Annotated in this window: 175 protein-coding genes, 3 tRNA genes, 4 pseudogenes and 2 riboswitches (2 of these 184 running past the window's edge); of the genes and pseudogenes, 89 read left to right on the forward strand and 93 right to left on the reverse strand. The window is 69.5% G+C overall.

From position 1 onward, the window contains the following. Positions 1–282, reverse strand: the 5' portion of a protein-coding gene (locus JOE64_RS11040) for an acyltransferase (protein ID WP_204964299.1). 804 nt of this gene lie to the left of the window's left edge; only the first 282 of its 1086 coding nucleotides appear in the window; its start codon is at positions 280–282; the stop codon falls past the left edge of the window. 91 nt (positions 283–373) lie between these two features. On the opposite strand from JOE64_RS11040, the gene JOE64_RS14895 reads away from it, so the two are divergent. Both JOE64_RS14895 and JOE64_RS14900 read left to right on the forward strand, forming a co-directional pair. Then, positions 374–763, forward strand: coding sequence for an IS5 family transposase (locus JOE64_RS14895; RefSeq protein ID WP_372432890.1), 390 nt, complete (start codon positions 374–376; stop codon positions 761–763). Then, a complete protein-coding gene (locus JOE64_RS14900) occupies positions 687–1241 on the forward strand; it encodes an IS5 family transposase (protein WP_372432905.1) in 555 nt (184 codons plus the stop codon). The genes JOE64_RS14895 and JOE64_RS14900 overlap by 77 nt, the downstream gene beginning before the upstream one ends. A 93-nt stretch (positions 1242–1334) precedes the next feature. On the opposite strand, the pseudogene JOE64_RS14810 reads toward JOE64_RS14900, so the two are convergent. The 3 genes and pseudogenes from JOE64_RS14810 to JOE64_RS11060 all read right to left on the reverse strand — a co-directional run. After that, a pseudogene (locus tag JOE64_RS14810) lies at positions 1335–2894 on the reverse strand (M15 family metallopeptidase); the annotation flags it as partial. Between the two features lie 29 nt (positions 2895–2923). Continuing rightward, positions 2924–4060, reverse strand: coding sequence for a UDP-galactopyranose mutase (glf, locus tag JOE64_RS11055; protein ID WP_204964300.1), 1137 nt, complete (start codon positions 4058–4060; stop codon positions 2924–2926). Between the two features lie 52 nt (positions 4061–4112). Then, positions 4113–4586, reverse strand: a complete 474-nt coding sequence (locus JOE64_RS11060; protein WP_204964301.1) for a GtrA family protein — start codon at positions 4584–4586, stop codon at positions 4113–4115. A 99-nt stretch (positions 4587–4685) separates the two neighbouring features. Here JOE64_RS11060 and JOE64_RS11065 point away from each other — a divergent pair, with 99 nt between their 5' ends. Beyond that, entirely contained in the window at positions 4686–5636 is a 951-nt protein-coding gene (locus JOE64_RS11065) for a glycosyltransferase (protein ID WP_204964302.1), read from the forward strand. Here the strand turns inward: JOE64_RS11065 and JOE64_RS11070 are convergent. Beyond that, a complete protein-coding gene (locus tag JOE64_RS11070) occupies positions 5575–7122 on the reverse strand; it encodes a DUF2142 domain-containing protein (RefSeq protein WP_204964303.1) in 1548 nt (515 codons plus the stop codon). The two genes, JOE64_RS11065 and JOE64_RS11070, sit on opposite strands and share 62 nt — an antisense overlap. 27 nt (positions 7123–7149) lie before the next feature. Here JOE64_RS11070 and JOE64_RS11075 point away from each other — a divergent pair, with 27 nt between their 5' ends. Beyond that, positions 7150–8160, forward strand: a complete 1011-nt coding sequence (locus JOE64_RS11075; RefSeq protein ID WP_204964304.1) for a glycosyltransferase — start codon at positions 7150–7152, stop codon at positions 8158–8160. Positions 8161–8185: 25 nt separating this feature from the next. On the opposite strand, the gene JOE64_RS11080 is transcribed toward JOE64_RS11075, so the two are convergent. Then, complete coding sequence (locus JOE64_RS11080; RefSeq protein ID WP_204964305.1) at positions 8186–9394, reverse strand: ABC transporter ATP-binding protein; 1209 nt, start codon at positions 9392–9394, stop codon at positions 8186–8188. Then, positions 9394–10314, reverse strand: a complete 921-nt coding sequence (locus tag JOE64_RS11085; protein ID WP_271202578.1) for an ABC transporter permease — start codon at positions 10312–10314, stop codon at positions 9394–9396. The genes JOE64_RS11080 and JOE64_RS11085 overlap by 1 nt, the downstream gene beginning before the upstream one ends. A 127-nt stretch (positions 10315–10441) precedes the next feature. Between JOE64_RS11085 and JOE64_RS11090 the strand changes: the two genes are divergently transcribed. From JOE64_RS11090 to JOE64_RS14815, 3 genes are all read left to right on the forward strand, one after another. Next, positions 10442–11278: an NAD-dependent epimerase/dehydratase family protein gene (locus tag JOE64_RS11090; RefSeq protein ID WP_204964306.1), complete on the forward strand. Its 837-nt coding sequence runs from the start codon at positions 10442–10444 to the stop codon at positions 11276–11278. Between the two features lie 233 nt (positions 11279–11511). Beyond that, complete coding sequence (locus JOE64_RS11095; RefSeq protein WP_204964307.1) at positions 11512–11868, forward strand: VOC family protein; 357 nt, start codon at positions 11512–11514, stop codon at positions 11866–11868. Positions 11869–11948: 80 nt separating this feature from the next. Continuing rightward, a protein-coding gene (locus tag JOE64_RS14815; protein ID WP_204964308.1) for an IS5 family transposase occupies positions 11949–12813 on the forward strand; the annotation gives its coding sequence in 2 pieces (ribosomal slippage) (positions 11949–12293 and positions 12295–12813; 864 coding nt in all). A 9-nt stretch (positions 12814–12822) separates the two neighbouring features. Here the strand turns inward: JOE64_RS14815 and JOE64_RS11105 are convergent. From JOE64_RS11105 to rfbA, 4 genes are read right to left on the reverse strand one after another with little or no spacing between them, the layout of a single operon-like run. After that, positions 12823–14028 carry an alginate O-acetyltransferase AlgX-related protein gene (locus tag JOE64_RS11105; protein WP_204964309.1) on the reverse strand — a complete coding sequence of 402 codons (1206 nt, stop codon included), beginning with the start codon at positions 14026–14028 and terminating at the stop codon, positions 12823–12825. Further along, entirely contained in the window at positions 14025–15233 is a 1209-nt protein-coding gene (locus tag JOE64_RS11110) for an acyltransferase family protein (RefSeq protein WP_204964310.1), read from the reverse strand. Before JOE64_RS11110 ends, JOE64_RS11105 begins: the two co-directional genes overlap by 4 nt. Then, on the reverse strand, positions 15196–17190 hold the full coding sequence (locus JOE64_RS11115) for a rhamnan synthesis F family protein (protein ID WP_204964311.1): 1995 nt from the start codon (positions 17188–17190) through the stop codon (positions 15196–15198). The genes JOE64_RS11110 and JOE64_RS11115 overlap by 38 nt, the downstream gene beginning before the upstream one ends. 60 nt (positions 17191–17250) lie before the next feature. Next, a complete protein-coding gene (gene rfbA / locus JOE64_RS11120) occupies positions 17251–18126 on the reverse strand; it encodes a glucose-1-phosphate thymidylyltransferase RfbA (RefSeq protein ID WP_204964312.1) in 876 nt (291 codons plus the stop codon). 107 nt (positions 18127–18233) lie between these two features. On the opposite strand from rfbA, the gene rfbB reads away from it, so the two are divergent. From rfbB to JOE64_RS14725, 3 genes and pseudogenes are all read left to right on the forward strand, one after another. Next, positions 18234–19232, forward strand: a complete 999-nt coding sequence (gene rfbB / locus JOE64_RS11125) for a dTDP-glucose 4,6-dehydratase (protein ID WP_204964313.1) — start codon at positions 18234–18236, stop codon at positions 19230–19232. Positions 19233–19236: 4 nt separating this feature from the next. Continuing rightward, positions 19237–19794 (forward strand): annotated as a pseudogene (locus tag JOE64_RS14905) (dTDP-4-dehydrorhamnose 3,5-epimerase family protein); the annotation flags it as partial. Between the two features lie 45 nt (positions 19795–19839). After that, positions 19840–20979 carry an NAD-dependent epimerase/dehydratase family protein gene (locus JOE64_RS14725; protein ID WP_204964315.1) on the forward strand — a complete coding sequence of 380 codons (1140 nt, stop codon included), beginning with the start codon at positions 19840–19842 and terminating at the stop codon, positions 20977–20979. Between the two features lie 46 nt (positions 20980–21025). On the opposite strand, the gene JOE64_RS11140 is transcribed toward JOE64_RS14725, so the two are convergent. The 7 genes from JOE64_RS11140 to JOE64_RS11170 form a co-directional block, all read right to left on the reverse strand. Then, positions 21026–24484, reverse strand: a complete 3459-nt coding sequence (locus JOE64_RS11140; protein ID WP_204964316.1) for a hypothetical protein — start codon at positions 24482–24484, stop codon at positions 21026–21028. An 83-nt stretch (positions 24485–24567) separates the two neighbouring features. Continuing rightward, the gene (locus tag JOE64_RS11145) at positions 24568–25683 is read right to left on the reverse strand and encodes a glycosyltransferase (RefSeq protein WP_204964317.1); all 1116 of its coding nucleotides are present in this window, start codon (positions 25681–25683) and stop codon (positions 24568–24570) included. 5 nt (positions 25684–25688) lie between these two features. Then, positions 25689–27164 (reverse strand): LCP family protein, encoded by a 1476-nt coding sequence (locus JOE64_RS11150; protein WP_204964318.1) that lies wholly within the window; start codon positions 27162–27164, stop codon positions 25689–25691. Then, entirely contained in the window at positions 27161–27673 is a 513-nt protein-coding gene (purE, locus tag JOE64_RS11155) for a 5-(carboxyamino)imidazole ribonucleotide mutase (protein ID WP_204965059.1), read from the reverse strand. The genes JOE64_RS11150 and purE overlap by 4 nt, the downstream gene beginning before the upstream one ends. 140 nt (positions 27674–27813) lie before the next feature. Then, the gene (locus JOE64_RS11160) at positions 27814–28929 is read right to left on the reverse strand and encodes a 5-(carboxyamino)imidazole ribonucleotide synthase (protein WP_204964319.1); all 1116 of its coding nucleotides are present in this window, start codon (positions 28927–28929) and stop codon (positions 27814–27816) included. 59 nt (positions 28930–28988) lie between these two features. Continuing rightward, positions 28989–29588, reverse strand: a complete 600-nt coding sequence (locus JOE64_RS11165; RefSeq protein ID WP_204964320.1) for a PH domain-containing protein — start codon at positions 29586–29588, stop codon at positions 28989–28991. 51 nt (positions 29589–29639) lie between these two features. Then, positions 29640–30431 carry a biotin--[acetyl-CoA-carboxylase] ligase gene (locus JOE64_RS11170; protein WP_204964321.1) on the reverse strand — a complete coding sequence of 264 codons (792 nt, stop codon included), beginning with the start codon at positions 30429–30431 and terminating at the stop codon, positions 29640–29642. A 710-nt stretch (positions 30432–31141) separates the two neighbouring features. Between JOE64_RS11170 and JOE64_RS11175 the strand changes: the two genes are divergently transcribed. Together JOE64_RS11175 and JOE64_RS11180 are read left to right on the forward strand one after the other, a co-directional pair. Further along, entirely contained in the window at positions 31142–32749 is a 1608-nt protein-coding gene (locus JOE64_RS11175) for an acyl-CoA carboxylase subunit beta (protein ID WP_204964322.1), read from the forward strand. Further along, on the forward strand, positions 32746–32991 hold the full coding sequence (locus tag JOE64_RS11180) for an acyl-CoA carboxylase subunit epsilon (RefSeq protein ID WP_271202471.1): 246 nt from the start codon (positions 32746–32748) through the stop codon (positions 32989–32991). Before JOE64_RS11175 ends, JOE64_RS11180 begins: the two co-directional genes overlap by 4 nt. Positions 32992–33062: 71 nt before the next feature. Here JOE64_RS11180 and JOE64_RS11185 read toward each other — a convergent pair whose 3' ends face one another. Then, on the reverse strand, positions 33063–34115 hold the full coding sequence (locus JOE64_RS11185) for a LacI family DNA-binding transcriptional regulator (protein ID WP_204964323.1): 1053 nt from the start codon (positions 34113–34115) through the stop codon (positions 33063–33065). Between the two features lie 182 nt (positions 34116–34297). Here JOE64_RS11185 and JOE64_RS11190 point away from each other — a divergent pair, with 182 nt between their 5' ends. The 3 genes from JOE64_RS11190 to JOE64_RS11200 all read left to right on the forward strand — a co-directional run bounded on the left by JOE64_RS11190 (position 34298) and on the right by JOE64_RS11200 (position 48719). Then, on the forward strand, positions 34298–40825 hold the full coding sequence (locus JOE64_RS11190; RefSeq protein WP_204964324.1) for a GH92 family glycosyl hydrolase: 6528 nt from the start codon (positions 34298–34300) through the stop codon (positions 40823–40825). A 173-nt stretch (positions 40826–40998) separates the two neighbouring features. After that, complete coding sequence (locus JOE64_RS11195) at positions 40999–44874, forward strand: GH92 family glycosyl hydrolase (RefSeq protein ID WP_204964325.1); 3876 nt, start codon at positions 40999–41001, stop codon at positions 44872–44874. Positions 44875–44906: 32 nt separating this feature from the next. Beyond that, positions 44907–48719 carry a GH92 family glycosyl hydrolase gene (locus JOE64_RS11200; protein WP_204964326.1) on the forward strand — a complete coding sequence of 1271 codons (3813 nt, stop codon included), beginning with the start codon at positions 44907–44909 and terminating at the stop codon, positions 48717–48719. 316 nt (positions 48720–49035) lie between these two features. Here the strand turns inward: JOE64_RS11200 and JOE64_RS11205 are convergent, their stop codons facing one another. The 4 genes from JOE64_RS11205 to JOE64_RS11220 all read right to left on the reverse strand — a co-directional run bounded on the left by JOE64_RS11205 (position 49036) and on the right by JOE64_RS11220 (position 53448). After that, complete coding sequence (locus JOE64_RS11205; protein ID WP_204964327.1) at positions 49036–50064, reverse strand: hypothetical protein; 1029 nt, start codon at positions 50062–50064, stop codon at positions 49036–49038. Between the two features lie 11 nt (positions 50065–50075). Continuing rightward, positions 50076–51338: a sensor histidine kinase gene (locus JOE64_RS14820; RefSeq protein ID WP_204964328.1), complete on the reverse strand. Its 1263-nt coding sequence runs from the start codon at positions 51336–51338 to the stop codon at positions 50076–50078. Next, on the reverse strand, positions 51328–51996 hold the full coding sequence (locus JOE64_RS11215; protein WP_204964329.1) for a response regulator transcription factor: 669 nt from the start codon (positions 51994–51996) through the stop codon (positions 51328–51330). Before JOE64_RS11215 ends, JOE64_RS14820 begins: the two co-directional genes overlap by 11 nt. An 87-nt stretch (positions 51997–52083) precedes the next feature. Next, a complete protein-coding gene (locus tag JOE64_RS11220) occupies positions 52084–53448 on the reverse strand; it encodes a class I SAM-dependent RNA methyltransferase (RefSeq protein ID WP_204964330.1) in 1365 nt (454 codons plus the stop codon). 65 nt (positions 53449–53513) lie between these two features. On the opposite strand from JOE64_RS11220, the gene JOE64_RS11225 reads away from it, so the two are divergent. The 3 genes from JOE64_RS11225 to JOE64_RS11235 all read left to right on the forward strand — a co-directional run bounded on the left by JOE64_RS11225 (position 53514) and on the right by JOE64_RS11235 (position 56646). Then, positions 53514–54161 carry a Maf family protein gene (locus JOE64_RS11225; RefSeq protein ID WP_204964331.1) on the forward strand — a complete coding sequence of 216 codons (648 nt, stop codon included), beginning with the start codon at positions 53514–53516 and terminating at the stop codon, positions 54159–54161. 234 nt (positions 54162–54395) lie between these two features. Further along, positions 54396–56189 (forward strand): acetyl/propionyl/methylcrotonyl-CoA carboxylase subunit alpha, encoded by a 1794-nt coding sequence (locus JOE64_RS11230; protein WP_204964332.1) that lies wholly within the window; start codon positions 54396–54398, stop codon positions 56187–56189. Positions 56190–56193: 4 nt separating this feature from the next. Continuing rightward, entirely contained in the window at positions 56194–56646 is a 453-nt protein-coding gene (locus tag JOE64_RS11235; protein WP_204964333.1) for a hypothetical protein, read from the forward strand. A 54-nt stretch (positions 56647–56700) separates the two neighbouring features. On the opposite strand, the gene JOE64_RS11240 is transcribed toward JOE64_RS11235, so the two are convergent. Then, the gene (locus JOE64_RS11240) at positions 56701–58152 is read right to left on the reverse strand and encodes an NAD(P)H-quinone dehydrogenase (protein WP_204964334.1); all 1452 of its coding nucleotides are present in this window, start codon (positions 58150–58152) and stop codon (positions 56701–56703) included. A 96-nt stretch (positions 58153–58248) separates the two neighbouring features. Between JOE64_RS11240 and JOE64_RS11245 the strand changes: the two genes are divergently transcribed. From JOE64_RS11245 to JOE64_RS11255, 3 genes are all read left to right on the forward strand, one after another. Next, positions 58249–59079 carry a purine-nucleoside phosphorylase gene (locus JOE64_RS11245; RefSeq protein WP_204964335.1) on the forward strand — a complete coding sequence of 277 codons (831 nt, stop codon included), beginning with the start codon at positions 58249–58251 and terminating at the stop codon, positions 59077–59079. After that, positions 59076–60797 carry a phospho-sugar mutase gene (locus JOE64_RS11250; RefSeq protein ID WP_204964336.1) on the forward strand — a complete coding sequence of 574 codons (1722 nt, stop codon included), beginning with the start codon at positions 59076–59078 and terminating at the stop codon, positions 60795–60797. Before JOE64_RS11245 ends, JOE64_RS11250 begins: the two co-directional genes overlap by 4 nt. Before the next feature lie 948 nt (positions 60798–61745). Continuing rightward, positions 61746–62330 (forward strand): GNAT family N-acetyltransferase, encoded by a 585-nt coding sequence (locus JOE64_RS11255; protein ID WP_204964337.1) that lies wholly within the window; start codon positions 61746–61748, stop codon positions 62328–62330. A gap of 108 nt (positions 62331–62438) precedes the next feature. Here JOE64_RS11255 and JOE64_RS11260 read toward each other — a convergent pair whose 3' ends face one another. Further along, positions 62439–64337: a BglG family transcription antiterminator gene (locus JOE64_RS11260; RefSeq protein WP_204965061.1), complete on the reverse strand. Its 1899-nt coding sequence runs from the start codon at positions 64335–64337 to the stop codon at positions 62439–62441. A 137-nt stretch (positions 64338–64474) separates the two neighbouring features. Between JOE64_RS11260 and JOE64_RS11265 the strand changes: the two genes are divergently transcribed. The 8 genes and pseudogenes from JOE64_RS11265 to JOE64_RS11300 all read left to right on the forward strand — a co-directional run bounded on the left by JOE64_RS11265 (position 64475) and on the right by JOE64_RS11300 (position 72337). After that, complete coding sequence (locus tag JOE64_RS11265; RefSeq protein WP_204964338.1) at positions 64475–64825, forward strand: PTS sugar transporter subunit IIB; 351 nt, start codon at positions 64475–64477, stop codon at positions 64823–64825. After that, complete coding sequence (locus JOE64_RS11270) at positions 64822–65097, forward strand: HPr family phosphocarrier protein (protein WP_204964339.1); 276 nt, start codon at positions 64822–64824, stop codon at positions 65095–65097. The genes JOE64_RS11265 and JOE64_RS11270 overlap by 4 nt, the downstream gene beginning before the upstream one ends. A gap of 64 nt (positions 65098–65161) precedes the next feature. Next, entirely contained in the window at positions 65162–66823 is a 1662-nt protein-coding gene (gene ptsP, locus JOE64_RS11275; RefSeq protein ID WP_204964340.1) for a phosphoenolpyruvate--protein phosphotransferase, read from the forward strand. A 29-nt stretch (positions 66824–66852) separates the two neighbouring features. Then, complete coding sequence (locus tag JOE64_RS11280; protein ID WP_204964341.1) at positions 66853–68508, forward strand: PTS mannitol transporter subunit IIBC; 1656 nt, start codon at positions 66853–66855, stop codon at positions 68506–68508. A gap of 124 nt (positions 68509–68632) precedes the next feature. Then, entirely contained in the window at positions 68633–69070 is a 438-nt protein-coding gene (locus JOE64_RS11285; protein WP_204964342.1) for a PTS mannitol transporter subunit IIA, read from the forward strand. 12 nt (positions 69071–69082) lie between these two features. Then, a complete protein-coding gene (locus JOE64_RS11290; RefSeq protein ID WP_204964343.1) occupies positions 69083–70231 on the forward strand; it encodes a mannitol-1-phosphate 5-dehydrogenase in 1149 nt (382 codons plus the stop codon). A gap of 22 nt (positions 70232–70253) precedes the next feature. Next, positions 70254–71005, forward strand: a pseudogene (locus tag JOE64_RS11295) (alpha/beta hydrolase). 438 nt (positions 71006–71443) lie between these two features. Beyond that, positions 71444–72337 (forward strand): endonuclease domain-containing protein, encoded by an 894-nt coding sequence (locus tag JOE64_RS11300; RefSeq protein ID WP_204964344.1) that lies wholly within the window; start codon positions 71444–71446, stop codon positions 72335–72337. 170 nt (positions 72338–72507) lie between these two features. Here the strand turns inward: JOE64_RS11300 and JOE64_RS11305 are convergent, their stop codons facing one another. The 8 genes from JOE64_RS11305 to JOE64_RS11340 all read right to left on the reverse strand — a co-directional run bounded on the left by JOE64_RS11305 (position 72508) and on the right by JOE64_RS11340 (position 82079). Then, on the reverse strand, positions 72508–73623 hold the full coding sequence (locus JOE64_RS11305) for an adenosine deaminase (protein WP_204964345.1): 1116 nt from the start codon (positions 73621–73623) through the stop codon (positions 72508–72510). A gap of 95 nt (positions 73624–73718) precedes the next feature. Further along, positions 73719–75029 (reverse strand): thymidine phosphorylase, encoded by a 1311-nt coding sequence (locus JOE64_RS11310; protein WP_204964346.1) that lies wholly within the window; start codon positions 75027–75029, stop codon positions 73719–73721. Then, on the reverse strand, positions 75026–75424 hold the full coding sequence (locus JOE64_RS11315; protein WP_204964347.1) for a cytidine deaminase: 399 nt from the start codon (positions 75422–75424) through the stop codon (positions 75026–75028). Before JOE64_RS11315 ends, JOE64_RS11310 begins: the two co-directional genes overlap by 4 nt. An 8-nt stretch (positions 75425–75432) precedes the next feature. Then, complete coding sequence (locus JOE64_RS11320) at positions 75433–76743, reverse strand: ABC transporter permease (protein WP_204964348.1); 1311 nt, start codon at positions 76741–76743, stop codon at positions 75433–75435. Beyond that, a complete protein-coding gene (locus tag JOE64_RS11325; protein ID WP_204964349.1) occupies positions 76740–78065 on the reverse strand; it encodes an ABC transporter permease in 1326 nt (441 codons plus the stop codon). The genes JOE64_RS11320 and JOE64_RS11325 overlap by 4 nt, the downstream gene beginning before the upstream one ends. Beyond that, complete coding sequence (locus JOE64_RS11330; RefSeq protein WP_204964350.1) at positions 78062–79576, reverse strand: ABC transporter ATP-binding protein; 1515 nt, start codon at positions 79574–79576, stop codon at positions 78062–78064. The genes JOE64_RS11325 and JOE64_RS11330 overlap by 4 nt, the downstream gene beginning before the upstream one ends. Before the next feature lie 97 nt (positions 79577–79673). Then, positions 79674–80801, reverse strand: coding sequence for a BMP family lipoprotein (locus tag JOE64_RS11335; protein ID WP_204964351.1), 1128 nt, complete (start codon positions 80799–80801; stop codon positions 79674–79676). Positions 80802–80963: 162 nt separating this feature from the next. Further along, positions 80964–82079: a mannose-1-phosphate guanylyltransferase gene (locus JOE64_RS11340; RefSeq protein WP_204964352.1), complete on the reverse strand. Its 1116-nt coding sequence runs from the start codon at positions 82077–82079 to the stop codon at positions 80964–80966. A 232-nt stretch (positions 82080–82311) separates the two neighbouring features. On the opposite strand from JOE64_RS11340, the gene sdhC reads away from it, so the two are divergent. The 9 genes from sdhC (at position 82312) to JOE64_RS11385 (ending at position 90641) form a co-directional block, all read left to right on the forward strand. Beyond that, positions 82312–82746, forward strand: a complete 435-nt coding sequence (sdhC, locus tag JOE64_RS11345; RefSeq protein WP_204964353.1) for a succinate dehydrogenase, cytochrome b556 subunit — start codon at positions 82312–82314, stop codon at positions 82744–82746. Beyond that, on the forward strand, positions 82746–83207 hold the full coding sequence (locus JOE64_RS11350) for a succinate dehydrogenase hydrophobic membrane anchor subunit (RefSeq protein ID WP_204964354.1): 462 nt from the start codon (positions 82746–82748) through the stop codon (positions 83205–83207). Before sdhC ends, JOE64_RS11350 begins: the two co-directional genes overlap by 1 nt. Before the next feature lie 52 nt (positions 83208–83259). Next, positions 83260–85086 carry a succinate dehydrogenase flavoprotein subunit gene (gene sdhA / locus JOE64_RS11355; RefSeq protein ID WP_204964355.1) on the forward strand — a complete coding sequence of 609 codons (1827 nt, stop codon included), beginning with the start codon at positions 83260–83262 and terminating at the stop codon, positions 85084–85086. Next, on the forward strand, positions 85086–85856 hold the full coding sequence (locus JOE64_RS11360; protein ID WP_204964356.1) for a succinate dehydrogenase iron-sulfur subunit: 771 nt from the start codon (positions 85086–85088) through the stop codon (positions 85854–85856). Before sdhA ends, JOE64_RS11360 begins: the two co-directional genes overlap by 1 nt. A gap of 64 nt (positions 85857–85920) precedes the next feature. Continuing rightward, on the forward strand, positions 85921–87195 hold the full coding sequence (locus JOE64_RS11365) for a YihY/virulence factor BrkB family protein (RefSeq protein ID WP_271202474.1): 1275 nt from the start codon (positions 85921–85923) through the stop codon (positions 87193–87195). Between the two features lie 9 nt (positions 87196–87204). Then, complete coding sequence (locus JOE64_RS11370; protein ID WP_204964358.1) at positions 87205–88038, forward strand: exodeoxyribonuclease III; 834 nt, start codon at positions 87205–87207, stop codon at positions 88036–88038. A 77-nt stretch (positions 88039–88115) separates the two neighbouring features. Beyond that, positions 88116–89120: a tryptophan--tRNA ligase gene (gene trpS / locus JOE64_RS11375; protein WP_204964359.1), complete on the forward strand. Its 1005-nt coding sequence runs from the start codon at positions 88116–88118 to the stop codon at positions 89118–89120. Positions 89121–89144: 24 nt separating this feature from the next. Continuing rightward, positions 89145–89711 (forward strand): GNAT family N-acetyltransferase, encoded by a 567-nt coding sequence (locus JOE64_RS11380; protein WP_204964360.1) that lies wholly within the window; start codon positions 89145–89147, stop codon positions 89709–89711. Between the two features lie 54 nt (positions 89712–89765). Beyond that, positions 89766–90641, forward strand: a complete 876-nt coding sequence (locus JOE64_RS11385; RefSeq protein ID WP_204964361.1) for an Fpg/Nei family DNA glycosylase — start codon at positions 89766–89768, stop codon at positions 90639–90641. A gap of 18 nt (positions 90642–90659) precedes the next feature. Here the strand turns inward: JOE64_RS11385 and JOE64_RS11390 are convergent, their stop codons facing one another. Then, positions 90660–92417 (reverse strand): glycerol-3-phosphate dehydrogenase/oxidase, encoded by a 1758-nt coding sequence (locus JOE64_RS11390; RefSeq protein WP_204964362.1) that lies wholly within the window; start codon positions 92415–92417, stop codon positions 90660–90662. A gap of 177 nt (positions 92418–92594) precedes the next feature. Next, a riboswitch (FMN riboswitch) is annotated at positions 92595–92754 on the forward strand. A gap of 70 nt (positions 92755–92824) precedes the next feature. Here JOE64_RS11390 and ribD point away from each other — a divergent pair. From ribD to JOE64_RS11435, 9 genes are all read left to right on the forward strand, one after another. Beyond that, entirely contained in the window at positions 92825–93892 is a 1068-nt protein-coding gene (gene ribD / locus JOE64_RS11395; protein ID WP_239531753.1) for a bifunctional diaminohydroxyphosphoribosylaminopyrimidine deaminase/5-amino-6-(5-phosphoribosylamino)uracil reductase RibD, read from the forward strand. Beyond that, on the forward strand, positions 93892–94524 hold the full coding sequence (locus tag JOE64_RS11400) for a riboflavin synthase (protein ID WP_204964363.1): 633 nt from the start codon (positions 93892–93894) through the stop codon (positions 94522–94524). The genes ribD and JOE64_RS11400 overlap by 1 nt, the downstream gene beginning before the upstream one ends. Further along, positions 94521–95825, forward strand: coding sequence for a GTP cyclohydrolase II (ribA, locus tag JOE64_RS11405; RefSeq protein ID WP_204964364.1), 1305 nt, complete (start codon positions 94521–94523; stop codon positions 95823–95825). The genes JOE64_RS11400 and ribA overlap by 4 nt, the downstream gene beginning before the upstream one ends. After that, complete coding sequence (ribH, locus tag JOE64_RS11410) at positions 95822–96295, forward strand: 6,7-dimethyl-8-ribityllumazine synthase (RefSeq protein ID WP_204964365.1); 474 nt, start codon at positions 95822–95824, stop codon at positions 96293–96295. The genes ribA and ribH overlap by 4 nt, the downstream gene beginning before the upstream one ends. Positions 96296–96495: 200 nt before the next feature. After that, the gene (locus tag JOE64_RS11415; RefSeq protein ID WP_204964366.1) at positions 96496–96846 is read left to right on the forward strand and encodes a Fe-S protein; all 351 of its coding nucleotides are present in this window, start codon (positions 96496–96498) and stop codon (positions 96844–96846) included. A gap of 204 nt (positions 96847–97050) precedes the next feature. Continuing rightward, positions 97051–98439: an MFS transporter gene (locus tag JOE64_RS11420; protein ID WP_204964367.1), complete on the forward strand. Its 1389-nt coding sequence runs from the start codon at positions 97051–97053 to the stop codon at positions 98437–98439. A gap of 124 nt (positions 98440–98563) precedes the next feature. Next, entirely contained in the window at positions 98564–99604 is a 1041-nt protein-coding gene (locus tag JOE64_RS11425; protein WP_239531754.1) for a LacI family DNA-binding transcriptional regulator, read from the forward strand. 328 nt (positions 99605–99932) lie between these two features. Beyond that, positions 99933–103067: a glycoside hydrolase family 32 protein gene (locus JOE64_RS11430; protein ID WP_239532196.1), complete on the forward strand. Its 3135-nt coding sequence runs from the start codon at positions 99933–99935 to the stop codon at positions 103065–103067. 138 nt (positions 103068–103205) lie between these two features. Further along, complete coding sequence (locus JOE64_RS11435; RefSeq protein ID WP_204964368.1) at positions 103206–105149, forward strand: ABC transporter ATP-binding protein; 1944 nt, start codon at positions 103206–103208, stop codon at positions 105147–105149. A 217-nt stretch (positions 105150–105366) separates the two neighbouring features. Here the strand turns inward: JOE64_RS11435 and JOE64_RS11440 are convergent, their stop codons facing one another. Then, complete coding sequence (locus JOE64_RS11440) at positions 105367–107265, reverse strand: phosphoenolpyruvate carboxykinase (GTP) (RefSeq protein ID WP_204964369.1); 1899 nt, start codon at positions 107263–107265, stop codon at positions 105367–105369. Positions 107266–107369: 104 nt separating this feature from the next. On the opposite strand from JOE64_RS11440, the gene JOE64_RS11445 reads away from it, so the two are divergent. From JOE64_RS11445 to JOE64_RS11500, 12 genes are all read left to right on the forward strand, one after another. After that, positions 107370–108812: an XRE family transcriptional regulator gene (locus JOE64_RS11445; protein ID WP_204964370.1), complete on the forward strand. Its 1443-nt coding sequence runs from the start codon at positions 107370–107372 to the stop codon at positions 108810–108812. A gap of 180 nt (positions 108813–108992) precedes the next feature. Further along, complete coding sequence (efeU, locus tag JOE64_RS11450) at positions 108993–110000, forward strand: iron uptake transporter permease EfeU (protein WP_204964371.1); 1008 nt, start codon at positions 108993–108995, stop codon at positions 109998–110000. Next, positions 109997–111226, forward strand: coding sequence for an iron uptake system protein EfeO (efeO, locus tag JOE64_RS11455; protein WP_204964372.1), 1230 nt, complete (start codon positions 109997–109999; stop codon positions 111224–111226). Before efeU ends, efeO begins: the two co-directional genes overlap by 4 nt. Next, positions 111223–112563: an iron uptake transporter deferrochelatase/peroxidase subunit gene (gene efeB, locus JOE64_RS11460; protein WP_204964373.1), complete on the forward strand. Its 1341-nt coding sequence runs from the start codon at positions 111223–111225 to the stop codon at positions 112561–112563. Before efeO ends, efeB begins: the two co-directional genes overlap by 4 nt. Positions 112564–112747: 184 nt before the next feature. Continuing rightward, on the forward strand, positions 112748–114619 hold the full coding sequence (locus JOE64_RS11465) for a Na+/H+ antiporter (RefSeq protein ID WP_204964374.1): 1872 nt from the start codon (positions 112748–112750) through the stop codon (positions 114617–114619). A 155-nt stretch (positions 114620–114774) separates the two neighbouring features. Further along, positions 114775–115572 carry a transglutaminase-like domain-containing protein gene (locus JOE64_RS11470; RefSeq protein ID WP_204964375.1) on the forward strand — a complete coding sequence of 266 codons (798 nt, stop codon included), beginning with the start codon at positions 114775–114777 and terminating at the stop codon, positions 115570–115572. 53 nt (positions 115573–115625) lie between these two features. Then, positions 115626–116078 carry a MarR family transcriptional regulator gene (locus tag JOE64_RS11475; protein WP_204964376.1) on the forward strand — a complete coding sequence of 151 codons (453 nt, stop codon included), beginning with the start codon at positions 115626–115628 and terminating at the stop codon, positions 116076–116078. Beyond that, positions 116075–116755, forward strand: a complete 681-nt coding sequence (locus JOE64_RS11480) for an NAD(P)H-dependent oxidoreductase (protein ID WP_204964377.1) — start codon at positions 116075–116077, stop codon at positions 116753–116755. The genes JOE64_RS11475 and JOE64_RS11480 overlap by 4 nt, the downstream gene beginning before the upstream one ends. 38 nt (positions 116756–116793) lie before the next feature. Further along, positions 116794–117351, forward strand: a complete 558-nt coding sequence (locus tag JOE64_RS11485; RefSeq protein WP_204964378.1) for a hypothetical protein — start codon at positions 116794–116796, stop codon at positions 117349–117351. Positions 117352–117541: 190 nt separating this feature from the next. Then, entirely contained in the window at positions 117542–118396 is an 855-nt protein-coding gene (locus JOE64_RS11490) for an ABC transporter substrate-binding protein (RefSeq protein WP_204964379.1), read from the forward strand. Between the two features lie 22 nt (positions 118397–118418). Continuing rightward, on the forward strand, positions 118419–119264 hold the full coding sequence (locus JOE64_RS11495) for an amino acid ABC transporter permease (RefSeq protein WP_204964380.1): 846 nt from the start codon (positions 118419–118421) through the stop codon (positions 119262–119264). 50 nt (positions 119265–119314) lie between these two features. Continuing rightward, entirely contained in the window at positions 119315–120040 is a 726-nt protein-coding gene (locus JOE64_RS11500) for an amino acid ABC transporter ATP-binding protein (protein WP_239532198.1), read from the forward strand. A 613-nt stretch (positions 120041–120653) separates the two neighbouring features. Here JOE64_RS11500 and JOE64_RS11505 read toward each other — a convergent pair. Beyond that, positions 120654–121661, reverse strand: coding sequence for a DMT family transporter (locus JOE64_RS11505; RefSeq protein WP_271202475.1), 1008 nt, complete (start codon positions 121659–121661; stop codon positions 120654–120656). A gap of 59 nt (positions 121662–121720) precedes the next feature. On the opposite strand from JOE64_RS11505, the gene JOE64_RS11510 reads away from it, so the two are divergent. Next, positions 121721–122620: a cytochrome c oxidase assembly protein gene (locus tag JOE64_RS11510; RefSeq protein ID WP_271202476.1), complete on the forward strand. Its 900-nt coding sequence runs from the start codon at positions 121721–121723 to the stop codon at positions 122618–122620. Positions 122621–122885: 265 nt separating this feature from the next. On the opposite strand, the gene JOE64_RS11515 is transcribed toward JOE64_RS11510, so the two are convergent. Together JOE64_RS11515 and glyA are read right to left on the reverse strand one after the other, a co-directional pair. After that, on the reverse strand, positions 122886–123770 hold the full coding sequence (locus JOE64_RS11515) for a bifunctional methylenetetrahydrofolate dehydrogenase/methenyltetrahydrofolate cyclohydrolase (protein ID WP_204964383.1): 885 nt from the start codon (positions 123768–123770) through the stop codon (positions 122886–122888). Further along, entirely contained in the window at positions 123767–125041 is a 1275-nt protein-coding gene (gene glyA, locus JOE64_RS11520) for a serine hydroxymethyltransferase (protein ID WP_204964384.1), read from the reverse strand. The genes JOE64_RS11515 and glyA overlap by 4 nt, the downstream gene beginning before the upstream one ends. A gap of 52 nt (positions 125042–125093) precedes the next feature. Next, positions 125094–125177, reverse strand: a riboswitch (ZMP/ZTP riboswitch). A gap of 241 nt (positions 125178–125418) precedes the next feature. Here glyA and JOE64_RS11525 point away from each other — a divergent pair. From JOE64_RS11525 to JOE64_RS11545, 5 genes are all read left to right on the forward strand, one after another. Next, entirely contained in the window at positions 125419–127038 is a 1620-nt protein-coding gene (locus JOE64_RS11525; RefSeq protein ID WP_271202477.1) for a beta-N-acetylhexosaminidase, read from the forward strand. After that, positions 127035–128195: an N-acetylglucosamine-6-phosphate deacetylase gene (nagA, locus tag JOE64_RS11530; protein ID WP_204964385.1), complete on the forward strand. Its 1161-nt coding sequence runs from the start codon at positions 127035–127037 to the stop codon at positions 128193–128195. The genes JOE64_RS11525 and nagA overlap by 4 nt, the downstream gene beginning before the upstream one ends. Positions 128196–128661: 466 nt before the next feature. Beyond that, on the forward strand, positions 128662–130464 hold the full coding sequence (locus JOE64_RS11535; protein ID WP_204964386.1) for a sigma-70 family RNA polymerase sigma factor: 1803 nt from the start codon (positions 128662–128664) through the stop codon (positions 130462–130464). Positions 130465–130525: 61 nt separating this feature from the next. Then, positions 130526–130942 carry a YrdB family protein gene (locus tag JOE64_RS11540; RefSeq protein ID WP_204964387.1) on the forward strand — a complete coding sequence of 139 codons (417 nt, stop codon included), beginning with the start codon at positions 130526–130528 and terminating at the stop codon, positions 130940–130942. Next, positions 130939–132306, forward strand: a complete 1368-nt coding sequence (locus JOE64_RS11545) for an FAD-binding oxidoreductase (RefSeq protein WP_204964388.1) — start codon at positions 130939–130941, stop codon at positions 132304–132306. Before JOE64_RS11540 ends, JOE64_RS11545 begins: the two co-directional genes overlap by 4 nt. A 51-nt stretch (positions 132307–132357) precedes the next feature. Here the strand turns inward: JOE64_RS11545 and JOE64_RS11550 are convergent, their stop codons facing one another. The 7 genes from JOE64_RS11550 to JOE64_RS11580 form a co-directional block, all read right to left on the reverse strand. Continuing rightward, the gene (locus tag JOE64_RS11550) at positions 132358–133026 is read right to left on the reverse strand and encodes a hypothetical protein (RefSeq protein WP_204964389.1); all 669 of its coding nucleotides are present in this window, start codon (positions 133024–133026) and stop codon (positions 132358–132360) included. Between the two features lie 51 nt (positions 133027–133077). Further along, positions 133078–133857: a glucosamine-6-phosphate deaminase gene (locus JOE64_RS11555; RefSeq protein WP_204964390.1), complete on the reverse strand. Its 780-nt coding sequence runs from the start codon at positions 133855–133857 to the stop codon at positions 133078–133080. Further along, positions 133850–134845 carry an ROK family protein gene (locus tag JOE64_RS11560; RefSeq protein WP_204964391.1) on the reverse strand — a complete coding sequence of 332 codons (996 nt, stop codon included), beginning with the start codon at positions 134843–134845 and terminating at the stop codon, positions 133850–133852. The genes JOE64_RS11555 and JOE64_RS11560 overlap by 8 nt, the downstream gene beginning before the upstream one ends. After that, positions 134845–135684, reverse strand: a complete 840-nt coding sequence (locus JOE64_RS11565; protein ID WP_204964392.1) for a carbohydrate ABC transporter permease — start codon at positions 135682–135684, stop codon at positions 134845–134847. The genes JOE64_RS11560 and JOE64_RS11565 overlap by 1 nt, the downstream gene beginning before the upstream one ends. Next, on the reverse strand, positions 135681–136637 hold the full coding sequence (locus tag JOE64_RS11570; protein WP_204964393.1) for a carbohydrate ABC transporter permease: 957 nt from the start codon (positions 136635–136637) through the stop codon (positions 135681–135683). The genes JOE64_RS11565 and JOE64_RS11570 overlap by 4 nt, the downstream gene beginning before the upstream one ends. 83 nt (positions 136638–136720) lie before the next feature. Continuing rightward, a complete protein-coding gene (locus tag JOE64_RS11575; protein ID WP_204964394.1) occupies positions 136721–137992 on the reverse strand; it encodes an extracellular solute-binding protein in 1272 nt (423 codons plus the stop codon). 65 nt (positions 137993–138057) lie between these two features. Then, positions 138058–139236 (reverse strand): ROK family transcriptional regulator, encoded by a 1179-nt coding sequence (locus tag JOE64_RS11580; protein ID WP_204964395.1) that lies wholly within the window; start codon positions 139234–139236, stop codon positions 138058–138060. A gap of 115 nt (positions 139237–139351) precedes the next feature. Between JOE64_RS11580 and JOE64_RS11585 the strand changes: the two genes are divergently transcribed. Continuing rightward, the gene (locus JOE64_RS11585) at positions 139352–139786 is read left to right on the forward strand and encodes a hypothetical protein (RefSeq protein WP_204964396.1); all 435 of its coding nucleotides are present in this window, start codon (positions 139352–139354) and stop codon (positions 139784–139786) included. 118 nt (positions 139787–139904) lie between these two features. Then, a complete protein-coding gene (locus tag JOE64_RS11590; protein ID WP_239531755.1) occupies positions 139905–141383 on the forward strand; it encodes a L,D-transpeptidase family protein in 1479 nt (492 codons plus the stop codon). 97 nt (positions 141384–141480) lie between these two features. Here JOE64_RS11590 and JOE64_RS11595 read toward each other — a convergent pair whose 3' ends face one another. Then, positions 141481–143697 carry an NADP-dependent isocitrate dehydrogenase gene (locus JOE64_RS11595; RefSeq protein WP_204964398.1) on the reverse strand — a complete coding sequence of 739 codons (2217 nt, stop codon included), beginning with the start codon at positions 143695–143697 and terminating at the stop codon, positions 141481–141483. 237 nt (positions 143698–143934) lie between these two features. Here JOE64_RS11595 and JOE64_RS11600 point away from each other — a divergent pair, with 237 nt between their 5' ends. Both JOE64_RS11600 and JOE64_RS11605 read left to right on the forward strand, forming a co-directional pair. Further along, positions 143935–144387 carry a GNAT family N-acetyltransferase gene (locus JOE64_RS11600; RefSeq protein WP_204964399.1) on the forward strand — a complete coding sequence of 151 codons (453 nt, stop codon included), beginning with the start codon at positions 143935–143937 and terminating at the stop codon, positions 144385–144387. 236 nt (positions 144388–144623) lie between these two features. Beyond that, the gene (locus JOE64_RS11605; protein WP_204964400.1) at positions 144624–145466 is read left to right on the forward strand and encodes an endonuclease domain-containing protein; all 843 of its coding nucleotides are present in this window, start codon (positions 144624–144626) and stop codon (positions 145464–145466) included. Positions 145467–145918: 452 nt separating this feature from the next. Here the strand turns inward: JOE64_RS11605 and JOE64_RS11610 are convergent, their stop codons facing one another. The 7 genes and pseudogenes from JOE64_RS11610 to JOE64_RS11640 all read right to left on the reverse strand — a co-directional run bounded on the left by JOE64_RS11610 (position 145919) and on the right by JOE64_RS11640 (position 156397). Then, a complete protein-coding gene (locus JOE64_RS11610; RefSeq protein WP_204964401.1) occupies positions 145919–147736 on the reverse strand; it encodes an ABC transporter ATP-binding protein in 1818 nt (605 codons plus the stop codon). Continuing rightward, on the reverse strand, positions 147733–149595 hold the full coding sequence (locus tag JOE64_RS11615; RefSeq protein ID WP_204964402.1) for an ABC transporter ATP-binding protein: 1863 nt from the start codon (positions 149593–149595) through the stop codon (positions 147733–147735). Before JOE64_RS11615 ends, JOE64_RS11610 begins: the two co-directional genes overlap by 4 nt. A 361-nt stretch (positions 149596–149956) precedes the next feature. Continuing rightward, entirely contained in the window at positions 149957–150457 is a 501-nt protein-coding gene (locus JOE64_RS14910) for a methylated-DNA--[protein]-cysteine S-methyltransferase (protein WP_204965067.1), read from the reverse strand. Positions 150458–150571: 114 nt separating this feature from the next. Then, positions 150572–152140 (reverse strand): annotated as a pseudogene (locus tag JOE64_RS11625) (DNA-3-methyladenine glycosylase 2 family protein); the annotation flags it as partial. Between the two features lie 673 nt (positions 152141–152813). Further along, entirely contained in the window at positions 152814–154421 is a 1608-nt protein-coding gene (gene purH, locus JOE64_RS11630; protein WP_204964403.1) for a bifunctional phosphoribosylaminoimidazolecarboxamide formyltransferase/IMP cyclohydrolase, read from the reverse strand. A gap of 43 nt (positions 154422–154464) precedes the next feature. Beyond that, on the reverse strand, positions 154465–155085 hold the full coding sequence (gene purN, locus JOE64_RS11635; RefSeq protein ID WP_204964404.1) for a phosphoribosylglycinamide formyltransferase: 621 nt from the start codon (positions 155083–155085) through the stop codon (positions 154465–154467). A 4-nt stretch (positions 155086–155089) separates the two neighbouring features. Then, positions 155090–156397, reverse strand: coding sequence for a cell division protein PerM (locus JOE64_RS11640; RefSeq protein ID WP_239531757.1), 1308 nt, complete (start codon positions 156395–156397; stop codon positions 155090–155092). 79 nt (positions 156398–156476) lie between these two features. On the opposite strand from JOE64_RS11640, the gene JOE64_RS11645 reads away from it, so the two are divergent. The 6 genes from JOE64_RS11645 (at position 156477) to JOE64_RS11670 (ending at position 161444) form a co-directional block, all read left to right on the forward strand. Then, positions 156477–157934 carry an NCS2 family permease gene (locus JOE64_RS11645; RefSeq protein ID WP_204964405.1) on the forward strand — a complete coding sequence of 486 codons (1458 nt, stop codon included), beginning with the start codon at positions 156477–156479 and terminating at the stop codon, positions 157932–157934. Positions 157935–158010: 76 nt separating this feature from the next. Beyond that, positions 158011–159330, forward strand: coding sequence for a putative T7SS-secreted protein (locus JOE64_RS11650; RefSeq protein ID WP_204964406.1), 1320 nt, complete (start codon positions 158011–158013; stop codon positions 159328–159330). Continuing rightward, positions 159327–159896: a hypothetical protein gene (locus JOE64_RS11655; RefSeq protein ID WP_204964407.1), complete on the forward strand. Its 570-nt coding sequence runs from the start codon at positions 159327–159329 to the stop codon at positions 159894–159896. The genes JOE64_RS11650 and JOE64_RS11655 overlap by 4 nt, the downstream gene beginning before the upstream one ends. After that, positions 159893–160495: a hypothetical protein gene (locus tag JOE64_RS11660; protein WP_204964408.1), complete on the forward strand. Its 603-nt coding sequence runs from the start codon at positions 159893–159895 to the stop codon at positions 160493–160495. The genes JOE64_RS11655 and JOE64_RS11660 overlap by 4 nt, the downstream gene beginning before the upstream one ends. Then, a complete protein-coding gene (locus JOE64_RS11665; RefSeq protein WP_204964409.1) occupies positions 160492–161043 on the forward strand; it encodes a hypothetical protein in 552 nt (183 codons plus the stop codon). The genes JOE64_RS11660 and JOE64_RS11665 overlap by 4 nt, the downstream gene beginning before the upstream one ends. A 53-nt stretch (positions 161044–161096) precedes the next feature. Further along, a complete protein-coding gene (locus JOE64_RS11670) occupies positions 161097–161444 on the forward strand; it encodes a hypothetical protein (protein ID WP_204964410.1) in 348 nt (115 codons plus the stop codon). 165 nt (positions 161445–161609) lie between these two features. Here the strand turns inward: JOE64_RS11670 and sucD are convergent, their stop codons facing one another. Both sucD and sucC read right to left on the reverse strand, forming a co-directional pair. Continuing rightward, positions 161610–162512: a succinate--CoA ligase subunit alpha gene (gene sucD, locus JOE64_RS11675; RefSeq protein ID WP_204964411.1), complete on the reverse strand. Its 903-nt coding sequence runs from the start codon at positions 162510–162512 to the stop codon at positions 161610–161612. 27 nt (positions 162513–162539) lie between these two features. Then, positions 162540–163706, reverse strand: coding sequence for an ADP-forming succinate--CoA ligase subunit beta (gene sucC / locus JOE64_RS11680; RefSeq protein WP_204964412.1), 1167 nt, complete (start codon positions 163704–163706; stop codon positions 162540–162542). A gap of 205 nt (positions 163707–163911) precedes the next feature. Here sucC and JOE64_RS11685 point away from each other — a divergent pair, with 205 nt between their 5' ends. After that, complete coding sequence (locus JOE64_RS11685; RefSeq protein WP_204964413.1) at positions 163912–164589, forward strand: TetR/AcrR family transcriptional regulator; 678 nt, start codon at positions 163912–163914, stop codon at positions 164587–164589. A 60-nt stretch (positions 164590–164649) separates the two neighbouring features. Here the strand turns inward: JOE64_RS11685 and JOE64_RS11690 are convergent, their stop codons facing one another. Continuing rightward, positions 164650–166395, reverse strand: a complete 1746-nt coding sequence (locus JOE64_RS11690) for an acyl-CoA dehydrogenase family protein (RefSeq protein WP_204964414.1) — start codon at positions 166393–166395, stop codon at positions 164650–164652. A 158-nt stretch (positions 166396–166553) separates the two neighbouring features. On the opposite strand from JOE64_RS11690, the gene JOE64_RS11695 reads away from it, so the two are divergent. The 3 genes from JOE64_RS11695 (at position 166554) to JOE64_RS11705 (ending at position 170443) form a co-directional block, all read left to right on the forward strand. After that, on the forward strand, positions 166554–167606 hold the full coding sequence (locus JOE64_RS11695; RefSeq protein ID WP_204965068.1) for an ATP-dependent DNA ligase: 1053 nt from the start codon (positions 166554–166556) through the stop codon (positions 167604–167606). 209 nt (positions 167607–167815) lie between these two features. Continuing rightward, positions 167816–169171, forward strand: a complete 1356-nt coding sequence (locus JOE64_RS11700; protein ID WP_204964415.1) for a threonine/serine exporter family protein — start codon at positions 167816–167818, stop codon at positions 169169–169171. Between the two features lie 81 nt (positions 169172–169252). Next, positions 169253–170443, forward strand: a complete 1191-nt coding sequence (locus JOE64_RS11705) for an AI-2E family transporter (protein WP_204964416.1) — start codon at positions 169253–169255, stop codon at positions 170441–170443. A 6-nt stretch (positions 170444–170449) separates the two neighbouring features. Here the strand turns inward: JOE64_RS11705 and JOE64_RS11710 are convergent, their stop codons facing one another. Then, positions 170450–171112: a type 1 periplasmic-binding domain-containing protein gene (locus JOE64_RS11710; RefSeq protein ID WP_204964417.1), complete on the reverse strand. Its 663-nt coding sequence runs from the start codon at positions 171110–171112 to the stop codon at positions 170450–170452. Positions 171113–171223: 111 nt separating this feature from the next. Between JOE64_RS11710 and JOE64_RS11715 the strand changes: the two genes are divergently transcribed. From JOE64_RS11715 to JOE64_RS11725, 3 genes are all read left to right on the forward strand, one after another. Further along, the gene (locus JOE64_RS11715) at positions 171224–172441 is read left to right on the forward strand and encodes a HupE/UreJ family protein (protein ID WP_204964418.1); all 1218 of its coding nucleotides are present in this window, start codon (positions 171224–171226) and stop codon (positions 172439–172441) included. 171 nt (positions 172442–172612) lie between these two features. Beyond that, positions 172613–174598: a purple acid phosphatase family protein gene (locus tag JOE64_RS11720; protein ID WP_204964419.1), complete on the forward strand. Its 1986-nt coding sequence runs from the start codon at positions 172613–172615 to the stop codon at positions 174596–174598. Positions 174599–174697: 99 nt separating this feature from the next. Next, on the forward strand, positions 174698–175822 hold the full coding sequence (locus JOE64_RS11725; RefSeq protein ID WP_204964420.1) for a WxL protein peptidoglycan domain-containing protein: 1125 nt from the start codon (positions 174698–174700) through the stop codon (positions 175820–175822). A gap of 108 nt (positions 175823–175930) precedes the next feature. Here JOE64_RS11725 and JOE64_RS11730 read toward each other — a convergent pair whose 3' ends face one another. The 6 genes from JOE64_RS11730 to JOE64_RS11755 form a co-directional block, all read right to left on the reverse strand. Further along, positions 175931–176281 (reverse strand): hypothetical protein, encoded by a 351-nt coding sequence (locus JOE64_RS11730; RefSeq protein ID WP_204964421.1) that lies wholly within the window; start codon positions 176279–176281, stop codon positions 175931–175933. A 124-nt stretch (positions 176282–176405) separates the two neighbouring features. After that, positions 176406–177440 carry a non-homologous end-joining DNA ligase gene (ligD, locus tag JOE64_RS11735; RefSeq protein WP_204964422.1) on the reverse strand — a complete coding sequence of 345 codons (1035 nt, stop codon included), beginning with the start codon at positions 177438–177440 and terminating at the stop codon, positions 176406–176408. A 48-nt stretch (positions 177441–177488) separates the two neighbouring features. Further along, a complete protein-coding gene (locus tag JOE64_RS11740) occupies positions 177489–178523 on the reverse strand; it encodes an SseB family protein (RefSeq protein ID WP_204964423.1) in 1035 nt (344 codons plus the stop codon). A 67-nt stretch (positions 178524–178590) separates the two neighbouring features. Continuing rightward, a complete protein-coding gene (locus JOE64_RS11745) occupies positions 178591–181020 on the reverse strand; it encodes an ATP-dependent helicase (protein WP_204964424.1) in 2430 nt (809 codons plus the stop codon). A gap of 356 nt (positions 181021–181376) precedes the next feature. Continuing rightward, entirely contained in the window at positions 181377–182036 is a 660-nt protein-coding gene (locus JOE64_RS11750; RefSeq protein ID WP_271202478.1) for a LuxR C-terminal-related transcriptional regulator, read from the reverse strand. Beyond that, the gene (locus JOE64_RS11755; protein WP_239531759.1) at positions 182029–183288 is read right to left on the reverse strand and encodes an ATP-binding protein; all 1260 of its coding nucleotides are present in this window, start codon (positions 183286–183288) and stop codon (positions 182029–182031) included. Before JOE64_RS11755 ends, JOE64_RS11750 begins: the two co-directional genes overlap by 8 nt. A gap of 115 nt (positions 183289–183403) precedes the next feature. Here JOE64_RS11755 and JOE64_RS11760 point away from each other — a divergent pair, with 115 nt between their 5' ends. The 3 genes from JOE64_RS11760 (at position 183404) to JOE64_RS14825 (ending at position 186627) form a co-directional block, all read left to right on the forward strand. Next, on the forward strand, positions 183404–185029 hold the full coding sequence (locus JOE64_RS11760) for a PspC domain-containing protein (protein WP_204964426.1): 1626 nt from the start codon (positions 183404–183406) through the stop codon (positions 185027–185029). Beyond that, positions 185026–185436, forward strand: a complete 411-nt coding sequence (locus JOE64_RS11765) for a hypothetical protein (protein ID WP_204964427.1) — start codon at positions 185026–185028, stop codon at positions 185434–185436. Before JOE64_RS11760 ends, JOE64_RS11765 begins: the two co-directional genes overlap by 4 nt. Positions 185437–185874: 438 nt before the next feature. Continuing rightward, positions 185875–186627 carry a phosphatase PAP2 family protein gene (locus tag JOE64_RS14825; protein ID WP_204964428.1) on the forward strand — a complete coding sequence of 251 codons (753 nt, stop codon included), beginning with the start codon at positions 185875–185877 and terminating at the stop codon, positions 186625–186627. Between the two features lie 18 nt (positions 186628–186645). On the opposite strand, the gene JOE64_RS11775 is transcribed toward JOE64_RS14825, so the two are convergent. From JOE64_RS11775 to JOE64_RS11865, 19 genes are all read right to left on the reverse strand, one after another. Beyond that, positions 186646–187782, reverse strand: coding sequence for a UDP-N-acetylmuramate dehydrogenase (locus JOE64_RS11775; protein ID WP_204964429.1), 1137 nt, complete (start codon positions 187780–187782; stop codon positions 186646–186648). 1 nt (position 187783) lies between these two features. Next, positions 187784–188206, reverse strand: coding sequence for a MaoC/PaaZ C-terminal domain-containing protein (locus JOE64_RS11780; RefSeq protein WP_204964430.1), 423 nt, complete (start codon positions 188204–188206; stop codon positions 187784–187786). Further along, a complete protein-coding gene (locus tag JOE64_RS11785; protein WP_204964431.1) occupies positions 188203–188652 on the reverse strand; it encodes an FAS1-like dehydratase domain-containing protein in 450 nt (149 codons plus the stop codon). Before JOE64_RS11785 ends, JOE64_RS11780 begins: the two co-directional genes overlap by 4 nt. Positions 188653–188738: 86 nt before the next feature. Further along, positions 188739–189527, reverse strand: a complete 789-nt coding sequence (locus JOE64_RS11790; RefSeq protein ID WP_204965069.1) for a sulfite exporter TauE/SafE family protein — start codon at positions 189525–189527, stop codon at positions 188739–188741. A gap of 26 nt (positions 189528–189553) precedes the next feature. Continuing rightward, entirely contained in the window at positions 189554–191578 is a 2025-nt protein-coding gene (locus JOE64_RS11795) for an ABC transporter ATP-binding protein (RefSeq protein WP_204964432.1), read from the reverse strand. Next, the gene (locus tag JOE64_RS11800; protein ID WP_204964433.1) at positions 191575–193302 is read right to left on the reverse strand and encodes an ABC transporter ATP-binding protein; all 1728 of its coding nucleotides are present in this window, start codon (positions 193300–193302) and stop codon (positions 191575–191577) included. The genes JOE64_RS11795 and JOE64_RS11800 overlap by 4 nt, the downstream gene beginning before the upstream one ends. A 158-nt stretch (positions 193303–193460) precedes the next feature. Then, positions 193461–197078, reverse strand: coding sequence for a DUF5979 domain-containing protein (locus JOE64_RS11805; protein WP_204964434.1), 3618 nt, complete (start codon positions 197076–197078; stop codon positions 193461–193463). Positions 197079–197481: 403 nt separating this feature from the next. Next, a tRNA-Met gene (locus JOE64_RS11810) sits at positions 197482–197555 on the reverse strand. Positions 197556–197590: 35 nt separating this feature from the next. Beyond that, positions 197591–197662: transfer RNA gene (locus JOE64_RS11815), tRNA-Thr, on the reverse strand. 62 nt (positions 197663–197724) lie between these two features. Beyond that, positions 197725–199053 (reverse strand): M23 family metallopeptidase, encoded by a 1329-nt coding sequence (locus JOE64_RS14830; protein WP_204964435.1) that lies wholly within the window; start codon positions 199051–199053, stop codon positions 197725–197727. Between the two features lie 134 nt (positions 199054–199187). After that, positions 199188–199979: an inositol monophosphatase family protein gene (locus JOE64_RS11825; protein ID WP_204964436.1), complete on the reverse strand. Its 792-nt coding sequence runs from the start codon at positions 199977–199979 to the stop codon at positions 199188–199190. Between the two features lie 83 nt (positions 199980–200062). Next, positions 200063–200983, reverse strand: a complete 921-nt coding sequence (locus tag JOE64_RS11830; RefSeq protein WP_204964437.1) for a hypothetical protein — start codon at positions 200981–200983, stop codon at positions 200063–200065. An 86-nt stretch (positions 200984–201069) separates the two neighbouring features. After that, on the reverse strand, positions 201070–204891 hold the full coding sequence (locus tag JOE64_RS11835; protein ID WP_204964438.1) for a glucodextranase DOMON-like domain-containing protein: 3822 nt from the start codon (positions 204889–204891) through the stop codon (positions 201070–201072). An 81-nt stretch (positions 204892–204972) separates the two neighbouring features. Continuing rightward, positions 204973–208437, reverse strand: a complete 3465-nt coding sequence (locus JOE64_RS11840; protein ID WP_204964439.1) for a glucodextranase DOMON-like domain-containing protein — start codon at positions 208435–208437, stop codon at positions 204973–204975. Between the two features lie 92 nt (positions 208438–208529). Next, positions 208530–211484, reverse strand: a complete 2955-nt coding sequence (locus tag JOE64_RS11845) for a glucodextranase DOMON-like domain-containing protein (protein WP_204964440.1) — start codon at positions 211482–211484, stop codon at positions 208530–208532. Positions 211485–211535: 51 nt separating this feature from the next. Beyond that, entirely contained in the window at positions 211536–213248 is a 1713-nt protein-coding gene (locus JOE64_RS11850) for an alpha-glucosidase (RefSeq protein WP_239531760.1), read from the reverse strand. After that, on the reverse strand, positions 213245–214153 hold the full coding sequence (locus tag JOE64_RS11855) for a carbohydrate ABC transporter permease (RefSeq protein WP_204964441.1): 909 nt from the start codon (positions 214151–214153) through the stop codon (positions 213245–213247). The genes JOE64_RS11850 and JOE64_RS11855 overlap by 4 nt, the downstream gene beginning before the upstream one ends. Further along, entirely contained in the window at positions 214150–215091 is a 942-nt protein-coding gene (locus tag JOE64_RS11860; RefSeq protein ID WP_239531761.1) for a carbohydrate ABC transporter permease, read from the reverse strand. Before JOE64_RS11860 ends, JOE64_RS11855 begins: the two co-directional genes overlap by 4 nt. A 64-nt stretch (positions 215092–215155) precedes the next feature. Continuing rightward, entirely contained in the window at positions 215156–216460 is a 1305-nt protein-coding gene (locus JOE64_RS11865; protein ID WP_204964442.1) for an ABC transporter substrate-binding protein, read from the reverse strand. 146 nt (positions 216461–216606) lie between these two features. Here JOE64_RS11865 and JOE64_RS11870 point away from each other — a divergent pair, with 146 nt between their 5' ends. Then, the gene (locus JOE64_RS11870) at positions 216607–217758 is read left to right on the forward strand and encodes an ROK family transcriptional regulator (RefSeq protein ID WP_204964443.1); all 1152 of its coding nucleotides are present in this window, start codon (positions 216607–216609) and stop codon (positions 217756–217758) included. Between the two features lie 108 nt (positions 217759–217866). Here JOE64_RS11870 and JOE64_RS11875 read toward each other — a convergent pair. From JOE64_RS11875 to JOE64_RS11885, 3 genes are all read right to left on the reverse strand, one after another. Continuing rightward, positions 217867–217948 (reverse strand) — tRNA-Tyr (locus tag JOE64_RS11875). A gap of 98 nt (positions 217949–218046) precedes the next feature. Then, positions 218047–218532, reverse strand: coding sequence for an FBP domain-containing protein (locus tag JOE64_RS11880; protein ID WP_204964444.1), 486 nt, complete (start codon positions 218530–218532; stop codon positions 218047–218049). Positions 218533–218570: 38 nt separating this feature from the next. Beyond that, entirely contained in the window at positions 218571–219431 is an 861-nt protein-coding gene (locus JOE64_RS11885) for a phosphotransferase (protein WP_204964445.1), read from the reverse strand. A gap of 91 nt (positions 219432–219522) precedes the next feature. Here JOE64_RS11885 and JOE64_RS11890 point away from each other — a divergent pair, with 91 nt between their 5' ends. Together JOE64_RS11890 and JOE64_RS11895 are read left to right on the forward strand one after the other, a co-directional pair. Continuing rightward, the gene (locus JOE64_RS11890) at positions 219523–220011 is read left to right on the forward strand and encodes a YajQ family cyclic di-GMP-binding protein (RefSeq protein ID WP_204964446.1); all 489 of its coding nucleotides are present in this window, start codon (positions 219523–219525) and stop codon (positions 220009–220011) included. Positions 220012–220014: 3 nt separating this feature from the next. Further along, the gene (locus tag JOE64_RS11895) at positions 220015–221346 is read left to right on the forward strand and encodes a D-alanyl-D-alanine carboxypeptidase family protein (RefSeq protein ID WP_204964447.1); all 1332 of its coding nucleotides are present in this window, start codon (positions 220015–220017) and stop codon (positions 221344–221346) included. A 31-nt stretch (positions 221347–221377) separates the two neighbouring features. On the opposite strand, the gene JOE64_RS11900 is transcribed toward JOE64_RS11895, so the two are convergent. Together JOE64_RS11900 and JOE64_RS11905 are read right to left on the reverse strand one after the other, a co-directional pair. Continuing rightward, positions 221378–222271 carry a DUF1295 domain-containing protein gene (locus JOE64_RS11900; protein ID WP_204964448.1) on the reverse strand — a complete coding sequence of 298 codons (894 nt, stop codon included), beginning with the start codon at positions 222269–222271 and terminating at the stop codon, positions 221378–221380. A 43-nt stretch (positions 222272–222314) separates the two neighbouring features. Continuing rightward, positions 222315–224051: an AMP-dependent synthetase/ligase gene (locus tag JOE64_RS11905; protein WP_204964449.1), complete on the reverse strand. Its 1737-nt coding sequence runs from the start codon at positions 224049–224051 to the stop codon at positions 222315–222317. A gap of 263 nt (positions 224052–224314) precedes the next feature. Here JOE64_RS11905 and JOE64_RS11910 point away from each other — a divergent pair, with 263 nt between their 5' ends. Beyond that, positions 224315–224701, forward strand: a complete 387-nt coding sequence (locus JOE64_RS11910) for an SIP domain-containing protein (protein ID WP_204964450.1) — start codon at positions 224315–224317, stop codon at positions 224699–224701. A gap of 57 nt (positions 224702–224758) precedes the next feature. Here the strand turns inward: JOE64_RS11910 and JOE64_RS11915 are convergent, their stop codons facing one another. The 6 genes from JOE64_RS11915 to JOE64_RS11940 all read right to left on the reverse strand — a co-directional run. Further along, a complete protein-coding gene (locus JOE64_RS11915) occupies positions 224759–225724 on the reverse strand; it encodes an alpha/beta hydrolase (protein WP_204964451.1) in 966 nt (321 codons plus the stop codon). A 29-nt stretch (positions 225725–225753) separates the two neighbouring features. After that, positions 225754–227124, reverse strand: coding sequence for a glutamate decarboxylase (gad, locus tag JOE64_RS11920; protein WP_204964452.1), 1371 nt, complete (start codon positions 227122–227124; stop codon positions 225754–225756). Between the two features lie 26 nt (positions 227125–227150). After that, positions 227151–228521, reverse strand: coding sequence for an FAD-dependent oxidoreductase (locus JOE64_RS11925; protein WP_204964453.1), 1371 nt, complete (start codon positions 228519–228521; stop codon positions 227151–227153). Between the two features lie 64 nt (positions 228522–228585). Further along, positions 228586–229647: a polyprenyl synthetase family protein gene (locus tag JOE64_RS11930; protein WP_204964454.1), complete on the reverse strand. Its 1062-nt coding sequence runs from the start codon at positions 229645–229647 to the stop codon at positions 228586–228588. A gap of 44 nt (positions 229648–229691) precedes the next feature. Continuing rightward, complete coding sequence (locus JOE64_RS11935; RefSeq protein ID WP_204964455.1) at positions 229692–230477, reverse strand: demethylmenaquinone methyltransferase; 786 nt, start codon at positions 230475–230477, stop codon at positions 229692–229694. A 9-nt stretch (positions 230478–230486) separates the two neighbouring features. Then, a protein-coding gene (locus JOE64_RS11940; RefSeq protein ID WP_204964456.1) for a DUF402 domain-containing protein crosses the window boundary here: on the reverse strand, positions 230487–230686 show its end. 346 nt of this gene lie beyond the right edge of the window; only the last 200 of its 546 coding nucleotides appear in the window; its start codon lies off the right edge, out of view; it ends in the stop codon at positions 230487–230489.

Genomic DNA, 230686 nt, shown 5'->3' on the forward strand with positions numbered 1-230686 from the left:
TAGAGACCGGGGCAACAGCATCCCTGAGAGGAAGACCAGAAGAGGCATCCTGTAAGGAAGCGCACCCACATCGATGATCATCACAGCGTCCGGCGGGGCCACGCCCGAGAACATCGCCGCAAGATCGATCGCGTGATGCAGCAAGACCAGTAGGATCGCCACTCCTCGGAGGAAGTCCATCCATCCCACCCTGCCTGCGATGATCGCCGCTCCATTCTGCTGGGTGCCGAGCGCCGGCCGTTCGAATCCCCAAGTATCGCACACGGCTTCTCGTTGGACCACGGCAGCTGCGGTAAAGCCATCCTGAGATTGATAGATGCACTAGGGTGTGTTGCTAAAGGTTGATTTGTGGCGCGCGGGTGACGCTTGAAGCGTGGCGCCTACTGAGATCTCCGATGAGGTGTGGGCTGTGATCGGCCCGTTGTTCCCTGTTCCGAAGGCGACGGGCAGGCCGCCGCTGGAGCGCCGTGCGGTGGTGGAGGCGACCGCATGGCGGTATCGGACGGGGGCTCCGTGGCGGGAGGTGCCGGAGCGGTTCGGGAACTGGAACACGATCTACAAGAAGTTCAACCGGTGGTCCGAGCAGGGCGTCTGGGCGCGCGTGCTCGAGAAGGTCCAGTCCCTCACGCATCAACGCGGCGAGTTGGACTGGGTGGCGTCGATCGACTCGACGATCGTGCGCGTGCATCAGCACGGCGCGACCCTCCGCCGGGACACAGGGGGCTCGGTCGAACTACAAGAAGTTCGGGCCGGAGCCTCCTGACCACGCGATCGGCCGCTCCCGCGGCGGGTTGACGACGAAGAACCATCTGGTCTGCGACGGGAGAGGCCGGGCTCTCGCGTTTGTGCTGACGCCGGGGCAGGCGGCGGACACGAGCATGCTGATCGACACGCTCTCCGAGGTCCGCGTAGCCGGCCGCACCGGCAGGCCGAGGTCGCGGCCGGACCGGCTGCTCGCGGACAAGGGCTACCCGTCGAAGGCGAACCGGGCCTGGCTGCGTGAGCACGACATCGCCGCCACGATCCCCGAACGCGACGACCAGATCGCCCACCGTCGGAAGAACCCCGGCCGTCCGATCGACTTCGGCCGCGAGCAGAAGGAACGCTACAAGGGCCGCAACGTCGTCGAACGCTGCTTCAACAGGCTCAAGCAGTGGCGCGGTATCGCGATGCGCTCAGACAAGACCGCCCGGAACTACCACTCCGCGATCTGCCTCGCCGCGACCCTCCAATGGGTTTAGCAACACACCCTAGTACCCGGGCGCAGCGGGCAGCCCGAGGTACTGTTCGTAAGTCGCAACACCCCCGTCGTGCATCTCGCGCGCGACGTCCCTCCCGACGTAGCGAAGGTGCCATGGCTCGTAGTCGTACCCGGTGATGCCGGTGTACCCCTGCGGGTAGCGCACGATGAACCCGAACTGCCAGGCGTGGTCAGCGACGAAGCGACCCGCCGCGGTCGAGCCGAAACACTCGACGAGATCGCATCCCGCTCCCGGCGAGGATACATCGATCGCGAGTCCGGTCTGATGCTCGGAATACCCGGGCCGGGCGGAGATCGCTTCGGCGGCATCCCGCCCCAGCTGACGGACGAATCGATCATGGATCGCGGCCTGACTGGTGAAGCTGCGGTACCCGCTCGTCGCCGCCAAGGGGATGCCCCATCGTCCAGCCTCCCCCGCGAGATCGCGCATGGCAACCGCAGCCTCGGGGCGCAGCATTTCGCCACCCCCCAAACCGAGCGCGGACATCGGCCATAGCGGAGGAGCATACTGGCGCGGGTTCAGCGGCGTGCGTTTGTTGACGAGAACCGTCAGGCTACCAGCGCTCGTCTGATCGTCGACCGGCCTGGTTCCGCGCGGGTCGACGTCCGTGCAGACCAACCATTGGTTGCTCCCCGTTCCGATGTTGAGGCCAATCACACACACCGAGATCGGCGCGCTTCGCGTGATCGGCGGAAGCCGAACGTCGACGCCGCGGTTGCCGAGCCCGTACGGCGCCATCTCGGGGGAAGCCGCGGATGCAACGGGCGCTGCGGTCAAGGTGCCGCTCTGGAACACGCCGACCTGGATCGGCGAGCCGAGGTCACTGCGATCGAACGCGTAGCCCGTCACGTTGATCGACCCGTTGCCGTTCATCGATACCCGAAGCGCTCCCTCGGGGTCGTAGGTGATCACCGATGCAGTCACATCACGGCATCCGATGATCGCATCGCCGCCTGGTGGTCGGTCGCGTGCGACGACGCAGACGCGGTGACCCCCCGAACCGATGCCTACGGCTCCGAAGAAAGCGTGAGACCCAGGAACACCGTAGGGCGCGAGGTAGGGGCTAGCCCCGCTAGCCGTCCACGTTCCCCGTGAGACACCGTCCACGAAGACATCGACTCCGATGGACGCGTAGAGGTCAGAATGGTCGAAAGCCCAGCCAAGCACGATGAGTCGCGCGTTGGCATCGTCGACCACGACCGAGAGGTCTCCCTGCGGCGAACTCGCCGAACGTGCGTCAGACACGACGACCGTCGAACATGGGGCAGAAGTATCGGATCCCGGCCCCACGTTGGTCCACGTGACGCAGACGTCGTATTGCCCTGGCGCGAGCCGGAAAGCCGTCCAGAACGCATGCTGACCGGCCACCCCGTATGGCCAGAGGTACGGGGAGGGGCGCCACGCCGTCGTCGTCGAGAACGTCAGACCGTTCACCGTGATGACGGTGCGTACGTCGCGCCCGAAGTCGCTTCTGTCAAAAGCCCAGCCAACGACCTGCACGAGCCCGTCATCGGCGACGACCACCGATACGTCGCCCTGAGGCGACTCGTCGACGGCCGCGGACGCGGGACCGGGGAACGCGATCCACGATGCGGCGACAAGAACTGCGGCGACCCACAGGGACACCATCATAAGAGCACGAGGGATCAACGTATCTCCGATCAAGCCAGTTGATTGCTCCACATCGACAGTGCCGACCCGATCGCCATGTGCATGTCAAGATACTGATAGGTGCCGAGCCGTCCACCGAAGTACACCCCAGCCTCTCCCCTGGCGAGATCGCGATACGCGATCAGCCGCTGCCGATCGAGAGGAGTGTTCACCGGATAATAGGGCTCGTCCGCACGCGACGCGAATCGTGAGTACTCGCGCATGATTACCGTCTTATCATCGGGGTACCGATCCGCACGCTCGGGGTGGAAATGCCGGAACTCATGGATGCGCGTGAAGGGGGTGTCGGCGTCTGCGTAGTTCATGACGCTAGTGCCCTGGTAGTCGCCGACGTCGAGCACTTCCTCTTCGAAATCCAGCGTGCGCCAGGACAACTCACCCTCGGAGAAATCGAAATAACGGTCGACCGCTCCGGTGTAGACGACGGGGACCTGCCCGACCGTGGAGCGCTTGTTGAGTGGTTGCGATAGGTCGAAGTAGTCGGTCGAGAGGCGAACGTCAATTCGTGGATGGTCAGCCATACGCTCGAGCCATGCGGTGTACCCGTCCGAGGGAAGCCCCTCCCACGTATCGTTGAAATACCGGTTGTCGTACGTATAGCGGACAGGAAGTCTGCTGATGATCTCCGGGGGGAGATCCTTCGGGTCGGTTTGCCACTGCTTCGCCGTGTAGTCCCGGATGAACGCCTCGTAGAGCGGCCTACCGATAAGGCCGATCGCGCGCTCCTCCAGGTTCTGCGCGGAGCGCGAGTCGAACTCGCCTGCGAGCCCGTGGACGAGCTCGCGCGCCTCATCTGGCGAATAGGCGGCACGAAAGAACTGATTGATCGTGCCGAGGTTGATCGGCAGGGGAAAGACGACGCCTTTGTGGTTCGTATACACCCGATGCACGTAGTTCGTGAACGATGTGAACCTGTTGACGTACTCCCACACTGCCCGATTGGAAGTGTGAAAAAGATGCGCCCCGTACCGATGAACCTCGATCCCCGTGACGGGTTCGTTCTCGCTGTAGGCATTGCCGCCGAGGTGATGGCGGCGATCGATGATCGTAACCGAGCGGCCCGCTGCGGCGGCACGCTCCGCAATGGTGAGGCCGAAGAAGCCAGATCCGACGATGAGGAGATCCATGATCAGCCCTTTCCGGCCTCGCGACGGCCTCCAGCATAGGCGAGATCTCGCGTCAACCCGATTCGAGCGCCGCGCGGCCCGCGGTGCCTTTGTCTGGGAACACCCATCGGTCGTAGGTGAAGAACCGGAACACCGTCGCGACCGCCTGCCCGACGAAGGTGCCCGCAACGTTGTCGGCGACGGGCCCCTCCAGCCCGAGGACATAGCGGGAAAACGCCAGGCAGCCCAGCTGCAGCAACATCGCGATGATGTTTAGCACGATGAAGATGACATAACGCGAGGCCTTGCGCTCAATCGACCGGGTACCGAACGTCCAGTAGCGATTCCCGACGTAGGTGACAACCGTGGCGACGACGATGGCTATCATCTTGGCTGGCACCGGGAGCTCGTGCATCGGACCGCCCCCTCCGACGCCGAACACCAGCAGATTGAAAACGACGGCGTCCACGACGAATGCGACACCACCGACCGCAAGGAACGCCCCGGTGCGCTTGATGAGGCCCTCAAGCCCGGACCGTTCTGACATCCACTCCCCCTGGTCGGCCGCAAAGTGCAACCGACCGACCATGATAGCTTGGATGCCGCTCGCGCCGCCTGTGCGGCGCATTAGTGAGGAGAACCACGAGTGACCGCGCCATCGCCCACCATCGCTGCGATCGTCCCCTGCTACAACGAGGAGGCCGCAATCGCCAAAGTGGTCACCGACCTCCGCGCCGCTGTCCCTGAGATGGACATCTATGTCTACGACAACAACAGTTCAGATGCCACGTCTGCCGTTGCGGCCGCCGCGGGCGCGATTGTGCGCCGCGAGTCACTGAAGGGCAAGGGGAACGTGGTCCGCCGCGCATTCGCAGACGTGGACGCCGATATCTACGTCCTGATCGATGGCGACGACACCTACGCGACCGCGGACCTGCCGCAGATGATCGCGACGCTCCAGTCGGGGCCGTTGGACCACGTGCTGGGAGTCCGTCGCCAGACGACCACCACCGCCTATCGGCCCGGCCACGAACTGGGCAACCGCGGATTCAACTGGTTTGTCGGAAGTGTGTTCAAATCCCCCGTCAGCGACATGCTCAGCGGGTACCGCGTGTTCTCTCGGCGCTTCGTCAAGAGCTTTCCGGCTTTGTCCCGGGAGTTCGAGATCGAGACCGAGCTGACCGTCCACGCCATGAGCCTGCGCGTCCCACAGACGGAGGTGGCAGTCGGCTTTAAAGACCGTCCCGACGGCAGCGAGAGCAAGCTGCGAACCTACCACGACGGGTTTCGGATCCTGTCATTGATTATCGGTCTGATCCGACACGAGCGCCCCATGATGTTCTACGGCCTGGTGGGTACCCTGCTGCTGCTCGCCGGCCTGATCACGGGCATGCCCGTCGTCTTGGAGTACTTCGAGACCGGCCTCGTGCCCCGGCTGCCCACCGCCGTGCTCTCCTTGGGGATCACGTTGCTGGCCTTCCTGGCCTGGATGACGGGGCTGATTCTCGACGGTGTCCTGAAGTCGCGGCGCGAGCTCAGCCGTTTGAACTATCTGCAGTACGTAGCTCCGTCGCTCCAAACTCGTTCAGCAAAGTAAGCCGGCTACTGAACCGCGCGATCGCCACTGTCGCGCCCACGCATGCCGTGGCGACGAGGAGGACCGTCAGCCACGCAGGAGCGGTCGGATGCCATGCGCCAGGCACGAGCTCCAACCACGGACCGTTCGCACCGTTGATGTAGCGATGAATGTTCACGACGATAGCGATCGTCTCGTACGCCCCGAAGACGCACGCCAGCACGCGGAGAAGTCGAGACCCCAACGCGAATGACACCGCTTCTTGCCGCTCAGCGAGGAAGCCAGCTACGAGAGGCGCCAGCATGGCGATCGGAAGCACGTACTTCCCCTGCCACACCATGCCGGAGTCCTTATAGCTCATCACCTGCGCCAAAATCGGGACGACGATCGAAGCTGCGAGGATGCCGAAGAGAACGAGACGTCCTCGCGCCCCGCCGAGCGCCAATCCGAACACGCCCACGAACACCGCAACCCCGCCGACAAGGATCAGCAGCCACATCGGCAGGTGGGTGTCCCCCCAGCCGAAAACGCCGAGGATCTGCTCAAGGTAGTAGTCGGTGTTCCGCAGCATCCCCACGACCACGTCACGAGCGGTGAGCGAAGGATCGGGATAGACGACTCCGAGCGCAAGGCTGCCGGAACTCAGAGTGTACGCGAGGGCAGCGACTGAGACGGAGGCACACAGAATGAGCGGCCACCGGAATCGGCGGTCCTTGATCACGCTGCCGACGGTTGCGAGTGACGGTGCGACGAGGATCACGACGACGACTGTGAACGCGAGGTATGCGGGACTAAGCCCGCGTGCGAGAACGAAGAAGGTCGCCCCCGCCAGAAGCATCCATGCACGTTGGGCGAGAAGCGCCCCGCGCGGATCGAAGACGATGGCCAGCAGGGCGACTGCAGTGAGCATGGATCCGAAGACCTCGGGACCTTGTGGAGTCATCGATCCGCCGATGAAGAATGTCATCGGGGTCAACGCTGCCAGCGTTCCGGCGATCGGAAGGAGGGGCCTGCGCAACCTAACCAGCACTGCGAACGTAAGGCCGACCAGCGCCGCGTTTAACAGCGCGCTCATCAACCGCATCGCAGTGAAGGTGTGCTCCGACAGCGGGAACAACGTCGGGATGCCGATCCACGCATAGTAGATCGGGTTGTACCGCGCGACATGAGAGGTGGCGGCCACGATCTTATCGAGTTCGCCCGTCACCTGCGGGGAGCATCCCGCGGTGACATCGGGATGGAACGCGTAACACGGCTGCGACCATGCCTGAGCGAACAGCTCGGGAACCTGGAAGTCCCCGCGCCCCGCCCGATATTGGGTCTCATCCGCGTGAAACTGGCCACGCACGGTTGCGGCAGCCTTCACCGCATGTGCGGGTTCATCTGGGGAAGCCATGTGCGGGCTCGCGACAGACCACGCCGCGAGGACGGCGAAAGAAAGGGCGAACGCGATCAGGAAGGCCCGCCAGGGCCACGACGTCGTACCGGGTTCATTCGTCGAGAGCACACTCAAGCCTATGCGATCATCGATCTGATGAACGCCGAGACTCTGGAAGACCCGACCGTCAGCATCATCGTCCCCGTTTATAACTCGGGACGCTATCTTCGAGCGTGTGTCGAGTCGATCATCCGACAGACATACACGCGATTGCAGATCATCCTGATTAACGACGGTTCGACGGACGAGTCCGGAGCCATCTGCGATGCGCTCGCACGAGTCGATGATCGCGTCCTCGTCGTGCACCAAGCGAACTCAGGCATCGCCACTGCCCAGAACGCGGGGCTCGATCACGCAACAGGCGATTACATCACGTTTTGCGACAACGACGACCTAATGGTGCCCGAAATGATCACGCGCCTCGTTCAGCTTGCGCGCGAGTCTGACGCTGATATCGCGATGTGTCGGTGGATCAACGTGGGTGCGAGTTCCGCCGACGCGCTCCTTCGCGCGTCGGCGGACATGCCTGCAGGCGACGTGACGGTTTTCCAGGACCCCGCCTGGGCCTATCAGCACGTCTTCAGCCTGACGCTTCGGACACTTGGCCGATGTGAGCTTCGCTACTTCAGCGAGGCCAACTGGGGCAAGTTGTACCGTGCGGCGCTCTTCGATGGCCTTCGCTTCCCTGCTGGACGCTTCGCGCAGGATGTCGCCGTCGCGATGCCAATTTACGGGCGCGCCCGCCGTGTCGCGTCGTGCTCCGACCCTCTGTACCTATGGCTTCAGCATGGCGACAGCGTGTCGCATGCTTCAAAGTCAACGTCCTACTACTCAGACATCGTGCATGCTCATGCGAGTTCATTCGAGGCCGCGCTAAGTCAGGGTATCAACCCATGGCGGGCTGCCTATGGCCTCGGAGCGATCCGCGACGAACGTAAGAGCGTCCGCAGCGCCGCTGACGCTTCTCGCTATGCAGAAGACCGCGCCCTAGTGAAGCGGTTGCGGAGCAGACTCAAATCGCACCAGAGAATCGTCTGCACCGCTGTGGGACTCTTGAGGCGCGGTGAAGTCATCATCTACAACCTCACAGTGCATCGGCGCAGCTGACTCCAATCCTCTTTGGGCTCGTACCCTACTTGCCCGACGTTTCGCTGACGGCGATACGAGCGGCGACAGTGCCCAGATTCGCTTTGTCCCCAGCCACAGTGAACAAAGCCCCCTGCCACAGCACATGGGAGTCAATGTCGATCAACTCAGAGACGTTGGCGTTGACGTAATACTCGCCAGCTCCCAAATGCACCCTGTCGATAGTGAAATCCAAGAATGAGTCACCAGCGGGTACCCGGCCCAGTTGCACGCCGAGCCGCTCAGTATTAGACGCGAGCACCATCTGCCCGGCGGGCGTGTCGATACTGAACCCGACAGCCCAGCGAGGCAGAGGCTCGATCGCGCGCACATGAACACGCACCGTCATCTGCGACTCCGATGGGATGACTTTGCGATGCGCTTTGGTTTCATCGAGTACCTCGATCGAAGTGACCTCGATCGGCTTGGTGGGCTCCGGCGGCGGAAGCTCTCCGACGCGGCGTCCTTCCAGCACATCACGCAGAGCCGAGACCGCAGCATTGGTCTCGCCGTCGAAGACGACCTCCCCGTTGTTGAGTACGATGCCGCGGTCGCAGAGCTCCTGAACCTGCGCTGCCGAATGCGAGACCAAGATGATAGTGCGCCCCTCCGCCCGGAAGCGAGCGATCCGCTCCATGCACTTGCGCTGGAACGCTTCGTCTCCGACTGCAAGAACCTCGTCGACGAGCAGCACATCCGGATCGGTGTGGACGGCGACAGCGAACGCGAGCCGAACGAACATTCCAGACGAGTAGAACTTGACCTGAGTATCGATGAACTCGCCGATGCCGCTGAAGGCGAGAATCTCGTCGAAGCGGGCCGACGTCTCGGCCCGCGACATCCCCATGATCGACGCGTTGAGGTAGACGTTGTCACGGCCCGTCAGGTCGGGGTGGAATCCGGCGCCCAGTTCGAGCAACGCCGCCGTGCGCCCCCGTGTGAGAACACGCCCCGACGTCGGCGACACGATGCCGCCGATCAGCTTCAGCAGCGTGCTCTTCCCCGAGCCATTGGGCCCAAGTAGACCGACCGTCGTACCCGCCGCGATCTCGATCGAGACTCCGTCGACAGCCGTGTAGTCCTGCCGATGGGTCCGACCTCGGCGCCCAAAGTGGACGACCCGTTCCTTGAGGGAGTTGTCCTTCCGGACGACGAACTGTTTCGAAACATCCTGCACCGCGACAACGACGGGGCCTGTTCTTGATTCGGCAGCCATCACATCTCCTGCGCGAAGTTGCCCTGAAGGCGGTTGAAGACCCGATGGGCGACTGCGAGCAACACGAGTCCGATGACCCCGGCGATTCCGATGCGCAGCAACAAATCGGCGGGGTAGTCGCCCGGCCCGCCGGCACCCCAAAACGCCTTCCGGAACGCCAAGACACCCAGTGTGATCGGGTTGTTGGTGTATACCTCGAGTGCCCATCCTGGCAGGCCGAGCGTATGGAACGAGGAACCGACCATCGTCCATGCGTACACAATGGGCGATCCCCACATCGCGAGCATCAGCACAACCTCGGTCACATATTGAACGTCCCGCAAATAGACGTTGAGGGCCGAAAGCAGCAGTCCCAGCGCGAGACCGTAGATGAGCATTAGCGCGACAGCGGGGAAAAACCACAGCATCTGCGTCGGCGCAGGCAATGCTTGGAAAGCGATCGCCCCCCCGAGGAGAACGAGGGTCTGCACAAGGAACATGAACCCCGCCGCGCCGATGCTTGCCATCGGGAAGATCTCGCGAGGTAGGTAGATCTTCTTCACCAGGCCCGCATTGGCGAGAATCGACGTCGTAGCTCCGGAGACCATCTCAGCGAAGAAGCTGTAGATCGTCAGCCCTGAGAACAAGAAGATCGCGAACTGCGGGATCCCCTCCGCGGCGCGCAGGAACTGGCCGAGTACCAGGTAGTACATCAAGAACTGGACCAGCGGGCGTATCAGCGTCCAGAGGAACCCCAAGAAGCTGTCCCTGTAGCGCGCGTTCAGATCCCGCCGCACGAGCAAACCCAGAAGGTCGCGACGTTCCCAGATCTCTCGAACCTTGCCTCCGCGGACCGGAAGCTGGAGACCTCGCGAGTCCGTCGAGACGAACGGGGTCTCGGCCAGACGGGCGAACCGTTCAGTCGTGTCCAATTGCTCCACCTACGTCAGCCAACTGGAACAATATACCTGCGGAACGTGCGTCGGCCGCGCAGGTGAGTCGGGTTCGACGTCGAATAGCCTGGTTGCGTGCCTGACGTCTAGGGCACGATCTGCGAAAGGACCTCCTATGACTCGCGTCATCGTCACCGGCGCTGCCGGCTACCTCGGCCCCCACGTAGTCACAGCACTCCTCGATCGAGGGCACGACGTGACCGCGATCGTGCGTCTTGCGGGCACTGCTGTGCTCGACTCCCGTGCTCGGGTTGTCGAGGCCGACATTCTCTCCCCTGATGTCGACATGACCCAGTGGGACAGCGACACCGGTGCGGTCGTCCATCTCGCGTGGAAGGACGGCTTCCTGCACAACTCTCGCGCGCACATGTCACAGTTGTCCGCCCACTACAACTTGCTCACCCGCCTCGCAGACAGCGGCACGAATCGGATCGTCGCATTGGGCACGATGCACGAGATCGGCTACTGGGAAGGGGCGATTGACGAATCGACGCCGACGTCCCCTCTCTCCCAATACGGCATCGCGAAGGACGCCCTCCGGCGTGCACTTCCGCTCGCTCTACCCGAAGACACGTCTTTAGCGTGGGCCCGCGCGTATTACATCTACGGTGACGACCGGCGCAACAGCTCCATCTTCCGCAAGCTACTGGAGGCTTCGGACCGAGGCGAACGCACCTTCCCGTTTACGACAGGCAAGAACCTGTACGATTTCATCCGCGTCGAGCAACTCGGACGCCAGATCGCCGCCCTGGTCGACGCTACCGACATCACGGGCGCGATCAACTGCTCAACCGGCACCCCCATGTCCCTCGCCGACAAGGTCGAGGAGTTCATCACGGAGAACGGCCTCGACATCTCGCTCGAGTATGGGGCGTTCCCCGATCGCCCCTACGACTCCCCCGGCGTATGGGGCAACGCGGACCGGATTGCAGAGGTCATGGCCCGAGGCTGAATCGATGCCTCCCGGCCCTAGGCGGTGTTGCTAAAGCCGCTGGTGACCCGGCGGAGGGCTGCAGCGAACACAGAGAGCGGCGAGGTATTGCGGGCGGTCTTGTCTGATCCGCCGCAGCCGAGACCACCCTCCTTTTAGGGCCGCTGTGGCCCTAGCATCGACTTGAGAAGGCGTGACCAGCAGGTTCTGACCTGGGGCTCTGCGCTGGCGAGTTGTCGGGATGGGAGGTCATGATGAGTGTTGTCGGGATCGGCGGGTTGTTCTTCCGCAGCAAGGACCCAGACGCGCGAGCCGCGTGGTATCGCGAGCATCTCGGCATCGACGCAGGCCAAACCACCGTGTGGGAACAGGCCGCGGGAAGCACTGTGTTCGCGCCGTTCTCTGATGACGCCGACTATTTCCCGGCAGACCAGCCGTTCATGCTCAACCTCCGCGTCGATGACCTCAGCACCCTGGCCGAACGACTCGAAGCGGCCGGAATCACCGTGGGGAGAGTCGCAGACGACAGTGACGGTGAGTACGGACTGTTCGCCCGGATCTACGACCCCGAAGGGCTCCCGATCGAGCTTTGGCAACCACCCGCCGAATAGCCGGACTGAATCGGCCTAACTTTCGTTCCTAGGCCGTGTTGCTAAATGTGGTTCCGGGGTGCGTGGGTGATGCTGGGAGCGTGTCGCGAGATGTCATCACGGACGAGGCTTGGGAATTGATCCGGGAGGTGTTCCCGCCGGCGAATTCACGGGGGCGTCCCCCCGTGGATCGACGCGTGGTGGTCGAGGCGACTGCGTGGCGGTTCCGGACGGGTTCTGCATGGAGGGATCTGCCCGAGCGCTTCGGGAGCTGGAACACGATCTATAAGAACTTCCGTCGTTGGGCGGCCGAGGGGGTCTGGGAAGATCTGCTCGCTCACGTGCAGCGTCGCGCATCGCTTCAGGGCGAGATCGAGTGGGTCGTGTCCGTTGACTCCTCGATCGCTCGCGTCCACCAGCACGGCGCAACCCTTCCCCGCAGCACAGGGGGCTGGATCGAGTTACAAGAAATCCGGGCCGGAGCCGCCTGATCACGCGATCGGCCGGTCACGCGGCGGATTGACGACGAAGATCCATCTCGTGTGCGATGGGCAGGCCCGGACGCTCGCGTTCGTCCTCACCGGCGGGCAGGTCGCGGACACGAGCATGTTCACCGACGTTCTCGACGAGATCCACGTCGCGGGGCGAGGGCCCGCGCGTACCAGGCCCGAGCGGGTGCTCGCAGACAAGGGATACCCCTCGAAGAAGAACCGGGCGTGGTTGCGCGAGCGCGGCATCAAGGCCACGATCCCCGAACGCGACGACCAGATCGCCCACCGCCGAAAGCGAGCGGGCCGCCCTATCGATTTCGGTCATGAGCAGAAGGAACGCTACAAGGGCCGCAATGTCATTGAGCGCTCCTTCAACTTCATCAAGCAGTGGCGAGGACTCGCATCCCGATACGACAAGACCGCCAACTCGTACGCAGCCGGGATCTGCCTCTCAGCCGCCCTTCAATGGATTTAGCAACACGCCCTAGTAGCCGGGCCCTACGCCGACGGCTGGGGCATTGACCAAGTGGCGCTCCGCAAGCTGGACGATCACGACATCCGGATGATCCTGCTCGACCAAGGACCGATAGTTTGGCGGATTCGACCAATCGTCGTATCGATGCTGGATCTGCCAGGTCTGCGCATACTGCTGCGCCCACAGGCCGGACAAGGCATTGCCCATCGAATCGCGAAGGATGAGCGCTTTCTGCGTGCTCCATGCCCCCGCCGTCTCGGTGGACGCCGGCAGTTTCGACAGGTCGACGGCCTTGCCACCCTCAGACGTCGAGGTCGCGGACGAACCGTCGGTGACGGTCACGGGAGCGAGTTGCTGGGAGAATCGCGGCGCGTCCCACGCGGGTTCTGCGTCAGGCACACCAGACGAGGCGTACTCGTTATAGATACCGCCGGTACGGACGCCGTCCACAGGCGGCACGACGATGGGGGCCGCCCCTGGGTACGTCACCGCATGGCACCGTGCGTAGGTTTGCCACCCCACGTAGCCGCCCCAGTCCGTCCAGTGGCTGTTCACCGGCGTGAAGACGGCATCGTGCTGGGCAGCCTCACGCAGGTCATGACGGAAGTCCACGATCGGAAGGTCCGGCGACGCAGCCAGCAACTGATCCAAAGGGGTGGAACCGCGGAGCGCAGCAGCCCATTCGGGAAGCTTCTCAGGATAGACGCTGGATGCGGAAGGCGTGATCTGGATCGACAGCTCGATACCCTGCGCCGCGAGCGCGCCGGCGAGCTTGCGGAAGTAATCATGCCAGGCTGTCACCTGAGACGCGGTCAATAACCGTCGTCCCACAGCCTGAGAGAAGTTCTGCTCGACCTGATCGTTGTAGAACGCCCACCCGTCTTGGCCGCGGACGACCGGGTCGCCCAGCTCCGCGGCATGGTCCTTCCAGACGCTCTCAGACTCGTCACGCCGGTCTATCCACGGCTCGTCGCCGGGCGGAGTCACGGCCGGACGACAGACCTGAGCCACCGCGTCCGGCGTCGCAGTAGGCGTGACTGGAGCGATTTGCGATGCAGCCCGATCAAGGCTCGCCTGGGTGTACCATCCCACGAGCGCGGCGACGAGAGAGAGGACGGCAAGGACGACCAACGGTACGTCGCGGAACGGCTTCCACCAGCGGGGCGTGGGCGCGCCCGCACCATGGACGACGTCGCCGCCGCCAGACGCGCTCATGCACTCACCGCCGTGACCGCTCCGGTTCGACGCGCGAGCCGCTCCTCATAGCTCGGATCGATCGTTCCGATGACTTTGATCCGGAGCCGCTCGGTGCGCTGCATCACGCGTTCGAGCCACCGCGGCGTCCAGTCCTTCAGTTGCAGCGCCGGTCGTTCGATGAGGTGCCAGCTGAGGTATGCGTAGGCATGACATCCGGCGACGATCACTAGGTGGTAGACGAACCAGCCCGCGTCCTGGAGCTTGAAGTAGGCGGCGAATTGCATCAGAGGCCACGCGACGATGTAGATGCCATAAGAGAAATCCCCGTGTTTGTCCCATGATTTCAGGAACTGGGCGCGAATCGAGAACCAGATCAATGCGTAGCAGAACGCGTACTGTCCGAGAGGCAACCAGCCGCCCTTGCCATACGTCCAGACCGCAACAAAAATGCACACGATCGCCAGCCTGTTGTCGATCGGTATCTTGTCGCCGAACAAAGCGAACAAGATCCCGAAGGCGAACGGAGCGAGCAGCAGTAGCTGGCGGAAATCGGCGAACACGACGCCGAAGGCGCCAAGATTACCGAAGCCGAGCCACTGCATCATCGCAAAGAAGATGATCAGTGAGGCGACGATCCCTCCGATCAGGCGGTGGGCGAGCGCACCTGCAACTCCGAGCACACCGACGAGGATGTACGCACTGAACTCGAACGCGAGAGTCCACGCCGAACCGTTCCACTCGAAGCCGCCGTGAAGCGTGTAGAACGGGATACTCGTTCCCATGTCGGCGATGGTGTGCTGCTGAAGCGGCAGCCACATGTTGTTCGAGAAGTACGTCAGCGGGGAATTGACGGCTGCATCCCAGAATCCGTCCATCGTGCCCTTCTCGCGCGCATATGCGATGGGCGCGAGAACGTAGGCGGTCACGATGAGAATCAGGAACCAGCCGGGGAAGATTCGCATGATCCGGCGCCAGAAGAAGCGAGCCGTAGAGGATCGCCCCATCTTGCTCTTGGTGATCAGGAAGCCGGACAGGAAGAAGAACCCTGCGACGGCGACACCGCCGAGCGACTGCTCGGTGCTGATCTGGGTACCCAGATCGTGGCCGCCGTAGAATCCCGCGAGCGGGCCGGCGTGTGAAAAAATGACCATGAAGGCCATCAGCCACCGCAGGAAGCCGATGCTGTTACTCCGAGGATCGAAGCTCGCCTTCAGCGATGTCACTCTCCACCTCCACAGGATTGTTGCGTTTCCACGTCTCGGGGTGGCGCACCTTCCACAATTGGTGGTGCACATAACGGGCGGGACGATCCAGAGGCCGCAGCAGCCCAGCGACGCGCGGATGATTCAGCTTCAAGTAGACCCGGGTCAGCGCGACGATACCACCGTGTCCGAGCCAGCCCGCGCGGTGCAGGAACTGGATCTGATCGATCGCATAGCCGGGCATGGTCGCGCCCATCTGATCGAGTTTGAATTCCAAGGCCGTGTGGCTAATCGACGCATGCTCAGCGTTCGCGATCGTGCGAGTGTGGTAGCCGACCTCTGCCGCTGCGTACGCGATCAGACGCTCCTGCACGTGCGCGAGAGAACCGTCGAAGTGCTTCTCCGGCGGCGCATAGTCCTTGTAACGCCACTCGTGCTCCACCAACAGCCGCAAGGCCTCCGGACGCGCGATCCACATACACCCGTATGGGGCGAGCGGCGAGATCTCGTCAAACGGCACACGGATGCCAAGTTCCTTGGCGAGCTTCTCCGCAGGCTGCCGATTGGCATACCAGCCTCGGCCCATCGTAGGGAAGCCGATGTGGATCATCGGCGGGAAGACCAGCCCGAGCCCCTCCTCCTTCTGGAAAAGAGCGATGGCGTTCGCGACGTACCCGGGGGAACTGAGGACGTTGCCCAGTTGTTGGAGCTTGAAATACCGGCCGGAGTTGAAGGATCCCTGGACTGTCTTCTTGGAATGGATCTTGACAACAAGGTCATAGCGCCCGGGTTCAAGCACATCTTTGGAACCGATGAAAAACGCGCTAAGGTCACGCCCGCGATTCGACGGAAGTACGCGCACATCCACGAAGTTGATCTTCGGGTCCTCGCGGCGAGCGATGGACTCACGAATTGACGTTGCCTTAGCCTCGGACGTAGTCGTGACGAACAAGTCAAATGGAACGGGGAGATAAAGCAGCCGTTCCACCAGCTCATCCGTCATGTCTTCATAGAAGATGTGAACGACCGCGGCAATCGAGAGGGGGTGACCGGGATCGTACGCGACATCCACCTCTGGAAGAATCTCATGCATCGATGCGTCCGTGTACAACTCTCTCGGCTTCGAGTTGCGCACGAGATTCTGGAAAAGCATCGAAAGAGGATAGCCGTAATGCGCAGCTCGTTCGAGTGTCCAGCGACCGATGACAGCGTGTTGATCGAGATACGGAGGGTAATGGAAGAACGCACGCCGCTTCAGTGCGGGGCAACCTGCATCTAGCAGCAGGTCCGCATTGACGAGGGCAGGATGCTGGCCCGGGAAATCGACCACGGGGAATGCAGCGTCCCATTCGAAACCGAGCTCCTCGAAGTGATGCGTAAATCGAGACTCGTGCCGGACAATCGAATCGGTGTAGGTGTCGATCATCGGCATATGAGCCCAGTAATCACGCCAGTATCGAGTCGTAAACATCGATTTTCGAACGGCAATCCAGTGCGACTGCAGATGACGATGAAGGATGCCTTCTTTGGTGAAGGGGTTGGGGACGATCTCATCGTGATCGGTCATGCCCCAGAAATGAAGTGGCCTCGCCTCCATCCTCGAGAACAGCGGCTCAAACGGCCGCACCGGCCCAAACCACGTGTAGTTCATGAGAATGAGCTCGTCGTACTCTGCGAGCTGCTCGGCACCGAATTCTTCGAGTGCTGCTTTGTACGCCCACACATCGAACCCGACGTTCTCACGGACGAGAATCGTGTCGGTCAACGGCTCGAGTCGTGCTCTCCCGCTCTCGGAGAGCGCGCCATTGATCACGGCGAAAATATGATCCGCGTGAGGACGTAGCCGCTCAAGCTTGTACGGGATGTAGTCGTCAATCTCACCGCGCGGGTCGTAAATCATGTAGAACACGACCCGACGCCCCCCCTCGGGAAAGACCTGGGCGGATGCTGACTGCGCCCCGGGCTCGGATTTTGTCACGTCACTCCTTCGAATCGAGCACTGCGTACGGTTCAGCACGCCGCGCCGAACAGCCACCAGTCAGGCGTTGCGTCCCTGCGCCAAGATTTCCAACAGGTATGCACCGTAGCCGCTCTTGACGAGCGGCTCGGCGCGACGGCGCAGCTCATCATCCGTCAGGTAACCGAGCCGCCACGCGACTTCCTCGGGGCTGCCGATCGACAATCCTTGTCGACGCTGCACAGTGCGCACGAACTCGGTGGCCTCACTCAATGAATCGAATGTCCCGGTGTCGAGCCACGCAGTGCCACGCGGGAGTACTTCGACTTGGAGCTGACCTCGCTCCAGATAAACCCTGTTCAGGTCTGTGATTTCAAGCTCGCCGCGGGGCGACGGCGCCAGAGACTTCGCAATCTCGACGACCTCATTGTCATAGAAGTAGAGACCCGGAATCGCGTAATGACTGCGCGGCACGGCCGGCTTCTCTTCGAGAGTCAGCGCACGGCCAGACTCATCGAACTCGACGACCCCGTACGCTGTCGGGTCGGCAACCCAATATCCGAACACTGCCGCGCCAGTCAACGCGTTGTAACGGCGCAACCGCGACCCCATGCCCGGCCCATAGAAGATGTTGTCACCGAGGACGAGTGCTGCCGTGTCGGATCCGATGTGATCCTCGCCGATCACAAAGGCCTGCGCGAGGCCGTCCGGAGATGGCTGCTGCGCGTAGGTGATCGACACGCCAAACTGCGACCCGTCGCCGAGCAGTCGCGAAAACTGCTCGGCATCGTGAGGCGTCGTGATCACGAGGATGTCACGGATGCCCGCCAGCATCAGTGTTGAGAGCGGGTAGTAGATCATCGGTTTGTCGTAGACAGGGACCAGTTGCTTCGATGAGCCAAGGGTGATGGGGTGCAAGCGGGACCCGGTGCCGCCCGCAAGAACTATGCCTCGCATCCGGCAAGTTTCTCACACTCGCATGCCTCCAACCGGCGCTTGCTCGACGAGTCAACCCGCGCGGCGCGATCCGGGCGGGACGGCGCTGAGACGATAGACTCGGGCGAATGGAGAGACTTCTCGTCACCGGCGGTGCCGGTTTCATCGGATCGAACTTCGTCCACTACGTGCTCGCGAACACCGACTCGTCGGTCACCGTCCTCGACAAGCTCACCTACGCGGGGACCCTCGACTCCCTTCAGGGCCTGCCCGCGGACCGCTTCACTTTCGTCCACGGTGACATCTGCGACGCAGAACTGGTCTCTCGGCTGTTCCGCGAGCATGACTCCGTGGTGCACTACGCGGCGGAATCGCACAACGACAATTCTCTGACGAGCCCGGAGCCCTTCGTGCAGACGAACCTCGTCGGCACGTACACACTTCTCGAAGCAGCCCGCGCCACCGGAGTGCGATACCACCACATCTCGACCGATGAGGTATACGGAGATCTCGAGCTCGACGACCCGGCACGTTTCACCGAGTCCACTCCGTATAACCCTTCCAGCCCGTATTCGTCGACCAAGGCTGGCTCCGATCTCCTTGTGCGGGCATGGGTGCGATCCTTCGGCGTTGCGGCGACGATCAGCAACTGCTCGAACAACTACGGGCCGCGCCAGCACGTTGAGAAGTTCATCCCCCGCCAGATCACCAACCTCATCGACGGTGTGCGCCCTCGCCTTTACGGCGACGGTCTCAACGTGCGGGACTGGATTCACGCCGATGATCACTCCTCGGCCGTGCTACGGATTCTCCACGCTGGCAAGATCGGTGAAACCTATCTCATCGGTGCGGACGGAGAGCAATCCAACCGCAGCGTCGTTGAGGCGATCCTGGAAGCCATGGGACACCCGAAGGACGCCTACGACCTCGTGCGCGACCGCCCCGGCCACGACCGGCGATACGCGATCGACTGGTCCAAACTACGTGACGAGCTCGGCTGGGTGCCGAGCCATCAGGACTTCGAGTCGGGGATCGAAGCGACCGTCGCGTGGTACCGCGATAACGAGCAGTGGTGGCGACCGCAGAAGGCATCCGCGGAGGCCAAGTACGCAAAGATGGGGCAGTGAGATCATGGATTTCGGTAAGGAGCTAAGCGCACACGAGACGACGATCTCCGGGCTGATGCTCTTCGACATTCCAGTCCATGGCGACAATCGTGGGTGGTTCAAGGAAAACTGGCAGCGCGAGAAGATGGTTGCTATCGGGCTCCCGGATTTCGAACCGGTCCAGAACAACATCTCATTCAATCGAAGCGTCGGAACAACGCGCGGTATCCACGCGGAACCGTGGGACAAGTTTATTTCCGTCGCCACGGGACGAGTCTTCGGAGCCTGGGTCGACCTGCGCGAGGGGGACGGCTTTGGGCGTGTGTTCACCGCCGAGATTGATCCGTCGCGGGCGATCTTCGTTCCTCGAGGTGTGGGCAATGCATTCCAGACCCTGGAAGCCGATACGGCGTACAGCTACCTCGTGAACGACCACTGGACCCCCGAAGCCGAATACACATTTCTCAATCTCGCAGATGAAACCGTCGCGGTTCCATGGCCGATTTCTCTGGATTCTGCGGAGTTGTCACAGAAGGACCGCGATCATCCTCGGTTAGACACGGTGCGACCCATCACATCGCGATGACCGCTGCCCGCGGCCACGTGCCTGTACGACAGCGGAGCGACCATGCCTGAACGTATTCTGATCACCGGTGGCGCCGGCTTCATTGGCGCCTCACTCGCGCGCCGCCTCTTCGAGGCGGGCCACAGCGTTCGAGTACTGGACAAACTTCTTGCTCAAGTGCATGGAGACTCCCCTCAGGAGACCTCTCCCCTCTTGCGCTCGCTCGACGGCATCGCCGACGTGCAGGTCGGAGATGTCGCATCGCTCGACGACCTACGGGTCGCGATTGCGGGCATCGATGTCGTCGTGCATCTTGCCGCAGAGACGGGAACCGGCCAGTCGATGTATGAGATCGATCGTTACGTATCGACCAACATCGGCGGCACTGCCAAGCTATTGCAAGTCCTCACAGATGAAGAACACAGTGTGCGCCGCGTCGTCGTTGCTTCCTCTCGAGCGATCTATGGGGAGGGAGCCTACCGCGCCGCTGACGGCCGCGTCGTCTACCCGCCGCACCGTGACGCCGCGGATATGAGCTCGGGCGACTTCGAGGTTCATCTCGCCGGGTATGATTATCCGCTCTCAGTCATCCCGACTACCGAAGACGCCCGCTTGCATCCGTCGTCCGTGTACGGGATAACAAAGCAGACCCAGGAAGCCCTTGTGCTGGGAACTGCCGCGGCAATCGGCCTAGAGGCAATCTCCCTGCGGTATCAGAACGTGTACGGTCCCGGCCAATCGTTGACTAACCCGTACACAGGGATCCTCTCGATCTTCTCGACGTTGATCCGTCAGAACGAGCCGATCAATGTGTTTGAGGATGGTCTTGAGAGTAGAGATTTCATCCATATCTCCGACGTCGTCGAGGCGACCTTCCGGGCATGCGTCGCCCCTGCGTTGCCCACCCTCGCGATCAACGTCGGCTCCGGCGTGCAAACAACGGTCCTTCAGGTTGTGGAGTCTCTGCTCAACGCCTTCGACGCGGACGTCCCTGTCACCGTTTCGGGAAGGTTCCGCGTTGGGGATATCCGTCACAATGTGGCAGACACGTCGATGGCGCAAGCTCTGCTCGGATTCACGCCGAAAGTTTCATTCGTCGAGGGAATCCGTGACTTCGCCTCTTGGGTGAGAACTCAACCGATCGAAACCACTCTGTATCAGCGATCTCTCGACGAATTGGAACGGCGCCGCCTCCTCAAGTGATTGCCGGGCAACCCCCTCTCACCGCTTGCCATAACCCGATCCGCCCTCAGCTGAGCGCGCCGTCGGGGACCACCCATACATGGGTCGGTACCCCGTAAACAGCCGAGATTGCCGCGCGATGTGATTCATCTCCGGCTGGCGACAGGCCACCAGACGCGAGGTACACAGTGGATGTGGACTGCTCGCGCACGAAATGCGGACGCCGTTCGGAGCCCGCCATAGGCAACCCGGCCGTTGAGCCGCCGGGGAGTTCACTGAATGGCAAGGCACCATATGCAGCCGCAGAGACCTCGAGCAGTCCCTCGCTCGTAAGAACGAACCGTCGTCCGGCGGCAGTGATGCGATCTGGGAGATTGCCGTTGACCGGCTGGAACGCGAGTGACTCCGATGTGATCCGCTTCGCGCCCGCAATCACGGTGCCGATGCGCTGCGCGGGCCGAGTATCGAGCGAGGCGCCAGTAGAGGTCACGAACCGAACAGTGCCAGCGCCGTCATCATAGAAACCCGCCCCGAGAACCGGGGCACCGAGCTTCAGGCGAGCCAGTACGCGATCTGAGACGCTAGATGACGAGGTACCGATGCCGTACGGCGCCAGCACCCGCGGATCGGGTACTTCTCGCCGTGCCCCGCCCTGTGGCAGCCACAGGGTGTTATCGCCCGAACGCAACAGTGGCGCCAAAGCACCCCCGTCCGTCATCTTTCCCAATGCTGCTGCTGAAACAGTGCGCAGCGAGGTGCATGCCTTGGCGAAGTCGACGACCTGCCCGCAATCGAGCCGATACTTCTTGGACCCGTCGATAAGGTACGCCGCACCATTCGCGTCCGTAACGATCAGGTCGTAGACCAAACGGACCCCGACGAGCGAGTCCGCGACGAGATTCCAAACGGTGGGCGCAACGCCATAAACGGCCGTGATCTGTGCGCGTTCCGACGCGCCTGCAACCGATTGCGCTGATCCACCCGACACCAGGTACTCGTCGGTTCCACTGCGCACGAAGTGCGGCCCGTGATCCGTCGCGGCCAAGGGGATCCCACGCCATGCTCCGGACGGCATCGCCATGAACAACGAAGAGTCGCCGTACATCGAACTGTCGACGTCCAGCCAACCTGCGTCCGTCAACACAAACGACCGGCCGTCGCTGCGCACGCGACTCGGCATCGCGCCAGCGATCGCGATCTTCGCGAAGCTGGAATCAACGAGTGGTCGCGACAATGCAGTCATTGCGCCGACAGCCTGACCCGCGCTGAGCGTGAACGATCCACCCCCCGTCGCCACAACAAAACTTCCGGAGCTGTTCGTGTAGACGCCGGGTGCGAGCACCGGTTCGCCGATCGGTAATTGATTGGCAGTAGACGTAGATACCGCCGTGGAGTTCGGGCCGATACCGTACGGCGCAAGAATCGAGGGGTCGATCACCTGCCGCCGTTGCCCGCCCTGCACGAGCCAGACAGCATCCGAAGTCCGGATCAGGGGCTGCAGATTCCCCACCGCTCCGTATCCGGCAAGAACCTGATCGCTCACCGTTCTCAGCGCGGCGCAGTTGCCACCCCAATCAGCGACTTGCGCGCAGTCCCGGAGTCTAAACGCCCTCGCGCCGTCCAGCAGATATGCCACCCCCGTACTCGACTTCGCAAGCCCCTCGGGGGTACTCGCGTCAGCGATGACGCCGTCCGTGAGAACAATGACTTGAGGACTAACGCCATAGGTTCGTGAGATCCAAGTCTGATCAGCACGCGAGACTGGCTGCAGTCCACCTCCGGAGAGAAGAAACACAGTGGAGTCAGAATGCTCCCGCACGAAATGCGGACCGTCCACTGTGGCGTTGAGCGGGATCCCCGTCAGCGCACCTTGTCCCACCGGGGTAAACGGTAACGATGAGGGATACTCCACCAAGGACACTTTGATCCAACCATCGTCGCTGAGCACGTAGGCACGTCCAGCCGTCGACACCCGCAGCGGAAGAGCCGCACTCTCCTTGAGGAAGACGAACGAGTCCGGCGCTAATTCGCGTGCCGCGCTCGTGAACCTCGACTCAGACACTGTCCCGGACAACGAGTAGACCCCTGCATCGGTCTGCACTTTGATTGATGCGCCTGATCGGTAGAGTCCCGCATCAATCACGGGGGCACCAGCCCGGTACTCCGAGAGCGCGGCGTCGGACACGCTGCTGTAAGAAGGCGAGATGCCATAACGTGCCAGGAGCCCAAGATCGACCACTTGTCTCCGAGCGCCTCCCTGAATCAACCAAGTGGTACCACCGGACTGCACAACACGCTGGAGATACCCGCCGTCCCTGTATCGGGCCAGCTGACCATCGTCCGCAAGCGGTAGGGCGCTAGCAGTCCATCCGAAATCCCCCACTTGGGGAACATCTTGCAGACGCATTCGCTGTCCGCTATCGATCATGAACACCGAGCCATCACGCGCGCGGACTGCGCGTTTGGCTTTGCCCATGTCGGCGTACGTGTTCAGCTGATCACGCGATACGCGACTCACGCTAGCGATCCACGTGAATTGTGCCGCGATCTCGTCAGTCGACAGGGTCCACCTAGACCCCCCGCTGACGAGGTATCGCTCTGAGGTCCCGGATACCTGGACGACCTGGAGAGCGTCGCCCTGAGCTGAGCCGAACCAACTGGTGTAGTAGTTGTAGAAGTTCCGGTTGCCGTAGCTGGAACAGCCGTCGCCGAGACCCCACCCTGCCGCTAGCGATGCCGCATTCGGCTGGTACGGCGTGTAGTTGTAAAGCGCGGCCGTCGCATAGTTGCGGATGTTGAGAGTGGTGCCGCCACACGAGCTATCCGGGCTGTACCCGATGAAGTTGATGCCAGGCTGCTTAGCGAAGCGCCCAGCCTTGTAGATCTTCAGCTGCTGAACACCTTTGAGGATCTGGGGCCCCACTCCCGCGAACGCGGGGTCGCAAGGCTCCGTGTCGGGGCACGAGGCTCCCATGGCGGCGCGCAAGTTCCAGTCCGACGGCGCGCTGTTGGTCACAAGCCCCTGCTCCTTCTGAAGCGTGACCAGAATCGCTTTGGCGGATATACCGCACGCAACCTGCACACGGTAGATCAGGTCGGATACCCGCATCGTCCCGCCTTGGATCGCGGAGCAGACGAGGTCGCCGGTGACGGCGGAATACCACGCATCGCGAGACGAAATCCCTGTGGTGAGCACGTTGAGGCACTTACCGTTACCGCACGATCCGATCTTGGCATCGAGGAACGCCTGAATCTCGCCCGCAGACATTGCGTTGCCGTCGTAGAACAATGCATCGGAAATGATGTTCTCGGGGTCGAACCCCGCACCGACTGCGGTCTTCATGATGTTCGTCGGGACACCGGTCGTCGCGGCCTGAACGCCGGCTTTCGAGCGGGCGGGGTCCGCATGGGCTACCCCAGCGCCGGCGAGGGAACTGAGGACCGCGACCGCCGCTGCGATGATCGCTACGAGGGCTTTCGTGCGTACAGAACGCGCAGGGGTCGAGGCTTGAGTTCTGGTATGCACGTCACCATTGTTTCGGATGTGACGCGAATTGACTATTGAGACATCGAAACCTCGCCGTGACTGCCTCGGGCGAAGGCCCCTGCTCACAGGTCCGCGTGCAGCTGCCAGACGCGCTCGGCTGCGCTGAGCCATGAGAACGCCCGGCCGCGATCGGCGGCGAGCACCGCGAACCGGTCCACGACCTCAGCCGACCCGAGCACGGTCGAAAGGGCATCCGCCATCGCTTCGACGTCAGCGACGAGCGAACCGCCGTCCCACACCACCTCGCGGTGCACGGCAGAATCGGCGGCGATGACCGGAACACCCACAGCGAGCGCCTCGACGACTCGCCACGGGAACGACTGCAACCGCGACGGCGCCATCAGCGCCACCGCTCCCCCGAGCACGGCAGCACGGTCAGCGTCGTCGAGGGCACCGTGCACGTGCACGCTCTCAGACGCGATCCCCGCGTCGACGGCGAGCGCGACCACCGCCTGCTCGTCTTCCGCCGGCACGTCGAGAACCACGACCGGCAGATCGACGCCCGATCGCACGACCGCATCGAAGGCATCCGCCAGCCGCGCCGACGGCGCGGTCGAGCCCGACACCATCACGAAGCCCTCCGGCAGGCCCAGGGCACGTCGACGCCCGACCTCGTCGACCGGCACGGCGAACCCGGCGGGTGCGGCCCCCGCGATGACACGCACACGATCGCCGAGAGCAGTGATCTCAGACAGCCGCTCAGCCAGGGCGTGAGAAGGCACCACGACGGCGTCGGCATGCTTCGCCGCCCGCTTGAGCATCGAACGGTGCCAGGTGACGGCGGTGCGAGCGAGTTCGCCCGGGCGCTCCCAGGCATCCAGATCCCACAGGGTGACGACCGTCTGGTCGAGATCATGCACCCGATCGTGCTTGACCAGCGGCGCGAGCAGCGTCGGCGAATGGATCATGCCGCCCCCGATGCTCGAGGGAACGCCCAGCTGCCAGGCCGCGGCGAGCTCGCGACGCGGCAGCGGTGCGCGGGTCAGCTCGGTGACACCCGGAACGGATGCCTCGACGAGCGCCGCGGCATCCGCAGCGTGCGGCACGATCCCCACGACGGCGCACCCCTCCGGCGCCGTGGCGACGAGAGCGCGAGCGAGCTCTCGCGACGCCATCGCCGAGGCAGGATCGGTCGGCGCGACGATCTGGTCGAGCATGACCCGCAGCAGAGCGGTCATCGCGATCAGCCTTCCGGTATCGCGCTCGGCGACGGCGGGTACAGCGCCTGCTGAATGAGGTCGCGCACGTGTGCGTATTGGTCGGCCGTCGGCTCGTCGGTGTTGAGGCCTGCACCGTCCGGCGTCAGCTCGAGTGTCGCCACCGGCTGGTCCTTCGCTTTGACGGCGAGATCGATCAGGAACGGCAGCAGCGCCGAGGGGATGTCGGTCTTGACCAGATCCTGACCCGCCGCGGCGATCTGCTGGAACCGGGCGAGCACATTGGCGGGGTTCGCCTGCGCGAGGATCGCCTGCTGCAGCTCGCGCTGACGGCGCATGCGATCCCAGTCGCTCGTCGTGTACCGCGACCGGGCGTACCATTGGGCCGTGTCGCCGTTCATGTGCTGCTGACCGGGCTCGATCCACCCGATCGCCCAGTCCTCGGCCGGCTCGCCCTCGTAGGTGGGCCCGCCGCCCTCGGGCAGGCGCTCCTGAACGTTGATGTCGACCCCGCCGACGGCGTCGACGATATCGGCGAAGCCCTTCATGTCGACGAACACGTAGTACGGGATCTCGATGCCCATGACGCCCTCCGCGGCGTCCCGCGTCGCTTCGACCGCCGGCGTCGACGAGGTCGCGGCGGCATCGGGGTAGAGTCCCTTGCCTCCATCGTCACGACACATTTCGGCCGCATTGGTGAGCTGGTTGATCCCGGGACCCCATCCGCACGTGTCGGAAGGATGCCCCTCGAAGCCGTCCGGGTAGAGATCGTGCATCGGGCCGGGCGAGAACGGTGCGAACGCGAGGTCGCGAGGGATGCCTGTGATGTGCACGGCACCGGTTGCCGCGTTCACCGACACGACCGAAATGCTGTCGAAGCGCATCGAGTCGCGACCGAGGCCGCTGTCGGCGCCGAGCAGGAGGATGTTGTAGTAGCCGTTGGACGGCGGCACCGGCGGCGCATTGTTCGTGAAGATCGACGCCAGCAGATCACGTGCCGGGGCGACGAGCTGCTGCGCGGCATACGTCGCACCGCCGCTGCCCACCACGAGACCCAGGATCGCGACGGCGGCGACAGCCGGGCGTGCGGCCGAACGCAGCTTGACCAGGCGCACGAGCCGCAGCGTGTCGATCGTGAGCACGAGCCAGAGCACGGCATAGGCGAGCAGCACGACCTGCACCGCCACCAGAAAGAAGACGTTGGCGACGAGGATGGTCAGAAGGCCGCGCCACAGCAGAGCGACCGCGAGGGTGAGAACGACCAGCAGCCAGAGGATCAGGGTCGCAGTGAGCCCGACCCGTCCCAGCCGCTTGTTCCCCGCCAGCGCCTGCGCCGACCCCGGAATGAAGAAGTTGAGCGCGACGAGCCACCAGCCGCGGCGCGTCATCACCTGCGGCGAACGTGTGTCGGGGTGGCGCATCGGGCGCGAACCGACGACGACGCCGTCGGTACCATCCGACGGCTGCGATGCCCGCGGGCGCGGCGGGGCCGCGATGCTCATGCGATCCCTCGACCGTCCTGGTCTCTTCCGATCGGCGCCCCGTCGAGCGACGCCTTGAGGCGGCGGTTCTTCTCCTCGACCTGATCCTGCAGCAGCTGGGCGTACCGCTCGACGCGTTCGGCGAGCTGCGGGTCGGCGGATCCGAGGATCCGCGCCGCCAGTAGGCCGGCGTTCTTCGCGCCGTTGATCGAGACGGTCGCCACCGGGATGCCGGCCGGCATCTGAACGATGCTGAGCAGCGAGTCCATGCCGTCGAGGGTCGCGAGCTGCACCGGCACTCCGATCACGGGAAGAGCGGTGACCGAGGCGAGCATGCCGGGCAGGTGGGCCGCGCCGCCCGCCCCCGCGATGATCGCACGGAGGCCGCGCGCACGCGCCTGCCGGCCGTACGTCATGAGTTTGTCGGGGGTGCGATGGGCTGAGACGACCTCGACCTCGTGCGCGATGCCGAACTCGGTCAGCACCTGCGACGCGTCGCTCATCACTCGCCAGTCGGAGTCCGACCCCATCACGACGCCAATGAGAGGGGAAGCGGAGGCGTGCAGGGGCGAAGTCACGCGACCAGGGTAAGTCGACACCCTGGAAGAACCCGGGAACGCCACGGCAGCTCCGGCACCTCGGGTGCGCGCGTCACCGCGCATCCGGGCGGTCAGTCGGCGAAGAACGCCGCCGCCGCGCGCGCCTCGTAGACCACGACCTCGAGGTCGGTGCCGACGGCGTTGACGTGCCCGACCTTGCGCCCCGGGCGCGGAGCCTTGCCGTACGTGTGGATCTTCGCCGCCGGATGCGCAGCGAGCGCGCCGGGCAGACGGCTCTCGAGCGAATCCGCGACCGGGCCGCCGAGGATGTTCACCATGACCGCCCAGGGCTGGCGCGGCGTCGGGTCGCCGAGGGGAAGGTCGAGCACGGCGCGCACATGCTGCTCGAACTGCCCCGTGACGGCACCGTCCTGACCCCAGTGCCCGCTGTTGTGGGGGCGCATCGCGAGCTCGTTGACCAGCAGCCGCTCATCGGTCGTCTCGAACAGCTCGACGGCCAGCATGCCGGTGACCCCGAGCCCCTCGGCGATCGCGAGCCCGATGTCGGCTGCGACCTCGGCCAGGCGCGGCGCGCCGTGGGGCGCGGGTGCCACGACCTCGGCGCACACGCCGCCGCGCTGCACCGTCTCGACGACGGGGTACACGGCCGACTCCCCCGAGGGGCGACGCGCGATCTGCTGCGCGAGCTCACGCGAGAAGTCGACGAGCTCCTCCGCGAGAAGTGCCCCGTCGGCGAACCAATCCGACACCTCGTCGGGCGACGACACGACGCGCACGCCCTTTCCGTCGTACCCGCCGCGGGGCGTCTTGACGACCGCGCGACCGCCGTTCTCGGCGAGGAAGGCCTGCAGCTGTGCGGCATCCGTCACCTCGGCCCATACCGGCTGGGGAATGCCGAGCTCTGCCAGTCGCGCGCGCATGCGCAGCTTGTCCTGGGCGAACTGGAGGGCGTCGGGCCCCGGGTGCACGGCGATGCCTTCGGCCACGAGGGCGCGGAGCACGTCCTGCGGAACGTGCTCGTGGTCGAACGTCACGACGTCGACGTCTCGGGCGAACGCACGCACCGTCTCGAGGTCGCGGTAGTCGCCCACCGCGGTCGCGGCGATCGCCGCCGACATCCCGGGCTCTTCCGCGAGTACCCGCACCTCGACGCCGAGTTCCACCGAGGGGGCGATCATCATCCGTGCCAGCTGTCCGCCGCCCACGATTCCGAGAGTCAGTGCCATGGCTCCATCATCCCAGGTGGTGGTGCGTGTACGCGGCGCCCGCCGTGGGGACGTGCGGGTCAGAGGTTGGTCGGAAGCGGCGGCGGGGGACCGGGAATCGTCGGCACGGCGTGCGAGTCGCGGTGCGCGAGGATCTGACTCACCTCGACCTGATCGGCGAGGGCCTCGTGCATCAATCGCACCGAGGGGATGTCGACCAGGCGCAACGGCGCATCCACCCCGTTCGACAGGGTGAGCGTGCCGGTGCCCCACATCCTCTGGATCGGGCCGCGGCGCTCACCGATCGTGTACCCGCGAGCGTGGCTCACCTCGACGCGCGAGCGCCCGAACAGGCCCCACTGGGCGATGACGCGACGCGTGGTGACGGTGTAGGTGCGCGCCATCCACCGCCAATAGGGCACGACCACGAACAGCACGACGATCACAGCCGCTGCGGCCCAGACGATCCACGGCTGCGTCCATACGGGCAGCCAGTCCTCGATCGCATCGGGAAGGTTGCCCGCGTAGTACCCCGCGGCGCCGGCGACGGCGATGAGCACGATCGCCGGCCAGAACATGCGGCGAGCGTGCGCTCTGACGCGCACGATCCGCAGCTCACGCGGCTCCACACCGGGCGCCGGCGTGAGCGGGCGTCCAGCGTAGGTGTTCGGCGGGGTCACCCCTCTATTGTGGCCGCAGACCGGCCCGAACCCCGGAAAGACGCCCGCGCGTCAGCGCACGTGGACGACGTCGCCCGCACCGACGACGGTCTCGACACCGTCCGCGGCCACGACGAGACGACCCTCGGCATCGAGGCGCACGGCGCGCCCCTGCAGCGTGGCGCCATCGCCGGGGAGCGACACCGAGACATCCGTGCCGATCGTGCTGCAGTGCGCGGCGACCCGGTCGGCGACGGCGGTGTGACCGCCGACCGCCAGATCGGCGATGCCATCGCGCAGCCCCGTGAGGTAATCCGCCACGAGGCGGTCCTCATCCACCGTGGCGTCCTGATCGGCGAACGACGTCGCCGTCGGCACGGGCAGGTCGACCGTCGGCATCGTCGTGTTCACGCCGGCGCCGACCACCACGACCATCGGGTCGGCGGGCAGCACTTCGGTCAGGATGCCGCTGATCTTGCGGGCCTTCTCGCCCGATCCGACGAGCACGTCGTTCGGCCACTTCAGCGACACACGGGCATCCGGCAGCTGCGCGGCGATCGCCTGGCGCAGCGCAGATCCGGCGACCAGCGGGATCCAGCCGCGGTCGGCGACGGCGATCGCGCCGACCCGCAGCAGCACCGAGACCGCGAGCGCCGTTCCCGGCGGCGCCGTCCACACCCGATCGAGACGCCCGCGCCCCGCCCGCTGGTCGCGGGTCAGCAACACGGACAGATGCGGATGCCCCGCGGCATCCGTTGCCGCATCGTGCAGCAGCTTCGCATTCGTGGAATCGACGGTCTCGACCACCTGCAGACGCGGCGTGACAGCGGCGGCGAGCGGGTAGCCCTCGGCGGGGATCGGCATAGCCCCACCCTAGGCGAGAGCCCGTGGGCTTCGGGGGCCGGCGTCCAGGTCGGGGTTCGGGCCAGGTCTCGTCTGCTGGCGCCGGCCCCGTTCGGGGCCCTCACTGGTCGCCTGCCCCGGGCCCGCCCCGGGGTTCGGGGCCCCCACTTGTCACTTGCACCATGCCTGCCCCGGGGTTCGGGGCCCCCATTTGTCGCCTGCCCCGAGGTTCGGGGTCGCCACTGGCCGCCACGCCCGCCCCGAGGCGACCACACACGACCCGAAACCATCAGGCATCCCCCAGCGTCCAGCCCCGAGGCGACCACACACGACCCGAAACCAACAGGCATCCCCCATCGACCGGAGCGAAGGCGACCACACACGACCCCCAACCACCAGGCATCCCCCACCGATCTGCCCCGAGGCGACCACACACGACCCCCAACCACCAGGCATCCCCCGTCGACCCGCGCGGAGGCGACCACACACGACCCGGAACGGGCACCGGGGGCGAAGCTCGCACCCATCGCCGTGGCCGGATGCCACCGGCAACGGCCCCGCACCCCGCACCGGCCCCGCACCCCGAGACCCCGAGACCCCATACCCGACCCCACACCGCGAAGCTCCCTACGCCAACGCGCCCATCCGTGGCGGGAGCGCACAGCGAAACGCCGAAGCCGTTGTGACACTCCCCCAACCGTGGGCGCGGACCGCTCGCTAGGGTGGAATGCGTGCCAGAGCAGCCAGATCAGCAAGAGCAGCCCGACCTGTCCACGACGGCGGGGAAGATCGCCGACCTCCGCGCACGCTTCCAGGAGGCGGTCGTCGACGCCGAGGTCGTCGCGCGCGAGAAGCAGCACGCCAAGGGCAAGCTGACAGCGCGCGAGCGCATCGAGATGCTCGTCGATCCGGGCTCGTTCGTCGAGCTCGACGAGTACGTGCGCCACCGCACGTCCGCCTTCGGCATGGATCGCTCGCGCCCCTACGGCGATTCGGTCGTCACAGGCGTCGGCACGATCCACGGCCGCACCGTGGCCGTCTACGCTCAAGACTTCACGACGTTCGGCGGATCGCTCGGCGAGGTCGCCGGCGACAAGATCATCAAGGTCATGGAGTTCGCCCTCCGCGCCGGCTGCCCGATCATCGGCATCCTCGACTCGGGTGGCGCGCGTATTCAGGAGGGCGTCGTCGCGCTCGGCAAGTACGGCGAGATCTTCCGCCTGAACACCGCCGCCTCGGGCGTCATCCCGCAGATCTCGATCATCATGGGCCCCGCCGCGGGCGGCGCGGTCTACTCGCCCGCCCTCACCGACTTCGTCGTCATGGTCGACAAGACGAGCCAGATGTTCGTCACCGGCCCCGACGTCATCAAGACGGTCACCGGCGAAGACGTCGGCATGGAAGAGCTCGGCGGCGCCTACACGCACAACACCCGCTCGGGCGTCGCGCATTACCTCGCCGACGACGAGGACGACGCGATCGACTACGTCCGCACGATGGTCGGATACCTGCCCGACAACAACCTCGCCGAGCTCCCGGTCTACGAGGGCACGTTCGAGTGGGAGACGACGGATGCCGATCGCGTGCTCAACGCCGTCATCCCCGATTCCCCGAACCAGCCCTACGACATCCACCAGGTGATCGAGCACATCGTCGACGGCGGCGAGTTCCTCGAGGTGCAGCCGCTGTTCGCGCCGAACATCGTGATCGGCCTCGGCCGCGTCGAGGGCCGCACGGTCGGCATCATCGCGAACCAGCCGTCGCAGATGGCCGGCACCTTGAACATCGAAGCCGGCGAGAAGGCCAGCCGATTCGTCCGCTTCTGCGACGCGTTCTCGATCCCGATCCTCACCCTCGTCGACGTCCCCGGCTACCTGCCCGGCACCGACCAGGAATGGACGGGCGTCATCCGCCGCGGCGCGAAGCTGCTCTACGCCTACGCCGAGGCGACCGTGCCGCTGGTGACCGTCATCCTCCGCAAGGCCTACGGCGGCGCGTACATCGTCATGGGCTCCAAGCAGCTCGGCGCCGACATCAACCTCGCCTGGCCGACCGCCGAGATCGCCGTCATGGGCGGTCAGGGCGCCGTGAACATCCTCTACCGCGGCGAGATCAAGAAAGCGGCCGAGGCCGGTGAGGACGTCGCCGCCGTCCGCCAGCGCCTGGCGAACGAGTACACGTACAACGTGGCATCCCCGTTCCTCGCGGCCGAGCGCGGCGAGCTCGACGGCATCATCGAGCCCGCGCAGACCCGCGTCGCCGTTGCGAAGGCGCTGCGCTCGCTGCGCGGCAAGCGCGCCAGCCTGCCCGCGAAGAAGCACGGGAACATCCCGCTGTGAGCACGCTGGCCGACACTCCCGACGCGCCGTCGAGTGAGGATGCCGCGCGCACGGTGAGCGCCGAGGTGCTCCGCGGCGACCCGACGCCGGAAGAGCTCGCAGCCGTCGTCTCGGTCGTGCGCGAGGCGTACCTTCGCGAGGCCGCAGAAGCGCTCGCGGAGCCCGAGCCGCGCCCCTCGGCGTGGCAGATCTCGGCTCGCGGACTGCGCGAGCCGCTGAACCGCGACCTCGGCTGGCGCTGACCCGGGCGGCGCCGGAACCCCGGCGCCGGCGACACAGCGGGCCTCGCCCGCTCGAGGCATCCGCGGCGCCGTCAGGCCGGATCGGCCGCGAGGCGCTCCCCCGACCCGCGCTCGATCAGGCGCATCGGCAGCGTCGTCTGCGTCGGGCGCTCCTCGCGGTCACCCATCCGCGCCAGCGCGCGTCGCGCCGCCACCTCCCCCATATGCGCGGCATCGCCGGCGACGACGCTGATGCCGACGACGTCGGACCATTCGAAATCGTCGAAGCCGAGCAGCGCGGGCCGGCGGCCGGGATCGAGGCGGCGCGACTGCGCGGCGACGCCGAGAGTGATGCGATTGTTCCCCGCCACGATCGCCGTCGGCGGCTCATCCAGGGCGAGCAGTTCGGCGGTGCAGGCCGCCGCGTCATCGGGGCCGTGCACACCCATCCGCACGACGAGCGATGACGCGCCGCCGTCGCCCGCGCCCCCCGCGGCCTCGGAATCGGTGCGCAGGCGTTCGGTGATGCCCTCCAGGCGCCCGCGCGAGGTCGGCAGCCAGTCGTAGTCTCCGAGGAATGCGATCCGGCGATGCCCGCGGGCGAGCAGATGCTCTGCGGCGGCTCGTCCGCCGTCGACGTCGCCGAAGACGACCGAATCGGCCTCGATGCCGACGGCCGGCCGGTCCACGAACACGACGGGGATGCCTCGTGAGATCAAGGCCGCGTACGGGGTGTGGTCTCGCAGGGATGACGCGACGATGATCGCCCGAGCCTGGGCCGAGGCGAACGCCGACGCGAGCGACCATTCCTGCTCCGGCGACTCGGCCGAGCTGGCGACCGACAGACGCATCCCGCTCTCGCGCAGCGCACCTTCGATGCCGACGGCGAGGACGGTGTAGAACGGGTTCGACAGATCGCCGGTGATGAGTCCGACCGTGTCGGAGCGCTGTCCGCTGGCGAGCAGGGTCGCTGCGGCGTTGCGCTCGTACCCCAGTTCCGCCGCCGCCTCGAGCACACGCTGCCGCGTGTGCTCGGTGACGTAGGGCTCCGCGTTGAGCGCACGCGAGGCGGTCTTGAGGCTCACCTCGGCGCGCCGGGCGACGTCGGCGAGGGTCACCCGCGCGCGGGACTCGCTCGGATTCATCGATCCTCCTGGGGTGTATTTCATGTGCGAATCCGATGCTTCCAGATCAGGCGATGTGCGTGCTAGGGTCGCCGAAGGTTTATGACAGCGCTGTCTACAGCTCGACACAGCGTACCTGTCGCAGAACCGTCCCCTGCCACATCCGCGGCACGCCCCGTGCCCCGCACGCTCCAGGAGCATCGATGACACAGCTGTCCTCACCCGACCTGCACCGAAGGGCCCCGCGCCGCCGGGGCCGTCTCGCAGTGTCGGTCCTCGCGATCGCCACGACCGTGCTCGCCCTCGCCGTGCCGGCCGCGGCGTCCGCCGCGTCCGACGATGTGAACCTCCGTGACGCGGTGACCACGGTGACCGGCAGCGGGCCGAACCCGTCCGGCGAGGGCCCGCAGAACGCTCTCGACGGCGACGCGGGCACCAAGTGGCTGTCGCAGTTCCGGCCGTCCGCCCAGAACCCCGGATGGCTGCAGTACGACCTCGGCGAGGCGGCGTCGGTGACGTCCTACTCCCTGACGGCGGCCAACGACTCATCCGACCGCGACCCCCGCGACTTCCAGGTGCAGGGCTCCGTCGACGGCAGCACGTGGACGACGATCGACAGCCGGTCGGATGTCTCGCTCGGCGGCCGCGGCGAGCGCAGCACGTTCGCTCTCGACGCGCCCTCGACCGCGTTCACGCACGTCCGCCTCTCCATCACCGCGAACCACGGCGCCGACGGCCTGCAGCTGGCCGACTGGCAGATCTTCCGGCCGGCAACGCCTCCCGCGGCGACGTCGTTCCGCACTTCGTTCGAACCCGGTGACGCGGCGCCCGCACCGGCTCCGGTCGGGGACGCGGTGAACGTCACGGGCGACGCGTTCGCCCCCGGCAGCGTCCTGCCGCTCGTGACCGCGGTGACCGCCAGCGGCGAGAACCCGCAGAACGAGCTCGCGGCGCGTCTGGCCGACGGGAACGCGGCCACGAAGTGGCTGACGTTCCAGACGAAGGCGTGGGCGCAGTACCAGCTCAGCAGCGCGGCATCCATCCGCACGTACACGCTGACCTCCGCCAACGACGAGCCGGGCCGCGACCCCAAGGACTTCCGCCTGCTCGGATCCACCGACGGCCAGAACTGGACGACCCTCGACACGCGCACGGGCGTCGCCTTCAGCGGACGGCAGACGACGAACACCTACAGCCTCGACGCGGCGACCGCGCCGTACTCCTTCTTCCGGCTGGACGTCACCGCCAACAACGGATCGGGCAACATCATCCAGCTCGCCGACTGGGATCTGCTCGACCCCGACGCCCCCGCGACGGCATCCCCGCTCGCACTCGCCATCGGCGCCGGCCCGACCGACTCCGACACCGCCAAGACCGGCGTCGGCTTCACCGGTGTGGCTGCGCTCCACTACACCGGCCGGCACCTCGACGCCGGTGCCGCCCAGTCGACCTCGACCCTGTTCTCGGGCGTCAACGTGCGGGTCGCCGCCGGCACGCAGCTGGCCTACAAGATCTTCCCCGTGCTCGACGCGGGCCAGTCCTACGCCGCCACGTTCGCCGCGGTCGATCTGACCTTCTCGGACGGGACGGTGCTCTCCGCGACCGACGCGACGAACGTCTACGGGTACGGCGTCTCGGCGAGCGCCCAGGGCACCTCGAACACCCTGTGGCCGAACCAGTGGAACTCGGTCACGATCGATCTGTCGGCGTTCACCGGCAAGACCGTCGACAGCGTGCGCTTCGTCTACGACAACCCCGGCACGGGCGACCAGCGCATCGCCGAGCCCGGTGCCGGCACTGTCGTGAACGGCTGGATCGACGACATCTCCGTCGCCCCGGCCGCCGCTCGTGACGCCTCCGACGGGCTCGTGTCGTACGTCGACACCCGCCGCGGCACGAACTCCACCGGTGGCTTCTCGCGCGGCAACAACCTGCCGGCCGCGGCCTGGCCCAACGGCTTCAACTTCATCACCCCGATGACCAACGCCGACAACGTGGGAACGCTCTACCACTACCAGCGCTCCAACGACGCGCTGAACCGTCCGTCGCTGAACGGCATCGGCTTCTCGCACCAGCCGAGCATCTGGATGGGCGACCGCAACCAGCTCGCCGTGATGCCCGCTGTGGGAGACAACCCCAGCTCCGACCTCAACGGACGGCGTCTGACCTTCTCGCACGCCAACGAGATCGCACGACCCGACCTCTACCAGGTCACGTTCGACAACGGCACCACCACGGCCGTCACCCCCACGGACCACGGCGCGGTCTACCGCTTCTCGTTCACGGGCGACTCGTCGTCGGTGCTCATCGACCAGCTGGTGTCCTCCTCCGCCCTCAGCGTCAACGGCTCGGTCGTCTCGGGCTGGGTCGACGGCGGATCGGGCTACCCGGGCCGTACGCGGATGTTCGTGTACGGCGAGTTCGACCGGAGCCCGCGCGCTTTCGGTGCGACGACGCAGGGCAACCGCAACGACTCGGCCCGCTACGCGGCCTTCGACACGTCGTCCGAGAAGACGGTCGAGCTGCGCATCGCGTCGTCGTTCATCTCGCAGGACCAGGCCGCACACAACTTCGCCCTCGAGCTCGAGGGCGTGGGCTTCGACCAGGCACGCACCGCGGTGAAGGATGCCTGGAACGACCGCCTCTCGGTGATCACCGATGTGCAGGGCGCGAGCGATCCGCAGCTGGAGACGCTGTACTCGAGCCTGTACCGCCTGAACCTCTACCCGAACTCGCAGTTCGAGAACACCGGCACCGCGGCATCCCCCGCCTACCGGTACGCCAGCCCGACCCTGCCGACACAGGGCGATGCAACCGCGACCACGACGAACGCGCAGGTCAAGGACGGCAAGATCTACGTCAACAACGGATTCTGGGACACCTACCGCACGGCGTGGCCGCTGTACTCGCTGCTGTACCCGGCCCAGACCGAGGAACTCGTGAACGGGTTCGTCGAGCAGTACCGCAACGGCGGCTGGATCGCCCGCTGGTCCTCCCCCGGCTACGCAGACCTCATGACCGGAACCAGCTCGGACGTCTCGTTCGCCGAGGCCTACGCCGCCGGCGCGATCGACACGCCGCTGGCCCTCGAGGCCTTCGACGCCGCCGTGAAGAATGCCACCGTCCTCCCGGACTCCAACGCGGTCGGCCGGAAGGGTCTCGACACCTCGATCTTCCTCGGGTTCACCCCCGAGACGACGCACGAGAGCGCGTCGTGGGGTCTGGAGGGTTTCATCAACGACTACGGCATCGCGACGATGGCCGGAAAACTCGCCGTCGACCCGAACACCCCCGAAGAGCGCCGCGCGGACCTTCGCGAGCAGCAGGCGTACTTCTCGGCGAGGTCGGAGCACTTCGTCGAGATGTTCAACCCGTCCGCAGGAACGTTCACGGCCCGCAACGCCGATGGCTCGTGGCCGGTCGGAGCAGACTTCGACAAGAAGGCCTGGGGCGGCGCGTTCACCGAAGCCAGCGCCTGGACCTTCGGTTACCACGCACCGCAGGACATCGCCGGACTCGCCTCGCTGTACGGCGGGCGCGAAGGCCTCGTCGACAACCTGCACCAGTTCCTGACCGAGCGCGAGAAGGCCGACCACTCCGGCATCCACGAGGCGCGCGAGGCGCGCGACGTGCGCCTGGGCATGCTGGGCTTCTCGAACCAGGTCGCGCACCACATCCCCTACGTGCTCGCTGAAGCCGGCGACCCGTCGGCGGCGCAAGACCTCATCCGTGACATCGAGAACCGCATGTTCATCGGCTCCGACATCGGCCAGGGCTACCCCGGCGACGAGGACAACGGCGAGATGAGCGCGTGGTACGTGTTCTCGGCCCTCGGTCTCTACCCCCTGCAGGTCGGCTCGGGCGACTACACGATCGGCACCCCGCTGTTCGACAGCGCGACCGTGCACCTCGGCGACAAGCGCCTCACCGTCACCGCCCCCGGGGCGTCGTCCGGCAAGAAGTACGTCGCCGGCGTCACCCTCAACGGGGCATCGATCGACACGACCACCTTCGACGGCAGCGCACTGCGCGGCGGCGGATCCCTCGCGTTCACGATGAGCTCGGAGCCCAGCACGTGGGGCGCGAAGGACCTCACCGCACCCGTGTCGACGCCGACCACCCTGGTCGATGCGACGAAGGCGGGCTTCGGCTCGCTGACCGCGGCGGACGGCACGCCGGTCGGCGCCCTGACGGATGACAACATGCGTTCGTCGGTGACCTTCCCCTCGGGATCGGCCGACCTCACGTGGACCTCGGCCAGCGGTCCGGTCAGCGTGGGCAGCTACACGCTCACCTCGACCACGACGCAGAATCAGCCCGTCTCGTGGACTCTGTCCGGGTCGACCGACGGCACGACCTGGAGCGAGCTCGACAGCCGCACCGGCCAGTCGTTCGCGTGGGGCAACCAGACGAGGCCGTTCGCCGCGTCTGCGACGGGAGCGTTCACGCAGTACCGGCTGCAGGTGCATTCCGCCGCCGGTGTCGCGCTCGCCCTCGACGAGATCGAGCTGTTCGCGACGGCGGCCGGCACCTCGGGCCTGTCGGTCACGGCACGCCCCGACCAGTCGGTTCGCGTCGGCACCTCGTTCACCGGCACCCTCGCCACGATCGTCGGTCAGGAGACCTCGGACGCGGGCTACCGCGTGAGCGTCGACTACGGCGACGGCACACCGGCCGAAACCGCGGCCCTCGCGGACAACGGTCTGGGCGGCTACTCGGTGACCGCTCCGCACACGTTCGCCGACCCGGGCGTCTACACGGCGGTGATCTCGGTGCGCGACTCGACGGGTGCCGTCGCCAGCGCTCAGGCACGTGTCGAGGCGACGCTGGACGACTCCTTCACCGGAGCGCTCAACGCGCTGTGCATCGGCGATCTGAACCTCACGGCCGCGAACTGCGACGGGCAGGGCAGCGGATACGACCGCGCCAAGCTGGCCGCCTCGGGCTTCGCGCAGAACACGACGCTCACCGTCCCCGGTTCGACACTCACGTACGAGCTTCCGACCGTGGCAGCCGGCGCGCCGGACAACGTGACGGGTGAGGGCCAGACCTTCCACCTCGACCTCGGGACGGGGGCGCGTCAGATCTCCGTGATCGGCGCGGCCACCGAGAGCGGGCGCGAGATCTCGGCGACCCTCACCTTCAGCGACGGGTCGACCCAGACGCTGCCCATCGGCTTCGGCGACTGGGTGGGGGCATCCGGCTCACCGGCCTACGGGAACAGCGTGGTGGCCGTCTCGGCCGGGCGCCTCGTCGGTACGCAGGCGGAGGGCAGCGTCAAGAACGCGGGCATCTTCGCGACCGCACCGGTGGCCCTGCAGAAGGATGCCTCCGGCACGCCCAAGACCGTGGTCTCGCTCACCCTCCCGCAGGAGCCGGGCACGCTGCGCGAGAAGGGTCGTGCGCACATCTTCGCGATCGCCTCGGACGGAGACCGCTCGCAGCTCACCCCGCTGCGCGTGACCGAGGCAGCCGTCGCCGACCAGGTGCCCGGCACCGCGTTCGAGGCCGCGCTCGCCACGGTCACGGGCGGATCGGCGACCGCGACGAAGGCCGTCGTGAACTGGGGCGACGGCTCGCCGGTCGACCGGGTGACGATCGATGGCGGCACGGTGAAGGGCGGCCACACGTATGCGGCTGCCGGCACGTACCGTGTCGCGGTCACGGCCACCGACGGTGTCCGATCGGCGACCGCGACGGCCTCGATCGCCGTGGCCGCACCCCCCGTCTACACCCCCTCTCTGACGATCCCGACGGGAACGGTGCGCCCCGGCGCCACCGTCGCCCTGACGGGCACGGGCTTCGCGCCGACGGAGAAGGTCGACCTGGCGCTCGGCGGGGCGACCCCCGTCGAGGTCACGACGGACGGCAACGGCGCGTTCAGCGCGTCGCTGACGATCCCGGGCGATGCCGTCGACGGCACCTACCCGATCACGGCGGTGGGCAAGACCTCGCGCGCCGAGGCATCGGGACGGGTGATCGTCGCAGCCGCGCCGGTGGCCCAGGCCACCACGGTGACCCTGGCCCCGGGGCCGGATGCGGTGGTGGGCGCGCCGCTCACCCTCACGGCAACGCTGTCGCCGGCGGCCGCCGCCGGGCAGGTCGTCTTCCGCGAGGGCGACGCGGTCGTCGGGTCGGCGAGTGTGTCGGGAGGGGTCGCCCACGCCGAGGTGGTCCCCACGACCGCCGGCGAGCACGCCTACGTCGCGGTGTTCACACCGGATGACCCGACGCTGTTCACCGGGTCGCAGTCCGAGACCCTGACCGTGGCGGTCGCTGCGGCACCGACGACGGGGGCACCTCAGCTGACGCTCTCGAGTGCATCGGTGGTGCAGGGCGGTTCCGTGACGGTGACCGTGGTCGGGCTCACGGCCGGCGAGCGGGTGCGGTTCGAGCTGCACTCCGACCCGATCGTGCTGGGCTCCGCCGTGGCCGACGCACAGGGCACCGTTCGGGCATCCGTGACCATCCCGCGAAGCGCGCCGACGGGCACGCACACCGTGGTGGCCGTCGCCGCGACCTCGCCCCAGTCGAGCGCCGCGCTGACGGTGACGGCGGCGGATTCCGGCAACCACGCCGGCACCGGCCCGCTCGGAAGCACGGGAGGGACCATCCCGATCGGACTGATCGTCGCCGCGATCGTCCTGCTCGCCTGCGGAGTCGCACTGACGGTGGTGCGCCGCCGACGCGGGCACCGCGCGGCGAACGCGGCGTCCGGTCGGGAGAGCTGACCCCGGCTCCCCACGGGGGTGCGAGGCGACCCAGGCCTCGCACCCCCTTCCGCGACGTCGCCTTCCCGGTGACCGTCGAGGGTTGACAGCGCTGTCATAGTCTGTCATCGTCGATCTCACGTGTCGTCGTCGCCGACGATCCGAACCACTACATACGCACGAAGAGGTGTCCTGTGTCCTTCTCCCCTCCCGACGCGAGAACCCGGCGTCCCGCCGCGACTGTGGCCGCGACGCTCGCCGCCGCACTCGTCGCCCTGACGCTCTCCGCCGCACCGGCATCCCCTGCCGCAGCAGCGGACGCACCCGATTCGCTCACATCCCTCGTGAACCCCTTCATCGGTTCCAAGGACGACGGCAACACCTACCCGGGCGCGAGCATGCCGTTCGGGATGGTGCAGTTCTCGCCCGACAACGGTCACAACACCGGCTACAACTACGACAACTCGCGCATCCGCGGGTTCTCCCTCGTGCACCTCTCCGGCGTCGGATGCGGACTGGGCGGACTCTTCCCGGTCCTCCCGACCACCGGCATCCCCTCGAGCACCCGCTACGAGGACTACGCGCTGTCGTACAGCCACGACACCGAACAGGCCGCGCCGGGCTACTACCGCGTCGACCTGCAGGCCCCGGCCGGAGCGGTCCGTGCCGAGCTCAGCGCCACCGCCCACACCGCCGTGCAGCGCTACACGTTCCCCGCCACCTCGCAGGCGACGGTGCTGCTGAACCCCGGCCAGGCGCTCAACCGCGTGACGGCCTCGTCGGTGCACGTGATCGACGCGCGCACCGTGGAGACCGCCATCACCTCGCGCGGGTTCTGCCAGGACACCCAGCCGTTCACCGTGTACACGCGGACGACCTTCGACCGCGACATCGCCGCGTTCGGCACGTGGAACGGCGACAGCGTGTCCGCCGGCGCCGCTGCCGCCGACGGCGAGCGCACCGGCGCCTACGTGACCTTCGACACCACCGCCGACCGCGACGTCGAAGCCGTCACCTCGCTCAGCTACGTCGACGCTGACGGGGCTGCCGCCAACGCCTCGGCCGAAGCGACCAGCTTCGACACCGCTCGCTCCGCCGCGGATGTCGCGTGGGAGCAGCGTCTCGGCTCGGTGCGCGTTCCCACCACCGACGAGAACCGCGCGCGCATCTTCTATTCGGCGCTGTACCGCACCTTCCTCGCCCCGAACACCGGCACCGACGTCGATGGACGTTACCGCGGCTGGGACGGCAATATCCACACGGCCGACGGCTTCACCTACTACCAGAACTACTCGCTGTGGGACACCTACCGCACGCAGCAGCAGCTGCTCGCCCTTCTCGCCCCGCACGAGTCGCGCGACATGGCGATCTCGCTCGTGAAGCAGGGACAGCAGTTCGGCTGGCTGCCGCGCTGGGGCTACGGTCCCGTCGAGACGAATGTCATGACCGGCGACCCGGGAACGGCCTTCCTCGTCAGCGCGTGGAGCCAGGGACTGCTGCGCGGGTATGAGGAGGATGCCTACCAGGTCCTCCGCAACAACGCCGACAACATCCCGCCGGCATCCTCAGTGGCCAACGGCCGCGCGGGAAACCCGGAGTACCTCGCCTACGGCTACGTGCCGAACCAACCCGACGAGAACGGGCAGCCGGGCGACTACGACCTGCACCACGGTGGGTCCGCAACCCTCGAGTACGCACTCTCGGACGCCCTCCTGTCGACGATGGCCGCAGGGCTCGGGCACACCGACGACGCCGCGCGATACGCCCAGCGCGGTGAGAACTACCGCGCCGTCTTCGATCCGACGACGGGCAACTTCCGCCCGCGCGACCGCTCCGGCTTCTTCGTCGGCGACTCCGATCCCGCGCAGACGGTGGGCTTCCACGAGGGCACCGCACTGCAGTACCAGTGGCTCGCACCGCAGGATGTGCCCGGACTCATCGCCCTGCTCGGCGGCACCGACAAGACCCGTCAGCGCCTGGACGACTTCTTCGCCTACGACCGCGCCGTCGCCGACCCCTCGGGCACCGCGCACAACGTGTGGGTCAACGGCACATACTCCTACTACGGTCAGCGCACGTACAACCCGAACAACGAACCCGACCTCCACTCGCCGTACATCTACCAGTGGGTCGGGCAGCCGTGGAAGACGACCGATGTCGTCCGCGCCGCGCTGACGCTGTTCACCGACGGCCCGACCGGCGTCACCGGCAACGACGACCTCGGCACGATGTCGGCCTGGTACGTGCTGTCGGCGATGGGCATGTATCCGATCGTCCCGGGCAGCGACGTGTGGGGCCTGTCGACCCCCGCATTCTCGAGCGTCGACATCGCCCTCGACCAGAGCTGGTACGGCACGGATGCCCTGCACGTGCGGGCGCCGGGACTGACGGATGCCAACCGCTATGTGCAATCCGTGACGGCCGAGAACACCGCCGGACGCATCGACCGCAGCCACCTCACCGGCGCCGAGCTGACGAAGGCCGGCACGATCACCTTCGGTCTCGGCACCTCGCCGTCGTCGTGGGCGACCGGCGCCGACGCCGCACCGGCGGCCCTCGTGACGCCGGGCGCCGTCGCCCCGACGCTGCAGGCGCGGGCGACGCCGGCCCACGTCGCCGCCACCGCCGGCGGCAGCACGACTCTCTCGATCGACATCATCGCTCGCGCCGCAGACGCCGCGGAGGGCACGATCTCCGTGACCGGATCGGACGTGGTGACCTCCAGTGCCGGATCGGTCCAGTGGCGGATCGACTCGGGCGGACTGCCGGTCTCGCAGCGCATCCCCGTGCAGCTGTCGGTGAAGCCGGGCGTCGTCGCGGGGACCTACCCCGTCGCGGTCCAGGTCGCGGATGCCTCGGGCGCCTCCGTCGAGGTGACCACGAGCGTCGTGATCGCCGACTCGACGTGGCTGACATCGACGTTCGACAACACGGGCATCGGCGACGCACGTGCCGGCAACGCCGACTTCGACGGCGGCGGCTACTACCTGCTGCGTGACGCTCTGGCGCAGCAGGGCTACACGCAGGGCGCCGCGGGCGTCGTGGCGAACACGACACTCACCTTCGCCGCACCGGCGACGGCCCCGGGCTCACCCGACAACGTGCGCGCCAACGGCCAGACCCTGACCGTCCCCGACGCCTACCGACAGGCCCGCTCGCTGAGCCTCGTCGGCGCGGCGAACAACGGCGATTCGGGTGGCACGCTCACGATGACGTTCACCGACGGCACCACCTCCCAGGCATCCGCGATCCTCAGCGACTGGTGCACGCCGAACCCCGCACAGGGCAACGTCATCGTCGCCAAGGGCGGCCAGCGCGGTGATCGCACGAACAACCCGCAGAACATCGGGTGCGGGCTGTACGCGACGGCGCCGATCGACGTTACCGACGGCAAGACGCTCGCGTCGATCACCCTTCCGACCGCACCCAAGATGCACGTGTTCACGGTCGCTTTCGACGTGCCCAATCCGGTTGCCCCGACGCTGACGGCGGAGGTCGCTCCGTCCGCGCCGACGCCGGGCGCCGCGGTCACGATCACGGTGCGCACGACCCCCGCCGACGCGGTCGGAGAGCTCGTCCTCACCCGTGCCGACGGAGCGGACACCGCCGACACATCCACGCTGCGCGTCGCCTCGGCCACCGACACGGAGATCGCGCGCGTCCCCGTCGCCGACGGCGTCGGAACGTTCCAGGTCACCGCGACGACGACGGCGGCGCACTACCGGGTCGCCTTCGTCCCGTCCGACGCGACGAGGTTCGCGCCGTCCGCCCTCGGCTCCGACGTCATCGTGAAAGCCGTGGATCCCTCCGACGGCGGCAACACCGGTGGCGGCGACAACGGCGGAAACACCGGTGGCGGCGACAACGGCGGCGGGAGCACCGGTGGGAACACCGGCGGGGGAAGCACCGGCGGCGCCTCCCCCGCGCCGAGCGCGAGCGCCGCGGTCTCCGGCACGGGCCTGGCCCGCACCGGGGGCATCCTCGCCTGGGCTCTACTGCCGCTCGGAGCCGGCGCGATCGCCGTCGGCGCCGGCGTCATCGCCCGCCGCCGTCGCCGCCTCTCCGAATGACTCTCACCACACCGCAGGACAAGGAACAGCACATGACACCCCACCCCCGGGCATCCCGCCCCGAACCCCCCGTCAACAGGACCAGACGTCTGACAGCCGGCATGCTCGCCGCCGCACTCTGCGTGAGCGGAGTGCTGGCGAGCGCGACGTCGGCCGCCGCGGCAGAGCCCGACTGGGTGACCGACCCGGCCTCGCACGTCAACACGCTCGACGGCACGGGCATCGGCGGCGACGTCGTCGGCTCGATCAACAACTTCCCGGGAGCGACCGTCCCCTTCGGAATGGTCCAGTTCTCCCCCGACACCACGTCGACCTACGCCGGCTACCAGTACCACAACGACCGGATGACCGGGTTCAGCATGAACCACGCCTCCGCGGGCTGCAACGTGTTCGGCGACATCCCGATCCTTCCGTCGACGGGAGACATCGGGTCGAACCCGAAGAACGCGACCCAGCGGTACACGCACGACGGTGAGGTCGGCCGGCCCGGGTACTACTCGGTGCGCTTCGACGAGTCGAACATCGTCAACGAACTGACCGCGAGCGACCGCGTGGGACTCGCGCGCATCACCTATCCGACCGGCACTCCGGCGCAGTTCATGATCCGTCCCGGCGGATCCCTCGCCGGCAACAGCGCGGCGGATCTGAAGGTGATCGACTCGCGCACCGTACAGGGCTCGGCGACGACCGGGAACTTCTGCGGCAAGGGGAACACCTACCGGATCTACTTCCAACTGAGTTTCGATCACGACTTCACCGCTCACGGCACGTGGGATGACCGCGGCGTCTCCGCCGGATCGGACTCCGTATCGTCGGCGAGCGCAGGAGCGTACTTCACCTTCGCGCCCGGCACTGTGCTGCAGGCGAAGATGGCCGTCTCTTACGTGTCAGTGGACGGGGCAGCATCCAACATGGCGGCCGAAGCCCCGGGCTTCGACTTCGACGGCACCCGGACCCGCGCGTACGACCGATGGAGTGACGCCCTCTCCCGTGTGCAGGTCGCCGGGGGCACCGACCAGGATCTGCGCGGGTTCTACACGGGGCTGTACCGATCACTCCTCCACCCCAACCTCTTCGACGACGCCGACGGACGCTACATCGGGTTCGACGGGCAGATCCATCAGGTGGCATCCGGCCGTCATCAGTACGCGAACTTCTCCGACTGGGACACCTACCGCACGCTCATCCCGCTGCAGACGATGCTCTTCCCCGACGTCGCCTCCGACATGGCGCAGTCCCTCGTCCTCGACGCCGACCAGTCCGGCTCTCTGCCCCGATGGCCGGTCGCCAACTCCGCCACCGGCCAGATGACCGGCGACAGCGTCACTGCCCTCATCGGTCAGATCCACGCCTTCGGCGGCACGGACTTCGACGCTGAGGCCGCATTGGGCTACATGGTCAACGCGGCGGACAACGGCGGAACGGGGCTGCGCGGTTACGTGCAGCGCCCGGGCGCTGCGATCTACAACGAGCGCCAGTACGCGCCCCAGGTCGAAGCCTTCCGCGGAGACCACCAGATCGTCGGCGCGTCGGTCAGCCTCGAATGGTCGGTGGACGACTTCACCGTGAGCCGCCTCGCCGCCTCGCTCGGCGACTCCGACATCGCGAGCCGCTTCCAGCAGCGCTCGAACTACTGGCAGAACCTCTTCGACCCCGCGCAGAACGCAATCGCCCCGCGCGCAGCGGACGGATCCTTCCTCAGCGTGGCGGAGCAGGGCTCGGGCTTCGGCGAAGCCGGTTTCGATGAGGGCAACGCCGAGCAGTACCTCTGGATGGTGCCCCAGAACATCACCGGTCTCGCCTCTGCTCTCGGCGGACGCGACGCCGCCGCTCAGCGGCTCGATGCATTCACATCGAAGACGTTGAACTCCGGCACCAAAGTGCCCTATCTGTGGGCGGGCAACGAGCCGAACTTCCTCGTGCCGTGGATCTACAACTACCTCGGCCAGCCGTGGAAGACGCAGGCACTCGTCGATCGGATCCGCCACGAGCTCTTTTCGCCGGGACCGGATGGGGCTCCCGGCAACGACGACCTGGGCGCGATGTCGTCGTGGTACGTCTGGGCGACGCTGGGCCTTGTTCCGGCGACCCCCGGAACATCGGTGCTGACGCTGAACACGCCGACATTCGATCATGTCCGGATGTCGCTGGGCGACGGCAAGTCGCTGCGGATCGATGCCCCCGGAGCCGGCTCCGGCGCGCGCTACATCTCCGGACTGGCGGTCGACGGCGCGCCCCTCGAGAGCACCGCCCTGCCCGAATCGCTCGCCCGCGACGGTGGCACGGTGCAACTCACGCTCAGCACGCAGCCCGACACCGCCTGGGCGACCGCTCCCGCGGCCGCACCGCCCGCGTTCGGCGAGGGCGGCACCGGCTTCGCGGTGGCGCCGGCAACGTCGCTCGTCCCGCTCGCACCGGGCACCTCGGGTTCCGTGCACCTGTTCGCGCGCGCCTTCGACCCGTCGATCACCTCGGTCGATGTCGCGGTGGCCTCGTCGCAGAACGGCGTGACCGCGACCGCCTCGCCGCTCACCCCGGCGGCGAACGGCTCTCTCACGGGCGCGCTCTCCCTGGCGGTCGGCAAGAACGTGCCCGACGGCTTCTACCCCGTGACCCTCACCGCGACGGCGGGCACGGTGGTGCGCACCCAGACCGTGACCGTCCAGGTCGCCGCCGAGGGAGGGTTCGCCCGCGCGGCGAACCTCATCGGCACATCGACGCAGGACACCCGCGGAGGCGCGAACTTCGACAACGCCGGCAACAGCTACGCGCGTGAAGAGCTCGCCAAGGCGGGGCTGACCCCCGGTGCGGAGTTCGCCGTGGGCAGCCTGCACGCGACGTGGCCCGGCAGCCCCGCCGGCACGCCCGACACCGTCCGTCCCACCGGGCAGACGATCACGGTGCCGAACAGCCCCACGACGATCTCGTTCGTCGGAGCCGCTCGCGACGGCGGCGCCCAGGTGCAGGCGAAGGTGACGCTGGACAACGGTGACACCGTGCAGGTGCCGCTGGCGCTGGGCGACTGGGTGATCCCCTCACCGAACGGTCAGCCCGTGTACGGCAACTCGATCGTGGCGCACCAGGACCTGCGGCACTCGGGTCCGACGGGCGTGCAGGGTTCGTACGTCTACGCGACTGCGCCCTACACCGCCCCGTCGGGTCGGACGATCGTGAGCGTCACGCTGCCGGCCGACGGCGACGGGAACCGGCTGCGGCTGTTCGCCATCGCGAGCGACGGCGTCGCCCCGCAGCCGCAGACGACGACCCTGACGGCGGTCCCCGCGCAGACCAGCGTGCCCGACGGAACGCCGGTCTCGGTCACCGTCACCGTCACCCCCGAGGCGGAGGGCACCGTCACCGTGTCGGAGGACGGGGGCAGCGCCGCGCGTGCCGCCGGGCCCACCCCGGTCGCGCTCGTGGACGGCTCGGCACAGGTCACCGTGACACCGACGGGTGTGGGCGTGCACACGTACCGCGCGGTCTTCACCCCGGCCGATCCGACGTCGTTCACCGAGTCGTCCACGACGTTCTCGATCACAGTCACCGCAGCGCCCGACAACGGTGGCGGCAACACCGGTGGCGGCAACACCGGCGGCGGGAACACGGGCGGCGGGAACACCGGCGGCGGCGACCAGGGCACGGGCGCGGGGACGGGCGGCGGCGCGTCGATCTCGCCGAGCGCGAGCCCGGCCGGCTCGGCAGACGCGAACCGTCTCGGCGCCACGGGCGGCGATGTCCAGGGGGCCGCTCTCACCGGGGCCGCGGCTCTGCTGCTGATGGCGCTCGGCGCGGGTCTGCTGCGCCGTCGTCGTCGAACGGAGGGCTCCGCTCGCTCGAGCCGCTGAGCTGACGAGAACCCGCCGTGCGCCGACAGCCGTCGCGCACGGCGGGTTTCTTGTCCCCCAAAATACCTACAGACATCCCTTTCCCGACCGGCCAGACTGAAGGAGCTGGAACGCTTCTGCGTTCGGTGCACCGCGCGTCAGCGTGACCGCACCATCGCGGGTCGGTTTTCGGGTAACCGACTCGCACGGCGAGGGGCGGGCGGCTTCGCCGCCCCTCGCCTCCTCTTCTTCCGGGGTCGCGTCTCTGACCGACGCACCGCCCCGCTGCTCGCGCTGCGTCTGCCGCTTCTGTTGCTGCTGCGACTCCGCGTCCGCCTCAGTCGTCAGCCGGCCTGCGGAACTCGTGCCAGAGGTCGACGATGTCCTCACCCTCGCCCTGCGCCGACCTCCCGACGACGGTCACCGCGATCTCGTCGTGTCGAGCGGCCCGGATGTAGAGCCGCTGCGAGACCGACTCGGAGATCAGCCGGGCGAGCTCCGCACGCAGCATCGCCCTCTCCTCCGACGACAGCACGTCGAGGCCGCCCTCGTCGAGCACCGAGACCGACGCGCCGCGCTCCCGTGCCGCGGACAGCGCCCGACGCACCTCGTCATCGAGCAGCCCTGCGCCACGCAGTTCGTCGCGCAGGGTTCCTTCTGCAATGCCCGCCAGGTGCCGCTCGGCGTCATCGAGTCGCCCGGCGGTCTCGATCGTGCGCGCGAGGACGGGGCCGGCGACGGCGAGGGCGCGCTGGATCTGGGTGCGACGCTCGCGGCGCACGCCCTCCTGCGAGGCAAGCCACTGCGACGCCTCGCGCTGCAGCTCCTCGAGGCGAGCCGTGTCGTGGGCGGCCCGGTCGACGAGCCACGAGATCAATTGAGCCAACCCCACCCAGAGGATCGCCCCCACCACGCCGCGGGCCAGCGCCGCGGGCATCCCGATCCACGCCGCCGCAGCGAGCGCCGCCAGCGCGACACCGCTCCACGCCACCCACGGTCGGCGACGCACCATCACGATGGCCATGAGCGCGCCGACGGCGCCGAGACTCCACGTCGCGTAGTTGGCGAGCCGCGCGCTCTCCCCCGCCGCCACCCAGCTCGCGGATGGAACGATGGCCGCGACGGCGAGCGCGAGGACGGCAGCCCATCCCGGCAGGAGCGAGCGTTCGCCGAGCGGGCGCATCGCGGACTCGGGTCGCTCGACGGGATGGACCTGCCAGAAGATGCACACCCACGTCGTCACCAGGTAGAACGCCACGGCGGTGACCTGCAGCAGCCAGTACGCGGGAGGAGAGGTCCACAGCAGCGCAGCGGCGGCGAGATAGGCGGTGAACGCCACGCCGAGCCCCGACAGCACGCTGCGCATGCCGACGGCCCTCACGGTCGCCTCCACTCGAGACGGATCGTGGTGCCATCCGGTCCGGTCTGCACGCGGGCCCGTCCGCCCGCGGCGGCCATGCGGGCGACGATCGATCCGCGGATGCCGAGGCGGTCATCCTGCACATCGGCCGGGTCGAATCCGTCACCGGTGTCCGACACGCGCACCGCGATCGTGCGCGTGTCGTCGCGCACGCGCACGGCGAGACCTCGCGCACCGGCATGCTGCACGGCGTTCGCGATCGCCTGCGTCGCAGCCAGCACGATCGCATGCGCGACCCTCCCCGGCAGGGGCGGCGCGTCGCGGGCGATCCGGGCGTCGACCGAGATCGCAATACCGATCTCCGTCGCGTTGCGCTCGATCCCTGTGACGATGGATGCCACGGACTCCGGCGCATCCGGGCCCTCGCTGACGTCGCGCTCGGCGTTGGCCAGGCGGGTCAGGGCCTCGCGCGCCATCGCGACGGCGAGCGCTTCTTCGCGTGGACTGGACGCACGCTCGGCGGCGATGAGAGCGGCGAGCACGCTGTCGTGCATCAGCGCCGCCACCGCGACGCGCTCCTTCTCCACGGCGTCCGCCGCAGCCGCCGTCGCGTACGAATCCACCGCGGCGCACCGCGTGGCATCCGTCTGGACGGCGACCGAGCGCAGCATCCACCCCAGTGAGACGATGACGCCCGCGAGAATGATCGCGAACACGGCATCCAGAACGACCACTCCGATGATCGCCGTGCGCTCCGCGGCGGAGGCCGGGCCGAGCACCGGCTCGAGCTGCGCGACGCGGACGATCCCGTAGAGAAGAGGGATGCCGAAGGCCCAGACGATCTGCCCCACCAGGCGGAACGCGGGCACGGCCGCCGCGGTCGCGACGTTGATGAGATACCAGATCCACGGGTGCACGACAGGATCCGGCTCGATGCCGTGCGTCGCGAAGGGCCACGCCACGAAGACCCCGACCAGCACGATCGCGCACACGCGGCTCGCGACACGGCCGCCGACCCCTGCGGCGAGCAGCAGGATCATCGCCGCCAGCGGGACGAAGGCCGCCGCCATCAGAGCGACGTGCCAGAGATCGGACTCCTGCCGCGAGCCGAGGGCGTTGAGGAGTGCCTGGGTGCCGAGGACGGCGCAGCCGATGGCGATGACGAGCGAAACGATCCGCTCCACCCGCGTCTGCGTGAAGCGGTCGGCGCCTGCCTCGACGTCGCCGAGCGGGGCGCGCGCCGCCGGGTCGGTCGCGATCGGCGGGGAGTCAGCGATCACCGGCGTCGTCACCGCGGTCGTGTACGACCAGACCGTCTTCCATGGCCCGCCGCAGCAGATCGACCTTCGTCGGTGCGGGGCGTCCGACCTCGACGTACTTCACGCGCACTCGCGTGATGTTCTCCTTGGCCGTCGAGTAGGCGACGCCCAGGCGCTCGGCCACCGACTTCAGCGGAAGGCCCGCCGCGTACAGCCGCAGCACGTCGCGTTCGCGCGCCGACAGCTGAGCGTCGGCGAACTCGCGGTCGCCGTCGACGGCGTGGGCCCACTCGAGGTTCTCGAGCGGCTCTCCGCGCGCAATGGTGCGGATCGCCGACATGACCTCGGCGGTCGCCGATGACTTGCTGATGACCCCGGTCGCACCCGCGGCGAGCGCCTCGCGAACGGTCGCCGGCCGGTCGGCGACGCTGTGGATGAGCACGGGCGAGCCGTCGGCGACGATGCGCTGCACGTTCTCGGTCACCGTGGCGCCGTCGCCGAGCATGAGGTCGAGGACGACGACGTCGACGGGCGGGGCCTGGGTCGCGGCGCGCCAGTCGAGATAGCCGCGCACCGTGCTGCCCGAGAACACCACGTCTTTCGTGCCGGAGCGAGCGCACGCCGCTTCCAGCCCGAGCCGCACGGACTCGTGATCATCGATGAGAGCCACGCGCGTCATGCGGTCAGCCTATCCGCCGCGATGGCGGCGGTGCCGGCGCTCGACTCCCCGTGACGTGTGGTGGCTCGGTCGAGCGGCCGCGGGCGATCAGCCGTCGGCGCGGCTGAGCACGGCGACCGCCTCGATGTGGTGCGAGTGCGGGAACAGATCGAACGCGTCGATGCGGCGCGGCTCGTAGCCGTGCGCACGGAACGTGCCGAGGTCGCGGGCAAGGGCCACGGGGTCGCAGGCGACGTAGACGACGGATGCCGGGGACAGTTCGGCGATCCGGTCGACGACCTCGCGGCCCGCTCCGGCGCGCGGCGGATCGAGCAGGACGACGCCTCGCGAGAGTCGGGCCCGGTCGGCCGCTCCCGCCTGGGCGAGAAGACGGGCGAGGTAGCGGTCGGTGCGCGCGGTCTCGGCGCGGGCGCCGACCCACTCGGCGAGGTTCTCGCCGGCGTGCTCCGTGGCCCGGGCATCCGTTTCGACCGTCGTCACGCGCGTCGATGCTCCCCCCGCCTCGGCGATCGTGGCGGCGAACAGCCCCACGCCGCCGTAGAGGTCGAGGTGCTGGGCGCCCGGATCCACCCCGCCGGTCGCGTCGAGCGCGGAGCGCACGGCGGCGGTGAGGGTCGAGGCGGCCAGACGGTGCACCTGCCAGAATCCGCCGGCGTCGACGACGAACCGGCGCTCGCCCGCAGGCCCCGCCACGCTCTCGGCGACCATCTCGCGGGCGGTCGGGTCTTCGGCGGGGCGGGGCGCACGCACCGGGCGCGCCCCCCGTGCGCCGCGGCGTCCGGCTGCACCCCGCGGCCCGGAGGCCTCTCGCTCGCGCGCCGGCGGATCGGGACGGACGATGACCCGGACGGCGCCGTCGGCGGGCTGCACGAGGTCGACGCGCCCCGGCGCGAACCCCTCGAGTCCGCGCGCGACCTCTTCGATCGCCGCGGTCGCCAGCGGCAGGTCGGGCGTCGCCACGACACGGTGGCTGCGCGCCGCGAAAGGACCGACCCGTCCGGCGTCGTCGACGTGCAGGCTGACGCGCGTGCGCCACCGCAGCGCATCGGATGCCTCGGCCTCGCCCGGCGCCGCGGCGGGCGACATCGTGGTGTCGGGTGTTGCGATGCCGCCGAATCTGCGCAGCGCGTCGTCGAGCACGCGCTTCTTCAGAACGCGCTGCTCGTCGAGGGCGATGTGACCGAAGTCGGCGCCGCCCGGCCGATCCGACGGCGGCACGGTCACGTCCGCCGCGTTCCACACGTGCGGGCGGCGGTGCGGCGAGGCATCCATCACCTCGACGACATCGGCACGCCAGAACGCGGACTTGCTCGTGTCGGTGAGCTCGGCGCGCACCCGCTCACCGGGGATCGCCCCCTCGACGAACACGACGCGGCCGTCGTGGCGGGCGACGAACACGCCGCCGTGGGCGACGTCGGTGACGTCGAGGTCGATCAGGTCACCGGCATCCATCCCTCCACGCTAGCCGTAGCCGACCCGGCCGCGGCACCGCACGCCCGGCCCCGTACCCTGGGGGCATGCGCGTGTGCCTGGCCTCCACCTCTCCCGCCCGCCTCATGCTGCTGCGGCAGTCCGGCATCGAACCCGAGACGCGCTCGCCCGAGGTCGACGAAGAGGCGGTCATCGCCGCCGTCGAGGCACACGAAGCGCGCACCCTTGCTCCCGACGAGCACGTCCTGCTGCTCGCACGCCGCAAGGCGGCCGACGTCGCGGCCGCCGTCGCCGTCGACGACCCCGACTTCGACGGCATCGTGATCGGCGGCGACTCGATGTTCGCGCTCGGCGACGAGATCCTCGGCAAGCCGTACACGGCCGACGTCGCGACCGAGCGGTGGCGGGCGATGCGCGGACGCACCGGTGTGCTGCACTCCGGGCACAGCGTCTTCCGGCTCGCGCCGGGAACCCCCGCCCGCGAAGCGCACGCCGTCGCCGAGGCATCCGTATCGTTCGCGGCCGATGTGACGGATGCCGAGATCGCCGCCTACGTCGCGACCGGAGAGCCACTGCTGGTCGCCGGTGCGTTCACCGTGGACAGCCTCGGCGGAGCGTTCATCGAGCGGGTCGAGGGCGACCCGTCGACCGTCGTCGGCATGTCGCTGTCGACCGTGCGGCGCCTGTGCGCCGAGCTCGGCGTCGTCTGGACCGACCTCTGGACCCGGGCCTGACCCCCCCTCGCCCGGCGGGCGCCCCGCGGCATCCGCCCCGCCCCGCCGACGCCGAGCGCCCCGCCGACGCCGAGACCGCGATCGTGCGTCGAGACCGCGCATCCGAGTCACGGTCTCGACGCGAAAACGCGGTCTCGGCGAGCAACCGCGTCGTAGACTCCCGCACACGATTCCGGAGTGATCTTGTGCGAGTGATCCAAATCCCACCCCGCCGGACTCGCTAGGCTGGCATCCATGCCTCGCCCCCAGGACACGCTCGCGCGCCCACAGATCACCAAAGTGCTCGTCGCCAACCGCGGCGAGATCGCCGTCCGGGTGATCCGCGCCGCCCGCGACTCGGGCCGCGCGTCGGTCGCCGTCTACGCCGACCAGGACCGCGACGCGATGCACGCGAAGCTCGCCGACGAGGCGTATGCCCTCGGCGGCGCGACGAGTGCCGACACCTACCTGTCGATCGAGAAGATCCTCTCCGTCGCCCGCCGCTCGGGCGCCGATGCCGTGCACCCGGGCTACGGCTTCCTCGCCGAGAACGCCGACTTCGCCCGCGCCGTCATCGACGCGGGGATGGTCTGGATCGGCCCCGCCCCCGAGGCGATCGAATCACTCGGCGACAAGGTCACCGCGCGCGCTGTGGCCGAGAAGGTCGGCGCGCCGCTCGCCCCCGGAACCCCGGGTCCTGTCGCGGGCGCCGACGAGGTCGTCGCCTTCGCCGAGCAGGTCGGCCTGCCGATCGCGATCAAGGCGGCCTACGGCGGCGGCGGCCGCGGCCTCAAGGTCGCGCGCGAACTGGGCGAGGTCGCCGAGCTGTTCGAGTCCGCCACCCGCGAGGCGGTCGCCGCCTTCGGCCGCGGCGAGTGCTTCGTCGAGAAGTACCTCGACAAGCCGCGCCACGTCGAGACGCAGTGCCTCGCGGATGCCGCGGGCACCGTCGTCATCGTGTCGACGCGCGACTGCTCGCTGCAGCGGCGCCACCAGAAGCTCGTCGAGGAAGCGCCGGCCCCCTTCCTCACCGAAGAGCAGACCCGCACTCTGTACGACTCGTCGAAGGCGATCCTGCGCGAGGTCGGCTACGTCGGCGCGGGAACGTGCGAGTTCCTCATCGGTGCCGACGGCACCATCTCCTTCCTCGAGGTCAACACACGCCTGCAGGTCGAGCACCCGGTCTCCGAAGAGGTCACCGGCATCGACCTGGTGCGCGAGCAGTTCCGGCTCGCCGAGGGCGGCCTCCTCGACTACGACGACCCGACGCCCACGGGCCACTCGATCGAGTTCCGCATCAACGGCGAAGACCCCGGTCGGGGCTTTCTGCCGCAGCCCGGCCGCATCCACCAGTTCAAGACGTTCGGGGGCCCGGGTATTCGCCTCGACTCCGGCGTGACCGCCGGCGACAGCGTCTCGGGCGCCTTCGACTCGCTGCTCGGCAAGCTCATCGTCACCGGCCGCGACCGCGAAGAGGCCCTCGAGCGCTCGCGTCGCGCTCTCGACGAGTTCGAGGTCTCGGGCATGCCGACGGTGCTGCCCTTCCACCGCAAGGTCGTGCGCGACCCCGCCTTCACCGCCGAGGACGGCCACTTCGGCGTGTTCACGCGGTGGATCGAGACCGAATTCGTGAACGACATCCCCGCGTGGGACGGCGAGGCCGAGTCGCCCGCCGAGCCCGAGGCGCGCCACACGGTCGTCGTCGAGGTCTCGGGCAAGCGTCTCGAGGTCAGCCTGCCCGACCGCGTCGCCGCACCGGCGAAGGGGATCGGGCGCCCCGCAGCCGCTCCCCCATCGCGCCGCTCGCATGCGCCGTCCGCCAACGCCGGCGCATCGGGAGACGCCGTCAAGGCTCCGATGCAGGCGACGATCGTCAAAGTCGCCGTCGCCGAGGGACAACAGGTCGTCAAGGGCGATCTCGTCGTCGTGCTCGAGGCGATGAAGATGGAGCAGCCGCTGCAGGCCCACAAGGACGGCGTCGTGACCGCGATCGACGCGACCCCCGGTACGACCGTGTCGGCCGGTCACCAGCTGCTCACGATCTCCTGACGCCGTGGACTCTCGCGCCCGTCGCACCACGATCATCGCGGCATCCGTCGCGCCGCTGCTGCTGCTCGCCGGCTGCGCCACAGGCCCGACCGACGCGGATCGCGCCGGCTGGCAGGAGTGGTTCCAGGGCATCTCGGCAGCGGCCGGCGGAACGTCGGCGGCGGGCATGCTGTCCACCTCCGACGACCCTGCGGAAGGCGTCACGGCGGACTTCGCCGCCCCGGGGCACTACACCTCGGTCGAACTGCGCTGCATCGGCGCGGATCGGGCGCAGTTCTCGCTGACCTACCGCACTGCGTCGGGCGAGACGTCTGTGACCCAAGAGATCGTCTGCCACGGCGGCGCGCCGCTGACCCCCATCGCCATCCCCACGGGCGCGCAGGACCTCGTCTCGTTCACGGCGCGGGCGAGCTCGCCCGACGGCGCGGGTGCGTGGGTCGCGATCCCGCAGCACTGACGCATCGCCGAGGAATGCCGGGTCCGCTCGCCTCTCGAGGATGAACGCCGTCGCTCAGCCGAAGAAGTCGTCGTCGCGGTTGACCTGGTGCATGGCCCGCGTGGCATCCGTGATCGACGCCGTCAGCGATGGGAAGACCGCGAACACGCGCGAGACCTGGTCGACCGTGAGGCGGCGCTCGACGGCGATCGCGATCGGGTAGATGAGCTCCGATGCGCGCGGCGCGACGATGACGCCGCCGATGACGGTGCCCGACCCCTCACGGGCGATGATCTTCACGAAGCCGTCGGTGATGCCCATCATCTTCGCCCGCGCGTTGGCGGCGAGCGGCAGCTTGTGCACGTAACCGTTGATCGCGCCGGTCTCGATGTCGCGCTCCTGACGGCCCACCGTCGCGATCTCGGGCGCCGTGAAGATGTTCGCCGTGATGCGGCGGCGCTCGAGGGGGATCACCGTGTCGCCGAGCGCATGGAAGATCGCGGTGCGACCCTGCATCGACGCGACGGATGCCAGGGGCACGAACGTCGTGCAGTCGCCAGCCGCGTACACGTTCGGCACCGACGTGCGGGCGACCCGGTTGACGCGGATGTGACCGGACTCGGTGAGCTCCACCCCGGCCTCGGCGAGGCCGATGTCGGCGGTGTTGGGGATCGACCCCACCGCGAGCAGGCAATGGCTGCCCTCGACGGTCCGCCCGTCCGAGAGCGTGGCGATCACCCGGTCGCCGTCGCGGACGACGCTCTCGGCACGCGCCTTCGACAGCACCGTCATCCCCCCGCGGCGGAAAACCTTCTCGATGACGACGGCCGCGTCGTGGTCTTCGCCGGGCAGCACCTGGTCACGGGAGGAGATCAGCGTCACCTTCGCGCCGAGGTTCATGTAGGCCGAGGCGAACTCGGCGCCGGTGACGCCCGAGCCGACGACGATGAGGTGCTCGGGGAGCGCCCGCATGTCGTAGAGCTGAGTCCAGGTGAGGATGCGCTCCCCGTCGGGGCGGGCGCTCGGGAGCACCCGCGGCGACGCGCCGACCGCGACGACGAGGGTGTCGGCCTCGATGCGGTCGAAGTCCGTCCCGCCCGGACCCGTCGCGACGACGACCGAATGCGCGTCGTCGAGGCGTCCGTGGCCCGATACGATGCGCACGCCCGCGTCGACGAGCTGGCCGCGCATGTCGTCGGACTGCTGGCGGGCGAGGGAGAGCAGCCGCTTGTTGACGGCGGCGAGGTTGATCGCCACCTGGGGCTTCAGGGGCCTCCCGCTCTCGCCCTTGGCGAAGAACTCGACACCCAGATCGGATGCCTCGGAGATCGCCACGGCGGCGTCGGCGGTTGCGATCAGGCTCTTGGACGGCACGACGTCGGTGATGACCGCCGCACCGCCGACGCCGGCGCGCTCGACGAGGGTCACCTCGGCGCCCAGCTGGGCCGCGGCGAGCGCCGCCTCGTAGCCTCCGGGGCCGCCACCAAGGACGGCGACGGACTGGGAATGGACGAAGCTCACCGACATGCGTCCATTGTCTCAGGACGCTCCGCCCCGCCGACGCCGGAGGCCGCACGGGTGTTCGCTCTCGCTCCGGACGCACGGTGTTCCTAGAGTGGGACCATGGCCGAGTACTCCAACCCCCTCGACGACCCCGCGGTCGACCCGTTCGAGATCGCCGCACAGGCGGCATCCGACATCGCCCGTCTGACCGGCGTCGACCACCACGACATCGCCCTCACCCTCGGAAGCGGGTGGGGCAAAGCCGCCGACCTCATCGGCGAGACGACGGCCACGATCCCCGCGACCGAGGTGACCGGTTTCAGTGCGCCCGCCCTCGCCGGGCACGTGGGTTCGCTGCGGAGCGTGCTCACCCCGACGGGAAAGCGCGTCCTCGTCATCGGCGCGCGCACGCACTACTACGAGAACCACGGCGTGCGCCGGGTCGTCCACAGCGTGCGCACCGCCGCCGCGACGGGCGCCACCACGATGGTGCTCACCAACGGGGCGGGCGGCATCAAGGAATCCTGGACCCCGGGCACGCCCGTCCTCATCAGCGACCACATCAACCTCACCGCGGACTCGCCGCTCGAGGGCGCGACCTTCGTCGACCTCACCGACCTGTACTCGTCGCGCCTGCGCGACATCGCGCGCACGATCGACCCGAGCCTCGACGAGGGCGTCTACTGCCAGTTCCGCGGGCCCCACTACGAGACTCCCGCCGAGGTGCAGATGGCGAGGATCATCGGCGGCCACATCGTCGGCATGTCCACCGCCCTCGAGGCGATCGCGGCCCGCCAGGCGGGCATGGAGATCCTCGGGTTCTCACTCATCACGAACCTCGCGGCGGGCATCCAGAAGACCCCGCTCAGCCACGCCGAGGTCATCGAGGCAGGCCAGGCCGCCGAACCGGTCATCTCCGCCCTCCTCGCCCGCGTGATCGAGGCGCTGTGAGCGAGGCGGCGGGAACGGATGCCGAGGCTGTGCTCGATGCGGCACGCGCCTGGCTTGCACAGGACCCGGACGAGGCGACCCGTGCCGAGCTCGCTCCGCTGATCGATGCCGCCGCGGCCGGCGACGACGAGGCATCCGCCGACCTCGTCGACCGATTCGGAACGCGACTCGCGTTCGGCACGGCGGGGCTGCGCGGCCGGCTCGGCGCCGGCAGCAACCGCATGAACCGCGTGCTCGTGTCGCAGGCGGCGGCGGGCTTCGCCGCCTACCTCCGCGAGAAGGCGGGCGCGGATGCCGCGCCGATCGTCGTCATCGGCTACGACGGTCGGCGGAACTCGGACGTCTTCGCGCGGGATTCCGCCGAGCTGTTCGCGGGAGCGGGCCTGCGCGCCGTGCTCCTGCCCCGGATGCTCCCCACTCCCGTGCTCGCCTTCGCCGTCCGTCACCTCGACGCGGCTGCGGGGGTCATGGTCACCGCGTCGCACAACCCGCCCGACGACAACGGTTACAAGGTGTACCTCGGCGGGGCGGACGAGGGGTCGCAGATCGTGGCCCCCGCCGACGCGGAGATCGCGGCGCACATCGACCGGGTCGCCGCCGCGGCATCCGTCGCCGATCTGCCCCGCGGCGAGTACGAGCTCGCCGACGAGAGCGTCGTCGAGGCGTACATCGCCGCGACGGCGACCGTCGCCCCCGCACCGGCGGGAGCGGCCGGGATGACCTGGGTGTACACCGCGATGCACGGCGTGGGATATGAGACGCTGAGCGCGATCCTGCGGGCCGCGGGTTACCCGCAGCCCGTCGTCGTGGAGCAGCAGATCGAGCCGGACGGTCGGTTCCCGACGGTCGCGTTCCCGAACCCCGAAGAGCCGGGCGCGATGGACCTGTCGTTCGCCACAGCGCGGGAGGCGGGGGCGGAGTTCGTGCTCGCGAACGATCCCGATGCCGATCGGCTCGCGGTCGCGATCCCCGATGACGCGGCCGACGGCGGCTGGCGACGACTCACCGGCAACGAGATCGGTCTGCTGCTCGGGTGGCGCGCGGCGCAGCGCGCCACGGCGGGGCAGACTGCCGCGGCCGGGTCGGGTGGCGCGGTTCCGTCGCTCGCGTGCTCGCTCGTCTCCTCCCCCGGGCTGCAGGCTGTCGCGGAGCACTACGGGCTCGCCTTCCACTCGACCCTCACGGGCTTCAAATGGATCTCGCGGGCGCCGGGCATCGTGTTCGGGTTCGAAGAGGCGCTCGGCTATCTCGTCAACCCGGAGACGGTGCGCGACAAGGACGGGGTCTCGGCGGCGGTCGCGATGCTGGGCCTGATCGCGGAGGCCCGCGAGCAGGGGCTCACCCTCGCCGACCTCCTGGCGCAGTTCGCCGAGACATTCGGGTTCTTCCAGTCCGGCCAGGTCTCGTTGCGGGTCGAGGACGTGTCGATCATCGCGCGGATCATGGCGGCGCTCCGGGCCGCGCCGCCCGCACAGGTCGGTGAGGTCGCCGTCGAGCGGATCGATGACCTGCTCACCGGCGCCGACGGGTTCCCTCCGGGCGACGTGCTGCGGCTGTGGCTCGCCGACGGATCGCGCCTCATCGTCCGCCCGAGCGGCACCGAGCCGAAGCTCAAGGCGTACCTCGACGTACGGGGAACCTCTGCCGCCGACGCGGCCGCCCGGCTCGCCGCCCTCGACGCCGGCACCCGCGCCCTCATCGCCGCCGCCCCAGCCTGACCCGCGTCGGCCCGCCGCCCCCGGGCTGACCGGCGGGTCGGCGGGTCGGGTGGTCGGCTGATAGGCGCGCCGGCGGGACGGGGGTCGACGCGCCGGCTGGGGCTCCCTTGTCCCACTTTCCGCAGGGCATGTCCCACTTTCCGCAGGGCATGTCCCAGAATCTGTCGTTCGGGCATCCCCTGAACAGCATCTATTGGGACACGGTCACCGGTCGCACGAACCAGCGCACCCGCCAGCGCACCGCGACACCGGATGCTGCGCAGCCTTGAGAGGGCAGCCCCGCTCTCGCCACACGGGGGATGCCCCGGCGCCAGCGCCGACCATGTCCCACTTTCTGCAGCACATGTCCCAGAATCTGTCGTTCGGGCATCCCCTGAACAGCACCAATTGGGACACGGTCGCCGGTCGCACGAACCAGCGCACTCACCGGCGCTCCCCGGCCCCGGATGCTCCGCAGGCTCGACAGGTTAGCCCCGCTCCCGCCGCATGGTGGGTGCCCCGGCGCCAGCGCCGACCATGTCCCACTTTCCGCAGCACATGTCCCACTTTCTGCAGCACATGTCCCAGAATCTGTCGTTCGGGCATCCCCTGAACAGCACTAATTGGGACACGGATAGCACTTACTGGGACACGAACAGCACTTATTGGGACACGGCCGCTCGCAGCACGGCTTCCGAGCGATGGATGCCGGGAGAGCCGCCCCACAGACTACAGAAGGATGCCGCGCAGTCTGCACCTCCGACCAGAACACCCCGGAACACCCCGCGCAGTCTGCACCTCAGCCCAGAACACCCCGGAACACCCCGCGCAGTCTGCACCTCAGCCCAGAACGCCTCCAGAACCCCCCGCTCCGGGCCGGAGAGACACCCCGCGCCGGGCCGAACGGGGAACGGAGGCTGGCGACCGAGGCGGGCGGCGACGAGCGACCGCCGGGCATACGCTGAGGGAGTGCTGCTGATCGATCCCGTCGTCCTCGAGAACTCGTTCGTGCGCCTCGAACCGCTCGCCCATGATCACGCGGACGAGCTGCGGACAGCGCGCGAAGGCCTCGACTACGCGTGGTACACCTCGGTTCCGGCATCCGTGCCCGACGAGATCGAACACCGGCTCGCCGAGCGCGATGCGGGGCGGATGAACCCGTTCGCCGTCGTGGTGGGTGGCCACGCCGTCGGCATGACGACGTTCTGCTCGATCGACCTCGACACGCCGCGCGTCGAGGTCGGCTACACCTGGCTGTCGCCGTCGGTCCAGCGCACCGGTGTCAACACCGCCGCGAAGCTGCTGATCCTCGGGCATGCCTTCGAGGCGTGCGACGTCGCCGCCGTGCAGCTGTGCACGCACTGGCACAACCGTCAGTCGAGGGCCGCGATCGAACGGCTCGGCGCGCGCCAGGACGGTGTGCTGCGCGCGCATCGCCGCAGCCCCGACGGGTCGTTGCGCGACACCGTCGTGTTCTCGATCCTCGCGCACGAGTGGCCGGGCGTGAAGCACGGCCTCGAAGCGCGGCTCACGCGCGACACTCCCCGCTCCTGACGCCCCTGTCCCCACGGCACCACACACGCCACGCCGCTGAGACCCCACACACCTGACGGCACCACGGTCCCGTGCCGAGCGCACAATGCGGGACACGACCCCAGGTGTTCAGCCGTCGACGACAGCCACGAGCTCGTCGAGGAAGGCACCGAACTCCGTGCCGCGACGTACGATCCGCTGCACGCTCTCGCGCTCGCTGAAGACCTCGACGAGCTGCTCGAACACGGTCTGGAACGCCTCACGGTCGCTCGCCGAGAACGCCACCATCGCGATCACCTGCACGCGCCCCTCGCCCCACGCGATCGACGGGTCGGCGATCGCGACAGCGATGGACGTCCGGGTCGCCGTCATCCCCAGAGCGTGCGGCACGGCGAACGCGTCGGTGAACGCGGTCGACGAGAGCCGCTCGCGCTCCAACGTCCGCTCGACGTAGTCGTCGTCGATGACGCCCTGGGCCACCAGCCTCCCCCCGAGCGCGCGGATCACCGTCTCGGGCGTCGCGTCGCCGGGCACCCGTCCGATGAACGCGTCGGGTGAGAAGTACCGGCCGAGCTCGTCGCGCAGCCGGGCGAGCCGGCGCCCGCGCCGCACCCGTCCCGCCGCGCTCTGCACCCGCTCGATGTCGCTCTCGGTGAGGAACGGCTGCACGCGGACGATCCGATCGGACAGCACCGCCGGATCGATCGTCGTCAGGATGAGGTCGGTGCCGATGGCATCCCAGTCCGGATCCGCGCGCGTCTCGACGCCGACGACATCGACCGCCTGCCCGAGCGAACGGTCGACGCTCGATCGCAGCAGCTCGTGCAGCTCGTAGTACCCGGGGCAGACGATCGTCGCCGTCAGCACCGAGCTGCCCCGCCGGCTGCGCTCGAGCCGTCCGCCGACATGCATGGCGATGTAGGCGATCTCATCGTCCATGAGCGGGATGCCGAGCAGCCCCCGCAACCCGTCGGCGATGAAGACCGCAACCTCGAAGATCATCGGGTACGTCGCCTTGAGCGAGCGTGTGAGCGGATTCCGTGACCACGCCTGCTCGCGCGCACGCAGACGCAGGTTCTGCACGTGCAGGGCGAGACGGGTGGTGAAGTCCTCGTGGTCGATGTCGACCAGGAACGCGACGGCCGCGCGGTGCACGACGTCGCGGACCGCCGCTTCGACCTCGGTCTCGAGTCGGGAACGGATGACGGATGCCGGCTCGCCCGCCCCGGGCGCGACGACCCGGCTCAGCACGAGCGCCGCGAGGTGGCGCCGGTCCCCCGCCCCGAGCCGCACACCGAGGTGCTCGGCGCAGAGCCGATCGACGAGCACACCGACCTGATCCTGCGCCTCGGTCGACGCCGTCTCGCTCGTCAGATCGAGGGCACGGCCGTGCGCGACCCGATCGGCGGTGATGGCGATGTGCAGCATGACGTCGCCGATGCCGAACTCGTTGACGAAGTAGCCGAGCGCGCCGAGCCCCGATACGAGGTCGGCCTTGAACGGCCCGAAGGCCTCCGCGCCGATCGAGTCCTCACCGAGCGTGCGGCGCACGGCCTGCAGATCGAACGCCCCCTCGTCGGTCTCCTGATGCACGAGCGTCGACAGCAGCCGGCGCTGCGCCATCTCGGTTCCGCGCAGGCGCGCGCGCGAGGCCGTGCGCTCGAGCACGAGTCCGCTGCCACCCAGGAGGGCGCGCACACGCCCCAGGTCGCTCTCGAGGGTCGCGGGGCTCACGTGGAAGCCTTCCGCCGCCTCGAACACGTCGATGCCGTCCGAGGATGCCAGCAGCGCCCGCACCAGATGGTGCACCCGCTCGCGCGGTGTGTCGGTGTTCACGGCGGCATGGAGGGCGGCGGCGGCATCCGCGCCCGCCCGGTACCCCAGCGGGCCCGACTCGACGACGACGCCGCCCGCGACGCGGGCGTTCAGGGCGGTGACGTAGCTGCGGATGCTGCGGGGGGTGACTCCGACGATGTCGGCGAGCTCGCCGGCGGTGACCCACTCGCCCTCGCGCACCAGTACGGACATGACCCGGTCCTGGCGCGCTCTGCTCACCTGACCAGTCAATCACGCGGGAGCGCGGGGGTTTCCGCCCCTGCGGAAACGAGAGTGGTTGTCCCGCCCGGGAAGGGTCATAAGAATGGCGAGAGTAAGGAGGCGGATCGATGAGGATCCTCGTGGTGTGCGGCGCGGGAGCGTCGAGCACATTCGTGGCGCAACGTGTGCGACATGCCGCTCAGGCGGCGGGCCGCCCCGTCAGCGCGGTCGCCGGCACGCAGTTGTCGCTGCCGATCGACCTGGATGCCGCGGATGTCGTGCTCGTCGGACCCCACCTGCATGACGCGCTGGACCGCATCCGTCACGAAGCGTCGCTGCGCGGCGCGATCGTCGTCGCCCTCCCCCCCGACATCTTCACCGACCTGGACGGCACCCGCACGCTCGCGCTCGTGGATGCCGCCATGGTCGATTCCGCCCCGCCACAGACCGACATCGCCTCAGAGAGGAGCCCGTCATGACCGAAGTGACGCGCACCATCCGCATCGGTTCGTCGAACGGACTGCACGCCCGTCCGGCGAAGCTGTTCGCCCAGGCCGCGAAGGACTCAGGCCTCGCGGTGACCATCTCCAAGGGCGCCGGCGCGCCCGTCAACGCCGCGAGCATCCTCGGTGTCATCTCCCTCGGCGCGGAGAAGGGCGACTACGTCACCCTGACCGCCGTCGGCGAGAACGCCGCGAGCCTCATGGACGAGCTCGCCGAGCTGCTCACGACCGATCACGACGAAGCCTGACCTCGACAGCTGCCCGGCAGCGCACCAGCACCACAGCACCAGCACCACAAGGAGTGAGACGGATATGACCGAACTGCGCGGAGTGGGTATCGGACTCGGCGTCGCCCAGGGCCCGGTGGCCCGGATGGCCGAGCCGCTGCCGGCACCCGAAGACGCCCCCAGCACCCTGACCCCCGCCGACGAGCTCGCTCGTGTGCGCGAGGCGGTCGCCGCCGTCGCCCGCGAGCTCGAAGAGCGCGGGTCGAAGGCGGGCGGCATGGCTCGCGAGGTGCTCGAAGCGCAGGCCATGATGGCGGAGGACCCGTCGCTGGACCAGGAGGTCTCGACCCGGGTCGAGGCCGGCAAGACCGGCGAGTTCGCCGTCTATTCGGCCTTCGCCAGCTTCCGCGACACCCTCGCCGCCATGGGCGGCTATCTCGGCGAGCGCGCCGCCGACCTCGACGACGTCGCGCAGCGCGTGATCGCGCGCCTGCGCGGCCTCCCAGCGCCGGGCGTGCCCGACCCGGGGCATCCGTTCGTCCTCGTCGCCAAGGACCTCGCTCCCGCCGACACGGCGCTCCTCGATCTCGACAAGGTGCTCGCCCTGGTCACGACCGACGGCGGCCCGACCTCGCACACCGCGATCCTCGCTCGCGAGAAGTCGATCGTCGCGATCGTCGGCGCAGCCGCCGCGAAGGATCTGACCGACGGCGAGACGGTGATCGTGGATGCCGCGAAGGGCGTCGTCACCACCGAGCCGACCGAGGACGAGCTGACCCAGGCGCAGAACCGCGCCGACGCGCGTGCGGCGGCGGCATCCGCCCCGCTCACCCCGGGCGCGCTCAAAGACGGCTCCGCCGTGCCGCTGCTGGCGAACCTCGGCAAGCCGGGCGGCGCGGCCGAGGCCGTCGCCCTGGGCGCCGAGGGCGTGGGTCTGTTCCGCACCGAGTTCCTGTTCCTCTCGGCGACCCAGGCTCCGACCGTCGAGGAGCAGACGGCGTCGTACACCGAGCTGCTCCAGGCGTTCCCCGGCAAGAAGGTGGTCGTCCGCGCACTCGACGCGGGCGCCGACAAGCCGCTCGCCTTCCTCAACGACGCCCACGAGGACAACCCCGCCCTGGGTCTGCGCGGACTGCGCGCGCTGCGCGCGAGCGAAGACATCCTGCGCGAGCAGCTGACCGCCCTCGCCAACGCCGACAAGGCCACCGAGGCCGACCTCTGGGTCATGGCCCCGATGGTCGCGACCGTCGAGGAGACCGAGTACTTCGTCGCCCTCGCCCGCGAGTACGGCATCAAGACGGCCGGCGTCATGGTCGAGGTCCCCTCGGCCGCCCTCATGGCCGATCGCGTGCTGGCCGAAGCCGACTTCGCCTCGATCGGCACGAACGACCTGACCCAGTACACCATGGCCGCCGACCGCCTGCTCGGCTCGGTCGCCTCGTATCAGGACCCGTGGCACCCGGCCGTCCTCCGTCTCATCAAGGCCACCGCCGACGGCGGCAAGGCCAATGGCAAGCCGGTCGGCATCTGCGGCGAGGCCGCAGCCGACCCGCTGCTGGCGGTCGTGCTGGTGGGCCTGGGCGCGACCACCCTGTCGATGGCGCCCACGGCCCTCGCAGATGTGCGCGCGTCGCTGCTGCAGTACACCCGCGACGATGCCGAGCGCATCGCCGCGGCCGCTCTCGCCGCGGACGACGCGGCATCCGCACGCGCTGCAGCACAGGCTGCGGCCGAACACGTCGCCTAACCCGCGGCACACCTGAAGGAGACAGTCACATGACAACGGCGTCAGCCACAGCAAAGCAGCCGAGAGGAGCCCGCGTCGCCGTCCAGCGATTCGGCACGTTCCTCTCCGGCATGATCATGCCGAACATCGCGGCGTTCATCGCGTGGGGCTTCATCACGATGCTCTTCATCTCGGCGGGGTGGCTCGGGGGCTGGTTCCCCGTGGCCAACCTGCTGGGCGGCTTCGGCGACGCGGCCACCATCGGCTGGCAGGGAGCGATGACCACCCTCGCCCAGTCCAAGGACGGCATGACCTTCACGACGTTCGTCGGTCTGGTCGGGCCCATGGTCACCTACCTGCTGCCCCTGCTCATCGCCAACACCGGCGGCCGCATGGTCTACGGCGAGCGCGGCGGCGTGGTGGCCTCGATCGCCACCATGGGCGTCATCGTCGGCACCGACATCCCCATGTTCCTCGGTGCGATGATCATGGGTCCGCTCGCGGCCTGGATCACCCAGCAGATGGACAAGCTGTGGGACGGCAAGATCCGCCCCGGCTTCGAGATGCTGGTGAACAACTTCTCCGCCGGCATCCTGGGCATGCTGCTCGCGATCTTCGGGTTCTTCGCGTTCGGACCGGTGATGCTGGGCGTCAGCACGTTCCTCGGCGCCGTCGTCGGCGGCCTCGTCGACGTGCACCTGCTTCCGGTGCTGTCGGTGATCGTGGAGCCTGCTAAGGTGCTGTTCCTCAACAACGCCATCAACCACGGTGTGTTCACTCCGCTGGGCATCCAGCAGGCCGCCGACACCGGCAAGTCGATCCTGTTCCTCATCGAGGCGAACCCCGGCCCCGGCCTCGGCCTGCTGCTCGCGTTCACCTTCTTCGGAATCGGCGCAGCGAAGGCCTCGGCGCCCGGCGCGATCATCATCCAGTTCTTCGGCGGCATCCACGAGATCTACTTCCCGTACGCCCTGTCGAAGCCGCTGACGATCCTCGCGCTGATCGCGGGTGGTGCGGCCGGCGTGACCACGAACATGGTGCTCGGCGGCGGCCTCGCCTTCCCCGCGGCGCCGGGAAGCATCATCGCCGTCACCGCCGCCGCCCTCACCCCCGAGGCGGGCGGCGCCGGCAACCTGCTGGTGGTCTACCTGTCGGTCGTCGTGGCCGCAGCGGTCACCTTCCTGATCGCCGGTGTCATCCTGCGGGCCTCGCGCAAGCGCGACCTCGCGGCCGAGGCGGCCGGTGGCACGTCGTTCGCCGACGCCATCGAGCAGACCGAGGCGAACAAGGGCAAGTCCTCCGACACGCTCGCCGGTCTGCGGGCGAACGCCGCCCACGGCGCCGACCAGAACCCCATGCAGACGGATGCCGCTGCCGACGCGATCGCCGCAGGCGGCGCCGCGACGACGAAGCAGATCTCGACGATCGTCTTCGCATGCGACGCAGGTATGGGATCGTCCGCGATGGGCGCGAGCGTGCTCCGCAACAAGATCAAGAAGGCCGGCGTCGAGGGCGTCTCGGTGACCAACAAGGCCATCGCGAACCTCGACGGCAGCGAAGACCTCGTGATCACGCAGCAGCAGCTGACCGACCGTGCGCGCGGCCGCACGCCCGAAGCGGTGCACGTCTCGGTCGACAACTTCATGAACTCGCCCAAGTACGACGAGGTCGTGAACCTGGTCCGCGAGCAGCACGAGCAGTCCTGACCCCGATGTCGGCGTGGCCGGAGCGGAGATCCGTCCCGGCCACGCCCACCAGCCATCCGGCTCGTTCACGGGAACGACCGCCAGAATCGTCATCATCCGAGAAAGCCAGAGCAAGGAGCACAGCATGGCACGCAGCGTCCTCAACGTCGGACAGATCCGCATCCACCCGGGATCCACCAGTAAGGAAGAGGCGATTCGCGAGGCGGCGAGCATCCTCGAGGATGCCGGCGCGGTGACCTCGGCCTACTTCGACGCCATGCTGCAGCGCGAGGCGACCGTCTCGACCTACATGGGCAACGAGCTCGCCATCCCGCACGGCACCAATGAGACCAAGGATGCCATCCTCGATTCCGCGCTCTCGTTCGTGCGCTACGACGATGGCATCGACTGGGACGGGCAGCACGTGAGCTTCGTCGTCGGCATCGCCGGCAAGGGCGACGAGCACCTCGAGATCCTGTCGCAGATCGCCCTCATCTTCTCCGAAGACGACGAGGTAGCGCGCCTCAAGCAGGCACAGACGCCCGAAGAGCTGTACGCCATCCTCTCGTCGGTCAACGACTGAGGCCGCGGAACCATGAAAGCCGTTCACTTCGGCGCCGGTAACATCGGCCGCGGGTTCGTCGGACTCCTCCTGCACGAGGGCGGGTACGACCTCGTCTTCTCCGACGTGGCCGCTCCCCTGGTCGACGCCATCAACGCGGCATCCGAATACACCGTGCACGAAGTCGGCGAGGGCGGTAGCGACAAGGTCGTCACCGGGTTCCGGGCGCTCAACAGCCAGACCGACCCGCAGGCCGTCGTCGACGAGATCGCGACCTCCGACGTCGTCACCACCGCGGTCGGCCCGACGATCCTGAAGTTCGTCGCCCCGCACGTGCTCGCCGGTCTCGCCCTGCGCGATCCCGCGGCACCGCCGCTGCAGGTGATGGCGTGCGAGAACGCGATCGGCGCCACCGACATCCTGCGCGATGAGATCCGCGCCCAGGCGGGCGACGCCTGGGATGCCGTGTCGGCCCGCGCCGTGTTCGCCAACACCGCCGTCGATCGGATCGTCCCCGCCCAGCCTCCCGGTGAGGGCGTCGACGTGACGGTCGAGCCGTTCTTCGAGTGGGCGATCGAGCGCGGACCGTTCGGCGACACCCCGCCCTCGATCCCCGGCGCGCACTTCGTCGACGACCTGGCCCCGTACATCGAACGGAAGCTCTTCACCGTCAACACCGGTCACGCCACGACGGCGTACTTCGGCGCGCAGGCCGGCATCGAGAGAATCTCCGACGCGCTCGCCGATCCCGCCATCGCCGCGAAGGTCTCCGCGACCCTGGAGGAGACCTCCGCTCTGCTCGAGGCCGTGCACGGCCTCGATGCCGCCGAGCTGGCCGAGTACCGCGCGACGATCCTGCGGCGCTTCGCCAACCCGGCATTGCCCGACACCGTCGGCCGCGTCGGACGGCAGCCGCTCCGCAAGCTCTCCCGCCACGAGCGGTTCGTGGGCCCGGCCGCGGCCGCAGCCGAACGCGGGCTGTCGACGACGGCCCTGGTCGCGGCGATGGGCGCGGCCCTCGCGTTCGACGAGCCCGACGACGCCCAGTCGGTCGACCTGCAGCAGCGTCTGCGCACCGAGGACGCCGCCGCCTTCACGACGTCGGTCACCGGACTCGAGCCCGGGCATCCGCTGTTCGCCGCCGTCGAAGAGATCGTGCGTCGGCGTCAGGCCGCTTTTTAATTCACACGCATAAACTTGAGGGATGACCCGGAAACCGTCTCGTCGTCGCCGTCTCGTCCTATGGATCGTCGGCGTCCTCGGTGGCTTGGTGGTCGCCGCGATCGCCGGCATCCTCGTCTGGAGCCAGGTCGGCGTCATGACGGCGGAGCCGGAGCCGCTCGCGGCCGTTCGGGCGGACGCCGCGATCGCGATCACGGACGATGCCGCGGTCATCGTGCTCGCCCCTTCCGCGGGGGGAGGCGATGCGGGACTCGTCTTCATCCCGGGGGCGAAGGTCGACCCGTGGGCCTACGCGTCGATGCTGGCCGGGTTGGTCGCGGATGACGGCATGACCGTCGTCATCACCAAGCCGTGGCTGAACCTGGCGTTCTTCGATCTCCGGCCGCTGTCGAGCTTCACCGACCTCGCCCCCGGACCGACCGGTGGCTCGTGGGCGGGCATTCGCTCGGGGGTGTGCGCGCCTGCCAGCTCTCTTCCGACGCGGACGGTCTCGTGCTGTTCGCCTCGTACTGCGCGAGCGACATCTCGGGATCGCGCCTTCCGGTGCTGAGCATCTCCGGGTCGGAGGACGGCCTGTCGACTCCGCAGAAGGTCGCGGACGCGCGCGGCATGCTCCCCGCGGACGCCGTCCTGGTCGAGATTCCCGGCGCGTCGCACGCGTCGTTCGGGGCCTACGGCCCGCAGGCCGGTGACGGTGTCGCCTCGATCCCGGACACGGACGTCGACGCCGTCGTGACCGCACGGGTCGGCGAGCTCGCCACCACCCTGCACTGACCCCACCGCAGCCGCCTCCGCCGGCGCTGCCCGACGACGGTCCACAACTCCGGATAATCCGCATCCGTCCCGCCGCCACGGCCCCCTCCCCCGCGAACGGCCACAGAACTCCGGAGTTGTGAACCACCCGGCCGCTCCACGACCCTGGATCCCCGGCCCGGACACCGCCGCGCTCCGCGCACCCACGTCCAGCCGGGTCCCGCCGATCTCGCCCGCCACGCCCTTTCTCCCTCTGGCCCGACGCCGGGTCACAACTCCGGAGAAATCGCACACAAACCGTGCCGCGGCCTTCTCCCGCCGCGGGAGACCACAGGAACTCCGGAGTCGTGAACCGCGGACTCTCCCATCCCCCCCTCCCCAGGTCCCGCAGAACGGTGGTTGTCCCCGATCGGCGGATTCCGGTGCCGCGCCACAGTGCGGCCGCGGCAACCTTGCCGCATGCGTCGTCCCGCTCCGTACCATCGGCTCCTCCCCACCGGTGTCCCGATCTCCCTCCTGCACCGCGCGGATCTGCGCGCCACCGGCGCCACCGGACGCCAGATCACCGACGCGGTGCGCGACGGACGGCTCCTCCGCCTCCGGCGCGATCGCTATCTTCCTGCCGGCGCGCACCCGACGGTATGCGCCGCGGCGAGGTGGGGCGGCCGCGTGGACTGCGTCTCCGTGCTGCAGCTGTTCGGCGTCTTCGTGCGTGAGACGGGCAGCCTCCACGTCCAGATGGCACCGGATGCCTCGAGGGTCCCCCGGCCTGACGATGCGGCCCAGGTCATCCGCCACTGGAGGACGAGCCGTGCCGCCGCGGACGCCACCCTGGCGCCCCTCGATGAGGCGCTCCTCGCGGCGGTGCGCTGTCAACGTCCCCGCGACGCCATCGCGACCCTCGACAGCGCGTGGCACCTCGGGGTGGTCGACGAGGCGCGACTGAACGAGCTCTTCGCTCGGTTGCCGCGACGGTACCGCTCGCTGCGTCGCCTACTGGACAGACGCGCCGAGTCGGGCACAGAGACGCTCGTCCGTCTGATGCTCCGCGCGATCGGGTGCGGCATCGAACTCCAGGTCTCCATCGACGGGGTGGGCCGTGTCGACCTACTCGTCGACGCGTGGCTCCTCATCGAATGCGACAGCGAGGCGCACCATGGCACCTGGCAGGACCATAAACGCGACCGCCGGCGGGACGCCGCCGCCGTCGCGCTCGGCTACACCCCGCTCCGACTGCTCGCTGAGGACATCCTGTACCGCCCCGAGTGGGTGGCGGACCTGCTGCGGCGCACGATCGCGACCGGGCCCGCCGGCCGCCGCGCGTTCGGTTCTCCGGAAAAACGGGCTCGCTGAGCGGCTTTCCGGCATCTCTGGCCGCACTCGAGCAGAAACTCCGGAGTTGTGAACGCCGCCCCGAGAGGCGAGCCGGCGCACCGGCCCCGGACAGCCCGCCGCATACCAGTCCGCCCGACCCAGACAGCCCGCCGCCGGTCAGCCCCGCCCCAGACGGGGCCGAGCTGCGGTCAGGCGGTGAAGCCGTCGCCGATCAGCTCGATGAGCTCCTCGCGCTCCTCGACGGAGAGGAAGGCGCCGGCGGCGGCGTTGAGCTGGAACGCCTCGAGGTCTTCCAGCCGGTAGTCGAACGTCTCGGCGAGCAGGGCCAGCTCGCGGGTGAGCGAGGTGCGGCTCATCGTCCGGTTGTCGACGTTGACCGTCACAGCGAAGCCGAGCTGGTACAGCAGGTCGAACGGGTGGTCCTCGAGCGCGGTGCCCCAGCGGGAGATCGCGCCGGTCTGCAGGTTCGACGACGGCGAGAGCTCCAGCGGGATCTCGCGATCGCGCACCCAGCGAGCGAGGTCGCCGAAGGTGACCAGCACCTCGTCGCCCTTCTGCTGCACGACCTCGAGGTCCTCGGCAATCCGCACGCCGTGGCCGAGGCGCAGCGCACGCCCGTCGATGAGGGCCGATCGGATCGAGTCGAGCCCGGCGGCTTCACCCGCATGCACGGTGACGGGGAAGAACTCGGATGCCAGGTAGTCGAACGCCTCGCGGTGCTTCGACGCCGGGAAGCCGTCCTCGGCACCGGCGATGTCGAACCCGACGGCGCCGCGACCTCGGAAAGCGACGGCGAGCTTCGCGATCTCGAGCGAGCGGTCGGCGTGACGCATCGCCGTGATCAGCTGACCGACCCGGATGTCACGACCGGTCCCCTCGACGGCGTCTTCGCCCTCCTCGATGCCGTCCTGCACGGCTTCGACCGCTTCTTCGAGGGAGAGTCCGCCCGCGAGGTGCTGTTCCGGCGCCCAGCGGACCTCGCCGTAGATCACACCGTCCGCGGCGAGATCCTCGACGAACTCCTTCGCGACGCGGCGCAGGCCGTCGGCGGTCTGCATGACGGCGGTCGTGAGGTCGAACGTCTTGAGGTACTCGCCGAGCGAGCCCGCATCGCTCTGGTCTTCGAACCAGTCGGCGAGGTCGTCCGCGTCGTCGGCGGGCACCTCGACGCCGGCCTCGTCGGCGAGCTCGAGGATCGTCTGGGGGCGCAGGGCACCGTCGAGGTGGTCGTGCAGCGACACCTTGGGAAGCGAGCGGATCGAGACGCCGTCGAGCTTCGCGTCACCGTGCTGGTCGATGGCCATGGGGGGCTCCTTCGGGTGGAGGGCGGCCCTTCGACGAGCTCAGGGACCAGGGGTGTGGAGGGCGGCCCGTCGACGAGCTCAGGACCAGGTGGGGGTCAGGCGGTGATGCGCTCGCGGACGATCGGGCCGGATGCCGGGGCATCCGCCGCGATCTCCCATGCACCCTCGACGGCATCGAGGGCACGCGCGAAGCGCATCCCATCATCCGCCAGAAGGGTGAACAGAGGCTGTCCGGCGACGATGGAATCGCCGGGCTTGACGTGCAGATCGATGCCCGCGGCGTGGACGACCGGGTCCTGGGCGCGCGCGCGACCCGCCCCGAGGCGCCATGCGGCGACGCCGAACGGCAGCGCCTCCATCCGTGCGACGACGCCGTCGCGGTCGGCGACGACGGTGTGCGTCTCGCGCGGGACCGGCAGAGCCGCATCGGGGTCGCCGTCCTGCGCCCGGATCATCTCCCGCCAGGCATCCATGGCGCGGCCGTCACGCAGGGCTCCCTCGACGTCGGCATCGGGCTGGCCGGCGAGGGCCAGCATCTCCCGCGCGAGGGCGACGGTCAGCTCGACCACGTCGGCGGGGCCACCGCCCGCGAGCACCTCGACGGATTCGCGCACCTCGTTGGCGTTGCCGATGGCGAGGCCGAGCGGTGTGTTCATGTCGGTGAGGAGGGCCGTCGTGGCGACGCCCGAGTCGGTGCCGAGCGCGACCATCGTGCGGGCGAGCTCACGCGCCTTGTCGATGTCCTGCATGAAGGCACCTGAGCCGAACTTCACGTCGAGCACGAGCGCCCCGGTGCCCTCCGCGATCTTCTTCGACATGATGCTCGAGGCGATCAGCGGGATCGCCTCGACCGTGCCGGTGACATCGCGCAGGGCGTAGAGCCGCTTGTCGGCGGGCGCGAGCCCCGATCCTGCGGCGCAGATGACGGCGCCGACTCCGCCGAGCTGGGCGAGCATCTCGTCGTTGGACAGCGCTGCGCGCCACCCCGGGATCGACTCGAGCTTGTCGAGCGTGCCGCCCGTGTGCCCGAGTCCGCGGCCGGACAGCTGCGGCACGGCGACGCCGAAGGATGCCACGAGGGGCGCCAGCGGCAGGGTGATCTTGTCTCCGACGCCGCCGGTGGAGTGCTTGTCGACGGTGGGCTTGCCGAGGCCGGCGAAGCTCATCCGCTCGCCCGAGGCGATCATCGCGTCGGTCATGACGCGGATCTCGTCGCGCGTCATGCCGTTCAGCAGCACCGCCATGGCGAACGCCGCCATCTGCGAGTCGGCCACGTATTCGCGCGTGTAGGCGTCGATCATCCAGCGCAGGGCGTCTTCGGGGACGGCTCCCCCGTCGCGCTTGGCGCGGATGACGTCGACGGCGTCGAAGGGCTCGGGGGCGACGGATCCGGTCGGGGCGGTCATCGTGCGATCTCCAGGTCTCGGGGGCCGAAGGCATCCGGCAGCACTTCGTCCATCGTCCGGATGCCCGATACGGTCTCCAGCAGCATGCCGGGCAGGGCGAACTCGTTGAGCAGCTGACGGCAGCGACCGCACGGCATGATGGTCTCGCCGTCGTTGTTGACGCAGACGAAGGCCACCAGCTGGCCGCCGCCCGACATCTGCAGGTCGCCGACGAGAGCGCATTCGGCGCACAGCCCCACCCCGTAGGAGGCGTTCTCGACGTTGCATCCCGAGACGATCCGTCCGTCTCCGACCAGCGCCGCCGCTCCCACCCGGTAGCGGGAGTAGGGCGCGTACGCGCGCTGCATGGCGTCGGTGGCGACGGCGCGCAGCTCGTCCCAGTCGATGTCGGTCATGGGAAGGGTCACTCCTTGATGTAGGGCTTACCGGATGCCGCGGGCCCGCGGATCTGGCCGGCGAACCCGGCCACGGCGAGGATCGTCACGACGTACGGCAGCATGAGCATGAATTCGCTCGGGATCGGTGTCTTGAGGATCGTGAGCAGGTTCTGCAGGTTCGTCGCGAAGCCGAACAGCAGCGCCGCGAGCGTCGCCCGGATCGGATCCCACCGGCCGAAGATGACCGCCGCGAGGGCGATGAAGCCGAGACCGGCGGTCATGTCCTTGCCGAACTGGGGCACCGAGACGAGCGTGAAGTACGCGCCGCCGATTCCCGCGATCGCCCCGGCGAGCGAGACGTTCCAGAAGCGCGTCGCCGTGACCTTGATGCCGACGGTGTCGGCGGCCTGCGGATGCTCGCCCACGGCGCGCAGCCGCAGACCCCAACGCGTGCGGTACAGCCCCCACGCCACGAGCGGCACGGTGACGAACATCAGGTACACGATGAAGGTCTGGTTGAACAGCACGGGGCCGAGAACCGGGATCTCGCTGAGCCCCGGGATCTGGATGCGCGCGAACCGCTCGGGCCGGTTGAGCTCCTGCTCGTTCGGCACGAGCAGCGCACCGTAGAGGAATCCGGTGAGTCCGGTGACCAGCACGTTCAGGACGACGCCGACGATCACCTGGTCGACCAGGTACTTGATCGCGAAAGCCGCGAGCACGAACGAGACGAGCACGCCGCCGATCATCGCACCCACGAGTCCCACGAACGGGTTGCCGGTGAGGCTCGACAGCAGGGCCGCCGAGAACGCCCCGAGCAGCAGCTGCCCCTCGATCGCGACGTTGACGACGCCGACACGTTCGCCGATGACGCCGCCGAGGGCGCCGAACACGAGCGGCACTGAGAGCGAGACCGCTCCGAACAGCAGGCTCGGCACAGGGACGAGGCCGTCCGCGCCCGCCCAGACGAGGAAGGCGAACACCGCCAGGACGCCGAAGGCGATCGTGAGCCAGAGGGGCTGGCGACGGTAGGTCCACGCGAACCAGAACGACGCCGCGGCGAGCACCGCGAGAAGGGCCCACACCGTCCAGGCCACCGGCCCCGTCGGGACGGTGATGTCGGGCAGGGCGAAGGACTGCGAGAGATCGCCGAGACGGAAGGTCGATCCGCCGGTGCGGGGCGCAAGTCCGAACAGCGCGGCGAGCAGCAGCACCACGATGCCGAGGACGAACGTCCCCTTGAGGCGGCGTCGTTGGACGACCGCGAGCTGGATCGTGCCGTCGCTCTGTTCGATCTGGGCGACGGCGGTCGCGTCGCCAGGACTCGAGACACTCATGCGGCCACCGCCTTCTTCGCCGCCTTGGCCCGCGCGTGCGCAGCCTTCTCGGCATCGGTCTTGGGCAGGAAGAAGACGGCGCGCAGCAGCGGCGGCGCGGCGATGAACAGGACGATGAGCGACTGGACGACGAGGACGATGTCGACCGGGATGCCCTGGGCCTGCATCGAGAACGAGCCCGCCTTCAGCGCGCCGAACAGGATGCCCGCCGCGAACGTGCCCCAGGCGCGGCTGCGCCCGAGCAGGGCGACGGTGATCGCGTCGAACCCGATGCCGGCGTCGATGGTGGCCCCGAAGCCGGTGGTGACGGTGCCCTGGATCTGGTTCATCGCGGCGAGGCCGGCGAGACCGCCGGCGAACAGCATCGCGTAGATGTAGAGCCTCTCGACGCTCATGCCCGCGGCCCGCGCGGCGTGCGGGTTCTCACCGACGGCGCGCAGGCGCAGACCGAGGCTCGAGCGTTCGATCAGCCACCAGACGAAGACGGTCGCCGCGAGAACCACGACGAAGCCCCAGTCCAGCTGCGGGAACTGCGGTCCGAGCAGATCGGGGAACTGGGCCGACGTCGGAGTCGGCACGCTCTGCGGCTGGTTGGTGTTCGGCGCCTGCAGAAGCCCCGGCGTCCGCAGCATCCACAGCAGCAGGTAGTACGCGACGTAGTTGAGCATGATCGTGAGGATCACCTCGTGCGCGCCGGTCTTGGCCTTCAGAAGGCCCACGAGGCCGCCCCACAGCGCACCGCCGACGATGCCGGCGACGAGCGTCAGCGGCAGGTGCAGCCACATCGGCAGGTCGAGGTTGAAGGCGACGAGCCCGGCGAACATCGCGCCGATCAGCATCTGGCCGCGCGCACCGATGTTGAACAGCCCCGCCCGGAAGGCCAGCGCCACGCCGAGGCCTGCGGCGATGAGCGGTGCGGCGAAGCCGAGCGAGTTGGTCAGCGGCCGGATCTGTGCCGCGACGTCGGCGCCTCGCGGGTTGAACACGGCACCGCGGAACAACGCTTCGTAGCCGTTGTAGACCGCGGTCCAGATCGCCGCCAGCGTGTCGCCGGGCCGGGCGAAGAAGTAGCCGGCCGCCTTCTGCACATCGGGGTTCGTCACCGCGATGAGGATGCCTCCGACGATCATCGCGAGGACGATCGCGAGGATCGTCGTGACGGCGCTGCCGCGCAGAAGCTCGCGCAGGAAGATGCCGGAGCGTGTGGGGGCCGCCTCCTCCGGAGGCGTCTGCCCCGTCAGTGGGCCGTCCGCGCGCGGGAGTTCGGCATCGACGGCGGGGCGCGTCGCGCCGCCGTCGTTCGTGGGCGTCGCTCCGCTCATGCGGCCACCTCCGGGTCGTGGGCTCCGGCCATCATGAGGCCGAGGGTGTCGCGGGGGGTGTCGCCGGGCACGATACCGACGAAGGTACCGCGGTACATGACGGCGATGCGGTCGGCCAGAGCGCTCACCTCATCGAGTTCGGTGGAGACGACGATGACCGGCACTCCGGCGTCGCGCGTCTCGATGATCCGACGGTGGATGAACTCGATCGAGCCGACGTCGACGCCGCGCGTGGGCTGTGCGACGACCAGCAGCCGCAGCTCGCGACTCATCTCACGCGCGATGACGACTTTCTGCTGGTTGCCTCCGGAGAGGGTTCCCGCGGGCGTCTGGGCGCTCTGAGTTCGGATGTCGTACTCGCGGATGCGATCCTCGGCGAACTCCTGCAGCGCCGCCCGGCGAAGCGTGCCGCCGCGGGAGAAGCCGGGGTCGGAGGACCGATCGAGAATGAGGTTCTCGGCGACCGAGAAGGCGCCGACCAGGCCGTCCTCCTTGCGGTCTTCGGGGACGAAGCCGACGCCTTCGTCGAGGATCGCGCGGACGCTCCGGCCGACGAGCTCGGTGCCGTCGAGGCTGATCGAGCCCTCGACGCGGGCGGCAAGCCCCACGATGGCCTCGACGAGCTCGGTCTGGCCATTGCCCTGCACACCGGCGACCGCGAGGACCTCCCCCGGGCGCACCTCGAAGTCGACGTCGTCCACGACGATCGCACCGGATGCCGTGAGCACGCGCAACCCCTCGACGCGCAGACCGCCCTCGCCGACGCGGGGCGCGTCCTTGCGGACGGTGAGCTCGACGGCGCGCCCCACCATGAGCGAGGCCAGTTCGCTGTTGGTCGCGGTGGGCGAAGCCTCGCCGACGACTCTTCCGAGGCGGATCACGGTGATGCGGTCGGCGACCTCGCGGACCTCACGGAGCTTGTGGGTGATGAAGACGATGGAAGTGCCCTCGTCGCGCAACTGACGCATGATCCCCATGAGCTCATCGGTCTCCTGCGGGGTCAGCACAGCCGTTGGCTCGTCGAAGACGAGAACCCGCGCATCGCGCGAGAGCGCCTTGATGATCTCGACCCGCTGCTGTACACCGACGGGCAGATCGCCGACGAGTGCATCGGGGTCGATCTCGAATCCGAAGCGCTGCGCGACCTCGCGCACGTGCCGCCGGGCGGCGTTCAGATCGAGGCGCCCGAGCGCCTTGGTCTCTTCGTGGCCGAGCATGACGTTCTCGGCGACGGTGAAGACGGGGATGAGCATGAAGTGCTGGTGCACCATGCCGATGCCGGCGGCCATGGCATCCCCGGGTCCGCGGAAGCTCTGCACCGCATCGTCGAGGAGGATCTCGCCGTCGTCGGCCCGGTACAGGCCGTACAGCACGTTCATGAGCGTGGACTTGCCGGCGCCGTTCTCGCCGAGGAGAGCGTGGATCTCTCCCGGCTGGACCACGAGGTCGATGTGGTCGTTGGCGACGAGGCTTCCGAATCTCTTCGTGATCCCTCGGAGCTCGAGCTTCATAAATGCACCCTATCTGGGTCGAAAACGCCTGAGAAGGCCAGGGAACGCACTCGAGGCGAGCAGCCGCGGCTGCTCGCCTCGAGTGGTGCGCGGTGGGTCAGGAACCGGCGGGAGAGTTCTTCGACTCGACAGTGATGGTGCCGGCGACGATCTCGTCCTGGAGCTTCTTCAGCTCGTCGGTGAGACCCGCGGGCAGCTTCGAGGCGAAGTCGTGGAAGCTCGACAGCTTGACGCCCTCGTTCTTCAGCGTGCCGACGTACGGGGTCGCGTCGAACGTGCCCTTGGCCGCCGACATCGTCGAGTCGTAGACGGCGACGTCGATCGCCTTCATGATCGAGACGAGCGTGACACCGGCCACCGACGGGTCGGCGACGGCGAGGTCGCTGTCGACGCCGATCATCATCGTGTTCTTGCCGGAATCGGCGATCGCCGCCGCCGCGCTCTGGTAGATCGGCCCGCCGACGGGGAGAATGACGTCCACACCCTGGTCGAGCACGCCCTGAGCGGTCTGCTTGGCGGTGTCGTTGGCGTCGAACCCGCCCGTGAACGAACCCTTCTGGCTGGCGCTGTCCCACCCGAAGAGCTGAACGTTGGCGCTCTTGTCCTGGTTGTACTTCTTGACGCCCTGCTCGTAGCCGTCCATGAAGACCGCCACCGAGGGGATCTGCATGCCGCCGAACGTCCCGACCTTGTTGACGCCGGCCTGCGCCGACCATGCGGCCGCGGCGTAGCCGCCGAGGTAGGCCGCCTCGGCGGTGTTGAAGACGAGGGGCTTGATGTTGGGCGCGTCGGTCTTGCCGTCACGGTCGGTGTCGGCGATGTCGTCGATGATCGCGAAGCTCAGGTTCGGGTTGGCCTTGGCTGCCTCGACCGTGGCGGCGGCGAGCTTGAAGCCGACGGCGACGACGAACGTGCAGCCCTCGGCGATCGACTGCTGCATGTTGGGCGCGTAGTCGGTGTCGGTCTTCGACTCGAACTCCAGCGCCTTGACGCCGAGCTCGGCGACGGCCTTGTCCATACCGATCTTGGCGGACTCGTTGAAGGACTTGTCGTTCCAGCCGCCGGCGTCCGAGACGAGGCAGGGCTTGAAGCCGTCGACGGCGCCGCCCGCTGCCGCCGAACCGCTGGTGGACGAGTCAGGCGCCGAGCCGCAACCGGCGAGCGCGACGATGAGCCCCGCGGCCGCTGAGATGCCGACGAGCTTCTTGGTGATCGAGATGGTCAATGCAAGCCTCCACATTGATGGGCACGCGGATCTCGCGAGCGCACGGGTTCGAAGTTACCCAGTGTGACGCGTCATTTGCACGCCGATGCGGCCCGTGGCAGGCAATGGTTACAAAGACGCAATCATCCCGACACGAGCGCCGAGCGGCATCCGTTCAGCACATCAGAGGACGTCGCCGCGACCCGTGAGCTTGAGCGCGTCAACGACGCCCTTCACGCGCTGCGCGTGCTCGCTGGTCGTGACCAGCAGCGCGTCGTCGGTGTCCACCACGACGATGTCCTTCACCCCGATGAGACTGATGACCCGTGTCGTGTGGCTGACCACGATGCCGCTGGCGGCGTCGGAGAGGATGCGCGCGTTCTCGCCCAGGATGGCGAGGTCGTTCTTGCGTCCACCGGAGTTCAGCTTGGCGAGGCTCGCGAAGTCCCCCACGTCGTCCCAGTCGAAGTGACCGGGAACCACGGCGAGCCGCCCCTTGTCGGCGGCGGGCTCGGCCACGACGTAGTCGATCGCGATCTTCGGCAGCGTCGGCCAGACGCGGTCGACGACCGGTCCGCGGCGGTCGCGGTCGTCCCACGCCTCGGCCAGCTCCATGAGCCCGGCGTGCAGCGCGGGGTTGTTGGCCTCGATCTCGGCCAGCAGCACATCGGCGCGAGCGATGAACATACCCGCGTTCCACAGGTAGTCACGGTCGGCGACGTACTTCTTCGCGGTCTCGAGGTCGGGCTTCTCGACGAAGCGCTCGACCAGCGAGGCATCCCGCGCACCGTCGACGATCAGCTCGCCGCCGCGCTTGATGTACCCGAACCCGACGGCGGGCTCGGACGGGGAGATGCCGATCGTGCAGATGTACCCCTCGCGCGCGACCTCGACCGCGTCGCGCACCGCGAACTCGAACACGCGCGTGCCGCGGATGACGTGGTCGGCGGCGAACGAGCCGATGATCACGTCGGGCTCGCGCCGGTGCAGGATCGCCGCCGCCAGTCCGATCGCCGCCGCGGAGTCGCGCGGCTCGGATTCGAGGAAGACGTTGAGATCGGGGATGCCGGGGAGCTGGTCCTCGACGGCGGCGCGGTGAGCGCGGCCGGTGACGACGGCGATGCGATCTGCGCCGCTGAGCGGGGCGAGTCGGTCCCAGGTGTCGCGCAGGAGCGAGTGCCCGGAGCCGGTGAGGTCGTGGAGGAATTTGGGGGCGTCGGCACGCGACAGCGGCCAGAGGCGGCTGCCGACGCCTCCGGCGGGGATCACGGCGTAGAAATCGTCGATGGGGGCGGCCATGACACCGACCCTAGTGGTCGGATGTGAAGAAAACGGATTCCTGCGTTTCTCTCGACATCGAGAGAACTTAGGGTCGCCTTCGTCGCCTCTCCGACAGTGGGCGACTTAGGATGGGACAGCGCCCGTGTGCGACGCCGAGGGTCTTGTGCGAGCTGGAACTGCACGCCGACTCCGGGGCCGAAGACAGCCCCCGCCGTATCGAGGTGTCCGATCACACCAAGGGAGGACGACCGTGTCTGCACCAGCACGTGTCACACCGTCGGTAGCCGAAACCACATCCAGAACCCCGCGCGGAACCCTGTACCGCGGCAACGAGGGCATGTGGTCGTGGGTCCTGCACCGCATCACCGGCGTCGCCATCTTCTTCTTCCTCCTCGTGCACGTGCTCGACACGGCCCTCATCCGCCTCTCCCCCGAGGCGTACGACGCGGTCATCGGCACCTACAAGAACCCGATCATGGGCTTCGGCGAGGTGGCCCTGGTCGCCGCGATCGTCTACCACGCCTTCAACGGCCTGCGCATCATCGCCGTCGACCTGTGGCCGTGGGCCACGCGTCACCAGCGTCAGCTGTGGTGGACGGTGCTCGGTCTCTGGGTGATCACGGTCGGCGGCTTCGCCGCACGGCACATCCCCATCGTCCTCTCGAACATCGGAGGAGGTCACTGATGTCCGTGACGCAGACCCCCGACCTCGCCGCCCCCCGCACGGCACTGCCCCGCAAGAAGGGCGCCAACCTCGAGAAGTGGGGCTGGATCTACATGCGCGCCTCCGGCGTGCTGCTGGTCGTGCTGATCTTCGGTCACCTGTTCGTGAACCTGATGCTCGGCGAGGGCATCCACGGCATCGACTTCGCATTCGTGGCCGGCAAGTTCGCCTCGCCGTTCTGGCAGTGGTGGGACGTGCTGATGCTCTGGCTCGCGCTGATCCACGGCGCGAACGGCATGCGCACGATCGTGAACGACTACGTGACGGGCGCCACCACCCGGAAGGTGCTCGTCTGGGCACTGTGGGTCGCCGCCGGTTTCCTCATCCTCCTCGGAACCCTCGTGGTGTTCACCTTCGACCCGTGCCTCGGCGTCGACACCTCCACCACCGACTGGCTGATCGAGATGTGCTCGGCGCGCTGACGCCGACGCGACGACCGCCGCAGACGAAGCAGAAGACGAAGGCATCCCCGAAGTGAGCACACAGCATCCCGAGGCCGTTCTGAAGGACGGCGTCTACTACCACGAGTTCGACATCGTCATCGTCGGCGCCGGCGGCGCGGGCATGCGCGCCGCGATCGAGGCGGGCCCGGGCGCCCGCACGGCGGTCATCACGAAGCTCTACCCCACGCGCTCGCACACCGGTGCGGCGCAGGGCGGCATGGCGGCGGCGCTCGCGAACGTCGAAGAGGACTCGTGGGAGTGGCACACCTTCGACACCGTCAAGGGCGGCGACTACCTCGTCGACCAGGACGCGGCCGAGATCCTCGCGAAAGAGGCGATCGACGCGGTCATCGACCTCGAGAACATGGGTCTGCCCTTCAACCGCACCCCCGAGGGCAAGATCGACCAGCGCCGGTTCGGCGGACACACCGCCGACCACGGCAAGACGCCGGTCCGCCGCGCGTGCTACGCCGCCGACCGCACGGGCCACATGATCCTGCAGACGCTCTTCCAGAACTGCGTCAAGCTCGGCATCAACTTCTTCAACGAGTACTACGCCCTCGACCTCATCACGGTGAAGGATGCCGACGGCAACACCCAGGTCGCCGGTGTCGTCGCCTACGAGCTGGCCACCGGAGACCTGCACGTCTTCCACTCCAAGGCCGTGATCTTCGCGACCGGCGGTTTCGGCAAGATCTACAAGACCACCTCCAACGCCCACACCCTCACGGGAGACGGCGTCGGCATCGTCTGGCGCAAGGGCCTGCCGCTCGAGGACATCGAGTTCTTCCAGTTCCACCCGACCGGCCTCGCCGGTCTCGGCATCCTCCTCACCGAGGGCGCCCGCGGCGAGGGCGCGATCCTGCGCAACGCGTCCGGCGAGCGGTTCATGGAGCGCTACGCCCCGACCATCAAGGACCTCGCCCCCCGCGACATCGTCGCGCGCTGCATGGTCAAGGAGGTCCTCGAGGGACGCGGTGCCGGACCCCACAAGGACTACGTCTACCTCGACTGCACGCACCTGGGTGCCGAGGTCCTCGAGACGAAACTTCCCGACATCACCGAGTTCGCCCGCACGTACCTCGGCGTCGACCCGGTGACCGAGCCGGTGCCCGTCATGCCCACGGCGCACTATGCGATGGGCGGCATCCCGACCAACACCGCGGGCGAGGTGCTGCAGAACAACGACACGGTCGTCCCGGGTCTGTACGCCGCCGGCGAATGCGCGTGCGTCTCGGTGCACGGCGCGAACCGCCTGGGCACCAACTCGCTCCTCGACATCAACGTCTTCGGCAAGCGGTCGGGCCGCGCCGCGGTCGAGTACGTCAAGACCGCCGGCTTCGTGCCGCTGCCGGAGGACCCGGCCAAGGAGGTGCGCGAGCTCATCGAGGGCCTGCGCACCAACCCCGGAACCGAGCGCGTCGCGGTGCTGCGCAAGACGCTGCAGGAGGAGATGGACGCCAACGCCCAGGTCTTCCGCACCGAAGAGACGCTGACCAACGTCATGGGCACCATCCACGACCTGCGCCAGCGCTACAAGAACGTCCACGTCGACGACAAGGGCAAGCGGTTCAACACCGACCTGCTCGAAGCGGTCGAGCTCGGCTTCCTGCTCGACCTGGCCGAGATCGTCGCCTACGCGGCCCGCAACCGCAAGGAGAGCCGCGGCGGTCACATGCGCGAGGACTACGAGAAGCGCGACGACGAGAACTACATGCAGCACACGATGGCCTACCTCACCGGCGACCCGCACTCGGCCGACCCCGAGGACCACATCCGGCTGGACTGGAAGCCCGTCGTGTTCACCAAGAACGACAAGGGCGAGTTCAACTACCCGCCGATGGAGAGGAAGTACTGATGTCGACCGCCATCGTCGAGCAGGACGCCGTCGTCGTCGAGGCGACGGGCGAGGCCCCGATCCAGTCGTACCTCGTCACGTTCAACATCCGCCGGTTCGACCCGGAGATCGACGCCGAGCCGCGCTGGGTCGACTACGACGTCGAGCTGTACCCCACCGACCGCGTGCTCGACGCCCTGCACAAGATCAAGTGGGAGGTCGACGGCTCGCTGACTTTCCGCCGCTCGTGCGCGCACGGCATCTGCGGCTCGGACGCGATGCGCATCAACGGTCGCAACCGCCTCGCCTGCAAGACGCTCATCAAGGACCTCGACATCTCGAAGCCCATCTACGTCGAGGCGATCAAGGGCCTGCCGCTCGAGAAGGACCTCGTCGTCGACATGGAGCCCTTCTTCGCGTCGTACCGCGAGGTGCAGCCGTTCCTCATCGCGAATTCGAAGCCCGAGGCCGGCAAGGAGCGCATCCAGTCGATCGCCGACCGCGAGATCTTCGACGACACCACGAAGTGCATCCTGTGCGCCGCGTGCACCTCGTCGTGCCCCGTGTTCTGGACGGATGGCCAGTACTTCGGACCCGCCGCGATCGTCAACGCGCACCGGTTCATCTTCGACTCGCGCGACGACGCGGCCGACGTGCGCCTGGACATCCTCAACGACAAGGAGGGCGTGTGGCGGTGCCGCACGACCTTCAACTGCACGGAGGCGTGCCCCCGTGGCATCGAGGTGACCAAGGCCATCGCCGAGGTCAAGCAGGCGATCCTGCGCCACTGAGGCGCGACGGTCCCCGCTCGGGATGCCGGGCGGGGCGCCACCCGTGCATCGATATCCTGGCCTCGTGAGCGCCCCACCGCCGTCCCATCCTGCTGCGGCCGACGCCGCACGCGTGGAGGAGGAGCGGCTGCGCCGCAGCTGGGACGAGCGCCAAGCGGCGCTACTCGAACGCCTCGACGGCCCGCTGAGCACCGCGACGGAGATCACCCGCAAGACGCTGGCACTGTTCCCCGTGCGGGTGTGGCGCCACTTCTTACAGCACAACGGGTTCCTTTTGGCGGCGGGGGTGAGCTACCAGGCGCTGTTCGCGTTCTTCGCCGTCATCTACGTCGCTTTCGCCACCGTCGGGCTCTGGCTCGGCGGCAGTCCCGACGCGGTGCGTGCGCTGATCGAGGTCATCAACGGATATCTGCCGGGGATCATCGCCGATGAGGGCGGCCTGATCACGACCGACCAGGCGATGGCGATCGCCGCGGAGTCGACGGGTGTGCTCGCCGTGACGGGCCTCATCGCCGTCGGCACGGCGATGTGGACCGCGATCGGCTTCGTGACCTTCACTCGGCGCGCCGTCCGCGACATCTTCGGCCTGCCCTTCGACACGCGCTCGTACCTGCTGCTGAAGGCGCGCGACCTCGTCGCCTCGATCGCGTTCGGCATCGCCCTGATCCTCGGCTTCGCGATCAGCGTCGCGGGAACGACGGCGCTCAGCTGGGTGTTCGCGCTGCTGGGCCTGGACCAGGCATCCGGCTGGTATCAGCTCGGTGTCGGCGTGGCCTCGGTGACGGTCTCGGTGGGACTGTTCTCCAGCGCCCTGGCGCTGCTGTTCCGGTTCCTGACCGGCACGTCGCTGCGGTGGCGGCGGATCTGGCCGGGCGCCGTCCTCGGCGGCGGCGCCATCACCGTGCTGCAGCTGGGCGCCGGCCTGCTGCTGCGCTACACGCCCTCGAACCCGCTGCTGGCCACGTTCGCGATCTTCATCGGTCTGCTGCTGTGGTTCCGGGTCATCGGCGTGCTGATCCTCGTGGCCGCATCGTGGATCGCGGTCTCCGCGTCGGACGTCGACGAGCCGCTGTCGCCGCTCAGCGAAACCGAGCGGCTGCGCCAAGAGCACGCCGCCCTCGTGCTCGCCGCACAGGTGCGGCTGCGGACGGCCCGTGCCGCCTCCGACACGGCGCCGTGGTACCGCCGGCTGCCGGCACGACGAGCATTGCGCGCGGCGAAGGAGGAGCTCGCCGACGTGCAGGCATCCGCTCCCCCGTCGTCGTCTCCGCGCCGGTTCCTCTTTCCGAGCCGCGCCGATGAGGGGGCACTCGCGAACGGTGTCGGACGCGCTCAGTAGGCTGGATCGGTGCCCCGGAACCTTCGCATCGCCTCTGTCAACGTCAACGGCATCCGCGCCGCCGTCCGCAACGGGATGACCGCGTGGCTCGACGCAGCCGACGTCGACGTGCTGACGCTGCAGGAGGTACGCGGTGAGGCCGTGCACCTGGCCGACGCCCTGCCGGGATGGCACGTCGTGAACGACGAGGCCCTCGCCAAGGGCCGCGCCGGCGTCGCGATCGCGGCACGCGAACCGCTCGACATCTGGCGGATCGAGCTCGGCGACGAGGCCCTGGATTCCCGCGGTCGCTGGGTCGAGGCCGACATCGACGTCGACGGACAGCTCGTCACCATCGTCAGCGCATACGTCCACACCGGCGAAGACGGCACCCCGAAGCAGGAGGCGAAGTACGCCTTCCTCGACGCGATGCAGGCGCGGATGCCGGAGCTCGGCGACCACGCCCTCATCACCGGCGACCTCAACGTCGGCCACCGTACCCTCGACATCCGCAACTGGAAGGGCAACCTCAAGAAGGCCGGTTTCCTGCCGCGCGAGCGCGCGTACTTCGACCGGTTCACCGCACCGGCCGGAGAGCAGGTCGACGCGATCGACGGCACGACCGGCACCGGTCTCGGCTGGGTCGACGTGGGCCGGCGCTGGGCGGGCGAGGTCGACGGTCCGTACACGTGGTGGTCGAACCGCGGCAAGGCGTTCGACACCGACACCGGGTGGCGCATCGACTATCACCTGGCCACCCCCGCCCTGGCGGCGCGCGTCACCGACTATCACGTCGTTCGCGCCCCCTCGTACGACACCCGATGGAGCGATCACGCGCCGGTCGTCGCCGACTACGCGTTCTGACGCGCCGGTAGCGGTCGGAGCTAAGGCATCCGCTCGAGAGAGTCGGAGCCATGACATCCGCTCAATAGACTGGGACCATGACCAGGCCCCGCCTCTACTCCGGAATGCAGCCGTCCGCCGATTCGCTCCAGATCGGCAACTACATCGGTGCGCTCCTGCAGTGGCGTGACCTGCAGGATGCCTACGAGGCGTTCTTCTCCGTCGTCGACCTGCACGCGATCACCGTCGCGCAGGACCCCGCGGAGCTCCGCGAGAAGACCCGCCGCACCGCCGCGCAGTACATCGCCGCGGGCATCGAGCCCGCCAAGTCGACGCTGTACGTGCAGTCGCAGGTGCCCGCCCACGCGGAGCTCGCCTGGGTGCTCGGGACGATCACCGGCTTCGGAGAGGCCGGTCGCATGACGCAGTTCAAGGACAAGTCCGCGCGCTACGGCTCCGACGCGACGAGCGTGGGCCTGTTCACGTACCCGATCCTCATGGCCGCCGACATCCTGCTCTACCAGACCGACATCGTGCCGGTCGGTGACGATCAGAAGCAGCACGTCGAGCTCACCCGTGACCTCGCCGAGCGCTTCAACTCCCGCTACGGCACAGCGTTCACGGTGCCGATCCCGGTCATCCAGAAGGAGACCGCGCGCATCTACGATCTGCAGAACCCGACGTCGAAGATGAGCAAGTCCGCCGAGTCGGATGCCGGTGTGCTGTGGTTGCTCGATGACCCGGCGGTCTCGGCGAAGAAGATCATGCGCGCCGTCACCGACAACGACGGCTCGGTGCGCTACGACCGCGACGAGAAGCCCGGCGTCTCGAACCTGCTCACGATCTACGCGGCCCTCACCGGTCGCCAGATCCCCTCGATCGAGGACGAGTACGCGGGCCGCGGCTACGGGGACTTCAAGAAAGGTCTCGCCGAGGTCGTCGTGAACGAGTTCGGTCCGGTGCGCGCCCGCGCCCTGGAGCTGCTCGCCGACCCCGCCGAACTCGACCGGGTGCTGGCATCCAACGCCGATCGGGCCGCCGAGGTCGCCGACGCGACACTCGCGGACGTGTACGACAAGATCGGTTTCCTCCGCCGCCGCTGACGCACCGCTCGAGAGGAGCGATCGATGGAGCCGGTGACACTGCGCACCGAGCGGCTCGAGCTGTCGGCGCCGCATGAGGGCGACGTCGACGCGGTTTTCGCGGCGTGCCAGGACGCGGACATCCAGCGCTTCACGACCGTCCCGTCGCCGTACGAGCGCTCGCATGCCGAAGGGTTCGTCACGAAGACCGCACAGTGGTGGGCGGAGGGCACCGAGACGACCTGGGCGATGCGGCACGAGGGCACCCTCGTCGGGATGATCGGCCTGCACCGACTCGGTGCCGGCGCGGGCGAGATCGGTTACTGGATGGCTCCTGCCGCGCGGGGACGGGGGCTGGCGAGCGAGGCCGCGCGCGCCGTCGTGGACTGGGGCTTCCACCCGGACGGCCTCGGGCTGGCACGGATCGAGTGGCGCGCGGTGACGTCGAACCCCGCGTCCGCGCGCATCGCGCACTCGCTCGGGTTCCGCTACGAAGGCATGGTGCGCGCGGCGCTCGTGAACGGCGCCGGTGTCCGCTCCGACGGCTACATCGCCGGGCTCCTCGCCGACGACGACCGCACCCCGCAGATCTGGCCGATAAGCGGCTTCTGAGTTCGACGCCGCCCGGCCCGCCCGCGTGTCGGGGGTGCGTGCCAGGATGGGGCCATGCCCGAGATGCCGGAGGTACAGGGGCTCGTCGACTTCATGAACGACCGCGTCGTCGGGCTCGAGGTCACGAAGGCGACGGTCACGAACATCGCCGCCCTGAAGACCTACGATCCCCCGCTCGACGCCCTCGTCGGTGCCCGGGTCGAGGGCGCGAGGCGGCACGGCAAGTTCCTCGACCTCGCGACAGCGAGGCCAGACGGTGGTTCGCCCCACCTCGTGTTCCATCTGGCGAAGGCCGGGTGGCTGCGCTGGTACGAGCAGGTGCCGAGCACCGTCATCCGTCCCGGCAAGAGCCCGATCGCCCTGCGGATCGGGTTCGACGACGGGTCGGGCTTCGACCTCACCGAGGCGGGCACGAAGAAATCCCTCGCGGTGTACGTCGTCAGAGACGCCGTCGACGTCCCCGGCATCGCGCGGCTCGGCCCCGATCCTCTGGATGCGACCTTCACGCGCGACACCCTCGCGGGCCTGCTCGAGGGGCGACGCACCCAGATCAAGGGCGTGCTGCGCGACCAGACGATCATCGCCGGGGTCGGCAACGCCTACTCCGACGAGATCCTGCACGCCGCGAGAATGTCGCCGTACGCGTTGGCCGCGGCCCTTGGCGACGACGAGGTGACGCGCCTGTACGAGGCGATGCGGCACACGCTGACGGATGCCGTGGCGGCCGCCTCGGGCCGGCCGCCGGCCGATCTCAAGGATGCGAAGCGCCGCGGCATGTCCGTCCACGGGCGACGCGGCGAGGCATGCCCCGTCTGCGGAGACGAGGTACGCAGCGTCTTCTTCGCCGACAACTCTCTCGAGTACTGCCCGACCTGCCAGACCGGCGGCAAGCTCCTCGCCGACCGCCGGCTCAGCCGACTGCTGAAGTAGCCCGCGGCGCAACCGGGATCATGCCACCGGCGTGCTCCCCGCCCACGACTCGTCGGCGGCGTGCACGCGCTCCCGGGCGCGGTCGATCTCGGCGGCGACCGCCGCGGCATCCCATTCGAGCGTCGACGCGACCGCCTCGGCCACCTCGGTGACGGCGTCGGCCGTGGCCAGGCCGCGGAACGCGATCGACGTGCGGCGCATCAGCAGATCGTCCAGGTGGACCACGCGCTCGGTCGCCGCCAGGTGCCGCAGCTCGGCCGCGCTGTACTCCGGCAGCGTCGCGAGCGGCTGGTCGTCCGTTCCTACGACGCGGATGGCGTCGATCACGCGTTCGGCCGCGGTGCCGTAGCGCTCCAGCAGTCGCGCGGCGCGGGCGTGTCCGAGCCCCGACGCGTGTGCGGCGATCCACTGCCGGCGGGCGCGCTCGGTGGTCGGATACCCCGCGCCGCCTCCGATCGGCAGCCCTCGAGTCGAGCGCCGCCGCGGCAGGGAGAGTTCGGCGAGAACGCGGTCCGCGAGGTGCTCGGCCGAGGCGCGGAACGTCGTCCACTTGCCGCCGACGAGGCTCAGCACTCGCGGCGACCCTGTGCCGGCGAGGCCGCGCGCCTCGATCCGGTAGTCGCGCGAGACGAAACCGGGGGCGGTGCCGCCGTGACCGGGAAGGGGGCGCACCCCCGAGAACCGGTAGACGATCTGGGAACGGTCGACGGCGATCGACGGAAAGACGTGCGCGACGAGCTCGAAGAAGTAGTCGACCTCCTCTTCCGTGCACACGGCCGGTTCGGCCATGTCGTGCTCGAGGTCGGTGGTGCCGACGAGCACGCGACCGTGCAGCGGATAGATGAGCACGATGCGACCGTCCGAGTGCTCGAAGAACAGTTCGCGTCCCCCCGTGGCGGCGAGAAGCTCCGGGTGGTCGAGCACGATGTGCGACCCCTTCGTGCCGCCCATGAACGCCGTGGGCTCACCGAGCGCGCTGTTGGTGAGGTCGGTCCAGGGCCCGGCGGCGTTCACGACCACCTCGGCGGTGAAGGGGTACTCGCCGTTCTCGTCGCGCAGCACGACGGCGTCACCGCGCGCGCCGACCGCCGCCGTGTAGTTCACCGCGCGCGCCCGGTCGGCGGCGCGATCCGCTCCCGAGGTCCGGCCGTCGCGAACCCCGTCGCGCAGAAGGTCGATCGCGAGGCGCTCCGGGTCGCGCAGCGAGGCATCCCAGTACGTCGCCGTGTAGGCGACGCGCGGGTCGAGCTGCGGCAGCTGTGCGAGCGAGCGGCGCCGCCCGTGGAAGGCGTGGCGGGGAACGGCGCCCCGACCGAGGAACCCGCCACCGCGCGAGAACGAGTCGTAGATGACGAGCCCGATCTTGATCAGCGCCGCACCCCGTTCGCGGTGCGCTCCCGAGCCGTGGCGCACGAAGCGCAGCGGAGCGGAGAGGAGCCCCGAGAACGTCGAGTAGATCGGGATGGTCGTCTGCAGGGGGCGCACGACGTGCGGCGCGGTCTTCAGCAGCGCGTTGCGTTCGGTGACGGCCTCGTGCACGAGCCGGAACTCGCCGTTCTCGAGGTAGCGGATGCCGCCGTGGATCATGTGGCTGGATGCCGCGGAGGCACCCGACACGAAATCATCGCGCTCCACGAGCGCCACATCGACGCCCTGCAGGGCGAGGTCGCGGAACGTCGCGATGCCGTTGATGCCGCCGCCGATGATGAGGACGTCCGCGTGCGGGCGCGCACGCAGGTCGCCGCGGGTGTGTGCCGTACCGGCGGTCTCTGCCATGTTCGCCCCCTCGAGCTCCCGTGCTCCCCAGGCTAGGCGCGAACCCGCCGGTGCCGCACCCCGGGCATCCCGCGCCCGCGGATGCGCGCGCGCATCGGCCAGGCACCGGGCCGGCGCCGCAGGCCGACACGGAATGAAACCGGAACGGGCGCGTTGAGTAGGATCGAGAGCAGAACAACGTGCTCCGGGGTCGGTGAGAATCCGAACCGGCGGTGAGAGTCCGCGAGCCCGTCCGATCGACAGATCGGCGGGTTGATCCGGTGGAATTCCGGGACCGACGGTGATGCGATGAGGTTCGATGAGAACCTGTCGCTAGTCCGGATGGGAGGAAGCACAGGCGACGCCGTCCGCGGTGTCCGTCGTGCGGACTGCGCATCGCCCCCGGGGCCTCGACGGAGGACCGACGGATGCCGGACGTGCAGCACCACCCCGCGACGGGCGACGACGCCGCGATGCGCCGCGCCCTCGCTCTGGCCCTCCACGGCCCGCGCGGCGTGAACCCGCAGGTGGGTGCCGTGATCCTCTCCCCCGCCGGTGAGATCCTGAGCGAAGGGTGGCACCGCGGTGCGGGCACCCCGCACGCCGAGGTCGACGCCCTCACGACGCTCGGCGCACAGCACGGACCCGATGCCGCACGTGGCGCCACCGCGGTCGTGACTCTGGAACCGTGCAATCACACCGGCCGCACCGGCCCGTGTGCCGAGGCACTCATCGAGGCCGGCGTCGCCCGCGTCGTCTACGCCGCCGACGATCCGGGGGCGCTCTCGGGCGGAGGAGCCGCGCGCCTGCGCGCCGCCGGCATCGAAGTCGTGGCAGGGCTCCGCGGCGACGAGGGGCGGGCGCTGCTCGATTCCTGGCTGACCGTGCAGCGGCTCGGCCGCCCGCACGTCACCGCGAAGTGGGCGCAGTCGCTCGACGGGCGCGCCGCGGCATCCGACGGCACCAGCCAGTGGATCACCGGACCCGCCGCGCGCGCCGACGTGCACCGCCGCCGGGCGGATGCCGACGCGATCGTCGTCGGCACGGGCACCCTCCTCACCGATGACCCCGCGCTCACGGCGCGGCGCCCGGACGGATCGCTCTACGACGCACAGCCGAGGCCGGTCGTGATCGGCACCCGAGCGGTGCCGCAGGAGGCCGCCGTGCGCCGGCATCCACGACCGTTCCTGCAGGACGAGGGCGAGGACCTGCCCGATCTGCTGGACCGGCTGCGGGAGCTCGGCGCGCACCGGGTGTTCGTCGAGGGCGGCCCGACGCTCGCGTCGTCGTTCCTGCGCGCAGGTCTCGTCGACGAGCTCCTCGTCTACGTCGCTCCCACGCTTCTGGGTGGCGACCGCCTCGCTCTCGGCGACATCGGCGTGCCGACGATCGACGCGCAGCGGCGCCTCGACGTGCGCGACGTGGAACGCCTCGGCGACGACCTGCTGGTCGTCGCGACCCCTCGACAGGCTCGGAAATCGGAAGAAGGAGACTGATGTTCACGGGGATCATCGAAGAACGCGGTGAGATCACCGAGGTCGCACCGTCGGGCGACGGCCTGCGGCTGACCGTCCGCGGGCCGAAGGCGGTGTCGGATGCCGGGCACGGCGATTCCATCGCCGTCAGCGGGGTGTGCCTGACCGTGATCGACCAGGGCGAGGACTGGTTCACCGCCGACGTGATGCGCCAGACCCTCGACATGACGAGCCTCTCCGGCATCGCCGTCGGCACGTCGGTGAACCTCGAGCGCGCGCTCGCGGCGCACACGCGCCTCGGCGGCCACATCGTGCAGGGGCACGTCGACGGCACCGGCACGGTGCTCGAGGTGCGCCCCGGTGCGCAGTGGCAGGTCGTGCGCGTGTCGCTCCCCACCGAGCTCGCGCCCCTCGTCGTCGACAAGGGCTCGATCACGGTCGACGGGGTCTCGCTCACCGTCAGTGCCGTCTCCCCCGCCGATGCCCCTGCCGCCTGGTTCGAGGTGTCACTCATCCCCGAGACGCTCGAGGTCACCACCCTGGGCCTGCGCCGCGTCGGCGACCGGCTGAACCTCGAGACCGACATCCTGGCGCGGCACGTGCAGCGCCTGCTGGCATTCACCCACCCGACCACCGAAGGGGGCTCCCGATGAGCCTGTCCGAGATTCCCGAGGCCCTCGACGCGCTGCGCGCCGGCAAGCCCGTCATCGTCGCCGACGACGAGAAGCGCGAGAACGAGGGCGACGTCATCCTGTCGGCGCAGCTCGCCACTCCCGAATGGCTGGCCTGGACCATTCGCTGGTCGAGCGGGTTCATCTGCGCCCCCATGCCCGCCGAATGGGCCGACCGGCTCGATCTGCCGCCCATGGTCGCGGTGAACGAGGACGCGCGCGGCACGGCCTACACCGTGAGCGTCGACGCCGCCGACCGCGTGTCGACGGGCATCAGCGCGACCGACCGCTCGCACACGCTGAACGTCCTGGCCGACCCCGCCTCGACCCCCACGAGCGTGATCCGTCCCGGCCACATCCTGCCGCTGCGGGCCGTCGACGGGGGCGTCCGCGAACGCGCCGGACACACCGAGGCCGGTGTCGATCTCATGAAGCTCGCCGGTCTGCAGCCGGTCGCCGCGATCGGCGAGGTTGTCGCCGAGGACGGATCGATGATGCGTCTGCCGGCGCTGCTCGAGCTCGGCGAGCGCGAAGGCATCCCGGTCATCACGATCGAACAGCTCATCGCGTACCTCGACGAGCACGACGCCGACACCGGCGCGGACCGCCCGGACCACGGCGCGCGACGGCGCGTGAGCCTGCGCGCCGAGGCCCAGGTGCCCACCTCGCACGGCTCGTTCCGCTTTCTCGCGTACAAGGACCGCGTCACCGGCACCGATCACATCGCCGTCGTCTCGGGCGACCTGACCGAGGACGCCCCGCTCGTGCGGGTGCACTCGGAGTGCCTCACGGGTGAGGCGTTCGGTTCGCTCAAGTGCGAGTGCGGGCCGCAGCTGGACGCCGCTCTCGACGCGATCGAGCGCGATGGCGGCGTCGTCGTCTACATGCGCGGCCACGAGGGACGCGGGATCGGCCTCATCAACAAACTGCGCGCGTACAGCCTGCAGGAGCGCGGCCTCGACACCGTCGACGCGAACCTGGCGCTGGGCCTTCCGGCCGACGCCCGCGACTACGCCGCGGCGGCGGGGATCCTCGAAGACCTCGGCGTCGAGCGGATCCGCCTGCTCACCAACAACTCCGACAAGGTGAACCAGTTGCGCGCCCTGGGCCTCGACATCGTCGAGCAGGTGCCCCTGCTGGTCGGCGTCGGCCCCAACAACCACCAGTACCTCGAGACCAAGCGCGACCGGATGGGCCACATCATCGGCGCCGCGGAGCTCGACGCGGCCCTCGCCCACAGCACGGCCGCCCCGACGACCCACGACGAGAAGGAGCACGCATGAGCGGTCACGGAGCGCCCCAGACCCAGCCGATCGACGGGACGGGACTGCGCGTCGTCGTCATCGCGGGGCAGTGGCACGACGTCATCACCGACGGCCTGATCGCCGGCGCGGAGCGCGTGCTCGAGGCATCCGGCGCGTCGTGGCGTCTCGTCCGCGTTCCGGGATCGTTCGAGCTGCCCGTCGCGGCGAAGGCCGCGCTGGATGCCGGCGCGGACGCGGTCGTCGCGCTCGGCGTCATCATCCGCGGCGGCACGCCGCACTTCGAGTTCGTCTCGTCGGCGGCCACCGACGGGTTGACGCGCGTCGCTCTGGATGCCGGCAAGCCGGTCGGCTTCGGGGTGCTGACCCTCGACGACGAGCAGCAGGGCATCGATCGGGCCGGGCTCCCCGGTTCGACGGAGGACAAGGGCGCCGAGGCCGCCGACGCGGCCCTGCGCACCGCGCTCCTCCTGCGCGAACTGCGCGCCTGACCGCCTGACCGCCCCCGCTCCGCCCGCCTCCCCGCTCCGCCCCGGCCGGCCCGTTCTGCCCCGGCCTGCCGGGAGTCCCCGCGAGACCTCGCTTGTGTACGCTTTTTCGCTTCGAAACGTGACATAAGCGAGGTCTCGCGGGGTTTCGTGGGCCCGAATGAGGGGACGATGCGCGATGGGGTATCAGCTAGACTGAAGGCATGGAGATCCTGCGGCACGCTGTCGTCCTCGTCCACCTGACCGGTTTCGCGATCCTGTTCGGCGCCTGGGTCGTCGAGGCGGTCGGCCGCAAGCGCATCACGCGGCTCATGACGTGGGGCATGGTCATCGCGGCCGTCGCGGGCCTCGCTCTGGCCGCGCCGTGGGGCATCGAGTACTCCCTGAACTACACCAAGCTCGGCACGAAGCTCGTCGTCCTGCTCGCGATCGGCGCGGTCCTCGGCATCGGCACCGCCCGTCAGCGCAAGAGCGGCGCCGCCCCCGCGGCCCTGTTCTGGCTCGTGGGCATCCTGACCTTCCTCAACGCCGCGCTCGCCGTCCTCTGGCGCTGACGGGCGCCGCCCCCGCCCGGCGCCGCCGGTGCGGGGCACCCGCCCGCCGACCGGGCGTAGACTGAACCCCTTGCGCCGCGAACCTGTCGGCGCCCCGGTGACCTCACAGCTGCGGCGTCCGCTGCACGCACCCCTGCACGGCACGCCCCGCGCCGGACCGTCCCACGAGGACCTTCGATATCCATCGATAGGCAGTAGTTCCGCATGTCCTCCACGGCAGTATCCGCCCCCGTCAACTCCCGCTCGCGTGTCATCACCGCGAGCCTCGTCGGCACCACGATCGAGTTCTACGACTTCTACGTCTACGCGACCGCCGCCGTCCTGGTCTTCCCGGCCCTCTTCTTCCCGACCGGCAACGACACGACCGCTCTCCTGGCGTCGTTCACCGTCTTCGGCGCGGCGATGATCGCCCGGCCCATCGGCGCCGTCGTCTTCGGCCACTTCGGCGACCGGTTCGGGCGCAAGGCGACGCTCGTCACGTCGCTGCTCGTGATGGGCATCGCGACCTTCCTGATCGGCTGCCTGCCCACGTTCCACGACATCGGCTGGTGGGCGGCCCTGCTCCTGCTGCTCCTGCGCCTGTTCCAGGGCTTCGCCCTCGGCGGCGAGTGGTCCGGTGCCGCCCTGGTGGCGACCGAGAACGCCCCGAAGGGCAAGCGCGCCTGGTACGGCACGTTCCCGCAGCTGGGTGCGCCGATCGGCTTCATCATCGCGAACGCGCTGTTCCTCGTGATCAACTTCGCCCTCCCCCACCCCGACGGTCCGGCGCAGAAATCCGAGGCGTTCCTCGCGTGGGGCTGGCGTGTGCCCTTCCTCTTCTCCGCGGTGATGGTGATCATCGGCCTGTGGGTGCGCCTGAAGCTCGTCGAGTCGCAGACCTTCACCCAGGCCGAGCAGAAAGGTGCGATCCGCAGATTCCCGCTCGGCGAGGTCGTCCGTCGCCACTGGAAGAACCTGATCCTGGGCACGTTCATCATGCTGGCGACGTACGTGCTCTTCTACCTGATGACGAGCTTCACCCTCGCCTACGGCACGAAGCCGGCGGATGCCGCAGTTCCCGGCCTCGGGTTCGGCTACACCGACTTCGTCATCATGCAGATCGTCGGTGTCGTGTTCTTCGGCATCTTCACACTGCTGTCCGGCCCGATCGCCGATGCCGTCGGACGCAAGAAGCTGCTGATCTGGGTGACGGCGCTGATCGCGGCGCTCGGCGTGACGTTCAACATCTTCCTGCTGCCGCACACCGATCCGAAGTTCACCGGCGCACTCGTGCAGGGATTCCTTGTCGTCGGCTTCATGCTGATGGGCGCGACCTTCGGCCCCATGGGCGCCGTACTGCCCGAGCTGTTCCCGACGAACGTGCGCTACACCGGCTCGGCGATCGCCTACAACGTCTCGTCCATCCTCGGCGCCGCCGTCGCCCCGTCGATCGCCCTGGGCCTGTGGGCCGCAGCGGACGGACAGCCCTGGCTCGTCGGGGTCTACCTGACCGGGTCGGCGGTGCTGACCCTCATCGCCCTCGTGCTCTCACGCGAGACCCGCGACGTCGATTACGAGACCGACATCGGTCTCGGCGCCACCGGCTCGCTCTGACGAAGCGGTGAGCGGATGCCTCGGGGAGTCACTCTCCGGGGCATCCGCTGTCTCTGAATCGAGCACGGGGAGAGCATGGGTAGAGTCGGAGCGACCCGTCCCTCTCTGCCAGATTGTGTGATCGATGCCACCCAGCGATGCCGCGACTCCGGGTCGGCGCCCGCGCGCGACGATGAAGGATGTCGCGGCCCTGGCCCGTGTCGGCACGAAGACGGTCTCGCGCGTCATCAATGCCGAGCCGAACGTGTCGGCGGCCACCGCCGAGCGCGTCTGGTCGGCCGTCCGCGCGCTCGACTACCACGTCGACCTGCAGGCGGGCAGCCTGCGCCGGGCGAGCGGGCGCACGCGCACTCTGGGGCTGCTGCTGAGCAGCATCGACAACCCGTTCGCCTCGGCGATCAGTCGCGCGGTCGAAGACGCAGCCCTGCCGCGCGAGGTCTCGGTGTTCGCCTCGAGCCTCGACGACGATGCGCAGCGCGAGGAGGCGGCGGTGGGTGCCTTCCTGCGTCGACGCGTGGATGGGCTCATCCTCACGACGATGTCGCGCAGCGCCGCCTATCTCTTGCCGACGATCCAGCGCGGCACCCCCGTCGTCTTCGTGGACCGCGAACCCGTCGGCATCGATGCCGACGTCGTCACCAGCGACAACCGCGCGGGAGCGCGGCGCGCCGCCCGCCATCTCGCCGCGCACGGCCACCGCCGGATCGTCGCCCTGATCGACCGTCTCGACATCCAGACCGCGACGGAGCGACGAGACGGCTTCGTCGAGGGGCTGACATCGGCGGATTCGGTGAGGGCGACCATCATCGATGGGCTGCACGATTCCGAGGGAGCCGAGCGGGCCCTCGGCGAACTGCTGGCGGGAGAGGACCCGCCGACCGCCGTCTTCGGCGGCCAGAACCTCATCACCGTGGGCGCACTCCGGGCGCTCCGCGCCCGCGGACTGCAGCGCAGCGTCGCGCTCGTCGGCTTCGACGATGTGCCCCTGGGAGACCTGCTCGAGCCCGGCGTGACCGTGATCCGGCAGCACCCGCAGCGCATCGGCGCGATCGCCGCCGACCGGGTCTTCGCGCGGATCGACGGCGACGACTCCGCCCCGGTGCGCATCGTCGTTCCCACGGAGCTCATCGCGCGCGGCAGCGGCGAGATCATCGCGCCGCGCTGAACAGCCTTCTCGACGACATCTCTGACATCGATGTCAGGGATGCACGGCGAGTGCTTGCGCACCTCCGTGGAAACTCATAACATTGCCGTCAATGTACGGCTGACATCGATGTCACCACGATGCGCGACGAAGGGCTGACACAGTGCACCTCACTCATGGACGATCGGCACGACCCCGGCACACCCGGCTGCGCCGACTGCTCTCGATCGCCGCGGCCATCGGCCTCGCCGCCGCGGTGCAGGTCGCCTCGCCCGCGCACAGCGACGAGATCGACCCCGCCCAGCAGCAGTACCGGCCGCTCATCCACTTCACCCCCGAGACGAACTGGATGAACGATCCGAACGGCATGGTCTACGTCGACGGCACGTATCACCTGTTCTTCCAGCACAACCCGTCGGGCACCCGCTGGGGCAACATGAGCTGGGGCCACGCGACGTCGACAGACCTGCTCACCTGGACCGAGCAGCCTCTCGCGATCCCGCAGACGTTCGACGACTCCGGTCAGGCGATCGAGGACATCTTCTCGGGCTCGATCGTCGTCGACGAGAACAACACCTCCGGATTCGGAACGCCCGGCGGGCCGGCTCCGCTCGTCGCGGTGTACACCTCGGCCTACACCCCTCAGCATCCGCAGTACCCGGGCATCCAGGCCCAGTCGCTCGCCTACAGCCTCGACGAGGGTGAGACGTGGACGAAGTACGCGCACAACCCGGTGCTCAACCGCAACTCGCAGAACTTCCGCGACCCGAAGGTGTTCCGCTACGACGGCCCGAGCGGTTCGTACTGGGTCATGGTCGCCGTCGAAGCCACCGAGCACCGTGTCGTGCTCTCCCGCAGCGACGACCTGCGCACCTGGACCCACCTGTCCGACTTCGGCCCCGCCAACTCCGTCGCGGGCATCTGGGAATGCCCCGACCTCTTCTCCCTCCCCGTCGACGGCGACCCGGCCCACCGCAAATGGGTCATGGTCGTCAACCTGAACCCGGGCGGCGTGGCCGGCGGAAGCGCGGGCCAGTACTTCGTCGGCGACTTCGACGGCACGACGTTCACGAGCGAGTCGACCGTCACCGGCGACGCGCTCCCCACGGGGCACGTCTTCGCCGACTTCGAGCACGGCTACGGCGACTGGACCGTGAACAACGAACCCGGCAACGGGAAGAACGGGCCCTTCGGCACCGATCCCGCGCACGGCGCCCTCGACGGGCAGAGCCCCGTCTCGGGCTTCATCGGGTCGGGGCTCGTCAACGGGTTCAACGACGGCGACTGGCCCGTGGGCACGATGTCGTCGCCGACGTTCACGATCGACGACGACTTCGTGAACCTGCTCGTCGGCGGCGGCAACCACCCGCACGTCACCGGCACCCAGTTGTCGAACGACCCGCCGGCGGGGCGCACGCTGTTCGACTTCGAGCTGCCGGACGGCGAGACCCTCGCCGACTCGGGGTGGACCGTGACGGGCGACTTCGCCACCGAGCCCTGGCGGAACCCGTCGACCTCCGGCGGCGACTACTACCTCGGCGCCAAGCGGATCAACACCTGGGAGGGTGGCCAGCACGGCGACGACAACCAGGGCGAGCTCACCTCTCCCGCCTTCACGATCGACGGGCGAAACATCTCCTTCCTGATCGGCGGCGGCGCGCGCACCGACGGCACGCTCGAAGCGCAGCTGCTCGTCGACGGCGAGGTCGTGCGCACCCAGACCGGACCGCAGTCGGGTCAGCTCAACTGGCGCGGATGGAACGTCGCGGAGTTCGCCGGCCGCTCCGCACAGATCCGGATCGTCGACCACGCGACCGGCGGGTGGGGCCACCTCACCTTCGACCACGTGGTCATGGGCGACGCGCCCGCCGTCCCCCGCTCGAGCGAGACCTCGGTCAATCTCGTCGTCGACGGCGAGGTGGTCCGCAGCGCAACCGGCGCCGACAGCGAGACCCTCGACTGGACGAGCTGGAACGTGCGCGAGTTCCGGGGCCGGCAGGCCCACATCGAGGTCATCGACAACAACCGGTTCGGGTGGGGCCACATCCTGCTCGATCAGGTCATGTTCTCGCCCGAGGCGGCCGGCACGCGCCTCGAGGGCTACGACTGGCTCGACTGGGGCCGCGACTACTACGCCGGCGTCTCGTACTCGGGAGCGCCCACGTCGGGCAGGATCATGCAGGCCTGGATGAACAACTGGAACTACGCCGAAGACATCCCCACCTCGACCTGGCGCAGCTCGATGGCACTGCCGCGCGAGGTGACGCTGGTCACGACGCCCCGCGGCCCGCGGCTGGCGCAGAAGCCGGTCGCCCAGGTGCAGGACCAGCTCGACACCTCTCGCGCCCAGACTCGATCGGGCATCGTGCTCGACGGCGCACAGGGCGGTTCGGTGGACCTCGGCGACCTCCGCGCGACGACGGCGCGCGTCGATGTCGTGCTGACGCCCGGCGCGACGGGTCGTTCGGGCATCACCGTCTTCGGCGATGACACGAGCGGCACGCACATCGGGTACGACAGCGACACCGGGCGCGTGTTCGTCGACCGCCGCACCTCGGGCGTGACCGATTTCAACGGTTCGTTCGCGTCGATCGAGGATGCCCCGGTCGCACTCGCACCCGACGGAACGGTGACCTTCGAGCTCTACCTCGATCGCGCATCCGTCGAGCTCTTCACCGACGGTGGACGGATGACGATCACCGATCAGGTCTTCCCCCACGAGGGAGCCGACAGGATCACGGCGTGGGCCGACGGCGGCAGCGCGACACTCTCGCGTATCACCGTGACACCGCTGCGCGCCACGATGTGGAAGCCTCCGGTCACCGCCGCGCCCGTCGTCACGCCGCACGTGTCGGGCACCGCCGGCGCGAACGGCTGGTACACCTCGGACGTCGCCGCGCAGTGGTCGGTGACCGGCGACGGCACGCTCACAACCGAGGGATGCCAGGAGACGACCGTCACCGCCGATACGACCGGCACGACACTGCCCTGTCGCGCCACGAACGAGGCGGGCACCACAACCGGCGACGTCGTCGTGATGCGAGATGCCACACCGCCCGTGCTCGCACTGACCGGCGGCCCCGCCGATGGCGCGGCGTACGGCCCCGGGGAGGTCCCCGCGATCCCGGCGTGCGTCGCCTCCGACGCGACCAGCGGTCTGGCCGGTGCGTGCGAGATCTCCGGCTACGAGACGAAGGCCGGCTCGCACGTCCTCACGGCACGCGCCGCGGATGCCGCGGGGAACACGACCACGGTGAGCCGCGCGTACACCGTGACAGCCGCATCCCCCGAGCCGGGCTCCGGTTCGGCCTCGGGCTCGACCACCGGTTCGACGGCGCAGGTCGCCGCGGACCGCTCCGACCCGAACCTGGCGACGACCGGCGGCGAGGACGTCGTCGTGCGCGCCGCCGCGTTGCTGGGCCTGCTCGCACTTCTGGCCGGGTCCACGATGACCCTCCTGCGTCGGCGTCGCCGCGACGCCTGATCCGGATGAAAGGGGAGAGCCGTCGCGCGACGGATCTCCCCTTTCATCCGGGCGAACACGGGGCGCGCCGCGTGGATTCGACGCCCAGGAAATCGGACGAAGATAGAGGCAGCCCCACCGTTTCCGCAGAAAGCCGTCATGTCCTCTGCTCGCGCCACCTCGTCCTCCGGCCGCTCTCCTCGCTCGCGGAAGGACGACGGCCCACGCGCGAGCCTGCGCCAGCTTCTGCCGTTCGTGTTCGAACAGCGCGGCATCCTCGTCGTCGTCGCGGTCCTCAGCGTGCTCGCCGCCGCCGCGACCCTCGCGCAGCCGGTCGTCGTCGGACAGGTCATCGAACGCGTGCAGGCCGGCGACACGCTGGGGCTGCTGGTGTGGCTGCTCGTCGCTCTCGTCGTGGTGGGGTCGGTGATCAGCGGCATCCAGCACTTCCTGCTGCAGCGCACCGGCACCGCCGTGGTCTACTCGAGCCGCCGCCGACTCGTCGCGCAACTGCTGCACCTGCCCGTGCAGGAGTACGACGCCCGGCGCACGGGCGACCTCGTCTCGCGGGTCGGCACCGACACGACCCTGCTCTACGCCGTGCTCACACAGGGACTCGCCGACTCGGTCGGCAACGCGCTGATCTTCGTCGGCGCCGGGATCGCGATGCTCCTGATCGACCCGATCCTGCTCCTGCTGATCCTCGTCGTGATCGGCGGGTCCATCGCCGTCGTCGGAGCGCTCAGCAGCCGCATCCGTCGCGCGACGGCCGCGCAGCAGGAGAAGGTCGGCGACCTGGCATCCGGCGTCGAACGCGCCGTCTCGTCGATCCGCACCATCCGTGCCGCCGGTGCCGCGACGCGCGAACAGGACGCCATCGACACGACGGCGCGGGATGCCTACGACGCGGGCGTCCGGGTGGCGAAGGCCTCGGCGTTCATCGTGCCCATCGCCGGGATCGCGCTGCAGCTGTCGCTGCTGGTCGTGCTCGGCGTCGGCGGATTCCGCGTGGCATCCGGAGCGATCACGATCGCGCAGCTCATCACGTTCGTGATCTTCCTCTTCTTCCTCGTGCAGCCGCTCGCGTCGTTCTTCGGCGCGTTCACCTCGGTGAGCCAGGCACTCGGCGCACTCGGACGCATTCAGGAGATCCTCGACCTGCCCACCGAGACCGACCGCGACGCCGAGATCGCCGCCTCGGTCGACGCGGCCCGCCGCATCGCGCACGACCCCGACCTGACCGGCCCGATCCAGACGGTCGACGACCTGCTCGTCACGCGCGACGCACCCGCGATCGAGTTCCGCTCGGTGCGGTTCGCCTACCCGGGCGCCGTCGTCGACGCGCGCCGTCGCGCCGAGCAGGAAGCCCAGCGCACGCTCGCCGACGCACACGCCGACACCGTGGACGTCCGAGAGAGCGACGGCGATGTGCTGCGCGACGTGTCGTTCGCCGTGCCGCGCGGCGCGCGGGTCGCGCTCGTCGGACCGTCGGGGGCGGGAAAGTCCACGACCCTGGCGCTCATCGAGCGCTTCTACGACCCGTCGGACGGTGCGGTGCTCCTGGACGGCACCGACGTGCGCCGCATCGACCGCTCGCGCCTGCGCGCCCAGCTCGGATACGTCGAGCAGGATGCCCCGACCCTGGCCGGCACGATCGGCGACAACCTGCGGCTGGCCTCCCCCGAGGCATCCGACGCGGCGTGCGAGCGCGTGCTGCGGGCAGTCAACCTCGGCGAGGTGCTCGAGCGCTCCCCGCTCGGGCTCGACGCCCCGGTCGGCGAGGCGGGCGTCATGCTCTCGGGCGGCGAGCGCCAGCGGCTGGCGATCGCGCGGGCCCTGCTGGCCGCTCCCCCGATCCTGCTGCTCGACGAGTCGACGTCGTCGCTCGACGGCCTGAACGAGCAGCGCATGCGCGAGGCGATCGATGCGGTCGCCGCCGGGCGCACCCTCGTCGTGATCGCCCACCGCCTGTCGACCGTCGTCGACAGCGACGTCATCATCGTGCTCGACCGCGGCCGGGTGGTCGGCCAGGGAACGCATGCCGAGCTCGTGGCATCCGTTCCCCTCTACCGCGACCTGGCCCGGCACCAGCTGCTCGTCTGACCGGGGGCCCGCGCTCCGTCCCGGGTTCGGAGGCGCCATCTCGCGGGTCGGGTGCGCGACCACCCGCACAACGGCGCCTCTGAACACCGCTCTGGCCCGGGGGCATGACATCCCTGCCCCTCGCGGATGCCTCGGAGGCGCCATCTGGCGGGTCTGGCACGCAGACACCCGCACGATGACGCCTCCGAACGCGTGGCAGAGGTCGCGCCCGGCCGAGTCAGGACTGCGCGAGCTTCAGGCGGTAGCGCAGCGCAGCCAGCTCGGTGTACAGCGGCGCGGGCACCTTGCCCTCGAAGGTGTCGTAGAACTCCTCGGTGAGGTCGGCCTCCTGCAGCCACAGGGCGGGGTCGATCTCGAAGAGGGCGTCGAGATCCTGCGTCGGCACATCGATGCCCTCGAGGTTCAGGTCTTCGGCGCGGGGCAGTCGGCCGATCGGGCTCTCGATGGCGGGAACGCGATTCTCGACGCGACGGATGATCCAGTCGATGACGCGCGAGTTGTCGCCGAACCCGGGCCACAGGAAGCGGCCGCCCTCGCCCTTGCGGAACCAGTTCACCTGGAAGATGCGCGGCGCCCGGTCGAAGCGCAGCTTCTGCCCGACCTTCAGCCAGTGACCGAAGTAGTCGGCCATGTTGTAGCCGCAGAACGGCAGCATCGCGAACGGGTCGCGACGCAGCTCGCCCACGGTGCCCTCGGCGGCGGCGGTGCGCTCGGACGAGATGTTCGAGCCCATGAACACGCCGTGCGTCCAGTCGGTCGCCTCGACGACGAGCGGCACGTTGGTCGCGCGACGTCCGCCGAAGAGGATGCCATCCAGCGGCACGCCCTCGGGGGTCTCCCAGTCGGGGGCGATCTGCGGGCACTGCCCGGCGCTCACGGTGAAACGCGAGTTCGGGTGCGCGGCGGGGCGTCCGGACGCCGGCGTCCAGGGATTTCCCTCCCAGTCGGTGAGCTCCGCGGGCACCTCGTCGGTGAGCCCCTCCCACCAGACGTCGCCGTCGGGGCGGAGCGCGACGTTCGTGAAGATCGTGTTGCCCCAGAGAGTCTCGACGGCGGTGACGTTCGTCGACTCGCCCGTGCCCGGAGCGACGCCGAAGAAGCCCGCTTCGGGATTGATCGCCCACAGGCGCCCGTCCTCGCCCGGCCGCAGCCACGCGATGTCGTCGCCGAGGGTCTCGACCCGCCAGCCCGGGATCGTCGGGCGGAGCATGGCGAGGTTCGTCTTGCCGCACGCCGAGGGGAACGCCGCCGCGAGATGGTACTTCTTGCCCTCCGGGCTGATGACCCGGATGAGCAGCATGTGCTCGGCCAGCCACCCCTCGTCGCGTCCGATCACCGAGGCGATGCGCAGGGCGAAGCACTTCTTGGCGAGGATCGCGTTGCCGCCGTATCCCGAGCCGAACGACCACACTTCGAGCGTCTCGGGGAAGTGCACGATGTACTTCTCGTCGTTGCAGGGCCACGCGGCATCCTTCTCGCCGGTCGCGAGCGGCGCACCCACCGAGTGCACGGTCTTCACCCACGGCTTGCCCGCGGCGATCTGATCGAGCACCTCGGTGCCCACGCGCGTCATGATCCCGATCGAGGTGACGGCGTAGGCGCTGTCGGTGAGCTGCACGCCGATGTGCGAGAGCGGGCCACCGACGGCCCCCATCGAGAACGGGACGACGTACATCGTGCGCCCGCGCATCGATCCGGCGAACAGCGGGGTGATGGTGGCGCGGATCTCGTCGGGAGCGACCCAGTTGTTGGTGGGACCGGCATCCTCTGCGCGTGCGGAGGCGATGAAGGTGCGTGCCTCGGTGCGGGCGACGTCGCTCGCGTGGGAGCGGGCGAGGTACGAGCCGGGTCGCCACTCGGGATTCAGCTTGATGAGCGTGCCCTCGTCGACCTGCGCGCGCAGCAGTTCGTCGTTCTCGGCGCGCGAGCCGTCGAGCCAATGGATGCGGTCGGGACGGGTGAGGGCGGCGACCTCGTCGACCCACGCGTACAGCGCCTTCATGCCCGCACCGGAGATGACGGGGCGGGCGCCGAACGTGCGGCGAGCCGTCGCGTCGGTACCACCGACGACGGAGGTGCCAGCGGCGGGACGGGTGATCAGGTCGGCGATGGCCATGTCAGCTCCTTCAGTGGGGTGTGTTTCCACAATGCGACCCTCGACGGCATACTTTCGCACCTAAACGCCATCAAGAATCTCGATTCTTTCGCTATGCTCAAGGAATGCCGACCTCCGCACTCGAGCTCTCCACTCTCGGTCACCGCATCCGCCACCACCGGGTCGCCCGGGGGTACACCCTCGACGAGCTCGGCGCCCTCGTCGGCGTCGCGGGCAGCCAGCTCAGCCTCATCGAGAACGGCAAACGCGAGCCGAAGCTGTCGCTCCTGCAGGCGATCGCGCACGCGACCGGGACCGACGTCACCGATCTCCTCTCCCCCGAGCCGCCCAATCGGCGTGCCGCCCTCGAACTCGAGCTCGAACGCGCCCAGACCTCGCCCGTGTTCCGACGCCTGGGCATCGAGCCCGTGCGCGTCACCAAGACCATGCCGGACGAGACGATCGACGCGGTCCTCGGCCTGCACCGTGAGCTGCAGCGTCGCGAGCGCGAGGCGATCGCCACCCCCGAAGAGGCCCGACGCGCGAACACCGAGCTGCGGCTGCGCATGCGCGAGAAGAACAACTACCTCCCCGAGATCGAACAACTCGCCGAGAAGCAGCTGCGCGCTGCCGGGCACACCGGGGGCGCACTCACGCACCGCTCGGTGAGCGTGATGGCCGAACAGCTCGGGTTCGAGCTGCTCTACGTCGACGACCTGCCGCACTCCGCCCGTTCGGTGACCGACCTCGAGAACGGCCGCATCTACCTGCCGCCGGCCTCGATCCCCGGCGGGCACGGGTTGCGCTCGATGGCGCTGCAGGCCATGGCGCACCGCCTGCTCGGGCACACGCCGCCCACCGACTATGCGGACTTCCTGCAACAGCGGCTCGAGATCAACTACTACGCCGCGTGCTGCCTCATGCCCGAGACGGCATCGGTCGCCTTCCTGACTCAGGCGAAGAAGGACCGGAACCTCGCCGTCGAGGACTTCCGCGACGCCTTCGGCGTGACGCATGAGGCGGCGGGGATGCGGCTGACGAACCTGTTGACGCAGCACATCGGCATCCCGCTGCACTTCCTGCGCGTTGACGGGGCCGGAGCGATCACCCGCGTCTTCGAGAACGACGACCTGCCGGTACCGATGGATGTCACCGGTTCGGTCGAGGGTCAGATCGTCTGCCGCGAGTTCGCGGCCCGCTCCGCCTTCGCCGAGCGCAACCGCACGACGGAGCACTACCAGTACACCGATACCCCGGCCGGGACGTTCTGGTGCTCGAGCCAGACCGGCAAGACCCGCGAGGGCGACTTCTCCATCACGGTGGGGGTGCCATTCGACGATGCCCGCTGGTTCCGCGGGCGCGAGACGCAGAAGCGCGCCGTGTCGACGTGCCCCGACGAGGCGTGCTGCCGACGGCCCGACGCCGAGCTGACGCGGCGCTGGGACGGCAAGGCGTGGCCGAGCGCCCGCGTGCACATGCAGATGTTCTCGCCGCTGCCGCGTGGGGAGTTCCCCGGGGTCGACGACGGCGAGGTCTACGCCTTCCTCGACCGGCACGCGCAGGAGTGATCTGCACGGAGTTCCCGCCGCGCGGAGGGATGCCATTTGAGCGGAGGGTCCGTAGAGGTGTACTCTCGCCGCTAGTGAGGTTCACCTAACCTACATTCGTCCGCACTTCTCCGCGGTGGATGACGGCACTGCGACGAGGCAGCGGGTACCGGCCTCCGTCACTCCATCCGAAGAATCACCGTGCTCGCCACTTTCCTCATCGGCCTCCGCGAAGGCCTCGAAGCCGCCCTCGTCGTCGGCATCCTCGTCGCCTACCTCTCCCGCATCGGCCGACGCGACGTCCTGCCGCGCCTCTGGGCCGGGGTCGGGCTGGCGATCGCCCTCGCCGTCGGCATCGGCGCGGTGCTCACCTTCGGCGCCTACGCCCTGACGACGCAGGCGCAGGAGCTCATCGGCGGCCTGATGTCGCTGCTGACCGTCGCCATGGTCACCTGGATGATCTTCTGGATGCAGAAGACGGCGCGCACGCTCAAGCGCAGCCTCGAAGGCGGCATCGACCGCGCTCTGTCCACGGGCGGCGCGTGGGCGATCGTCGCGATCGGATTCGTCTCGGTCGCCCGTGAAGGCATCGAGACGACCCTGCTGCTGTGGTCGATGGTCCAGTCGTTCGACGACACCCCGGCGGCGCTCCTCGGAGCGCTCCTCGGGCTCGTGGCCTCGGTCGTCCTCGGCTGGCTGCTCGCCCGCGGGATGGTGCGGATCGACCTGCGCATCTTCTTCGCCTGGACGGGTGCCTTCCTCGTCGTCGTGGCCGCCGGTGTGCTCGCGTATGCGATCCACGACCTGCAGGAGGCGGGTGTCGTCCCCGGGCCGTTCTCGTCGCTCGCACCCGTCGACGCGTCGGGCGCCGTCACCACCGGCTGGGCCGCGTTCCCGTTCGGCTGGGCCTTCGACGTCAGCGGCGCGATCCCGCCCGGCTCGCCCGCCGCGGCACTCCTGCAGGCAACCGTCGGGTTCATGCCGCAGATGTCCTGGCTGCAGGTCGTCGCCTGGACGCTCTACCTCGCGATCGTCGGGACGATCTTCGTGCGAGGGCTGCGCCGCCGCCCGACCCGCCCGGTCACCCCTTCGACCACCGACTCGACCATCGATTCGACGGATGCCCCCGCCCCCGCCGGCACGGATGCCCCGGCATCCGCACCCCACCCCTCACCGTCCCCTGCACCGAAACCGCAAGGAGCCCGATGACCCCGTCCCGCCTGCTCGCCGTCACCACGACCGTGGGCCTCGCCGCACTCGCCCTCACCGGCTGCGTCGCCAAATCCGACGTCGCCGCCTCCGGCGCCCTGAAGGTGACCTCCACCGACACCGCGTGCGATGTGTCGACCGCGACCGCCTCGAGCGGAACCCTCACCTTCGACGTCACCAACGCCAGCTCGGACGTCAGCGAGTTCTACCTGCTCGCGAACGACGGACTGCGCATCGTCGGCGAGGTCGAGAACATCGCTCCCGGCGCCTCGCGGAGCCTCACCGTGCTCGCGCAGCCCGGCGACTACTACACGCTCTGCAAGCCCGGCATGGTGGGCGAAGGCGTCGGACGCACCGGGTTCTCGGTCACCGGCGACAAGATCGCCGCGACCGGTGACGACGCCGAGCAGAAGCAGCAGGCAGTGACCCTCTACGCCTCGTTCGTCAAAGACCAGGTCGAGCAGCTGGTGCCCGCGGTGGCGACGTTCGTCGCCGCCTACAAGGCCGGCGACGACGACAAGGCCCGCACGCTCTTCCCGACGACCCGCGCGTACTACGAGCGCATCGAGCCCGTCGCCGAGTCGCTCGGCGACCTCGACCCGCGCATCGACTACCGCGAGGTCGACGCCGCCGCAGAAGGCCTCACCTGGACCGGCTTCCACCGCATCGAGAAGGATCTGTGGGTGCCGGCACAGGACGCCGTGAACTCCGACGGCTCGACGCCGGCGTGGAAGGACTGGGCCCCCTCCACCCCGGCCGAGCGCGCCACGCACGGCGACCAGTTGATCGCCGACGTCGGGCAGCTCAACGACTACGTGCACTCGGACGAGTTCACCCAGGCCCTCGATGCGCAGGGTGTCGCGGGCATCTCGAACGGCGCCATCGCGTTGCTCGACGAGGTCGCCACCGGCAAGATCTCGGGCGAGGAGGACTGGTGGTCGGGAACCGACCTGTGGGACTTCGCCGCCAACGTCGAGGGTTCGAAGATGGCCTTCTCGCTCGTCCAGGAGTTCGCGGCCTCGAGCGGCGACAAGGGCAAGAACCTCGTCTCGAAGATCCAGCGGGGCTATGACGACCTCGACGCCTCGCTGGCGCGCCACGGCTCGCTGGCTACGGGCTTCGTGACGTACAGCACCCTGACCGAGTCCGACAAGCGCGAGTTCACCGATCTCATCAACGCGCTCGCCGAGCCCCTGTCGCAGCTCACCTCGACGATCCTCGAATGAGCGCCCCCACCCCGCCCGAGGCTGCGCCGGAGGCGACAGACAGCCCCGACGCGACACCGCGCCGCGCCGATGTTCGCGGGCTGAGTCGGCGAGGGCTGCTCGGCCTCGCGGCGGGTGTCGGCGCCGCCGGGCTCGCGCTCGGCGCGGGCGCCGGCTCGGCGGCGGGCGTCGCGGTCGGGCGCGCCCGCGCGGCGGACGCCGGGGCATCCGTGCACCCGTTCTACGGCATGCATCAGTCGGGCATCACGACGCCCGTGCAGGACCACCTGCACTTCGCGTCGTTCGACATGATGCCCCGCACCACCCGCGAGGACCTCATCGAGTTGCTGCAGGACTGGTCCTATGCGGCGTCACGGATCTGCGAGGGACTCGACGTCAGCGCGACCGGTGCCACCGGCGGCTCGCCCGCCGCACCGCCGGACGACACCGGCGAGGCGGTCGGTCTTCCCGCCAACGGGCTCACCGTCACGTTCGGCTTCGGGCCGACCCTGTTCACCGCCGCCGACGGCACCGACCGGTACGGCATCGCCGCTCGCCGCCCCGCGGCGCTGCAGTCTCTGCCGAACTTCCTCGGCGACGACCTCGATGCCGAGCATTCGGGCGGCGACCTGTTCATCCAGGCCTGCGCCGACGACCCGCAGGTCGCCGTGCACGCGATCCGCAACCTCAGCCGGATCGCGTTCGGCCGGGCGAAGCTGCGGTGGTCGCAGCTGGGCTTCGGCAAGACGTCCAAGACCACGGCCGCGCAGGCCACGCCGCGGAACCTGTTCGGGTTCAAGGACGGCACCGCCAACATCCTCGCCGATGACACGGCGGCCCTCGATCAGCACGTGTGGGTCGACGGCGCCGACGACCAGGCGTGGATGGCGGGCGGCTCGTACCTCGTCGCACGCAAGATCGCGATGCTCATCGAGACGTGGGACCGTGTGCGCCTGAGCGAGCAGGAGCGCATCACAGGGCGCGACAAGGCACAGGGCGCGCCGCTGTCGGGCGGATCCGAGCAGACCGCGCCCGATTTCGCCGCGGCCGGCCCCGGCGGGCATCCCGCGATCGACACCCGCAGCCACGTGCACCTCGCCCACCCCGACGCCAACAGCGGCATCCGGATCCTCCGTCGCGGCTACAACTACGTCGACGGCAACACCGCGCTCGGTCGACTCGACGCGGGCCTGTTCTTCCTCGCGTATCAGCGCTCGCCCGAGCAGTTCGTGACGCTGCAGCGCTCGCTGTCGACCGACCTCATGGCGGAATACGTGCGCCACATCGGCTCGGGGATCTGGGCGGTTCCGCCGGGCGCCGAGCCCGGATCGTACGTGGGAGCGGGGCTGTTCGCCTGAACTCCTCCCGGTGAGGCCCCAACCGGCGCGGCCCCAAACCCGTAGGCCCCGAAGCGGCGAGGCCCCGAAGCGGCGAGGCCGGAACCGACACGGCCCGACGCCTCGCGGATCGGGAATGCCTGCGGGTGGCGGAGCGCTGGACACTCAGCGCACACTGTCCGTGGACGCGTCGGAGGGGGATGCCATGCAAGGTCTCGAAGTCACGGTCCTGCTGGGTCTCGCGATCCTGATCGGCACGGCGCTCGCCCCACGCCTGCGGATCGCGACGCCGCTGCTACTGGTCGTGATCGGGCTGGCCCTCGGCTTCGTGCCGCCGCTGCGCGAGATCCAGCTGCCGCCCGAGACCGTGCTGCTGCTGTTCCTTCCCGTGATGCTCTTCTGGGAGAGCCTGACGACCTCTCTCCGCGCGGTCCGCCGGTCGTTGCGCTACATCGTGCCGATGAGCACGCTGCTGGTCGTCGCATCCGCCCTCGCGGTCGCCTGGATCGCGACCCTGTTCGGCATGCCGTGGGAGACCGGGCTGCTGCTGGGCGCGGCCGTCGCACCGCCGGATGCCACGGCCGTCGCCGCCCTGGGCCGCCTGCTCCCCCCGCGCATGTTCATGAAGCTCAAGGCCGAGAGCCTCACCAACGACGGCACCGCTCTCGTCGTCTACGCGATCGCTCTGTCTCTCGCCCTCGGCGACACCGTGACGCCGTGGTCGATCACGGGCACCGTGCTCGTCTCGTATCTGGGCGGGGCGGCAGCCGGCATCGCCGTGGCCTACCTGGCGTATCTGGGCCTGCGCCGCACCCGCTCGTCGATCGTGATCAACACGGCACTGCTGCTCGTGCCGTTCACCGCGTTCTTGGCGGCTGAGTTCGTCCACGCCTCAGGCGTGCTCGCGGTCGTGTTCGCCGGACTCATCGTCGCGTGGATGCTGCCGCGCATCACGACGGCGACATCGCGCCGGCAAGCCGTCGCCGCGTGGCCGTTCGGGGTGTATCTGCTCAACGGCGCGCTGTTCGTGCTGATCGGTCTCGAGGTGCAGTACGTCGTGCACGACATCCCCGCCCGACTCATCGGGGTGCTGCTGCTGGTGACGGTCTCGGCGTGGGCCGCGCTCCTCGTGGTGCGCTATCTCTTCCAGCTGCTGTTCTCGCCGTTCGCGCGCCCGTCCGCGGGCACGGCGGGTCCCGGGACGCCCGACGCAGGGACGATGGGCGCAGTCGCCCGGCGCCGCGCCCTGGGCGGCAACCGCGGACGCATCGTCAGCGCGGTCGCGGGATTCCGCGGCGCGGTCTCGCTGGCGATCGCGCTGTCGGTGCCCGACACGATCCGCGGCGCCGGCGAGCTGTCCGGGCGCGACGCGGTCGTCTTCGTCACCGCGGGAGTGATCCTGCTCAGCCTGCTCGTGCAGGGCCCCCTGCTGCCCGCGGTCGTCCGCTGGGCGAAGTTGCCCGACGACGGCGCGGTCGCCGACGAGTACGAGCTGGCCGAGCGGACGATCACGGGCGCCGCGATCGCCGCGATCGACGACCTCGCCGTCGAGCACGGCATCAGCGACGGCGTTCGCGACCGCGCGCGCCGCGAAGGGTACGAGCGTCTCGAACTCGCCAACGCCCGTGCGTACGCACGCCAGCGCGGTGCCGACGACGCGCGCATCGCCGAGCTCGAGACGATGCTCGGCGAGAGCAGTGCGTCCGACACGGGACCGGTGTCGGCAGGCGACCTCTCGAGCAGCGATGACGACGCGCGCGAACGCGACGGGATCGATGACGAGACACGCAGTCTGCGCTTCGTCGTGCCGTCCACCGACGCCCCCGCCGGAGCCCCGGCATCCGTCGGCTCGCTCGAGATGCTCGCGACGAGCACCGGCATCGACCTCACGCAGCGCTCGCCTCTCGTCCGCTTCGAGGAGATCACCCGCCTGAAGCTCGCGATCATCGAGCGCAAGCGCGAGGTGCTGCAGAAGCTGCGCCGCGACGGCACGATCGACGATCTGATCGTGCGCCGGATCGACGGCCACCTCGACCTCGAGGAGATGCGCCTGCGCGGGGCCGACGCCGACGAGTGACCCCGCGCCCGACCGTCCGGTCGCCCGCGCGTTCGGAGGTGCCGATATGTGGCGCGCGACGCGGGCATCCCACACAACGGCGCTTCCGAACCGGCGCTTCGGAGCTCCTGTCAAGGGTCACGGGGCGGACGGACGGACATGGCAGGGTGGGGCGCATGCAGCGGACCGTGACCAGCCACATCGCCCTGAACGTCACCGAGACGGCCGACCTCGTCTTCGCGATCGCGGTGGCGGATGCCTACGCGCCGGCATCCGAGTCGTTCGCCGCCACGATCGACGGCGCACCCCTCACCCCGACTGAGCTGCGCGACGCGCACGGAGGCCGTCTGCACCGTCTGCGCGCAACGCCGGGGCGCCTCGTCGTCGACTACGCCGCGACGATCGACGGCGCCGCGGAGCCACTCGGAGCCGAAGACACCGAGCTGCTCGTCTACGGCCGACCGAGCCGCTACGCCGAATCCGACGCCCTCGCGCCGACGGCGGCCGCGGAGTTCGACGGCATCGACGGCGATGCGGCACTGCTGACCGCGGTCTCGTCGTGGGTGGGCACGCAGCTGTCGTACGTGAGCGGCTCGAGTCTTCCCACCGACGGCGCGGTGCGGACGCTCCTCGCCCGTCGCGGCGTGTGCCGGGACTACAGCCACCTGTGCGTCGCCCTGCTGCGGGCGCGGGGCGTGCCGGCGCGCCTCGTCGCGGTGTATGCGCCGGGCCTCGACCCGATGGACTTCCACGCGGTGGCCGAGGCGTGGGTCGACGGACGGTGGTGTGTCGTCGACGCCACGACCCTCGCCCCGCGCGAGAGCCTCGTCCGGGTCGCGACCGGGCGGGATGCCGCCGACACCGCCTTCCTCAATGTGCTCGACGGGCGCGCCGATCTCGTCGAGATGGAGGTCACGGCGACGGTCGACGCCCTTCCCGCCGACGACCTGGACGAGCTGGTCTCGATCCACTGACCATCGCGAGTCAACGAGTTGACTTGAGGATAGTCAACTGGTTGACTCGTCGTATGGCCGATCGCGTCACCGTCACCCTGCACGAGCTCGTCGGCGAGCTCGACATCTTCGCGGACTCGTGGCTGCGCGAGCGCCACGGCGTCACGTTCAATCTCTTCGAGCTGCTCGCGACGCTCTCCGAGACCGCACCCGTCGACATCACGGGGCTCGCGCAGTGCCTGCGCGTGACCAAGGCCGCCGTCAGCAAGCGCGTCCCCGCGCTCGTCGCGGACGGCTGGATCACGGCCGCGCCCGGCGATGGGCGACGGGTCATGCTCGGGCTCACCGCGCGGGGAGCCGAGCTGGTGCGCGTCGCGGGGGGCGAGCTCGAACAGGAGTTCACCGCGATGCTCACCGATCCGCGACTTGACCCGCGCCGGTCCCCCCACGCCATCGACGCCACCACGCTCAACACCCATCTGGCGACGCTCACCGAGATCGTCATCGCGAAAGGACGCCACGCATGAACCGTCGCCTGCTCGTCATCGTCGGAACGCCTCTGCCCGACAGCCTGAACCACGCTCTCGCCCAGGCCTATGTCGACGCTGCGCGCGGCGCCGGCGCCGAGGTGCGGACGATCGACCTCGCACACGACCCGATCCCCGCCCACCCGCACTCGGCAGGCCAGCTGCGCGCCCCGCGCCCGGATCGACCCGACGACCTGCCGCTCGACCCGGAGGTCGCGCGCTACCTCGACGACGTGCTGTGGGCGGATCACCTCGCCGTCTTCCACCCACAGTGGTGGGGCACCGCACCCGCCGCCCTGAAGGCGCTCATCGACCGCGTGTTCCTCTCCGGCGCGGCGTTCCGCTACCGCGACCGGAACGCCCTGTCGGAGCGCCTGCTGCGCGGGCGCACGGCACGGATCACGATGACGATGGATTCGCCGCGTCTGTGGAACCGACTCGTGTACCGGGGCGCCGCCGAGGCGTCGCTCGCCCGCGCGACGTTCGCGTACTGCGGCATCCGCACCGTCGGCATCACGCGGCGCACGCCCGTGCGCTTCAGCGACGCGCCCACGCGCGAGTCCTGGATCGCCGCCGCCGCACGCCAGGGGCGACGGGATGCCACCGCCGCGCACCGAGCACCCCACGCCTCCCTCACCCCGTCGCTCGAGACGGAGCACGCCGCTCCGGTGGGCTGATGTCACCGATGAGCGCGCAGCCGTGCCACGCTGGAGGCATGAAGACCTGGGTCGTGCGCTTTCTGTCGCTGTACGCGTTCAACATCGTGGTGCTGCTGCTGATCGGGCTGCTCACCCCGGCCCGGGTGGGCATCGCGGCCATCTGGGCGTCGGTCGTGCTGACCGTCGCGGAGATCGTCGTGAAGCCCCTCGCCCAACGAGCGTTCCAGCGCGCTGCGGCCAAGAGCGCCGCCGAGCGCACCCGAGCATCCGAATGGCTCGTGCAAGCGGGCATCGTCTTGGTCGTCGCCGCGATCGTGTGGGTCCTCACCCTGCTGCTGTCGGGCATCAGTGTGCGCGGCTGGCTGTGGGCATACGTCCTGCCGCCGGTCATCATCGCGGTCGGCTGGCTCGTGTACGCACGGATCGACGACATCGTCGAGGCGAGGACGGGGCAGCTGTACGACTCGGCCTTCGGGCGCCGCTCGGGCGGCTCCGCCGACTCTGCCACCGCTCCGGCCACCGAGCCGGGTACGGGAACACGAGCCCGGCAGGATCTCGACGACGGCCTCACGCCCGAGCAGCGTCGCATGCTGGACGAGCTCGGCAAGAGCTGACCGCGCCGCCGCGGCGCCGCGGCCTCGGGACCATCGCCCCCGGCGCCGCAGACCTGGAGAGCATGACCAGCGCGTAACAAAGGGACGCGGGCGAACGGCGGTCGCGCGCGGGGAAGCGATGATGGATGCGGCGGCATCCGTTTCACAGCACACGATGCGGGCCGCCGATCCGACACCTGGAGGTCTCCTCATGACGCGCCCCGCCCTGCGCACCGCTTTCGCCGCGACCGCCGCGGCCCTCGCCCTGATCACCACCGGCTGTGCCGGCGGAGCGTCCGCCGGGGCATCCGACTCCGCCGCTGCCGACGGCGGCTACATCACGCCGGGCAAGCTCACCGTCGCCACGGGCGAGACCGCGTACGAGCCGTACGTCATCAACGACGACCCTGCCAGCGGCAAGGGCTTCGAGTCGGCCGTCGCCTACGCCGTGGCCGCGAAGCTCGGCTTCGCGAAAGAGGATGTCGTCTGGGTGCGCACCTCGTTCGAGTCGGCGATCGCGCCGGGCCCGAAGAACTTCGACCTCAACATCCAGCAGTACACGATCACCGACGAGCGCAAGCAGGCCGTCGACTTCTCGACGCCCTACTACGAGGCCACCCAGTCGGTCGTGGCCGTGAAGGGGGGCAAGGCCGACGGCATCAGCGACATCGCCGGTCTGAAAGACCTGGTCCTCGGCGCGATGACCGGGTCGACGAGCGCGGCGACACTCGAGAAGGCGATCGCACCGGCGACCCCCGCTCGCCTCTACGGATCGAACGAAGACGCCGTGGCCGCCCTCAAGGCCGGCCAGATCGATGCCATCGTGCTCGACACGCCGACCGCGTACGTGGCGACCACCGTCCCCTACATCGAGAACTCCTTCGTGGTCGGGCAGCTGCCGGCGTCCGGCATCCCGGATCAGTGGGGGTTCCTGCTCGGTAAGGGCTCGCCCCTCACCGCGCGGGTGAGCGAGGCCGTCGACGCGCTGCGCGCGGACGGCACGCTCGACGACCTGAAGAAGACCTGGCTCGCGGTGCTCACCGACGGCATCCCTCAGCTGAAGTGATCCGCTCGGGTAACGTCGTCCCGTGACCTCGCACACCCCGAGCACCCTCGAGCAGGGCCGCCGCGCCTACCGACGCGGTCGTGAGCGACGCTCGGTGCTGATCGCGATCGCCTCGACGCTGGCCTTCGCGGCGAGCATCTGGGTGAGCGTCATCAATACGCAGGGCTGGGCCGCGGTGCAGTCCGCGTTCTTCGATCCCGGCGTCGCGCTCCAGGCGCTGCCGAAGGTGTGGGACGGCTTCCTGCTGAACCTCCAGGTGCTGGGTCTGTCGATCGTGACGGTGGGCATCGTGGCGCTCACGGTGGCGCTGCTGCGCACCCTGCGCGGCCCGGTGTTCTTCCCGCTGCGGGCACTCGCCGCGGGCTACACCGACCTCTTCCGCGGGTTCCCGTTCATCATCGTGCTCTACCTCGTCGGGTACGGACTGCCGACGATCACGAATACCCGCATCCCCCTCGTCGTGCTGGGCGTCATGGCCGTGACGCTGACCTACTCGTCGTACGTGGCCGAGGTGATCCGCGCCGGCATCGAGGCGGTGCACCCCTCGCAGCGTCTCGCCGCGCGTGCCCTCGGCCTCAGTCATGCCCAGACGATGCGCCGCGTCGTGCTGCCGCAGGCCCTCCGCAAGATGACCCCGCCGCTCATGAACGACGTCATCTCGATGCAGAAGGACGTCGGCCTGATCTCGATCCTCGGAGCGGTGGATGCCATCGCCGCCGCCCGCTCCATGGCATCCCTCACCTACAACTTCACCCCGTACGTCGTGGCAGGCGTGCTGTTCGTCTTGCTCGCGATCCCCTCGATCCGGCTCACCGACTGGTACACCGCGCGCCTGCGCGAGCGCGAGCAGACGGGCGCGATCCTGTGACCGACACGGCCGGCCCGTGCGCCGAGAGCCCGTACGCCTCGGCATCCGCGCTGCTGCGCGCGGACGACGTCTGGAAGTCGTTCGGCGAGCGCGACGTGCTGCGAGGCGTCTCACTCACCCTTGCGCCGCATGAGGTCGTCGCCCTCATCGGGGCATCCGGATCGGGAAAGTCGACCCTGTTGCGCTGCCTCGGGCTCCTCGAGCCGATCGACGACGGCCAGATCTTCCTCGGCGACGAGGACATCTCCGACCCGCGCGTCGACGGCAACCGTGTGCGGGCGCGTCTGGGTGCGGTGTTCCAGAGCTACAACCTGTTCCCGCACCTCTCGGTGCTCGACAACGTCACGCTCGCCTCGCGAGTCGTGCATCGCATCGCGAAGAAGGATGCCGAGGCGCGCGCACTGGGCCTGCTCGAACGGGTCGGTCTCGCCGGATTCGCGCGCTCGCACCCCGACCGGCTCTCGGGCGGGCAGCAGCAGCGCGCCGCGATCGTCCGCGCCATCGCGACCGATCCCGAGGTGCTGCTGCTCGACGAGATCACCTCGGCCCTCGACCCCGAACTCGTGGGCGAGGTGCTCGAGCTGGTGCGCGCGCTCGCCGGCGAGGGGACGACGATCCTGATGGCGACGCACGAGATGGCCTTCGCCCGCGACGTCGCCGACCGGGTCGTGTTCCTCGACGAGGGCGTCATCGTCGAAGAAGGCTCCCCCGCCCAGCTGTTCGCCGCGCCCCGACAGGACCGCACCCGCGCCTTCCTCGCCCGCTTCAGCGCCTGAGCCCCCGGGGGGGCGGGTCCTGTCTCGGCCGCGTCGGGCCCCGCCCTCGGCCCCTGGCATCCGGCACCCGGCATCCGTACGACGCAAGCCATGTCCCACTTTCTGCGGTTTCTGCAGGCCGTGTCCCAGTTTCTGCGGGCCGTGTCCCACTTTCGGTGAGGCGTGTCCCACTTACTGCTGTTCGGGCACCCCCACAACGACAGAAAGTGGGACACGGTCGGATGCCACGCCGAGAGCGATCCTCCAGGGCATCCGCTCAACCGCGCAACGCAAGAGGTGTTCATGTCCGGCAGCGCATGTCCCACCTTCGGCAGCTCATGTCCCATTTACTGCTGTTCACGTACCCCCTCAACGACAGAAAGTGGGACACGGTCGGATGCCGCGCCGTGAGCGACCCCGACGGCATCCGCCCGGCTTCACGAAGCGAATAACGCCCCGACTTCGGCGGTGCATGTCCCACTTTCAGCAAGGCATGTCCCACAAACTGCTGTTCGGCAGCCCTCACAACGACAGAAAGTGGGACACGGCTGGATGCCCAGCCGAGAGCGGCGCGAACAGGCCGCCTGGCGGCCGCCCCACCGTCAGACCGCCCCACCGTCAGGCCGCTTCACCGTCAGGCCACCGAGGCGCGGCCGCGGCCCCTCGGTCCACCGGGCGTGCTCACGATCGCGAGGCCGAGCGCGAGGACCACCAGGCCGACGACAGCGACAGTGCTCAGCCGCTCTCCGAGAACGACGAGCCCGAGCAGGGTCGCCGCAAGAGGCTCGGCGAGGGTCAGGGTGGCGACCGTCGTGGGGCGTAGGCCACCGAGTCCCCACCCGAACAGCAGATAGGCGAGCGTCACCGTGATGACGCCCAGCCAGAGCGCGAGGGCGGCACCCGCGGGCGTCCAGAGCCACGCGGTGGGCGTCATCAGCAGCACCGGAAGACTCAGCACCGCAGCGACTCCGAAGACGGCCCCCATGGCGCGGACCGCGCTCCATCCACGGTCGAGAAGGATCTTGCTCGCGACGGCGTACAGCGCGTACGAGGCCCCGGCGCCCAGCGACGCCGCCACCCCGCCGATGCCCGCACCGCCGATTCCGTTCGAGGCATCCCCCGCGCCCTGCGGCCCGATGAGGCCCGACACGAGCGCGACGCCGAGCAGCGCGACCGCCGTCGCGATCATCCAGCGGAGGTCCGGTCGCTGACGTCGCAGCACCGCGTTGAGGATGCCCGTCGCGATCGGCGCCGATCCGAGAGCAAGCACGGTTCCGACTGCGACCCCGTTCAGGCGCGTGCCGGTGAAGAACGTCGGCTGATATGCCAGCACCCCGGCGACGCCGACGAGGACGACGAACCACGACGGTGCTCGGTGCCGCGGGCGGACACGAGCGGATGCCCCGGCCCCGACCGTCCCGTCGCTCCGAGCACCACTGACCCCCGGACTCACGACCCCGCCCCGGCGCCGCACCGCCGAGAACAGGGCGATCGCGCCCAGCAGGCCCCCGCCGATCAGCACGCGGGCGGCCCCCACCGACACCGTGTCGGCGTCGACGCCGGAGAGCTCACGCGCCGTGCCGGTGGTCGCGAAGCAGAGCGCGGCGGCCAGCACCGCGAGGATCGCACCGGTCCCGCGCACGGGAGCATTGTTCCACACCCTCATCCACTCCCAGCGGGCTCATTCGTTCGCGGCGTACCGTGAGAGCCACGCCTCCTCTTCTCGACCTCCTGACGACCTGGCGCGCCGACCCCGTGACGATCGTGATTCTGGTCGGCGCGTCTGTTCTGTATGCCCTCGGGATGCGGACGGCGGCCCGTCGCGGATCGCCCTGGCCCCGCAGCCGCGCGGTGGCGTTCTACGCCCTCGGCCTCGGCTCGTACGCGCTGGTCGAGCTCGGATTCCTCGGAACCTGGTCGAGCGAGCTGCGCTGGGCATTCGTCGCCCGCATCGCACTCCTGCTGCTGGCGGTGCCCGGCCTCATCGCGCTGGGGCGCCCCCTCGATCTGCTGCGCGTCTGCCTCTCCCCCGCGGCACGGCAGCGCGTCGACGCGGTGCTCGACGGCCGTGTCTTCCGCGTCCTCGGCAACGCGATGTTCGCGACCCTGTTCGCCGCCGCGGTGTTCTGCGTCTTCTTGACCCCGCTCGCCGGCGTCCTGCGCACCTCGCCGGTGCTCGGCGAGGCGATCGGCGTCGTGACGCTCGGTGCCGGACTCGTCCTCGTGGTACCGATGATGGCGCTCACCGGCATCCACACGAGCACGTTCCTCGCGATCGAGTTCCTGCTGGCGTTCGTCGAACTCGTGATCGACTCGATCCCGGGCATCCTGCTGCGCCTGAACGACACGATCGTCGACGGCGTGACGACCCTCACACCGGGGGCCGCATGGTGGCCGAACCCGCTGCACGACCAGCACCTCGCCGGCGACCTGCTGTGGTTCATCGCCGAGGTCGCCGACGTGCCGATCCTCATCATCCTGCTCGTGCGCTGGCATCGCCGCGACCGACGCGAGGCGGCCTCGTTCGATGAGCTCACCGACGAAGAGCACGACGCGCTCGTGCAAGCCCACCTGCGGGGAGTCCGCGCGGCAGACGGCTGAGCGGCGCCACGGGCTGCCCTTCCGGCACCCGCCGACGCGCGCCACGCCCTCACACATCCAGCACCCTCCGCCCGCGGGCACGCCTCGCGCGGCGGCCATGGCTTGGCCCTCCCACGCGACGCGCACGCCGCGCCGCGCACGAACTCCGCGGAAACGCACGAACTCCGCACCGGATGCCAGGAAACGGTGCGGAGTTCGTGACGAACTGCGGAGTTCGAGGGGCGACCGACACGCCAAAGCGCCGCGACCGCAGGGCGAGAGCGCGTCAGCCGGCGACGACCCGCTCGGCGGCTTCCACCACGTTCGTCATGAGCAGGGCGACCGTCATGGGCCCGACCCCGCCGGGGTTGGGCGACAGCCAGCCGGCCACCTCGTCGACGCCCGGCGCGATGTCGCCGTAGACCTTGGACTTGCCGGTCTCGGGGTCGATCTCGCGCGTGACACCCACGTCGAGCACGGCGGCGCCGGGCTTGACGTCCTCGGGGCGCACGAGGTGCTTCACCCCGGCGGCGCCCACGATGACGTCGGCCTGCCGCAGGTACGACGGCAGGTCGCGCGTGCCCGTGTGGGTGAGGGTGACCGTCGCGTTCACCGCGCGCCGCGTGAGCAGCAGCCCGATGGAACGCCCGATCGTCACGCCACGCCCGACGACCACGACGTGCGTGCCGGCGAGGGCGAAGCCGTTGCGCTCCAGCAACTCGATGACGGCCCGCGGGGTGCAGGGCAGCGGCGAGGTGATCTCGTCGTTGACGTTCAGCACGAGCTTGCCGAGGTTCGTCGGGTGCAGGCCGTCGGCATCCTTGGCCGGGTCGATCCGCTCGAGGATGCGGTCGGTGTCGAGGTGGCGCGGCAGCGGCAGCTGCACGATGTAGCCGTGGCAGGTGGGGTCGGCGTTGAGACGGTCGATCTCGTCCTCGACGTCCTGCTGCGTGGCATCCGCCGACAGCTCGATCTGGATCGAGTTCATCCCGATCGCCTCGGACTCGCGGTGCTTCATGCCGACGTAGAGCTGGGATGCCGGATCGGCGCCCACGAGCACCGTCGCGATGCCCGGGGTGACGCCGAGGGCCTTCAGCTTCGCGACGCGCTCGGCGAGCTCCGCCTTAATCGCGGCCGCGGTGGCACGCCCGTCGAGGACGGTCGCGGTCACTGCGCGAGCCCCGGGTAGAGCGGGAACGCGGCGGTGAGGGATGCCACGCGGGCGCGGAGCGCCTCGACGTCGGCGCCGGGCAGCAGCGCCAGCGCGATGACGTCGGCGACCTCGGTGAACTCGGCGTCGCCGAACCCGCGGGTCGCGAGCGCCGGCGTGCCGATGCGCAGGCCCGACGTGACCATCGGGGGGCGCGGGTCGTTCGGGACGGCGTTGCGGTTGACCGTGATGTGGATCTCGTGCAGCAGGTCTTCGGCCTGCTTGCCGTCGATCGCGGCGTCGCGGAGGTCCACCAGCACCAGGTGCACGTCGGTGCCGCCGGAACGGACCGAGATCCCGGCATCCTTCACGTCCTGCTGCGACAGGCGCTCGGCGAGGATCGCGGCGCCGCGGACGACGCGCTCCTGGCGCTCACGGAACTCGGGGGTCGCCGCGAGTTTGAACGCGGTGGCCTTCGCGGCGATCACGTGCATGAGCGGGCCGCCCTGCTGCCCCGGGAAGACCGCGGTGTTGATCTTCTTGGCGAGGTCGGCGTCGTTCGTGAGGATGAAGCCGGAGCGGGGGCCGCCGATCGTCTTGTGCACGGTCGACGAGACGACATGGGCGTGCGGGACGGGGCTCGGGTGCAGGCCCGCCGCGACGAGACCGGCGAAGTGCGCCATGTCGACCCAGAGGAGTGCGCCGACCTTGTCGGCGATCTCGCGGAAGCGCGCGAAGTCCAGCTGGCGCGGGTAGGCCGACCAGCCGGCGATGATGACCTTCGGCTGGTGCTCGACCGCGAGGCGCTCGACCTCGTCCATGTCGATGATCGAGGTCTCGGGGTCGACGCCGTAGGCGACGATGTTGTAGAGCCGGCCGGAGAAGTTGATCTTCATGCCGTGGGTCAGGTGGCCGCCGTGGTCGAGCGACAGACCGAGCAGCGTGTCGCCGGGGCGGGCGATCGCGTGCAGGACCGCGGCGTTGGCGGATGCCCCGGAGTGCGGCTGCACGTTGGCGAACTCCGCGCCGAAGAGGGCCTTCGCGCGCTCGATCGCGAGCTCCTCGGCGACGTCGACCTCTTCGCAGCCGCCGTAGTAGCGACGGCCCGGGTAGCCCTCGGCGTACTTGTTGGTGAGCACCGAGCCCTGCGACTGCAGCACCGAGACGGGGACGAAGTTCTCCGAGGCGATCATCTCGAGGTAGCCGCGCTGGCGCTCGAGCTCGCGCTCGAGGACCTGTGCGATCTCGGGGTCGACCTCGGAGAGGGGGGCGTTGAAGTACGGGTCGGTCATATCGGGCTCCTGCCATCCGTGGTTGAGTGCCGGCGCGCCGGCGAGTCGAAACCACGGCGGCCCAGGCGTGCGGTCGATTGCCGTGTTCGTCGCTCCCCGGTGGTGTCCCACCTCAACGCCAGTCGCGACACAGCGAGCATATCGGATGCCCGCTCGATCCTGGGGCCCTGGCATCCCCGCGAAACCTCCCGTATGTCACGCAAATCGCCGCGCAAGCGTACATACGGGAGGTCTCGCGGGGAGAGGGGACGTGCAGGGGATTAGGCTGGGCGTTGCGGCGCATTTGTAAGGACTCTTAACATAGAAGCTTCTCGGGCATCGACCGCGCCCGCGTCGCCCTGGTCGACGCCGACCGCCGCACGCAGAATGGAGACATCGTGTCGCTGCCCTCCTCCCTCGCCGTCGTGTCGCCGCCCCCCGCTCCCGCCCTCGTGCCCCTGCCCCGCGCTCTGCAGGTGGGTACCGCGGCACCGTTCGTGCTGACAGCCGACACGATCGTCTCGGGCGATGCGGATGCCGTGGCCGCCGCCCGCGAGGTGATCCGCAGCCGCACCGGACTCACCCTCTCGCTCGGCCGTGCCGACGGCACCGGGTCGGGGATCGCGCTGCGGCTCGACGAGGGCGTACCGGAGTCGTACGTGCTCAAAGCATCCGCCGACGGCGTCTCGGTCGTCGGCGCCGATGCCGCGGGGCTGTTCTACGGTGTGCAGACCCTGGGGCAGCTGATCTCCCGCTCGGCCGACGCTCGAGACGCCGCGGGTGGCGGCTGGCTCATCCCCGCCGTGCGGATCGAGGATGCCCCGCGCTTCGCCTACCGTGGCGTCATGCTCGATGTGGCACGGCACTTCTTCGACGTCGCCACGGTGAAGGCCTACATCGATCGCGCGTCGAGCCTGAAGTTCAATCACCTGCACCTGCACCTCACCGACGATCAGGGCTGGCGGCTCGAGCTCGCCTCTCGGCCGCTGCTCACCGAGAGGGCGGCGGCGACCGCGATCGGGGGCGCACCGGGCGGCTTCTACACGAGGGACGACTATCGCGAGCTCGTCGCCTACGCCGCAGCGCACCACATGACGCTCGTGCCCGAGATCGACCTGCCGGGGCACACGCACGCCGTCTCGCTCGCGTACCCCGAGGTGTCCGAGCAGCCGGTGCTCGGCCCACAGGTCATCGAGACGATCCGCGACTTCGGCGGCGGCACACCCGTCAGCGGCGAGCCCTACGAGGGCCTCGCGGTCGGCTTCTCATCACTGCGGATCACCGACGAGGCGACGGATGCCTTCGTGCGCGACGTCCTGGGCGAAATCGCTGACCTCACCCCCGGACCCTACCTGCACATCGGCGGCGACGAGGCGCTCGGCACACCGCGGGCCGACTACGACGCCTTCGTCGGAAGGGTGAGCCGACTGATCGCCGACCTCGGCAAGACGCCGATGGCATGGCATGAGGCGGGCACCGGAACGGGCCTTCACCCCACCACGATCGGGCAGTACTGGGGATTCACGACCCCGACCGACGGCATGGACGACAAGGCTCGCGGCTTCACGGCGCTCGGATCGAGACTGGTCATGTCGCCCGCCGACGCGGTCTACCTCGACATGAAGTTCGACGAGGACTCGCCCCTCGGCCTGACCTGGGCGAACGGCGTCACCAGCGCGCGCCGGGCGTACGAATGGGATCCGGCAGAGGTCATCGCGGGCGTCTCGGACGACGCCATCCTGGGCGTGGAGGCGCCGCTGTGGACCGAGACGGCGCGGACCCTCGCCGACCTCGACGCCCTCGCCTTCCCCCGCATCGCCGCGGCCGCCGAGGTCGCCTGGTCGCCCGCACCGCACGCGTCGGCCCTCCGCACCTGGGAGTCGTTCGCGGCGCGCGTGGGCGCCCAGGCCGCCCTGTGGGCCTCGCTCGGCATCGTCTTCACCCCGCTGCCGGGCATCCCATGGCGGGCGGATGCCATGGCATCCGACCCCGCACCCGCCGAGGAGCGCGACGCATGATCACCGTCATCCACTCGGCCCGGCTCGTCGACGACGGTCGCGTGCAGCCGGATGCCTGGGTCGCTTTCGCCGACGGCCTCGTGCGCGCAACGGGGACGGGCGACTCGTGGCGCGCACTGCGCGAGAGCGCCGCGAGCGCCGCGAGCCTCGCGCAGGAGGTCGACGCGGCGGGGGCGTACCTCACCCCCGGGTTCATCGACATCCACGGGCACGGCGGGGGCGGCGTCTCGTTCGACGACGGAGCCGCCGCGATCCAGGCGGCGCGCGCGGTCCATCGCGCGCACGGGACGACGCGGGCGGTGCTCTCTCTCGTGACAGCCCCCCTCGCCGACCTCGCCCCGCGCGTGGCACTGATCGCAGACCTCGCCGCCACCGACCCCACGATCCTCGGATCGCACCTCGAAGGGCCGTTCCTCGACCCCGGACACAAGGGCGCGCACACCGAGAGCCTGCTGCGGATGCCCGATGCCGGGGAGATCGCACGTCTGATCGACGCCGGCGGTGGCACCCTCCGACAGGTGACGCTCGCTCCGGAACTGCCCGGAGCCCTGGCGGCGACCCGCCAGCTCGTGGCGGCGGGCACCGCCGTCGCCGTCGGGCACACGAACGCGACGGCGGACGAGGCGCAGGCCGCGTTCGACGCGGGGGCGACGATCCTCACCCATGCCTTCAATGCGATGCCCGGCATCCACCACCGCGCTCCCGGGCCCGTCGTCGCCGCGATGCGCGACGCACGGGTCACCCTCGAGCTCATCGCCGACGGAGTGCACGTGCACCCCGACGTGATCGCGCTCGCGTTCGCGGGGGCTCCGGGACGGATCGCCCTCATCACCGATGCGATGGCTGCGGCCGGCGCACCCGACGGCCCGTACACGCTCGGCGGCCTCGCCGTCACGGTCTCGGACGGGGTGGCGCGGCTCGATGTCGACGGAGCGATCGCCGGATCGACGCTCACGCAGGACGCGGCGCTGCGCCTCGTCGTCGCGGGCGGCACGGCTCTCCCCGACGCGGTCGCCGCCCTCACCCGGACCCCGGCGCGCGCCGTCGGAGCCGAGGACCGTCTGGGCACCCTTCGGCAGGGCGCCATCGGCGACGCGGTGCTGCTCGACGACGACCTGCAGGTCATCGGGGTCTGGGTCGGCGGCGCGCGCGACTGATCGGCGCGCACCGACCGTCTCGACCCGGGCGGCGGAGAAAAAGAGCGGGGCGGAGGAGCCCCCCGGCTCTACTCCGCCCCACTCCGCCCGTTGTGGCCGTTCCTCGGGCGTCGGTGGTGCGGGATCCCCCGATCCCGCATCACCTGATGACGGCCCGGGTGACTCGGTCCACCGGACTGCGGCCGCCCCTCCCCAGGGGGGCCAGCTCATCACCGTCTCCTCAAGAGATGCGCCCCACACCGATTCATCACGCGACTTCCGCGACTTTTTTACGATTCTTTCGAGGATGCCCTCGCGGCTCCGCTCGGCGCGCGCCCGACCGCTCGCCCCGAGCGGTCGCGGCGAGCGGTGCTCTCCCAGCCGATTCGCCGGCGAACCAGGGAGAATGGATGCGTCGCGTCATGAAGTTCCTCCCGACGCGTCTCATGGATGACCCCATCCGCCGCGACCGCCTCCGGAACTCAGCATGGACACGAACGATCAGCGCCCCGACGTCGCCGACACGGCCGACGCCGAGCTCATCCTGCGCACGCGGTCGGGCGATTCGGCGGCATTCGGTGAGCTGTGGCGCCGCCACTACCGTTCGGGCATCGTCGTCGCCGGTTCGGTCACCTCGACGTTCGACGCCGACGACCTCGTCCAAGAGGCGTACGCGCGCATCTATCAGGCCATCGTCAAGGGCGGCGGGCCCACCGGCTCGTTCCGCGCATATCTGTTCACCGTCATCCGCAACACCGCGGCCGGGTGGGGTCGCGCTCGCCGCGAGACGGGCATCGACGAACTCGAGAACGTTCCCGATCCGGATGCCGAGGCGCACGCCACCGATGAGGCGCTCGACCGCAGCCTCACGACTCAGGCGTTCCGGAGCCTGCCCACCCGCTGGCAGGAGGTGCTCTGGTACACCGAGATCGAACAGATGAAGCCGTCCGAGGTCGCGCCCCTGCTGGGTCTGAAGGCCACCGCGGTGGCGCAGCTCGCCTTCCGGGCGCGCGAGGGCCTGCGCGAGGCGTGGATCCAGGCGCACCTGCGCACCGCCGCAGAGGATTCCGAGTGCCGCTGGACGATCGAACGACTCGGCGCATACGCGCGCGCGAACGTCAGCCGACGAGACTCGGCGCGCATCGACGCCCACCTGGCCGACTGCGCACGATGCACGATCGTCGCCGCCGAGGCGAAAGACGTCTCGCACCGCCTGGCGCTCATCCTGCTGCCGCTGACCATCGGGGCGGGCGCGGCGACCGCGTATCTCGCGACCATCCAGGGCGGTTCGGCGCCGATCGTCGCGCTCGCCGCCGGGGCATCGAGTGCGATGCCCGGTGCCGTCACCGCTCCCGGAGCACCCCTGATCGGCTCGGTCGTCGGCACGACGTCGGCGGGAGCGTCCGGCACGGTCGGCGGCGCGAGCGGCGGCAGCGGCGTTGCCGGAGCAGCGGGCGCGGGCGGCGCGAGTGCCGGTGGATCGGCCGCGGCGACAGCCGGCGGAGGCATCCTCGGGTCGATCGGCGCGGGAGTGGGCCTCGCGACGGCGGGAGTGCTCGTGGCCGCAGCCGCGGTCGCGGCGGTCATCGTGGTTCCCCAGCTCAGCGGCGGCGGCGCCCCGGCGGCGCCCGACGCGGTCGCGGCGGACAGACAGGATTCCGCGCCGGGCGCGGGCGGTTCCGGCAGCGGCGCGACCCCTGCCGCGCCCGCGACCACCGCACCGTCCCCGGCCCCGTCACCCAGCGACCTCCCCTCGCCTGCGCCCACACGCCGCGTCATCCAGGTGCCGATCGCGACGGCGGCCCCGGCACCCGCGACCCCGGCCGATCCCGCACCGACCACGGCGCCCGATCCGTCTCCGACGGCATCGCCGAGCCCCACCGCATCCCCGACGGCATCACCGAGCCCCACCGCATCCCCCACCCCGGCCCCGACGCCGACCCCGACGGCATCACCCACCCCGACCCCGATGCCGACGGCGTCCCCCAGCCCGTCGCCGTCGACGCCGGTGCTGCCGGAGGGAACGCCAGACGTCGTCTCCGCGCGCTTCGTCCGCCTGTCGGGGGGCGCCGCGATCGTCGACGTGAGCATGACCGGCTCGCCGGGTGCCGACGTCGCCATCCGATTCGGTTCCGATTTGCTCGGCACGACGACGCTCGGTGACGACGGGCGCGCCGACGTCACCGTGCGCGGCCCGTTCTGGATGCTGCTGTGGGGGCGGCTGACGGTCGCCTACACGGCCGACGGCTTCTTCGGCCCCTGGCTGTCGGTGGACGTCACCGTCGACTGACGGTCCGCGGCCCACCTGCGGCACTCTCACCGCGCCGTCGCCGCCCCCGTAAACTGGAGGCATGTCCGATCTGCCGCACGTCCGTCCCACCGCGCCCGAGGCCCCGCTGCCCGCCGCGGATGCCGCACGGTCCCCCGGCACGCGTCCCTCCCTCGACGCCGTCGACGTCCTCGCCTTCCTGTGCGAGCTCTTCGCATTCGGCACGCTCGCGGTCTGGGGGTTCACGGCGTGGCCGTTCCCCGGGAACATCGTCGCGGGCATCGGCGCACCCGTCGTCGCGATCCTGCTGTGGGCGATGTTCGTCTCACCCCGCGCCGTGTTCGTCGTACACCCCTTCGTCCGCGCTCTCGTCGAGCTTCTCGTCTACGCCTCGGCGACGATCGTGTGGTGGACCAGCGGCAGCGCCTGGATCGGCGTCGCGTTCGCCGTCGTCGCCATCGCGGTGGGACTCGTCTCCGGGCGTCGCCGCCTCGCATGAGCGCACCCGACGTCGTCACGCTGCTGCGTGCGGCGCTGGGTGAGCGGGTCGACACCGACCCGCTCCACCTCGACGCGGCCCGGGCCGACAAGTCCGGGCACGCCGCGACGGGGGCTCCCCTGGCGATCGTGCATGCGGCATCCGTGCCGGACGTGCAGGCCACGGCCCGCATCGCGCACGCGACCGGCACGCCGATCGTCACGCGCGGCGCCGGGACGGGGCTCGCCGGAGGCGCCCACGCGGGGCCGGGCGAGATCGTCCTCTCGATGCGCGCGATGGATCGGATCCTCGAGGTCCGGCCGGACGACCTGCTGGCCGTCGTCGAACCCGGCATCCTCAACGCCGACCTGAACCGGGCGCTCGCCGCGCACGACCTGTGGTGGGCACCCGATCCGGCCAGCCGCGAGATCTCCACGGTCGGCGGCAACATCGCCACCGGCGCCGGAGGTCTTCTGTGCGCCAAGTACGGCGTCGTCCGCGATGCCGTCCTCGGCGTCGACCTCGTGCTCGCGGACGGGCGCCTCCTTCGTCTCGGTCATCGCAGCGTCAAGGGCGTGACGGGGCTCGATCTCACCTCTCTCGTGGTCGGCTCGGAAGGCATCCTCGGCGTCGTCGTGGGGGCGACGCTGCGGCTGCGGCACCGCGTGCCCGGTGCCACGCGCACGCTCACGGCGTCCTTCCCCGACGTGCGTCGCGCCGCCGAGGGAGCCGCCGCCGTCACCGCGTCGGGCATCCAGCCCGCGATCATGGAGCTGATGGATGCCGCGTCGCTCGCGGCCGTCCATCGCCTGCTCGCCCTGCCCGCTCCCGCACCCGGCGTCGCGCAGCTCACGATCCAGACCGACGGACCCGCGGCCACCGCCGAGGCCGAGGCGCTCACCGAGATCCTGTCCGCGAGCGGAGCGACCGTGCGCCTCGCCGCCGACGATGCCGAAGCCGATCTGCTGTGGCGCATCCGCCGGTCCCTGCACCCCGCCATGGAGACGCTCGGCACCACCCTCATCGAAGACGTGTCCGTGCCGCGCAGCGCGATGCCCGCGATGTTCGACGAGATCGCCCGGATCGAGCGCGACTATGGACTGATCATCCCCACGGTCTGCCACGCCGGGGACGGCAACCTGCACCCGAACTTCGTCTTCGAGGGCGACACGGTCCCCGACCGGGTGTGGCACGCGGCCGACGAGCTATTCCAGGCGGCGCTGCGCCTCGGCGGCACCCTCACCGGCGAGCACGGTGTGGGTCTGCTCAAACGCCGCTGGCTCGCGGACGAGCTCGGTGACGACCAATGGCAGCTGCAGCGTGACATCGCCCGGGTCTTCGACCCCACCGGCATCATGAATCCCGGAAAGGTGTTCGCCCCCTGAACCGCGCCGTGCCGCGCGCCCATGAGGGGTGCCGGTGCGGGATGCCCGGGCTCACCGCGCCGGCGGGTACACCTGCGTCGCGGGAGCGGGGCGCCCGCGTGCTCCCAGCACGAGGGCGATGCCGCCCAGCGCGAGCGGCACGAGCACACTCACCGCACCCCAGACCGCGATGAGGGCGAACGTCGCCGTCGGGTCGGGCGACGTCGCGACGGCCACGGAGACGATCTGCATCCCCACGAAGGCGAGGGCGAGAACGCCGAGCGCAGTGAGGGGCGCCCAACGCCATCGGCCCGGCACGACGCGCGCACGCGCGACCTCCACCCCCGCGACGAGTGCCGCGCCGCCCCACGCGGCATATCCGGCGTAGTTGACGACCTGCGCGGCGCCGATCCAGCTCGGCGTGGCGGACGGATCGGCGGGGTCGACGACGAACACGAACGAGCTGATGAGGCCCACGACCGGCAGGATGATGCCGACCAGACAGAGTGCGACGATCCCCAGCGGGCGGCGGGCGACCACGGATCCCTCCCCACGGATGCCCCACGCGAAGACGACCATCGCGGCCGCGAACGAGACGAGCGAGACCCACGAGATCGCCGCCCCCGCCTCTCTCAGCGGTCCGCCGGCCCCCGCCAGCGACGGGACGACCGCAGTCGCGACGAGGAGTGCTCCGCCCCAGATCCAGGCGGGCACCGGGCGGCGGACGTCGACGTCGGTCATGTGACCGAGCTTAGAGGGGTCTCGCGCGCGAGCGAAGGGTCAGTGCCCCTGTCAGAGGCCCTGCCACGCGGGCTTGTGCGCGTACGCGTAGCGGTAGTAGTCGGCGTGCGCGAGCTGCGAGGCGGCCGCCTCGTCGACGACGACCGTCACGTGCGGGTGCAGCTGGATGGCCGACCCCGGCAGCGACGAGGTCACCGGGCCCTCGACCGCCCCGGCCACCGCCTGCGCCTTGGCCTCGCCGAACGCGAGGAGGAAGAGATGACGCGCGTCGAGGATCGTACCGAGACCCTGGGTGATGCAGTGCATCGGCACCTCGTCGATCGAATCGAAGAAGCGCGCGTTGTCCGCACGGGTCTGCGCGAGGAGGGTCTTCACGCGTGTGCGCGACGCGAAGGACGATCCCGGTTCGTTGAAGCCGATGTGCCCGGAGGTGCCGATACCGAGGATCTGCAGGTCGATGCCGCCCGCCGCCGCGATCGCTCGCTCGTAGTCCTCGCCCGCGTGCGCGATCGTCGCCAGAGCGCCGTCGGGTGTACGGATGAGCGCGGGATCCAGGCCGAGGGGCTCGACGACCTGCCTCGTGATGACGGACCGGTAGCTCTCGGGGTGCGCCGGGTCGATTCCCACGTACTCGTCGAGGGCGAAGCCGCGCACGCGCGAGACGTCGATACCGTCGACCCGAGATCGCAGTGCGTCGTACACCGGCACGGGGGTCGAGCCGGTCGCGAGCCCCAGAACGGCGTCGCGTCGTGCCTTCACGAGCGAGACGATCTCGTCGGCGACGAGCGCACCGGCGTCTGCGGCGGTCGGGAGGATGATGATCTCAGCCATGGATGGCGGCCTTTTCTTCTGAGATGTCGGGTTCGGGGATATCGGCTTCGGGAACGGCGGCACCTGCGGCGCGGGTCCCGTTCGCGGCGCTGACGAGCGCGGCACCGAGGGCGGCGGCGGGAGAGCCGGGGGGCAGCAGCTCGAGGCGGTCGGCGAGGTGGAGAGACGCCAGGAAGGGTGAGTCCGCGGCATCCGTCTCGAGCCGCTCGGTCACGCGACCCAGCAGCCGATCGCCGAGCGCGCTCACGCCTCCCCCGACGACGACCGATGCGACGTCGCCCGTCAGCACGAGGATACGGACGGCGGATGCCACGCCGTACACCAGACCGTCGCGCAGCACCACGGCGTCGGGATCGCCCGCGTCCGCCGCGTCGAACACATCGGCGACGGGCAGGTCGCCGGGTCTTCCCCACCGTTCGGCGATCGATCCACCGCCGCTGAACGCCTCGATGCATCCACGCTGACCGCAGCGGCACTGCGGACCGCGCGGATCGACGCTGATGTGTCCGACCTCGCCCGCCGTGCCGTGCACGCCGCGCCACAGCGCACCGTCCACGACGAACCCCGCCGCGATGCCGGTGCCCAGGTTGAGGTAGGCCATCGCCCTGGCCCCGGCCCGCCCGGCCCCGTGCAGCGCGTACGCGCCGACGGCGGCGGCCTTCACGTCGTTCTCGGCCGTCACCGGGGCGCCGAGGGCTCGGCCGACGGCGGGGCCGAGGTCGAGCGCGTCGACACCGAGGTTGACCGCGTGCGTGACGACGGTGCTGCCGGCGGCCACCTGTCCGGGCATGCCGACGCCGATCGACCTGACGTCGGCAGGCGTGAGAGAGGCCTCGCGCATGAGATCGTCGGCGAGCGCGAGGATCGTCCCGACGACGGCATCGGCGCCCCAGCCGGTGGCGCGACGCATCCGTGCGACCACCTCGCCCGAGGGCGTGACGACCACGGCGTCGGTCTTGGTTCCTCCGACGTCGAATCCGAGACGCATCAGCCTTTCACTGCTCCCGAGACGAGGCCGCCGGTCATCTTGCCCTGCACGATCAGGAAGAAGACGATGACGGGGATGGCCATGAGGGTCGAACCGGCCATGACGACCGCCCAGTCGGTGGCCTTCGTGGCCTGGACGAACGCGCGCAGCCAGATCGGCAGCGTCTGCGACTCGGGGCGCGTCATGATCACCAGGGCGAAGACGAACTCGTTCCACGCCTGGATGAACGCGAAGATGCCGGTCGCGACGAGTCCCGGCGCGAGCAGCGGGAAGGTGACCCGCCAGAACGCCTGGTTGCGGCTGCATCCATCGATCATGGCGGCCTCTTCGAGCTCCGCCGGCACGCCGTTCACGAAGCCGCGCAGCGTCCAGATCGTGAAGGGCAGCACCATCGCGATGTACACCGCGGACAGGCCGATGATCGTGTTGAGCAGGTGCCACCCGTCGAGCACGCGGAAGGTCGAGATGATCATCGCCTCGGCCGGGATCATCTGGATCACGAGGATCGCGACGATGAAGGTCTTGCGCGAGCGGAAGCGGTAGCGGGTGACGGCGATCGAGGCGAGGAAGGCGAACAGGAGCGCCACGACGACCGTCAGCACCGTGACCCCGAGCGAGACCCCGAGAGCGGGGAGGAAGCCGTCGTTCCAGGCTCCCGCGAAGCTCTTCAGGGTGAACTGATCGGGCCAGAAATGCGGCGTCTCGCTCTTGACGGCCGAGCCGGGCAGGAACGCGGTGTTGACCATCCAGTACACCGGGAACACCGAGAAGGCGAAGACGACGATCGCTGCGAGGTTGAGCGCGATCCGGCCGACGCGATGCCGCGTGCGGGCGTTCACGACTCGTCCTCCTTCAGCATCGTGCGGATGTAATAGGCGGAGATCGCGAGCAGGATGACCACCAGGATCACCGAGATCGCGCCGCCCGAGCCGACGTCTCCGGTGGCCATGGACACCGTGTAGATGTAGACGCCGATCGTGTTGGTGTCGGCGCGGATGCCGCCGACGGTCTGCAGGGCGTAGATCTGCGCGAACACGCGCAGATCCCAGATGACCTGCAGGATCAGCAGCACGACGAGGATCGAGCGGATGTAGGGCACGACGATCAGTCGGAACCGCTGCCACGCGCCGGCACCGTCGAGCGAGGATGCCTCGAGCACTTCACCGGGCACCTGCCCGAGCCCGGCGTACGTCGAGAAGGCGACGAACGGGACGGCCCCCCACGTGATGATGATGGCGGCGACGCCGAAGAAGCTGAGCGGGTCGGAGAGCCAGCTGTGTCCGATCCAGTTCTGCCCCGTGATCTGCGTGAGCAGGTAGTTCACGATGCCGTAGGAGGTGTCGAAGATCCACCCCCACACGATGGTGCCCGTCAGGGCCGGCATCGCCCAGGCCAGCAGCAGCCCGACCGAGACGACGGTGCGCATCACGGTGCCGAGCGAGCGCATCATCAGGGCGATGGCCACGCCGAGCACCATCGTCGCGGCGGCGCACACCACCATCAGCGCGAAGCTGCGACCGAGCACGACCCAGAACTGCGGGTCGGTGAGCACGCGCAGGTAGTTGTCGAGTCCGACGAACTCGGGCGGTGCCCCGAAGATCTGCGCGCGCCCGTACTTCTGGAAGGACATGATGATCAGCTGCAGCAGCGGCCAGCCGATGAAGACGACGAGCATCGCGAGCGCCGGCAGCAGCAGCACGAGGGGTGTGCGGTCGGCGCGGCGACGGCGCGGCGCGGGTGCGGGTGCCGCGTCGATGTCGGCGTCCGCGAGAGCGGGGGTGGCGCGGGGCATCCTCGTCTCTCCTTCCGATGTCAGAGGGGTGGCGCCCTCGTCTCCCGGAGCGCCGAACGCTCCGGGAGACGAGGGCGGAGGGGTCAGCCGTTCAGGATGCTGTCGATCTGCTGGTCGAGTGCCGTGGCGAGCGACTTCACGTCGCCACCGTTCGCGACCTTCACGAAGAAGTCCTGCAGCAGACCCTTCGCCTCCACATCGGCCCACTGGGGCGAGGTGGGGGTGAGCTTCGCATTGGCCGCGGCATCCGCGATCGTCTTCGCAAGCTCGGGCGTCGCTGCGGCGACCTGCGATCCGAGCGACTTCTTCGCGGGGACCAGACCGGCCTTGGCGAGGATCGTCTGGTACTGGTCGCTCAGCATGATCTCCAGCGCGCTCTTGGCGAGCTCGGGGTGGGACGACTTCGCGGAGATGCCGATGTTCGAGCCACCGGCGAAGACCTTGGCGGTGCCTCCGCTCTTGCCCGGCAAGGCGAAGTAGCCGAGCGTGTCGGTGAGAGCCGTCGGCGCCTTGTTGTCATCGGCGACGATCGACCAGTACGCCCAGCTGGGAGCGGAGAGAGTCGCCGCCTTCTCGGTGCGGAACGGTACCCAGGCCTCGGACTCGTCGCCGTCCTTCGGCGCGACCGATGCCTTGGTCATGAGTGCCTGGACCTGCTCGATGCCCTTGACCGAGGCATCGCTGGAGAGCTGCGCCTCCCACTTGCCATCCTTCTGCACCGCGATCTCGCCGCCGTTCTCCCAGATGAAGGGGAGCGCGTTGTACCAGTCCTTGCCCGGGAAGAAGACCCCCGAGACGCCCGGCAGCGCAGCGGCGAGCTTCTCTCCGTTCGCGACGTAGTCGTCGAGGGTCTTCGGCACGGTGACCCCCGCCGTCTGATATTGCGCGGTGTTGTAGAAGACGATGCGGGCTCCGGAGTAGTACGGGGCGGCGTAGAGCTTGCCGTCCCAGGTGCCCGCCTCGACGAATCCGTCGAGCAGGTCCGAACCGCCGATCTTGTCCGTGATGTCGGAGAGGTCCAGCAGCGCACCGCTGGAGGTGAAGGCGGCGGCCTGCGTGTTGCCCATCTCGACGATGTCGGGGGTGTCGTTGGACGGCAGGCTCGTCGTGAGCTTGTCGACCAGCCCCGTCCACTGCTGTTCCTCGATGACGAGGGTGCTGCCGGGGTTCTGCTCCGCGAAGGTCTTCGTGAGGTAGTCGCGGGCGTCCTGCGGCGTATCGGTCCCGTTGAGCCAGACCCGCACCGTTGCGGGGGCAGGAGTGCCGTCGGACCCGTTGCCGGCCCCGCCGGCGCAGCCGGAGAGAGCGACAGCCGAAGCGCCGAGGAGTGCGAGGGCTCCGAGCTTCTTGTTCATGGGTGTCTTCCTTTTCTTGGTGGTTCCCCGGGGGCCGACCGGCCCCGACCGGGGTGGGGCAGCTGTCAGGACACTCCGAGCTGTCCGGACAGGACCATGACGGCCGCACCGCGGAGGACGATGTCCTCCCCCTGCGTCGTCATGCGCACCTGCACACCGTCGTGGAACTCGGCGAGCGTGCGGGCGTGGAGGGTCTCGACGGTCGCCGTGGCGAGCGGGCCGTCGAGAAGTCGGTGCGGGCCGGAGAGGACGATCTCCGACAGATCGAGGGCGCCGACGATGGGAGCCAGGGCGATGCCCAGCCGCTCCCCCGCGTCGCGCAGAACGGAGTCGTGGTCGGCGCCCGGCGCGGCGAGCGCACGCTCGAGCGACGGTGCGGACAGCCAGGCCTCGAGGCATCCGACCTTTCCGCACACGCACACGGGGCCGCCGTCGGTGCCGACGGTGACGTGACCGATCTCGCCCGCTGCGAACCGGCTGCCGCGCATGGGCTGACCGCCCGTGAGCAGGCCGGAACCGACACCGCGGCCGACGCGCACGAGCATGACGTCGTCGCCTGCCCCGCCGAAGGTGTACTCCGCCAGGACGGCGGCGTTCGCGTCGTTGGCGACCAGCACGGGGAGAGAGACCGCGTCGCGGAGGATGCCTCGCAGGTCGACCGAGCTCCACCCGAAGTTCGGGGCGGCGAGCACCGTGCCGCTGTCGTCGACGATGCCCGGCGTACCGACGCCGACGCCGAGCACGGGGGCGTGCGCGTCGGCGACGAGGGTGCGGCTCAACCCGACGACGGCATCGAGGATGCCTGCGGGGTCGTCGGGCACCGGGATGTCGTGGCGGGCGACGATCTCGCCGTCGAGGGTGAGGACCGCCCCCAGGAAGCGGTCGCTGCGCGACAGGTCCAGGCCGACGATGCGGTGTCCCGAGCGGTCGAGGTCCACGAGGATGGCCGGTTTTCCGGGGCCGGTGACCTCGCGCATTCCGCGCTCGGCGACGTAGCCGTCTTCGATGAGCTCGCCCACGAGGTCGGAGATCGTAACCCGGGTGAGTCCCGTCTCCCGCGCGAGGTCCGCGCGGGACATGGCACCCTGGTGGAAGAGGGTCTGCAGGACGAGCGACCGATTGTGTGCGCGGGCGTGCTCGGGCAGGACCTTCGCCGCGGGGCGCAGCACCCGACGCGAGCCGAAGGAGACGCTTCCGACGGTGGCGGCATCCGCGACGGGAGGCGGGACGTTCGAACCTGACATGTTTGTTAGTACACCTTACGAACTCTCCGGAGACAAGCGTTCGCTCCTTTTTGGTAGGAGCATTTACAAAACCGTTACATCGACGACACACCCCTCACCGTTCCCCGGAGTCACCGTGCGCACCCGCATCCTCGTCCCCGCCACCCTCGTCCTCGCTTTGACGGGAGCGATGCTCACCGCCTGCTCCGGCAGCGCCGGCCCAGCGTCGTCCTCCCCCGGATCGCAGAGCACGGCGGATGCCTGCGCATCCGTCGTCTCCTCGGTCTCGGATGCGACGGGACGCCTCCGCACGCTCGACACGAGTGACCCGTCCGCCTCCGGCGCGGCACTGCGCGACGTGGCGGATCGACTCGGGTCAGCCGCCGACGCGCTCCACAACGCCGACGTGTCGGCGCTGATCTCGCCGCTGCGAACCGGCTTCGATGACGCCTCCACGGCGCTGCAGGGCCTCGCCGTCGGCGACCTCGCGCAGCTTCCCGCGCTGGAGCGGGCGACGAGCGGCATCCAGACCGCCCTCACGCGCTTCGCCGAGGTCTGCGGCGCTCCCTGACGACGATCCCCTGCCCGCGCACGGCCCCACGACACGGGGGCACGGCGCCGTCGCGAGGCGATCGCGTAACATAGAATCGCGCGAGCGCGCGGATGCGGGGGTACACACGGTGACCGACATGGCCACGAAGTCCGACACAGAGGGACCGACCGACCCGTCGAGCGCGCCCGAAACGGCCGGCACGACGACAGCGATCCTCGATGCACCCGCCACGGCGGAAGGCGACCGACCCGTCGAATGGGCCCCCGCTGAACCTCGACCGAAGCGCAGACGCCTCTGGCTGTGGATCGGGGTGCCCGCGGCCCTCGTCGTCGGTGGCGTCGTCACCGCATCGCTCGTCCTCATCGCGCCCGGCACGACGGTCGGCGGCGCGCCGGTCGGGTTCCAGACCGCGGGAGCGGCGGCCGACTCGATCGATCAGCGCCTCGCGCAGACCACGCTCGTCCTCGGCGAGGGCGGTCCGCGCGTGACCGGCGCCCAGCTCGGCGCGACTGTCGATGCGTCGTCTCTCGCGGACTCCGCGTTCTCGTCGCGGCCGATGTGGAACGTCACCCAGTGGTTCGGCGATCCGATCGATGCGCAGATCACTCTCGACAAGACCACGGCGACGGCCGCGCTGCGCGCCGCTCTCCCCGGCGCCTACACCGATCCCACACCGGCAACCGTGTCGTTCTCCGGCACGGCCTACGCCGTCACCCCGTCGACCCCCGGCACCGGCATCGACCTCGACGCCCTGACGACGCAGCTGCGCGATGCCTTCGACGCCGGCACGACCACCGTGACGGTGCCGGCCACCACCGCCCCCGTCGATGCCGCCGCGGACAGCGCGAACGCGCAGGCCGCCGCTGACAAGGCCAACGCCATGCTCGCCACCGCCGGCTTCTACGTCGGCGACGAGCGCACGGTCCCCGTGGACGCGGCGACCGCCGCCAGCTGGCTGACGATCACGCCCGCGGCCGACGGCACCTTCACCGTCGCCGCCGACCCGGCGAAGATCCAGCCTCACGTCGACGCCCTCGCCGCACAGGTCAACCGCGCGCCCGTCAACGGCACCGTCGTGACGAACTCCGATGGAACGGTGCTCGAGACGACCGTCCCCGGAGCGGACGGACGCACCCTCGGCGACACGCACTCGATCGCCGCCGACTACGCGAAGCAGCTCGACGCGGGCAACGCCGCGTTCGCCCTGCCCGTCACGGTGACGCCTGCGACCACGACCACCTTGCAGCGCCTGCTGGAGGTGAACCTGTCGACCCAGACGGTGTACCTCAAGGAGAACGGCAACGTCGTGGACTCGTGGGCGGTGTCGACCGGCACCGCGCAGGCTCCGACGACGCCGGGGCACTACCGCGTGAACAGCCACATCGCCTCGCAGACGATGACCAGCAGCGACCCCGACAACCCGTACTGGAACTACGATGTGCCCAACGTGCAGTGGGTCATGTACTTCAACGGCGACGAGGCCTTCCACGGCGTCTACTGGCACGATAACTTCGGCACTCCCTCCAGCCACGGCTGCGTCGGCATGCCGAACTCCCGCGCGAAGCAGATCTACGACTGGTCGCCCACGGGCGTCGACGTGTGGATCCACAGCTGAGTCGCTGACCACGAGGCTCGACGAGAAGGGCCCGGATGCCGATCGGCATCCGGGCCCTTCTCATGTGCGGGGCGGCTCATCGCCGCCCCGCACATGCTCAGAGCGCGTCGATGACGGCGTTCAGCGTCGCGGAGGGACGCATGACCGCGATGACCTTCGCCGCGTCGGGGTGGTAGTAGCCACCGAGGTCGACGGCGTGACCCTGCACGGCGTTCAGCTCGTCGACGATCGTGCCCTCGGCATCCGTCAGCGCCGCGGCGATCGGGGCGAAGGCCGCGGCCAGCTCCGCATCGGCGGTCTGGCGCGCGAGCTCCTGCGCCCAGTACAGGCCGAGGTAGAAGTGGCTGCCGCGGTTGTCGATCGTGCCGAGCGCGCGGCCGGGCGACCGGTCCTCCTCGAGGAAGGTGCCGGTGGCGGCATCCAGCGTGTCGGCGAGGACCTTCGCCTTGGCGTTGCCGGTGTACTCGGCAAGGTGCTCGAAGGATGCCGCGAGTGCGAAGAACTCGCCGAGCGAGTCCCACCGCAGGTAGTCCTCCTCGACCAGCTGCTGCACGTGCTTGGGAGCCGAGCCGCCCGCGCCCGTCTCGAAGAGGCCGCCGCCCGCGAGCAGCGGAACGATCGAGAGCATCTTGGCGGAGGTTCCGACCTCGAGGATCGGGAACAGGTCGGTCAGGTAGTCGCGCAGCACGTTGCCCGTGACAGAGATGGTGTCTTCGCCCTTGCGCAGACGCGCGAGCGTGTACTTCGTGGCCTCTTCGGGGGCGAGGATCACGATCGTCACGTCGTGCGTCTCGAGCGTCGCGAGCGCCTGGTGCACCTTGCCGATCAGCTGCGCGTCGTGCGCGCGATTGACGTCGAGCCAGAACACGGCGGGCACGCCCGTCGCGCGGGCACGGGTGACCGCGAGGCGCACCCAGTCCATGATCGCGATGTGCTTGGCCTGCGTGGCACGCCAGATGTCGCCCTTCTCGACGTGGTGCTCGATGAGCACGACGCCGTCGCCGTCGACGACCTCGACGACGCCGTCGGCGGGGATCTCGAAGGTCTTGTCGTGGCTGCCGTACTCCTCGGCGGCCTGCGCCATGAGTCCGACGTTGGGCACGGTGCCGATCGTGGCGGGGTCGAGCGGGCCGTTCGCAATGACGTCCTCGATGACCGCCTGGTAGACACCGGCGTACGACGAGTCGGGAATGACCGCGATCGTGTCGTCCTCGCCGCCGTCCGCGCCCCACAGCTTGCCGCCGTTGCGGATGAGGGCGGGCATCGAGGCATCCACGATGACGTCGCTCGGCACGTGCAGGTTCGTGACGCCCTTGTCGCTGTTGACGTAGCTGAGGCGCGGACCGTTCTCGAGATCCTGCGCGATGCGGGCCGAGATCGCCTCGCCGTCGGCGAGCTCGCCGAGACCGGAGAGGATCGACCCGAGGCCGTTGTTGCCGTCGAGGCCCGCCTCGGTGAGCTGCGCGCCGTAGGTGTCGAAGACGTCGGCGAAGAAGGCGCGCACGACGTGACCGAAGATGATCGGGTCGCTGACCTTCATCATGGTCGCCTTGAGGTGCACCGAGTACAGGACGTTCTCGGCCTTGGCCTGGGCGATCGTGTCGGCGAGGAACGCATCCAGCGCCTTCGCCGAGAGGAACGTCGCGTCGATGACCTCGCGCGGCAGGACCTTGAGGCCGTCCTTGAGAACCGTGACGGTGCCGTCGGATGCCGTGTGGCGGATGGTCAGCACGTCGTCGTGCGCCGCGATCCAGCTCTTCTCGTTGCTCTTGAAGTCGTCGTGGCCCATCGTCGCGACGCGCGTCTTCGAGCCCCCGGCGAACGCCTTGTTGCGGTGCGGGTGCTTCTTGGCGTAGTTCTTCACCGCGAGGGGGGCGCGGCGGTCGCTGTTGCCCTCGCGCAGCACGGGGTTCACGGCGGAGCCCTTGATGCGGTCGTAGCGCGCGCGGATGTCCTTCTGCTCGACCGTCGACGCCTCGTCGGGGTAGTCGGGGATGTCGTAGCCCTGCGCCTGCAGCTCGGCGATGGCGGCCTTCAGCTGAGGAATGGATGCCGAGATGTTCGGCAGCTTGATGATGTTGGCCTCGGGGAGGGTCGCGAGGCCGCCCAGCTCGGCGAGCGCGTCGCCGACCTGCTGCTCGGGGGTGAGCCGCTGCGGGAAAGCGGCGAGGATGCGACCGGCCAGCGAGATGTCGCGGGTGTCGATCTCGACGCCCGCCTGGCCGGCGAAGGCCTGGACGATGGGCAGGAAGGAGGCGGTGGCCAGAGCCGGCGCCTCGTCGGTGTGGGTGTAGATGATGGTGGACTCAGGCACGTCAGATCTTCCTCTTCGAGCGTCGCGACGGCACGCTGAGAGGAGCGTCGCCGGGTCGATTCCAGCCTATCGCACCCCGCGAAAGTATCTTGACGTCAAGATATCTCTCCCCGTCGATCCGCCCGCGCCGCGGCATCCGACACCCCACGGCGGCGCAGAACGTCCGGCGGATGACGTTCGGATTAATCCCCTTTCGGAGGGTGCCCTTACCCACGACGGCCGCGGTACCCTGTGGACATGACCGAGCTGCGCCTGGTGGAACTGTCGGCTGCGACGATCGTCGCGGTGAACGCGCTGTCCCTGAAGCCCGGACAGGAGGCGTTCATCGCCCCGACGAGTTACGCCGTCGCGGGAGCCGTGGTCAATCCGGCCACCGCCTGGCAGCGCGTCGTCCTCGACGGCGACGAGGTGGTCGGCTTCGTCAGCGCGAACTTCGACACCGAGGCGGAGCACGAACACTTCCGCTCCGTGCTGTGGCGCATCAACGTCGACGCCGACGACCAGGGCCGCGGTGTCGGCCGCTTCGCCGTCGAGAAGCTGCTCGACGAGGCGCGCGAGCGCGGCATGGACCGCGTCGACGTCATCTACGAGGCCGGCCAGGGCGGGCCCGAGGCGTTCTTCGCCCGCGTGGGCTTCGCCCCCGTCGACGAGACCGAGTACGGCGAGGTCGTCGCCGAGATCCGCCTCTGACGCCGCGCCGGCGCGTGCGCGGCGCGCGGCGTCGAGCTGCGCGGCGCGCAGAATCGGAGACTGCCGTCGGATTCGGATGATTCGGCACGCGGCATCCGAATCTGACCGCCTCCTCCGATTCTGACGACCCGCCACCGGGGGATGCCGATCCCTCCCCAGGCGGCGGATGGCGCACACTCTCCCCCATTCGCGGCGCGTGACCGCACGAACCCCGGCGCGCCGCCCAGAATCGGCGCGTGGACATTCGGGGGTGGATCGACGCGCACGGCGGCATCGCGCATCGACAGCAGGTGCTGGATGCTGGGGCCTCGCTCCCACAGCTGCGGCGGGCGATCACGGACGGCCGCGTGCGGCGTGTGCGGCGCTACTGGCTCGCGACGCCGATGGCGCCGCCGGATCTGGTGGCCGCGGCGTCCGCCACCGCGCGTATCGCCTGCGTCACGGCGGCACGGCACCGCGGCTGGTGGATGCCACCGGATGCGCCCGCCGATCTCCACCTCCACCTGGATGCCGGAGCGCGGGTCCCTCGCGCCACCCAGCCCATCACCCTGCATTGGCGTCGCCCGATCGTCCCGGTGAGCACCTTCTCGCTCGTCGAGTCCGTGGTCGACACGCTCCGTCATGTCGCCGACTGCCTGCCGAGGGAGCAGGCGCTCGTGCTCTGGGAGTCCGCCGTCCGCACCCACCGGATTCCGCGGGACGAGTTGGGGAGAGTGCGCTGGCGCAGCACCGCGGCGGACGAGCTGTGCGCCATGGCATCCGGTCTCTCGGACTCGGGGATCGAGACGATCTTCGTGCACCGGCTGCGCCCGTGGGGGCTCGAGATCCGACAGCAGGTGCGACTCGCGGGCCACGACGTCGACGCGCTCATCGCCGAGCGCCTCGTGGTGCAGCTCGACGGCTTCGCGTTCCACTCGTCGTCGGCCGATCGCACGCGCGACCTCGCGCACGATCGCGCCCTGATGGCTCTCGGCTACCGCGTGCTGCGGTTCTCGTACGCCGAGATCGTCTACGACTGGCCCGCCGTCGAGGCATCGATCACCCGCGCTCTCGCCCAGCGATTCCACCTCGCGCACTGACCGCCGCGCGCAGCCGACCACCGCGGCTGCACACGGCGCGCCGGTGCTCGTTGCGCCGAGCGGCTGCGGCGCCGGACACCTCGGTCGCCTTCGCGATGTCGGAGAATCCGCGCGGATTCGGACGGACCGGCGCGAGGCATCCGATTCTGCGACCGATCTCCGATTCCGCGAGGCCGGATGCCCCCACCAGGCGGCCGGGTCGCCCCGACAGCCCCGGCAGCCCCGGCAGCCCCGACAGCCCTGGCAGCCCCGGCAGCCCCGACGCCAGGCCACAACGGCAACCAGCGTCCCCGCCACCTCGTGCCGCCCCGACGCCAAGCGGCCCGCACACTCCTCCGATGTCGGAGAAACAGCACAGAATCGGATGCCACGGCGCGAGGCATCCGATTCTGCGACCGATCTCCGATTCCGCGAGGTCGGATGCCCAGCGTGCCCGCCCGGGCCGCCCGGAATCAGACCAGGGACTCGCGCCAGGCGGCGTGCAGCTGGGCGAACTTGCCGGTGCCGGCGATGAGCGCGTCGGGGGTGTCGTCCTCGATGATCTCGCCGTGCTCCATCACGAGCACCCGGTCGGCGATCGCGACGGTCGACAGCCGGTGGGCGATGATGATCGCGGTGCGACCGCCGAGCAGCGTCTGCAGCGCCTCCTGGATCTGCCGCTCCGACGGGATGTCGAGCGACGCGGTCGCCTCGTCGAGGATCAGCACCGCGGGGTCGGCGAGGAACGCCCGCGCGAACGAGATCAGCTGGCGCTGGCCCGCCGACACACGCCCGCCGCGCTTGTTCACATCGGTGTCGTAGCCGTCGGGCAGGCGCTGGATGAAGGCATCCGCCCCCACCGCGCGCGCAGCCGCTCGGATCTCGTCGAGCGTCGCGTCGGGCTTGCCGAGCGCGATGTTGTCGGCCACCGTCCCGCTGAACAGGTACGCCTCCTGCGTGACCATCACGATCGCGCGACGGAGGTCTTTCGGGTGCAGCGCACGCAGATCGACCCCGTCGAGCGTGACCTCGCCCGCCGACGGGTCGTAGAAGCGCGAGACCAGCTTCGCGAGCGTGGACTTGCCCGCGCCCGTCGTGCCGACGAGGGCGATCGTCTGCCCGGCGGGGATGTCGAGCGAGAAGTGCGGCAGGATCGTGCGCTCGTCGGAATAGCCGAACACGACGTCCCGGAACTCCACGTGCCCGCGCGCCTCCCAGAGGTCGACCGGTGCGACCGGATCGGGGACCGTCGGTTCCTCGTCGAGGACGCCCGACACCTTCTCGAGCGCCGCCGTCGCCGACTGGTACGAGTTGAGGAACATCGCGATCTCCTGCAGCGGCGCGAAGAAGTTCCGCACGTACAGCACGGCCGCCAGCAGCGTGCCGACGAGCAGGCTGCCCTCGCCCACGCGGATGCCTCCCCACAGCAGCACCACGGCGACGGCGAATGCCGAGACGACCATCATGCCGGGCTCGAACGTGCCGAACAGTCGCAGCGAGCGCATGTTCACGTCGCGGTACTGCCCCGACAGGTCTCCGAACTCCTGGTCGTTGCGCTCCTCCTTGCGGAAGGCCTTCACCGCGCGGATGCCCGTCATGGTCTCGACGAACTTGACGATCACCTGGGCGCTGACGACCCGCGACTCACGGTACGCGCGCTGCGAGTGGCGGTAGAACCACCGCATGAGGAAGAAGAGCGGGATGCCCGCGGCGACGATCACGAGACCCGACTGCCAGTCGAGCAGCAGCAGCGCCACGAGCGTGAACCCGCCGTAGAGCACGCCCGAGACCAGCTCGTTGAGGCCGCCGTCGAGGAGCTCGCGGATCGAGTCGAGATCGCTCGTCTGTCGCGAGATGATGCGGCCCGACGTGTACGACTCGTGGAATTCGAGGCTCAGCCGCTGCGTGTGCACGAAGATGCGCTTGCGCAGGTCGAGCATGACCGCCTGCGTGAGGCGTGCGGCCACGACGGCGTACCACCCGATGAGCGCGGCGCCGCCGACGCCGGCGGCGAGGTAGACCGCGACGATCACGATGGTGGGCATCCAGTCGTTGTGGTCGATCACCTGCGGGAGCGCCTGGTTGATGCCGTACGCGATCAGGGCGGGGCCGGCGACACGCAGCGCCGTCGAGACGACGAGGACGACACCGGCGAGCACCAACTGCCAACGCAGCGGCGCGACGAGCGAGCCGAGCAGGCGCAGCGAGCGGCGCCGGATGGCACGTGATTCGTCCCGCGTGTAGTCGGAGCGGTCTTCGCCGGTCGTACCGGCGACGGTTGCGGTGGTCACGGGGTCACCTCCTGAGTCGATGCGGACGGTCTGTCGGTCGTCGCGCCACGGTCGGCACCCCGGAGGGCTTCATCCTCGAGGCTCGAGATCACGTGCCGGTACTGCGCGCTCTCGCGCAGGAGGTCGCTGTGCCGCCCGACCGCGGTCACGCGCCCGTCGTGGAGCAGCGCCACACGATCGGCGAGCATGACCGTCGAGGGCCGGTGGGCGATGACGAGGGTCGTGGTGTCGGCCATGACCTCGCGCAGCGCGTCTTCGACGAGGGCCTCGGTGTCGACGTCGAGGGCCGACAGCGGGTCGTCGAGGACCAGGACGGTCGGACGGGCGGCGACGGCGCGCGCGAGCGCGAGCCGCTGACGCTGACCGCCCGACAGCGACAGCCCCTCCTCGCCGATCACGGTGTCGACCCCGTCGGGCAGCTCGTCGACGAATCCCGCCTGCGCCACGGCGAGCGCCTCGCGCAGCACGCGCTCCGCCTCGGCGCTGCCGGGTTCAAGGTCCTCGCGACCGAGGAGCACGTTCTCGCGCACCGTCTGCGAGAACAGCGTGGCATCCTCGAACGCCATGCCCACGTGCGTGCGCAGCTCGTGCAGAGTCAGGTCGCGCACGTCGACGCCGTCGATCGTGACTCGGCCCGCCGTCACGTCGTACAGCCGCGCCGGGAGGGTGGTGAGGGTCGTCTTGCCGGATCCAGTGAGCCCGACGAGGGCCATGGTCTCCCCCGGCTCGAGCACGAGATCGACGCCGTCGAGCAGGTCGCGTTCGGTCTCCGCGGCATCCTGATAGCGGAAGTGGACGTCCTCGAAGGCGAGCGCACCGCGCGAGGCACCCAGCGTGACCGGGGCGGCGGGGTCGGTGATCGTGTTCCGTTCGTCGAACACCTCGAAGATGCGGTCGGTCGCGGTGCGCGCGTCGAGCAGGAACGAGAAGAGGAAGCCGATCGACTCCATCGGCCAGCGCAGCACGGTGGCCATGGCGAAGAAGGCGACGAGCTCGGCGACCTGCAGCTGCCCGGCCTGGGTCAGCACGATGCCGACACCCAGACACAGCGCGAAGGCGATGTCGGGCAACAGCACCAGCCAGAACCAGATCCAGCCGACCGCGCGCGCCTTGCTCAGCTCGGTCTCGCGCAGGCTCTCGGCCTGTCGCGCGAACTTGACGAGCGCGTGCCTGCCGCGACCGAAGGCCTTGAGCACGCGGATGCCGTGGACGGACTCCTCGACGCTCGTGGCGAGGTCACCGGCCTGATCCTGGCTCTGGCGGGCGAGCGTTCCGTACGTCTTCTCGAAGCGGTAACCGGCGTACCACAGCGGCGCGCAGACGACGAGGAAGGTGAGCCCCAGCGCCCAGTGCCAGCGGAACAGCAGCACCATGCCGACGAGGATCGTGAGGATGTTCACGACGAGCAGCACCACGCCGAAGGCGAGCCAGCGGCGCAGCATGCTGATGTCCTGCATCATGCGGCTGAGCAGCTGCCCCGACTGCCAGCGGTCGTGGAAGGAGACGGGGAGGCGCTGCAAGCGCTCGTAGAACGAGGTGCGCATGTCGTATTCGACGCGGGTGGACGGGCTCAGCACGAACCAGCGCCGCAGCCAGACCATCAGGGCCTCGAGCAGCCCGAGGACGAGGATGAGGCCCGCACCCCAGGCCAGCGCGGCGCGGTCGCCGCCCTGGATGGGCCCCTGCACGAGCACCTCGAGCACGAGCGGGATGGACAGGGCGAGCAGGCTCGCCACGAGCGCGCTCACGGCGCCGAGGACGAGCCGTGTGACCACGGGGCGGGCGAACGGGTACAGCCGAGCGAGGGCCTTCACGGTGGGCAGGCTCTCGGCGGAGGGGCTCTCGGTGGAGGAGGTCATGATCCTTGCGAGGGGTGTGGAGCGGATGCCGAGGCGACGCTCGGCGACGGGGGCGTGGACGCGCGACGACGCGACCGGACGGGAGACGTCCGCGACAGGGAGGACGCGGGAGAAGGAACGCTGCGCGCGACGGGACTATGCCGCCGATGAGGGACGCGAGCGCGTTATCCCCGGTGGGCCTCCGCACCGAACGGACGCGCGAGGCGCGGGAGGGCGACGGGCTTCGTGATGACGATGGCCGTGGACATGGCTTCCTCCAGGGTTCGGTGAACGGGGACCGCCGCGGCCGGATCACGACGCGACAGCCCTCCAACCTATACCGGAGCGTTCGTCCGCCACAAGGGCGGCGATCCGACCCTCGTCACGCCGGGCTCGCACCGCCCGCCTCGCGATCCAGCAGCGACCGCTTCACGTCAATCCCCCAGGCGAATCCGCCGAGGCCTCCGCCGGTGCGCAGCACCCGGTGGCACGGCACGAACAGGGCAGGGGCGTTGCGCGCGCAGATCGATGCGGCGGCGCGCACCGCGCTCGGGCTCCCGAGCGCCGCGGCGAACTGCGCATAGGTCAGGGGGCGCCCGGGCTCGATCCGGCGCAGCGCCGCCCAGCCGGCGAGCTGCCAGGCCGTACCGTCCTGCGCGACGGCGACGTCGTCGATCGCCGCGAGGTCACCGGCGTAGTAGGCGACGACGGATGCAATGGCATCCGTCTCGACCTCGCGCACCCGCGACGGGGCCGTCCGCAGACGCGCGACGATCGCCGCATGGTCGGCCGTCCAGCCGCTCGCGAGCACCCGGCCCTGCTCATCGGCGAGGAGGGTGAAGGGACCGTCGGGGGTGTCGATCGTCTGGATGCGGGCGGTCATCGGTTCTCCTCGGGGGTGCGGGGCGCCGCGTCGGCGCGGCCGTCGGGGTGTGCGGTGTCGGGTGTCGCGCGAGCGGGCGGGGGTCGACCGGGCCGGTGTCGACCGGGCGGGCCGGGGCGGCGCCGCACGCCACAGGTGCGCGGTCAGATAGCTGCGCCACGGCGCGGTGCGCGCGGCCCAGGCTTCGAACCCGCGCGGATCTGCGGGCAGGCCGGCGGCCGCGGCGCCCGAGCGCACGGCGACGTCGCCGGGGAGCGTGATGTCGGGATCGCCCAGAACGCGCATGCGCACGTAGTCGGCGGTCCAGGGGCCCACGCCGGGCAGGGCGAGCAGCGCGGTCCGCTGGGCCCGTCCGTCGTCGCCGCTGGTGAGCACGAGAGAGCCGTCGGCGAGCGCCGCGGCCGCCCCGGTGATCGCGCGGATGCGGGCGGCGGGGCCGCGGAGGACCTCGGCGCCGTGCTCGGCGATCGCCGCCATGGTCGGGAAGAGTCGCTCATGGCCGTCGAATCCCGAGACCGGCTCACCCAGGGCATCCGTCAGCGCACTCAACGCCGTCGTCGCCGCGGCCACCGTGATCTGCTGGCCCACCATGGCACGGATGAGCATCTCGTGCGGATCGATCGCCCCCGGCACGCGGATGCCGGGCGTGCGGACGACCAGCGGGGCGAGCTCGGGGTGCGCCGAGAGCGCGGTATCGATCGCGACCGGGTCGGCGTCGAGGTCGAACAGTCGCCGCGCACGGGCGACCAGCACGGGAAGGTCGGGCAGGTGCGTGAGCCTCGCGCGCAGCCGCACGCGCCCGGCCGCGTCGAGCCGCATCTCGAACCACGCCGGGCCGCCGGGCAGTCGCAGCGTCCGGGCGAAGGACTCATCGGTCGCCGTCTCGACGCCCGCGACCGCGCGGGCGCGCATCCAGGCGAACAGTCCGGCGGCATCCATCGGCCCGCGATGCGGCAGCAGCAGGTCGATCATGCCCGGCGAGCCCGCGTCCCCGACGGCTGCGCCGGCATCCGCGCCCGCCCCCGCCCTCGCCGTCGCGCCCGCATCTGGGCTCCGGGGTCCCCGCGAAACCTCGCTTGTGTACGCTTTTGCGGCGTTTTGCGTGACATACGGGAGGTTTCGCGGGATGGGGCGGCGGGCGCGCAGGGCGAGCGGGGGCATCCCGAACACCTCGCGGACGGTGTCGTTGAACTGGCGCACACTCGAGAAGCCCGCCGAGAAGGCGACATCGGATGCCGGCAGGTCGGTCGACACGAGCAGCATGCGCGCCGTATGCGCCCGCTGCGCGCGGGCGAGGGCCAACGGGCCGGCACCGAGCTCCGCGGCGAGCAGACGCGTCAGGTGGCGCGACGAGTATCCGAGCCGGGATGCCAGGCCCGCGACGCCTTCGCGCTCGACGACGCCATCGGCGATGAGCCGCATCGCGCGCCCGGCGATGTCGCCGCGCAGATTCCACTCGGGGGATCCGGGTGCGGCCTCGGGCAGGCACCTCTTGCACGCGCGGTAACCCGCTTCGTGCGCCGCCGCCGAGGTCGGGTAGAAGGTGACGTTCTCGGGCTTGGGCGTGCGCGCCGGGCAGCTGGGGCGGCAGTAGATGCCCGTCGAGCGCACGGCCGTCACGAACTGCCCGTCGAAGCGCGCGTCACGGGCGTCGATCGCCCGGTAGCGCTCCTCGAAGGTCATGGTCGGTCCCGGCATACCGTCCAGCCTGCCATTCGCGCGGCCGGCCCGCTCGCGGTTTTCGGACACGACGGTTCGCCCCGCCCGTACCTGCCCGCTCCTGCCGGCGGCCGCGGCGGCGAGCGCGGTCTCGGAGGCGCCGAACTGTGGACACCCGGCGCGCCCACCCGCGATTCAGCGCCTCCGAACGAGCGAGGAGTCGCATCCCAGGCATCCCGCCGGGCGAGCCGCGAGCCGCGAGCCGCGAGCCGCGAGTCGCGCGCACTGAAAGGCGCCATGATGCGGGTCCACGACGCGCATACCCACACATCGACGCCGCCGAGCGGCGAGGGGCCGAGCGACCAGCGACCAGCCGCCGAGCGACCCGAAGCCGCGCCGCCAGGGGTCGGCCGCTCGGGCCCCGAGCGCTCAGACAGCCCCCGGGCATCCCGCCGCGCGAGCGCCCCCCACGGTTCAGAGGCGTCCAACTGCGGATGCCTCGACTGCACACCCACAATTCGGCGCCCCTGAACGACGCTGCCAGGCCGCGACGACACGGTGACGCCCCAGCGACCCGACGCTGCGAGGCCGCGACGACTCGGGACAACCCAGCAACCCAGCAACCCAGCAACCCAGCGACCCGACGCCCGGACGCCGAGACCGCCGGGCCGCGCAGGCATCCGCCCGCGAATGCGGGTCAGTGGAAGAAGTGGCGCTCGCCGGTGAAGAACATGGTCACGCCGGCGGCCTGCGCCGCGTCGATGACCTCCTGGTCGCGCACCGAACCGCCGGGCTGCACGATCGTGCGGATGCCGGCATCGATGAGCACCTGCGGCCCGTCGGCGAACGGGAAGAACGCGTCGGATGCCGCGACCGAACCCGCGGCACGGTCGCCCGCCCGCTCGACCGCCAGGCGGCACGAGTCGACGCGGTTGACCTGGCCCATGCCGATGCCGACCGTCGCCGACCCCTGCGCAAGGACGATCGCGTTCGACTTCACGGCGCGGCACGCCTTCCAGGCGAAGGCGAGGTTGCTCTTCTCGCTGTCGTCGGGCATCTCGCCCGTGACGAGCTGCCAGCCGTCGACGAGCGACTCGATCTCGGCCGGGAAGCGGTCGGCGTCCTGCAGCAGCAGCCCACCCGACACCAGGCGCACGTCCATCGGCTCCTGCCGCCAGTCGGCGGGCAGCCGCAGCACGCGCAGGTTCTTCTTGAGGCGGAAGACCTCGAGGGCCTCGGGCTCGAAGTCGGGGGCGACGATGACCTCGGTGAAGATGTCGCGCAGGTTCTCGGCCATCTTGAGCGTCACCGTGCGGTTGGCCGCGATCACGCCGCCGAACGCCGAGACGGGGTCGCACTCGTGCGCACGCAGATGCGCCGAGGCGATCGGATCGAGCGCCTGGGGTGCGGCGATCGCGATGCCGCAGGGGTTCGCGTGCTTGATGATGGCGACGGCGGGCTTGACCATGTCGAACGCGGCGCGGAGGGCGGCGTCGGCGTCGACGTAGTTGTTGTAGCTCATCTCCTTGCCCTGCAGCTGGGTCGCCTGCGCGATGCCGTGACCGCCGACGCGCGAGTAGATCGCCGCGCGCTGGTGCGAGTTCTCGCCGTAGCGCAGCGTCTCGAGCCGCTCGGCCTTGATCGTGAGGTGCTGCGGCAGGTCACCCTCGCCCTCGAGCGTCTCTTCGGCGAACCAGGTCGCGACGGCACGGTCGTAGGCGGCCGTGTGGGCGAAGGCGCGCGCCGCGAGCTCGCGGCGCTGGGCGAGCGAGGTGCCGCCGTCGCCGAGCGAGTCGATGATCGCGGGGTAGGACTCGGGCGAAACGACGATCGCGACGTTCGCGAAGTTCTTCGCGGATGCCCGCACCATCGCCGGGCCGCCGATGTCGATCTGCTCGACGACGGCGTTACCGGTGGCGCCGGAAGCGACCGTCTCGACGAACGGGTAGAGGTTCACGACGACGAGCTCGAAGGGCAGGATGCCGAGCTCCCCCAGCTGGTTCTCGTGGTCTTCGAGGCGCAGGTCGGCGAGCAGACCGGCGTGGACCCCGGGGTGCAGGGTCTTCACACGACCGCCCAGCGACTCGGGGAACCCGGTGATCTCGGCGACGTCCTTGACCTCGAGACCGGCCTCGCGCAGCAGCGCCGCCGACCCCCCGGTGGAGACGATCTCGACGCCGGCCGCGGCGAGCGCCTGCCCGAGCGGCAGAAGGTCGGTCTTGTCGCTCACCGAGACGAGCGCGCGGCGGATCGGGACGACATCGCGGTCGCGGTAGAGGGCGGGGTCGATGGTCGGGCCGGCCATGGGTGCTCCAGTTCGGTGCGGAGAGTACGGGTGCGAAGAGGGATCAGGACGAAGAGGGGTCGGATGCCACGGCATCCGATGACGCGCGGGCGAGATCGATCTCGCCCGTCGCGACGGCGCGCACGACCTCGATGAGCAGGCGCCGCTCGACGGGCTTGATGCGCTCGTGCAGGGAGTGCTCGGTGTCGCCGGGCAGCACGGGCACGCGCTCCTGGGCGAGGATCGGGCCCGAGTCGACCCCGCTGTCGACGATGATCACGCTGGCCCCGGTCTCGGTCACCCCGGCGGCGAGCGCGTCACGCACGCCGTGCGCTCCGGGGAACTCGGGCAGGTAGGCGGGGTGCGTGTTGATGAGGGCGGGCGCCCACGCGTCGACGAGGTCGGCGGGCAGAAGTCGCATCAGCCCGCTCAGCACGACGAGGTCGGGAGTCCAGACGTCGATCTGTGCACGCAGCTCGGCCCCCCACTGCTCGCGGGTCTCGAACTCGCGGAACGGCACCAGCACCGTCGGCACGCCGAAGTGCTCGGCATGCGCGAAGCCGTCGGCTTCACGATCGGCGCCGACGACGACGACGCGCGCCGGGAATCCGGGGTCGGCGGCGGCGTCGAGCAGGGCACGCAGATTGGAGCCCGTGCCCGAGATGAGGACGGCGACCGTGAGCACGGCCTCAGTCTATCGGCGGGGTCGCGGGAGCGCTCACGAGCGGGCGCTCCCCCGCAGCCGACGGAACCTGTCGACCGGATGCCACGTGCTGCGCCGGATTCGGCGATGCAGCGGCATCCATCCCTCGCACCGGCGAGAACAGGGCGATGGCGGCGCCGATGAGCAGCTCCACCCCGACGGCGAGGGCGACCGGGCCGGCGGCGGGACCCACGTCGGAAAGGCGACCCGGGCCCGCGGACCCGGAGGCGAGCGCGGCGAGGATCGCCGCACCCGCGGCTCCGCCGACGACGATCAGGCCCAGCACGGCGGCACGTGCCCCGCCGCTCGCCGCAGCCGTCGTCCCGCCGAGCGACGTGCGGGCGCCCGCTCCCGCGACGAACCCGATCGCGATGACGAGGAGCGTGAGGAGAAGCAGCCACGGCGTCGTGGACGGCGGGATCACCGCCAGCGCGGGGATGCCGGGGACGACTCCGAGCTGCGTGCCGGCGGGCGAGACCGCGGTGCCGGCGCCGAACGCGAAACCCGGCCCCGCCACGAACGCGCCGCCCCAGATGACGAGGGTCGGAAGATAGGCGAGCTGTCCGACGGCGACGATGCTCGCACCGGTGGCATCCACGTGCGCCGCTTCGAACAGCGCGATCACGTCTCCGCCGCGCAGCACCGCGGCGACCGCGACCAGGAGCGCGCCGACGCCGACGAAGCCCGCGACCGCGATGCCGATGCCCCTCGCGGCGGCGGCGATCACGCCCTCCCGGAGCGGATCGATCCGATCGCGCAGGGCGTCGACGAGGCCGTCGTCGCCGTGTCGCCATGCCGCGACCAGCGCGCCCAGCAGCGCAGGAACGGTGAAGACGAGCGTCGGAAAAGCGAGTGCCTGCCACCCGAAGACCGCGGCGACGGGGTTCGCCGAAGTGCGCCACAGCACCCACGCGACCACGAAGGTGACCAGCGCGCCGGCGGCGACCCCGATGGGCCACGCCCCCGCACGCGCGGCGCGAGAACCGCAGCGCCAGGCCGAGACGGCGGTGAACCCGGCGAAGGCGAGCGGCGCGAGCGAGAGCCAGAACGTGCCGGCGTCCACCGGGATCCCCACCGTGTTCAGGTAATCGACCGGGAGGGCGATCTGCACGGGAACGAGCTGGCCGAGCTGCCAGACTCGCACGGATGCCGGCCACAGCGCACCCCAGTCGGCGGTGCCGCCGAGGGCGAGCACCCAGAGCACGGCGAGGGGAGCGAGTGCCGCGGCGACGCCGACCACCGCCGCGACGAGGGCGTCGACAGCGGCCAGGAGGGCGACGAGTAGGCGATTCATGCGGGTTCGACCCTACCGACCCCTTCGGCCGCGTCGAGACGGGCGCGCGGGATCCACTACCGTTCTGTAGGGAGGATTCATGTCATCGTCACGCCCGTCCACACAGGCCACCCCCGCAACCGGTCCCGCCGGATCGATCGATCGCTTCTTCGACATCTCGAAGCGCGGGTCCACGATCGGGACGGAGGTGCGCGGCGGCCTCGTGACCTTCGTCACGATGGCGTACATCGTCATCCTGAACCCGATCATCCTGTCGGGCAAGGCGGACATCGCCGGCAACGAGCTGGCCTTCTCCGCCGTCGGCGCAGCGACCGCGCTCACCGCCGGCGTCATGACGATCCTCTTCGGCCTCGTCACCCGCCTGCCCTTCGCGTTCGCCGCGGGCCTCGGCATCAACGCGTTCCTCGCGTTCAGCGTCATCCACGAGGTCACCTGGCCCGAGGCCATGGCGCTCGTCATGATCAACGGCGTCATCATCGTGCTGCTGGCCGCGACCGGTCTGCGCAAGATGATCTTCGATGCGGTCCCGGTGCAGCTGAAGCTCGCGATCACCGTCGCGATCGGCCTGTTCATCGCCTTCATCGGTTTCGTCAACTCGGGCTTCGTCACCGCGACGGGATCCAACTCCCCGCCCGTGGGACTCGGCATCGGCGGATCGGTCGCCTCGATCCCGACGCTCATGTTCGTGCTGACCCTCCTCGCGACGGGTGTCCTGGTGGCGCGCAAGGTCAAGGGCGGCATGCTCATCGGCCTCGTCGGCGGAACGGTCGTCTCGGTCATCGTCGAGGCCATCTGGCACCTCGGTTCGGCCACCGATCACCCGGGCGGCTGGGGCCTCACCATCCCGGCACTCTCGGGATCGCCCGTCAGCATCCCGGACCTCAGCCTGCTGGGCGCAGTGGACTTCGGGTTCGACGTCGGCAAGGTCGGCATCGTCGCCCTGATCATGCTCGTCTTCACCCTCGTCTTCTCGAACTTCTTCGATGCCATGGGCACGATGACCGGTCTCGCCAAAGAGGCCGAGCTCGCCGATGCGAAGGGCGACTTCCCGCGGATCAAGTCCGCGCTCGTGGTCGAGGGTGTCGGCGCGATCGTGGGAGGCTCGACCTCGTCCTCGTCGGCCACCGTGTTCATCGAGTCCGGCGCCGGCATCGGCGAGGGTGCGCGCACGGGGCTCGCGAACGTCGTGACGGGCCTCGTGTTCCTGCTCGCGATGTTCTTCACCCCGCTCACCTCGATCGTGCCCACCGAGGTCGCCGCCGCGGCGCTCGTGATCGTCGGCGCCATGATGATGGCCCAGGTCAAGCACATCGACCTCACGGACTTCAGCGTGCTGCTGCCGGTCTTCCTCACGGTGTCGGTCATGCCGATGACCTACTCGATCGCCAACGGCATCGGCGCGGGCTTCATCAGCTGGGTCGTCGTGCAGGCGTTCTCGGGCACGGCGAAGAAGATCAGCCCGCTTCTGTGGGTCGTCGCCATCGGCTTCGTGATCTACTTCGCCCGCGGCCCGATCGAGCAGCTCCTCGGCGGCTGATCGTCACCGATGGGCAGTTCTGCCCATCCCGTCGTCGCCGCCACTGTTCGTACGATGGTGGACGGAAGGAGCAGCCATGACGATCTCCCTGCCTGACAAGGTGGCCCCCATCCCGGGCGACCCCGGCACCATCCGCTCGAAGGCGGCTCGATTCGCAGCCACCGCCGCGGCGATCACCGAGGCCGTCGGCGGATTGCGCACGGCCATCGCGAACACGAAGCAGCACGAGAGCAAGGCGCTGGACGCGCTCGCGGAGAACGCCACGAAGGTCGCCGATCGCCTCGCATCACTGCAGAATCGCTACGACGAAGCGTCGCGTGCACTGGACTCCTTCGCGGGCGACCTCGAACACGCACAGCGTGAGGCCCAGACCCTCGTCGACGAGCACGGCGACGCCGAGCAGGCAGCCGCCCGGTACGACCGGCAGATCGACCACTACCGCGACGAGCGGGCGCGGGCGACCGATCCCGTCGAGGCAGCCGACCTCAACCGGCACCTGCTCGCACTCGCGAACCGTCGAGACGGCCAGACCGGCCAGGCGGCCGCCGCGCAGGCGCGATTCGCGCGCATCGTCGAGCAGCTGCGTCAGTCCGGGTCGGCGGCGGCCCACAAGATGCGCGACGCGGCCGGGGGCGATGGCTTCAACGACAGCCTGTGGGACGACTTCTCGGGGTGGGTGGCCGAGCACGCCGACATCCTGAAGGCGATCCACGACGTTCTGAAGAACATCACTCTGGCGCTGTCGGTGCTGAGCTTCTTCTTCCCCGTGCTCGCACCGTTCGCCCTGGTCGCCGGGGCGCTGACCGCGGGGCTCGGGCTCGTGCTGGCCGCGACCGGCCAGATGTCCTGGATCGAGTTCGGCCTGGACGTGCTCTCGGTCGCGACGCTCGGAGTGGGGGCGGCCGCGTCCCGCACCATCGGCGGCGTGATGACGGCTCTCAAGGGCACGCGTGTCGCGCGGATGGCCGCCCAGGGTTCGGCGAACCCCCTCCGTGCCGTGACCGGCAGCTTCAACGGCGTTCTGAAGGGGCGCGTGACGGTGAAGTTCGGCCCGATCCCGATCAAGAACGCACCCCGGTGGCTCGAGGCATACAAGGCGAAGGGCTTCACGAATGCGCACTTCCTGCGCGTCGCCGAATCCGCCAAGGCCGGCGCAGGCGGCCCGTTGGATGACATCCTGCTCAACATCGGCAAGCAGGAGATGGCGAAGCTGCGACTGGCAGGCATGGTGAACCTCGTCGCCGGGCAGACCGACAAGTTCTTCTCGACGTACGCGCCCGCGGCGATGAACGCACTGCCCGACACGGTCACCGATCTCGTGCCCGAAGGGATCCGCGACGTCGTGTCGAACGGTGAGGCGCTCCACGACGCGGCGACCTGGAGGATCGGATCGTGACGGAACGGGCATCTGCACACCCGACGAAACGCAGCCCCGCGAAGCGCCGTGCCACAAAACGCAGCCCCGCGAAACGCCGCCGGCTCGTCTTCCTGGACCAGTGGCCGGCGTATCTGGGATGGACGTTCCTGGTCTGGGCCGCGTCGACCGTGCTGTTCGGCATCGTTCCGTTCATCGTCGTGGCGCTGATCGGTCTCATCCAGGGCACCGTCCCCGCGTCGGACGCGGGCGGCATCTACGGCACGGGTGCGGGCTACCCGCTGTTCGTCCCGCCGTTCTGGCTGCTCTGGGTTCCGGCCGTGCTCGGGCTGGTGCTCTCGATCGCGACGATCCCGCTGCGGCCCAAGCTCGACTCGTTCCTGCTGAGCGCCCGCGGCGACCTCGCGGCCTTCGCCTTCGTCGGCTTCGTGCAGACCGTCGCCGCCGCCGGAGCTTTCGGGGGGCCTCAGGCGCTCACGCTCTTCTGGTGCAGCCTGGTGTGGCTCGTCGCCGTCGCGCTGTTCACCCTCCGGGGGGCCGTCGACTATGTCGCCGAGGCCTGGCGGTTGTGGGGTCCGAAGCGATGAGCACGACAGTCGTCCCCGAGCTGCCGCGGCTGATCCTGCCTCCGGGCTGGACCCTCGTTCCGGTCGGGCCGGACAACAGCGCTGCCGCCGCCGAGGTGCTCGCTCCACTGCGCGCTGCAGGGCCCCGGGACAGCGTCGTGCCGTTCGTGCGCGAGCTGGAACGCACGCTGACCCCGCTGCTGGATGAGGCCCATGGCGCCGGATCGTTCGCGGTGGCCCTTCCTCTCGGCATCCCGTGGGAGGTCCCGGTGTCGACCTCCATCGCGCTCAGCGCCCTCACTCCTGACGTCGGAGTCGCGACGCTGCCCACGGGACCCGAGCAGATCGACACGGACGCCGGGGCAGCCCGCCGTCGGGTGGTCTCGGTTCCCGTGCCAGAGGGTGCATCGGCCGAAGAACTCGTCCTGCTGCGAACGATCGAGTACACCTGGGTGCGCGGCGACGCCTACATCGTCGCGTTCTCGTCGATCAGCGGGCTGGCCGACCCCGACTACGCACCGATCACGGATGCGCTGACGCTCCTCATCACGACGATGCTGGATGCCCTCACCTGGCCGGATCCCGAAGGACCGGCCGTTCCTCCGGGAGTGGACCGATGAGCCTGCACGTCGATTTCGACCGCGATCTGTGGGTGTACGTGCCCGCCGAGTGGCCGTGGGAGCAGTTCCGGGGGGTCGAGGAATGGAGCACCGCGCTGGTGAACGCCCTCGGCGAGGCAAACGGATACGACGCCTCGATGCGGGAATGGCTCGACGCGACCCTGCAGGGCATGTCGCGCGGTGCGGATACCGACGAGCACCGCTTCGCGTACCTGGCACGTCCGCACGAGGTGCTCGGCCTGGCGAGCATCTACGAGCAGCCCGTGCACGCCGACCTCTCCCCCGAGCAGCTGGCCGGGGCCGACGACCCCCGGGCGACACGACCGGTCGCGGCGGCGCCGTTCGAGGGCGGACGACTCGGTCGGGGCCTCAGTGCCGTTCGGCATCTCGCCGACGAGAACGGCATCATCACCGCGGTCGCGCAGTGGGTGTGGCGTCTCGACGACCGGGATGTGCTGATGGTCGTCGGAGACGACGATCTCGCGCGCTTCGAACTGCTCCGAGACGATTACGACGCCTTGGCCCGCTCGATCGGCACGGCGGACTGACGAACTGAGAGAGGGCCCGCGCCGTCGGCACGGCCCCGGAGGATGGAGACGACATGGCCGGACGGCTGAAGGCAGACCTCGACGAGGTCGCGATGGTGTCGACGAATCTGCAGTCGATCGTGCAGCGGCTCGAGTCGGCGGCATCCGACTCGAGCGCGCTGGCCGGCGCGATTCCGGTCGAGGCGCTCGCATCGGCGAGCACGGACTTCGCGAACAAATGGGACGATCGGCGCAAAGAGCTCATCGAGCAGGTGAGTTCACTGCAGAAGGAGGCGGCCGCGTTCGTGCAGGCCTTCGCCGACGTGGACTCGCAACTCGCCGACGCCCTCACCCGGCCGCCGCAGACCACCCCGGCATCTCCCGCCTCCGGGGGCGGCCACGGTCATCCCACCGCGTACTGACGCCCTCCGCGGGCGCCGCAGAATGTCGCGAGCTCCGCATCCGTTCCGGTGATCGGGTGCGGAGTTCGTCGCATCCTGCGGATTCTGTGCGGGCGTGAGCACAGCGTGAGCGCGCAGGAAGGGGGTGGATGCCGCGGCATCCACCCCCTTCGTCGTGCAGACGCGTCAGAGCGCCGTGATGATCTCCCGCATGAGGGCGGCGGTCTCGGAGGGGGTCTTCCCGACCTTGACGCCGGCGGCCTCGAGGGCCTCCTTCTTGGCCTGCGCGGTGCCGGCCGAGCCCGAGACGATCGCGCCGGCGTGGCCCATCGTCTTGCCCTCGGGGGCGGTGAAGCCGGCGACGTAGCCGACGACCGGCTTCGTCACGTGGGCCTTGATGTAGTCGGCCGCGCGCTCTTCGGCGTCGCCGCCGATCTCGCCGATCATGACGATCGCCTTGGTCTCGGGGTCGGCCTCGAACGCCTCGAGCGCGTCGATGTGGGTCGTTCCGATGATCGGGTCGCCACCGATGCCGATGGCGGTCGAGAAGCCGAGGTCGCGCAGCTCGAACATCATCTGATAGGTCAGGGTGCCCGACTTGGACACGAGACCGATCGGTCCCTTGCCGGTGATGTTCGCGGGCGTGATGCCCACGAGCGCCTCGCCGGGCGTGATGATGCCGGGGCAGTTCGGCCCGATGATGCGGGTCTTGTTGCCCTTGCTCTTCGCGTACGCCCACGCCTCGGCGGTGTCACCGACGGGCACGCCCTCGGTGATGACGACCAGCAGCGGGATCTCGGTGTCGATGGCCTCGACCATGGCGTCCTTCGTGAACGCCGGCGGCACGAAGGCGATCGACACGTCCGCGCCCGTGGCCGCGATCGCTTCGGCGACCGAGGCGAAGACGGGGAGCTCGACCGCGTTGCCCGCGGCATCCGTGTGCGAGACCGTGGTGCCGGCCTTGCGGGCGTTGACGCCGCCGACGACGTTCGTGCCGGCCTTGAGCATCAGGGCGGTGTGCTTCGTGCCCTCGCCGCCCGTGATGCCCTGGACGATGACCTTGGAGTCCTTGTTGAGGTAGATAGACATGTCTCTAGTCCTTGATCTCGGAGGCGGTCAGGCGTTCGCCAGCTCGGCGGCCTTGTCGGCGCCCTCGTCCATGCCGGCAGCGAGGGTCACGAGGGGGTTGTTCGCCGCGGCGAGAATCGCACGCCCATCTTCGACCTGGTTGCCGTCGAGGCGGACGACGAGGGGCTTGGTCGCGGTGTCGCCGAGGATCTCGAGGGCCTTCACGATGCCCTCCGCGACGGCGACGCACGAGGTGATGCCGCCGAAGACGTTGACGAACACCGACTTCACCTGCTCGTCGCCGAGGATGACGTCGAGCCCCGCGGCCATGACGGTCGCCGAGGCGCCGCCGCCGATGTCGAGGAAGTTGGCCGGCTTCACGCCGCCGTGGTTCTCACCCGCGTAAGCGACGACGTCGAGGGTCGACATGACCAGGCCCGCGCCGTTGCCGATGATGCCGACCTGGCCGTCGAGCTTGACGTAGTTCAGGCCGGATGCCTTCGCCTTCGCCTCGAGCGGGTCGGCGGCGTCCTTGTCCTCGAGCTCCTCGTGCTCGGGGTGACGCACCTCGGAGGCGTTGTCGTCGAGGGACACCTTGCCGTCCAGGGCGATGATGTTGCCCGCGGCATCCTGGATCAGCGGGTTCACCTCGACGAGGGTGGCGCCCTCGCCGGTGTAGACGTTGTAGAGCTTCACGAAGACGTCGGCGACCTTGGGCGCCAGCTCGTCGTCGAAGCCGCCGGCCTTGGCGATCTCGAGGGCCTTCTCGGCGTCGATGCCCTGCAGCGGGTCGACCTCGATCTTGGCGAGCGCCTCGGGCTTCTCGACCGCGAGCTGCTCGATCTCCATGCCGCCCTCGACGCTCGCGAGCGACAGGTACGAACGGTTGGCGCGGTCGAGCAGCACCGAGAAGTAGAACTCCTTCTCGATCTGTGCGCCCGCAGCGATCATGACGCGCTTGACGACGTGGCCCTTGATGTCGAGGCCGAGGATGGCCTTCGCCGCCTCGTATGCGTCGTCGGGGGTCTTGGCGACCTTGACGCCGCCGGCCTTGCCGCGGCCTCCGGTCTTGACCTGAGCCTTGACGACCACGACGCCGCCGAGCTTCTCGGCGGCCGCCTTCGCCTCCTCAGGGGTGTCGGCGATGATGCCGGGGAGCACCGGCACCTCGTACTTTTCGAACAGGTCTCGAGCCTGGTACTCGTAAAGATCCACGTGCAATCCTTCGCTGGGCGACTGTGGGTGTTCGGGGTGTCCCGGGGCCGTGCAGGCCGAAGAAATCTCGATGTCGAGATATCGACCGGTCACCCAGCCTAATACGTGCTCCTGAATGCCTCGGACCGCCGAGACACCCCTCCGGCGGCGCCTGCCGGAGGGTGCTCGAGGGCGTCGGAAGCGGCGGCGCGTTAGGCTCGCGAGCATGACCGATGTGGCACCCACCTCCGCGCGCAACGCCGTCGTCGCCGCGGCACTCGACCTCTTCGCCGCCCAGGGGTTCGAAGCGACCTCCGTCGAGCAGATCGCTCAGGCGGCGGGGGTGTCGCGGTCCACTTTCTTCCGGCAGTTCGGCGGCAAGGACGACGTCGTCTTCAGCGATCACGATGTGCTGCTCGCGGAGCTGCGGGGCTTTCTCGACCGTGCGGGGCGCGACCCGCACGAGAACCCGTGGGCGGCCGCGTGCGCGGCATCCGTCGAGGTGTTCCGGCACTTCGCCGCGGAGCCCGAGCTCGCGCGACGGCGCTATGCGGTCGTGCGGCAGGTGCCGGCGCTGCGCGAGCGCGAGATCGTCACGGTGTTCCAGTACGAGCGCCTGTTCGACGAGTATCTGCGCGGGGCCCTTCCCGGACTCGACCCGATCGACGCGGTGGCCTTCGCCGCCGCGGTCACGGCGGTGCACAACCACGTGCTGAGGCGGCTGATCCGCGGCACCGAGGACGTCCCGGAACAGGTGCTGTGGGATGCCTACGACCGGCTGCTGCACCGCTTCGGAGTGCATCCCGACGGCGAGCAGGACCGCGCCGACGATGTCGTCATCGCCTCTTTCCCCCGGCGGATGCCGGCGGCCGAGGTCGCCCGCCGCCTGCGCGACGCGCTCTGACCCGACGCGACCCGCGCCGAGCGCACCGCCCTCTGAGCGGCCCGTGCGGATGCCGCGGCCTCAGGCGATCTCGCCTGCGGCCACCGTCTCGGCGAGCGCATGCACCCGCGGCAGGTGGTGCGCGCCGTAGAAATCCGCGGCCCGCAGCCGGGCGGCGTCGTCGGCGTGCGGCTGTTCGTGCCCGCTCACGGCGACGACGGCGAGCGCATGCATCCACGCGCCCGACAGCACGCCGAGAAGCAACAGATACGGCACGCTGACGGCGTGCGCGTCGCGGGGCGACGACGCGAACCCGAGGATGTCGGAGGTGGCGCGCCGCGCGGCGGCGACACCCCGCTCGAGACGGTCCGCGGCGCGGGCCGCGACCGCGGAGGCATCCGGCGTCGCGGCATCCGCCGACCGCAGGCGCGCGACGGTCTCGTCGATCTGCGCGAACAGGGCCTCGGCGGTCGCCCCGTCGCCGCGGATGACTTTGCGCCCGATGAGGTCGTTGGACTGGATCGCGGTCGTGCCCTCGTAGATCGGCATGATCCGCGCGTCGCGGTAGTGCTGTGCGGCTCCCGTCTCTTCGATGAAGCCCGAGCCGCCGTGCACCTGGATGCCCTCGCTCGTGAGGGCGACGGCCTCTTCCGTCGCCCATCCCTTGAGGATCGGCACGAAGAGCTCCGCGAGGGCGAGGACCTGCGCGTCGCCGGTCGCCTCGGCACGGTCGAACAGGTCGGCGACGTACACACCCAGTGCACGCATGGCGTAGACGTCGGTCGACATCGACAGCAGCAGGCGCCGCACATCGGGGTGCTCGGCGATGGGCGCGGCGCCCTCTCGCCCGAGTACTCGGCCCTGCATGCGGCCTGCGGCATATGCGCTCGCCTGCTGCAGAGCGCGGTCGGCGATTCCGGTCGCCTGGAAGCCCATCGCGATGCGGGCCGAGTTCATCATCACGAACATGCCGGCCAGTCCTCCGCCGATCTCGCCGGCCAGATATCCGACCGCGTCCTCGTACGACAGGACGCAGGTGGGCGAGCCGTGGATGCCGAGCTTGTGCTCGAGGGCGACGGTCTCGACCGCGTTGCGGGCGCCGGGCGCACCGTCGGCGTTCACGAGGAATTTCGGCACGACGAACAGCGACAGCCCGGCGGCCCCCGCCGGGGCGTCGGGCGTGCGGGCGAGCACGAGGTGCACGATGTTCTCGGCCGCCTCGTGGTCACCCCAGGTGATGAAGATCTTCTGTCCGCGCAGCGCCCACGAGCCGTCGTCGCGCGGCGTGGCGATCGTCCGGATCGCGCCGAGGTCGGTGCCGGCGGCGGGCTCTGTGAGGTTCATCGTCCCGGTCCACTCCCCCGAGACGAGCTTGGAGAGATAGGTCTCACGCACGTCGTCGGATGCCACGGCATCCAGTGCGTGGATCTGCCCCGCCGTCAGCAGCCCGCACAGGGCGAAGGCCGCGTTGGAGGCGTTCCAGATCTCGCCGAGCCCGGCGCGGATCGCACCGGGCAGTCCGTCACCGCCCGCGCTGACCGGTGCTTCGGCGGTGATCCATCCGGCCTCGGCGAAAGCGCGGTAGGCGTCGACGAATCCTTCGGGCAGCTGCACGCGTCCGTCGACGAGTCTCGCGCCCTCGCGATCGCCGACAGCCTCGAGCGGCGCGAGGACGGATGCCGCGAAGTCTCCCGCACCCTCGATGACGTCGACGGCATCGTCGGCGGTGAGCTCGCCACCGGTCGCCCGGGCGATGATGTCGAGACCGAACGCCTCACCGTAGAGGAAGGCGTAATCGGACGTGGGCGCCTGGTACTCGGCGGACATGGGGGCTCCTCTCGCCCGGAATTCGCGATCGCGTCATGATGAGACTGCGACTCAGCATATCTGAGACTGCGTGTCATTCGGTGTCCGTCGCACGCCGAGGGGGCGCGCCGACGCGGCCGCGAGAGCAGGATGGGGGCGTGTACGAGATCCCGACGCCCATGCTCGCCAAGGCCGTCCCGGCCATCCCCGACCCGGCGAAGACGCCGGGCGGTCTCTCGTTCGAGCCGAAATGGGACGGATTCCGCGCCCTGATCGCGTGGGACGGCGCCGAGGTCGTCATCGGGTCGCGCGGCGCGAAGCCGCTGACGCGGTACTTCCCGGAGCTGGTGGACGCCGTCGCCGCACTCCTGCCCGAACCTTGTCTGCTCGACGGTGAGATCGTGGTCGCCCAGGGCGACCCTGCGCGCCTGTCCTGGGAGGCCCTCTCGCAGCGCATCCACCCGGCGGAATCCCGCGTGCGTCTGCTCAGCCGCGCCACCCCGGCCGAGTTCGTCGCCTTCGACCTGCTCGCACGCAGTGGGCGCGATCTGCAGGCCGAGCCGTTCTCGGTGCGCCGGTCGGAGCTCGAGCAGCTGTTCGACAGCCTGCGCCCCCGGCCGGCGGCCTCCGCGTCACGGGCCGCACGTCCACCCCTGCACCTCACCCGCACGACGACGGACCCCGACCTGGCTGCCCGCTGGTTCGCCGCGTTCGAGGGCGCCGGCCTCGACGGGATCGTCGCCAAACCGCTCGCCCAGCCGTACGCACCCGGTGCACGCGTGATGCTGAAGATCAAGCACGCGCGCACCGCCGACGTCATCGCGCTCGGCTACCGCGTGCACAAGAGCGGGTCCGGCGTGGGTTCGCTCCTGGTGGGTCTCTACGACGGCGACGGGGTGATCCATCAGGTGGGCGGCGTCTCGGCCTTCAGCGACGCCCGCCGACGCGACCTCGTCGACGAGCTCGCGCCGCTCGTCGAGACGGATGCCTCCGGCGCCGCCGTGCGCGGCGACGGGGAGCGCTCGCGCTTCACCCCCTCCGGGAAGGACACCACGTTCGTGCGTCTGCGCCCCGAACGCGTGCTCGAGGTGCGCTACGACCAGCTGGAAGGAGCACGGTTCCGCCACACCGTGCAGTTCGAACGCTGGCGCCCTGACCGCGACCCGCTCTCGTGCACGTTCGCCCAGCTCGAGCAGGTGGGTGCCTACGACCTCGCCGACGTCCTCGACTGAGGCCGCCGGGCACTCGCCGCCGACGCAGAACGGGCCCGTGTCGGCGCCGGACTCCGGCGGCCGGACGTCCGGGCCCGTCTGCGTAAGGGGGCCGCTGGCCGCTCCTTCTTGCTCCCTCAACCTACTGATGCCCGCTGACGCGACACGCGCGGGCGGGCCGTGAATAACGGGAGCGTGCGCGGCTGCGTCACCAGTGCCAGGATCGAGGCATGTCCGACTCCTCCGGGCCGCAGCGACCTGCTGCGGATCGTACAGGCGGCACGGCCGACGACGACGAGCCCACGTACTCTGCATCCCCCACCGATACCGACGAGCTCCGCCTCGAGCCGGTGCAGTTCATCGCGCGGACCGACGCCGTGATGCGCCTCGGGTCGATGATGCTGGGCGCCGGGGCATCCGCGGCGCGCGTGCGCGACAGCATGGCCCGCGGCGCGCACGCCCTGGGCATCGACGATCTGCACACCCGGGTCGGCATGACCGACATCGTGGCGACGACGAGCCGTGGCGCGATGTTCCGCACGCGGGTCGCCGAGGTGCGGCGACCCGGGGTCGACGCCGAACGGCTCACCTCGCTCAAGCGGCTGACGAACGAGATCACATCGGGCACCTCGACGGCGGAGCTGCAGCGACGACTCGATGCGATCGACGCGCGCCCGCGCCGCTACCCCGAGATCGTCCGGGTGGCCGGCGCCGGTTTCGCCTGCGCGGCATTCGCACTGCTGAACAACGGCGGGTGGCAGGAGTTCGTCGCCGTCGGGATCGCCGCCGCCCTGGGACAGTTCGTGCGCATGCGTCTCGCCCGCCTGCATACGAACGAGTTCCTCGTCGTCTTCGTGTCGGCCATGACCGCTCTTCTCGTCTATCTCGGCGTCGCCGCCGTGCTCGGCGCGCTCGGGATGCCGGGCGGCCAGCACGACGCCGCCGTCACGAGTGCGGTGCTCTATCTGGTGCCCGGGTTCCCCCTCGTCACCGGTGCGCTCGACCTCGCCCGGCTCGATCTGAACGCCGGCATCTCGCGCGTCGTCTACGCCACCCTCGTGTTGTTCGCGACCGGCAGCGCCGTGTGGGGTGTCGCGACCATCGCCCACGCCGCGGTCACGCAGACCGCCACACCCCTGTTCGACGAGCCGGTGCTCTCGGTCGTGCGTCTGCTGGCGGGGTTCGTCGGCGTTCTCGGCTTCGCGATCCTCTTCGACACGCCCCCGGCGATCGCGCTGACGGCCTCGGCGCTCGGCGCCGTCGCCAACACGGGCCGCCTCGCCCTGTTCGACGCGGGCGCGACTCCGCCGATCGCCGCAGCGGCGGCGGCCCTCGCCGTCGGGCTCGGCGCGTTCCTGGTCAGCTCGCGCCTGCGCGCCGCGCGCGTGACCCTCACCGTGCCGGCGGTGCTCATCATGGTGCCGGGGGCGGCGGCGTACCGCGCGATCACCGGCGTGATCGCCGGCGACACACTCTCGGCGATCCAGAACGGCTTCACCGCGGTATTCGTCGTGGTCGCCCTCGCGATCGGACTGACCGTTGCGCGCGTGCTGACCGAGCGGGAATGGTCGATGCCGGGGCGGTGAGTCCCGGGCCGCTGTGCCGCAGGCATCCCGTCGCCGTCAACCCCCCGGCGCCGGGCGCGTCCAGTCGGCTAGCGTCGGAGGATGGGACTCTTCCGCGCGAACAGCCGCCACCACCCGTCGCCCCCGCAGCCCGTGTCGGGGCGGCTGACCGTCGATCCCGACGCCCGCCACGCGCCGCGGCGCCTCTGGGCAGACGGGCTCGGCGTGCTGTCGATCCGCGCCCTTCAGATCATGATCGTCGTCGCGATCGCCGCAGCGGTGATCCTCGGCATCCAGCAGATCACGGTCGTCACGATCCCGCTCGTGCTGGCGCTGATCTTCGCCTCGGCGTTCGCCCCGGTGATGTCGTGGCTCCGCGGGCGCGGGGTGCCATCCCTGGTCGCGACGCTGCTCGCCCTCGCGGCGATCCTGGTGATCCTCGGTGCCGTGTCGTGGCTGATCGTCTGGGCCGTGCGCGATCAGTGGGACGAGCTGTACACGCAGGCCCAGCAGGGATTCCAGGACCTCCTCGCGTGGGCCCGCACCCTGCCGTTCGACATCGACCACGATCAGATCGACTCGTGGCTGGCCCAGCTCGGATCGTTCGTCACCAGCGCGCAGTTCGGGTCCGGCGCGATCGCCGGCGTCAGCGCGGTCGCAAGCTTCGTCACCGGCCTCGTCCTCATGGTCGTCATGCTGTTCTTCTTCCTGAAGGACGGTCCGCAGATGTGGGCGTTCCTGTTGCGCCCCTTCCGCGGCGAGACCTACGAGCGCGCGGTGCGGATCGGCGACAAGACCGTCTCGACGCTCGGATCGTACGTGCGCGGCACCGCGACCGTCGCCGCCGTGGATGCCATCGGCATCCTCATCGGTCTGCTCATCCTGCAGGTGCCGCTGGCCCTGCCGCTCGCCGTGCTGGTGTTCCTCCTCGCCTTCATCCCCATCGTCGGCGCGACCCTCGCCGGCACCCTGGCGGCCCTGGTCGCCCTGGTCGCGAACGGGTGGGTCGTCGCGCTGCTCGTCGTGGGTGTCGTCGTGCTGGTCAACCAGCTCGAGGGCAACCTGCTGCAGCCCGTGCTCATGGGGCGCTCGATGAAGCTGCACGCCTTCGTGGTGCTCGTCGCCCTGACGGTCGGCACGGTGCTCAGCGGCATCGTGGGCGCGGTGCTGGCCGTGCCGATCACCGCCGTCGCGTGGGGGATCGTGCAGGTCTGGGACGGTCCGCACACGCCGGCGCGCTGGGCACGACCGACGCATCGGAAGGATGCCGCGGCGGCCGTCACCGAGGGATGACGGCCTCTAGTCGATCCAGACGACGACGCCGTTCTGCCCCGTGAGCAGCGCCGCCACGCCGGCACGCACGGCCCGCGCGCACCGTTCCGACGTGAACGTGGCGGGGTCGTGATGGGCGGCCTGGCCGAGATCCTCGCCGCGGAATCCGGCGCCCGACCAATCGACCGAGAGCACGTTCTCGGTGGGTTCGGCCAGCTCTCCCCCCAGCACGAGGAACGTCTGGTCGAGATGACTGGCCGTCACGATCGCCAGAGGATCGACCAGCCCGTCGCCGACGCTGATGATGACGTCGGGGGCGAGGTCGATGGCCTGGCTGATGGCCGGGATCGGGTCGGTGTCGGCGCGCACGTCGCGCAGATCCGCCCCCACCTGGCGCGCCCACTCGTGCACGGCGTCGATCATCGTCGCGGTCGCCGCGGCATCCCCCATCGTCAGCAGCACGACCCGATACCCCCGGGAGGGCTGCGCACCGTCCCATGAGCCGGGACTCGGCGCCATCGTGGCCGCCGGGGCGAGCGGCGTCGCCGGCATGAAGCCGGCACCGACCGCGCCGACGAGCGTCGGGGCGGGGTGGGGGCCGTCCCAGTCGGGGGCGCAGCCGGCGAGCAGAGAGACGGCGACGGCCGCCGCGGCGAGCGCCGCCACAGGGCGGAAAGACTCGGAGCGCACGACACCAGCTTCTCCCGGACGCGACCCCGATGAAGGAGATATCCCGGTTCGTTCCCCGAAGATTGGCGCACGCGACAGTCGTCGTTCATCCCGGAGGCGCACGCTCGCGCAGTGAGAGCCCCCCGTCTACGCATCATCCTTCTGGCCGCCCTCGCCACCCTCGTCGGCCTGGCACCCCCTCTCCTGACCGCCGCGTCGGCACAGGCGCACGGCTTCAGCTCCGTCGTCTTCGCCGACCTGTCGCGAGACGAGGGCGGCCAGACGGTGGCGACCCTGCAGCTCGAGTACGACCTGCTCGTGGTTTCGGCGGCGGACGCCCAGAAGGACGATCCCCTCTTCCGCGCCGGCACGGCCGCCTTCGCAGACCGCGATGACGACGCCATGGCCGCCGCGCTCGAGGAACATCGCGACGCGGTCGCCGCCTACCTCGACGACCATTTCACGATTCGCACCGGCGGCGGCGCCTGCACGATCTCGCCGATCGGCGAGGTCACGATGACCGTGCAGGAGGGCGTGCCCTACGCCGTCATCGCGCGCGCGGTCGACTGCCCTCCCACCGACGGACACGTCGTGCGCAGCACCCTGTTCCCCGATGACGAGGGCTTCGTCAGCGACACGAAGACGATCCTGACCTACAACATCGACCTGCACGAGGGGTCGGCGGCCCTGGATGCCTCGACTCCGGAGTTCTCGACGGAGCAGTCGACGGCCGAACGGTTCTGGGAGTTCTTCCGCCTCGGCGCCGAGCATCTGCTCACCGGCATCGACCACATCCTCTTCCTCCTCGCCCTCATCGCCGGATCGCGCAAGCTCCGCGAGATCGTGCTGGCCGCGACGGTGTTCACCCTCGCCCATTCGGTGACGTTCATCCTCGCCGCGACCAAGGTCGTGAGCCTGCCGGCGATCATCATCGAGCCGACCATCGCTCTGTCGATCTCGATCGTCGCCGCCTGGTACCTGTTCCGGCTGTGGCGGGACGGCGACGCGGCGAATGAGCTCACCCGCGATTCGGGCCCGCTCGGCCTCGATCGGGCCGGCTGGCTGCGGTTGCTCGTGGTGTTCTGCTTCGGGCTGATCCACGGGCTCGGCTTCGCGTCGGCGCTCGGCATCGACGAGCCCTGGTCGTGGACCCTGCTGTGGTCTCTGCTCGTCTTCAACCTCGGCATCGAAGCGGTGCAGATCGGGCTGATCGCGCTGACCTTCCCGCTGCTCGTGCTTCTCCGGCGCCGCGCCCCGCGCCTCGCCATGTGGGCCACCGGAGCGCTCGCCGTCGCCGTCACGTTGGCGGGCCTGATCTGGTTCGTTCAGCGGATCTTCGGATGGGAATAAGAGCCGCCCCAGAGAATCCCCAGAGTTTCCCCCATCGGCAATCGCCGCTGGGAGAGATGTTCACCGCAACGTCACGAAACCGGCGGATCGTCCACTGGTGACGCCGATCACGGCGCCTGCGATCCCCTTTTGTCGCATCGCGACTCACCACACGCAGAAACGGACAGACACATGTCGCATTTCACTGAACGGCGAACGACGCGCCTGACGCGTCGTTCGCTTTCCTGGATCACCGCCGCGAGCCTCTGCGCGACGGCGTTCGTCGGCGTCGTCGCCACGCCGGCCTCGGCGGACACCACGACGAGCCTCACGGGAATCGTCCTGGGTGTCGGCGCCGACGAGACCCAGCGCATCGTCAGCTGGTACTCGTCCGACGACACCGCGCAGGTCGTCCAGGTCGCCCCCACCGCCTCGCTCGTGGCGGGCGACTTCCCGGCATCCGCCGTCACCTTCGCCGCCACCGGAACGGCCAACATCAGCACGAGCGGCGGCTACAACCGCCACGCCACCGTCACCGGTCTGCAGGAGAACACGCAGTACTCGTACCGCGTGGGTGCCACCGGCGCGTGGTCTGACACCACCACCTTCCAGACGCGGTCGTTCGAGGGCGACTTCGACTTCCTCTTCTACGGCGACCCCCAGATCGGCTCCTCGGGCGACGTCGCGAAGGACAGCGCCGGGTGGGTCGACACGGTCAACGTGTCGCTGCAGTCCAACCCCCACGCGGAACTGCTCGTCTCGGGCGGCGACCAGGTCGACAAGGCCAACAACGAGTCGCAGTGGGCGGGCTTCCTCGCTCCGACGCAGCTGCGCAACTACCCCTGGGTCGCCACGATCGGCAACCACGACGTGGGCGGCAAGGCGTACGAGCAGCACTTCTACACGCCGAACACGGACCGCTCGGGTCAGTACTACGTGAACGGTGACCCGACCTCGAACACGTCGGGCGGCGACTACTGGTTCATCCACAAGGACGTGCTGTTCATCGACCTGAACTCGAACAGCTACAAGACCTCGACCGGCGGCGGCGGCGACGCGGCGCACATCCAGTACGTCACCGATGTGATCAACGCCCACGGCGCTCAGGCCAAGTACACCGTGCTGGTCTACCACCACGCGATCTACTCCCCCGCCGACCACGCGCAGGACACCGATAACAAGGTGCGCCGCGTCGACTTCCCGACGACGTTCTCGAAGCTCGGTGTCGACCTGGTGCTGCAGGGCCACGACCACAGCTACTCGCGCTCGTACGAGATCAAGAACGGCCAGAAGGCCAAGGCTGATGAGCAGCCCGGGCAGAACGAGGTCTTCGAGGGTCCCGGCGGCGTCGTCTACGTGACGGCCAACTCCGCCTCCGGCTCGAAGTACTACGACCTCACGACCCCCGTCGCAGGTGACAAGACCTCCGACGAGGGCAACGGCGCCGACCCGCTGAACCCGTCGAGCTACTGGTACAACTCGGTGCAGAACCAGGAGCACGTCCGCAGCTTCGTCAAGGTGCAGGTGCAGAAGGACTCGCTGGTCGTGCAGAACGTCCGCTCCGGCACGTGTGACGCGCCCAACGCGGCGGTCGAGCTCAAGCGCGTCGTGTGGTGCGGCCCCGCCAACGGCACGCAGGCCGCGCAGCCCGTCGGCTCGGTGCAGGACGAGGTCACGATCCACCCGAACCACGGCGACGGCCAGGACATCCAGGTCGACGTTCCCGACGCCGCCCCCGGCGAGTTCGGCTGGACGATCGACGGCCACAACGGTCTGGTCGACCTCGGCACCGCCACCGAGAAGAGCAACAGCTACTTCGAGGCGACGGGCCAGATCAACCCGATCACCGTGACCGACACGCGTCGCGCGGTGGCTCCCTGGTCGATCGCGGCCAAGGTGGGCGACTTCACCGACGGCAGCAAGTCCTTCTCGGGCAAGTACCTCGGTTGGACCCCGAAGGTCGTCACCGCCGGTGGCGGCGCCGTCGCGGGCGCGGCGGTCGGCTCGGGCTACGACGGCGGCACGGGCCTCGCGGACTCGCGCGTGCTCGGCTCGGCGGCACAGGGCCACGAGCGCGGCAAGGCGACCCTCGGCTCCGACCTGGATCTGAAGATCCCGGTCGAGGTCGACAAGGGAAGCTACCGCGGCACGCTCACCCTCACGGCGCTCAGCAACTGATCGCACCGCCTCGCCACAACTGAACACACAGCTCCCGGGGTGGGCCGCTCCAGCCCACCCCGGGAGCTGACCCGTCTTCTCCACCCCGAAGGAAACCGCATGATCCCCGCACGCCTGTCCCGACTCGTCCCCGCCGTCCTCGCCGCGGGGATCCTCGTGGTGACGGCGCTGGCGACGCCCCCCGCCGCTCTCGCCGACGACGCGGGCGGCGCAGGTGCGAACGGTGCGGGCAGCACCACCGATGTGACGTGGACCGTGCGCACCGATGCGAACGGATACGGCAAGGAGCGCACGTCGTACAGCTACGCGATCGACCCTGGGCAGAGCATCTCCGACGCGCTCGTCGTGGCCAACCACGGCGCCGACGCACTGCAGCTCAGCCTCTACGCCGCGGACGGCTACACGGGCGCGGGCGGTCAGCTCGACCTGCTGACTCCGGCCGACAGGTCCGTCGGCATCGGCGCCTGGACCCACTCCGACGCCGCGACCGTGACCGTTCCGGCGGGCGAGTCGGTGACGGTGCCCTTCACGGTGGTCGTGCCCGCGAGCGCGACGCCCGGCGACTACGTCGGCGGCATCGTGACCTCCCTCTCCTCATCCTCCGATCAGGGCATCTCCGTCGATCGACGCCTCGGCATCCGCATGGCGCTGCGCGTCTCGGGAGCGCTCGCCCCGGCGCTGACGATCGAGAACCCCCACGTCGCGTGGGGCGGAACCTGGTCGCTCGGCACGGGCGCCGCGACCTTCGGCTACACGCTGCACAACACGGGCAACACGACGCTCGGCGCTCAGCAGACCGCCTCGGTCGCCGGCCCCTTCGGCTGGTTCCCGACCGACGCCGCCGAGGTCGCACCCGAGGTGCAGATCCTTCCCGGTGAGACCCGGGACGTGTCGGTCGAGGTGCCGGGGATCGTCGGCATGCTGGCCCTGATCGCCTCGGCGACCGTGACGCCGGTCGTGGTGGATGCCGCGGGTTCGACCACGACGATGGCGCCGACGACCGTTCAGGCCGTCGGCCTCGCCGTGCCGTGGCTTCTGCTGATCATCGTGCTGGTCGTCGCCGCCCTCGCCTTCGGCGCCGTGCGCCTGCGTCGCCGTCGTGCGGCCTCGCGGCGCCGCACCGAGGACGAGCGCGTCGCGCGCGCGGTGGCGGAGGCCCTCGCCGAGGCGCGCACCGCCGACGACGTCGTCGACGAGCCCGCCACGCAGGCCCCGACGCAGTGAGGCTGCGGTGAGCGGGTGCCGTACGGTGCCCGCTCACCGAGCGTGTGCGAGCGCGCGGGCCACTGCCCGGATCTCGGTCGGACTCGACCTCGAGCGCCCGGACCCCGGTCAGTCGAGGGTGCGGGCCCGGCCGAGGCGTCGCACCGCGAAGCCGACGCCGACGAGCGCCGCCGCAACCGCCGCGAACAGCGCAGCGCCGGCGAACTGGTCGCCCGTCTGCGCGAGGGCATCCGGATCGGCGTGAGCCGGCGACGGCGCGGTGGAGGGCGACGGCGGCGACGTCGGCGATGGGGAGGACGTGGGACCGACGGCGTGCTCGGGCACGACCACCGCGATGATCATCGTGTCGGGCGACGCCGAGTCATCGTCGGCGCGTGCGGCATCGGCGATCCCGGTCGCAATGGCCGCAGCGAGCACGAGCCCCGCGGCTGCCCCTCGGGCAACGCGTGCTGCTCGCATAGGCGCCTCCTCGGCTCGAGCGACGTTCGGCATTCCATCTGGACGGCGCGCGTCGTCACGACCGCGCGCCTCGCCGCCCACGCTAGATCCCCCAGGTGTCCTGCGGAGGACCGAGAGGTGAACCTCAGCCCGTCTCGTCGGATGCGCGGGCACGACTCGGCTGCACGCGGGGCGGCTCGCCGGGCATCTTCGGGAACTCGGGCGGGAACGGCAGTTCCCCGAGCCCGGCGTCGAGGTCGCGCCGCCACCACTCCAGCAGCGTGTCGATCCGCCCCGGGCGCTCCGGCAGGTCGTGCCACGGGTCACCGATCTCGGCGAGACGCGCGGGTACCGTGCGCACCGTGAAGGCCGCCGGATCGACGCCGGCATCCAGCTCGTCCCACGTGATCGGGGTGGCGACGGTCGCCGCGGACAGCGCGCGCGGACTGTACGCCCCCGCCATGGTCCGGTCGCGGTTGGCCTGGTTGAAGTCCACGAAGATGCGCGCGCCGCGCTCCTCCTTCCACCAGTTCATGGTCACCTTGTCGGGCATTCGCCGTTCCAGCTCGCGCCCGGCGGCGATCACGGCGTGGCGCACGTCGAGGAACTCGTGCGTCGGCTCGATCGGGCAGAAGACATGGATGCCACGGCTGCCGCTCGTCTTCAGCCAGGCGTCGAGCCCGGCCTCTCGAAGCACCTCGCGCAGCGCCGGGGCGACGGCCGCGGCATCCGCGAAGTCCGTGCCCGGCTGCGGGTCGAGGTCGATGCGCAGTTCGACGGGCATGTCGGTGTCGGTCGCCAGCGACGCCCACGGATGGAAAACCACCGTGTTCATCTGCACCGCCCAGACGATCGCGGCGGCCTCATCGAGGACGACCTGAGGGTGTCGGCGACCGCTGTTGTACGTGCACATCACCTGGTGCACGTAGTCGGGTGCGCCCTTCGGCGGGTTCTTCGAGAAGAAGGAACCACCGCCGACCGCATCAGGAAAGCGCTCGAGCGACACGGGCCGGTGGCCGTTCGCGCGCAGGAACGGCTCGGCGACGGCGAGGGCGTACTCGGCGAGTTCGTGCTTGGTGATCCCGACCTCCGGCCAGATCACCCGGTTCGGGCTCGACAGGGACAGCTCGCGGTCGCCGTCCGGGCCCGGGACGGTGAGCGTGATGCGCTCGGATGCCATGGCACGACCCTACGGTCCTCGCGCGTGCGGCGACAGGGCCGTGCGTGCTCAGGCCAGGGCGAGGAGAGGGAGGAGGGCGTCGCGGTCGATCTCGATCCACGGCCCGGCGGCGTCGATCACGAGCCCGGTGATCGCCGGGTCCGATGCCAGGACCGTGGCCAGCTGCTCGGGGGTGAGCGGCAGCGGGCGGTCGCCGCGGCCCATGGCGAGCACCTCGAGAGGATGCGAGTAGACCTCGACACGGCGTACGCCCTCGGGCGTACGCGCCTCGGCGAGGCCGATCTGGCCGGCTGCGTCCGTACCGCCGGCGACCCAGACGGGAACACGGGTGAGCGCGTCGACGACCTGCGATGGTGTGGCATCGGTCCGCTCGCCCGAGACCAGCGACTTCAGCTCGAACGGCGCGGGAGCGCCCTCGTCGATCGCCTTCTGGATGAGCTCCGTGGGCAGCACGAGCCGGGCTCCGACGACCGTGTGGTCGAGGTAGATGCCGTCGTACTTCGCATCGACCGCCATCCGCAGGATGTTCGCCGCCGACTGACCGACGACAGACGTCGTACCGCCCGCCTCTTCCGCGGCGCTCTGCTGCATCGAGAGGCCGCCGGTGAACACCAAGAGGAACCGCTGATCCTCGTGGCTGGTGACGGCCAGATTCAGGGGCTCGCCCGCGGCCAGCAGCGCCTGCGCGTCGCCCTGGGCGCGCACGTACAGCGGGCCCTGCAGAGCCTGGCGCATCACGTTCAGGACGTCGGCGCTCTCCGGACGCTCGGGCAGAGCGCGCAGCGCCGCCTGGAGCAGGGCGTTGTCGATCATGCCGGGGACGGTCTGGGTCGCTTCGGGGGCGGTCGCGGCGGGGCGGGCGGGTGCCGCGGCATCCGCGGCGGCAGCGTCGCTGTCGAGCGGGCGGGCCGATGCCGCGCCCTGGCCGAACGTGCTCAGTGAGATGCCGACGTGCGGCACCGACTCGTCGGCTGCCGGAGACCCCTGATCGGCTGGCGCGGCGGACGCTTCATCCTCGGGTGCGGCGTCGGGGGCATCGCTCCCCGGAGACGCGGACTTGTCACGACGGGAGAACAGAGCCATGCCCCCACCCTATCGACCAGGCTCGAGGCCGCCGCGCCGCCACGGACCGGGCGAAGGCATCCGCCGGTCACAGCTTCGCGATCGGCGCGATCTTGATGAGCAGCTTCTTCGGGCCCGCCGTGTCGAACCGCACGTGCGCCACGCGCTTGGCGCCCTCGCCGGTCACCATGTCGATCCGGCCCTCGCCGAAGTCGTCGTGCCGGATCCGGTCGCCCGGGGCGAGCTCGAGCTCGCCATTGTCGCGGACCTTGGCGGGAATGCGGTTGGCGAACTTCGCAATGTCGCCGGCCGGCTTCTCGCGTCGCGGCAGCGGCACGAGATCGTCGCCGTAGCGCGACCCCCCGGACCCGCCATAGCCGCCGCCGGGGCGCCGCGCATTCAGCGCCCGCGACTGCGTGCCGCCACGGGAGTTCACATCGCCCGGCGACTGACGCCAGTCGATCAGGTCATGCGGGATCTCCTGCAGGAAACGGCTCGGCATCGCCGCCGTGACCTCACCGAACTGCGCCCTGGTCATCGCGAGCGACAGGTGCAGCTTCTTGCGCGCCCGGGTCAGGGCCACGTAGAAGAGGCGTCGCTCCTCCTGCGGTCCGCCGGGCTCGCCCGCCGAGATCCGGTGCGGGATGAGGTCTTCTTCGACCCCCGTCACGAACACGGCGTCGAACTCGAGCCCCTTGGCTGTGTGCATCGTCATGAGCGACACCACCCCCGACGCATCGTCGAGATCGTCCGCGTCGGAGACGAGCGCCACCTCGGTGAGGAAGTCGAGCACCGTGCCCTCGGGATTGTTCCGGGCGAACTCGCGCGTCACCGCGACGAGTTCGTCGAGGTTTTCGACGCGCGCCTCGTCCTGCGGGTCCTTCGAGCGGCGCAGGGCGTCGAGGTACCCGCTCTTGTTCAGCAGGACGTTGAGCCCCTCGGTCACCGCCGTCGGCGGAGCGACCTCGCCCGAGGGCGGCAGCATGATGGCGGATGCCTCCGCGAGCACCGCGTCGAGCTGCGCGATGGCCTGCTGGATCTTCGGACCGACGCCGAGCGCCGACGGGTTCGCGAGGGCGTCGCGGAACGAGATGCCCTCGTCGGCGGCATACCGCGCGATCGAGGTCTCGGTGACGTCGCCGATCCCGCGGCGCGGACGGTTCAGGATGCGACGCACGCTCAACTCGTCGGCGGGGTTGGCGACCGCGATCACGTACGCGAGGGCATCCTTGATCTCGGCGCGGTCGTAGAACTTCGTGCCACCCATGATCTTGTAGGGCACGGCGGCACGGATGAGGATCTCCTCCAGCGCGCGCGACTGCGAGTTGGTCCGGTAGAAGACGGCCATCTCGCCGTACGGGATGTCGCGGCGACGGAGGGCCTCGACCTCGTCGGCGACGAACTGCGCTTCGTCGTGCTGCGAGTAACCCGTGTAGCCGATGATCGGGTCGCCCGCCCCCCGATCGGTCCACAGCTTCTTGTCCTTGCGGTCGAAGTTGTTGCCGATCACCGCATTGGCCGCGGAGAGGATCGTCTGCGTCGAGCGGTAGTTCTGCTCGAGGAGCACGACCTTCGCACCGGGGTAGTCGCGCTCGAACTCGGTGATGTTGCGGATGTCTGCGCCGCGGAAGGCGTAGATCGACTGGTCCGAGTCACCGACGACCGTGAGCGAGGCGGCATCCCCGGTCGGAGCGTCGAAGATCATCATGCCGCCGCCGTGCTCCGCACCCTCAGCCCCCGGCGGGCGGGTCAGCTCGTGGATCAGCGCGTACTGGGCGTGGTTGGTGTCCTGATACTCGTCGACGAGGATGTGGCGGAACCGTCGGCGATAGACGTCGGCGACGTGCGGGAACGCCCGGAAGAGGTACACCGTCTGCCCGATGAGATCGTCGAAATCGAACGCATTCGCGCGCTGCAGAGCACGCTGGTAGTCGGCGAACAGCTCGACGAAGATGCGCTCGGCCGGATCGCTCAGGTTCGCCGTGCGAGCGTAGGACTCGGCATCCGCGAGCTCGTTCTTGAGCTTGGAGATGCGACCCTGCACCGAGGCGGGGGTGAGCCCGAAGGCATCCGCCTCGTGCTCTTTGACGAGACGCTTGATCAGAGCACGGGAGTCGCCCGAGTCGTAGATCGTGAAGTTCTTGGTGAACCCGAACTGCTCCGCCTCGCGGCGCAGGATCCGTACGCACGCCGAGTGGAACGTCGAGATCCACATGCCCTGCGCGGTGTCGCCGATGAGGCCCCGCACGCGCTCGCGCATCTCGCCGGCGGCCTTGTTGGTGAACGTGATCGCCAGGATCTGACTCGGCCATGCCTCACGCGAGCGCAGCAACGATGCGATGCGACGGGTGAGCACGCTCGTCTTGCCCGATCCCGCGCCGGCAACGATCAGCAGCGCCGGACCCCGGTACGTGACGGCCTCGCGCTGCGGCTCGTTGAGGCCGTCGACAAGATCGTCTGTGGGCCCACCGCCCGCGGCCTGGGATCCGACGACGACGGGCTTGATCGGATCGCTCATAACCCGTCAATTCTAGGTCGCCCCGCCGACATCACCGCCCGAGTCCGCTGCTGCGCACGGCGCGCGCCCGGGCAACCCCGCAGCGCAGGAGCAGCTGTGACAGCTGTGACCCGTGATCACTCGCCGGCCTCACCCGCCCCAGTTCCTCCTGCCGTTCGGACCCCGCGCCGCGCACCGTCCGCGCCGGACCGATCACGACGTGCCCCCGGCACCGGCACCGACCTTGCCCCGCCCGGCCCCAAAACGCAGGACCGGATGTGACAGATGTGGCCCCACACCGGCCACCAGCCCCACGCGCCACAACTGGTCCTGCAGTGTGGGTCCCACGCCGCGGGCCTGGCCCGACTTGCCCGACGTCAGAGCAGGCGCCGCTCGCTCGCCCAGGCGGTGAGTTCGTGCCGCGACGACAGTTGCAGCTTGCGCAGCACGGCCGACACGTGGGTCTCGACGGTCTTGATGGAGATGAACAGCGCGGTGGCGACCTCTTTGTAGGCGTAGCCACGGGCGATGAGGCGCATGACCTCCTGCTCGCGCGCCGACAGGCGGTCGAGCTCGTCGTCGACCGCCGCCGTCTCGCCCGCGACGGCGCCGAACGCATCGAGGACGAACCCGGCCAGGCGCGGCGAGAACACGGCATCGCCGCCTGCCACAGCGAAGGCGGCACGGCTCACCTCCGCGCCCGACGAGCCCTTCGTGATGTAGCCCCTCGCCCCCGCGCGGATCACGCGGACGACGTCTTCGGCGGCGTCCGAGACGCTCAGCGCGAGAAAGCGCGTCGGCACTCCGGCCGATGCACGGATCACCTCCTCGCCTCCGGTGGCCTCGCCGCCCGTACCGCCCGGCAGGTGCACGTCGAGCAGGACCACGTCGGGCCGCGTCTCGGCGACGACCGCGATCGCCCCGGGAACGTCGGATGCCTCGCCGACGACGCTCACCGCGTCGTCGAGGTCACTGCGCAGCCCGGATCGGAAGATGGAGTGGTCGTCGACGATGACGACGCGGATGCCCTCAGCCACGACCGTCCGCCCCGTCGCCGTCGTACCGCAGATGCACCTCGGTGCCGCCTTCGTCCGACGACACCATCGCCGTGCCGCCGATGCGTCGCATCCGCCCGATGATCGACTGCCGCACGCCCAGCCGGTCGTCCGGCACCTCATCGAGGTCGAATCCCGCGCCGCGGTCGCGGACGTACACGTCCACGCCGCCTGCCCGGCCCTCGATGTAGACCGAGACGTCACCTCCGGCGTGTCGGGCGGCGTTGAGCATCGCCTCACGCGCGGCGGCGGCGACCTCGCCGCTGGCCCGCTCCGTCGAGGCCCCCGCGGCGACGACGTCGATGCGCACGGGGAAGTCCAGCTCCAGTGCGGCGGCGTAGTCGCGCAGATCGGTGGGCAGGTCGCTGTCGGCGGGCTGGTCTCCGTCGTAGAGCCAGGCACGCAGCTCGCGCTCCTGCGCGCGGGCGAGCCGGGCGATCTCACTCGATGCCCCGCTGCGGTTCTGGATGAGGGCGAGGGTCTGCAGCACGGAGTCATGGAGGTGGGCGGCCATCTCGGCGCGCTGCTCTTCGCGGATGCGCCGCACGCGCTCGCCCGAGAGTTCACGCCAGCGCTCGATCAGGTTGGACGACATCAGCAGCGCCAGGCCCAGGAGCGGAATCAGCACGAGCGCCGCGACCGCAAGGCCCCCGTCGCGTGCACCGGCGACCAGCACCACCGACAGGCCGATGAGCACGAGACCGCCCACGACCCGCACCAGTCCGGCGTGGCGTGGCCCCCGCGCCGGGTCGCCGCGGTCGACGAGAGCGGCCCAGACGCCCGCGCCGACGGCTGCCACCGCCGCGAGCGCGACGAGCGGCACGAGCGGCCACGCCCCCACGTACCCGAACGGATCGGTGCTCTGCCGGTCGATCGTGATCGCCGCCGCAAGCGCGCTCAGCGCCGCCGTGATGGTCAGCAGCCATGCGACAGGGGCGGTGCAGCTGACGGACTCGTCCCCGGCGGCGCGCGGCGCGAGCGCCCAGCACCACGCATAGAGCAGGATGCCCGCGCCCCCGAAGCAGGCGAGCACCACGAACAGTGCGCGCACCGCACCGATGGGCGCGCCGAGGTGGATGGCGATCCCCTCGGCGACACCGGCGACGAGGCACTCGCGCGGACGCACGAGCGGCGGCCTCGGCGGGGGCACCGGGCGGAGCAGAATCGGTCCTTCCACGGCATCCCGCACGACCGCCCCGGGCGCAGGGGCGAGCCATTCGGCGGGGATCCTCATGCCGCCCATCCAATCACCCGCGCGAACGTGTCGGTGCTCCGCGGGCCTCGGATCAGGGACGGGTCAGGGGTTTCCCCCATGGCCGGCGAACGGGTGGGCGGGCGAGGATCGTGTCATGACCACGACGCACTCCGAGGAGGCATCCGACGCCGCCGCGCCGGACGCCGCACAGCCCACGGCCCCGCACGCCCCGAACCGGGCGGGCGATCGGCTCTTCTCGTGGACCTCCGGGCTCGGCCTGGTGCGCGGGGATGCCTGGATCGGCGGCGTCGCCGCAGGGATCGCCGCACGGCTGCGCATCGACCCGCTGATCGTCCGCGGCGTCCTGGTGGTGGCGGCCCTGTTCGGCTTCCCGGTGATGTTCTTCTATGCGATCGCGTGGGCCGTCCTTCCCGATCTCGAGGGGCGGATCCCCCTGCACGACGCACTGCGAGGCCGGTTCGAGACCGTGCAGTTGGGCATCCTCATCGTCGCCGTGATCGGCCTGATCCCCGTCGTCCCGACGGTCCTGTTCGTGGGAGGCATCCCGGCGTGGATGTTCTCCCCGGGGGTCGGCGGCTGGTCGCCGCTGTCGGCCATCGCCGTCTCGATCGGTGTCGGCCTGGTCGTGACGATGCTGTTCATCATCGTGCGCGCGGCACGACGCACCGCGCGCACCGTCGACCCGGCGCCCCCGTCGAACTGGCGAGCAGCGTCCGCCGCCCCCGGGGATCCGGTGCCGTCCACCGTCGACTCCGGTTCGGGTCCGGCGTCGACCGTCGACGCGGAGGGGGTGGACGCCGCAGGCTTCGCCGCATCCACCCCCGCGTCTCTCCTGACACCGCCTCCCGGCGAGGCGCCCCCGGCATCCGACGACGCGGCCTACACGGCCTGGCGTGCGCAGCACGCCGCCTGGCGGGAGCAGCAGGATGCCTGGCGTCGACAGCAGCAGGATGCCGATCGAGCCGCGCGCGATCGGGCCCGGCAGGAAAGGCAGGAGCGTGCGGCGGCGTTCACGGCCGACGCGGAGGAGCGCCGACGCATCCGGAGACTCACGAAACCGCGTACCCCGTTCGCGTACGTCGCGACGGTCGTCGGGCTGGCAGCGATCGCGGGCACTGTTGCCGCCCTGCAACACGACAGCGGTCTCTCGGCCGCCCGCGGCCTGTTCGTCGCGGCTCTCGTGCTCGCGCTGGCGATGATCGTCGCCGGCGCATTCCGTCGACGCAGCGGCTTCCTCGCGTTCGTGACCGTCCTCGCTCTCGGGGCCGGGCTCGTCGCCACCGCCGTTCCGGTCACCCACGGCCTGCACATCGGATACTCGACCCTCTCGAACATCGCCCCCCGCGACGGGGCCTCCGCGTCCGCCCCGTTCGTGCAGCCCTGGGGAACCCTGTGGATCTCGATCGCCGACACCGGACGCGAGGGCGAGCTGCACGTGGACAAACGCAACGCCTTTCCCGGTTCCGCGCCCGGCACGACCGTGACGTTCGCGCAGAACGTGGCTCTGGAGGTGGAACTCACCACGCGCGACACGAGCGTCACGCAATGGAACCCCGACTCGCCGCGCATCGAGCTCATGGACCTCGTGCAGACCGGCCGGATCGCCGTCGCGACCCTGCCGGATGGACGCACGCGCTACACCGGGACCCTCGGCGACGACTCCGGCACTCCTCAGAAACTCGTGATCGACCAGGACGGCGGCAGCATCATGTTCCAACGCGCAGACGACGACACACAGAACGGTGAGGACCTCCGATGAGCACCGACGACGCCACGCGAACGACGACGGTTCTCCCTCTGGCCGACCCCACGGTGCCGGGCGGCGCGGATATCGACGCCGCGGCATCCGTGCCCGACAACGCGCCCGCAGCGGATGCCTCCGGCGACGCGCCCGCACCCGCGGCGCCGCTCGGAGCACCGCGCGTGCGGTGGGCCGGCATCGTGTGGGGTCTCGTGCTCGCCGGGGTGGCATCGGCCGCCGTCTGGATGACGTCCTCCCCCGCGGGTGTCGACGGGCTCGTCGACACGGCACGGGGCGTCACACCGGGCATGCTCGTCGCCGTCGCGCCGCTGACCCTCGGCGGACTCGTCCTCGTGACGGGACTCGTCGGGTTGCTGCGCCGCGCGCAGCGCAGGTCGATCCGGCGCAACGGCCAGTCGGCCTGACGCGCGCGCAAGGTCGCCGCGCCGCCCGCGCCGGTCAGGCCGATCGCGCCGATCGCGCCGATCGCGCCCGAAACGCTCGCCGCGCCATCACGTCCGCCACTTCCGTCACACTCGCCACACTTGCCATACCCATCACACCCGTCACATACATCTCACCCGCAGCATCCATCTCACCTGCCACACCTGCCACGCCCGCCACACCCAGCCCGCATCCTCGGCGAGCGCACCAGGGCGAAGGTCGGGGCACGACGGCCCCGCAGTGCAGGATCAGGTGTGACAGATGTGGCCCCGGGCTACTCGCCCGCCCCCTGCGCCCCGGCTCTTCCTGCAGTTCGGGAATCACACCCCACCCACACCCCACCACACCCCACCCGCGACCGCGACCGCGACCGCGACCGCTCAGGATGCGCATAGCCCGCCGGGGCAGGATCAGACGTCGTGCCGCCCTCGTCCGCCCCGTCGACCGTTCCGTCCTCGCGCCGCGCCGCGCGCGGGCGCACCGTCGCACTCCTGGCCCCCGTCCGCCGCCCCATCGCATCGATCGTGGTGGCCGCCGCGACCATCGTGGCGCTGACGGCGCTCGGCTTGGTGCTGCGTTCGCACCCCGTCGATGCCGGGCTGTCGGCTGCGCTGAACGCTCTGCGCACCGGCGCCGTGGCTCACATCGCCGCCCTGGCCTATGCGGCCTTCTCGCCCGTCCCGGCCATGATCCTGACGGTCGGTCTCACCGCGGTGGCGTGGCTCGCCACGCGCCGGCTCCGCCTCGCTGCGGCCATCCCCGGCGTCGTCGCTCTCACCTGGATCCCCTCCGACATCGTGAAGATCGTCGTCGCGCGCCCGCGCCCCGATCCCACGCTGCTCGCGCACCCGGTGTCGCCGATGCCGACGGATGCGTCGTTCCCGAGCGGCCATGTCGTGTTCGCGACCGTTCTGGCGACGGTGTTGATTCTGCTGACGTGGCACACCCGTGGCCGGATCGTCGCACTGATCGCGGCGGTCGTGCTCGTGGCCGGGATGATCTGCGTCGTCACGATCCTCGCCGTGCACTACCCGACGGATGCCGTGGCCTCGGTCATCTGGACGATCGGCGTCTTTCCCGCCGCACGCCTGGTCTGGGTCGGACTGCTCATGCCCCTCGTCCCGGTGTTGCGAGAGCCGCGGACGTCTGCTGCCCCCACCGCTGCGCGCTGATCGCGCGGCGGCGACGCGTCAGAGCTCGACGCCGACGAGCACCGGTTCGGGCTGCAGCATGAGCCCAAACTCCGACTGAACGCGCTGCTGGATGAACCGGGCGAGCTGGGCGAGCTCGCCCGCGGTCGCGCCGCCTCGGTTGGTGAGTGCGAGCGCGTGCTTGCTCGAGAGGGCGGCGCGCGAGCGCGGCAGGTGGAAGCCCTTGCCGAGCCCCGCGTGCTCGATGAGCCACGCGGCGCTCACCTTGACGTCGGGTCGCGTCGACACCGGCGGCGCGACGAGTCCGTCGTAGGCGGCGAGCGGGATGACCGTCACCGGGTCGAGGGTCGCCGCGATCGGCCAGCGTGGGCACTCCGCGGGCAGAGTGCGGGCGAAGGACGCCGAGACGATCGCGTTCTGGAAGAACGAACCGGCACTGTGCGTGTCGAGGTCGCCATCGTCGAGCACCATTCCCTTGCGGGCGCGGGTGGAGAGCACGGTCTCGCGGATGCCGCGGAGCGTCGCCGTCGCGTCGGCATCCATCCCCAGCGCCTGACGCAGCTGCGCACCGCGCACCGGGAACTCGCCGTGACCGACCTCGAGGAGCTCGAGGGTGATCGAGACGATCACGCCGGAGCGCTTCGGCACGCTGCCGTAGTGCGCCTTCAGGGCAGAGGTGCGAAACCCCAGCTCGAGGTCGGCGGCCGGTACCACCTCGACCTCTCCGGTCGCCTCATCGAGGAGCTCGATCTCGACGAGGGTCTCGACGATCTCCTGGCCGTAGGCCCCCACGTTCTGAATCGGCGCCGCTCCGGCACGGCCGGGGATGCCGCTCATCGCTTCAATGCCGGCCAGCCCCTCGGCGACCGTGTAGGCGACGAGGGCGTCCCAGTCGTGGCCGGCCTCGACACGCAGACGAGCGCGTCCGTCGGGCGCGCCTCCCATGCGTTCGATGCCCGTCGTCCGGACGAGCACGACCGTTCCGTCGAAGGGCTCGTCGCCGACCAGCAGGTTCGATCCTCCGCCGACGACGAGCCACGGTTCGCCATCGGCCCAGACGGTGCGAAGGGCATCGACGAGATCATTGCGCGTGTGCGCCTCGACCATGCGCTCGGGTGTGCCGCCCACGCGCAGCGTCGTCAGCTCCGCGAGCGGGATGGGGGTGATCGCCGGCATGTCAGCCGTCCAGGCGCACGCGCACCTGGGCTTTGCCGAGCACGGTGGTCTCCGCCGCGGAGACGGTCAGATCGATCCGGGCGGCGGCGTCCTCGATCGCGCCGACCTTCGCGGTCACGACGAGGTCGGCGCCGGCCTCGGCATCCACGACGACGGGACGTGTGAAGCGCACGCCGTAGTCGGCGATACGGCCCGTGTCGCCGACCCAGCCGGCGATCGTCTCGACGGCGACGCCCATCGTCAGCATGCCGTGAGCGAGGACTCCGGGCAGCCCGACCCGTGTCGCGACATCGTCACGATAGTGGATGGGGTTGAAATCTCCGGATGCCCCTGCGTAGCGCACGAGCGATTCGCGGGTGAGGTGCACAGTCCGCTCGGCGACGACGTCGCCGACGGTCAATGAGCTCAGTGCGGGAACGGTCATGCGACCTCACCTCCGACGAGCAGGACCGAGGTGGCCGTGACGACGTGCGCGCCCGCGGCATCCGTGATCTCGGCTTCACTCGTGATCATGGCGCCCTTCCCGAAAGGACGCAGGTTCGTGATGCGCAGCTGCGCCACGAGCTCGTCGCCGGCGACGATCGGCCGCGTGTAGTGGAAGCGCTGCTCGGCGTGCACGGTGCGCTCGAGGGCGATGCCCGAGTCAGGGCTCTCGAGAAGCTGCTGCAGCGTGAGGTCCTGGACCACCATCGCGAACGTCGGCGGCGCGACGACATCGTCGTAGCCGAGGGCGCGCGCCGCGGCGGGATCGAGGTGCTGCAGGTCGTCGGCGAAGACGGCACGCGAGAACTCGCGCACCTTCTCTCGGCCGACGAGATACGGGGCGGTCGGCGGGAAGGAACGGCCGACCAGCTCAGGGTTCACGGACACCCCTCGATCCTACCGGGGGCGTGCGACGGAGCTGCGGCCAACGGTCGGGCAAAACCGCCGGCGCCGATCCGTTCCCGCAGCGTCTGTCAGCGCGAGCGACGGGAGCGCACGGCGCGCACCGCCATCTGGACCGCGATGAACGTCAGGAACGCGGCGAACAGGATGTTCGAGACGAGCGGGTCGAGGATCGTCGACAACCAGGCGCCGAGGGTCGTCGTCGTGCACGCGGCCACCCCGATCAGGACCGCAGCCACCAGGTCGGCGTTGCGGCGACGCAGGTTTCCGATCGTCCCCGAGATCGCCGTCGGGATCATCATGAGAAGCGATGTGCCCTTCGCGACGAGGTCGCTCATGCCGAACAGGATGATGAGCGCGGGGACGACCACCACGCCGCCGCCGACACCCAGCAGCCCGGAGAGCACGCCGGTGACGAGGCCGACCGCAGCCAGCCCGAGGGCCGCTCCCCACGTCAGCACCCACGGCGTGTCACGGGGCGGGATCACGACGAACAGCATGACGATCACGACGATGAGGAAGATCACGAAGCCCCAGCGCACGATGTTCTGGGGAAGACGGGCCAGCAGCCAGGTGCCGATCTGCGCACCCACCACAGCGAAGGCGGCGAGGATGATCGCGGGGATCCACGCCACCGAGCCGTGCACGGCGTAGGAGACGACGCCCACGGCCGCCGTCGGGACGATCGCGGCGAGCGACGTTCCCGAGGCGAGACGCTGATCGAACCCCAGCAGCAGCACCAGCATGGGGACGATGACCGTTCCACCGCCGACGCCGAACAGCCCCGAGAGGAGCCCGGCGGCCAGTCCGATGCCGAGGCAGGACAGGACGAACCGCGGATCACGGAGGCGCGCGCTCATCCGCATGCCGGATGCAGCACCCTCCGTCACTCCTGCACGCTTTCGGAGGCTGCCTCGGCGCCCGTGGCGGCCTGTTCGAACTGCGACCGGTACAGACGCCAGTAGGGGCCCTGCGCGGTGATGAGTTCGTCGTGCGTGCCCTTCTCGACGATGTCGCCGTGCTCCATCACGAGGATGAGATCCGCGTCGCGGATCGTGGAGAGGCGGTGCGCGATGACGAACGAGGTCCGCCCCTCGCGCAGCGCCGCCATCGCGTGCTGGAGCAGCAGCTCCGTCCGTGTGTCGACCGAGCTCGTCGCCTCGTCGAGGATGAGCACGCTCGGCGACGCGACGAAAGCGCGTGCGATCGTGATGAGCTGCTTCTCGCCGGCCGACACGTTCGCCGCGTCCTCGTCGAGGACGGTGTCGTAACCGTCGGGCAGGGAGTGCACGAAGCGGTCGACGCGAGTCGCGACGGCGGCCTCGAGGACCTGCTCGTCGCTGGCCGCCTCGTTGCCGTAGCGGATATTGTCGCGGATGGACCCGGCGAACAGCCACGGATCCTGCAGCACCATGCCGGTGCGCGAGCGCACGTCGTCGCGCGTGAGTTCGGCGATGTCCTGACCGTCGAGCAGGATGCGACCCCCGTCGAGCTCGTAGAAGCGCATCAGCAGATTGACGAGGGTGGTCTTGCCGGCGCCGGTCGGCCCGACGATCGCGACCGTCTGCCCGGGTTCCACCCGGAAGGAGAGATCGCGGATGAGGGGCTTGTCGGGCGCATAGCCGAACGCCACGTGCTCGAACTCGATCACACCGCTGCCGGCGCGCAGTGCCGGGGCATCCGGGGCATCCGGGTCCTGCTCCTCCTCATCGAGCAGTTCGAAGACGCGCTCGGCCGACGCCGTGCCGGACTGGACGACGGCGGCCATGCCGCCGAGCTCGGACAGCGGCTGTGTGAACTGCTGCGAGTACTGGATGAAGGCCTGCACGTCGCCGAGACGCAGCTGGCCGGATGCCACCATGAGGCCTCCGAGCACGGCGATGCCGACGTAGCTGAGCGAGCCGATGAACATCATCGCCGGCATCATGAGTCCGGAGAGGAACTGGGCCGTGAACGCGGCCTGGTAGAGGTCTTCGTTCTCTTCCTGGAACTTCTCGCGCGAATCCTTCTCGCGCCCGTAGACGCGGACGAGCGCGTGCCCCGAGAACGATTCCTCGACGCGGGCGTTGAGGCGACCGACCTTGCGCCACTGGGTGGCGAACGCCTTCTGGGACTTGGGCCCGATGACGCCGAAGACGACCGCCATCAGGGGAAGCGCAACCAGTGCGACGATCGCGAGCTGCCACGAGATGGAGAACATCATGACGAGCACGCCCACGACGGTGAGGACGTTCGTGAGGGCGGTCGAGAGCGACTGCTGCATCGTCTGGGTGATGTTGTCGATGTCGTTCGTCACGCGCGAGATCAGCTCACCGCGCTGCACGCGATCGAAGTACGCCAGCGGCAGGCGGTTGATCTTCGCCTCGACCTGCTCGCGCAGACGCCACATCGTGCGGACCATGATGACGTTGATGACGTAGCCCTGGATCCAGGTGAGGAACGCCGAGGCGATGTAGATCGCGAGCACAGCGACGACCACTCCGCGCAGCCGGTCGAAATCGACCCCTGCGCCGACCTGGAAGTCGTGCATGGCCCCGACGATGTTGGCGATGTCGTTCTGCCCGGCGCCCTGCAGCGCGGCGACGACGTCGGCTTTCGAGGTTCCGGCGGGAAACTGGCCGCCGAGCGAGGCCGACACCACGCCCTCGAAGATGACGTTGGTCGCCTCGCCGAGGACCTTGGGGGCGATGACGGCGAGGACGACGCCGACGGCCCCGAAGAGCGAGACGAGCGCGAACGCCCACTTCGACGGCGCCAGAAGGCCGATCATCCGGGCGAAGCTGCGGCGGAAGTTGCTGGCTTTGCCCGGCGCGACCGAGTCCCAGTCGCCCGAGTTCAATCGGGCCTGTTCGGCGAGCTCGAGCTCGTAGCGCTCCTCTTCGGAGAGCTCGGCGGTGTTCGGGGCGCTCATGCGTCGACTCCCAGCTGCGACTCGACGATCTCGCGGTAGGTCTCGTTGCTCTCGAGGAGCTCGGCGTGGGTTCCGGAGCCGACCATCCGTCCCCCGTCCAGCACGATGATGCGGTCGGCGTCGGTGATCGTCGAGATGCGCTGCGCCACGACGATCTTGGTGACCTCGGGCAGCTCTTTCCACAACGCCTGCCGCAACCGGGCATCCGTCGTCACGTCCAGCGCCGAGAACGAGTCGTCGAACACGAGGATCCGGGGACGATGCGCGATGGCGCGAGCGATCGACAGCCGCTGTCGCTGGCCGCCTGAGACGTTGGTCCCGCCCTGGGCGATGCGCGCGTCGAGGCCGCCCTCCATCTCCGCGACGAAGTCGCGCCCCTGGGCGATGTCGAGAGCGTGCCACAGGTCGTCGTCGGTGGCATCCTCACGCCCGAAGCGCAGGTTGGATGCCACGGTCCCGGTGAACAGGAACGCCTTCTGCGGCACGTAGCCGATCCCCTGCCACATCAGGTCGAGGTCGGCCTCGCGCACGTCGACGCCGCCGACGCTGACGGCGCCTCCGGTCACGTCGAACAGGCGCGGGATCAGCGAGACCAGGGTGGTCTTGCCGGCGCCGGTCGAACCGACGATCGCGACGGTCTCGCCCGCGTTCGCGCGGAACGAGATGCCGTGCAGCACGGGCGCGTCGGCCCCGGGGTAGACGAAGGACACGTTGTCGAACTCGATCACACCGGGGGCGGGGAACTCGGACACCGGATTCGCGGGGCGAACGAGGGCGTCGACGGAGTCGAGCACCTCGCCGATGCGGTCGGCCGACACCGCTGCCCGCGGGATCATGATCGTCATGAAGGTCGCCATGAGCACGCCCATGAGGATCTGGCCGACGTACTGCATGAAGGCGAAGAGGGTGCCGATCTGCACGTGGCCGGCGTCGACCTGGATGCCGCCGAACCAGATGACCCCCACGAGGGTGATGTTCAGCACGAGCATCGCGAGGGGGAACATGATGACGAACAGCGATCCGACCTTGCGCCCGACCACCAGGATGTCGGTGTTCGCGCCGCGGAAGCGCTCCTCCTCGATGCGCTCGCGCACGAAGGCGCGCACGACGCGCACGCCCGTGAGCTGCTCGCGCATGATGCGGTTCACCGCGTCGAGCTTGGTCTGGTAGGAGCGGAACAGCGGCACCATACGGCTGATGATCGCGCCGGCGATCACCAGGAGGACGGGCACGGCGACACCGATGAGCCAGCTCAGTCCGACGTCCTGCTGCAGCGCCATGATGATGCCGCCGATCGCGAGCAACGGTGCGGTGACGAGCATCGTGGCGCCCATCATCGCGAGCATCTGCACCTGCTGCACGTCGTTGGTGTTGCGGGTGATGAGCGTCCCCGCACCGAAGGAGGACACCTCACGCTCGGAGAAGCCGCTGACCTTCTCGTAGACATCGCGCCGGATGTCGCGCCCGGCGCTCATCGCGGCGCGCGCGGCGAAGTAGGTCGCGATGATCGAGGCGACGATCTGGCCGAGGGCGATCGCGAGCATGAAGACGCCGCGCGACCAGATATACCCGGCGTCGCCCGCCGCGACGCCGTGATCGATGATGTCGGCGTTCAATCGCGGCAGATAGAGGGATGCCATCGCCGACGCGAACTGGAACACCAGCACGCCCAGCAACCACCATTTGTAGGTCCAGAGATAGCGGACCAGGAGCTTACCGAGCATGGGTCGTCTTTCCGTCTACTGCGGGGTGGGGACGATTCATGGTATCCCCGGCCTCCGACGAAGAAGGCCCGCGAGCCCTGCCCTCTCCTCGGCTGGGGGCGAGGAGAGGGCGGGCCCGCGGGCCTGGCCCGGCGCTGATCAGTGCGCCGGGGGGTCGCTCAGGAGCGACGTGTGCGACGCACCAGCACGAGACCGGCCAGAGCGATCAGCACGCCTCCGACGAGGAGGAACACGAGGCTCGTGAGGTCACCACCCGTGGAGGGCAGCGGCGGGGCGTCAGCCGTGAACGAGTTGTCGAGCGTCAGAGCTGCGGCGGCCGAGGTGGCATCCTTCGCGGTCACCACGATCGTCGCGGACGTTCCGTCGGCGCTCAGCGTCACGTTCGACGCGGTCGAGGACCACGTCGCACCCGCCCAGTGGGCCGGCGCCGGCACCGACACGGCACCCTCGGTGAGGGTGACCTGGGTGCCCAGCGGCACGCCGTCGATGGTCACGGGCTGGGCCGCGCTCACCGAGACGTTGCGCTCCTGGGTCGCGCCCAGCAGATCCGTCCACGTGGCCTTCACCGGGAACTGCGTGTCCGCGGCGACGTTGTCGGCACCGGCACCGCTGATCACCTTGGTGATCGTGACGCTGCCGAACTGACCGGTCACCGAGTTCGCGAGCGCCACGGCCGCCGTCTGGGCCGCACCGATCGTCACGGTCGCGGTGCCGTCGGCGTTCGCGACCAAGCCGTCGGCCTCAGCCCACTGCGGAGCGTTCCAATGGAACGCAGCCGTGGCATCCGGCGTGACCTCGCTGAGCGTCACCTTCGTGCCCTTGGGCAACGTACGCCCGAAACCGACGACCGTTCCGTCGGTCGGAAGGCTCAGCCCGGCCGTCTGCGGTTCACCCTTCTCGTCGAGCCACGACGCGGTCACGTCGATGCTCTTCGGGAATCCGGCGACGCTCGGGGCGATGCCCGACACCGTCTTGCTGAGCGTGAAGGTGCCCGGAGCCCAGTTCGCGACGTTCGTGAGCGAGACCAGCACGCTCGCACCGTTGCTGTCGGGAACCGTCACCGTCACCGTCTTCGGGTCGTCCGTCGGGGTGATCGAGGCGCCCTCGGCCGTGAAGGACGGGTTACCCCACACGACGGTCGGGAACGACGGGGCGGCACCCTCGGTGAGGGTGACGACCGTGCCCGCGGGCAGCTTGCCGTCGATCAGGGTGGCCGACGCCGTCGGGTCGAGGTTCAGCTTCTTGGTGACCGCCGTGCCGTCCGCAGCCTTCCACGAGGCGGTGACGGGGAACGTGGTGCCTGCCGGAACCTCGCCCTGCGCGTCTCCGCTCACCTTCTTCTGGATGGACAGACCCGCAACGGTCGTGTTCGCGGTGTTCTCAATCACGAGGTGCGTGCCGGGGCCCTTCGCCACCGTGACGATGGCGCTGCCGTCGCTCTGGGGCGCGATACCCGTTCCGCTCCACACGGGCTGTGCCCAGGTGATGCCGGAGCCGTCTGCGGGCTTCGCCTCGGAAAGCGTCACCGCGGTGCCGACCTGGACGTTCTCACCGAACGGAACGGCGGTGCCGTTCGCGGGGAGGGTCAGTGTCTTCGTCTGCGCGGCGCCCGAGGCGTCCTTCCACGAGGCGACGACCGAGAAGCCGGCCGGAACCTTCGGGTTCTGCGCCTGGTCGCCGGTCACCTTCTTGGCAAGGTCGAACGTGCCGAGCGTGCGGCTGACGGAGTTCGTCAGCGTGACACTCGTCGCCTCGGAGCCGACCGTCGCGGTGTTCGACGGAGCGAACATCGGATCGGCCCACGTGAAGGTGTCGTCGTCGGCCGGCTTCACCTCGGAGAACGTGACCGTCGTGCCGACGGGCAGTCCGTCGATCGACTGCGGAGTTCCGGCGACGAGCGAGAGCGTGCGGTCGGCGACGGCCGGCGAGCCGGCGGGCACCTGGAAGGATGCGGTGACGCTATAGGTCTTGTCGGCGGGAACCTGACCGGCGGCCGGACCCTCGACCTTCTTGACGATCTGCACGCCGCCGAGAGTCTTGGTGATCGTGTTGGTCACCGTGACCGCGACGGGGTCTCCCGCCGCTGCCGTGAACGTCTTCGGCGAGATCTGAGCGTCAGCCCAGGTCGCTCCCGCGATGGGCGCCGGAGCGTCCTCGCTGAGCGTGATCTGCGCACCGACCGGGACCGGCGTGCTCGTGACGACCTCGCCGGTTGCGGGCAGTGTGAGACTGCCCTTGCCCGCCGCGAACGCCGCGCCGGCCGGGTAGGTGTAGTCGAGTTCATAGCTCGGGATGCCACTCAGGTCGACGTTGTCGGCGTTGTCGACGACCTTCTTCGCCGAGAACGTCGTCGTCGGGAAGGAGGCGACGTTGTTCAGCGTGTACGCCGTCGTCGTCCCCACGGTCTGGTGGTCGGCGTCGATGGCCAGTGACACCGATTCGACGGGCCCGTGGGGGCCGACGAACTGGGGCGTTGCCCACTGCACACCGTCGGGGCCGGACGGAGCAATCTCGCTCAGCGTGACCGTCGTGCCGCGGAAGTAGTCGTCACTCGTGTAGGTCTGTCCGTCCGTGAGCGTGATCGAGAAGTTCTTCTCGTCCTGACCGGGCTCGTCGACCTTGGCGTTGACGGTGTACACCTTGCCCGCCAGGTCTGCGGCGGTGTTGTTCGTGACCTTCTTCGTGATGGAGAAGCTGCCGAAGTTGGTGCCCTTGGCGTTTGCGCCGCCGCTCGTACGGGTGGCGTCACCGGTGACGTCCTGGCTCTCCGAGCCATTGAACCGGAAGGATGCGCCGTTGTGGAAGACGCGGTCGGGAGAGTCGGGCTTGAGCTCGCCGCCGGTGAGCGGCTTCATGCGCCACGTGACGGCGTAGTACTGCCCCTCCGTACCGCGCCACGAGCCGGTCGTCGCCTGGCCTTCCTGCCAGTCATCGCTGTGCGTGCCGGCCTTCGCGCCCGCTGCGGAGGTGAAGGTCACAGTGCGCTGATCGGACGACACGGTCGTCTTCGACGCGTCCAGCGTCTTCCAGGTCTCGTCCTGCGGGCCGAGCGCGCCCCACTTGCTGTACGCCACGGTGTCGTTGTAGGTGACGGTGGGGCCCGAGAGGATCTCGAAGTCGTTCTTGTCGAAGTTGTCCGTCACCTCGGTCTCGATGCCGGGCTGCATCCCCTGCTGCCCGTCTTGCCAGGTGCTGCCGTCGACCGCTTTGGCGGGAACACGGATGACCCAGTCGATGTACTCCTGGCCGGATGCATCGGTCTGGTAGTTGCCGTACTTCTGCGCGTACCACTTGATGGTGTCGCACGTCTCGTGGCACCACCACGGGCTCGGCTTCACGACGACCTCGTTGTCGAAGCCGCCGATGTTGATGTGCTTCGTCTCGTCCTGCGTGTTCTCGAAGGTCGTGTACGCCGCGAAGGTGAGATCGCCCGAGACACTCCGCGGGTTCTTCGTCACGTAGTCGTCGTCGACGGTGCAGGTCACCTTGTCGTTGGTGACGACGCACACGCCGATCTGCGTTCCGTCCTGCATCATCGCGATGTTGTCGGGAACACCCGCGAGCTCGGACGGAAGGTCGATGGAGAACGACACCGTGGGCGTCGCCACACCGGGGACATGCCACGCGACATCGATCTTGGCGTTCTGCCCGTCTTCGATGGTGTTCTGCTGGAACGCGATGTCGTCGATCGACACCTGCCCCTGCATCTGCGCCGCCGACGCAGCACTTGGGACGGCAACAGCACCGAGCAATGCCACAGCGACGGCCGCGATCATCGCTGTCGCCTTCGTGGATCGTGGGCGCCACATGTTCCTGTTCTTCACATCTCCCCCAAATATGTTCGTGCCGTACATATTAGTCCATGACTCCGTCGCCACCCGAAAAAGATGGGCGCCTTCGCGCGGTCGTCTGATCGATCCGTCGCCGAAGAGGGGCATCAGACGCCAGTCGAATGGGCGGAGCCGGCGCTCTCGGGGGCGGGCCGGGCGCTCTCGGGCGCGGCCGCGCGAACCGTGCGTGACTGCTCAGGAATGACCGCACGTACCCGCCGAAACAGGGCGGTCGGATCGGGCTCGTCGATTCGACCACCGACGCCCGGATCGCTCGCATCCCCGGGGCTGCATGCGCAACTCTTCGCGGGCACGAAAAAACCCCCGGAGGACCGGGGGTCTAGATCGGTAGCGGGAGCGGGGCTTGAACCCGCGACCTCACGATTATGAGTCGTGCGCTCTCACCAACTGAGCTACCCCGCCGCGCCGCACCCACACGGCGAGATGTGGATGCTGCGAGCCCCGAGTCAGGATTGAACTGACGACCCCTTCCTTACCATGGAAGTGCTCTGCCACTGAGCTATCGGGGCGTGCCACCCGCGAGCGGGCAACCAGAAAAGAATATCAGAGCCGGAGGCTGAGTTCGAACCGATCAGCCGACCGTGTGGGTACCGGTCGTGTGGGCGTACATCCACGGCATCGGGTCGATGCGGGTGACCCCGCCGAGGATGACCTCGAAGTGCAGGTGGGGCCCGGTCGCCTTGCCCGTCTGTCCGACCCGACCGATGACCTGACCCGCCGTCACCTTCTGGCCCTGCGAGACCTTCAGCGAGCCGTACTGCATGTGGCCGTAGCGGGTCGAGACCGGCTGTCCGTCGACGATGTGGTCGATGACGACCGTGACGCCGTAGTCTCCCCCGTCTTCGGTGGCGATGCGCACGGTTCCGGCGGCGATCGCGTGGATCTCGGCACCCGCACCGGGGGTGAGGTCCACGCCGTTGTGCGGGCTGGCGAACTCCGACTGATACTCGACAGAGCCGAACGCGGCCGAGATCGGCACACCGACCGGGAAGGGCCACTGGATGGCGGCGGTCGGATCGTTCACCCAGGTGTTCGCGAAGAGGGTGACACCCGAGTCCGAGGCGATCTGCGCCATCGAGGCGACCTTGTAGTGCTCAGGCCGATCGAGCGCCGTGGCGCCGCTCGCGCCGCTCGACACGAAGGCCTGGATGTCACCGGTTGCCGGAGTCGTCTTCGCCGAGGCCGTGGAGATGTCCGCCGTCGTCTTCACGACCGACGTCGGGGCGGCGACGGCCGCGGCCGGCGTGGTCGTACCGACGGCGAGGAGGCCGACGATCGCCATCACGCCGACCGAGAACGATGCGGCGGCCGCGCGCTGCGCGACCACGCCGCGACGGCGACCGGCCGCGACCGGCATCGACGCCGCCGCGACGGGACGAGGGACGGATGCCGGCGCACCCGCATCGGCAGCAGCCCGCTGCACCGGGGTCTCGCCGGTGAAGGAGAAGAGCCTGGCGGCGAGCTCGAACTCGTCGACCGGGCAGGAGGCGGGAGCGGTGAAAGCGGCACCGGACGGCGCCGCGGCGTCGACGGGGGTGCCCTCAGCGACAGGAGCGTGCTCAGCGAGGGGCGCGTCCTCGGCGACGTGGGCGAAGACGGCCTCCGCGGCGCGACGCAGGCGACGCCGCGATGCGGAGTCGGTCGGCGCGCCGATCGTCTCGGCGACGATCGCAGCCGCGACATCGGCCACGACGGATTCGGCGAGGGAAGTGGGCGCCTCGGGCTCGGGCGCGGTGGCGGCATCCGCGGTCACCACAGACGCCTCGACAGCCTGCGCGGCGCGGCGGCGGAGCTCGGCGCGAGTGAGGACACCTGCATCCTCCGGCGCAGTCTGCGCGGAGGGGCGGCGGCTGGAACGTCGCGTGGGGGCGGCGTTCGCCGTGGGGGTGTCGGGGGTCACACGCACACTCTCATCCGGCCGTTCGGGGACAACGGCATCGTGCAGTCGGGTAGAGGGTCACTGTCGCCGTTCGGGCGGCGAAGGTAACGATCGGATAAACACTACCCCGGACAGTCTGTGAGTGAGATGAATGATCAGCCGTGGATTGCGGCGTCGAGTGCCGGGTACAGCTCGGGGCCGGCCGCGATCGTCATCTGCCGACCCGGCCGCCCGCCCGGTCGTCCGCCGACGATGCCACCCGCCTCGGTGACGAGCAGGGCGCCGGCCGCGTGGTCCCACGGGTGCAGTCCGCGTTCGAAGTAGCCGTCCAACCGCCCGGCGGCGACATACGCGAGATCGAGGGACGCCGCACCGGCGCGCCGCAGATCGCGGGCCAGCGGCATCACGGTGCGCACCCGTTCGAGGTCGCCCGCGTGCGTCGCGGGGTCGTAGCCGAACCCGGTCGCCAGCAGGGCACCCGCATCCGTCACGCGTGTGACGGCGAGCGTCCGACCATCGACCGATGCTCCGGCGCCGCGCGCGGCGGAGAACAGCTCGCCGACGACGGGAGCGAAGACGACACCCGCCTGCGCCGTCCATTCCTCGGGCGTCGGCTCCCCCGTGACCGCGGCGATCGAGACCGCGTAGTGCGGGATGCCGTAGGCGTAATTGACCGTGCCGTCGATCGGATCGACGACCCACGTGACGTCGCTCGTCCCCCGCTCGGCGCCCGACTCTTCGCCGAGGAAGCCGTCATCGGGGCGTGCCGCGGCCAGCCGTTCGCGGATGAGGTTCTCGACCTCGCGGTCGGCATCGGTGACGATGTCCGCGAGCGCGGATTTCGTCGCGGCGATCTGGACGCCCTCGTCGCGGCGCCGACGCGCCAGGGCGCCCGCCTCTCGCGCGATCTCTTCGGCCAGGTCACGCAGCGTCGAGGCATCCACCATGGCATCCACGCTACGCGCAACCGGCGACGTCCGCGTGCGGCACCCGGCGCCGGGCCAGCGCGGCGGTCATGCCGCGCCGAGACTCAGTTCTGCGGCGGGAGGGGCGGCGCCGGCGGGTACCCCTGATATCCCTGGGGCGCCGGAGCGGCCGGCGCCGCGGAAGAGCCCGCGGGTGCGGTCGGCGCGCTGGGGCGGCCGGTGTAATAGGCGTTCCAGTCGGGCGTTCCGTCCGGCAGCGCAGGCAGCGGCGTGATGGCGTCGGAGTAGGTCGGCCACGGCGCCGGAGCGGCCGGGTACGCCGGCGCGCCGTAGGGCGCGGCGACGGGCGCCGCATACGGGGCCACCGGCGGCGCCTGGTAGCCCGCGGGGGCGGCGAACGCGGGGCGCACCCGCTTGGGAGCGAACAAGGCGTTCACGAGAGGGACGAGCGCCGTACCGACGGCGGCGAGGATAGCGAGCGCCACCACCACGCGCCAGTACAGAGCGCGGTAGGTGACGTACTCGTGCGTCATGAGCGGGAGCACCAGCATCGCCGCGAGGATGACGACGAGTCCGATCGTCACGTAGGCGACGATCGTCGTAAACGTCGTCTGGTATCGCTCGTAGGCGGCGAGGAACAGGCGTACATGCAGCAGCACGCCCTGGACGATGAGGATGATCACCAGGAACGAGAAGAACCGTTCGGCGCCGGCGTCGAAGCGCGACGCGGCAGGCATCCAGATGAGAAAAGCCCCGACCAGCAGCACGACCACCCACGAGACCATGCTCGCGAGCGCCAGCCAGGCCGGACGGCGGGCGGCGACGTTCGTCTCGGCGATGGCGACGCCGGCAAACGCGACCAGCAGCAGGATCGTGAGGAAAGCCCTGCCCACGATGCCGTTGTCGTCGCCGATGAGCACCCACACGACGCAGACGATCGCTGCGGCGATGAGGGCTCCGATCGCGACCCACACCGAGGCGCGAAGGAGGCGGGTGCTGCGGGGCGCGGGTTCCGGACTGGTCATGACGTGCTCCTCCTCAGCGCGGGACGGCCCGCGCTCCTCCATACTGACATGTCGGCATGAAGGAGCGCGGGCCGGTCACCTGTCGATCAGGCTCCGTCGCGACGGAGGCTCCGGCGGCGCATGAGCACCCCGGCGGCACCGAGTAGCAGCAGCACGCCACCGATCACCGCGAGCGGCAGCGGGCTCTCACCGCCGGTCGCTCCGAGGCGATCCGCCGAGGGACCGCCGGCGGCCGCACCGGATGTCGTCGGCGAGGCCGAAGCGGAGGCGCTCGGCGATCCCGGCCCGGAATCCGACGGGCTGGGCGACGCCGACCCCGAGTCCGACGGGTTCGGCGATGCAGACCCGGAATCCGACGGGCTCGGCGACGGGCCGGGGGCGGCTTTCAGCGCGACGAAGGGCAGGATGCTCGGCCCCTCGGTCTTCAGCACGTCGCCCTGCTGCGTACGCCCCTCGGGCACGAACACCTTGATGATGTTCGGATCACGCGTGTCGGTGTCGTACGGTGACGCCGAGCTGATGGTGCCCAGGCCGCCGCAGATGCGCCACTGCGACACCCAGTCGGGGCTTCCCGGCGCCTCGCAGTCGAGCGCGGGCCGGATGTTCGACAGACCCTCGTTGCTCTCGGCGTTGACGAGCATCGCCGCGACGTAGCCGACCTTCACCGGATCGGCGCCCTTCAGCGCGGATTCCGGGAAGGAGAGAACGATCTGGTGCCGCCGCGGCGTCACGCTCAGTTCGACCGGCGCCACCAGCGCGCCGGATGCGTCGTAGAGCCCCGTCCCCGGACCACTGCCCGTCGCGCGCCCGTTGCCGACCAGCACCAGATCCCACGGCGATTCGAGGTCGGCGTTGGTGCCCGGGAGCGCCGGAACCGCACCCGAGCGCGCCGGCGCCGAGTCGTTCGAGGGCAGCCGCAGATACGTGTGCAGAAGCTGCACGCTCATGCCGTTCCCGCCCCACGGGTTCGTGATCTCCCCCGACACCGTCGTGACGTAGCGCAGCGTGTCGCCATCACGGTAGACATCGAAGTCGGTCATGTCGAACGTCCCCGTCGGGAAGTTCGACGACCCCGGGTACTGGAGGGTGCCCGCACCGTTGTCACCGCCGGCAGGTGCCGAGAGGGACCCCAGCAGGGTGCCGTATCCCGACGTCGCCTCGCAGTCGTTCGCCGTGCGGGTCGGAATGCGCAGTGCGGCATCCGTCGACACCGTCTTGTCGCCGTCTGCGGTGTGCACGGTCAGCGCCGGACCGCTGGTGAGCGTCACGTCGGTGGACGTCGTGCCGATCTTCACGTCGAACGTGCGGCCCTGGTAGTGCAGGCCCGCGACCGTCATGTCGGTGAGGCTCGGGGGAAGGATGGGCGCCAGGGTGATGCCGTCCTCCTGCATCCGCAGACCCGTGTAGCCGTAGTAGAACTCCTGCAGGAATCCGCCGGCACCGGTCGTGAACGTGAAGGCCCCGCCCTCGCGCTCCTCGGAGAACTGGTCGAACGGCGCCCGCATGAACGGCGTGCCGCTCTGCTGCGTGTAGTACCAGGCGTCGCACACATTGCCGAGCTCGGCCGACACGATCGAGTGGATCGCATCCGTCATCGACGGACCGCCCGACGTCGTCACGCGGCTCGCGTAGTAGGCGAGGTTCCGTGCGGTGAGCTCGTCGCTCTGCTCGTAGCCCCAGGGGTAGGTCGTCATGACGACGTCGGCCTGCTTGATGACGTGGCCGTTGTATCCGGCATACTCCGGAGTGATCCCGAGGGCGTCATCGTGCGGCATGAACATCTTGTCGGCGATGGTCTGCCAGGCGGGCTTCGCGCTCGTGCCGAGGACCCCCGCTGCGCGCGTGGCCATGCGCATCGTCTGCGCCGCCGCGACGTTGGTGTACGCCGAGTCGTCGTGCTTGCCGGCCCACTCGTCGGGAGGGGTCACGCCGTTGATGTGGTACTGCCCGTCGTCTCCCAATTCGACGCGGCTCGCCCAGAAGTCGGCGGCGCCACTGATGACGGGCCACCCCTCGTTCTGCAGCCAGGTGCGGTCGCCGGTGGAGAGGTAGTACTGCCAGAACGCGAGCGCGACGTCGGCCGTGATGTGCTGCTCGGTCTCACCGAAGAGCGTCGCCGTCGTCTGCTCGGTGCCGTCGAGGGCCCCTTCCCACGGGAAGCGGATGCCGTCGTGGCCGCCCGCAGCGGCGTTGGCCCGCGCGTCGTCGATGCGGTCGCTGCGGTATTTGAGGACCGCGGCTGCGATCTCAGGGTCCTGGGCGACCAGCGAAGGCCACATCCACGTCTCGGTGTCCCAGAACACGTGCCCGCCGTACCCGTCCGAAGACAGACCCGCAGGAGACGGCGACCACGGACGGTCGGCGTTGACGCTGGCGAGCAGGTAGAAGCGGCTCGCGCGGATCTGCTGCTGCAGCGCGTCGTCGCCGGTGACCTGGATGTCGCCCTTCCAGATGTCGGCCCACGCGCCGTCGTTGCTCGCACGCACCGCGTCGTAGCCCTGCGCCGCGGCGGCGGTGGACGCCGCCTTCGCGAGGCCCGCGGTGTCGGCGCCGTCGTGGGTCGTGGTCAGACCCACGTACTTCACGAAGCTGTAGGTCTTGCCGCTTTCGACCGACTGGGTCAGCTTCTGCGCGATCGATCCCGACGGAAGACCCACGGGGCGCGCTTCGGCCCGCTGGCCGGGACCGGCGAGCGTGGAGGCGATGGATGCCGTGATGCCCGATCCGGTGATGGCGGCGTCCACGCCGATCGTTCCGGCCGCGTCGTCGCGGTGCGTCACGGTGCCGGCGACGAAGGTTGCGGGGCGCGTGTCGAGGACGTCGGTGACCTCAAGGTCGCCGCTCCACTGCGGGGTGACGTCGACGCGCACGAGGGCACGGTCGTCGTGACCGCGGTCGGTGAGCACCGTGTAGGCGACGTCGCTGACGTTGCCCGACGGCGAGGTCCACCGCGCCGAGGTGATGATGGCCCCTGTCGAGACGTCGAGGCTCTGGCGGTAGTCCGCCAGCCCTCGAGCATCCATCGTCAGGTCCGGCGGAGTCGTCGGCAGGGCGCCGTCACGCGGCACGATCGCGATCGAATCGACGTTGACACGGCAGTCCGCGCCGGGCGTGGACGAGCACGACAGCGTCAGTGCGGCGCGATCGGTGAGCGCTCCGAGCGGCAGCCGAGCCTGCATCCACGTGTCCCAGTCCCCCTGCGGCGACGGCGGGAGGGCGATGTCGGCACTCGTGTCGCCGACCGACACATGGAGTGAGCGCACATTGGCGGAGTTGTCGCCGGGGTTGCCGGCCGCGTAGCGGACGATGAGGTCGTAGGCGGCATCCGGCTGCGCGCCGTTCGCGTACAGGAGGGCGCCGGCCGAGGCGTTCCCCCATCCCTGGGTGAATCCGGAGCCCTGGTAGCCGCCGTGGTCGGATGCCACCGAGACGCCGCCGCTGAGCTGCGCGTCCTCGAGCTGACAGATCGATCCCACGACGCACGGCGCGCTGAAGGCCTGGTCGAAGCTGCCCGAGCCGTCCGACACCGTGAGCCCCGTCCAGGCGGGCGCGGACGCCCGCGCTTCGTTGGGCAGGTGCGCGGCGTAGAGGCCCGCGACCTGGAACTGCGTCGCGACGTCGGCGGCGCTGTACCCCTGCCCCTGAGCCGGCACACGGGCGGCGAAGTTGCCGTTGCCGGTGAAAGTCGGGTGGTAGTCGGCCGAGAAGGGATCGGTGGTGGCCATCTCCCATCCGTTCGATGTGTTCGCGCCGGTCGGCGCCGAACCGCTCTCGGCAGCGGCGGCGCCTGCGCCGAGCACTCCGGTCACGAGCAGGGGCGCGGTCAGCAGGGCGCCCATCGCCGCGCGTGTGCGGCGGGGCGCACGCCGCATCTCGGGCTCCCCCGCGGTGGGTGACACAGGTTTCACGTCATTCTCCTTCGTCTGGTGCATGTGGTGTGGTGTTCCGCGCCCTGCGCCGGTCGGGACCGACGCAGGGCGCGGAGTGGATCAATCGATCGAGTGGCTGCGACGTCGGCGTGCGACCACGAGGGCGATCGCCCCCGCCAGCAGCAGCGCACCGGCGCCCCACAGCGGCCACGGCGAGAACTCGCCGCCCGTCGCTTCGAGGTGGCTCGCTCCCGATGTGCCGCCGGTCGTCGGCGCCGACACGGACCCGCCGGGCTGAGCCGAGGAGCCTCCGTCGCCGTGACCGGTGTCGGTTCCCCCGCCGCCCGTGTTCGCCGCGTCGACCGTGAGGTCGAACCAGACCGAGCCGGAGGACGCACCGCGCACCTCGAGGCGGTAGGCCCCGGCCGCGAGGTTCGCCGGCACGGTCGCCGTCTGGGCGAACGCGCCGCTCGCGTCGGCGGAGAACTCCGCCAGCGCTGCGGCGCCGACGTCTGTCGCACGCGCCGCCGCCGCGGGGGCCGCCTGCAGCCACAGGCTGATCCCTTCGTTCGCACCGAACTGCGACCCGGTGACGACGATCTGTCCCCCCGCGGTCACGCGCGCCGCGGTGAGGGATGCCTCGGGCGTGCGCTCGACGGGAGCATCGGACGTGTCGAGCACGACGTAGGGGGCCACGACGGGGCCGCGCGTCCAGTCCATGACGGTGTGCTGGTCGGCGTCGCCGGTGATCATGTCGAACGCGTTGGAGTCCCGCGTGTCGGTGTCACGAGAGGCCAGGTCGCCGTCGAAACTGCCGGCGCCGCCGGCTCCTCGGTACGGACCGACGAAGTCGGGGCATCCGACACCCTGCGCGCATTCGGTGCTGTAGATCGGGCGGACGTTGCCGACACCCTCGCCCGACTCCGCGTCGGCGAACATCGACACCTGGTACCCGGTTTTCGAGAGGTCCACGTCGCCGAGGGTGCTCGCCGGCACCGATGCGATGATCTCACCGGCGGCACCGTTCACCTCGATCGTCGGGCGCGCGATGCGCTGACCGTCGGGCGTGAATACGCCGGCTCCGTACGGGCTGTCGGCGAAGCGACCCGAGGCCACGATCGCCCGCGTCCATGCACCGGCCGCCGACGTGTTCGTCCCCGGCAGCAGCGGGGTCGTCGCGGTCGAGTCGCCGTCACGCAGATAGATGTTGACCCGCTGCGTGCTCATGCCCTGTCCGAACCAGGGGTTGCGGACCTCGCCGGCGACCTTCGTCACGAAGCGCACGGTGTCGCCGTCCCGGTACACCGTGAGACCGGTGAGGTCGAAGCTGCCCGGGTTGAAGGCACTGTCGGTCGGGTACGTGTAGCTGCCCGGACCGTTGTCGTCCCCGGTGGGGTCGGTGAGCGATCCGACGACCGTGCCCAGGGCGGTGATGGTGCGGCGCACGACCGTCTCCACACCGTTCGCGCCGGTGGCGGTGACGACGATGCGATTCGTGATGTCGGGCAGGGTCACGGGCGCCGTGAACGCGCCGCCCGCGACGGTCGCGTCCGACGTGACGCCGTTGACCGTGACGCTCACGCGCGGGGCATCCGTCGTCCCGGTCACGGTCAGGTTGCGCGCCGTGGCGACCGATCCGTCAGCGAGGCCGTCGACCGCGAGCTGGGGCGCGGTGCCCGTGGGCGCGTCGTCGCTCGTCGCGTTCCAGTCGTCCCAGGTGTCGACGTCGAAGTTCAGCCGTCCCAGCTCGTCGCTGGCCCACTTGTCGCCCGACTTCAGGATCGGCACTCCGCCCACGCTGTAGTCGTGCAGCAGGATGCCGTTGCGATCGGTCATCTCGTTGCCGATCGTGACCTTCGCGCCGCTGCGGTCGGTGTACCGCTGGAGCAGGCTGACCTGCGATGCGGATCCGAGACCGTTCCAGGCGTCCACCGAGAAGCCGTCGATCTGGATGTTCTCGGTGTTCGAGAGGGCGAAGATGCGGATGCCGCAGTTCACGGCACCCTCGACGCGCGTGTTCGTGAAGTGCATGTTCTTGACCGTCGTCGAGACATCCGCTCGATCGGTCGCGCCCATGTCCTCCCAGTGCGACGACGAGTTGAAGACGCACGTGTTGTACTTGACGTCTTTCCAGCCCATGCGGTTGTGGATGATGTCGGTGTCGCTGACCGTGACGCCGTCGATGTTGCGCGGCGTCCAGCCCCACTGGATGACCGGGCCGTTCTCGTTCTTCCAGATGACGGTCCGCTCGATCTTCACGTCGCTGTGGTACAGCTTCAGCACGTCGTCGTTCGCGTGGAAGAAGGTGTCGCGCATGTGACCGTCGGGGTAAAGCTCCAGGCCGTCGGTCTGCCAGTACCAGCTGCCGACCTGCTTGTAGTTCGAGACATCCATGCGGAAGTTCTCGACGCCGATCTCGCCCGTCTCGTCGTGCGCGTAGACCACGAACGAGTGGTACGGCGGGGCATTGATCGTCAGCCCCTCCATGTCGAGCGTCTGGCCCTTGTTGGAGGATTCGAACTGCAGCATCTTCACGCAGTCGACGTGACAGTTCTCCTTCGTGTTGTGCGCGTATCCCTCAGCGGTGTTGGCCTCATAGACGTACTGCTCGCCCGAGAGCACGCCACGTCCGGTCACCTTGTACGCGGGCTGCGACGAGTCGGGGAAACGGAACGCACCCTTCACGTAGGCACCCGGCGCGAGGTAGATCCACTTCACGTTCGCCGGCAGCTGCGCGCGGTAGTCGTCGCCCATGTAGTACGTGCCGGGCTCGAAGTAGAGGATGTCGGCCGTCATGTGGTCGAGATCGTTCACGAGGCCGGGTGCCGGCTTGTAGATGGTGCCCGAGGCATCCGTCGGGATCAGCCGATCGCGCTCGCTGCCGGTGAGCTTCGGGTTGGCGAAGACGAGCATCGAGTTCTGCGGCTCGGTGGCGACCGCGCGGTTGCCGGCGGCCACCGTCGTGAGCACACCGCTGTCGCCGCTCATGTCGTTGTACGACGTGAGCTGCTGAGGGTCGAACTCGACCGAGAAGCGCAGCCCCTGCGCGCTGTAGGGGACCTTGACCCGGATCGTGGATGAGTCGACCAGCTGCTTCTCGAGGTTCAGGCTCGTGGGGCGCACGGTGACCTGGTCGGCCGATGAGATGTGCTGGCCCGTGGTCAGTGTGACGTTGACCCACACGTCTTCGGAGTACTCGAAGCTCGACCAGCTCATCGAGAGGTCGGCGCTCGAGGAGAACTCCGCGCCGTCCTGCTCGTCGTACCCGCGCTTGCCTTCGCCGCTGCGCGGCACGTTCATGTAGACGAACGAGCTGTAGGCCGTGTCGGGCGCGCTCGCGAGACTGACCGATGCCGAGTAGAACTCCGACCCGCGCACGGCGTCGTCGGCGATCGGTCCGGTGGTGGTGTCGACCTTGTCATGGCCCCACGTGGTCAGCGCCGAGCTGTCGATCGGCCCGTGCGCGGGTGGTGCCGCAGCCGCCTCCGGGGCGGCGGCGGCGGGAGCCGCCGTCGCCCCGAGGAGGGATGCGACGAGGGCGGCCGTGGCGGCAATCCCCCATCTCGAGTGCCGTGCGCGTGTCATGATGACTCCCTTGCTGTCGTGCCTGTGATCGAGGTCTGGATGGTGGTGCGGATGAGCGGATGCTCGGGGCAATCCGCGCGGGACGGTCGCGCTCATCGTCGAGCGGTGTCGAGGGGGAGGTAGGGGGCGATGACGGGTCCGTGGGTCCAGTCCATGACCACGCTCTGGTCCTCGTTCCCGGTGATCAGGTCGAACGCGTTCGAATCGGTCGTGTCCGTGTCACGCGACGCGACAGCATCCGTGAACTGACCCGCACCACCCGAACCCCGGTACTGACCCACGAACCCCGGACACCCGACCCCCGCACCACACGCCGCGCTATACACAGGACGCACATTCCCGACGCCCTCGCCCGGCTCCGTGCTGCTGAGCATCGACACCTGATACCCCACCGAACCCAGATCGATTCCGCCCAACGCCGACACCGGCACCGACACCTCGATCGCACCCGCAGGATCCACATCCCACTGCACCGACGACACCCGCGCACCCGACGCATTGAACACACCCGCACCGAACGGAGTATCGGCGAAACGCCCATCCGCAACGATCGCCCGCGACCACGCGCCCCGCGCGAACGTGTTCGTCCCCGGCAACAACGCCGTCACCGTCGACGACGACCCGTCCTGCAGATAGATGTTCACCCGCTGCGTGCTCATCCCCTGACCACCCCACGGATTCTGGATCTGCCCCGCCGTGGACACCACGAACCGCACGACATCACCGTCGCGATACACACCCAGACCCGTCAGATCGAGGCTTCCGGGATTGAAAGCAGCATCCGACGGATACGCATACCCACCCGGACCGTGATCATCACCCGCCGGATCACTCAACGACCCCACCAGATCCCCGAACGCCACCACCGACCGCTGCACACGCGACGTCAACCCCGACGCCCCCGTCGCCACAACCTCCACCGAGTGGCGCCCCACGGGGACCACCACCGACGCGCGAAACACACCGCCCGACACCACAGCCACCGACGACACACCATCGATGTGGACCGCGACCGCGGGGGCATTCGTCCGCCCCGAGACCACGATCGAGCGCGACGTGAGCACAGAAGCATCGGTAGGGGTGTCGACGGTCAACTGCGGGGGTGACGGAGGAGTCGCAGTGGCGTTCCAGTTCGCGTCGACGTCGGCACCGAACGCGAGACGTCCGAGCTGCCCGACCCCCCAGTTCGCGGATGAACCCGCCTTCACGACGGGCACGCCGCCCACCGTGTAGTCGTGGAGGAGAAGACCTCTGCGGTCGGTCATCTCGTCACCGAGCTGCACCTTCTGTCCGCTCGCGTTGGCATGGGCCACGAACGTGCTCGCCTGCGCCGGCGGATCGAGCTGGTTCCAGGCATCCACCGCGAACCCGTCGATCCGGATGTTCTCCGTGTTCGACTGGGCGAACACGCGCAGCCCGCAGTTGACGGCTCCCTCGACACGCGTGCCGGTGAAGGTCATGTTCTTCACGGTCTGTCCGGGGTCGGCGTAAGACGTCGATCCCATGTCCTGCCAGGCCGAGGACGAGTTGAAGACGCAGGTGTTGAACTTCACGTCGTTCCAGCCCATGCGGTTGTGGATGACGTCGGTGTCCGACACGGACACCCCGTCGATCGACCGCGGGCCCCACCCCCATTGGAAGACCGGACCGTTCTCGTTCTTCCAGATGACCGTGCGTCGGATGTCGAGATCGCTGTGATAGAGCTTCAGCACGTCGTCGTTCGCGTGGAAGAAGGTGTCGCGCATCGTGCCGTGCGGGTAGAGCTCGATGCCGTCGGTCTGCCAGTACCAGCTGCCGACCTGCTTGTAGTTGGAGACGTCCATCCGGAAGTTCTGCGGCTCGACCTCGACGCCGTTCTGGAACGAGTAGACGACGAAGGAGTGGTACGGCGGGGCGTTGACGGTGACGCCTTCCAGGTCGAGCGTCTGGTTCGTGTACGGCGATGCCGACAGTTGCAGCATCTTGACGCACGAACCGTGACAGTTCGAGCCGGTGCTGTGCGTGTACCCGGGCTGGGTCGTGTCAGCCTCGTAGACGTACTGCTCCCCGGAGAGCACTCCGCGACCCGTCACCTTGTACTGCGAGACACTGTCCGAGCCGGGAAACGAGAAGGCACCCTTCACATAGGCTCCCGGGGCGATGTAGATCCAGCGCACCCGGTTGGGCAGCGACGCCCGGTAGCCGGAGCCCATGTAATAGGTTCCCGGCGCGAAGTACACGATGTCGGCATCGATCGAGTCGAGGTTGGTGACCGGTCCCGGCTGCGGGCGGTAGATGGTGCCGTCTGCTTCCGTCGGCACGGTTCGGGTGCGCTCGTCGGTCGTGAGCTTCGGGTTCGCGAAGACGAGCATCGCGTTGCGGGGCTCCTCCTCCACGAAACGATTGCCCTGCGCGCTCGTTGTCAGCGCCCCGTCGGCGGCCGCACTGTAGACCTTCATCTGCTGGGGAGCGAACTCGACCGAGAAGCGATAGCCCTGCGGACTGTAGGGCACCTTGACCCGGATGGACGACGAGTCGACGACCTGCTTCTCCCACGAGAGGGAGCTCGGCCGGATGATCACGTCGTCTGCGGAGGTGATCGGCTGAGATGTCTCCAACGTCACCGTGACCCAGACGTCCTGCGCGTATTCGAAGCTCGTCCAGCTCATCGACAGGTCGTTGTCGGCGGCGAACTCCGCCCCGTCCTGACCGCTGTAGCCGACCTTGCCGTTTCCGTTGCGCGGGACGTTCATGTAGACGAACGATCGGTGCGCGGCGCTCTCATCGGATGCCGTGGCGACGGCGGCCGAGTAGTACGGGGAGCGCCGGACGACGTCGCCGCCGACGGGCCCTGTCGTGGCGGTGGCGTTCGCGTGGTCCCACGTCGTCAGCGCATCGCTGTCGACGGGCCCCGAGACCGTCTGCCCCAGGGCAGCACGCGGCGCGAGGGGCGCCACCGCGCCGGATCCGCCCGGTGCGGCGGATGCCGACGCACCGGGCGACAGCGCAGACCCGACGATCGCGACAGCGATCGCCATGCCGACGAGTGTGATTCGAGTACCGCTCATAATGCTCCTTGACGCCGTTGTCAGTGGATGGAATGGGTCGAACGCGAACGATCACATGGAGGAGAGCACGCGCGCCTCCCACGGGCGCAGCCGAGGGCCGTGCGCGTCCGGGTAGTTCGCCAGGACCGGCGACACGTGGTTCCACGACGCGGGCAGCGCCGCGTCGAGCGTGTCGTCGGAGAGGTTGGTGACGACGAACAGACGCTCTGTGTCGAGAGATCTCTCGAACGCGAAGATCGCCGGGTCACCGGCATCCACACGCGCGAACGTGCCGAGAGCGATGACCGCGCGCTCGTGCCGAAGCGCGATCAGCCGCTGGTAGTACGCGAAGACCGAGTCGGGGTCGTCGTACTGCGCGTCGGCGTTCAGCCAGGTGTGATTGGGATTGACCTCGATCCACGGCCGTCCCTTGGTGAAACCGGCCTGTGCGCCGCCGGTCCACTGCACCGGTGTGCGTGCGTTGTCGCGACCGTTGACGCGCAGCCCGTCGAGCACGTCGGCCGGGTCGAGGCCCCGCTCCCCCGCTCGCGCGAAGAAGTTCAGGCTCTCGATATCGCGGAACGCGTCGAGGGTCGGGAACGACCCGTTGGTCATGCCGATCTCTTCACCCTGGTAGATATAGGGCGTGCCGCGCTGCAGATGCAGCATCGTCGCCAGCGCCGTCGCCGACTGACGCCAGAACTCTCCGTCGTTGCCGAAGCGCGACACGGTGCGCGGCTGGTCGTGATTCGAGAGATAGAGGCTGTTCCAGCCGGTCTCACCGAGGGCATCCTGCCATTTCGTGAGCGAGGCGGCGAGCGCGCCCGGCGCCAGAGGGCGCGGGTCGAACTTCGTCGAGCCGTGATCGAGGCCGACGTGCTCGAACTGGAACACCATGTCGAGTTCGCGGCGCGCCGGGTCGGTGGTCAGGAGGGCTTCCTCCGTCGTGACGCCGGGCATCTCGCCCACGGTCAGCAGCGCGTCGCGCCCATCGAAGACCTCGCGGCGCATCTCCCGCAGGAACTCGTGCAGGCGCGGTCCGTGGGAATAGTGCGCGAAGCCGTCACCGCGGCCGGTCGCCGGGTCGGGCTCGGCATCCGGGAGCGTCGTGTCCTTCGAGATGAGGTTGATGACGTCCATGCGGAAACCGTCGATGCCGCGGTCGAGCCACCACCGCATCATCCCGTGCACGGCGGCGCGGACCTCGGGGTTCTCCCAGTTGAGGTCGGGCTGCTTCGGGTCGAACAGGTGCAGGTAGTACTGACCGGTGGCCTCGTCGAGGCGCCACGTGGGGCCCGAGAAGAACGATTCCCAGTTCGTGGGCTCGGCACCGGATTGCCCCGCCGCGAAGCCCGGTCGCGGGTCGCGCCACCAGTACCAATCGCGCTTCGGGTTGTCGAGCGAAGAGCGCGACTCGACGAACCACGGGTGCTCGTCCGAGGTGTGGTTCACGACGAGATCCATGACGAGCTTCATGCCGCGGGAATGCAGGTCGGCGATGAGCTCGTCGATGTCGGCGAGCGAGCCGAAGATCGGGTCGATGTCCTGGTAGTCGCTGATGTCGTAGCCGGCATCGGCCTGCGGCGACCGGTAGACGGGCGAGAGCCAGACGACGTCGACACCCAGCCGCTGCAGGTGATCGAGCTTGCCGATGATCCCGCGGATGTCGCCGATGCCGTCCGAGTTCCCGTCCGCGAAGCTGCGCGGATACACCTGGTAGACGACGGCCGACGTCCACCAGGCGGGAGTCACGACCGACACGGCGTCGGGAGTGGTGAGGGTCATTTGATGGCTCCGATATTGACGCCGCGCATGAGGGTGCGCTGGAAGATCAGGAAGAAGATGAAAGCCGGCAGGATGCCCGCCAACGACGCGGCGGCGAGCGCCGTCGGGTCGCTGGTGTACTGCCCGCTCAGCGCGCCGAGCGCGACCGACACGGTCTGGTTCGCCGCACTCGGCAGCAGCACGAGCGGCAGGAAGAAGTCGTTCCACGTCCAGATGAAGAAGAACGTGACGAGCACCGCGAGGGTCGGGCGCGTCAGCGGCAGCACGATACGCAAGAGGATCTGCGTGCGCGATGCGCCGTCGATGCGGGCGGCCTCGAGCACTTCGGCGGGGAACGAGCCCAGCACGGAGGCGAGCATGTACGTGCCGAATGCGCTCTGCAGCACGGCGAGGATGATGATCACGCCCAGCTGGGTGTCGTAGAGCCCGAGGCTGCGCGTGAGGATGAACAGCGGGTAGACCAGCGCCTCCTGCGGGATCGTGAAGGCGAGCATGAAGACCGCGAGGATCCACACCCGCCCCTTGATCCGGCCGATGCCGATCGCATAGGCGCTCAGCAGGCTGATCGCCGCGGCGATGAGGGCGACGCTACCGCTGATGATGACGCTGTTGAGGAGCTTCTGGTTGAAGTTGACGCCGGCCCAGAAGTCGAGCAGCGCCTGGAAGTTCAGGGTGGTGGGCAGCGCCAGCGGACCGTCCTGGATGTACTCCGAGCCGGGCTTGAAGGCGTTGATGAGCGCCAGCCAGAACGGGAAGAGCATCAGCAGGGCGCAGACGGCCACCACGATCAGCACGACCCAGCCGCTGACTCCGCGGCGCAGGTGCCCCTTGCTCTTACGAACCGCCGGCGGCACGGATGCCGGGACGGAGGCGGGCGTCGCCGTTTCGACGGTCTGGACGGTCATTTCTCGAACCCTTCCGAGCTGCGGGTCTGGAACAGGAGCAGCCCGACGGCGACGATGGTCACGACCAGCGCCAGCACGGTGGCGACGGCCGCGCCGTAGCCGACCTGGGTGGTGGTGAAGAAGTTGTAGAAGGAGAAGTAGGCGGGAACGATGGTGCTCGTGCCCGGTCCTCCCTTGGTCAGCACGAAGATCGGGGCGAACACCTTCAGAGCGGCGACACTCGTCGTGATCACCACGACGGCGATCTCGGGGCGCAGCTGGTTCAGCGTGATCACCCGGAAGCGGGTCATCCACCCGGCGCCGTCGAGCTCGGCCGCCTCGTAGAGCGAGGGGTCGACACGCGAGAGACCGGCCATGAAGATGACGACCGTGTAGCCGATCTGCAGCCAGATCAACACGTTGACGACGGCGAAGATGGCGATGCTGGGGTCGCCGAGCCAGTTCTGCCGCAGTGCGGAGAGGCCGAGCGCGTCGAGGATGCTGTTGATGACGCCGTACTCGGGCTGGTACATCCACTTCCAGAGCACACCGGCCACCGCGATCGGGAGGATCTGCGGCAGGTAGAACATCGCGCGCATGATGCTGGAAGCCCGGCTGCCGAAGCGCGGGGCGATGTAGTCGAACAGCACCGCGGCGATCAGCACGCCGAAGATCGTGGGGATGATCGCCATCGCGACGATGAAGACGAGGCTGTTGAGGAACGAGGTCCAGAACGTCGGGTCGGCGAACAAACGGGTGTAGTTGTCGAAACCGATGAACTGCGGGGTGCCGACACCGCGGTAGCGGGTGAGGCTCAGATACACGTTCATCCCGAAGGGGACGAGCACCACCGCGGCGAAGCCGATGGCTCCGGGGATGAGGTAGGCCCAGTATCCGCCGGCCGGCTCGAGCCGATTGCGCCCGGTCGTTCGCGGCGCTTTGGCGGTCATTGTGGTCATGGTTCGACTTCTCTCCTGCCCGCGGTGGGCGGCGGCGTTCGGGTCGCCGCCGCCCACCGTCGGATCAATGTCCGGCGTCCTTGCGGCCCTGGTCGTAGGCGGCCTGGATGCTCTCGACAGCCTGCTGCGGGGTCTTCGTGCCCTGCACGAGCGCGGTGGTGTTCTGGATCAGCACGTCGTTGAGTCCGGCGACCGGCCAGTCGGGGTACCAGGCGAGACCGCCGTCGGTGGCATCCTGCAGCTTGTTGAACTGCTCGGTGACGAGCTTCCCGGTGGGCGAGGTGATCTTCGACGCATCGGCGGAGACGGGCACCTGGCCGGACTCACCGAGGTAGCTCTGGATCTCGTCGCTCATCGTGATGTCGATGAAGTCGTACGCGAGCTTCTTGTTCTTCGCCTTCTCGGGGACGACCCAGAGGTTTCCGCCCGAACCGGGCGCGTAATTCGTGCCCGGGAAGAGGAACTGGTCGAAGGAGAAGTCCTTGACCTCCTTGTCGAACTGACCGGCCCACCAGGTGCCCGAGTAGAAGATCGGGTAGGTGCCGGCGATGAACGCGTTGCCCGCGTCCTGCGCCGGGATGCCGGTCGAGTTCTTGCTGATGTAGCCCTTGTTCGTCCAGTCGACGATCTTCTCGGCGGCCTTCTCCCACGCGCTCCAGTCGACGTCGCCGTCGAAGCGCTGGTAGGCGGCGAGGGACGTGGCGTCCATGTTCTCCAGCGCGAGCTGGTAGAGCAGGTGCACGCCCGGGTAGTCGGCCGAGCCGAGTGCCAGCGGCGTGACGCCGTTGTCGACGAAAGTCTGCATGTCCTTCTCGAGACCCGCGACCGAGGTCGGGACGGTGAGGTTGTACTTGTCGAAGAGCGACTTGTTGTACCAGACCGGCACGTACTCGCCGTAGTTGGTGACGCCGTAGCGCTTGCCCGAGCCCATGAGTCCGTTGTCGTAGAGACCCACGGCCTGCACCGAGTTGTCGACCTTCCAGCCGCGCTCCTTGGCGACATCGGTCAGGTCGGTCAGAAGACCCGCCTGCGAGACGACACCGGCGGTCGCGTTGCCCTTCAGGTACTCGAGCACATCCGGCGCGTCGTCGGAGTCGAGCAGCAGCTGCCCCGACTGCTGCATCTGCTCGTACGTCTTGAGCTCGAACTCGACCTTGACGTCGGGGTGCTTCTCTTTGAAGGTGTCGATCGCCTTGTTCCAGGCCGCCGACAGTGCGGAGTCGTCGTTCTCCCACCACCAGACCTTCAGGGTCTTGCCGTCTTCGTTGCCGCCACCACCGCTGGCGGAGCATCCGCTCACGCCGAGTGCTGCGACGACGGCGGCTGCGATGGCGACCGCAGCCTTCGTCTTCCGGTTGCTGCTGAACACATTGACCTCCCATGGCCATTGGCACGTGCGTCCGTCCTCGGATCGCGTAAATATGTTTACTCCAAACGTATTACCTTCGTCAAGACGGCCGACGCTAGGCTGAGGCCGTGGAGTTTTGTCCACGTGGAGGTATTGGAAGGTCGGATGTGAAGCAGCACCGGTCATGGGACGCCGACGCGGGAGCATCCCTGCCGGTCGCCATCGAAGTCCTGCGGCGCGGACCGCTCTCTCGCGCGGAGATCGGCCGTCGCCTGGGGTTGTCGCACGCCTCGCTGAGCCGGCTGAGCGCCCCGCTCCTCGAGCGCGGCGTGATCCGCGACATCGGCGAGCACAACGACGGACGCGTGGGCCGCCCCTCGCGACTTCTCGATGTGGATGCCTCGTCGCATCACTTCCTCGGCGCGAAGGTGCGCGAGACGGAGATCATCGCCGCCGTCACCGATCTGCGCGGCGACGTCGTCGACGAACTGCGCACGCCCCTCGGCGACCGCAGCCCCGAGGCGGTCGTCGACCAGATCGGTCGAATCCTGACGCACTTCTCGGCGAGCCACACGATCACCGGGATCGGGATCGGCATCGGCGGCGCCGTCTGCGCGCGTCGCACGGTCATCAGCGCCGCCTTCCTCGGGTGGGAGGACGTGGCCCTCGCCGATCTGATCGAACGGAGCACGTCGGTGCCCGCGCTGGTTGAGAACGACGTCGTCGCGCTGTGCGAATACGAGGATTGGTTCGGCGCAGCTCGCAACGACGAACGCTTCGCGGTGATCACCCTCGGCATCGGAACCGGGTTCGGCATGGTCATCCACGGGGAACCGATCGTCAACGACGACTACGGCTTCGGCCTGGTGGGCCACTGGCCGATGGATCCGTCCGGGCCCGTGTGCGCTCAGGGCCACCGCGGGTGCGCCGCGGCCCTGCTCAATTCCGATGCGATCGCCCGCTACGCGAGCGAGGCGCTAGGTGCCGACACGACGTTCGACGAGACCATACAACTCGCCAGCGAGGGGCAGCCCGCCGCCCAGCGGATCGTGCACGACGCGGCCCAGGGCCTCGGTGTGCTCGTCGCCGCCGTCTGCAACCTGATCCTGCCCGATCGGATCATCGTCGCCGGCGAGGGAGTGCGGCTCGCTGAGGTCGGCCTCGACACCCTGATGGGATCGGCGCGGCACTTCCGCGATCCGCGCGCCACGATGCCTCCGCTCACCCTCTCATCCGGCGACAACAGCGAGTGGGCGCGCGGCGCCGCGGTCCTGGCCATCCAGGCATTCGTCCTCGGCACCGGCGCCGCACGCGCCTGAACCACCGGATTCGGGGGCCGCGAGACGGGCCCTCGACGGCATCGGAATGACCGTCCACGCCCGGAAAACCACGAAAGGCCCGCGCATCGCGCGGGCCTTTCACATCGGTGGCGAGTGAGGGATTCGAACCCCCGAAGTCGAAGACGGCTGATTTACAGTCAGATCCCTTTGGCCACTTGGGTAACTCGCCAAGTGCGCACCCGCCCAGCTTGTACAGTCGACCGGAGGCGCGATCCACAAGCTTACCCGTACGCGGCCGTTACGAAAAACCGACGCCGGAAAACGTGATCAGACGGGTCCCACGACACGCTCGACGAAGGCTTCGACGCGGTGCCGGGTGCCGTCGATCCGACGATCGACGCTCGCCCGCACCTCGCTGGGAGCGAGCGGTGCGGCGAGACGGACGTTCTCGTGGCATCCGAGATCTGCGCACACGTACGTGCCGACGCTGTCGCCCTTCTCCCCTGCTTCTCCGGCGCGGCGGGCCGTGAACAGCGAGACCTGATTGCCGGGTTGCATCGTGTGGCACAGGTTGCACATCGCGGCGTGCCCGCGCGACCCGGATGCCGCGCGCAGCACGATCCCGGTGGCGACACCGTCGCGCTCCACGACGACGTAGCCGCGCCCGCGCGTGTCGGGGTCGGGCCAGGCGAGGAAGTCGAGGTGGTCCCAGTCCGCGAGCAGGAACGACATCGGCACGGCGAGCCGGTCGCGTTCGTCGGGCGATGCATTCACGAGCGCCGCACGGACCTCGTTCTCGGTCAGCGGCTGCATCGCTCCAGTCTACGAATCGTCCGCCCCACCCGGGCGATTCACGCCGAGTAGAGCGCGTCCGCTCGCGCGACGGCACGCTCGACCTCGTGCTGCGGGCGAGCCCCGACGATCGCGAAGCACAGCAGCTGCAGTGGGTACGAGTCGATCACCGCCCGCGCACGTCGTTCGACCTCCGGGGGAACGATGGATGTCACGGCATCCCAGCCGTGCCATGTCGCGAGCGCAGCAACGTCGCTGGCCTCGTCGCACTCCGCGGCGAGATCCCAGTCGATCACGCCGCGCACCCGTCCCTCCGACCACAGCACGTTGCTCCCGGCGAGGTCGCCGTGGGCCAGCACCGGTGCGGCGACGTCGGATTCGAGCCCGGCGAGGGTGTCGACGACCTGGCGGGCGCGATTCTGCGCAGCGAGGGTCAGCATCGGTACCGCCCGATCCGCCATGACAGTCAGTCCCTCGACACCTCCGAAGAACGCGTGCCGGTGGGCCAGGTGCGGGCGCAGCGCCACCGGCGAGACGCTGCGGAGGGCATCGAGAAGCTTCCGCAGCGCGCGCGGGTCCCCGCTGCCGCTGGGGTGCGGCACACCGTGGACGCGCCTCTGCGCGATCGCGATGAGTCCGCTCTCGCTGTCGTGCTCCGCGGGAGCCAGCGACAGCGGAAGGTCGAACGGAAGCGGCGGGAGCGCATCGACGAGAGCCTGCGCGCGGAGTGCCTCGCGGGTGGCGGTCGGTGTCCGTGCGACACGCACCGCCGCATGCCCCGCGAGGACGACGAGGTTCGCCGATCCGTGCTCGACCCGTCGCCAGTCGCGGGTCGGGACGTGTTCCGCGGCAGCGTGCAGGGCACGGTGCACGAGATCGTCGACGACGCCGTCGTCGGGCGTGACGAAGTCGGTGTACACGTGATCGACCCTACGTCCCACCGGGACGGGCATCCGGTCGCCGCCTGTCGCCGATCCGAGCCGCGCGCGCCGACGGCGATAGACTCACGCCATGGCTGACTCCAGTTTCGACATCGTCTCCAAGATCGATCGCCAGGAGGCGGACAACGCCCTCAACCAGGCGCGCAAAGAGGTCGAGCAGCGCTACGACTTCAAGGGCACGGATGCCTCGATCGACTGGTCGGGCGAGTCGATCCTCATCAAGGCGAACAGCGAGGAACGCGCGAAGGCCGTCCTCGACGTGTTCCAGTCGAAGCTCATCAAGCGCGGCATTTCGCTGAAATCGCTCGAGTCGGGCGACCCGCAGGCATCCGGCAAGGAGTACCGGATCACCTCCACGCTGAAGGAGGGCATCTCGTCGGAGAACGCGAAGAAGATCGGCAAGATCATCCGCGACGAGGGCCCCAAGTCGGTGAAGTCGCAGATCCAGGGCGACGAGCTGCGCGTGCAGTCGAAGTCGCGCGACGACCTGCAAGAGGTGCAGCGCCTTCTCACGTCGGCCGACCTCGACATCGATCTGCAGTTCATCAACTACCGCTGAGCCGTGAGCGAGCCCGACGAGCCGCCGGGACTCTCCGACCTGTTCGAGAGCGGGTCGTACGACGAGTCCGACTCACCGGCGCGATCCCGGCGACGCCGCCGCGCACGCGGTGCGCTCATCACCGTCGCGGTCGTGCTGCTGGTGGTCACGGCATCCGTCGTCGGGTACGTGGTCTGGGCCCTCAACGCACCGCTGCCCGCCCCGGTCGCCTCGACGCGTGAGCTTGCCGCTCCGGCCACCGAGGCGGCGGCGTTCGCGCTGCCGAGTCAGGGCGCCACGGCGGTCAGTGTCACGGGCGCCGCCGACTACCTCGGCGCCGACGGTCTGCACCTGGTCGCCGGCGACGACGAGCCGCGCTCGATCGCGAGCATCAGCAAGATCATCACGGCCCTGGTCATCCTCGACGCGCATCCGCTCGCGAACGCCGATGACCCCGGGCCCACGATCACCTTCAGCAAAGCCGACCACGATCTGTACGACGCGTACTACGTGCAGGATGCCGCCGTGGCGACCATGCCCACCGGCAGCACGCTGTCGTTGCACGACGCCCTCGCGGCCATGCTCATCCCGTCGGCGAGCAACTACGCCGACGCCCTTGCGACGTGGGCCTACGGCTCACGGGACGCGTTCCTCTCCGCGACGCGCGACTATCTCTCGCGCGAAGGACTCACCGGAACCACGATCGTCGAGCCGACCGGAATCAGCGCACGCAACGTCAGCACCCCGACCGACCTCCTGCACCTCGCCCAACTCGCCGCCGCGAACCCCACGATCGCCCGCATCGGCGCGACGACCGATCTCACCCTGCCCGGGCCCGGACACATCACCAACACGAACATGCTGCTCGGGCAGGACGGCGTGACCGGGCTCAAGACCGGCAACCTCGGCGAGGGCACCTTCAGCCTGATGTTCACGGCCACCCTCGACGGCGGGATCGGCACACCGCTCAGCGTCACGGGTGTGACGTTGAGCGGTCAATCCCGCGAATCGCAGGATGCCGCCGTGCTGCGCCTGCTCGACAGCATCCGCGGCGGGTTCCACGACGTGCGCCTCGTCGACGAGAACACCGTCGTCGGCTCGTACACGACGGTGTGGGGCGAGTCCGCACAGCTCGTCGTCGCAGAATCGGCGACCATCCGAACGTGGTCGAACACCCCGATCACGGTGTCGACCACGGTGGGCAACCCCACGCAGTATCGCGACGGCGAGAGCGTCGGCACCATCACGTGGACCGCGGGGCCCGCCACCGCCACCGCCGACCTCCGTGTGCGCGGCACGATCGCACCGCCCACCGACTGGTGGCGTCTCACCCACCCCGCAGCCCTTCTGGGCTGAGATCGGTCCACGCCGCCGAGGCGCGCGGGGGTCAGCCGCGGCCGAGTCCGGGAACGAGCACAGCGGTGCGCGCCTTGTAGGCGAGGTAGGAGGGGTCCTCGCCCCAGCGCGCGTCGGCTCGCCTCTCCAGCAGCGGGATGCCACTGACCCGGGTGAGCAGCAGCACCACGAACACGGGCGAGAGCACCGCTACCCACTGCCATCCGACGGCGACGGGAAGAGCGACGATCGCGACGCCGATCCACACGAGGATCTCGCCGAGATAGTTCGGATGGCGAGACCACGCCCACACTCCGCTGTCGATGAAGCGTCCGGCGTTCGCGGGGTCGCCGCGGAACCGCGCTTTCTGGGCATCCGCCACGATTTCGAGCACGATCCCGACGAGCCACACGACGCCTCCGGCGATCATCCAGCCGTCCACGGCGGGCTGTGCGGTCTGCGCAGCGTCGGGGGTCTGGGTGATCCCCACCCACGCCGCCGATGCCGTCACGACGACCCAGAGCCCCTGCATGATCCACACGCGGAGGAAGACGAGCGGGTGCGTCTTGATCTCGTCGAAACGGCCGTCCGAACCCTGCGCGCGCACGCGCACGAAGAGGAACACGGACAGCCGCACGCCCCACACGACGACCATCGCCGTGAGGAGCCAGGCCCGAGCGCCCGCGGGGCTCACCGCGGCGAGGAGCGCCGCCGTGACGACGGCGAACGTCAGCCCACCGGTGAGATCGAAGAACCTCTCCGTGCGCAGCAGCACCGCCGGAACGTACGCCACGATCTGGATGAGAAACGCGGCGGCGACGGCCAGAGCGAACAGCGGGATGCCACCCAGGGTCTGCCCGGACGAGCCGCCGGTGAGCGCGAAGGCTGCGCCGAGGGCGAGAGCGACGATGATCGTGAGAAGCACGGCAGGGGTGCGGGAGGACATGGCTGCTTTCCGGATCGAAATGGTGTGCGGGAGTCGGGCGGCGTCAGCCGTAGAGGGCGTCGACGGTCGCCGCCTCGCGGTGGAGGAGCTCGCGGCGGCGGATCTTCAGCGTCGGTGTCATCACTTCGCGGTCGTCGCTGTCGGCGACGACCAGCGCAAAGCGGCGCACCTGCTCACTGCGTGAGACGAGCGCGTTGGCCTCGTCGACGGCGCGCTGGATGTCGGCTCGCAGCTGCGAATCGTCGATGTCGGCACCGACAGCGTCTCGATCGAGCACGATGAGCGCGGTCAGGTACGGGCGCCCCTCTCCGACGGTGACGGCGGAGGAGATCAGCGGGTGCTCCTCGATCGCCGCCTCCCACCGGGCCGGTGCGACGGTCTTGCCGTGGGACGTGGTCACGACATCCTTCACCCGCCCTTCGAGCACGAGCCGCCCGCGCTCGTCGAGCCTGCCCAGATCGCCGGTACGGAAGAAGCCGTCCACGAACGCCTGCGCATCGTCGGCCGCATCGCGGTAGCCCGCGAAGACGCCGACGCCGCGCGCGAGCACCTCGCCGTCGTCGGCGATGCGCACCGTCGACCCCGGCAGGGGCAGTCCGACGGTTCCGGACCGGATCGCGCCCGGGAGGTTCCCCGTCAGCGGGGCCGTCGTCTCGGTGAGACCGTACCCCTCGATCACCGGGATGCCCATGCCCCGGAACAGCAGCGACAGCCGAGGCGACAGCGTCGCACCGCCCGACAGAACGTACCGGAGCCTCCCGCCCAGCACCGCGCGCAGCCGACGATAGAACAGGAGGTCGTACAGGCGGTGGCGCAGGGTCAGCGCGGTGGGGCTCTTCACCACGGTGCCGTCGTCGCTGCGCTCGGCGCGGGTTCCGGCATCCGTCGCGGCGCGCATCGCGCCGGCCCAGAGCCGTCCGAGGTGCTTCTCGTCGGCTTTCGCGGCGGCGGAGGCCACGATCTTCTCGAGCACACGAGGGACGACCACCAGGAACGTCGGGCGCAGCACGCCGAGCGACGCCACGACCTCCGACGGCGTGGCCAGATGCGCGATGCGCATGCCGCTCGCGAGGCAGATCAGCTGCAGGCCCCGCGCGAGCACGTGCGCGAGAGGGAGGAAGATCACCGTGTTGCCGTCGGACCGGACGATGTCGGAGTACGCCGCGGCGATGTTCAGGACCTGTCCGAGGAAGTTCTCGTGGGTGAGCACGGCGGCCTTGGGGTGGCCCGTCGTTCCTGAGGTGTAGACGATCGTCGCGGGGGAATCCGGCCCGGCATGCACGCGCGCCCGCTCCACGTCGTCGCACGGCACATCCGCTCCGAGGTCGATGAGGCCCGCCAGCCCGCCCTGAAGGTCGATCACGAGCGGCACGCCGGCATCGAGGAGTGCGGTGCGCGCCCGGTCGTCACCGGCGAAAGCGATCCGCACGTCGGCGTCGGCAACGATCGCCGACACCTGGGACGCGGCGGAGGATTCGTAGACGGGCACGACCACACCCCCGGCGAACCAGATCGCGAGGTCGGCCACCGCCCACTCGTAGCGTGTCGACGACATGATCGCCACGGACTGGCCCGGCTGCAGCCCCGCAGCGACGAGCCCCCGAGCGACGCCCCATACTTCGTGGCCGAACTCGGCGGTCGACACCGTGCGCCATCCGCCGGGAGCAGCGACGTCGAACGCGATGTGGTCGGGGGCGACCGCCACCCGGCGCACGAGCAGGTCGGTCACGTTCCGGTAGTCCGACAGGTCGGCCAGAGGCGGTGTGGAGACTTCTCTCACGGCAGCGCTTTCTTTCGTCATGGTCGCGGTCGGAGAATCTTCGGAGCCGAGCCCGGATCGGATTGCTCGCGGCGCCGCCCGGTGTTGCCCGCTGTTCGACGCTCGATGCCGCAGCGCCATCCTCACACGAACGGGAACATGCCGCCGAGGCTTGCCCCACGATCGGGACGTATGCAAGTGGGGTGATGCCTCCCCGAGCGATCGTGCCCGCAAGCACCGTTTTCCATAGGTAAGGTTAGGCAATCCTTAGTAGAGTTACCGATATGACCGACGCCTCCCCCTCCCACTTCCTCATCGCCGGCGACGCCACCGACCTGCCGCTCCTGGATCAGCTGCTGCGGCGTTTGCCGGTCGACGCGTACGGACAGGTCTTCGTGGAGATCGACGCGCACGTCCAGATCTGCCCGCTCCCCGCACCCGCCGGGCTCACCGTGCACTGGCTCACGCGCGACGAGCCTCAGCGCGGAGGGCGGGCGGCTCGGGCCGTCATGGGCTGGGTGTCCGAGTGGATGCCGGATGAGGCATCCGCCCACGACGCCCCCTACGTGATGTGGATCGGATGCTCCACGAGCATCGTCATGGACCGGCTCTATGACCGTCTCGGCGACCGCCTCGAGGGCATGCACCTGCATCACCGACCGCACGACTGATCGGTTCGCGTGGTCGCGGAGCGATCGCCTCTGGCAGCAGCGCCGACCACACCGACGCTAGGCCAGCGTGCCAGCGCAGGCCCAGTCCCGGACGACCGCGTAGGCCTGCTTCCGCGGGGCATCCGCCGAAAGGAACACGTCGTGGATCGCGTCGGGAATGCGCGCGATCATGACGTGGGATCCGAGCCGGGTGGCCGCTTGGGCGATGTCGTCGACGACCAGCACGCTGTCGGTCGTGGTCATCGCCGGCATCCACTGCATCGGAGCGGTCGAACCGCGCGACAGCATCACGAGCACCGGACAGTCGATGTCGAGGCCGTCGGCAACCCGTCGATGCCCGGCGATGACGGCCGCCAGCCACCCCGGATGCGTGGGGAAACCGCGCTCGGGCCGCCACCCGTCGGGGCTGTCGGGCAGCGATCCGAGCTCGCGCTGCGCGCGGGTGTAGTAGCCGAGATCGACCACCGGGTGCGCGCCGAGCGGGTCGAATCGGGCCCGAGCGGCGATCAGCGGGGCGATGGCCTGCCTGCCGATCGCCCCCGTCTGCAGCTCCAGCCACGGACTGTTCAGAACGACCGCCGACGCCGCGTCGGGATGCCGCGAGGCCCACAGCGCGAGCGTGAGACCGCCGGTCGAGTGCCCCATAAGAACGAGACGGCGCCGACGCCCCTCCCCGCGGATCACACCGAGAGCCGCGTCGATGTCGGCGTCGTACTCGTCGAGTGACGCGACGTAGCCCGGCGTCTGGCCGGGCCGCAGACTGCGACCGTACTTCCGCAGATCGAGCGCGTAGAAGTGTGCGCCGAGCCTGTTCCAGAAGCGGGCCAGCTCGGTCTGGAAGAAGTAGTCCGACCAGCCGTGCACGTACAGCACGTCGACATCCGCCAGTGGCTTGAGCGCGGCCCGATGGGCGCGCGAGCGCACGAGGGTCGCGATGACCGGCCCCTCGGCATCCTCGCCGAGCGGAAGTGCGAGCTGCTCGAACGGCTCCCCCAGGATGTCCGGGGCCCACTCCGCTGTCATCCGGTCAGCCTAGCCACGCCCCCACGGGATCAGTGGTGAAAACCGGTCGGCCGCTCCGCGGCGGGCATAGGAGACGGGAGTGCGTCGAGATATGCGGTGGCCGAGCGGATGTCGTCGAGGAGTTCGGCGGCGAGGTCCATGCTCAGGCCATTGCGCACGACGATGCGCTGCACCGTGAGGTCGCTGAGGTCGTCGGGCATCGGATAGGCCGGGATCAGCCAGCCCTTCATCCGCAGGCGATCGGACAGGTCCTGCAGGGTCCAGTTCTCGGTGTGCCCGGGTCTCAGCTGCCAGGCGAACACCGGGATGTCGCTGCCGTCGTTCCAGAGCTCGAACGCGCCGATCTCCGCGATCCCGCGGGAGAGGTACAGCGCGACCTCCTGGGCGGCCTTCTGCATCTGCGCGTAGCCCTCGAAGCCGAGGCGGAGGAACAGGTAGTACTGCAGCAGGATCTGCGCGCCCGGGCGCGAGAAGTTGAGCGCGAAGGTGGGCATCTCTCCGCCGAGGTAGCTCACGCGGAAGACGAGATCGTCGGGCAGCCACGCCGCATCGCGCCACACGACCCATCCGACGCCAGGATAGACCCCGCCGTACTTGTGCCCCGACGTCGAGACGGAGTGCACCCTCGGCAGGCGGAAGTCCCAGACCAGATCCGGCTGCAGGAACGGTGCGATCATCGCCCCGGACGCCCCGTCCACGTGGATCGGGATGTCCAGCCCCGTCTTGCGCTGGATGGCGTCCAGTGCGGCAGCGATCTCGGCCACCGGTTCGTACATGCCCGTGTACGTGACCCCCAGAATCGCGACGACGCCGATCGTGTTCTCGTCGACGTAGTCCTCGAGGGCGTTCCCGTCGAGCACGCGGTGTTCGTCACTCAAGGGAACGAACCGAGGTTCGACGTCGAAGTAGTTACAGAACTTCTCCCAGCAGACCTGAACCGCCGAGCTCATCACGAGGTTCGGTCGGTCGTGGGGAAGACCAGCTGCCGATCGCGCGTTGCGCCACAGCCGCTTGAACGCGAGACCGCCGAGCATGCATGCCTCGGACGAACCGGTCGTGGAGGTGCCGACCGCGGCCTGCACGTCGGGCGTATGCCAGAGATCGGCCAGCATCTGCCAGCAGTTCTTCTCGATCTCCGCGGTACGCGGGTACTCGTCCTTGTCGATCATGTTCTTGTCGTACGCCTGGGCGTACAGCCGGTCGGCGTGATCGTCCATCCACGTCGTGACGAACGTGGCGAGGTTCAACCGGGCGTTGCCGTCGAGCATGATCTCGTCATGGACGAGCTCGTAGGCGGTGTCGGGCAGCATGCCCGACACCGGGAAGGCATCGCGGCGTGCGACGGTGGCCTCACCGGGCCGATCGAACAGGGGCGTCTCTTCGCCGCTCATCGCACCCATGCCCGACCTCCTCGCTCCGCCTCGGGTCACACGCCGCGCGAGACCCGGACCATCTCATCGCGATCGACGACCTTGATGCGCGCTCGCTCCTGGGCGGCTCCGAGGGCGATCTCGTGCTCGTCGAGGCGGTGCCAGCCGTCGAGGTCGGTCCACGCCACACCGCGCTCGGCGAGGAGGGCCGGGATCGCCTCGGGCGACGGATCCTCGGGCGTCCACCACGAGGCCTGGTCGTTGATCAGGTGACTGACCGTCTCCATGGCATCCGACTTCGTGTGGCCGATGAGGCCGACGGGGCCGCGCTTGATCCAGCCGGTCGCGTAGACGCCGGGCACGCGCTCGTTCGAATCCTTGCGCAGCACCTGGCCCTCGTGGTTCGGGATGACGCCGTGCTTCTTGTCGAAGGGCACACCCGGCAGAGGTGAGCCGAAGTAGCCGACCGCCCGGTACATCTGCTGCACGGGAACCTCACGCAGCTCGCCCGTGCCGACGATGCCGCCCTCGCCGTCGGGCCGGGTGCGCTCGTAGACGAGGGCGCTGACGCGACCGTCCTCGGTCTTCACCTCGACGGGCTTGGCCCAGAAGTGCAGGTGCAGGCGACGGCTCGCCTCGCCCCCCGCGTTGTTCGCACTCGGCCGCTGACGCCACGACTGCAGCACGCGATCGATGACCATGACCTGCTTGTTGCTCGCGATGGCGGCCCGGGATGCCTCGTCGTAGTCGAAGTCCTCGTCGTAGACGACCATGTCGACGTCGCGCAGCTCGCCGAGCTCGCGCAGTTCGAGAGGCGTGAACTTCACCTGCGCCGGACCGCGGCGGCCGAACACATGCACGTCGGTGATCTGCGAGGCCTCGAGCGCCGCCTGCACGTTCGCCGGGATCTCGGTGACCAACAGGTCTTCGGCGTGCTTGGCGAGCACGCGCGCGACGTCGAGCGCGACGTTGCCGACGCCGACGACGGCGACCGACGCGGCATCCAGCGGCCACTCGCGCGGGAAATCGGGGTGGCCGTCGTACCAGCTGACGAAGTCGGCGGCGCCGTAGGAACCGGCGGCGTCGATGCCGGGGATGTCGAGGTCGGCGTCGCGGATCGCGCCGGTCGCGAAGATGACGGCGTTGTAGTGGTTCTTCAGATCGTCGATCGTGAGATCCTCGCCGAAACGGACGCCGCCGAAGATGCGGATGTCACCGCGGTCGAGCACGTCGCGGAGGGCCGTGATGATGCCCTTGATGCGCGGGTGGTCGGGCGCGACCCCATAGCGGACGAGCCCGTAGGGCGCGGGCAGGTGATCGAACAGGTCGATCGAGACGTCGAACTTGCGCTCGGCCTTCAGCAGGATGTCTGCGGCGTAGATGCCGGCGGGGCCCGCACCGACGATGGCCAGCCTGAGCTTCGTCATGTGTGTTCCTTTGCGTTGCGGGACCGCGTCGTCAGATCCCTGAGCGTGACGAGGAGTCGAGCGCTCACGAGGAGCGGTCGACGATGACGTGCGCGAGCTTCACGAGGGCATCGCGCACCGCCCCCGGCGGAAGCGGATCGATCGCCGCGATCGCGGCGTCGGCCCACTCGTAGGCCTGTCGGCGCGTCTCGTGCGTCGCCGGGTGGTCGCGCAGCTGCGCGATCGCCTCGTCGAGGATCGCCGGATCGGCGCCGTCCGCGATCCGCGCGACGCCGTCGTCGATCGTCGCCTTGAGAGCGCGCGAGGCCGGGTCGGTGGCGCGCCCGAGCAGCAGGTAGGGCATCGTCAGGACACCGGCACGCAGGTCGGTGCCGGGAACCTTGCCGGTCTCCCCCGGGTCGTCGGAGAGGTCGATGACGTCGTCGAGCAGCTGGAAGGCGATGCCGACCTTCTCGCCGTAGGCGAGCGTCGGGGCCCGATACTCGGACGGGGCATCCGAGAACAGGATGCCCGCCTGCGCCGACGCGGCGATGAGCGAACCGGTCTTGTCGGCGAGCACTTGCAGATAGAACGCGACCGCGTCCTCCCCTGCCTGCGGCCCGACGGTCTCGTGCATCTGACCGAGCACCAGGCGCTCGAAGGTGTCGGCCTGCAGCCGGATGGCGCGTTCCCCGATCTGCGCCATGAGCTGGCTCGCGCGGGAGAAGAGCAGATCCCCGGTCAGGATGGCGACGTTGTTGCCCCACACGGCGTGCGCGCTGGGCACGCCGCGCCGCACATCGGCGCCGTCCATGACGTCGTCGTGGTAGAGCGAGCCGAGGTGCGTCATCTCGAGCGCCGTGGCTCCGGCGATCACGCGATCGGTGGTTCCCTCGCCGAGCTGCGCCGTCAGGAGCGTCAGCATGGGCCGAACCCGCTTGCCGCCCGCCTCGTAGAGGTAGCGCGTCGTCGCGTCGGCGAGCGAGTCGCTCACCTTCAGTTCGCGGGCGAGCGTCTGCTCGACACGATCGAGTCCGTCTTCGACGACGCCCAGCAGCTTGCGCAGGCGCGGCCCGGCCAGGACACGCTCCGTCAGGCCCAGATGGGCCGAGAGTCGTTCGCCGGAGGCGGGAAGGCTCGCAGTCACCAGATCAGCCTACCGGGACGGGTGAGTGCGTCGGCTGGGAACACTCATGCGGGCGACGGGACCGTCGGCGTCGCCGGATTGATCGCACGATGAAGCGCCACGATCCCGCCGGTCAGGTCGCGGTGGGCGACGTTCCCCCACCCCGCGTCGCGGATCCAGCCCGACAGGGTCACCTGATCCGGCCAGTCGCGGATCGACTCGTTGAGGTAGTCGTACGCGTCGGCGTTGGAGCTCACGGCGCGCGCGACGATCGGCAGCACGCGGTCGTTGTAGAAGCCGTACAGCGCCGCGAACGCCGCGCTCTGCGGATGCGAGAACTCGCAGATCACGAGCCGGCCGCCGGGCGCCGTGACGCGCCGCATCTCGGCGAGCGCGGCACGCGGGTCGTTGACGTTGCGCAGCCCGAAGGAGATCGTGACGGTGTCGAACTCGCCGTCCGAGAAGGGGAGCGCCATGGCATCCGCCTCGACGAAGGTCACGTTGGTGACGTGCCCGTGGCGACGACGCCCCTCGGCGATCATGCCGGGCGAGAAATCGCCCGCGACGACCTCGGCGCCGCTGCGTGCCAGGGCGACCGAGCTCGCCCCGGTGCCGGCGGCGAGGTCGAGGATGCGCTGCCCGGGGCGCGGGGCGACCGCACGCGTCGCGGCGATGCGCCAGAGGCGATCCTGCCCCAGGCTCAGGACGGTGTTGGTGCGGTCGTAGCGGGCGGCGACCTCGTCGAACATGCCGCTCACCCGCGACGGGTCCTTGCCCAGGTCGGCACGGTGTGCGGATGCCTCCGCGGAGGAGTCGGCGTGCGGATCGGCCGGGTGCGGGGCGTCGCTCATCCCTCGATCCTAGATCGGGGCGAGCCGGTCGAGCTCGGCGAGCCAGTGCGCCGCGGTGGCGCCGTCGAAGGGCACGGTCTCGGCGCCGACGTCGCGCTGCAGATCGAGGGCGACCTGCTCGAGCCGGTCGACGATCGCGGCCGGGTAGCCGTACCGCTCGCGGTGCTCGTCCCACTCGTCGCGGTCGTCGATCCAGACGCCGCGCTCGT

The sequence above is a fragment of the Microbacterium dextranolyticum genome (assembly GCF_016907295.1).
Lineage (GTDB): Bacteria > Actinomycetota > Actinomycetes > Actinomycetales > Microbacteriaceae > Microbacterium > Microbacterium dextranolyticum.

Coding starts and splice junctions, on each gene's coding strand:
- JOE64_RS11845 (WP_204964440.1), bottom strand. CDS start 211,484: ATGAGCGGTACTCGAATCACACTCGTCGGCATGGCGATCGCTGTCGCG.
- JOE64_RS11380 (WP_204964360.1), top strand. CDS start 89,145: ATGGAGCCGGTGACACTGCGCACCGAGCGGCTCGAGCTGTCGGCGCCG.
- JOE64_RS14725 (WP_204964315.1), top strand. CDS start 19,840: ATGCCTGAACGTATTCTGATCACCGGTGGCGCCGGCTTCATTGGCGCC.
- JOE64_RS11160 (WP_204964319.1), bottom strand. CDS start 28,929: ATGGCACTGACTCTCGGAATCGTGGGCGGCGGACAGCTGGCACGGATG.
- JOE64_RS11320 (WP_204964348.1), bottom strand. CDS start 76,743: ATGAGTGTCTCGAGTCCTGGCGACGCGACCGCCGTCGCCCAGATCGAA.
- JOE64_RS11800 (WP_204964433.1), bottom strand. CDS start 193,302: ATGCTCGGTAAGCTCCTGGTCCGCTATCTCTGGACCTACAAATGGTGG.
- JOE64_RS11705 (WP_204964416.1), top strand. CDS start 169,253: ATGGGACTCTTCCGCGCGAACAGCCGCCACCACCCGTCGCCCCCGCAG.
- rfbA (WP_204964312.1), bottom strand. CDS start 18,126: ATGCGAGGCATAGTTCTTGCGGGCGGCACCGGGTCCCGCTTGCACCCC.
- JOE64_RS11425 (WP_239531754.1), top strand. CDS start 98,564: ATGCCACCCAGCGATGCCGCGACTCCGGGTCGGCGCCCGCGCGCGACG.
- JOE64_RS11305 (WP_204964345.1), bottom strand. CDS start 73,623: ATGGCCATCGACCAGCACGGTGACGCGAAGCTCGACGGCGTCTCGATC.
- JOE64_RS11060 (WP_204964301.1), bottom strand. CDS start 4,586: ATGTCAGAACGGTCCGGGCTTGAGGGCCTCATCAAGCGCACCGGGGCG.
- JOE64_RS11075 (WP_204964304.1), top strand. CDS start 7,150: ATGAACGCCGAGACTCTGGAAGACCCGACCGTCAGCATCATCGTCCCC.
- JOE64_RS11730 (WP_204964421.1), bottom strand. CDS start 176,281: ATGCGAGCAGCACGCGTTGCCCGAGGGGCAGCCGCGGGGCTCGTGCTC.
- JOE64_RS11245 (WP_204964335.1), top strand. CDS start 58,249: ATGGCCGAGTACTCCAACCCCCTCGACGACCCCGCGGTCGACCCGTTC.
- JOE64_RS11915 (WP_204964451.1), bottom strand. CDS start 225,724: ATGACAGCGGAGTGGGCCCCGGACATCCTGGGGGAGCCGTTCGAGCAG.
- JOE64_RS11925 (WP_204964453.1), bottom strand. CDS start 228,521: ATGACGAAGCTCAGGCTGGCCATCGTCGGTGCGGGCCCCGCCGGCATC.
- ribD (WP_239531753.1), top strand. CDS start 92,825: ATGCCGGACGTGCAGCACCACCCCGCGACGGGCGACGACGCCGCGATG.
- JOE64_RS11860 (WP_239531761.1), bottom strand. CDS start 215,091: ATGACCACAATGACCGCCAAAGCGCCGCGAACGACCGGGCGCAATCGG.
- JOE64_RS11465 (WP_204964374.1), top strand. CDS start 112,748: ATGCAAGGTCTCGAAGTCACGGTCCTGCTGGGTCTCGCGATCCTGATC.
- JOE64_RS11220 (WP_204964330.1), bottom strand. CDS start 53,448: ATGGATGCCGGTGACCTGATCGACCTCGACGTCACCGACGTCGCCCAC.
- JOE64_RS11545 (WP_204964388.1), top strand. CDS start 130,939: ATGAGCGCACCCGACGTCGTCACGCTGCTGCGTGCGGCGCTGGGTGAG.
- JOE64_RS11480 (WP_204964377.1), top strand. CDS start 116,075: ATGAACCGTCGCCTGCTCGTCATCGTCGGAACGCCTCTGCCCGACAGC.
- JOE64_RS11230 (WP_204964332.1), top strand. CDS start 54,396: ATGCCTCGCCCCCAGGACACGCTCGCGCGCCCACAGATCACCAAAGTG.
- JOE64_RS11285 (WP_204964342.1), top strand. CDS start 68,633: ATGGCACGCAGCGTCCTCAACGTCGGACAGATCCGCATCCACCCGGGA.
- nagA (WP_204964385.1), top strand. CDS start 127,035: ATGATCACCGTCATCCACTCGGCCCGGCTCGTCGACGACGGTCGCGTG.
- JOE64_RS11240 (WP_204964334.1), bottom strand. CDS start 58,152: ATGTCGGTGAGCTTCGTCCATTCCCAGTCCGTCGCCGTCCTTGGTGGC.
- JOE64_RS11560 (WP_204964391.1), bottom strand. CDS start 134,845: ATGCGTCTCGGATTCGACGTCGGAGGAACCAAGACCGACGCCGTGGTC.
- JOE64_RS11760 (WP_204964426.1), top strand. CDS start 183,404: ATGACCACGACGCACTCCGAGGAGGCATCCGACGCCGCCGCGCCGGAC.
- JOE64_RS11205 (WP_204964327.1), bottom strand. CDS start 50,064: ATGCGCAGCGTGCTGTCGGGGCTCGGCGTGGCGTTCACCGCCTATCTC.
- JOE64_RS11150 (WP_204964318.1), bottom strand. CDS start 27,164: ATGAGCATCGCGGCCCCGCCGCGCCCGCGGGCATCGCAGCCGTCGGAT.
- JOE64_RS11350 (WP_204964354.1), top strand. CDS start 82,746: ATGTCCGTGACGCAGACCCCCGACCTCGCCGCCCCCCGCACGGCACTG.
- JOE64_RS11805 (WP_204964434.1), bottom strand. CDS start 197,078: ATGATCGCGGCCGTCGCTGTGGCATTGCTCGGTGCTGTTGCCGTCCCA.
- JOE64_RS11855 (WP_204964441.1), bottom strand. CDS start 214,153: ATGACCGTCCAGACCGTCGAAACGGCGACGCCCGCCTCCGTCCCGGCA.
- JOE64_RS11935 (WP_204964455.1), bottom strand. CDS start 230,477: ATGAGCGACGCCCCGCACCCGGCCGATCCGCACGCCGACTCCTCCGCG.
- JOE64_RS11535 (WP_204964386.1), top strand. CDS start 128,662: ATGGACACGAACGATCAGCGCCCCGACGTCGCCGACACGGCCGACGCC.
- JOE64_RS11490 (WP_204964379.1), top strand. CDS start 117,542: ATGACGCGCCCCGCCCTGCGCACCGCTTTCGCCGCGACCGCCGCGGCC.
- JOE64_RS11790 (WP_204965069.1), bottom strand. CDS start 189,527: ATGAGCGCGCGCCTCCGTGATCCGCGGTTCGTCCTGTCCTGCCTCGGC.
- JOE64_RS11540 (WP_204964387.1), top strand. CDS start 130,526: ATGTCCGATCTGCCGCACGTCCGTCCCACCGCGCCCGAGGCCCCGCTG.
- JOE64_RS11780 (WP_204964430.1), bottom strand. CDS start 188,206: ATGACCGTTCCCGCACTGAGCTCATTGACCGTCGGCGACGTCGTCGCC.
- JOE64_RS11555 (WP_204964390.1), bottom strand. CDS start 133,857: ATGGCTGAGATCATCATCCTCCCGACCGCCGCAGACGCCGGTGCGCTC.
- purE (WP_204965059.1), bottom strand. CDS start 27,673: ATGGGGTCGGACTCCGACTGGCGAGTGATGAGCGACGCGTCGCAGGTG.
- JOE64_RS11650 (WP_204964406.1), top strand. CDS start 158,011: ATGACGATCTCCCTGCCTGACAAGGTGGCCCCCATCCCGGGCGACCCC.
- JOE64_RS11435 (WP_204964368.1), top strand. CDS start 103,206: ATGTCCTCTGCTCGCGCCACCTCGTCCTCCGGCCGCTCTCCTCGCTCG.
- JOE64_RS11170 (WP_204964321.1), bottom strand. CDS start 30,431: ATGCCGATCCCCGCCGAGGGCTACCCGCTCGCCGCCGCTGTCACGCCG.
- JOE64_RS11200 (WP_204964326.1), top strand. CDS start 44,907: ATGACACCCCACCCCCGGGCATCCCGCCCCGAACCCCCCGTCAACAGG.
- JOE64_RS11270 (WP_204964339.1), top strand. CDS start 64,822: ATGACCGAAGTGACGCGCACCATCCGCATCGGTTCGTCGAACGGACTG.
- JOE64_RS11095 (WP_204964307.1), top strand. CDS start 11,512: ATGAGTGTTGTCGGGATCGGCGGGTTGTTCTTCCGCAGCAAGGACCCA.
- JOE64_RS11745 (WP_204964424.1), bottom strand. CDS start 181,020: ATGAGCGATCCGATCAAGCCCGTCGTCGTCGGATCCCAGGCCGCGGGC.
- glyA (WP_204964384.1), bottom strand. CDS start 125,041: ATGACCGACCCGTACTTCAACGCCCCCCTCTCCGAGGTCGACCCCGAG.
- JOE64_RS11415 (WP_204964366.1), top strand. CDS start 96,496: ATGGAGATCCTGCGGCACGCTGTCGTCCTCGTCCACCTGACCGGTTTC.
- JOE64_RS11795 (WP_204964432.1), bottom strand. CDS start 191,578: ATGAGCGCCCCGAACACCGCCGAGCTCTCCGAAGAGGAGCGCTACGAG.
- JOE64_RS11850 (WP_239531760.1), bottom strand. CDS start 213,248: ATGACCCTCACCACTCCCGACGCCGTGTCGGTCGTGACTCCCGCCTGG.
- JOE64_RS11775 (WP_204964429.1), bottom strand. CDS start 187,782: ATGCCGGCGATCACCCCCATCCCGCTCGCGGAGCTGACGACGCTGCGC.
- JOE64_RS11485 (WP_204964378.1), top strand. CDS start 116,794: ATGAAGACCTGGGTCGTGCGCTTTCTGTCGCTGTACGCGTTCAACATC.
- JOE64_RS14910 (WP_204965067.1), bottom strand. CDS start 150,457: ATGACCGCCCGCATCCAGACGATCGACACCCCCGACGGTCCCTTCACC.
- JOE64_RS11215 (WP_204964329.1), bottom strand. CDS start 51,996: ATGACGCGCGTGGCTCTCATCGATGATCACGAGTCCGTGCGGCTCGGG.
- JOE64_RS11260 (WP_204965061.1), bottom strand. CDS start 64,337: ATGTCCGTACTGGTGCGCGAGGGCGAGTGGGTCACCGCCGGCGAGCTC.
- JOE64_RS11470 (WP_204964375.1), top strand. CDS start 114,775: ATGCAGCGGACCGTGACCAGCCACATCGCCCTGAACGTCACCGAGACG.
- JOE64_RS11390 (WP_204964362.1), bottom strand. CDS start 92,417: ATGGCAGAGACCGCCGGTACGGCACACACCCGCGGCGACCTGCGTGCG.
- JOE64_RS11190 (WP_204964324.1), top strand. CDS start 34,298: ATGACACAGCTGTCCTCACCCGACCTGCACCGAAGGGCCCCGCGCCGC.
- gad (WP_204964452.1), bottom strand. CDS start 227,124: ATGGGTGCGATGAGCGGCGAAGAGACGCCCCTGTTCGATCGGCCCGGT.
- efeB (WP_204964373.1), top strand. CDS start 111,223: ATGAGCGCCCCCACCCCGCCCGAGGCTGCGCCGGAGGCGACAGACAGC.
- JOE64_RS11670 (WP_204964410.1), top strand. CDS start 161,097: ATGGCCGGACGGCTGAAGGCAGACCTCGACGAGGTCGCGATGGTGTCG.
- JOE64_RS11330 (WP_204964350.1), bottom strand. CDS start 79,576: ATGAAGCTCGAGCTCCGAGGGATCACGAAGAGATTCGGAAGCCTCGTC.
- JOE64_RS11575 (WP_204964394.1), bottom strand. CDS start 137,992: ATGAACAAGAAGCTCGGAGCCCTCGCACTCCTCGGCGCTTCGGCTGTC.
- trpS (WP_204964359.1), top strand. CDS start 88,116: ATGACCAGGCCCCGCCTCTACTCCGGAATGCAGCCGTCCGCCGATTCG.
- JOE64_RS11755 (WP_239531759.1), bottom strand. CDS start 183,288: ATGAGGATCCCCGCCGAATGGCTCGCCCCTGCGCCCGGGGCGGTCGTG.
- sucD (WP_204964411.1), bottom strand. CDS start 162,512: ATGTCTATCTACCTCAACAAGGACTCCAAGGTCATCGTCCAGGGCATC.
- JOE64_RS11265 (WP_204964338.1), top strand. CDS start 64,475: ATGAGGATCCTCGTGGTGTGCGGCGCGGGAGCGTCGAGCACATTCGTG.
- JOE64_RS11910 (WP_204964450.1), top strand. CDS start 224,315: ATGACCGACGCCTCCCCCTCCCACTTCCTCATCGCCGGCGACGCCACC.
- JOE64_RS11420 (WP_204964367.1), top strand. CDS start 97,051: ATGTCCTCCACGGCAGTATCCGCCCCCGTCAACTCCCGCTCGCGTGTC.
- JOE64_RS11385 (WP_204964361.1), top strand. CDS start 89,766: ATGCCCGAGATGCCGGAGGTACAGGGGCTCGTCGACTTCATGAACGAC.
- ptsP (WP_204964340.1), top strand. CDS start 65,162: ATGACCGAACTGCGCGGAGTGGGTATCGGACTCGGCGTCGCCCAGGGC.
- JOE64_RS11685 (WP_204964413.1), top strand. CDS start 163,912: ATGACCGATGTGGCACCCACCTCCGCGCGCAACGCCGTCGTCGCCGCG.
- JOE64_RS11400 (WP_204964363.1), top strand. CDS start 93,892: ATGTTCACGGGGATCATCGAAGAACGCGGTGAGATCACCGAGGTCGCA.
- JOE64_RS11740 (WP_204964423.1), bottom strand. CDS start 178,523: ATGGCTCTGTTCTCCCGTCGTGACAAGTCCGCGTCTCCGGGGAGCGAT.
- ribH (WP_204964365.1), top strand. CDS start 95,822: ATGAGCGGTCACGGAGCGCCCCAGACCCAGCCGATCGACGGGACGGGA.
- JOE64_RS11840 (WP_204964439.1), bottom strand. CDS start 208,437: ATGACACGCGCACGGCACTCGAGATGGGGGATTGCCGCCACGGCCGCC.
- JOE64_RS11695 (WP_204965068.1), top strand. CDS start 166,554: ATGCTCGCCAAGGCCGTCCCGGCCATCCCCGACCCGGCGAAGACGCCG.
- JOE64_RS11580 (WP_204964395.1), bottom strand. CDS start 139,236: ATGTCAGGTTCGAACGTCCCGCCTCCCGTCGCGGATGCCGCCACCGTC.
- JOE64_RS11640 (WP_239531757.1), bottom strand. CDS start 156,397: ATGAATCGCCTACTCGTCGCCCTCCTGGCCGCTGTCGACGCCCTCGTC.
- JOE64_RS11900 (WP_204964448.1), bottom strand. CDS start 222,271: ATGTCCTCCCGCACCCCTGCCGTGCTTCTCACGATCATCGTCGCTCTC.
- JOE64_RS11440 (WP_204964369.1), bottom strand. CDS start 107,265: ATGGCCATCGCCGACCTGATCACCCGTCCCGCCGCTGGCACCTCCGTC.
- JOE64_RS11080 (WP_204964305.1), bottom strand. CDS start 9,394: ATGGCTGCCGAATCAAGAACAGGCCCCGTCGTTGTCGCGGTGCAGGAT.
- JOE64_RS11475 (WP_204964376.1), top strand. CDS start 115,626: ATGGCCGATCGCGTCACCGTCACCCTGCACGAGCTCGTCGGCGAGCTC.
- JOE64_RS11225 (WP_204964331.1), top strand. CDS start 53,514: ATGCGCGTGTGCCTGGCCTCCACCTCTCCCGCCCGCCTCATGCTGCTG.
- ligD (WP_204964422.1), bottom strand. CDS start 177,440: ATGGCATCCGAGCGCATCACGCTCACCGTCCCGGGCCCGGACGGCGAC.
- rfbB (WP_204964313.1), top strand. CDS start 18,234: ATGGAGAGACTTCTCGTCACCGGCGGTGCCGGTTTCATCGGATCGAAC.
- JOE64_RS11825 (WP_204964436.1), bottom strand. CDS start 199,979: ATGGTGGATGCCTCGACGCTGCGTGACCTGGCCGAAGAGATCGCGCGA.
- JOE64_RS11890 (WP_204964446.1), top strand. CDS start 219,523: ATGGCTGACTCCAGTTTCGACATCGTCTCCAAGATCGATCGCCAGGAG.
- JOE64_RS11830 (WP_204964437.1), bottom strand. CDS start 200,983: ATGACCAGTCCGGAACCCGCGCCCCGCAGCACCCGCCTCCTTCGCGCC.
- JOE64_RS11550 (WP_204964389.1), bottom strand. CDS start 133,026: ATGACCGACGTCGACGTCCGCCGCCCGGTGCCCGCCTGGATCTGGGGC.
- JOE64_RS11720 (WP_204964419.1), top strand. CDS start 172,613: ATGTCGCATTTCACTGAACGGCGAACGACGCGCCTGACGCGTCGTTCG.
- JOE64_RS11430 (WP_239532196.1), top strand. CDS start 99,933: ATGAACGATCCGAACGGCATGGTCTACGTCGACGGCACGTATCACCTG.
- JOE64_RS11615 (WP_204964402.1), bottom strand. CDS start 149,595: ATGACCTCCTCCACCGAGAGCCCCTCCGCCGAGAGCCTGCCCACCGTG.
- efeO (WP_204964372.1), top strand. CDS start 109,997: ATGACCCCGTCCCGCCTGCTCGCCGTCACCACGACCGTGGGCCTCGCC.
- JOE64_RS11590 (WP_239531755.1), top strand. CDS start 139,905: ATGGCCACGAAGTCCGACACAGAGGGACCGACCGACCCGTCGAGCGCG.
- JOE64_RS11280 (WP_204964341.1), top strand. CDS start 66,853: ATGACAACGGCGTCAGCCACAGCAAAGCAGCCGAGAGGAGCCCGCGTC.
- JOE64_RS11185 (WP_204964323.1), bottom strand. CDS start 34,115: ATGAATCCGAGCGAGTCCCGCGCGCGGGTGACCCTCGCCGACGTCGCC.
- JOE64_RS11445 (WP_204964370.1), top strand. CDS start 107,370: ATGCCGACCTCCGCACTCGAGCTCTCCACTCTCGGTCACCGCATCCGC.
- JOE64_RS11310 (WP_204964346.1), bottom strand. CDS start 75,029: ATGACCGCCCCGACCGGATCCGTCGCCCCCGAGCCCTTCGACGCCGTC.
- JOE64_RS11660 (WP_204964408.1), top strand. CDS start 159,893: ATGAGCACGACAGTCGTCCCCGAGCTGCCGCGGCTGATCCTGCCTCCG.
- purH (WP_204964403.1), bottom strand. CDS start 154,421: ATGGCCGGCCCGACCATCGACCCCGCCCTCTACCGCGACCGCGATGTC.
- JOE64_RS11690 (WP_204964414.1), bottom strand. CDS start 166,395: ATGTCCGCCGAGTACCAGGCGCCCACGTCCGATTACGCCTTCCTCTAC.
- ribA (WP_204964364.1), top strand. CDS start 94,521: ATGAGCCTGTCCGAGATTCCCGAGGCCCTCGACGCGCTGCGCGCCGGC.
- JOE64_RS11765 (WP_204964427.1), top strand. CDS start 185,026: ATGAGCACCGACGACGCCACGCGAACGACGACGGTTCTCCCTCTGGCC.
- JOE64_RS11700 (WP_204964415.1), top strand. CDS start 167,816: ATGTCCGACTCCTCCGGGCCGCAGCGACCTGCTGCGGATCGTACAGGC.
- JOE64_RS11145 (WP_204964317.1), bottom strand. CDS start 25,683: ATGACCGCTCTGCTGCGGGTCATGCTCGACCAGATCGTCGCGCCGACC.
- JOE64_RS11325 (WP_204964349.1), bottom strand. CDS start 78,065: ATGAGCGGAGCGACGCCCACGAACGACGGCGGCGCGACGCGCCCCGCC.
- JOE64_RS11645 (WP_204964405.1), top strand. CDS start 156,477: ATGTCATCGTCACGCCCGTCCACACAGGCCACCCCCGCAACCGGTCCC.
- JOE64_RS11360 (WP_204964356.1), top strand. CDS start 85,086: ATGTCGACCGCCATCGTCGAGCAGGACGCCGTCGTCGTCGAGGCGACG.
- JOE64_RS11665 (WP_204964409.1), top strand. CDS start 160,492: ATGAGCCTGCACGTCGATTTCGACCGCGATCTGTGGGTGTACGTGCCC.
- JOE64_RS11725 (WP_204964420.1), top strand. CDS start 174,698: ATGATCCCCGCACGCCTGTCCCGACTCGTCCCCGCCGTCCTCGCCGCG.
- JOE64_RS11600 (WP_204964399.1), top strand. CDS start 143,935: ATGACCGAGCTGCGCCTGGTGGAACTGTCGGCTGCGACGATCGTCGCG.
- JOE64_RS11570 (WP_204964393.1), bottom strand. CDS start 136,637: ATGCCCCGCGCCACCCCCGCTCTCGCGGACGCCGACATCGACGCGGCA.
- JOE64_RS11300 (WP_204964344.1), top strand. CDS start 71,444: ATGCGTCGTCCCGCTCCGTACCATCGGCTCCTCCCCACCGGTGTCCCG.
- JOE64_RS11315 (WP_204964347.1), bottom strand. CDS start 75,424: ATGACCGACATCGACTGGGACGAGCTGCGCGCCGTCGCCACCGACGCC.
- JOE64_RS11880 (WP_204964444.1), bottom strand. CDS start 218,532: ATGCAGCCGCTGACCGAGAACGAGGTCCGTGCGGCGCTCGTGAATGCA.
- JOE64_RS11290 (WP_204964343.1), top strand. CDS start 69,083: ATGAAAGCCGTTCACTTCGGCGCCGGTAACATCGGCCGCGGGTTCGTC.
- glf (WP_204964300.1), bottom strand. CDS start 4,060: ATGGATCTCCTCATCGTCGGATCTGGCTTCTTCGGCCTCACCATTGCG.
- JOE64_RS11090 (WP_204964306.1), top strand. CDS start 10,442: ATGACTCGCGTCATCGTCACCGGCGCTGCCGGCTACCTCGGCCCCCAC.
- JOE64_RS11105 (WP_204964309.1), bottom strand. CDS start 14,028: ATGAGCGCGTCTGGCGGCGGCGACGTCGTCCATGGTGCGGGCGCGCCC.
- JOE64_RS11340 (WP_204964352.1), bottom strand. CDS start 82,079: ATGGCCGCCCCCATCGACGATTTCTACGCCGTGATCCCCGCCGGAGGC.